The 225906-nt window shown below is 74.4% G+C and carries 203 protein-coding genes, 3 tRNA genes, 1 other RNA gene, 3 pseudogenes and 1 riboswitch (2 of these 211 running past the window's edge); of the genes and pseudogenes, 119 read left to right on the top strand and 91 right to left on the bottom strand.

Features of this window, described 5'->3' with window-relative positions; all coding sequences use genetic code 11:
* On the bottom strand, nucleotides 1-418 hold the start of the coding sequence (locus CAE01nite_RS08275) for a methyl-accepting chemotaxis protein (RefSeq protein ID WP_222595854.1). Its footprint begins 1193 nt before the window's first position; 418 of the gene's 1611 nt are visible here — the first part of the coding sequence; the start codon lies at nucleotides 416-418; the stop codon falls past the left edge of the window.
* A 290-nt stretch (nucleotides 419-708) separates the two neighbouring features.
* Here CAE01nite_RS08275 and CAE01nite_RS08270 point away from each other — a divergent pair, with 290 nt between their 5' ends.
* Nucleotides 709-2118 carry an MFS transporter gene (locus CAE01nite_RS08270; RefSeq protein WP_146902613.1) on the top strand — a complete coding sequence of 470 codons (1410 nt, stop codon included), beginning with the start codon at nucleotides 709-711 and terminating at the stop codon, nucleotides 2116-2118.
* Between the two features lie 57 nt (nucleotides 2119-2175).
* Here CAE01nite_RS08270 and CAE01nite_RS08265 read toward each other — a convergent pair whose 3' ends face one another.
* From CAE01nite_RS08265 to CAE01nite_RS08250, 4 genes are all read right to left on the bottom strand, one after another.
* Nucleotides 2176-2994 (bottom strand): carbohydrate ABC transporter permease, encoded by an 819-nt coding sequence (locus CAE01nite_RS08265; RefSeq protein ID WP_146902611.1) that lies wholly within the window; start codon nucleotides 2992-2994, stop codon nucleotides 2176-2178.
* Entirely contained in the window at nucleotides 2991-3929 is a 939-nt protein-coding gene (locus CAE01nite_RS08260) for a carbohydrate ABC transporter permease (RefSeq protein ID WP_146902609.1), read from the bottom strand. The genes CAE01nite_RS08265 and CAE01nite_RS08260 overlap by 4 nt, the downstream gene beginning before the upstream one ends.
* The gene (locus tag CAE01nite_RS08255; protein WP_146902607.1) at nucleotides 3901-5265 is read right to left on the bottom strand and encodes an ABC transporter substrate-binding protein; all 1365 of its coding nucleotides are present in this window, start codon (nucleotides 5263-5265) and stop codon (nucleotides 3901-3903) included. The genes CAE01nite_RS08260 and CAE01nite_RS08255 overlap by 29 nt, the downstream gene beginning before the upstream one ends.
* Before the next feature lie 129 nt (nucleotides 5266-5394).
* Complete coding sequence (locus CAE01nite_RS08250; RefSeq protein ID WP_371862892.1) at nucleotides 5395-6531, bottom strand: carbohydrate kinase family protein; 1137 nt, start codon at nucleotides 6529-6531, stop codon at nucleotides 5395-5397.
* Between the two features lie 57 nt (nucleotides 6532-6588).
* On the opposite strand from CAE01nite_RS08250, the gene CAE01nite_RS08245 reads away from it, so the two are divergent.
* From CAE01nite_RS08245 to CAE01nite_RS08235, 3 genes are all read left to right on the top strand, one after another.
* Complete coding sequence (locus tag CAE01nite_RS08245) at nucleotides 6589-7977, top strand: 6-phospho-beta-glucosidase (RefSeq protein ID WP_146902602.1); 1389 nt, start codon at nucleotides 6589-6591, stop codon at nucleotides 7975-7977.
* An 81-nt stretch (nucleotides 7978-8058) separates the two neighbouring features.
* Nucleotides 8059-8526 carry a DUF2243 domain-containing protein gene (locus CAE01nite_RS08240; RefSeq protein WP_222595853.1) on the top strand — a complete coding sequence of 156 codons (468 nt, stop codon included), beginning with the start codon at nucleotides 8059-8061 and terminating at the stop codon, nucleotides 8524-8526.
* Between the two features lie 22 nt (nucleotides 8527-8548).
* Entirely contained in the window at nucleotides 8549-9400 is an 852-nt protein-coding gene (locus CAE01nite_RS08235) for a cytochrome c oxidase assembly protein (protein ID WP_146902599.1), read from the top strand.
* Here the strand turns inward: CAE01nite_RS08235 and CAE01nite_RS08230 are convergent.
* Nucleotides 9346-10404, bottom strand: a complete 1059-nt coding sequence (locus CAE01nite_RS08230; RefSeq protein ID WP_146902596.1) for a glutathione S-transferase family protein — start codon at nucleotides 10402-10404, stop codon at nucleotides 9346-9348. The two genes, CAE01nite_RS08235 and CAE01nite_RS08230, sit on opposite strands and share 55 nt — an antisense overlap.
* A 126-nt stretch (nucleotides 10405-10530) precedes the next feature.
* Between CAE01nite_RS08230 and CAE01nite_RS08225 the strand changes: the two genes are divergently transcribed.
* The 10 genes from CAE01nite_RS08225 to holA all read left to right on the top strand — a co-directional run bounded on the left by CAE01nite_RS08225 (nucleotide 10531) and on the right by holA (nucleotide 25071).
* Complete coding sequence (locus CAE01nite_RS08225) at nucleotides 10531-11304, top strand: LLM class F420-dependent oxidoreductase (protein ID WP_146902593.1); 774 nt, start codon at nucleotides 10531-10533, stop codon at nucleotides 11302-11304.
* Nucleotides 11283-13190: a metallophosphoesterase family protein gene (locus tag CAE01nite_RS08220; RefSeq protein ID WP_246131079.1), complete on the top strand. Its 1908-nt coding sequence runs from the start codon at nucleotides 11283-11285 to the stop codon at nucleotides 13188-13190. The genes CAE01nite_RS08225 and CAE01nite_RS08220 overlap by 22 nt, the downstream gene beginning before the upstream one ends.
* A 10-nt stretch (nucleotides 13191-13200) precedes the next feature.
* Nucleotides 13201-13908 (top strand): metal-dependent transcriptional regulator, encoded by a 708-nt coding sequence (locus tag CAE01nite_RS08215; RefSeq protein WP_146902590.1) that lies wholly within the window; start codon nucleotides 13201-13203, stop codon nucleotides 13906-13908.
* A 384-nt stretch (nucleotides 13909-14292) separates the two neighbouring features.
* Nucleotides 14293-15486 (top strand): MFS transporter, encoded by a 1194-nt coding sequence (locus tag CAE01nite_RS08210; protein WP_146902708.1) that lies wholly within the window; start codon nucleotides 14293-14295, stop codon nucleotides 15484-15486.
* 145 nt (nucleotides 15487-15631) lie between these two features.
* The gene (locus tag CAE01nite_RS08205; RefSeq protein ID WP_146902588.1) at nucleotides 15632-16723 is read left to right on the top strand and encodes a fatty acid desaturase family protein; all 1092 of its coding nucleotides are present in this window, start codon (nucleotides 15632-15634) and stop codon (nucleotides 16721-16723) included.
* A 156-nt stretch (nucleotides 16724-16879) separates the two neighbouring features.
* Nucleotides 16880-19795 (top strand): leucine--tRNA ligase, encoded by a 2916-nt coding sequence (gene leuS, locus CAE01nite_RS08200; RefSeq protein ID WP_146902585.1) that lies wholly within the window; start codon nucleotides 16880-16882, stop codon nucleotides 19793-19795.
* An 84-nt stretch (nucleotides 19796-19879) separates the two neighbouring features.
* Nucleotides 19880-20827, top strand: a complete 948-nt coding sequence (locus CAE01nite_RS08195; RefSeq protein WP_246131078.1) for a DegV family protein — start codon at nucleotides 19880-19882, stop codon at nucleotides 20825-20827.
* A gap of 121 nt (nucleotides 20828-20948) precedes the next feature.
* Nucleotides 20949-22418, top strand: coding sequence for a ComEA family DNA-binding protein (locus CAE01nite_RS18515; protein WP_246131077.1), 1470 nt, complete (start codon nucleotides 20949-20951; stop codon nucleotides 22416-22418).
* Nucleotides 22419-22420: 2 nt separating this feature from the next.
* Complete coding sequence (locus tag CAE01nite_RS08185; RefSeq protein ID WP_186816470.1) at nucleotides 22421-23959, top strand: ComEC/Rec2 family competence protein; 1539 nt, start codon at nucleotides 22421-22423, stop codon at nucleotides 23957-23959.
* A 185-nt stretch (nucleotides 23960-24144) separates the two neighbouring features.
* Nucleotides 24145-25071 (top strand): DNA polymerase III subunit delta, encoded by a 927-nt coding sequence (holA, locus tag CAE01nite_RS08180; RefSeq protein WP_246131076.1) that lies wholly within the window; start codon nucleotides 24145-24147, stop codon nucleotides 25069-25071.
* Between the two features lie 2 nt (nucleotides 25072-25073).
* On the opposite strand, the gene CAE01nite_RS08175 is transcribed toward holA, so the two are convergent.
* Complete coding sequence (locus CAE01nite_RS08175) at nucleotides 25074-25793, bottom strand: EAL domain-containing protein (protein ID WP_146902574.1); 720 nt, start codon at nucleotides 25791-25793, stop codon at nucleotides 25074-25076.
* 237 nt (nucleotides 25794-26030) lie between these two features.
* On the opposite strand from CAE01nite_RS08175, the gene CAE01nite_RS18090 reads away from it, so the two are divergent.
* Both CAE01nite_RS18090 and CAE01nite_RS08170 read left to right on the top strand, forming a co-directional pair.
* Nucleotides 26031-26168: a hypothetical protein gene (locus tag CAE01nite_RS18090; protein WP_186816469.1), complete on the top strand. Its 138-nt coding sequence runs from the start codon at nucleotides 26031-26033 to the stop codon at nucleotides 26166-26168.
* Between the two features lie 111 nt (nucleotides 26169-26279).
* The gene (locus CAE01nite_RS08170; protein ID WP_146902571.1) at nucleotides 26280-27611 is read left to right on the top strand and encodes a helix-turn-helix domain-containing protein; all 1332 of its coding nucleotides are present in this window, start codon (nucleotides 26280-26282) and stop codon (nucleotides 27609-27611) included.
* Between the two features lie 266 nt (nucleotides 27612-27877).
* Here the strand turns inward: CAE01nite_RS08170 and rpsT are convergent, their stop codons facing one another.
* Together rpsT and CAE01nite_RS08160 are read right to left on the bottom strand one after the other, a co-directional pair.
* Nucleotides 27878-28138, bottom strand: coding sequence for a 30S ribosomal protein S20 (gene rpsT, locus CAE01nite_RS08165; protein WP_146902568.1), 261 nt, complete (start codon nucleotides 28136-28138; stop codon nucleotides 27878-27880).
* A gap of 189 nt (nucleotides 28139-28327) precedes the next feature.
* Nucleotides 28328-30526, bottom strand: a complete 2199-nt coding sequence (locus tag CAE01nite_RS08160) for a putative bifunctional diguanylate cyclase/phosphodiesterase (RefSeq protein ID WP_186816468.1) — start codon at nucleotides 30524-30526, stop codon at nucleotides 28328-28330.
* Nucleotides 30527-30761: 235 nt separating this feature from the next.
* Between CAE01nite_RS08160 and lepA the strand changes: the two genes are divergently transcribed.
* Both lepA and hemW read left to right on the top strand, forming a co-directional pair.
* Nucleotides 30762-32633 (top strand): translation elongation factor 4, encoded by a 1872-nt coding sequence (gene lepA, locus CAE01nite_RS08155; protein WP_146902562.1) that lies wholly within the window; start codon nucleotides 30762-30764, stop codon nucleotides 32631-32633.
* Nucleotides 32634-32700: 67 nt separating this feature from the next.
* The gene (gene hemW, locus CAE01nite_RS08150) at nucleotides 32701-33942 is read left to right on the top strand and encodes a radical SAM family heme chaperone HemW (RefSeq protein WP_146902559.1); all 1242 of its coding nucleotides are present in this window, start codon (nucleotides 32701-32703) and stop codon (nucleotides 33940-33942) included.
* Nucleotides 33943-34026: 84 nt separating this feature from the next.
* On the opposite strand, the gene CAE01nite_RS08145 is transcribed toward hemW, so the two are convergent.
* Complete coding sequence (locus tag CAE01nite_RS08145; protein WP_246131075.1) at nucleotides 34027-34656, bottom strand: DUF4870 domain-containing protein; 630 nt, start codon at nucleotides 34654-34656, stop codon at nucleotides 34027-34029.
* A gap of 154 nt (nucleotides 34657-34810) precedes the next feature.
* A complete protein-coding gene (locus CAE01nite_RS08140; protein WP_146902556.1) occupies nucleotides 34811-35674 on the bottom strand; it encodes a DUF3097 domain-containing protein in 864 nt (287 codons plus the stop codon).
* 174 nt (nucleotides 35675-35848) lie between these two features.
* On the opposite strand from CAE01nite_RS08140, the gene CAE01nite_RS08135 reads away from it, so the two are divergent.
* From CAE01nite_RS08135 to lepB, 16 genes are all read left to right on the top strand, one after another.
* A complete protein-coding gene (locus CAE01nite_RS08135) occupies nucleotides 35849-37012 on the top strand; it encodes an EAL domain-containing protein (RefSeq protein ID WP_146902553.1) in 1164 nt (387 codons plus the stop codon).
* A 135-nt stretch (nucleotides 37013-37147) separates the two neighbouring features.
* On the top strand, nucleotides 37148-37321 hold the full coding sequence (locus CAE01nite_RS08130; protein ID WP_146902551.1) for a DUF1059 domain-containing protein: 174 nt from the start codon (nucleotides 37148-37150) through the stop codon (nucleotides 37319-37321).
* A 240-nt stretch (nucleotides 37322-37561) separates the two neighbouring features.
* On the top strand, nucleotides 37562-38581 hold the full coding sequence (gene hrcA / locus CAE01nite_RS08125; RefSeq protein WP_146902548.1) for a heat-inducible transcriptional repressor HrcA: 1020 nt from the start codon (nucleotides 37562-37564) through the stop codon (nucleotides 38579-38581).
* Between the two features lie 97 nt (nucleotides 38582-38678).
* The gene (dnaJ, locus tag CAE01nite_RS08120; RefSeq protein WP_146902545.1) at nucleotides 38679-39800 is read left to right on the top strand and encodes a molecular chaperone DnaJ; all 1122 of its coding nucleotides are present in this window, start codon (nucleotides 38679-38681) and stop codon (nucleotides 39798-39800) included.
* A 37-nt stretch (nucleotides 39801-39837) separates the two neighbouring features.
* On the top strand, nucleotides 39838-40605 hold the full coding sequence (locus CAE01nite_RS08115) for a 16S rRNA (uracil(1498)-N(3))-methyltransferase (protein WP_146902542.1): 768 nt from the start codon (nucleotides 39838-39840) through the stop codon (nucleotides 40603-40605).
* A 75-nt stretch (nucleotides 40606-40680) separates the two neighbouring features.
* Nucleotides 40681-41022, top strand: coding sequence for an HIT domain-containing protein (locus CAE01nite_RS08110; protein ID WP_146902539.1), 342 nt, complete (start codon nucleotides 40681-40683; stop codon nucleotides 41020-41022).
* Between the two features lie 102 nt (nucleotides 41023-41124).
* Nucleotides 41125-42195: a PhoH family protein gene (locus tag CAE01nite_RS08105; protein WP_146902536.1), complete on the top strand. Its 1071-nt coding sequence runs from the start codon at nucleotides 41125-41127 to the stop codon at nucleotides 42193-42195.
* A 4-nt stretch (nucleotides 42196-42199) separates the two neighbouring features.
* Nucleotides 42200-42652, top strand: coding sequence for an rRNA maturation RNase YbeY (gene ybeY, locus CAE01nite_RS08100; protein ID WP_146902533.1), 453 nt, complete (start codon nucleotides 42200-42202; stop codon nucleotides 42650-42652).
* Nucleotides 42649-43935, top strand: coding sequence for a hemolysin family protein (locus tag CAE01nite_RS08095; protein WP_146902531.1), 1287 nt, complete (start codon nucleotides 42649-42651; stop codon nucleotides 43933-43935). The genes ybeY and CAE01nite_RS08095 overlap by 4 nt, the downstream gene beginning before the upstream one ends.
* Complete coding sequence (era, locus tag CAE01nite_RS08090) at nucleotides 43932-44837, top strand: GTPase Era (RefSeq protein WP_146902528.1); 906 nt, start codon at nucleotides 43932-43934, stop codon at nucleotides 44835-44837. Before CAE01nite_RS08095 ends, era begins: the two co-directional genes overlap by 4 nt.
* A gap of 149 nt (nucleotides 44838-44986) precedes the next feature.
* On the top strand, nucleotides 44987-46561 hold the full coding sequence (locus CAE01nite_RS08085; protein WP_146902526.1) for an alpha/beta hydrolase family protein: 1575 nt from the start codon (nucleotides 44987-44989) through the stop codon (nucleotides 46559-46561).
* 216 nt (nucleotides 46562-46777) lie between these two features.
* Nucleotides 46778-52600, top strand: a complete 5823-nt coding sequence (locus CAE01nite_RS08080; RefSeq protein WP_146902523.1) for an SdrD B-like domain-containing protein — start codon at nucleotides 46778-46780, stop codon at nucleotides 52598-52600.
* Nucleotides 52601-52822: 222 nt separating this feature from the next.
* Nucleotides 52823-53371 carry a hypothetical protein gene (locus CAE01nite_RS08075; RefSeq protein ID WP_146902520.1) on the top strand — a complete coding sequence of 183 codons (549 nt, stop codon included), beginning with the start codon at nucleotides 52823-52825 and terminating at the stop codon, nucleotides 53369-53371.
* A gap of 147 nt (nucleotides 53372-53518) precedes the next feature.
* Nucleotides 53519-54685 carry a CopD family protein gene (locus CAE01nite_RS08070; protein WP_146902517.1) on the top strand — a complete coding sequence of 389 codons (1167 nt, stop codon included), beginning with the start codon at nucleotides 53519-53521 and terminating at the stop codon, nucleotides 54683-54685.
* Between the two features lie 639 nt (nucleotides 54686-55324).
* The gene (locus CAE01nite_RS08065) at nucleotides 55325-57058 is read left to right on the top strand and encodes a multicopper oxidase family protein (RefSeq protein ID WP_146902514.1); all 1734 of its coding nucleotides are present in this window, start codon (nucleotides 55325-55327) and stop codon (nucleotides 57056-57058) included.
* 2 nt (nucleotides 57059-57060) lie between these two features.
* A complete protein-coding gene (gene lepB, locus CAE01nite_RS08060; RefSeq protein WP_146902511.1) occupies nucleotides 57061-57636 on the top strand; it encodes a signal peptidase I in 576 nt (191 codons plus the stop codon).
* A gap of 58 nt (nucleotides 57637-57694) precedes the next feature.
* Here the strand turns inward: lepB and CAE01nite_RS08055 are convergent, their stop codons facing one another.
* The gene (locus tag CAE01nite_RS08055; RefSeq protein WP_146902509.1) at nucleotides 57695-60829 is read right to left on the bottom strand and encodes an AfsR/SARP family transcriptional regulator; all 3135 of its coding nucleotides are present in this window, start codon (nucleotides 60827-60829) and stop codon (nucleotides 57695-57697) included.
* A 426-nt stretch (nucleotides 60830-61255) separates the two neighbouring features.
* Here CAE01nite_RS08055 and leuA point away from each other — a divergent pair, with 426 nt between their 5' ends.
* The 3 genes from leuA (at nucleotide 61256) to CAE01nite_RS08040 (ending at nucleotide 64768) form a co-directional block, all read left to right on the top strand.
* Entirely contained in the window at nucleotides 61256-63013 is a 1758-nt protein-coding gene (gene leuA, locus CAE01nite_RS08050; protein WP_246131074.1) for a 2-isopropylmalate synthase, read from the top strand.
* Between the two features lie 196 nt (nucleotides 63014-63209).
* The gene (gene recO / locus CAE01nite_RS08045; RefSeq protein ID WP_146902506.1) at nucleotides 63210-63941 is read left to right on the top strand and encodes a DNA repair protein RecO; all 732 of its coding nucleotides are present in this window, start codon (nucleotides 63210-63212) and stop codon (nucleotides 63939-63941) included.
* Entirely contained in the window at nucleotides 63941-64768 is an 828-nt protein-coding gene (locus tag CAE01nite_RS08040) for an isoprenyl transferase (protein WP_146902503.1), read from the top strand. The genes recO and CAE01nite_RS08040 overlap by 1 nt, the downstream gene beginning before the upstream one ends.
* Before the next feature lie 258 nt (nucleotides 64769-65026).
* On the opposite strand, the gene CAE01nite_RS08035 is transcribed toward CAE01nite_RS08040, so the two are convergent.
* The 4 genes from CAE01nite_RS08035 to CAE01nite_RS08020 are packed head-to-tail and all read right to left on the bottom strand — an operon-like array spanning nucleotide 65027 to nucleotide 68131.
* The gene (locus CAE01nite_RS08035; protein ID WP_281285575.1) at nucleotides 65027-65416 is read right to left on the bottom strand and encodes a Fur family transcriptional regulator; all 390 of its coding nucleotides are present in this window, start codon (nucleotides 65414-65416) and stop codon (nucleotides 65027-65029) included.
* An 11-nt stretch (nucleotides 65417-65427) separates the two neighbouring features.
* Complete coding sequence (locus CAE01nite_RS08030) at nucleotides 65428-66303, bottom strand: metal ABC transporter permease (protein WP_146902697.1); 876 nt, start codon at nucleotides 66301-66303, stop codon at nucleotides 65428-65430.
* 20 nt (nucleotides 66304-66323) lie between these two features.
* The gene (locus CAE01nite_RS08025; RefSeq protein WP_146902499.1) at nucleotides 66324-67163 is read right to left on the bottom strand and encodes a metal ABC transporter ATP-binding protein; all 840 of its coding nucleotides are present in this window, start codon (nucleotides 67161-67163) and stop codon (nucleotides 66324-66326) included.
* A complete protein-coding gene (locus CAE01nite_RS08020; RefSeq protein ID WP_146902496.1) occupies nucleotides 67160-68131 on the bottom strand; it encodes a metal ABC transporter substrate-binding protein in 972 nt (323 codons plus the stop codon). Before CAE01nite_RS08020 ends, CAE01nite_RS08025 begins: the two co-directional genes overlap by 4 nt.
* A 232-nt stretch (nucleotides 68132-68363) precedes the next feature.
* On the opposite strand from CAE01nite_RS08020, the gene CAE01nite_RS08015 reads away from it, so the two are divergent.
* Both CAE01nite_RS08015 and CAE01nite_RS08010 read left to right on the top strand, forming a co-directional pair.
* A complete protein-coding gene (locus CAE01nite_RS08015; RefSeq protein ID WP_146902494.1) occupies nucleotides 68364-69749 on the top strand; it encodes a glycine--tRNA ligase in 1386 nt (461 codons plus the stop codon).
* Nucleotides 69750-69869: 120 nt separating this feature from the next.
* Complete coding sequence (locus CAE01nite_RS08010; protein ID WP_146902491.1) at nucleotides 69870-70448, top strand: GNAT family N-acetyltransferase; 579 nt, start codon at nucleotides 69870-69872, stop codon at nucleotides 70446-70448.
* 58 nt (nucleotides 70449-70506) lie between these two features.
* Here CAE01nite_RS08010 and CAE01nite_RS08005 read toward each other — a convergent pair whose 3' ends face one another.
* The 4 genes from CAE01nite_RS08005 to CAE01nite_RS07990 all read right to left on the bottom strand — a co-directional run bounded on the left by CAE01nite_RS08005 (nucleotide 70507) and on the right by CAE01nite_RS07990 (nucleotide 73771).
* Entirely contained in the window at nucleotides 70507-71325 is an 819-nt protein-coding gene (locus CAE01nite_RS08005) for a S1 family peptidase (RefSeq protein WP_146902487.1), read from the bottom strand.
* 111 nt (nucleotides 71326-71436) lie between these two features.
* A complete protein-coding gene (locus CAE01nite_RS08000; protein WP_146902484.1) occupies nucleotides 71437-72258 on the bottom strand; it encodes an ABC transporter permease in 822 nt (273 codons plus the stop codon).
* Complete coding sequence (locus CAE01nite_RS07995; protein WP_222595852.1) at nucleotides 72255-73220, bottom strand: ATP-binding cassette domain-containing protein; 966 nt, start codon at nucleotides 73218-73220, stop codon at nucleotides 72255-72257. Before CAE01nite_RS07995 ends, CAE01nite_RS08000 begins: the two co-directional genes overlap by 4 nt.
* A gap of 83 nt (nucleotides 73221-73303) precedes the next feature.
* Entirely contained in the window at nucleotides 73304-73771 is a 468-nt protein-coding gene (locus CAE01nite_RS07990) for a hypothetical protein (protein ID WP_146902481.1), read from the bottom strand.
* Between the two features lie 299 nt (nucleotides 73772-74070).
* Between CAE01nite_RS07990 and dusB the strand changes: the two genes are divergently transcribed.
* Nucleotides 74071-75213 (top strand): tRNA dihydrouridine synthase DusB, encoded by a 1143-nt coding sequence (gene dusB / locus CAE01nite_RS07985; protein WP_246131085.1) that lies wholly within the window; start codon nucleotides 74071-74073, stop codon nucleotides 75211-75213.
* 72 nt (nucleotides 75214-75285) lie between these two features.
* Here the strand turns inward: dusB and CAE01nite_RS07980 are convergent, their stop codons facing one another.
* Nucleotides 75286-77076, bottom strand: a complete 1791-nt coding sequence (locus CAE01nite_RS07980) for a glycoside hydrolase family 13 protein (protein ID WP_146902478.1) — start codon at nucleotides 77074-77076, stop codon at nucleotides 75286-75288.
* Nucleotides 77077-77435: 359 nt separating this feature from the next.
* Here CAE01nite_RS07980 and CAE01nite_RS07975 point away from each other — a divergent pair, with 359 nt between their 5' ends.
* Both CAE01nite_RS07975 and dnaG read left to right on the top strand, forming a co-directional pair.
* The gene (locus tag CAE01nite_RS07975) at nucleotides 77436-78719 is read left to right on the top strand and encodes a deoxyguanosinetriphosphate triphosphohydrolase (RefSeq protein ID WP_146902688.1); all 1284 of its coding nucleotides are present in this window, start codon (nucleotides 77436-77438) and stop codon (nucleotides 78717-78719) included.
* Nucleotides 78720-78953: 234 nt separating this feature from the next.
* Complete coding sequence (gene dnaG / locus CAE01nite_RS18510; protein ID WP_246131073.1) at nucleotides 78954-81191, top strand: DNA primase; 2238 nt, start codon at nucleotides 78954-78956, stop codon at nucleotides 81189-81191.
* A gap of 69 nt (nucleotides 81192-81260) precedes the next feature.
* Here dnaG and CAE01nite_RS07955 read toward each other — a convergent pair whose 3' ends face one another.
* Nucleotides 81261-81698, bottom strand: a complete 438-nt coding sequence (locus CAE01nite_RS07955) for a hypothetical protein (protein ID WP_146902475.1) — start codon at nucleotides 81696-81698, stop codon at nucleotides 81261-81263.
* Nucleotides 81699-82140: 442 nt separating this feature from the next.
* Nucleotides 82141-82911 carry an HpcH/HpaI aldolase family protein gene (locus tag CAE01nite_RS07950; RefSeq protein ID WP_186816465.1) on the bottom strand — a complete coding sequence of 257 codons (771 nt, stop codon included), beginning with the start codon at nucleotides 82909-82911 and terminating at the stop codon, nucleotides 82141-82143.
* Nucleotides 82912-83077: 166 nt separating this feature from the next.
* On the opposite strand from CAE01nite_RS07950, the gene CAE01nite_RS18085 reads away from it, so the two are divergent.
* The 7 genes and pseudogenes from CAE01nite_RS18085 to CAE01nite_RS07915 all read left to right on the top strand — a co-directional run bounded on the left by CAE01nite_RS18085 (nucleotide 83078) and on the right by CAE01nite_RS07915 (nucleotide 89480).
* The gene (locus CAE01nite_RS18085) at nucleotides 83078-83587 is read left to right on the top strand and encodes a hypothetical protein (protein WP_186816464.1); all 510 of its coding nucleotides are present in this window, start codon (nucleotides 83078-83080) and stop codon (nucleotides 83585-83587) included.
* A 24-nt stretch (nucleotides 83588-83611) separates the two neighbouring features.
* Nucleotides 83612-83687, top strand: a tRNA-Asn gene (locus tag CAE01nite_RS07940).
* A gap of 496 nt (nucleotides 83688-84183) precedes the next feature.
* Complete coding sequence (locus CAE01nite_RS18940) at nucleotides 84184-84675, top strand: DUF3644 domain-containing protein (protein ID WP_146902470.1); 492 nt, start codon at nucleotides 84184-84186, stop codon at nucleotides 84673-84675.
* Nucleotides 84593-84823 (top strand): annotated as a pseudogene (locus CAE01nite_RS18935) (DUF4259 domain-containing protein); the annotation flags it as partial. The gene CAE01nite_RS18940 and the pseudogene CAE01nite_RS18935, both read left to right, overlap by 83 nt.
* A 59-nt stretch (nucleotides 84824-84882) precedes the next feature.
* A complete protein-coding gene (locus CAE01nite_RS18930; RefSeq protein ID WP_146902682.1) occupies nucleotides 84883-85035 on the top strand; it encodes a DUF4259 domain-containing protein in 153 nt (50 codons plus the stop codon).
* A 623-nt stretch (nucleotides 85036-85658) separates the two neighbouring features.
* Nucleotides 85659-86639 carry a LacI family DNA-binding transcriptional regulator gene (locus CAE01nite_RS07920; protein ID WP_246131072.1) on the top strand — a complete coding sequence of 327 codons (981 nt, stop codon included), beginning with the start codon at nucleotides 85659-85661 and terminating at the stop codon, nucleotides 86637-86639.
* Nucleotides 86640-86915: 276 nt separating this feature from the next.
* Nucleotides 86916-89480, top strand: a complete 2565-nt coding sequence (locus CAE01nite_RS07915; protein ID WP_222595851.1) for a beta-glucosidase family protein — start codon at nucleotides 86916-86918, stop codon at nucleotides 89478-89480.
* Between the two features lie 591 nt (nucleotides 89481-90071).
* Here the strand turns inward: CAE01nite_RS07915 and CAE01nite_RS18080 are convergent.
* Together CAE01nite_RS18080 and CAE01nite_RS07910 are read right to left on the bottom strand one after the other, a co-directional pair.
* Nucleotides 90072-90242: a hypothetical protein gene (locus tag CAE01nite_RS18080; RefSeq protein ID WP_186816462.1), complete on the bottom strand. Its 171-nt coding sequence runs from the start codon at nucleotides 90240-90242 to the stop codon at nucleotides 90072-90074.
* Between the two features lie 290 nt (nucleotides 90243-90532).
* Nucleotides 90533-91123 (bottom strand): 4'-phosphopantetheinyl transferase family protein, encoded by a 591-nt coding sequence (locus tag CAE01nite_RS07910; RefSeq protein ID WP_146902467.1) that lies wholly within the window; start codon nucleotides 91121-91123, stop codon nucleotides 90533-90535.
* Between the two features lie 55 nt (nucleotides 91124-91178).
* Between CAE01nite_RS07910 and CAE01nite_RS07905 the strand changes: the two genes are divergently transcribed.
* The 7 genes from CAE01nite_RS07905 to CAE01nite_RS07875 all read left to right on the top strand — a co-directional run bounded on the left by CAE01nite_RS07905 (nucleotide 91179) and on the right by CAE01nite_RS07875 (nucleotide 100938).
* Nucleotides 91179-93890 (top strand): AMP-binding protein, encoded by a 2712-nt coding sequence (locus CAE01nite_RS07905; protein WP_186816461.1) that lies wholly within the window; start codon nucleotides 91179-91181, stop codon nucleotides 93888-93890.
* The gene (locus tag CAE01nite_RS07900) at nucleotides 93866-94918 is read left to right on the top strand and encodes an extracellular solute-binding protein (RefSeq protein ID WP_146902461.1); all 1053 of its coding nucleotides are present in this window, start codon (nucleotides 93866-93868) and stop codon (nucleotides 94916-94918) included. The genes CAE01nite_RS07905 and CAE01nite_RS07900 overlap by 25 nt, the downstream gene beginning before the upstream one ends.
* A complete protein-coding gene (locus tag CAE01nite_RS07895; RefSeq protein ID WP_146902458.1) occupies nucleotides 94902-96422 on the top strand; it encodes an ABC transporter permease in 1521 nt (506 codons plus the stop codon). Before CAE01nite_RS07900 ends, CAE01nite_RS07895 begins: the two co-directional genes overlap by 17 nt.
* The gene (locus tag CAE01nite_RS07890; RefSeq protein WP_146902454.1) at nucleotides 96419-97462 is read left to right on the top strand and encodes an ABC transporter ATP-binding protein; all 1044 of its coding nucleotides are present in this window, start codon (nucleotides 96419-96421) and stop codon (nucleotides 97460-97462) included. Before CAE01nite_RS07895 ends, CAE01nite_RS07890 begins: the two co-directional genes overlap by 4 nt.
* 190 nt (nucleotides 97463-97652) lie before the next feature.
* A complete protein-coding gene (locus CAE01nite_RS07885; protein WP_146902451.1) occupies nucleotides 97653-99026 on the top strand; it encodes a PAS domain S-box protein in 1374 nt (457 codons plus the stop codon).
* 278 nt (nucleotides 99027-99304) lie between these two features.
* Nucleotides 99305-100135 carry an HAD hydrolase family protein gene (locus CAE01nite_RS07880; RefSeq protein ID WP_146902448.1) on the top strand — a complete coding sequence of 277 codons (831 nt, stop codon included), beginning with the start codon at nucleotides 99305-99307 and terminating at the stop codon, nucleotides 100133-100135.
* Between the two features lie 206 nt (nucleotides 100136-100341).
* Nucleotides 100342-100938: a dihydrofolate reductase family protein gene (locus tag CAE01nite_RS07875; protein ID WP_146902445.1), complete on the top strand. Its 597-nt coding sequence runs from the start codon at nucleotides 100342-100344 to the stop codon at nucleotides 100936-100938.
* Nucleotides 100939-100954: 16 nt separating this feature from the next.
* Here CAE01nite_RS07875 and CAE01nite_RS07870 read toward each other — a convergent pair whose 3' ends face one another.
* The 4 genes from CAE01nite_RS07870 to CAE01nite_RS07855 all read right to left on the bottom strand — a co-directional run bounded on the left by CAE01nite_RS07870 (nucleotide 100955) and on the right by CAE01nite_RS07855 (nucleotide 104338).
* On the bottom strand, nucleotides 100955-101395 hold the full coding sequence (locus CAE01nite_RS07870) for a VOC family protein (RefSeq protein WP_146902442.1): 441 nt from the start codon (nucleotides 101393-101395) through the stop codon (nucleotides 100955-100957).
* 34 nt (nucleotides 101396-101429) lie between these two features.
* The gene (locus CAE01nite_RS07865) at nucleotides 101430-102911 is read right to left on the bottom strand and encodes an MFS transporter (protein WP_146902439.1); all 1482 of its coding nucleotides are present in this window, start codon (nucleotides 102909-102911) and stop codon (nucleotides 101430-101432) included.
* A 190-nt stretch (nucleotides 102912-103101) separates the two neighbouring features.
* Nucleotides 103102-103782, bottom strand: a complete 681-nt coding sequence (locus CAE01nite_RS07860; RefSeq protein ID WP_146902437.1) for a hypothetical protein — start codon at nucleotides 103780-103782, stop codon at nucleotides 103102-103104.
* 118 nt (nucleotides 103783-103900) lie between these two features.
* On the bottom strand, nucleotides 103901-104338 hold the full coding sequence (locus CAE01nite_RS07855; protein WP_146902434.1) for an ATP-binding protein: 438 nt from the start codon (nucleotides 104336-104338) through the stop codon (nucleotides 103901-103903).
* A gap of 226 nt (nucleotides 104339-104564) precedes the next feature.
* On the opposite strand from CAE01nite_RS07855, the pseudogene CAE01nite_RS18925 reads away from it, so the two are divergent.
* A pseudogene (locus CAE01nite_RS18925) lies at nucleotides 104565-104924 on the top strand (pyridoxamine 5'-phosphate oxidase family protein); the annotation flags it as partial.
* A 238-nt stretch (nucleotides 104925-105162) separates the two neighbouring features.
* On the opposite strand, the gene treS reads toward CAE01nite_RS18925, so the two are convergent.
* Nucleotides 105163-107445, bottom strand: a complete 2283-nt coding sequence (gene treS / locus CAE01nite_RS07845) for a maltose alpha-D-glucosyltransferase (protein ID WP_146902674.1) — start codon at nucleotides 107443-107445, stop codon at nucleotides 105163-105165.
* Between the two features lie 331 nt (nucleotides 107446-107776).
* Between treS and CAE01nite_RS07840 the strand changes: the two genes are divergently transcribed.
* The 6 genes and pseudogenes from CAE01nite_RS07840 to CAE01nite_RS07815 all read left to right on the top strand — a co-directional run bounded on the left by CAE01nite_RS07840 (nucleotide 107777) and on the right by CAE01nite_RS07815 (nucleotide 112252).
* Nucleotides 107777-108172 (top strand): VOC family protein, encoded by a 396-nt coding sequence (locus tag CAE01nite_RS07840; protein WP_146902432.1) that lies wholly within the window; start codon nucleotides 107777-107779, stop codon nucleotides 108170-108172.
* A gap of 3 nt (nucleotides 108173-108175) precedes the next feature.
* Nucleotides 108176-108544, top strand: a pseudogene (locus tag CAE01nite_RS18920) (hypothetical protein); the annotation flags it as partial.
* Nucleotides 108545-109067: 523 nt separating this feature from the next.
* The gene (locus CAE01nite_RS07830; protein WP_281285577.1) at nucleotides 109068-109367 is read left to right on the top strand and encodes a nucleotide disphospho-sugar-binding domain-containing protein; all 300 of its coding nucleotides are present in this window, start codon (nucleotides 109068-109070) and stop codon (nucleotides 109365-109367) included.
* Nucleotides 109368-109586: 219 nt separating this feature from the next.
* The gene (locus CAE01nite_RS07825) at nucleotides 109587-110279 is read left to right on the top strand and encodes a nucleoside/nucleotide kinase family protein (RefSeq protein ID WP_246131070.1); all 693 of its coding nucleotides are present in this window, start codon (nucleotides 109587-109589) and stop codon (nucleotides 110277-110279) included.
* A gap of 308 nt (nucleotides 110280-110587) precedes the next feature.
* Nucleotides 110588-111259 (top strand): DnaJ family domain-containing protein, encoded by a 672-nt coding sequence (locus CAE01nite_RS07820; RefSeq protein ID WP_146902423.1) that lies wholly within the window; start codon nucleotides 110588-110590, stop codon nucleotides 111257-111259.
* A gap of 57 nt (nucleotides 111260-111316) precedes the next feature.
* Nucleotides 111317-112252 carry an alpha/beta fold hydrolase gene (locus tag CAE01nite_RS07815; RefSeq protein WP_146902420.1) on the top strand — a complete coding sequence of 312 codons (936 nt, stop codon included), beginning with the start codon at nucleotides 111317-111319 and terminating at the stop codon, nucleotides 112250-112252.
* 25 nt (nucleotides 112253-112277) lie between these two features.
* Here the strand turns inward: CAE01nite_RS07815 and CAE01nite_RS07810 are convergent, their stop codons facing one another.
* Together CAE01nite_RS07810 and CAE01nite_RS07805 are read right to left on the bottom strand one after the other, a co-directional pair.
* Nucleotides 112278-113048, bottom strand: coding sequence for a hypothetical protein (locus CAE01nite_RS07810; protein ID WP_146902417.1), 771 nt, complete (start codon nucleotides 113046-113048; stop codon nucleotides 112278-112280).
* 111 nt (nucleotides 113049-113159) lie between these two features.
* Nucleotides 113160-113642 carry a DUF6194 family protein gene (locus CAE01nite_RS07805; RefSeq protein ID WP_146902414.1) on the bottom strand — a complete coding sequence of 161 codons (483 nt, stop codon included), beginning with the start codon at nucleotides 113640-113642 and terminating at the stop codon, nucleotides 113160-113162.
* 82 nt (nucleotides 113643-113724) lie between these two features.
* Between CAE01nite_RS07805 and CAE01nite_RS07800 the strand changes: the two genes are divergently transcribed.
* Complete coding sequence (locus tag CAE01nite_RS07800; protein WP_146902411.1) at nucleotides 113725-114129, top strand: helix-turn-helix domain-containing protein; 405 nt, start codon at nucleotides 113725-113727, stop codon at nucleotides 114127-114129.
* Nucleotides 114130-114262: 133 nt separating this feature from the next.
* On the opposite strand, the gene CAE01nite_RS07790 is transcribed toward CAE01nite_RS07800, so the two are convergent.
* The 3 genes from CAE01nite_RS07790 to CAE01nite_RS07780 form a co-directional block, all read right to left on the bottom strand.
* The gene (locus CAE01nite_RS07790; protein WP_146902409.1) at nucleotides 114263-114856 is read right to left on the bottom strand and encodes a ClpP family protease; all 594 of its coding nucleotides are present in this window, start codon (nucleotides 114854-114856) and stop codon (nucleotides 114263-114265) included.
* Nucleotides 114853-115479, bottom strand: a complete 627-nt coding sequence (locus CAE01nite_RS07785; protein ID WP_146902406.1) for a ClpP family protease — start codon at nucleotides 115477-115479, stop codon at nucleotides 114853-114855. Before CAE01nite_RS07785 ends, CAE01nite_RS07790 begins: the two co-directional genes overlap by 4 nt.
* Before the next feature lie 74 nt (nucleotides 115480-115553).
* Nucleotides 115554-116849, bottom strand: coding sequence for a lactate racemase domain-containing protein (locus CAE01nite_RS07780; RefSeq protein WP_146902403.1), 1296 nt, complete (start codon nucleotides 116847-116849; stop codon nucleotides 115554-115556).
* Between the two features lie 179 nt (nucleotides 116850-117028).
* Between CAE01nite_RS07780 and CAE01nite_RS07775 the strand changes: the two genes are divergently transcribed.
* A complete protein-coding gene (locus tag CAE01nite_RS07775) occupies nucleotides 117029-118426 on the top strand; it encodes a mannitol dehydrogenase family protein (protein ID WP_246131069.1) in 1398 nt (465 codons plus the stop codon).
* An 86-nt stretch (nucleotides 118427-118512) separates the two neighbouring features.
* On the opposite strand, the gene CAE01nite_RS07770 is transcribed toward CAE01nite_RS07775, so the two are convergent.
* Complete coding sequence (locus CAE01nite_RS07770) at nucleotides 118513-119382, bottom strand: LLM class flavin-dependent oxidoreductase (protein ID WP_146902397.1); 870 nt, start codon at nucleotides 119380-119382, stop codon at nucleotides 118513-118515.
* A 207-nt stretch (nucleotides 119383-119589) separates the two neighbouring features.
* Between CAE01nite_RS07770 and CAE01nite_RS07765 the strand changes: the two genes are divergently transcribed.
* Nucleotides 119590-119958 (top strand): STAS domain-containing protein, encoded by a 369-nt coding sequence (locus CAE01nite_RS07765; protein WP_146902394.1) that lies wholly within the window; start codon nucleotides 119590-119592, stop codon nucleotides 119956-119958.
* Nucleotides 119955-120308: an STAS domain-containing protein gene (locus CAE01nite_RS07760; RefSeq protein WP_146902392.1), complete on the top strand. Its 354-nt coding sequence runs from the start codon at nucleotides 119955-119957 to the stop codon at nucleotides 120306-120308. Before CAE01nite_RS07765 ends, CAE01nite_RS07760 begins: the two co-directional genes overlap by 4 nt.
* Nucleotides 120309-120436: 128 nt before the next feature.
* On the opposite strand, the gene CAE01nite_RS18075 is transcribed toward CAE01nite_RS07760, so the two are convergent.
* Nucleotides 120437-120607 (bottom strand): hypothetical protein, encoded by a 171-nt coding sequence (locus CAE01nite_RS18075; RefSeq protein ID WP_186816460.1) that lies wholly within the window; start codon nucleotides 120605-120607, stop codon nucleotides 120437-120439.
* Between the two features lie 117 nt (nucleotides 120608-120724).
* Nucleotides 120725-121975: an MFS transporter gene (locus CAE01nite_RS07755; RefSeq protein ID WP_186816459.1), complete on the bottom strand. Its 1251-nt coding sequence runs from the start codon at nucleotides 121973-121975 to the stop codon at nucleotides 120725-120727.
* A 382-nt stretch (nucleotides 121976-122357) separates the two neighbouring features.
* On the opposite strand from CAE01nite_RS07755, the gene CAE01nite_RS07750 reads away from it, so the two are divergent.
* From CAE01nite_RS07750 to CAE01nite_RS07740, 3 genes are all read left to right on the top strand, one after another.
* Nucleotides 122358-123581, top strand: coding sequence for a molybdate transporter family protein (locus CAE01nite_RS07750; RefSeq protein WP_186816458.1), 1224 nt, complete (start codon nucleotides 122358-122360; stop codon nucleotides 123579-123581).
* A 67-nt stretch (nucleotides 123582-123648) separates the two neighbouring features.
* Nucleotides 123649-124134, top strand: a complete 486-nt coding sequence (gene moaC, locus CAE01nite_RS07745; protein ID WP_146902384.1) for a cyclic pyranopterin monophosphate synthase MoaC — start codon at nucleotides 123649-123651, stop codon at nucleotides 124132-124134.
* Nucleotides 124131-124370, top strand: a complete 240-nt coding sequence (locus tag CAE01nite_RS07740) for a MoaD/ThiS family protein (protein WP_146902381.1) — start codon at nucleotides 124131-124133, stop codon at nucleotides 124368-124370. The genes moaC and CAE01nite_RS07740 overlap by 4 nt, the downstream gene beginning before the upstream one ends.
* A 4-nt stretch (nucleotides 124371-124374) precedes the next feature.
* Here CAE01nite_RS07740 and CAE01nite_RS07735 read toward each other — a convergent pair whose 3' ends face one another.
* The 4 genes from CAE01nite_RS07735 to CAE01nite_RS07720 form a co-directional block, all read right to left on the bottom strand.
* Nucleotides 124375-124791 carry a molybdenum cofactor biosynthesis protein MoaE gene (locus CAE01nite_RS07735; protein WP_146902378.1) on the bottom strand — a complete coding sequence of 139 codons (417 nt, stop codon included), beginning with the start codon at nucleotides 124789-124791 and terminating at the stop codon, nucleotides 124375-124377.
* On the bottom strand, nucleotides 124788-125294 hold the full coding sequence (locus tag CAE01nite_RS07730) for a MogA/MoaB family molybdenum cofactor biosynthesis protein (protein WP_246131068.1): 507 nt from the start codon (nucleotides 125292-125294) through the stop codon (nucleotides 124788-124790). The genes CAE01nite_RS07735 and CAE01nite_RS07730 overlap by 4 nt, the downstream gene beginning before the upstream one ends.
* Complete coding sequence (locus tag CAE01nite_RS18330; protein WP_222595850.1) at nucleotides 125291-125509, bottom strand: hypothetical protein; 219 nt, start codon at nucleotides 125507-125509, stop codon at nucleotides 125291-125293. Before CAE01nite_RS18330 ends, CAE01nite_RS07730 begins: the two co-directional genes overlap by 4 nt.
* 121 nt (nucleotides 125510-125630) lie before the next feature.
* On the bottom strand, nucleotides 125631-126491 hold the full coding sequence (locus CAE01nite_RS07720) for a sulfite exporter TauE/SafE family protein (protein WP_146902375.1): 861 nt from the start codon (nucleotides 126489-126491) through the stop codon (nucleotides 125631-125633).
* A gap of 207 nt (nucleotides 126492-126698) precedes the next feature.
* Here CAE01nite_RS07720 and CAE01nite_RS07715 point away from each other — a divergent pair, with 207 nt between their 5' ends.
* From CAE01nite_RS07715 to CAE01nite_RS07700, 4 genes are all read left to right on the top strand, one after another.
* Nucleotides 126699-128948, top strand: a complete 2250-nt coding sequence (locus CAE01nite_RS07715) for an esterase-like activity of phytase family protein (protein WP_146902372.1) — start codon at nucleotides 126699-126701, stop codon at nucleotides 128946-128948.
* Nucleotides 128949-129056: 108 nt separating this feature from the next.
* On the top strand, nucleotides 129057-129569 hold the full coding sequence (locus CAE01nite_RS07710) for a GNAT family N-acetyltransferase (RefSeq protein ID WP_146902369.1): 513 nt from the start codon (nucleotides 129057-129059) through the stop codon (nucleotides 129567-129569).
* A gap of 137 nt (nucleotides 129570-129706) precedes the next feature.
* Nucleotides 129707-130078, top strand: coding sequence for a nitroreductase family deazaflavin-dependent oxidoreductase (locus CAE01nite_RS07705; RefSeq protein WP_186816457.1), 372 nt, complete (start codon nucleotides 129707-129709; stop codon nucleotides 130076-130078).
* A 272-nt stretch (nucleotides 130079-130350) separates the two neighbouring features.
* Nucleotides 130351-130554 carry a hypothetical protein gene (locus tag CAE01nite_RS07700; protein WP_146902362.1) on the top strand — a complete coding sequence of 68 codons (204 nt, stop codon included), beginning with the start codon at nucleotides 130351-130353 and terminating at the stop codon, nucleotides 130552-130554.
* 106 nt (nucleotides 130555-130660) lie between these two features.
* On the opposite strand, the gene CAE01nite_RS07695 is transcribed toward CAE01nite_RS07700, so the two are convergent.
* Complete coding sequence (locus tag CAE01nite_RS07695; RefSeq protein WP_307724983.1) at nucleotides 130661-131281, bottom strand: cysteine hydrolase family protein; 621 nt, start codon at nucleotides 131279-131281, stop codon at nucleotides 130661-130663.
* A complete protein-coding gene (locus CAE01nite_RS07690; protein WP_146902359.1) occupies nucleotides 131278-132771 on the bottom strand; it encodes a purine-cytosine permease family protein in 1494 nt (497 codons plus the stop codon). Before CAE01nite_RS07690 ends, CAE01nite_RS07695 begins: the two co-directional genes overlap by 4 nt.
* 183 nt (nucleotides 132772-132954) lie before the next feature.
* On the opposite strand from CAE01nite_RS07690, the gene CAE01nite_RS07685 reads away from it, so the two are divergent.
* The 4 genes from CAE01nite_RS07685 (at nucleotide 132955) to CAE01nite_RS07670 (ending at nucleotide 135588) form a co-directional block, all read left to right on the top strand.
* The gene (locus tag CAE01nite_RS07685) at nucleotides 132955-133437 is read left to right on the top strand and encodes an ATP-binding protein (RefSeq protein WP_146902357.1); all 483 of its coding nucleotides are present in this window, start codon (nucleotides 132955-132957) and stop codon (nucleotides 133435-133437) included.
* 87 nt (nucleotides 133438-133524) lie between these two features.
* A complete protein-coding gene (locus CAE01nite_RS07680) occupies nucleotides 133525-134241 on the top strand; it encodes an MSMEG_4193 family putative phosphomutase (protein ID WP_146902354.1) in 717 nt (238 codons plus the stop codon).
* A 9-nt stretch (nucleotides 134242-134250) separates the two neighbouring features.
* Nucleotides 134251-134808 carry a DUF3090 domain-containing protein gene (locus CAE01nite_RS07675; protein ID WP_146902351.1) on the top strand — a complete coding sequence of 186 codons (558 nt, stop codon included), beginning with the start codon at nucleotides 134251-134253 and terminating at the stop codon, nucleotides 134806-134808.
* Between the two features lie 6 nt (nucleotides 134809-134814).
* Entirely contained in the window at nucleotides 134815-135588 is a 774-nt protein-coding gene (locus tag CAE01nite_RS07670) for an SCO1664 family protein (RefSeq protein WP_146902348.1), read from the top strand.
* Between the two features lie 72 nt (nucleotides 135589-135660).
* Here CAE01nite_RS07670 and CAE01nite_RS07665 read toward each other — a convergent pair whose 3' ends face one another.
* From CAE01nite_RS07665 to CAE01nite_RS07625, 9 genes are all read right to left on the bottom strand, one after another.
* On the bottom strand, nucleotides 135661-137688 hold the full coding sequence (locus CAE01nite_RS07665; protein WP_146902345.1) for a vWA domain-containing protein: 2028 nt from the start codon (nucleotides 137686-137688) through the stop codon (nucleotides 135661-135663).
* Entirely contained in the window at nucleotides 137681-139066 is a 1386-nt protein-coding gene (locus CAE01nite_RS07660) for a magnesium chelatase ATPase subunit I (protein ID WP_146902342.1), read from the bottom strand. The genes CAE01nite_RS07665 and CAE01nite_RS07660 overlap by 8 nt, the downstream gene beginning before the upstream one ends.
* 135 nt (nucleotides 139067-139201) lie before the next feature.
* Complete coding sequence (locus tag CAE01nite_RS07655) at nucleotides 139202-139510, bottom strand: hypothetical protein (RefSeq protein WP_146902339.1); 309 nt, start codon at nucleotides 139508-139510, stop codon at nucleotides 139202-139204.
* 96 nt (nucleotides 139511-139606) lie between these two features.
* Nucleotides 139607-140650 carry a TolB family protein gene (locus tag CAE01nite_RS07650; RefSeq protein WP_146902336.1) on the bottom strand — a complete coding sequence of 348 codons (1044 nt, stop codon included), beginning with the start codon at nucleotides 140648-140650 and terminating at the stop codon, nucleotides 139607-139609.
* Nucleotides 140651-140773: 123 nt separating this feature from the next.
* A complete protein-coding gene (locus CAE01nite_RS07645; RefSeq protein WP_146902333.1) occupies nucleotides 140774-143026 on the bottom strand; it encodes an alpha-galactosidase in 2253 nt (750 codons plus the stop codon).
* A gap of 204 nt (nucleotides 143027-143230) precedes the next feature.
* Complete coding sequence (locus tag CAE01nite_RS07640) at nucleotides 143231-144571, bottom strand: ABC transporter substrate-binding protein (protein ID WP_146902330.1); 1341 nt, start codon at nucleotides 144569-144571, stop codon at nucleotides 143231-143233.
* Between the two features lie 68 nt (nucleotides 144572-144639).
* A complete protein-coding gene (locus CAE01nite_RS07635; RefSeq protein ID WP_146902662.1) occupies nucleotides 144640-145446 on the bottom strand; it encodes a carbohydrate ABC transporter permease in 807 nt (268 codons plus the stop codon).
* A 158-nt stretch (nucleotides 145447-145604) separates the two neighbouring features.
* Nucleotides 145605-146507, bottom strand: a complete 903-nt coding sequence (locus CAE01nite_RS07630) for a carbohydrate ABC transporter permease (protein ID WP_222595849.1) — start codon at nucleotides 146505-146507, stop codon at nucleotides 145605-145607.
* Nucleotides 146504-148534 carry a beta-galactosidase gene (locus tag CAE01nite_RS07625; protein ID WP_146902327.1) on the bottom strand — a complete coding sequence of 677 codons (2031 nt, stop codon included), beginning with the start codon at nucleotides 148532-148534 and terminating at the stop codon, nucleotides 146504-146506. The genes CAE01nite_RS07630 and CAE01nite_RS07625 overlap by 4 nt, the downstream gene beginning before the upstream one ends.
* Before the next feature lie 166 nt (nucleotides 148535-148700).
* Between CAE01nite_RS07625 and CAE01nite_RS07620 the strand changes: the two genes are divergently transcribed.
* Nucleotides 148701-149723, top strand: coding sequence for a LacI family DNA-binding transcriptional regulator (locus CAE01nite_RS07620; RefSeq protein ID WP_146902324.1), 1023 nt, complete (start codon nucleotides 148701-148703; stop codon nucleotides 149721-149723).
* A gap of 211 nt (nucleotides 149724-149934) precedes the next feature.
* Here the strand turns inward: CAE01nite_RS07620 and CAE01nite_RS18755 are convergent, their stop codons facing one another.
* Nucleotides 149935-150066: a hypothetical protein gene (locus tag CAE01nite_RS18755; protein WP_281285570.1), complete on the bottom strand. Its 132-nt coding sequence runs from the start codon at nucleotides 150064-150066 to the stop codon at nucleotides 149935-149937.
* A gap of 325 nt (nucleotides 150067-150391) precedes the next feature.
* Nucleotides 150392-151060 (bottom strand): GAP family protein, encoded by a 669-nt coding sequence (locus tag CAE01nite_RS07615; RefSeq protein WP_146902321.1) that lies wholly within the window; start codon nucleotides 151058-151060, stop codon nucleotides 150392-150394.
* A 53-nt stretch (nucleotides 151061-151113) separates the two neighbouring features.
* Between CAE01nite_RS07615 and CAE01nite_RS07610 the strand changes: the two genes are divergently transcribed.
* Nucleotides 151114-151701 carry a TetR/AcrR family transcriptional regulator gene (locus CAE01nite_RS07610; RefSeq protein ID WP_146902318.1) on the top strand — a complete coding sequence of 196 codons (588 nt, stop codon included), beginning with the start codon at nucleotides 151114-151116 and terminating at the stop codon, nucleotides 151699-151701.
* Between the two features lie 367 nt (nucleotides 151702-152068).
* Here the strand turns inward: CAE01nite_RS07610 and CAE01nite_RS07600 are convergent.
* Nucleotides 152069-152142: transfer RNA gene (locus tag CAE01nite_RS07600), tRNA-Ile, on the bottom strand.
* A gap of 130 nt (nucleotides 152143-152272) precedes the next feature.
* Nucleotides 152273-152419 carry a hypothetical protein gene (locus CAE01nite_RS18070; protein ID WP_186816456.1) on the bottom strand — a complete coding sequence of 49 codons (147 nt, stop codon included), beginning with the start codon at nucleotides 152417-152419 and terminating at the stop codon, nucleotides 152273-152275.
* A 381-nt stretch (nucleotides 152420-152800) separates the two neighbouring features.
* Nucleotides 152801-152876: riboswitch (cyclic di-GMP riboswitch) on the top strand.
* A gap of 19 nt (nucleotides 152877-152895) precedes the next feature.
* Between CAE01nite_RS18070 and CAE01nite_RS07595 the strand changes: the two genes are divergently transcribed.
* From CAE01nite_RS07595 to CAE01nite_RS07585, 3 genes are all read left to right on the top strand, one after another.
* The gene (locus CAE01nite_RS07595) at nucleotides 152896-153132 is read left to right on the top strand and encodes a BldC family transcriptional regulator (RefSeq protein ID WP_425549755.1); all 237 of its coding nucleotides are present in this window, start codon (nucleotides 152896-152898) and stop codon (nucleotides 153130-153132) included.
* 112 nt (nucleotides 153133-153244) lie between these two features.
* Nucleotides 153245-153730, top strand: coding sequence for a peptide deformylase (def, locus tag CAE01nite_RS07590; protein WP_146902315.1), 486 nt, complete (start codon nucleotides 153245-153247; stop codon nucleotides 153728-153730).
* 155 nt (nucleotides 153731-153885) lie between these two features.
* On the top strand, nucleotides 153886-154386 hold the full coding sequence (locus CAE01nite_RS07585; protein WP_146902312.1) for a DUF3145 domain-containing protein: 501 nt from the start codon (nucleotides 153886-153888) through the stop codon (nucleotides 154384-154386).
* Between the two features lie 73 nt (nucleotides 154387-154459).
* On the opposite strand, the gene fabF is transcribed toward CAE01nite_RS07585, so the two are convergent.
* The 5 genes from fabF to CAE01nite_RS07560 all read right to left on the bottom strand — a co-directional run bounded on the left by fabF (nucleotide 154460) and on the right by CAE01nite_RS07560 (nucleotide 159341).
* Nucleotides 154460-155704: a beta-ketoacyl-ACP synthase II gene (fabF, locus tag CAE01nite_RS07580; RefSeq protein WP_146902309.1), complete on the bottom strand. Its 1245-nt coding sequence runs from the start codon at nucleotides 155702-155704 to the stop codon at nucleotides 154460-154462.
* A gap of 94 nt (nucleotides 155705-155798) precedes the next feature.
* Nucleotides 155799-156047, bottom strand: coding sequence for an acyl carrier protein (locus CAE01nite_RS07575; RefSeq protein ID WP_146902307.1), 249 nt, complete (start codon nucleotides 156045-156047; stop codon nucleotides 155799-155801).
* 52 nt (nucleotides 156048-156099) lie between these two features.
* Entirely contained in the window at nucleotides 156100-157104 is a 1005-nt protein-coding gene (locus CAE01nite_RS07570) for a beta-ketoacyl-ACP synthase III (protein ID WP_146902304.1), read from the bottom strand.
* A complete protein-coding gene (locus CAE01nite_RS07565) occupies nucleotides 157101-158099 on the bottom strand; it encodes an ACP S-malonyltransferase (protein WP_146902301.1) in 999 nt (332 codons plus the stop codon). The genes CAE01nite_RS07570 and CAE01nite_RS07565 overlap by 4 nt, the downstream gene beginning before the upstream one ends.
* A 78-nt stretch (nucleotides 158100-158177) precedes the next feature.
* Nucleotides 158178-159341, bottom strand: coding sequence for a PucR family transcriptional regulator (locus tag CAE01nite_RS07560; RefSeq protein ID WP_146902298.1), 1164 nt, complete (start codon nucleotides 159339-159341; stop codon nucleotides 158178-158180).
* A gap of 125 nt (nucleotides 159342-159466) precedes the next feature.
* On the opposite strand from CAE01nite_RS07560, the gene CAE01nite_RS07555 reads away from it, so the two are divergent.
* Nucleotides 159467-160153 carry a hypothetical protein gene (locus CAE01nite_RS07555; protein WP_146902295.1) on the top strand — a complete coding sequence of 229 codons (687 nt, stop codon included), beginning with the start codon at nucleotides 159467-159469 and terminating at the stop codon, nucleotides 160151-160153.
* A 168-nt stretch (nucleotides 160154-160321) separates the two neighbouring features.
* On the opposite strand, the gene aceE is transcribed toward CAE01nite_RS07555, so the two are convergent.
* The gene (aceE, locus tag CAE01nite_RS07550; protein ID WP_146902293.1) at nucleotides 160322-163069 is read right to left on the bottom strand and encodes a pyruvate dehydrogenase (acetyl-transferring), homodimeric type; all 2748 of its coding nucleotides are present in this window, start codon (nucleotides 163067-163069) and stop codon (nucleotides 160322-160324) included.
* 282 nt (nucleotides 163070-163351) lie between these two features.
* Between aceE and CAE01nite_RS07545 the strand changes: the two genes are divergently transcribed.
* The 4 genes from CAE01nite_RS07545 to CAE01nite_RS07530 all read left to right on the top strand — a co-directional run bounded on the left by CAE01nite_RS07545 (nucleotide 163352) and on the right by CAE01nite_RS07530 (nucleotide 165442).
* On the top strand, nucleotides 163352-163783 hold the full coding sequence (locus CAE01nite_RS07545) for a DUF3052 domain-containing protein (RefSeq protein WP_146902290.1): 432 nt from the start codon (nucleotides 163352-163354) through the stop codon (nucleotides 163781-163783).
* A 47-nt stretch (nucleotides 163784-163830) separates the two neighbouring features.
* Nucleotides 163831-164286, top strand: a complete 456-nt coding sequence (locus CAE01nite_RS07540) for a peroxiredoxin (RefSeq protein ID WP_371862891.1) — start codon at nucleotides 163831-163833, stop codon at nucleotides 164284-164286.
* 113 nt (nucleotides 164287-164399) lie between these two features.
* Nucleotides 164400-164473 (top strand) — tRNA-Val (locus CAE01nite_RS07535).
* 96 nt (nucleotides 164474-164569) lie between these two features.
* Nucleotides 164570-165442 carry an alpha/beta fold hydrolase gene (locus CAE01nite_RS07530; protein ID WP_146902287.1) on the top strand — a complete coding sequence of 291 codons (873 nt, stop codon included), beginning with the start codon at nucleotides 164570-164572 and terminating at the stop codon, nucleotides 165440-165442.
* 86 nt (nucleotides 165443-165528) lie between these two features.
* On the opposite strand, the gene CAE01nite_RS07525 is transcribed toward CAE01nite_RS07530, so the two are convergent.
* On the bottom strand, nucleotides 165529-167097 hold the full coding sequence (locus CAE01nite_RS07525) for a methyl-accepting chemotaxis protein (RefSeq protein ID WP_246131065.1): 1569 nt from the start codon (nucleotides 167095-167097) through the stop codon (nucleotides 165529-165531).
* 262 nt (nucleotides 167098-167359) lie between these two features.
* Between CAE01nite_RS07525 and CAE01nite_RS07520 the strand changes: the two genes are divergently transcribed.
* The 3 genes from CAE01nite_RS07520 to CAE01nite_RS07510 are packed head-to-tail and all read left to right on the top strand — an operon-like array spanning nucleotide 167360 to nucleotide 170507.
* Entirely contained in the window at nucleotides 167360-168535 is a 1176-nt protein-coding gene (locus tag CAE01nite_RS07520) for a Nif3-like dinuclear metal center hexameric protein (protein WP_246131083.1), read from the top strand.
* Nucleotides 168532-169278 (top strand): zinc ribbon domain-containing protein, encoded by a 747-nt coding sequence (locus tag CAE01nite_RS07515; protein WP_186816455.1) that lies wholly within the window; start codon nucleotides 168532-168534, stop codon nucleotides 169276-169278. The genes CAE01nite_RS07520 and CAE01nite_RS07515 overlap by 4 nt, the downstream gene beginning before the upstream one ends.
* A gap of 5 nt (nucleotides 169279-169283) precedes the next feature.
* Nucleotides 169284-170507, top strand: a complete 1224-nt coding sequence (locus CAE01nite_RS07510) for a bifunctional RNase H/acid phosphatase (protein WP_186816454.1) — start codon at nucleotides 169284-169286, stop codon at nucleotides 170505-170507.
* Nucleotides 170508-170571: 64 nt separating this feature from the next.
* Here the strand turns inward: CAE01nite_RS07510 and CAE01nite_RS07505 are convergent, their stop codons facing one another.
* Nucleotides 170572-171342, bottom strand: coding sequence for a YaaA family protein (locus CAE01nite_RS07505; RefSeq protein ID WP_146902278.1), 771 nt, complete (start codon nucleotides 171340-171342; stop codon nucleotides 170572-170574).
* A gap of 105 nt (nucleotides 171343-171447) precedes the next feature.
* Between CAE01nite_RS07505 and rnpB the strand changes: the two genes are divergently transcribed.
* Both rnpB and CAE01nite_RS07495 read left to right on the top strand, forming a co-directional pair.
* An RNA gene (gene rnpB / locus CAE01nite_RS07500) (RNase P RNA component class A) lies at nucleotides 171448-171838 on the top strand.
* Between the two features lie 108 nt (nucleotides 171839-171946).
* A complete protein-coding gene (locus CAE01nite_RS07495; RefSeq protein WP_146902276.1) occupies nucleotides 171947-172126 on the top strand; it encodes a hypothetical protein in 180 nt (59 codons plus the stop codon).
* 31 nt (nucleotides 172127-172157) lie between these two features.
* On the opposite strand, the gene CAE01nite_RS07490 is transcribed toward CAE01nite_RS07495, so the two are convergent.
* Both CAE01nite_RS07490 and CAE01nite_RS07485 read right to left on the bottom strand, forming a co-directional pair.
* Entirely contained in the window at nucleotides 172158-172829 is a 672-nt protein-coding gene (locus CAE01nite_RS07490; protein ID WP_146902273.1) for a hypothetical protein, read from the bottom strand.
* Nucleotides 172830-172894: 65 nt separating this feature from the next.
* The gene (locus CAE01nite_RS07485; protein WP_146902270.1) at nucleotides 172895-174346 is read right to left on the bottom strand and encodes a glucose-6-phosphate dehydrogenase; all 1452 of its coding nucleotides are present in this window, start codon (nucleotides 174344-174346) and stop codon (nucleotides 172895-172897) included.
* A gap of 216 nt (nucleotides 174347-174562) precedes the next feature.
* Here CAE01nite_RS07485 and CAE01nite_RS07480 point away from each other — a divergent pair, with 216 nt between their 5' ends.
* On the top strand, nucleotides 174563-174745 hold the full coding sequence (locus CAE01nite_RS07480) for an antitoxin (protein ID WP_146902267.1): 183 nt from the start codon (nucleotides 174563-174565) through the stop codon (nucleotides 174743-174745).
* A 73-nt stretch (nucleotides 174746-174818) separates the two neighbouring features.
* Here CAE01nite_RS07480 and CAE01nite_RS07475 read toward each other — a convergent pair whose 3' ends face one another.
* Complete coding sequence (locus CAE01nite_RS07475; protein ID WP_146902264.1) at nucleotides 174819-175208, bottom strand: VOC family protein; 390 nt, start codon at nucleotides 175206-175208, stop codon at nucleotides 174819-174821.
* Between the two features lie 96 nt (nucleotides 175209-175304).
* Between CAE01nite_RS07475 and CAE01nite_RS07470 the strand changes: the two genes are divergently transcribed.
* On the top strand, nucleotides 175305-175550 hold the full coding sequence (locus CAE01nite_RS07470) for a hypothetical protein (protein WP_146902261.1): 246 nt from the start codon (nucleotides 175305-175307) through the stop codon (nucleotides 175548-175550).
* 91 nt (nucleotides 175551-175641) lie between these two features.
* On the opposite strand, the gene ppgK is transcribed toward CAE01nite_RS07470, so the two are convergent.
* Both ppgK and map read right to left on the bottom strand, forming a co-directional pair.
* A complete protein-coding gene (gene ppgK, locus CAE01nite_RS07465; RefSeq protein ID WP_146902258.1) occupies nucleotides 175642-176463 on the bottom strand; it encodes a polyphosphate--glucose phosphotransferase in 822 nt (273 codons plus the stop codon).
* Nucleotides 176460-177332, bottom strand: a complete 873-nt coding sequence (map, locus tag CAE01nite_RS07460) for a type I methionyl aminopeptidase (protein WP_146902255.1) — start codon at nucleotides 177330-177332, stop codon at nucleotides 176460-176462. The genes ppgK and map overlap by 4 nt, the downstream gene beginning before the upstream one ends.
* Before the next feature lie 48 nt (nucleotides 177333-177380).
* Here map and CAE01nite_RS07455 point away from each other — a divergent pair, with 48 nt between their 5' ends.
* Complete coding sequence (locus CAE01nite_RS07455) at nucleotides 177381-177560, top strand: SPOR domain-containing protein (protein WP_146902252.1); 180 nt, start codon at nucleotides 177381-177383, stop codon at nucleotides 177558-177560.
* A 111-nt stretch (nucleotides 177561-177671) separates the two neighbouring features.
* Here the strand turns inward: CAE01nite_RS07455 and panB are convergent, their stop codons facing one another.
* The gene (panB, locus tag CAE01nite_RS07450; protein ID WP_146902249.1) at nucleotides 177672-178529 is read right to left on the bottom strand and encodes a 3-methyl-2-oxobutanoate hydroxymethyltransferase; all 858 of its coding nucleotides are present in this window, start codon (nucleotides 178527-178529) and stop codon (nucleotides 177672-177674) included.
* Nucleotides 178526-180286 (bottom strand): NAD+ synthase, encoded by a 1761-nt coding sequence (locus tag CAE01nite_RS07445; RefSeq protein WP_146902246.1) that lies wholly within the window; start codon nucleotides 180284-180286, stop codon nucleotides 178526-178528. The genes panB and CAE01nite_RS07445 overlap by 4 nt, the downstream gene beginning before the upstream one ends.
* Nucleotides 180287-180380: 94 nt before the next feature.
* Between CAE01nite_RS07445 and CAE01nite_RS07440 the strand changes: the two genes are divergently transcribed.
* The 3 genes from CAE01nite_RS07440 to CAE01nite_RS07430 all read left to right on the top strand — a co-directional run bounded on the left by CAE01nite_RS07440 (nucleotide 180381) and on the right by CAE01nite_RS07430 (nucleotide 185314).
* Nucleotides 180381-181718, top strand: a complete 1338-nt coding sequence (locus CAE01nite_RS07440) for a glutamine synthetase family protein (RefSeq protein ID WP_146902243.1) — start codon at nucleotides 180381-180383, stop codon at nucleotides 181716-181718.
* A gap of 107 nt (nucleotides 181719-181825) precedes the next feature.
* The gene (locus CAE01nite_RS07435) at nucleotides 181826-184888 is read left to right on the top strand and encodes a bifunctional [glutamine synthetase] adenylyltransferase/[glutamine synthetase]-adenylyl-L-tyrosine phosphorylase (protein WP_146902647.1); all 3063 of its coding nucleotides are present in this window, start codon (nucleotides 181826-181828) and stop codon (nucleotides 184886-184888) included.
* A gap of 81 nt (nucleotides 184889-184969) precedes the next feature.
* A complete protein-coding gene (locus tag CAE01nite_RS07430) occupies nucleotides 184970-185314 on the top strand; it encodes a DUF8129 domain-containing protein (protein ID WP_146902240.1) in 345 nt (114 codons plus the stop codon).
* A 117-nt stretch (nucleotides 185315-185431) separates the two neighbouring features.
* Here the strand turns inward: CAE01nite_RS07430 and CAE01nite_RS07425 are convergent, their stop codons facing one another.
* The 3 genes from CAE01nite_RS07425 to CAE01nite_RS07415 form a co-directional block, all read right to left on the bottom strand.
* Entirely contained in the window at nucleotides 185432-185662 is a 231-nt protein-coding gene (locus CAE01nite_RS07425) for a DUF3072 domain-containing protein (RefSeq protein WP_146902237.1), read from the bottom strand.
* 57 nt (nucleotides 185663-185719) lie between these two features.
* The gene (locus CAE01nite_RS07420; RefSeq protein ID WP_146902235.1) at nucleotides 185720-186526 is read right to left on the bottom strand and encodes an SDR family NAD(P)-dependent oxidoreductase; all 807 of its coding nucleotides are present in this window, start codon (nucleotides 186524-186526) and stop codon (nucleotides 185720-185722) included.
* 88 nt (nucleotides 186527-186614) lie between these two features.
* Complete coding sequence (locus tag CAE01nite_RS07415) at nucleotides 186615-187376, bottom strand: DeoR/GlpR family DNA-binding transcription regulator (RefSeq protein ID WP_146902232.1); 762 nt, start codon at nucleotides 187374-187376, stop codon at nucleotides 186615-186617.
* Between the two features lie 45 nt (nucleotides 187377-187421).
* On the opposite strand from CAE01nite_RS07415, the gene CAE01nite_RS07410 reads away from it, so the two are divergent.
* Nucleotides 187422-187814 (top strand): DUF4406 domain-containing protein, encoded by a 393-nt coding sequence (locus tag CAE01nite_RS07410; protein ID WP_146902229.1) that lies wholly within the window; start codon nucleotides 187422-187424, stop codon nucleotides 187812-187814.
* Between the two features lie 110 nt (nucleotides 187815-187924).
* Here the strand turns inward: CAE01nite_RS07410 and CAE01nite_RS07405 are convergent, their stop codons facing one another.
* Nucleotides 187925-188284, bottom strand: coding sequence for a hypothetical protein (locus tag CAE01nite_RS07405; RefSeq protein ID WP_146902226.1), 360 nt, complete (start codon nucleotides 188282-188284; stop codon nucleotides 187925-187927).
* A gap of 429 nt (nucleotides 188285-188713) precedes the next feature.
* Here CAE01nite_RS07405 and CAE01nite_RS07400 point away from each other — a divergent pair, with 429 nt between their 5' ends.
* The 3 genes from CAE01nite_RS07400 (at nucleotide 188714) to CAE01nite_RS07390 (ending at nucleotide 192349) form a co-directional block, all read left to right on the top strand.
* Entirely contained in the window at nucleotides 188714-189250 is a 537-nt protein-coding gene (locus tag CAE01nite_RS07400) for an RNA 2'-phosphotransferase (RefSeq protein ID WP_146902223.1), read from the top strand.
* Between the two features lie 152 nt (nucleotides 189251-189402).
* Nucleotides 189403-191043, top strand: a complete 1641-nt coding sequence (locus CAE01nite_RS07395; RefSeq protein ID WP_246131064.1) for a methyl-accepting chemotaxis protein — start codon at nucleotides 189403-189405, stop codon at nucleotides 191041-191043.
* A gap of 124 nt (nucleotides 191044-191167) precedes the next feature.
* Complete coding sequence (locus CAE01nite_RS07390) at nucleotides 191168-192349, top strand: AI-2E family transporter (protein WP_246131063.1); 1182 nt, start codon at nucleotides 191168-191170, stop codon at nucleotides 192347-192349.
* Between the two features lie 111 nt (nucleotides 192350-192460).
* Here the strand turns inward: CAE01nite_RS07390 and glnA are convergent, their stop codons facing one another.
* Nucleotides 192461-193885 carry a type I glutamate--ammonia ligase gene (glnA, locus tag CAE01nite_RS07385; RefSeq protein ID WP_146902220.1) on the bottom strand — a complete coding sequence of 475 codons (1425 nt, stop codon included), beginning with the start codon at nucleotides 193883-193885 and terminating at the stop codon, nucleotides 192461-192463.
* Between the two features lie 162 nt (nucleotides 193886-194047).
* On the opposite strand from glnA, the gene CAE01nite_RS07380 reads away from it, so the two are divergent.
* Nucleotides 194048-194533: an RDD family protein gene (locus CAE01nite_RS07380; protein ID WP_146902217.1), complete on the top strand. Its 486-nt coding sequence runs from the start codon at nucleotides 194048-194050 to the stop codon at nucleotides 194531-194533.
* A gap of 84 nt (nucleotides 194534-194617) precedes the next feature.
* Here CAE01nite_RS07380 and CAE01nite_RS07375 read toward each other — a convergent pair whose 3' ends face one another.
* The 4 genes from CAE01nite_RS07375 to CAE01nite_RS07360 all read right to left on the bottom strand — a co-directional run bounded on the left by CAE01nite_RS07375 (nucleotide 194618) and on the right by CAE01nite_RS07360 (nucleotide 197767).
* Nucleotides 194618-195346: a DUF4191 domain-containing protein gene (locus CAE01nite_RS07375; RefSeq protein ID WP_146902214.1), complete on the bottom strand. Its 729-nt coding sequence runs from the start codon at nucleotides 195344-195346 to the stop codon at nucleotides 194618-194620.
* Nucleotides 195347-195452: 106 nt separating this feature from the next.
* On the bottom strand, nucleotides 195453-196454 hold the full coding sequence (gene lipA, locus CAE01nite_RS07370; RefSeq protein WP_146902212.1) for a lipoyl synthase: 1002 nt from the start codon (nucleotides 196452-196454) through the stop codon (nucleotides 195453-195455).
* Nucleotides 196455-196586: 132 nt separating this feature from the next.
* Entirely contained in the window at nucleotides 196587-197246 is a 660-nt protein-coding gene (lipB, locus tag CAE01nite_RS07365; RefSeq protein ID WP_146902209.1) for a lipoyl(octanoyl) transferase LipB, read from the bottom strand.
* A gap of 56 nt (nucleotides 197247-197302) precedes the next feature.
* The gene (locus CAE01nite_RS07360; protein ID WP_146902206.1) at nucleotides 197303-197767 is read right to left on the bottom strand and encodes a MarR family winged helix-turn-helix transcriptional regulator; all 465 of its coding nucleotides are present in this window, start codon (nucleotides 197765-197767) and stop codon (nucleotides 197303-197305) included.
* A 65-nt stretch (nucleotides 197768-197832) separates the two neighbouring features.
* Here CAE01nite_RS07360 and CAE01nite_RS07355 point away from each other — a divergent pair, with 65 nt between their 5' ends.
* The 3 genes from CAE01nite_RS07355 to CAE01nite_RS18750 all read left to right on the top strand — a co-directional run bounded on the left by CAE01nite_RS07355 (nucleotide 197833) and on the right by CAE01nite_RS18750 (nucleotide 203024).
* Nucleotides 197833-200214 (top strand): MMPL family transporter, encoded by a 2382-nt coding sequence (locus CAE01nite_RS07355; RefSeq protein WP_146902203.1) that lies wholly within the window; start codon nucleotides 197833-197835, stop codon nucleotides 200212-200214.
* Nucleotides 200215-200219: 5 nt separating this feature from the next.
* Nucleotides 200220-201251 (top strand): Gfo/Idh/MocA family protein, encoded by a 1032-nt coding sequence (locus CAE01nite_RS07350; protein WP_146902201.1) that lies wholly within the window; start codon nucleotides 200220-200222, stop codon nucleotides 201249-201251.
* A 102-nt stretch (nucleotides 201252-201353) separates the two neighbouring features.
* Entirely contained in the window at nucleotides 201354-203024 is a 1671-nt protein-coding gene (locus tag CAE01nite_RS18750) for a protein kinase family protein (protein WP_186816453.1), read from the top strand.
* Nucleotides 203025-203128: 104 nt separating this feature from the next.
* Here CAE01nite_RS18750 and CAE01nite_RS07340 read toward each other — a convergent pair whose 3' ends face one another.
* The 3 genes from CAE01nite_RS07340 to lpdA form a co-directional block, all read right to left on the bottom strand.
* Nucleotides 203129-204049 (bottom strand): TIGR01777 family oxidoreductase, encoded by a 921-nt coding sequence (locus CAE01nite_RS07340; protein ID WP_146902195.1) that lies wholly within the window; start codon nucleotides 204047-204049, stop codon nucleotides 203129-203131.
* Between the two features lie 142 nt (nucleotides 204050-204191).
* Nucleotides 204192-206159 carry a 2-oxoglutarate dehydrogenase, E2 component, dihydrolipoamide succinyltransferase gene (gene sucB, locus CAE01nite_RS07335; RefSeq protein ID WP_146902192.1) on the bottom strand — a complete coding sequence of 656 codons (1968 nt, stop codon included), beginning with the start codon at nucleotides 206157-206159 and terminating at the stop codon, nucleotides 204192-204194.
* Nucleotides 206160-206188: 29 nt separating this feature from the next.
* Complete coding sequence (lpdA, locus tag CAE01nite_RS07330; protein ID WP_222595855.1) at nucleotides 206189-207610, bottom strand: dihydrolipoyl dehydrogenase; 1422 nt, start codon at nucleotides 207608-207610, stop codon at nucleotides 206189-206191.
* A 158-nt stretch (nucleotides 207611-207768) separates the two neighbouring features.
* Here lpdA and CAE01nite_RS07325 point away from each other — a divergent pair, with 158 nt between their 5' ends.
* Entirely contained in the window at nucleotides 207769-208116 is a 348-nt protein-coding gene (locus CAE01nite_RS07325; protein WP_146902189.1) for an oxidoreductase, read from the top strand.
* A 165-nt stretch (nucleotides 208117-208281) separates the two neighbouring features.
* On the opposite strand, the gene CAE01nite_RS07320 is transcribed toward CAE01nite_RS07325, so the two are convergent.
* Entirely contained in the window at nucleotides 208282-209790 is a 1509-nt protein-coding gene (locus CAE01nite_RS07320) for a leucyl aminopeptidase (RefSeq protein ID WP_146902186.1), read from the bottom strand.
* A 40-nt stretch (nucleotides 209791-209830) separates the two neighbouring features.
* Between CAE01nite_RS07320 and CAE01nite_RS07315 the strand changes: the two genes are divergently transcribed.
* The 5 genes from CAE01nite_RS07315 to yczE are packed head-to-tail and all read left to right on the top strand — an operon-like array spanning nucleotide 209831 to nucleotide 212676.
* The gene (locus tag CAE01nite_RS07315; RefSeq protein WP_146902183.1) at nucleotides 209831-210190 is read left to right on the top strand and encodes a hypothetical protein; all 360 of its coding nucleotides are present in this window, start codon (nucleotides 209831-209833) and stop codon (nucleotides 210188-210190) included.
* Entirely contained in the window at nucleotides 210187-210663 is a 477-nt protein-coding gene (locus tag CAE01nite_RS07310; RefSeq protein WP_146902180.1) for a hypothetical protein, read from the top strand. The genes CAE01nite_RS07315 and CAE01nite_RS07310 overlap by 4 nt, the downstream gene beginning before the upstream one ends.
* A gap of 59 nt (nucleotides 210664-210722) precedes the next feature.
* On the top strand, nucleotides 210723-211790 hold the full coding sequence (locus tag CAE01nite_RS07305; RefSeq protein WP_146902177.1) for a quinone-dependent dihydroorotate dehydrogenase: 1068 nt from the start codon (nucleotides 210723-210725) through the stop codon (nucleotides 211788-211790).
* Nucleotides 211787-211996, top strand: coding sequence for a hypothetical protein (locus tag CAE01nite_RS07300; RefSeq protein WP_146902174.1), 210 nt, complete (start codon nucleotides 211787-211789; stop codon nucleotides 211994-211996). The genes CAE01nite_RS07305 and CAE01nite_RS07300 overlap by 4 nt, the downstream gene beginning before the upstream one ends.
* Nucleotides 211993-212676, top strand: coding sequence for a membrane protein YczE (yczE, locus tag CAE01nite_RS07295; RefSeq protein WP_307724981.1), 684 nt, complete (start codon nucleotides 211993-211995; stop codon nucleotides 212674-212676). The genes CAE01nite_RS07300 and yczE overlap by 4 nt, the downstream gene beginning before the upstream one ends.
* An 84-nt stretch (nucleotides 212677-212760) precedes the next feature.
* On the opposite strand, the gene CAE01nite_RS07290 is transcribed toward yczE, so the two are convergent.
* Nucleotides 212761-213774, bottom strand: a complete 1014-nt coding sequence (locus tag CAE01nite_RS07290) for an aldo/keto reductase family protein (RefSeq protein ID WP_146902171.1) — start codon at nucleotides 213772-213774, stop codon at nucleotides 212761-212763.
* Nucleotides 213775-213879: 105 nt separating this feature from the next.
* Nucleotides 213880-214479 (bottom strand): DUF3043 domain-containing protein, encoded by a 600-nt coding sequence (locus CAE01nite_RS07285; RefSeq protein WP_146902168.1) that lies wholly within the window; start codon nucleotides 214477-214479, stop codon nucleotides 213880-213882.
* Nucleotides 214480-214519: 40 nt separating this feature from the next.
* Here CAE01nite_RS07285 and CAE01nite_RS07280 point away from each other — a divergent pair, with 40 nt between their 5' ends.
* Entirely contained in the window at nucleotides 214520-215962 is a 1443-nt protein-coding gene (locus CAE01nite_RS07280) for a dipeptidase (RefSeq protein ID WP_281285569.1), read from the top strand.
* Between the two features lie 83 nt (nucleotides 215963-216045).
* Here the strand turns inward: CAE01nite_RS07280 and CAE01nite_RS07275 are convergent, their stop codons facing one another.
* Complete coding sequence (locus tag CAE01nite_RS07275) at nucleotides 216046-216645, bottom strand: DJ-1/PfpI family protein (protein WP_146902165.1); 600 nt, start codon at nucleotides 216643-216645, stop codon at nucleotides 216046-216048.
* A gap of 170 nt (nucleotides 216646-216815) precedes the next feature.
* On the opposite strand from CAE01nite_RS07275, the gene CAE01nite_RS07270 reads away from it, so the two are divergent.
* The 5 genes from CAE01nite_RS07270 (at nucleotide 216816) to CAE01nite_RS07250 (ending at nucleotide 222031) form a co-directional block, all read left to right on the top strand.
* Nucleotides 216816-217991 (top strand): glycerate kinase, encoded by a 1176-nt coding sequence (locus CAE01nite_RS07270; RefSeq protein WP_246131062.1) that lies wholly within the window; start codon nucleotides 216816-216818, stop codon nucleotides 217989-217991.
* 187 nt (nucleotides 217992-218178) lie between these two features.
* Nucleotides 218179-218529 (top strand): iron-sulfur cluster insertion protein ErpA, encoded by a 351-nt coding sequence (gene erpA / locus CAE01nite_RS07265; protein ID WP_146902162.1) that lies wholly within the window; start codon nucleotides 218179-218181, stop codon nucleotides 218527-218529.
* A gap of 373 nt (nucleotides 218530-218902) precedes the next feature.
* Nucleotides 218903-219787: an aa3-type cytochrome oxidase subunit II gene (gene ctaC, locus CAE01nite_RS07260; RefSeq protein WP_146902159.1), complete on the top strand. Its 885-nt coding sequence runs from the start codon at nucleotides 218903-218905 to the stop codon at nucleotides 219785-219787.
* 1 nt (nucleotide 219788) lies between these two features.
* Nucleotides 219789-221636 (top strand): aa3-type cytochrome oxidase subunit I, encoded by a 1848-nt coding sequence (gene ctaD, locus CAE01nite_RS07255; RefSeq protein ID WP_146902156.1) that lies wholly within the window; start codon nucleotides 219789-219791, stop codon nucleotides 221634-221636.
* Nucleotides 221633-222031 (top strand): cytochrome c oxidase subunit 4, encoded by a 399-nt coding sequence (locus CAE01nite_RS07250; RefSeq protein ID WP_146902153.1) that lies wholly within the window; start codon nucleotides 221633-221635, stop codon nucleotides 222029-222031. Before ctaD ends, CAE01nite_RS07250 begins: the two co-directional genes overlap by 4 nt.
* 545 nt (nucleotides 222032-222576) lie before the next feature.
* Here the strand turns inward: CAE01nite_RS07250 and CAE01nite_RS07245 are convergent.
* The 3 genes from CAE01nite_RS07245 to qcrA form a co-directional block, all read right to left on the bottom strand.
* The gene (locus CAE01nite_RS07245; RefSeq protein WP_146902150.1) at nucleotides 222577-223203 is read right to left on the bottom strand and encodes a superoxide dismutase; all 627 of its coding nucleotides are present in this window, start codon (nucleotides 223201-223203) and stop codon (nucleotides 222577-222579) included.
* Nucleotides 223204-223321: 118 nt separating this feature from the next.
* Complete coding sequence (gene qcrB, locus CAE01nite_RS07240) at nucleotides 223322-225049, bottom strand: cytochrome bc1 complex cytochrome b subunit (RefSeq protein WP_246131061.1); 1728 nt, start codon at nucleotides 225047-225049, stop codon at nucleotides 223322-223324.
* A protein-coding gene (gene qcrA / locus CAE01nite_RS07235) for a cytochrome bc1 complex Rieske iron-sulfur subunit (protein ID WP_146902147.1) crosses the window boundary here: on the bottom strand, nucleotides 225046-225906 show its 3' portion. The gene runs 165 nt beyond the window's last position; the window shows 861 of its 1026 coding nt (coding positions 166-1026); the start codon falls outside the window, past its right edge — the gene reads right to left on this strand; its stop codon occupies nucleotides 225046-225048. Before qcrA ends, qcrB begins: the two co-directional genes overlap by 4 nt.

Genomic DNA, 225906 nt, shown 5'->3' with positions numbered 1-225906 from the left:
GCGCCGCCTGCCACGCACCGAGCTGCTCGCGCAGGGTCTGCACGGAGGAGACCTCGTCCGGTGTCAGCGCGTCCTCCTCGGCCTGGTCGAGCAGCCCGGCGAGCTTGTCGAACCGACCCGCGACCTCGTCGCGGAACTTCGGGTCACCGGTCAGGAGGTACCCGCGCTCGTCGTTGGCCGCGGCCTTGGCCGTCAACGCCGCCTCCTGCAGGCCGGTGATGTACGGGACCGCGTCCCCCACCTCGGCCGCCCGGGTGCGCGCCAGGCCGTCGATCTGCACCAGCGCGACCATCCCGAGCAGCGCCGCGACGAGCGCGACGAGCACTCCGCTGGCCGCGACCTTCGCCGCGATCGGCAACCGCGAGTACCACGAGTAGCGCCGGCCCCCGAGGTCGGGCGCGTGCAGGTCCGTCGACATGGGCTCCACCTTCCGGGCGAGCCGCTCGACCCGTCCCGGGGCCACATCGGCAGCGCGCTGCCGTGGCGGAGGACTTCCGCCGGACGGAGGCGACCGAGGCGGACGCCGGGCCGTGCACGACGACCGGTACGCATGGCGGACGACCGACGACCGGCCTGCGAGACGGGAGTAGGGTCGCCGGGCCGTCACGAGCGGCCCCGTCGTGCCGTCCTCGGCGCTCCACCGCGCCGGGCGCCCGATCGACGCCTCGCCTGACGCCCCGCCCCGCCCTGCCTACCGGAGCCCCTTCCATGTCATCTGTCTCGGCCACCTCCTCCGCCGCCGCCGCGGCCCCCGCACCCGGGAACTCCCGTGGTCGCGTCATCCTGGCCAGCCTCATCGGCACGTCGATCGAGTTCTACGACTTCTACGCGTACGCGACCGCCGCGGTCCTGGTGTTCCCGCGCCTGTTCTTCGTGAACGAGGACCCCACCACGGCCCTGCTCGCCTCGTTCGCCGTCTTCGGCGTCGCCTTCGTCGCGCGCCCGATCGGGTCGATCATCTTCGGCCACTTCGGCGACCGCATCGGCCGCAAGGGCACCCTGGTCGCCTCGCTCCTCGTGATGGGCATCGCCACCTTCCTCATCGGCTGCCTGCCCACCGCGCTCACGCCCGGCTGGGAGTTCCTCGCCCCCGCGCTGCTCGTCGTGATGCGCTTCTGCCAGGGCCTCGGCCTCGGTGGCGAGTGGTCCGGAGCAGCGCTGCTGGCCACCGAGAACGCACCGGCGAACAAGCGGGCGATCTACGGCACCTTCCCGCAGCTGGGCGCCCCGATCGGGTTCATCGTCGCCAACGTGCTCTTCCTCGTCCTCAACCTCTCGCTGTCCGCCGAGGACTTCGAGTCGTGGGGCTGGCGGATCCCGTTCCTCGCCTCCGCGCTGCTGGTGATCGTCGGGCTGTACGTGCGCCTCAAGCTCGTCGAGACACCGGCGTTCCAGAAGGTGATCGACACCGGCGAGGTCGCCAAGCTGCCCCTGGCCCGCGTCTTCGTCTCCAGCTGGCGCCCGCTGATCCTCGGGACGTTCATCATGCTGGCGACCTACGTGCTCTTCTACCTGATGACGACGTTCACCCTCACCTACGGCACCACCGCCTCCTCCGTCGAGGACGCCGCTGCCGCAGCCGAGGCCGCCGGCAAGCCGTTCAACGCCGAGGCGTTCGTGCCGGGTCTGGGCTACACCCGTGACGACTTCCTCGTCATGCTGATCGCCGGGGTCGTCTTCTTCGGCATCTTCACGCTGGTCTCCGGCCCGCTGGCCGAGCGGTTCGGCCGTCGCAGGACCCTGCTCACCGTCACCAGCGGGATCTTCGTCTTCGGCCTGCTCTTCTCGCCGCTCTTCGGCGGCGGCTTCGTCGGCACCATGGGACTGCTCGTCCTCGGGTTCACCTTGATGGGCCTGACCTTCGGACCCATGGGCGCGGTCCTGCCGGAGCTGTTCCCGACCAACGTCCGGTACACCGGGTCGGCGATCTCGTACAACGTCGCGTCGATCCTCGGCGCCGCCCTCGCGCCGTTCGTCGCGGTGGCGCTCTGGAGGGCCGCCGACGGCAGCCCGGTCCTGGTCGGCCTCTACCTCAGCGGATCGGCCGTCCTGACGCTGATCGCGCTGCTCCTGTCCAAGGAGACCAAGGACGTGTCGTACACCGACAACGTCTCCTGACGCCGGACGGTCAGCTGCTCCGACGCCCGGAGGCCGCGCTCGCGGCCCCGGGCGTCGTCACTCCCGGACGGCGCCCTCGATCATCCCGCGGATGAAGTGCCGCTGGAGGAACAGGTAGACCACCACGACCGGCAGGGCCACCAGGACGGCCGCCGCCGCGAGCAGGGTGGTGCCCTGCACCTGCTGGCCCTGGAAGAAGGCCAGGGCCAGCGGGGCGGTGCGCACGTCACCGCTCGGGGACATCACGAGCGGGATGAGGAACTCGTTCCACGTCCACATGAAGGTGAGCAGCACCAGGGTGGTGATCGCCGGTCGTCCGATCGGGACGAGGATCTGCCACAGGATGCGGTGGCTGCCCGCGCCGTCCAGGCGGCCGGCCTCGATGATCGACCGGTTGGCGCCGCGGAAGTACGCGCGCATCCAGTACGTCCCGAACGCGATGGACTGCGCGATCTGCGGGAGCGCCACCCCCCAGACCGTGTTCGTCAGCCCGAGGGACCGCAGGTCGAAGAACAGCGGGACGATGATCGCCTCGGTGGGCACCATGATGCCGAGCAGGAACACGTAGAACAGCGCCTGCTCCCCGCGGAACCGCATCGTGCCGAACGCGTAGCCGGCCATGACCGAGCACACCAGCGACACGGACACGACCAGGACCGAGACGACGACCGACGTCGCCATGTACTGGCTGAACCGGCCCTGGGTCCAGGCCGCGGCGAAGTTCTCGAGGTGGAGGGTCCGGCCCTCGCGCGCGACCGCCGCCGTCTCGGGCCCGACCGCGGTGAGCAGGACGGACAGGACCGGCCACAGGGCGAACGCCGCGAAGGCGACGAGGATGACGTAGTTGGCGGTGCGCTCGGCGCGCGAGGTGGTCATGTGGTGGACCTGTCCCCGACGCGGTTGACGACGAGGTTGATCGCGAAGATGAGCACCATCAGCGTGATGCCGACGGCGGCGGCCATCCCGACCTCGCCGAGCTGGAACGCGCGCCGGTAGACCTCGTAGCTCGGCACGGTCGTGGACGTGCCCGGGCCGCCGCCGGTGGTGACGTAGACCAGGTCGAACGTCTTCAGCGCGGCGATGATCGTCAGCGTCAGCGCGACCGTGATCTCCGCGCGGACCGCCGGCAGCGTGATCGCGACGAGCTCGCGCACCGCTCCGGCGCCGTCCAGCCGGGCCGCCTCGTAGAGCTCGGTCGGCACGCGCGACATACCCGCCAGCAGCAGCACCGTGACCAGTCCCATGGACACCCACGTGCCGATGGTGCCGACCGCGGGGAGGGAGTACGTGAAGTCACCCAGCCACGGGCGGGTCAGCGATCCCAGCCCCACGCCGCGCAGGGCGTCGTTGAGCCACCCGTCGGGCGCGTAGATCTGCCGCCACGCCACGGCGACCACCACCATCGCCACGACCTGCGGCAGGAAGATCACCGTGCGGAAGAACGGCAGCCCGCGGACGCGTCCCCGGTTGAGCACCGCGGCCAGCAGGAGCCCGATCGCGACCGGCAGCAGCGAGAAGAAGACGACGAGCACCAGCGCGTGCCCGAACGCCTCCCGCAGCCGAGGGTCGGTGACCACGGCCGCGTAGTTGTCCAGGCCCACGAACGTGCCCAGGGTCAGCCCGTCCCACTCGAACAGCGACAGCTGTGCCGCGCGCAGGATCGGGACCAGCAGGAACATGCCGTAGAGCACGAACGCCGGCAGAAGGAAGCCGTACGGCGCCAGCCGGCGCCGCCACGACCGTGCGGGACGACGCGCCGCGTCGCCCCGCACGGTCGCGGGGTCAGCCCGCAGCGCCGACGAACTGGCCATAGTCGGCCTCGAGGGCCTCCGTCAGCTCGGCCGGGGTCATCTCGCCGGCGATGAGGCTCTGCAGGGACTGGCCGAGCGTGTCGCCCATGGTCGGGGTCGCGTAGTCCAGGTACGGCAGCAGCGCCCCTTCCGTGGTGACCTGGCCGAACGCGGCGTAGATGTCGCTCTGCACCCCGCTCTCCGGGGCGAGCTCGGCCGAGCGGTTGACCGGCAGGTTGCCGGTCTCCGCGATCACCTCCATCGCCTCGTCGCTGGTGAGGAAGTCGATGTAGGCCGCGGCCACGTCCGGGACGTCGGAGTCCCGGGTGACCGCGAACGGCAGGCCGGTCCCGCCGGTGGTCGCCACCGGGCCGCCGGGCTCCGCGGCCGGGACGACGAAGCCGACGTCGTCACCCATGGCGTCCTCGAGGTCCGCACCGAGCCACGAGCCACCGATGAGGAAGACCCCGTCCCCCTCGGACAGCGCCTGCCAGGCGGCGTCGTAGTCGGTGCCGTTCGGGCCCTCGTTGAAGTACCCGGACGTCACCCAGCCCTGCAGCTGGGCGGCGGCGGCCTCGTTCTCCGGCGTGGTCCAGGCGGCACCCGCGTTGCCCAGCCCGAGCCTGGTGATGTCGGCCGGGTCGGTGTAGGCCGCCTGCAGCGGGCCGAACACGTGCCCGGCGGGCCACCCCTCGATGTTGCCCAGCTGAAGCGGGACCTCGCCGGCGGCCTTGGCCGTCGCGAGCGCGGCGTCGAGCTCCTCCCACGTGGTGGGGACCTCGAGGCCAAGGGCGTCGAGCTTGGACCGGCTGTAGTAGACGCCGACGACCTCGCCGACCTGCGGGAGGCCGTAGACGCTCCCCTCGCCGAAGACGGTCCCGTCCTCGGAGTAGGTCGAGTACTGCAGCACGCTCTGGGGGTACCGGTCGTGCCACCCGTACGCGTCGGCGTAGTCGTCGAGCGGCAGCAGCTGCCCGGCCTCGACGAAGGCGCCCATCGTCCCGCGGCCGTTGTTGGCCTGGACGACGTCGGGCGCCTCGTCGTCGGTCAGCGCCAGCCGCAGGGTCGTGGCCAGGTCGTCGAAGGACTGCGAGACCCGGTCGATCGTGATGCCCGGGTACTCCTCCTCGAAGGCCGCGTTGAGCCGCTCGATCTGCTCGTTCTGCCCGCCCCGGACCTCCTGGTCCCACACCGTCAGGGTGGCCTCGACGTCGGAGATGTCGGTCGACACCTCACCGGAGCCCGAGGGCTCGGCGGGCTCGTCGGCGGTGCCGGACCCCGGCGTGCACGCGGCCACGCCGAGCATGGTCGCGACCGAGATCACGGCCCACCAGCGGGTCGTCGTCGTCTGTGTCATGCCAGTCCTTCTCTCGGTGGTTCGGTCGTCGTGGTTCGGTGGTCGTGATTCGGTCGTCGGGACACATCCTCGTCCCGCCGGGCCCCCGCGCTCGTCCGCGGGCGGCCGGCGCGGCGGGACCGGCGGGCGTCACCGGTGCGGCAGGTCGCTCTGGCGCGTCAGCGTGGCCTCGGCGCGGCGGACCGCGTCGACCGGGTCCGTCGGCATGACGTCCCCGAGGAACCCGTACCGGGCGAGCAGCTCGTCGTCGCGCGCCTGCGCCTTCGTGCGGTGCCACCAGTCGGCGATGTCCCCCCAGCCGGGCGCCGCGAGCGAGCCGCCGAACTGCTGGACGGCGAGGCCCGAGCACAGGGCCGAGAAGGCCAGCCGGTCCTGCAGGGGCCAGCCGGCGAGCGTGCCGACCACGAGCGAGGCGGCGAAGACGTCACCGGCGCCCGTCGGGTCGGTCGCCGGGACGTCGATGCGGGGGACCTGCGCGCGCTCGCCCGTGGTCGCGTCGACCGCCATCGCGCCGTCGGCGCCGCAGGTCACCACCGCCAGGGGGACCCGCTCCGCGAGCCGGCCGAGGGCGGCCTCCGGCGTGCCGGTGCGGGTGTAGGCCATGGCCTCGACCACGTTGGGCGTGAACGCGTGGCAGTCCGCCAGGGCGTCCAGCGTGGCGACGTCCCAGGCGCCGGTGGGGTCCCAGCCGATGTCGGCGAACACCAGCGAGCCGGCGTCCGCGGCGGGCTTCCACCACGGCACGGCGCCGGCGGCGGCGCCGTCGAGCTCGATCATGACCGCCCGGGTGCGCGGTGCGGCGGCGACGAGCTCCTCGACCCGGACCGGGACGGTGTGACCGTGCGTGATCATGCTGCGGTCGCCGTGGGTCGCCACGGACACCGTCACCGAGGAGTGCCAGCCGGGCAGGCGCCGCGAGCACGACAGGTCGATGCCCTCCTGCTCCGCGAGCACGTCCCAGCACCACTCGCCGTAGACGTCGTCGCCGAACGCGGCCGCTAGCCCGGTGCGCAGGCCCAGGCGGCTGGCGGCCACGGCGAGGTTGGAGATCCCACCCGGTGACGACCCCATGCCGCCGGCCCAGACCTCCGTCCCGGGGGCCGGGTCCTGCGGGAGGTCGGTGAAGACGATGTCGAAGAAGACGTGGCCGGACAGCAGCACGTCCAGCTCGGCGGTCGGCGGTCCGCCGCCCGCGCGCAGGCGCGCCAGCGGGTCGCCGCGCCGCAGCGCCGACGTCGCCGCGTGGGCGACCGGTCCGTCCGTCACTGGTCCTCCGTCCGTGGCCGCCTCGCACGGGGCTGCCGGGGTGGAGATCATCACAGCATGAAGCTCACGATCGTCGGCGGCGGAGGATTCCGCGTGCCGCAGGTGTTCCAGGCCGTCGGCAGCCCCACGGCAGCGGTGCGGATCGACGAGGTCGCCCTGTACGACGTCGACGCCGACCGGCTCCGCGTCGTCGGGCGCGTCGTCGAGCAGCTGGCCGGCGCGCTCGCCGACCCGCCGCGGCTCACCGTCACCACCGACCTGGACGACGCCCTGCGCGGCGCCACGTTCGTGTTCGCGGCCGTGCGGGTCGGCGGCACCCGCGGCCGCATCCTCGACGAGCGCACGGCCCTGGACCTCGGCCTGCTGGGCCAGGAGACGATCGGGCCCGGTGGCCAGGCGTACGCCCTGCGGACCGTGCCGGTCATGGTGGCCCTGGCGCGCCGGATCGCCGCGGTGGCCCCGGACGCCTGGGTCATCAACTTCACCAACCCCGCCGGGATGGTCACCGAGGCCATGCGCGGCGTCCTGGGCGACCGTGTCGTCGGCATCTGCGACACGCCCATCGGGCTCATGCGCCGCGCGGCCGGGTCGATCGCCCGGGTCACCGGGGACGGGACCGGGACGGACCGGGGCTCCGGTGGCCGTGGCGTGCCCGGGGCCGGCGAGTTCGACTACGTCGGCCTGAACCACCTGGGGTGGCTGCGGTCGCTGCAGGTGGACGGCGTCGACCGCCTGCCGGACCTGCTCGCCGACGACGCCGCGCTCGAGGGCATCGAGGAGGCGCGGCTCCTGGGGCCGGACTGGGTGCGTGCCCTGCGGGCGCTGCCCAACGAGTACCTCTACTACTACTACTTCACCCGCGAGGCGACGCAGCGGATCGCGGCGTCCGGGGCGACCCGGGGGGAGTTCCTGCGCGACCAGCAGGCGCGCTTCTACCGCGAGGCGGGAGCGCCCGGTGCCGACGCGCTCGCGGTCTGGAGGGCGTCCCACCGCGAGCGCGAGGCCACCTACATGGCCGAGAGCCGCCCGGAGGGCGAGGAGGGCGAGCGTCACGCCGAGGACGCCGCCGGCGGGTACCACCAGGTCGCGCTGGACCTCATGGCCGCGATCGCGACCGACCGGCCGGCGACGATGATCCTCGACGTGCGCAACGGTGACCTGGTGCCGCAGCTGCCTGCGGACGCCGTCGTGGAGGTCGGCTGCGTGGTCGACGCCCGCGGCGTGCACCCGTGGCCCGTGGCCCCCGTCGAGGGGCACATGGCCGGCTTGATGGTGGCCGTCAAGGCGGCGGAGCAGCTGACGATCGCGGCCGCCCTGGAGGGGTCGGCCGAGCTGGCGTGGAAGGCGTTCGCGGTGCACCCGCTGGTGGACTCCGTCGCGGTCGGGCGCTCGCTGCTGGACCGCTACGTGCAGGTCTTCCCCGAGCTCGGGCGCGCCCTGTCCTGACCACCCGGCGGCCGACCTCGTCGCCGGGTCGATGCGGGTGCCGGTGGCTACCGTGGGGAGCCCGACGCCAGGAGCCCCGTGATGCCGCGCCCTCGTGACGCCAGCCGCACCCCCGTCGACCGTCGGCGGTCGATGCTCGTCGCCGCCGCGGTCGGCGTGGGCCTCATGGCCGCGGTCGACGAGATCGTGTTCCACCAGCTCCTGGGCTGGCACCACTTCTACGACCGCTCGACCTCGCAGGTCGCCCTCGCCTCCGACGGCGTGCTGCACGCCGTCGAGCTCGTCCTGCTGGTCGCGGGCTTCTTCGGCCTGTCCGACCTGCGGCGTCGTGCGGCGCTGGGGCGCACGGCGGCGTGGGCGGGACTGCTGCTGGGGGCCGGCGGCTTCCAGCTGTTCGACGGCGTCGTCGACCACAAGGTGCTGCGCGTGCACCAGATCCGGTACGGCGTCGACCTGGTGCCGTACGACGTCGCCTGGATCGGCGCGGCGGTGCTGCTGCTCGGGGCCGGCGCCGTGCTCGCCGCCCGGTCGCGGGGCGGGCCCGCGTGACGACCCGTCGGCGCGTCGCGCCGTGAGCCACGCGCACGGGGCGGCCGCCGGGCCGCCGGGCTGGCTGCTCGCGGCAGCCCTCGCCGCCGTCGCCGTCGTGCTGTACCTGCGCGCCGCCAGGGGGGTCCGCACCGGGACCGGTCGCCCGTGGGGCGCGCGCCGGACCTGGGCCTTCCTCGCCGGGGTGGCGGCGGCCGTCGTGGCGGTGTCGCCCCTCGTCGGCGACGCGACCGGCGGCGCGCGCGGCCACATGGTGCAGCACGTGGTGCTCGGGATGGCGGCGCCGCTCGCGCTCGTCCTCGGCGCGCCCGTCACCCTGGCGCTGACGTCCCTGCCCGTCGCCGCACGACGCCGGGCCGTCCGGGCGCTGGCGAGCGCACCGGTCCAGGTGCTCGCGCACCCCGTGACGGCCGGGCTCCTGCACGTCGGCGGCCTGTACGCGCTCTACCTCACGCCCCTGTACGCCCTGACGCTGCGCAGCCCGGCCGTGCACCGCGCCGTCCTGGTGCACTTCCTCGCGGCCGGGTGCCTGTTCGCGTGGTCCCTCGTCGGGCCCGAGCGCACGTCCCGCCGGCCGGGCCTGCGCACCCGGGTGGGGGTGCTCGTCGTCGCCTCGGCGGCGCACGGCTACCTCGCCAAGGTGCTCTACGCCCGGGCCCCGCTGCTGCCCGCCGGGAACGGGCACGGCGTCGGCGAGCTGCAGGACGCCGCGCGGTGGATGTACTCCGCCGGGGACGTCGCCGAGGTCGCCCTCGCCGCCGCGCTGTTCGCCGCCTGGCACCGCCGTCGGCGCCGGACCTCGGTCCGGCGGGTGACCGCTCAGGCGGCCGGCCACCCCGCGGCGGAGTGCTCGACCGGCACGACCTCGGCCTGACGGGGCGGACCGGGCGGCGTGCCGTCCCCGAAGGGCCGCCCGCCCAGCGCCTCGCGGCCGTGCGGCGTCAGCCATCCGGACGGGTCCGGACCGACCGGAACGATCCGGGTCGGGTTCAGGTCGGTCTGGACGACGTAGTAGTGGCGCTTGATGTGGTCGAAGTCGATGGTGTCGCCGAACCCCGGCGTCTGGAACAGGTCGCGTGCGTAGGCCCACAGCACCGGCATCTCCGTGAGCTTCGACCGGTTGCACTTGAAGTGCCCGTGGTAGACGGCGTCGAACCGGGCCAGCGTGGTGAAGAACCGGACGTCGGCCTCGGTGATCGTGTCCCCGACGAGGTACCGCTGGCGGGCCAGCCGCTCGCTCAGCTCGTCGAGCCGGCGGAACAGCCGGGCGAAGGCCCGCTCGTAGGACGTCTGGTTGCCCGCGAAGCCGCAGCGGTAGACGCCGTTGTTCACGTCCCGGAACAGCACCGTGACGATCTCGTCGATCTCGGGGCGCAGCGCCTCGGGGTACAGGTCCGGCGCGCCCTCGCGGTGGTGCGCGCGCCACTGCGTCGACAGGTCCAGCGTCATCTGCGCGTAGTCGTTGGTGACCACCTGACCGGTCGCCACGTCGACGATCGCCGGCACCGTGATGCCGCGCTCGTAGCCGGGGAACCGCGCGAGGTACGCGTCCTGCAGGCGGGGGATCCCCAGCACCGGGTCGACGCCGCCCGGGTCCAGGTCGAACGTCCAGCTGCGCCGGTCGTGCGTGGGGCCGCAGACGCCGAGCGACAGCGCGTCCTCGAGCCCCAGCAGCCGCCGGACGATCGACGCCCGGTTCGCCCACGGGCACGCGCGCGACACGACGAGCCGGTACCGCCCCGGCTCCACGGGGTACCCGTCGCGCCCGTCCGCCGTGATCCGTGTGGTGATGTAGTTCGTGTCCCGGGTGAACTCCTGCCCGGCGGTGACGTATGCGCCGGTCGTGTCCTGCCCCGTGGTGTCCGGCGACGTCGTCATGGCCCCTCGCTGCGTCCTGGTCGCGTCGCCGGTCCGGCGACGGCTGTGGCCCCACCCTAGGCACGCCCGTCCGCACCGCGAGCGCCGGACGGCGCGCGGGGGAGGCGGTGCGTAGGCTCCCGGCTCATGAGCCATCCCATCCGCATCGGCGTGCAGATCCAGCCCCAGCAGGCCGACTACGCCGCGATCCGCGACGCGGTGGCCCGGGCCGAGGACGCCGGGGTCGACGTCATCTTCAACTGGGACCACTTCTTCCCGCTGTACGGCGACCCGGACGGCCAGCACTTCGAGTGCTGGACGATGCTCGGCGCGTGGGCGGAGCAGACCAGCCGCGTGGAGATCGGCGCCCTGGTGAGCTGCAACAGCTACCGCAATCCCGAGCTCCTCGCTGACATGGCGCGCACCGTCGACCACATCTCCGGCGGCCGGCTGATCCTCGGCATCGGCGCGGGCTGGTTCGAGCGTGACTACGACGAGTTCGGGTACGAGTTCGGCACCGCGGGCAGCCGCATCGCCGACCTCGGCGAGGCGCTGCCGCGGATCAAGGCGCGGTGGGCGAGGTCCAACCCCGCTCCCACGCGTGACATCCCGATCCTCATCGGCGGGGGCGGCGAGAAGAAGACGCTGCGGATCGTGGCGGAGCACGCTGACCAGTGGCACTCCTTCGCCGACCTGGAGGTGCTGCGCCGCAAGAGCGCGATCCTCGACGAGCACGGTGTCGCGGTCGGCCGTGACGCGAGCCGGATCGAGCGCTCCGTCGGGGTGGAGGGCAGCCCGGAGGACAGCGCGGAGGCGCTGGTGGAGGCCGGCGCCACCCTGTTCACGATCGGCGTCGGCGGGCCGGACTACGACCTGTCGCTCGTGCGGGAGTGGGTCAAGTGGCGGGACGCCCGCGCCTGAGCGCTCGGCTGCCCCGGCTGCGCTGGGGACGGGGGCCGGTCGCCGGCCGTACGCGGGCGCGTCTGCGTGAGGTCCGCTGGGGCCAGGTCGCCGGGTGGGGTGCGCTCGCGGTGGTCGTCTCCCTCGTGTTCGGCGTCACGACGGCGTCCGTCCAGGGCAGCCTCGGGCCGCACGTCGCCCGGTACGCGATGACGACGGACGACCTGGTCACCGTCGACGTCGGACCGCTGGGGACGCTCGAGGTCGCCTCGCCCCTCCCGCTGACGCTCGGGGCCGACGTGCGGGTGGAGGAGATCCCGGCCGAGGTGACCGCGGTCGACCCGGCGCGGACGGTCCAGGTGCTGAGCCAGGACCTGCAGGGGTACGTGCAGTTCTTCACCGGCCCGCAGGCCACGATCGAGGACGCCGCCCGTGCGCTCGCGGTCGACGCGCTGCGCCGTGCACTGACGCTGCTGGTCGGGCTGGTGGTCGTCGCGCTCGTGCTGCGCACCCTGCTCGGGCCGGCCCGCCGAGGCGAGCTCGCCGCCCGGCTCGGCGGGCACCGCCCGGCCGTGCGCAGCGCCGTCGTCATCGCGGTCCTCGTGGCCGTCACGTGCGTGAGCAGCATCGACCGCCGGGACCGCCCGGGTGCGGGGCGGCCGGCGTCGCCGGTGTTCGCCGGCACGGCACTGGAGGGCGCCCGCATCACGGGCCGGCTCGCCGGGATCGTCGACACCTACGGCGGCCGGGTGGTGGACGCCTACCGCAGCAACGAGGCCTTCTACTCCTCGGCGCAGACGTCCGTCGCCGAGGCCTGGGACGCCCGCGCCCAGGTGATCGCCGCCCGCGAGGAGGCCGAGGCCGCCGAGCGCGCCGCGGCCGGGCGTGCCGCCCGCCTGGGGGAGTCCCTGGAGCGACCCGGCGGCGACACCACCGCGCCGACCGCCCCGGCCCAGGCGCCGGACGCGCGCGGGACCGGGGCGGGCACCGGGGACGGCGGGAGTCCGCTGCCCGGCGCCGTGGTCGCGGGTGCAGCGGACCCCGCTGCGACACCGACCCCCACGTCCGCCCCCGACGAGGGTGCGGACGACGCCGTCGAGCCCACGGTGCTGCTGCTGGTCAGCGACCTGCACTGCAACATCGGCATGGCCCGTGTCATCCGCACGGTCGCCGAGCGGTCCGGTGCCGACGTCGTCCTGAACGCCGGTGACACCACGGTCAACGGCACGAGCGTGGAGCGGTACTGCGTGACGACGTTCTCCCGTGCGGTGCCCGACGGCGTGGAGCGCGTCGTCTCCGACGGCAACCACGACAGCGCCGAGACCGGGGACCACGAGCGCGGGTCGGGGTGGACGGTCCTCGACGGCGAGGTCGTGACCGCTGCGGGCGTCCGCATCCTGGGGGACCGCGACCCGAACCAGACCCAGATCGGCGCCGGCACCTCGCCGATCGCCGACGAGAGCGCCGCGGAGGTGGGTGAGCGCCTGGCCGAGGCCGCCTGCGACGACGCCGACGGCGTCGACGTCCTGCTCATCCACACCCCTCGGGTCGGTGACGCGGCGATGCGCAGCGGCTGCGTGCCGGTCCAGCTGTCCGGCCACCAGCACCGTCGGACCGGTCCGGTGCAGGTCGGGGAGGGGATCCGGTACGTCAGCTCCAGCACCGCCGGCGCCACGTCCGGGCGGCCGACCGTCGGTCCGCTGAACGGCGTGGCGGAGCTGACCGTGCTCCGCTTCGACCCCGGGACGCGGCGCATGGTGGACCTTCAGGTCGTCACGGTCGGCCCGGACGGGTCCGCCACGGTGGGCGACCGCGAGCCGTTCCCGCTGCCCGTGCCGCCGGCGCCGGTCCTCGGTCCGGCGCCGGTCGACGCGACGACGGCGACCGCCCCCGCGGCGCCGTCCTAGGGTCGTCGCCATGGCGCGTCCCGACCCCGTCCCGCTGACGCCGGCCGTCCAGGACTACCTCAAGGCGGTGTGGTCGGCGGGGGAGTGGTCGACCGCACCGGTCACCACCAAGATGCTCGCGGAGCGGCTGGGCGTGGGGCCGCCCACCGTGTCGGAGATGGTCCGCCGGCTGTGCGACCAGGGCCTGCTGAGCCACGTCCGGTACGGCGCGGTCGAGCTCACCCCGACGGGGCGCGCGCACGCGGTCGCGATGGTCCGCCGGCACCGGCTGATCGAGACGTTCCTGGTCAGCGAGCTGGGCTACTCCTGGGACGAGGTCCACGACGAGGCCGAGGTGCTCGAGCACGCGGTGTCGGACCTGCTCGTCGACCGCATCGCCGCCCGGCTCGGCCACCCGTCCCGGGACCCGCACGGGGACCCCATCCCCGCGCCGGACGGCACCGTCCCGCAGCCGGCGGCCCGGCTGCTGCGTGACCTGCCCGCCGGCACCTGGGCGGTCGCGCGCATCTCCGACGCCGACCCCGACCTGCTGCGGTTCTTCGAGTCCGTCGGTGTGGGGCTCGACGTCGTCGTGCAGGTCCTGGGTGCCGCCCCCCACGGCGGCGTGGCGGTGTCCCTCGGCGGGCACCGGCTGGACCTGGGCGCAGCCGCCGCGGCGGCGGTGTGGCTGGTCGCCGCGGGGGACGGGACGCCGACCCACGGCGTCGAGCAGGGGTGACCGGCGCGCGACCGCCGCGTGACCGCCGCAACGCCGTCCGCCCAGGACGTCCCAGCCTCCGCCCGGTAGCCTGAGGGCGATCCCCGGAGCTCTCGACGACGCGGCCCGGTCACGTGTCGAATCGATTCGAACCCCGGAGACCCCGTGCCCGTCACCTCCCAGCCCGCGTCCGTCGTGCCGCCGCGGCCCGGCCGCGCCTCCGGCCCGGTCACCGACGCCCCCGCCGCTGCCCGCGCCGTCGACGGCGCCGGCGCCGGCCCGAGCGTCGCGGCCCCGGTCACCGACGCCGCGGGCGCCCCCGTCCCTGTCACCGACGCCGCGGGCGCCCCCGTCCCTGTCACCGACGCCGCGGGCGCCCCCGCCCCGGGCGCCGCTGCCGAGGGCATGCCGGGCGTCCGCGTCCGGCCGGCCCTGCTCGCGCTCGCCGTGGGCGGGTTCACGATCGGCACGACCGAGTTCGCCACCATGGGGCTGCTGCCGCAGATCTCCCGCGACCTCGCCGTGTCGATCCCGGCGGCGGGGCACGTCATCACCGCCTACGCGCTCGGCGTCGTCGTGGGTGCACCGCTGCTGACGGTGGTCGCCGCACGCGTCGACCGCCGGGTGCTGCTCGTGGCCCTCATGACCGCCTACACCGTGGGCAACGCCCTCTCGAGCCTCGCCGGCAGCATCGAGTGGCTCGTGGTCGCCCGCTTCCTGGCGGGGCTGCCGCACGGGGCGTTCTTCGGCGTAGGCGCCGCGACCGGGACGGCCGTGGTCGGGCAGGCCCGGCGCGGCCAGGCGGTGGCCATGATGATGACCGGGCTGACCGTCGCCAACGTCGTCGGCGTCCCGGTGTCCACGTTCGTCGGGCAGCAGCTGGGCTGGCGCGCCGCGTTCCTGGTGGTCGCGGGGCTCGGGGTGGTCACGCTGGTGGCGCTGCGCGGCTGGCTGCCCGCGGTCCCCACCGACCCCCGGGCCAACGTGCGCACCGAGCTCGCCGCGCTGCGCAACCGCCCGCTGTGGATCGCGTTCGCCGCCGTGTCGATCGGCTTCGGCGGGATGTTCGCCGTCTACTCCTACATCGCCCCGCTCGTCACCGACGTGACCGGCATGCCCGAGGCCACCGTGCCGATCGTGCTGGCCCTGTTCGGACTCGGCATGACGGTGGGCACCGTCGTCGGCGGGCACATGGCGGACCGTTCGGTGATGCGCAGCGTCCACGTGGGGTTCGTCGGCACGGCGCTGTCCCTCGTCCTGGTCGCCGTCACCGGCCCGCACCCGGTGCCCGCGATCGTCTCACTGGTCGGCCTCGGGATCACGTCACAGATCCTCGGGCTGGCGCTGCAGACCCGTCTCATGGACGTGTCGCCCGCGGCGCCGTCGCTCGGCGCGGCCCTGTGCCACTCCGCGCTCAACGTCGGCAACGCCTCAGGCGCGTTCGTCGGCGGCGCGGTCATCGCCGCAGGTCACGGCCTTCTCGCGCCGGCGTGGGTCGGCGTCGTGCTGACCCTCGTCGGCTTCGGGATCATCCTGGCGACCGGTCGGCGCCCGGGGCCGCCGGTCCCCGCGCCGGCGGCAGCGGCCGTCGCCGGCTGACGCCCCGGGATAGCAGACCTCGGCCGGTCCTGCCGCCCGAGAGGCGTCTCACACGGCGACGGCCGGGCTTGCCGGTTACTGTGGCAACGATCACCGCCGCCCTCACGGGCCGTGTGGGTCCCCCCGACAGAATGAGGACTTCCGCATGACCGCAGAGACCGTGACTGAGGGCGCGCGCCCCGTGCGTGCCCGTGAGCGCCAGGTGAGCGAGTTCACCGCGCTCACCCGCACCGTCCAGGAAGCGGGTCTCATGACCCGCCGCACGGGCTACTACTGGACCCGCTTCGTGGTCCTGACCGTTGCACTGGCGGGACTCGTCACGGCCCACGTCCTCATCGGCGCCTCGTGGTGGCAGCTCGCCATCGCGGCCGCGCTCGCCGTGGTCCTCGGTCAGGTCATGTTCCTCGGGCACGACGCCGCGCACCGGCAGATCTTCGCGTCGGGCCGCATGAACGAGTGGGCGAGCCTGATCATCGCCAACCTCTACGCCGGCATGAGCTACGGCTGGTGGACGCACAAGCACAGCCGCCACCACGCCAAGCCCAACCAGGTGGGGCTGGACCCGGACATCAAGACCGGGGCGTTCTACTTCCACACCGAGGAGCTCACCGCGCCGGTGAAGGGGGCGACCGCGTGGATGCGGGCGCGCCAGGGCTACCTGTTCTTCCCCCTGCTCCTGCTCGAGGGACTGAACCTGCACGTCTCCGGCGTGCGCACGATCTTCGGCAAGGGCGAGGTCAAGCGCCGCCCGGTCGAGATGGCCTTCGTCACCCTGCGCCTCGGCGGCTACCTGGCCCTGGTGTTCTGGGTGCTCCCGGTCGGCATGGCGTTCGCCTTCCTCGGCGTCCAGCTCGCGCTGTTCGGCCTCTACATGGGTGCGGTGTTCGCCCCCAACCACAAGGGCATGCCGATCGTCCCCAAGAGCGCGAAGGTCGACTTCCTGCGCCGCCAGGTGCTCATGAGCCGCAACGTCCGGGGCGGCCGCTTCATGGACTGGTTCATGGGCGGCCTGAACTACCAGGTCGAGCACCACCTGTTCCCGAGCATGCCGCGGCCGAACCTGCGCAAGGTGCAGCCGATCGTGCGCGAGTTCTGCGCCACCCACGACATCCCGTACACCGAGACGTCGCTCATGGAGTCCTACGGCATCGTCATCCGCTACCTGAACAAGGTGGGGCTGGCCGCCCGCGACCCGTTCCAGTGCCCGCTGGCCATGGAGCTGCGCTCCGCCCGCTGAGGCCCACCCGCACGACCGCCGACGGCGGGGCACGGACCGCCACCGGTCCGGGCTCCGCCGTCCGTCGTCGCGGCCCGTCCGCGTGCCGGTCCGGCGGTGGGTGACGACGACGCAGCGGCGGGCGAGCGGGCCGGTCCCCGCCGGTAACCTGGGCGGGTGACTTCGCCGGACGCCCCCGCCACCTCGATCGACGACGCGCCGCAGGGCGACGTCCGCTTCCGGTACACCGCCGCCCTCGCGAGCGAGCTCGAGCAGCGCTGGCAGGACCGCTGGGACGCGCTGGGGACGTTCGCCGCGCCGAACCCGACGGGCCCGCTGACCGACGGGGCGGGCCGGCACGCCGACCCCGACGCCTCGACGTTCTTCGTCATGGACATGTTCCCCTACCCCTCCGGCGCGGGCCTGCACGTCGGCCACCCGCTGGGGTACATCGCGACCGACGTCGTGGGGCGCTACCGGCGCATGTGCGGCGACAACGTGCTGCACGCCCTCGGGTACGACGCCTTCGGACTGCCCGCCGAGCAGTACGCCGTCCAGACCGGGCAGCACCCGCGGGTCACGACCGAGGCCAACATCGCCAACATGCGCCGCCAGCTGCGGCGGCTGGGCCTGGGGCACGACCCCCGCCGGACCTTCGCCACCACCGACGCCCAGTACGTGCGCTGGACGCAGTGGATCTTCCTGCGGGTGTTCGGCTCCTGGTACGACGCCGAGGCGGTCCGCCCCGACGGTGGTCTGGGCCAGGCGCGCCCCGTCGCCGAGCTCGAGGCGCTGTACGAGTCCGGCGCGCGTCCCACCCCCGACGGGCGCCCCTGGGCCGACCTGGACGCCGTCGAGCGCCGGCGCGTGGTGGACGCGCAGCGGCTGGCGTACGTCTCGGAGACGCCGGTCAACTGGTGCCCGGGCCTGGGGACCGTGCTGGCGAACGAGGAGGTCACGGTCGACGGCCGCTCCGAGCGCGGCAACTTCCCGGTCTTCAAGCGCAACCTGCGGCAGTGGAACATGCGGATCACCGCCTATGCGGACCGCCTGATCGACGACCTGGACCTGATCGACTGGCCGGAGAAGGTCCGTGCGATGCAGCGGAACTGGATCGGACGCTCCGAGGGGGCGCAGGTCCGCTTCGCGGTGCTGGGCGGGGAGGAGATCGAGGTCTTCACCACCCGTCCCGACACGCTGTTCGGCGCCACGTTCATGGTCGTCTCCCCGGAGCACCCGCTGCTGGACGAGGTCCCGGCCGGATGGCCGGACGGCACGCACGCGACCTGGACCGGCGGCCACCGGACGCCGTCGGCCGCCGTCGCTGCCTACCGTGCGGAGGCCGCCGGCAAGACCGCCGTCGAGCGCCAGGCCGACGCCGGCCGCAAGACCGGCGTCTTCACCGGGCACCTCGCCGTCAACCCGGTGACCGGCGTGCCGCTGCCGGTCTTCACCGCCGACTACGTGCTGATGGGCTACGGCACCGGCGCGATCATGGCCGTGCCCGGCGGGGACGAGCGCGACTTCGCGTTCGCCCAGGCGTTCGAGCTGCCGGTCGTCCACACCGTCGAGCCGCCCGAGGGCTGGACGGGCGGCGCGTGGACCGGTGACGGCCGGATCGTCAACTCCGCCAACGACGAGATCAGCCTGGACGGGCTGGGCGTCGCCGAGGCCAAGCGGGCGGTCGTCGGGTGGCTGGAGGGCCGCGGGATCGGCACCGGCACGGTCACGTACCGCCTGCGGGACTGGCTGTTCAGCCGCCAGCGGTACTGGGGGGAGCCGTTCCCCGTGGTCTACGACGAGGACGACATGCCGCTCGCGCTGCCCGAGGACATGCTGCCGGTCGAGCTGCCCGAGGTGCCCGACTACTCCCCGCGCACCTTCGACCCGGAGGACGCGCAGTCGTCCCCGGAGCCGCCGCTGGGCCGCAACCAGGACTGGGTCGACGTCATCCTCGACCTGGGGGACGGGCCGCGCACCTACCGGCGCGACACCAACACGATGCCCAACTGGGCCGGGTCGTGCTGGTACTACCTCAACTACCTGGACCCGACGTCGCGCGACGTCGTCGTGGACCCGGCCCTCGAGGCCTACTGGATGGGTCCGGGTCACAACGCGGCCGCGGGCGCGTCCGGCGGGGTCGACCTGTACGTGGGCGGGGTCGAGCACGCCGTCCTGCACCTGCTGTACGCCCGCTTCTGGCACAAGGTCCTGCACGACCTGGGCCACGTCTCGAGCGTCGAGCCGTTCCGCCGGCTGTTCAACCAGGGGTACATCCAGGCCTACGCGTACGCGGACGCGCGCGGCCAGCACGTCCCGGCCGCCGAGGTGGTCGAGTCGACGGCGGCCGACGGGACGGTGACGTACGCGTGGGACGGCCAGGAGGTGTTCCGCGAGTACGGGAAGATGGGCAAGTCGCTGAAGAACGTCGTCACGCCCGACGACATGTACGAGGCGTACGGCGCCGACACCTTCCGGGTCTACGAGATGTCGATGGGCCCGCTGGACCTCTCCCGCCCGTGGGAGACGCGCGCGGTCGTGGGGTCTCAGCGCTTCCTGCAGCGGCTGTGGCGCAACGCGGTCGACGAGGCCACCGGCGCCCTCGTGGTGTCCGACGACGCCCCGTCCCCCGCGACGCTGCGCCTGCTGCACCGCACGATCGCCGACGTCCGGGTGGAGATGGAGGCGATGCGGATCAACACCGCCATCGCCAAGCTCATCGTGCTGAACAACCACCTGACGTCGCTGCCCGCCGCGCCGCGGGCCGTCGTCGAGCCGCTGGTGCTCATGGTGGCGCCGGTCGCCCCGCACATCGCCGAGGAGCTGTGGTCCCGGCTGGGTCACGAGGGGTCGCTCGCGCACGAGCCGTTCCCGGTGGCCGACCCGCAGCACCTCGTCGAGGACACGGTCACCTGCGTGCTGCAGGTGCAGGGCAAGGTGCGCGGTCGCGTGGAGGTGTCGCCGTCGGTGTCCGACGACGACCTGCGCGAGCTCGCCCTGGCCGACGCCGGGGTGCAGCGGGCGCTGGACGGGCGGGGGGTGCGGACGGTCATCGTGCGCGCGCCCAGGCTCGTCAACGTCGTCCCGGCCTGACCGGTGGTGCCGCGGCGGGACGCGTCCGGCGGGCCGGAGGTCGGCGGGCCGGGTCCGGAGCCGGTGTCCCCGCGCGTCGTGGTCGTGACCGACTCGACGGCGTCCCTGCCGCCCGGGCTCGCCGAGCGGTGGGGGATCGAGGTCGTCGCCCTCGAGGTCGCGATCGGCGACGCGCGCTACCGGGAGGGTGTCGACCTCCCGGCCGGCGACCTGCTGGAGGCGCTGACGTCCGGCACCCGGGTGACCACGTCGCAGCCGCCGCCGGCCGCCTTCGCCGAGGCGTACGCGCGCGCGGCCGACCGCGGCGCCCGCGAGGTGGTGTCCGTGCACCTGTCCGGCGAGCTGTCCGGGACGGTGCGCGCGGCCGAGCTCGCCGCCGCCGCGGCGCCGGTGCCCGTGCACGTCGTCGACTCGCGGTCCGTCGCCATGGGGCTCGGGTTCGCGGCCCTGGCGGCGGCGGAGGCGGCCCAGGTGGCCGAGGCGGCGGAGGCGGCGGTCGACGGCGACGGGGCCGCGGTCCCGGTCGGCGTGGACGGCGCGCCCGTGCCGGGCCGGGCCGGCGTGGACGGCGCGGCGGTGGCGGGCCGGGCCGGCGTGGACGGCGCGGCGGTGGCGGGCCGGGCCCGCGGGGTCGCCGCTGCGACGTCCGCGCTCTTCCTCGTCGACTCCCTGGAGCACCTGCGCCGAGGTGGCCGGATCGGTGCGGCTGCTGCCGCGGTCGGCACGCTGCTCGGCATGCGGCCCCTCCTGGCGGTGCGCGACGGGCGCGTCGACGTGGCCGGGAAGGTGCGCACCCGCCGCGCGGCTCGCGAGCGCCTGGTCGCGCTCGCGGTGGAGCAGGTCGCCGGTCGGGCGTCGGCGCGGGTCGCGGTCCATCACCTGGGGCAGCCCGAGGTCGCCGACTCCCTGGCGGCCGAGGTGCTCGCACGATGCGGGCTCAGGCCCGGTGCGGTCATGGTGTCCGAGGTGAGCGCGGTCGTCGGCGCCCACGCCGGTCCCGGGCTGCTCGGCGTGGTGGTCGCCGGCGACTGACCCGGCCGGACCCGTTCGCGCCCGTGCCGTCCCGTCCCCAGGCCGCCGGCGCGGGCCGCCGTCCCCCACCGGCGAGGGCGGGAGGGGAGCGGGCCGTCGTGCGCTCGTAGCGTCCGCAGGCATGCCCCGGTCCGACGACGCGCTGCGCAGCCTCTCGCGCGACCGCCTGCACGCGGTGGCCCGGCCCGGATCCGCTGCGCCGGGAGGGGCGGCGTCCGAGGGCCTCGCGGACGCGCGGGTGGACGGCGAGGAGCACCGGGGAGGCCCCCGCGCGCAGGTCCAGCGGCCGGGCCCTGCTCCCTGGTGGCTCCCCGAGCCGCCCGAGCCGCCCGGTCCTGCTGCCGTCACGACCGCGCCAGGCTTCGCCGGGCGGGTGCCGACCTCCGAGGACGCCGAGGCTGAGGCGGAGTACGGGAAACCGGTCCGACACCCCGTCGAGCAGGTCCGGGACGGTCGGGGCGACGCGGCCCGGCCCGAGCCGGCCACGCCTCGCGCGCGGCGCCGAGGCCGGCACCAGGCGCCCGCCACGGACGCGGGTACGGGCACCGTGCGGGTGGAGCCACCGCCGTCCGACGACGCCGGTGCGGCGTGGCTCCCGGTCGCCGTGCCGGCGGAGCCACCGGCCTACGACGTCGCGTCCCGCGCCGACCGCGGCCCGACGGCCACCCGTGGACCGGTCCGGTCCTCGCCGCCGCCCGCCGCGACGGTCGATCGCCCCCACCGTGAGGGCGACGTCCGTGACGTGGTCGAACGCATGCGTCGGGAGGCGCTCGCGGAGGTGGCCGACGAGTACGGCCGGCGCCACGGCCACCCGCTGGACCACGCCGCCGAGGGTGCCCGGCCGGCGCGGCGTCGATGGTTCCTCGGCGTCCGCCATGCGGTCGTGGCGGGTGTCGCCGTCGCCGTGCTCACCGCAGGCGTCGTCCTGCGGGCGACGGCCGAGGTGCCCCGCACGGTCCCGCCGCCGGCGAGTGCCGCGGCGAGCGCCGTGGGCGCCGCGCGGCCGGGTGACGACGGCACGCCCGACGTCGTGGCGGCCGACGCCGAGGTCCCACCGGCACCGGCCCCCGGCAGCGCGGACGGCGGCCCGTCGCCCTCTCCGGCAGGAGGGTCCGGCGCCGTCCCCGCCCCGGCGCCGACCGCGCGCGTGGTGGTGCACGTGGTGGGGCAGGTGAGCACCCCGGGGGTGGTCGACCTGCCGGTGGGCGCCCGGGTCGGTGACGCTCTCGCGGCAGCCGGCGGAGCGACCCCGACGGCCGACCTGTCGGGCGTCAACCTGGCACGGGTGCTCGTCGACGGGGAGCAGGTCGTCGTACCGGCGCCGGGCGACGCCCCCGTGCCGGCGGTCGAGGGTGCCGGCGGGGGCCCGGGCGCCGCCTCCGGCGGGACGGCGGCGACCGGACCGGTGGACCTCAACACCGCCGGAGCGGCCGAGCTGGACGGGCTGCCCGGCATCGGACCGGTCCTCGCCCAGCGCATCCTCGAGTGGCGGACGGAGCACGGACCGTTCCGGGACGTGGAGGAGCTCGGCGAGGTGGCCGGGATCGGCGACACGCTGCTGGGCCGGCTGCGGACCATGGTCCGGGTCTGACCGTGCGGCCACCCGTCACCGACCTCCGGCTGGTCCCGGCCGCGCTCGCGTGCTGGGCGGCGAGCCTCGTGGGGGTCCGCCTGCCGCCGGGGACGGCGGTCCCCACGCTCGCCGCCGCCGCCGCCGTGGCGGTCGTCGTCGTCGCACGGCCGCACAGACGACCCGCCGCCCCGGTGCCGCGGTGGTGGTCCGCCGCACCCGCCCGCGCCCGCGGGCACGTCGTGCTGATCCTCGTGGTGTGTGCGGCGGCGGTCGTGTCGGCCGGGAGCCAGCGGACCGTGCGGGACGCGGGGCCGATCGCCGACCTGGCGTCCGCGGGCGCCACGGTCCGCGTGGTCGGCACGGTCGCGTCGGAGCCGGCTCGGCTGCGCTCGGCCGTGCCGTGGTCCGCGCGGGAGCGGTACCGGGTCGATCTCCGGGTCGACCAGGTGGTCCGCCGCGACCGGGCGGAGCCGGTCGCCGCACCGGTGCTGGTGCTGGCCGGTCCGGCGTGGGCAGGTGTGCGGTACGGCGCGCGCGTCGAGGCGCTCGGGACCCTGGAGCGCAGCGGGGCCGGGGACCGGGTGGTCGCCGTCCTGGTCGTCCGCGGACCCCCACGGGCGCTGTCGCCTCCCGCCGCGCTCCACCGGGGGGTGGAACGGTTCCGCCGGGGGCTCCTTGCCGTGTCGGACGGGCTCCCACCGGACCAGCGCGGCCTCGTGCCCGGAGCAGCGATCGGGGACACGTCGAGGATCCCGGCCGACCTCGACGAGGCGATGCGGGCCGTCGGGCTCACGCACCTCACGGCGGTGTCCGGCGCCCACTTCACCATCGTCGGTGCCGGGGTCCTGGTGCTCGCGGCGATGGCGGGTCTGCCCCGCGCGGCGCGGGCCGCCACGCTGGCCGTCGCGATGGCCGGCTTCGTGGCGCTCGTCCACCCGACGCCCAGCGTGCTGCGCGCCGCCGCCATGGGGGCAGTCGGGGTGTCCGCGCTGGTCCTGGGCCGTCCCGCGCGGGCGGTCCCGGCGCTGGCCGCCACGGTGCTGACCCTGCTCGTCCTCGACCCGTGGCTGGCCACCAGCATCGGCTTCACGCTGTCCGTGGTCGCCACCGCCGGCATCGTGCTGCTCACCCGGCCGCTCGCCGCCGGGCTGTCGGCTCTGGTCCGGGCCGACCCGGCGAGCCCGGGCGCCCGCGTCGTGGCCGTCCCCCTCGCGGCGCAGCTCGCGTGCGGGCCGGTCGTCGTGGTGCTCGCGCCCGCACTCGCGACGTACGCCGTGCCCGCGAACGTCCTGGTGGCGCCCGCGGTCGCCCCGGCGACGGTCCTGGGCGTGCTGGCGGCGCTCGCTGCGCCGTGGTGGCCCGCAGCCGGCGAGCTCCTGGCCCACGGCGCCGGCTGGGCGACGTGGTGGGTCGCGTCCGTCGCACGACTCCTCGCCGGCCTGCCCGCGGCCCAGGTGCCGTGGCCGGGTCCACCGTGGGGCCCGGTCCTGCTGGCGGTCTCCACGGCCGGGGTGGTGCTGGCGGTGGTGCGGCTCGGCCGGGGCGCCGTCCCACCATGAGAGCCGTGCCCGACGGGCCCGTGGGTCACCCGTGGCAGGCTTGGCCCGTGCCGCCCACCGCTCGACGACCCTCCGCCTCGACTGCGACGGCCGACCGGTCGGGGCCCACCCGCACGGGGTCCGGCCGGGCAGCCGCGCGACCTCCGCTGGCGTGGGACGAGGCCGAGCCGGCCCCGGTCGTCCTGGTGACCGGCTCGGAGGGCCTCCTGGCCGAGCGCGCCGTCGCGGCCGTGGTGGCCGGCGCCAAGGAGCGCGACCCGGACGTCGAGGTCACCCGGCTCGACGGCGCCGGCTACAGCGGCGGCAGCCTGGGGGTCGTCACCAGCCCGTCCCTGTTCGGCGAGGCGCGCGTCGTCGTCGTCGAGGGCGTCGAGCAGGGCACCGACGAGCTGATGACCGATGCGCTGACCTACCTGGGAGCGCCCGCGGACGACGTCGTCCTGGTGCTCCAGCACGGCGGCGGGCAGCGCGGGAAGAAGCTGCTGGACGCGGTGAAGGCGTCCGGTGCACCCGTGGTGCTGTGCGAGCCGATCAAGAAGGACGCGGACAAGGTGGCCTTCGCCACGGCCGAGCTGCGCAGGGCCGGCCGGCGTGCGGACGCCGCCGGCGTCCGCGCGCTGGTCGAGGCCGTCGGTGCGGACCTGCGGGAGCTGGCTGCGGCATGCGCCCAGCTCGTGGCGGACACGTCCGGCCTCATCGGTGCCGACGCGGTCTCCCGGTACTACGGCGGCCGGATCGAGGCGACAGGGTTCCGCGTCGCCGACGCCGCGATCGCGGGGCAGACGGGTCAGGCGGTCGCCCTGCTGCGCCACGCCCTGGCCACGGGGGCCGACCCGGTGCCGCTCGTCGCAGCGCTCGCCGCGAAGCTGCGCGTGCTCGCGAAGGTCGCCGCCAGCCGGGGACGGGGGTCGGGCCCCAGCCGGGACCTCGGCCTGGCTCCGTGGCAGCTCGACCGGGCGCGCAGGGACCTCGCCCACTGGACGCCCGAGGCGCTCGCGGCGGCCATCACCGCGGTCGCCCAGGCCGACGCGGAGGTCAAGGGCGCCGGTCGCGACCCGGTGTTCGCGATCGAACGGGCCGTGCTGCGGGTCGCGTCCGCTGCTGCGGGCTGAGGTCAGCGTCCCGCGCGGGAGGCCGCACGGGCACGGACGGCCGGCGGCGCGAGCCGCTCCAGCGCCCTGCCCTGCACGAGCTGCAGGCCGGCACCACGTGCCTCCGCGAGCGTGTCCTCGGTGTCCACGAACTCGGCCACCACCTGGGCGCCGCGGGACGCCGCGAGGTCGAGCAGCGGGCGGCCCTCCAGTGCGAGGTCGCGCGCGTCCACCTTGACGAAGTCGGCCAGCGGCAGCAACCGCCGCTGCTCGGCCGTGCCGGTGAAGCCCGCCAGCGCGACGCGGCAGCCCAGGGCCTTGACCCGCAGGAGCCCGTCACGGATGGTGCCGGCGCACCCGGCGTCGCCGTCCACCTCCACGACGAGCAGGTCGGGGTGGCGCGGGACCGGCAGGTCCCCGGCGAGGAACTCCACGCCGGCACGGACGAACAGCTGCGTCGGCTCGATGTCGCACACCAGGTCACGGAACGAGGACCGCAGGTCCGCCGCGACGGCGTGGGCGTCGACGTGGTTCTGCGCCGGCTCGCCCAGCCGGACCGGCTGGGTCGGCAGGGCCCACGCGCCGCCGACCACCTGCGCGAACGGCCGTCCGCACGACCAGAACACGCGGCCGCGGACCGTCTGAGCGGGTCGTCGGCGGACGGACCGCTCCCACGCGGCGCGGGTGCCCGTGGGGACGGCGGCGTCCACGGCGGCGGCGAGGGCCAGCAGGTCGGCAGTCATGATGGGAATGACGGTACATGACTACCTACGTGACTCGCAGCCGCTGGCGACACCCATTCTCGCCGACCCGTCACCCGGGTGGAGCAATGCGGCGGGTGAGCCTCACCGGGGAGGGTGATTCTTCGCCGATCCTGGCCCTGACCTGCGGTGACGCCTTGACATTCGGCGGTTCACCAGAGAGGTTAGCCGTCACGATCACTGTGACGTACAGTCATCAATTACTTACGGGAGACCTTCATGAAGCGCACTGCCAAGACCGCCGTCGCCCTGCTCCTGACGGCCGGCCTCGCTCTGAGCGGGACCGGGTTCGGGGGCACCGGCTCCGGAGCGACTGTCTTCGGTGGTGCGTCGGGCTGCTGCCGGGCGACGGCCTGACATCCGGCGCGGGTCGCGCGACAGGGGGCGCGTGACCCGCGCGGGTGACAGTGGGTGGTGGCAAGGTGGAAAAGCATACGAGGCGAGACCGTCACAGTTAAGGTGACCCACATGACCGAAGTCTCTGACCGCGTCCGCGAGCTGCGTCTCGCCGCCGGCCTGTCCCAGACGGCGCTCGCGGGAGACGCGTTCTCGCCGAGCTACATCTCGCTCATCGAGGCGGGGCGGCGCGTCCCCACGGACGCCGCCCTCGAGGTGCTCGCGACGCGGCTGGACACGACGGTGGACTACCTGCGCCACGGGGACACCGCCCCGAGCGAGGCCCGTGCGCGACTCGACGTCGACTACGCCAAGCTGGCCTTGCTGGACGGCGACGCCGTCCAGGCGCGGGACCGCCTGCAGGCGCTCGACCTCGACACGATCGCGCCGTCCCACCACACCGAGATCCTGCTGACGCTCGCCCGTGCGCACGAGGCGCTCGGCGAGCTCGAGGCCTCCGTGGCGGTGCTCGAGCCGCTGCTCGCGCGGCTGCGCCGGCGGGGCCAGCACCTCGAGGTGGCGGCGGTGGCCAACGAGCTGGTCGCCTCCTACCTCGAGGCCGGCGACCTGCACCGCAGCATCGACCTGGGCGAGCGGGTGGCCGAGGAGCTCGAGGCCGCGGGTCTGACCGGGACGGACGAGCACCTGCGTCTGTCGTCGACGGTCCTGTGGGCCTACGTGGAGCGTGGCGACATGCTCTACGCGACGCACCGTGTCGCGGAGCTCATCGCGCAGGCCGAGGCGCACGGCACCCCGCGTGGGCGCGGGTCGGTCTACTGGAACGCCGCGATCGTCGCCGAGGAGCGGCGGGACTTCGCGCTGGCGCACGCGTTCACGTCGCGGGCCCTGGCCCTGCTGGGCGAGACGTCCACCGGACGTGACATCCCGCGCCTGCGTCTCAACTACGCCTGGCTGCTGCTGCGCTCGGACCCGGCGGAGCCGGCTCTCGCACTCGAGCAGCTGGACATGGCCGCCGAGCGGCTGGCCGGCGTCGGCTTCGAGGTCGACATGGCCCGCATCGAGGTCGAGCGGTCCCGCGCGCACCTCATGCTCGGGGACGTCGCCGCCTCCCAGCACTGGGCAGGCGCCGCGCTCGAGCGCCTGGAGGGCACCACGCGCCTGGAGACGGCGGTCGCGCACCTGGCCATGGGCGACGCACTGCACGCGGCCGGCAAGGAGACCGAGGCCGCCGCCGCGTACGGCTGGGCGGCGGACATGCTGGGCATGATGTCCGCCAGCCGGCAGTCCGCAGCGGCGTGGCGCGAGCTCGGGGACCGGTTCCTGGGTCGCGGCGACACGGCGCGAGCCGCGGCTGCGTTCGACCGCGCGCTCAGCGAGGCCGGCTTCCGGCACGCGGTCCCGGCCGGCGTCCTGGCGATCCTCGGCGGGACCGGCGCGAGCTGACACCACCCGCTCACCACGCAGGGCCCCACCCGGACGGGTGGGGCCCTGCGTGCGTCCGGCCGCTTCGCGCGTCGGGGCGCTTCGTGCGACCGGCCGTCGAGACGGGGCCCGGTGCAGCCCACCTTCGGGCGGCGCGTCCCGTCGCAGCCACCGGCTCGACCCCACGGGTCCTGGCACGACGACGAGGGCCCACCCGATGCATCGGGTGGGCCCTCGTGGTCGTACAGTCCGGCGGCGGACCCGTACAGGTCACCGGCCGGTGGTGCTCAGAGCGCGTTGACCGACTTCGCCAGCGCCGACTTCTTGTTGGCGGCCTGGTTCTGGTGGATGACGCCCTTGGAGACGGCCTTGTCGAGCTTGCGGGACGCGGTGACGAGCGCGACGCCCGCGGCCTCCTTGTCGCCGCCGGCGACGGCCTCGCGGACCCGACGCACGTGCGTGCGGAGCTCGGACTTGACCGCCTTGTTGCGCAGGCGCGCCTTCTCGTTGGTGCCGATGCGCTTGAGCTGGGACTTGATGTTCGCCACGTGAGGACTCTCTTGTGTGTTCGCCGGAGCGATCTGACAGGTCGTAGAAGGCTTTCACCAGGTCCGGGACTGGGGCGTGGGGTACCCGCGGAGAGGATCTGGAAGGGTGCCGCCGACCGACCGGGGCAGGGCGGGCACGCGAAGAGCGATGCTACCAGCCGCGACGCCCGGCGATCCAGGTGGCGCTGCTCACGCGCCCGGCGCGCCGTCGGCGCCGACCGCACCGAGGAGCTGCTGCTCGGGTGCAGCCCGGCCGAGGGGCTGCTGCCCGCGTGGGGCCCGGCCGAGAGGCTGCTGCTCCGGTGCGGGCGTGCCGTAGATCTGCTGCTCGGGTGCGGGCCGGCCGAAGAGCCAGCCCTGCCCGTGCGTCCACCCGTGCGCGACGGCGTGCGTGCGCGCGGCCTCGGTCTCGATGCCCTCGACGACGCCGTAGCTGTCCAGGGAGTCCACCAGGGCCGCGATCGCGACGCTGATCCGGTCCCCGGCGCCGCCGTCGCCCAGCCGGGCGGTGAAGGACCGGTCCAGCTTCAGCCCGGTCACCGGCGCCGCCAGGACCGACGACAGCGCCGAGTAGCCCGTGCCGAAGTCGTCCAGGACCAGGGTCACCCCGAGGTCCGCGAGCCGCTCGAGGTCCGCACGCGCGGACCCGGCCGCCTGCAGCACCCCGGTCTCGGTGATCTCCAGGCCCAGGCGGTGCGCCCCGACGCCGGTCTGCTCCAGCACGTCGCCCACGACCCGGGACAGGTCTGCCGCCCCGATCTGCCGCGGGGAGACGTTGACGAACACCTGCCCGGTGAACTCGGGGTGGCGGGCGACGAACCCGCACGCCTCGCGCAGGACCCACCGGCCCAGGACGGGCAGCAGGTGGGACTCCTCGCAGATGTCGATGAACTCCGCGGGCAGCAGCAGACCGCGCTCGGGGTGCCGCCACCGCACCAGGGCCTCGTACGCGACCAGGGCGCCGCTGCGCAGGTCGACGATCGGCTGGTAGTGCAGCTCGAAGTCCTCGCGGGCGACCGCGACCCGCAGCTCGGACTCCACCGACAGGCGGTGCAGCGCCCGCTGGCGGTACGACTCGTCGTAGACCTCCCAGCGCGAGCGGCCGTGGTCCTTGGCCACGTAGAGCGCGGTGTCGGCGTCCCCCAGGACCTGCTCGGCCGTGCGGCTCCCGTCGCTGACGGTCAGGCCCGCGCTCACGCTCGGCACGACGTCGTGCTCGCCGACGACGACCGGCTGCTGAATCTCGTCGATGACCCGCTGCAGCACCTGTCCCGCCTCGGAGACCGAGGTGATCTGCTCCAGGACCAGGACGAACTCGTCCCCGCCGAGCCGGGCGACCGTGTCGCACGGCCGGACCGAGGTCGTCATGCGGGCGGCGACCTCCTGCAGGAGCCGGTCGCCGGCGTCGTGGCCGAGCGAGTCGTTGATCCGCTTGAAGTGGTCGAGGTCCATGTACACGACCGCGACCAGTCCTCGGTCGGTCGCAGGGTCCATCGCACGGTCGGCCAGGGCACGGGTCAGGCGGTCCAGCAGCAGGGACCGGTTGGCGAGCCCGGTCAGGTGGTCGTAGAGGGCCCGCTGCTCGAGCATCGCGTGCGCGCGCCGGACCTCCGAGACGTCCTCGACCTGCCCGACGTAGTGCAGCGGCTCGCCGTCGCGGGCGTGCACGAGGGACATCGTCAGCCGGGTCCACACCGGCTCGCCGCCGGCGGTGCGGAACCGCTGGTCGACCTGGACCGACGCCACCTCGCCGGCGCGCAGCGCGCGGCGGCTCTCGCGCGCGTCGTCCAGGTCGTCCGGGTGCGTCAGGGCGTCCGCCGTCGTCGCGACCAGCTCGTCGGAGGACCAGCCGACCATGGTGGTCAGGGCGCGGTTGACCTGCTGGAACCGTCCGTCCAGACCGAGGAGGCACATGCCGATGGGGGCGTCCTGGAAGGTGCGGCGGAACCGCTCCTCGCTGCTCTGCAGCGACTGGCGCTGCAGCATCTGCGCGGTGATGTCGACGAACGTCGTCATCACCGGGTGGCGCGACCCGCGGGGGAGCGGGATGCCGTCCACCCCGGGGAGCGGGGAGGAGCTCACGTGCAGCCAGATGCGCTTGTTGGTGCGGGCCACGCCGAGCACGGCCGCGGTCGTGCGCCCGGTGACGGACGCCCGGGCAGCCGGGTGCTCGCGCGCGGACACCGGCCTGCCGCTGACGTCGACCGGGGAGGCGGTGGCCTCGGTGACCGGCACGCCGAGCAGGTCCTCCCGGGTGCGGCGCAGGATCCGGCAGGCGGCCGCGTTGGCGTCGGCGACCAGCCCGGCGGCGTCGGACAGCACGACGCCCTCCTGCAGGGTGTCGAGCACCTGGTCGGTCAGGGCGGCCGTTCGCAGACCGAGCGGCATCGGCGGCGGCTCCTTCGGGGTGGGGCGGTGGCGTACGGCGACCCGGTCGGGCCTCGTCCGCACCATCGGCCGCGGGCCCCCGGTGTTGAGGGGCCGCCACCACGCCGACCCCCCGTCGAGCCGCCGTCGGGCGACGTGGGACCATGGACGCCGGGGCGACCCTGCCGCCCCGCACGAGCACGAGCACGACCCCGAGCACGACCCCCAGCCCGACCGACCTGGAGCCGACGCCAGCGTGTCACCGATCCCCAGCGCAGCGCTGAACCAGCGCATCCTGCCCGCGGCGACCCCGCCGGAGCTGCTGCGCAACTTCTGCATCATCGCGCACATCGACCACGGCAAGTCCACGCTCGCGGACCGCATGCTGCAGCTGACCGGCGTCGTCGACGCCCGGCAGATGCGCGCGCAGTACCTCGACCGGATGGACATCGAGCGCGAGCGCGGGATCACGATCAAGTCCCAGGCGGTGCGCATGCCGTGGGAGCTGGACGGCACGCCGTTCGCGCTGAACATGATCGACACGCCCGGGCACGTGGACTTCACCTACGAGGTGTCCCGGTCGCTGGCCGCTTGCGAGGGAGCCGTGCTGCTCGTCGACGCCGCCCAGGGCATCGAGGCGCAGACGCTGGCCAACCTGTACCTGGCGATGGAGAACGACCTCACGATCGTCCCGGTGCTCAACAAGATCGACCTGCCGGCCGCGCAGCCGGAGAAGTACGCCGAGGAGCTCGCCAAGCTGGTCGGGTGCGAGCCCGAGGAGGTCCTGCGGGTCTCCGGCAAGACCGGCGCCGGCGTCACCGAGCTGCTCGACCGGATCGTCGCGACCATCCCGGCGCCGGGCGGCGACCCGGGCGCGCCGGCCCGGGCGATGATCTTCGACTCGGTCTACGACACCTACCGCGGCGTGGTGACCTACGTCCGGGTCAAGGACGGCAGCCTCTCCCCGCGCGAGAAGATCGTCATGATGTCGACCCGCGCGACGCACGAGCTGCTCGAGATCGGCGTCATCTCCCCGGAGCCGGTCCCGACCCAGGGCCTGGGTGTCGGTGAGGTCGGCTACCTCATCACCGGCGTGAAGGACGTGCGCCAGTCCCGCGTCGGCGACACCGTCACGAACGCGGCGAAGCCGGCGAGCGAGTCGCTCGGCGCGTACCAGGACCCGCGCCCGATGGTGTTCTCCGGGCTGTACCCGATCGACGGCTCGGACTACCCGGTGCTGCGGGACGCCCTGGACCGGCTCAAGCTCAACGACGCCGCGCTCAACTACGAGCCGGAGACGTCGGTCGCCCTGGGCTTCGGCTTCCGCGTCGGCTTCCTCGGGCTGCTGCACCTGGAGATCGTGCGCGAGCGGCTCGAGCGCGAGTTCGACCTCGACCTGATCTCGACCGCCCCGAACGTCGTCTACGAGGTCACCCTCGAGGACCGGAGCGTCGTGACGGTCACCAACCCCAGCGAGTTCCCCGGCGGCAAGATCATGGAGGTCCGCGAGCCGGTCGTGCGGGCCACGATCCTGTGCCCGTCGGAGTTCATCGGCTCCGTCATGGAGCTGTGCCAGGCCCGTCGCGGCGACCTGCTGGGGATGGACTACCTGTCCGAGGACCGCGTGGAGATGCGCTACACGCTCCCGCTCGCCGAGATCGTGTTCGACTTCTTCGACCAGCTCAAGTCCAAGACCCGCGGGTACGCGTCCCTGGACTACGAGCCCGTCGGCGAGCAGGCGGCCGACCTGGTCAAGGTCGACATCCTGCTGCAGGGCGAGCAGGTCGACGCGTTCTCCTCGATCGTGCACAAGGAGAAGGCCTACGCCTACGGCGTGATGATGGCGGGCAAGCTGAAGGACCTCATCCCGCGCCAGCAGTTCGAGGTGCCGATCCAGGCCGCCGTCGGCGCCCGCGTCATCGCCCGCGAGACGATCCGCGCCATCCGCAAGGACGTGCTGGCCAAGTGCTACGGCGGTGACATCACCCGCAAGCGCAAGCTGCTGGAGAAGCAGAAGGAGGGCAAGAAGCGGATGAAGACCATCGGGCGGGTCGACGTCCCGCAGGAGGCCTTCATCGCCGCCCTCTCCTCCGACAGCGCCGCACCCAAGGACGCGAAGCGGAAGTAACCGGTCTCACGCCGGTGTGCCCGCGGGACGGTGTGGTGCGGCGCCGGGCGTGAGGGACCATGGAGACATGGCCCCTGCACTTCCCGACGGCGACGACGCGCCCGCCGACGGCGCCCTGCCGGCGTCGGTCGCGGACGGCGCCCCCGGCCGACGCTTCGGGGTCTACCTGCACGTGCCCTTCTGCACGGTGCGCTGCGGCTACTGCGACTTCAACACCTACACGGCGAGCGAGCTCGGCGGGGGCGCCAGCCAGGCGTCCTACGCCGACACCGCGCTGCGGGAGATCGCGCTCGGCGGCCGGGTCCTGGCCGACGCCGGGCTGCCGCCCCGGCCGGCGTCGACCGTCTTCGTCGGCGGCGGCACGCCGACGGTCCTGCCCGCCGACGACCTCGCACGCCTGCTGGACGGCGTCCGCGCCACGTGGGGCCTCGCCGCGGACGCCGAGGTCACCACGGAGGCGAACCCCGACTCGGTGAGCCCCGCGTCGCTGGCCCGCCTCGCCGACGCCGGGTTCACCCGGGTGTCGTTCGGGATGCAGTCCGCCGTCCCGCACGTCCTGGCCACCCTGGAGCGCACCCACGACCCCCGGCGGATCCCGGACGTCGTCCGGTGGGCCCGTGACGCCGGCCTGGACGTCTCGCTGGACCTGATCTACGGGACGCCGGGGGAGTCGCTGGACGACTGGCGCCTGAGCCTGGAGACCGCGCTGGCCACCGGCGTCGACCACGTCTCCGCGTACGCGCTCGTCGTGGAGGCCGGCACCAGGATGGCGGCCCAGGTGCGCCGCGGCCAGGTCGCCCTGCCCACGGAGGACGACCAGGCGCGCAAGTACGAGGTGGCCGACGCCATGCTCACCGCGGCGGGCCTGCACTGGTACGAGGTCAGCAACTGGGCCAGGTCACCCGGGCACGCGTGCCGCCACAACCTGGCCTACTGGCGCGGGGACGACTGGTGGGGCGTGGGCCCCGGCGCCCACTCGCACGTCGGCGGGGTGCGCTGGTGGAACGTCAAGCACCCGCGCGCCTACGCCGCCCGGCTCGAGGCGGGGCTGAGCCCGGCCGCCGGACGGGAGGTGCTCGAGCCCGGGTCCGCCCAGCTCGAGCGCGTCATGCTCGGCGTGCGCCTCGCCGAGGGGCTGCCGCTGGACACGCTGTCCACGCGGGCCCGTCGGGACGTCGCCGGGCTCGTCGCCGACGGGCTGGTGGACGGCCGCGCCGCCCTGGGCGCCGACCGGCAGGGACCCCGCGTGCTGCTCACGCGCCGCGGGCGGCTGCTCGCCGACGCGGTGGTGCGAACCCTCACCGACTGATCCCCGGGCGCACGGACGCCCCGCCGCCGGACCCGTGCGGGGCCGGTGACCGGGGCGTCGTGTCAGCTGACCGGGGGCGCGGGGTCAGCCGACCAGGCGCAGGGTCAGCGGGTACCGATACGGCTCGCCCTGGCTGGCCTTGACGGCCGCGACGATCATGACGACCAGCACGAGGACGCCGAACGGCAGGTAGAGCAGGGCCCCCAGGCCCAGGGTCACCACGGAGACGAAGCCGATGACCAGGGCGGCGATCGCCGCCGTGATCTGGAAGTTCAGCGACTCCTTGGCGTGGTCCTCGAGGAACGCGCCGCGCCCCCGGAACACGAGCCAGATCACCAGCGGCGCGAGGAACCACGCCACGAGCGGCCCGAGGTGCGACAGCACCGCCCACAGCCGCTGGTCCGACGGGGACAGCGGCGCGCCGGGGCCGTACGCCGGCGGGTGGCCACCCGGCGTCGGGCCGTGACCGTGGCCGGGCGGCGGGTACGCACCCGCACCGGGCGCCGGCGGGTAGGCGGCGCCGGGAGCGGGCGGCGGCGGGTAGGCGCTACCCGGAGCGGGCGGCGGCGGGTAGGTCCCCGACGGTGCCGGCGGCGGGAACGCGCCCGCCGGCACGGACGACGGGTGCCCGCCGGACCCGTCGTGCCCCGGCGCGGGAGGTGGGGGGAAGCCGCCCTGCCGTGGCTCCTGCGAGTGGTCCGGGGTCGTGCTCACGCCGATCAGCTCCAAGGTCGAGGGTCCGCTGGTCCGTCCCGTCGACCCTAGCGAGACAGGGTGCCCGCCCGGCAGGGGGCACGCCCCTGACCCGACCCTGACCTGCCCCTGAGCCGCCGGCGGCCCCGATCCCGGCCCGCCCGACGTCGCCGGATCAGGCGGTGACGAAGTCGATGAGCTCCTCGACCCGCCCCAGCAGGGACGGCTCCAGGTCGGCGTACGTGCGCACCGTCCCGAGGATGCGGGCCCAGGCCTGCGCGACGTCGGCCTGGTCGTCGGCGGGCCAGCCGAGCTCGCGCAGGATGCCGCGCTTCCACTCCGTCCCGCGCCCGATCGTGGGCCACGCGCTCAGTCCGAGGCGCTCGGGCCGCACGGCCTGCCACACGTCGACGTACGGGTGCCCGAGCACCTTGACGGTGCCCGCCGGTGCGGCGCGGACGGCCTCCGCCGCGATGCGGCTCTCCTTCGACCCGGCGACGAGGTGGTCGACGAGCACCCCCAGCCGCCGCCCGGGCTCCGGCCGGAAGTCGCGGATGGCCCCGGCGAGGTCGTCCACGCCGTGCAGGGGCTCCACGACGACGCCCTCCAGCCGCAGGTCGTCCCCCCACACCTTCTCGACGAGCTCGGCGTCGTGCTTGCCCTCCACCCAGATCCGGCTGCCGCGGGCCACCCGCGCCCGCGCCCCGTGCACCGCCACCGAGCCGGACGCCGTGCGGGCCGGCCGCGCGGGCGGCGTGGCGCGCGGGGCCGGCGGGGTCAGCTCCACCGGTGCGCCGTCGACCCAGAAGCCCGGGCCCAGCGGGAAGGTGCGGGTCGCCCCCCGACGGTCCTCGAGCACCACGACGTGCATGCCGCCGGTCTTCTCGACCCGGACGACGGCGCCGACCCAGCCCGACGTCACCTCCTCCACGACCAGACCCCGCTCGGCCGGGGTCGGGACGGAGGTACGGGCCCGGCGCGGACGGGCGGCGGGCGAGCCGGAGGCGAGGACGTCGGTCCCGTAGCGGTCGTGGGTCACCGGGCGAGCGTAGGGACGCGGTCCGCGTCGTCCGTGGTGGGACACGCGGGCACGGGCGACCGCACCACGCGCGTGCGAGCGGCCTGTCGCGATCCCCTCACGTCCGGGGCGCGGCGACCGATGGGGGCTCGCACACGCCCCCGGGCGGCCCGGCAAGCGAGTGAGCGAGCAGCGATGGAGCACGGCACGGCGCAGGGGACGACGGCGACCGCCCGCACGACGCCCACGGGCGGCGCCCTGCCGACGGCGCGCCTCTGGGAGACCGCGCTGGACGCCGTCCTGCGCGGGGACGGGCTGCGGCTGGTCGCCCAGCCCATCGTCGACATCGCCCACGCCCGCGTCGGCGGCTACGAGCTGCTCGCCCGCTTCGACGGGCCCCCGCACACCTCGCCGGACGTCTGGTTCACCGAGGCGCGCCTGCGCGACCTGGACGGACCGCTGACCGTCCGGGTCCTCGCCGAGCTGCACCAGCTGCGCACCGGGCTGCCGCCGGGCACGTTCTGCACCGTCAACGTCGAGCCGCACCTGCTCGCCCGTGCCGACGTGCGCGACGCCCTGCTGGGCAGTGGCCGGCTCGACGGCGTCGTCGTCGAGCTCACCGAGCACGTGGAGGCCGGCGACCACCTCGTCCTGGCGGACGCCCTGGACGCCGTCCGCGGGGCCGGGGGCCTGGTCGCCATGGACGACGCCGGTCAGGGCCACTCCGGGCTCGCCCGGATGATCGAGATCCGGCCCGACCTCATCAAGCTCGACCGGGCGCTGGTGGCCGGCATCGACCAGGACCCAGTGCAGAAGGCGGTCGTGGAGCTCGTCGGCGACCTCGCCGGACGGCTGGACGCCTGGGTCCTCGCCGAGGGCGTGGAGACCGACGGCGAGCTCGCCGCGCTCATCCGCATGGGAGTCCCGCTCGTCCAGGGCTGGGCCGTGGGACGGCCCGCGCCCGGCTGGCCCGACCTGGCCGACGGCCCGCGCGGCGTCATCCTGGAGGCCCACGCCCGCGTGCAGTTCGGGGACAACGTGCTGTCCCTCGCCCGCGCCGCGCAGGTGCACCCGTACGACGCTCCCGGCGGCCTGGCCGGCCTCGGCTCGGTCCGGCTGGACCGTCGCGGTCACGCGGCCGTCGTGGTCGTCACCGACCCCGCGGGACGCCTGCACGAGGTGCCTGCCATGACCGTGGCGCCGTCGTCGGCCCCCGCGGACGTGCTGCGGCGGGCGATGGCCCGCCCGTCCGCCTGGCGCCTCGCGCCGGTGGTCTGCACCGACGTGAACGGCGCGGTCGTGGGCCTGGTGGAGGTGCACGACCTCGTCGACCGCGTCCTGGCCGGCCCGCCGGGCTGACCGCTGCCGGCACCCGCCGACACCCCCGGACCTGTCGACGGCGCTGCCGACCCGTGCCGACACCGGCGGGCACCCGCCGGTGACCCCGACTCCCGCGCACGACCGTGCCGGGCGCCCCACCCGAGGAGGACCGACATGAAGAAGTTCCGCTGCGGCGACCTGATGCCTGGCTGCGCCGTGACGTTCACCGGGACCGAGGCGGAGGTCCTGGCCGCGGTCGGCGCCCACGCCCACCGGGACCACGGCATCGCCGACGTGACGCCCGAGCTCGTCGACGCCGTCCGCGGCGCGCTCGTCACCGTCGGCTGACGCGCGCGGCGGCCCGTCCGTCGCCGGACGGGCCGCCCGCACCGGCGCCAGGGGACCCGCCGGCCTGGGGCGCCCGTCCGGGCCCACGGCCGTGGGCGCCGGCCGGGCCGCGGGCCCCGGGCGCCTGCCGGGCCGAGGACCCCGCGCGCCCGCCCCGGCCCGGGCGACGTAGAATTGGCACTCACGAATGGCGAGTGCTACCTGCGCGGTGCGTGCGGGAGACGTCGGGCGGGAGGTGTGATGAGCGAGGACCGCAGGCTCGAGGTCCTGCGCGCGATCGTCGAGGACTACGTCCAGACGCGGGAGCCCGTCGGCTCCCGGATGCTCGTCGAGCGTCACGCGCTCGGGGTGTCCCCGGCGACGATCCGCAACGACATGGCGGCGCTGGAGGAGGGCGGCTTCATCGCCCAGCCCCACACGTCCGCCGGCCGCGTCCCCACCGACAAGGGCTACCGGCTGTTCGTCGACCGGCTCTCCACCGTCAAGCCGCTGTCGAGCCCGGAGAAGCGGGCCATCCAGGCCTTCCTCGACGAGGCCGTCGACCTCGACGACGTGGTCGACCGGTCCGTCCGGCTGCTGGCCCAGCTGACCCAGCAGGTCGCCGTCGTGCAGTACCCGTCGCTGCGTCGCTCGGCGATGCGCCACCTCGAGCTCGTCCAGGTGGGGGAGCGGCGCCTGCTCGTGGTGATCATCACCGACACCGGGCGCGTCGAGCAGCGCACCCTGGAGCTCGCCGGCGTCCCCACGGACGACGTCGTCGCCGAGCTCCGGGCCCGGCTCAACGCCCTGGCGGTCGGGCAGCGCCTGCCGCAGCTCGTCCCGCTGCTCGACACGCTCCCGCAGGCCTTCGCCCCCGACGCGCAGCCCCTCGTCCGGTCCGTGACGGAGATCGTCGAGGAGACGCTCGCGGAGGAGAGCGAGGAGCGGATCGTCCTCGCGGGCACCGCCAACCTCGCGCGCGGCAGCAGCGACTTCTCCCACAGCCTCGGGCCGGTCCTGGAGGCGCTGGAGGAGCAGGTCGTGCTGCTGCGGCTGCTCACCGAGATGGCCGAGGACGCCGCCAGCGTCGCGGTCCGGATCGGTCACGAGACGCAGCACGAGGGCCTCGCCGAGACGAGCTTCGTCACGACCGGCTACGGCGCCGAGGGCAACGCCCTGGCGCGCATCGGCTCCATCGGTCCGACCCGCATGGACTACCCCGCGACCATGGCGTCCGTCCGGGCCGTGGCACGCTACCTGTCCCGGGTGCTCGCGGGGTGAGGCCCGGCACCCGTGCCCGGCGTCCCGCCCGCCGGCGTCCCCCTCGGACCTCCACCCCCTCCCGCACCCGCGGGCTCCCCAGTGCAGAGAGCGACCAGTGAGCGACTACTACGAGATCCTCGGCGTGACCCGGGACGCGAGCCCCGAGCAGATCAAGAAGGCCTACCGCAAGCTCGCCCGCGAGCTGCACCCCGACGTCGCCACCGGTGACGGGTCCGAGGACCGCTTCAAGGACGTCTCGCGCGCCTACGAGGTGCTCTCCAACCCGGAGAAGCGCCAGGCCTACGACCGTGGGGGCGACCCGTCGGCGCCCGGCGGCGGGATGGGCGGAGGCTTCGGCTTCCAGGACATCTTCGAGACGTTCTTCGGCGCCGGGCAGGCCACCGGCCAGCGGGGCCCGGTCCCACGCGCGCGCCGCGGCCAGGACGCCCTGGTGCGCCTGGACCTCGAGCTCGCCGAGGCGGCCTTCGGCGCCCGGCGCGAGCTGCAGGTCGACACGGCCGTGGTCTGCGGGACCTGCTCGGGGTCCTGCTGCCGCCCCGGCACGTCGCCGCGCACCTGCGAGGTCTGCGGTGGCCGCGGGGTCGTCCAGCGCGTGGCCCGGTCCTTCCTCGGCCAGGTCATGACCTCCGCCCCGTGCGCGGCCTGCCACGGCTTCGGCACGGTCATCCCGGACCCCTGCCCCGAGTGCTCCGGCGAGGGCCGGGTCCGGTCGCGTCGCACCCTGACCATCGACGTCCCCGCCGGGGTGGACACCGGCACCCGGATCAAGATGACCGCCCAGGGCGAGGTCGGCCCGGCCGGTGGTCCCGCCGGTGACATCTACGTCGAGATCCGCGAGCGGGAGCACGAGCGGTTCGTCCGGCAGGGCGACGACCTGCACTGCACGGTCGAGGTCCCCATGACCGCCGCCGCGCTGGGCACGGTGCTGGACCTGGAGACCCTGGACGGCGTGCGCGAGCTGGACCTGCGTCCGGGCACCCAGCCGGCGCAGGTCATCACGCTGAAGAACCTCGGCGTGGGCCACCTGCACGCCGGCGGCCGCGGGGACCTGCACGTGCACGTCGACGTGCAAGTCCCCACCACGCTCGACGACGAGCAGGAGGAGCTGCTGCGTCGCTTCGCCGAGCTGCGCGGCGAGCAGCGTCCTGCGTCGTCCGTGTCGCCGACGCACCCGGGCGTGTTCTCCAAGCTCCGCGAGAAGCTCAGCGGCCGGTGACCGCCCTCCCCGGGCCCTCGGTCCACCCGGCCCGCCGGTGAGCGCGCCGGTGTTCCTCGTGGAGCCCGGCGCGCTCGCGGACGCCGCACCGGGGTCCACGGTCGTCCTGGACGGCGTCGAGGGTCGCCACGCCGGCGTGGTCCAGCGTCGCGGGCCCGGGGAGCGGGTCGACGTCGTCGACGGCGTGGGGGTGCGGGTCCGCGCGACGGTCGACGCCGTCGACGGCGACCGGGTGCGGCTCGGGGTCCTCGAGCGCGTGGACGAGCCGGCCGGCGACCCCGCGCTGGTGCTCGTGCAGGCGCTCGCGAAGGGCGACCGGGACGAGCTCGCGATCGAGGCCGCGACCGAGGTGGGCGCCGACGCCGTCGTGCCCTGGCAGGCGGAGCGATCCGTCGTCGTGTGGCGCGGCGACCGGGCAGCCAAGAGCCGCGCCCGGTGGGTCGCCACCGTGCGTGCGGCGACCAAGCAGGCGCGCCGGGCCCACCTGCCCGACGTCGCCGTGGCGGTGGACACCGCTGCCCTGGCCGCCCGCGTGCGCGGGTGCGTCGCCGCGGGCGGCTCGGCGCTCGTGCTGCACGAGGAGGCCGACGAGCCCCTCGCCGCCGTCCCCCTGCCGGACGCCGGCACCGGGGCGGAGGTGCTCGTCGTCGTCGGGCCCGAGGGTGGCATCGGCGACCGGGAGCTGGCCCTCCTGGTCGACGCGGGCGCCCGCGCGGTCCGGCTCGGGCCGCACGTGCTGCGGACCTCGACCGCGGGGCCCGTCGCGCTCGCCCTGCTCGCCCAGCGCCTGGGCCGCTGGGCCTGATCGGTCCGTCACCCGGTCCCGACCGGCGCGGGGACCGGCTCCCGGCCGGCGCGACCGCCCGGCTAGCCTGCAGCCATGACCAGCGACTGCCTGTTCTGCCGGATCGTGGCCGGCGAGGTCCCCGCCGACGTCGTCGCCTCCACCGACCGGGCCGTGGCCTTCCGGGACATCGACCCGCGGGCCCCGCTGCACGTGCTGGTGGTGCCGCGCGAGCACCACGCCGACGTGACCCGGCTCGCCGCCGCCGACCCCACGCTGCTCGCCGACCTCGTGGAGCTGGCCGACCGGGTCGCCGGCACGGAGTGCGACGGCCAGTTCCGGCTCGTGTTCAACACCGGACCGACCGCCGGGCAGTCCGTTCTCCACGTGCACGGGCACGTCCTCGGCGGCGCGCGGCTGGGCTGGTCGCCGGCCTGACCCTGCACGCGCCCCCCCGCGGCGCCGTCGGTACGATGGACGGATCGGCGCGGCACCCGCGCCCGGAGCACCCGAGGAGATCGCAGGCCGCCGGCCTCACCCATGGCAGAGACCACCCCCACGCGTCGCGACCCGTCGTCGGGCGCCCGCGTCGAGCACCGCATCACCGTGCCGCCCGAGCTCCCGATGGTCGCGCTCCTCGGCCTGCGCGACGAGAACCTCACGTCGATGGAGGAGGGGTTCCCCGGCGTCGACGTCCACGTGCGCGGCAACGAGATCGCCCTCAACGGCCCGGCGGGGGACGTCGCCCTCCTCGCCCGGCTGGTGGACGAGCTCATCGACGTCGCGGCCAGCGGCACCCCGCTCACCGCCGACGTCGTGCGCCGGTCCGTCGTCATGCTGACGGCGGCCACGACCACCCGGCCCGCCGACGTGCTGACCTTCAACATCTTGTCCAACCGCGGCCGGACCATCCGGCCCAAGACGGCCGGGCAGAAGGAGTACGTCGACGCCATCGACCGGAACACGGTCACGTTCGGCATCGGCCCGGCCGGCACCGGCAAGACGTACCTGGCCATGGCCAAGGCCGTCCAGGCGCTCCAGGCCCGCCAGGTCACCCGGATCGTGCTGACCCGGCCCGCGGTCGAGGCGGGGGAGCGGCTCGGGTTCCTGCCCGGGAGCCTGTCGGAGAAGATCGACCCGTACCTGCGGCCGCTGTACGACGCGCTGCACGACATGGTCGACCCGGACTCCATCCCGCGGCTCATGGAGGCCGGGACCATCGAGGTCGCGCCGCTGGCGTACATGCGCGGGCGCACGCTCAACGACGCGTTCATCATCCTCGACGAGGCGCAGAACACCTCGACCGAGCAGATGAAGATGTTCCTCACCCGACTGGGCTTCGGCTCGCGGGTCGTGGTCACCGGGGACGTCACCCAGGTCGACCTGCCGAGCGGGACGGCGTCCGGCCTGCGGGTCGTCCAGGACATCCTGCGCGACGTCGACGACGTCGCCTTCTGCCGGCTGGGCTCGGCCGACGTCGTCCGGCACCGGCTCGTGGGGCAGATCATCGACGCCTACGCGCGCTGGGACGCGCTGCCGCCCGCGCCGGGCAGCGGCAACGGCGCGGGATCCCGACGGGACCTGCGCGGCTCCGCCGGCGGGCCCCGGTGAGCGCGTGAGCATCGAGGTCAACAACGAGTCCGGCTACGCGGTCGACGAGGCGGAGTTTGCCGCGCTCGCCCGCCACGTGCTCGACGCCATGCACGTCCACCCGCAGACCGACCTCGCGATCATGCTGGTCGGCACCGACGTCATGTCCGAGCTGCACGTGCAGTGGATGGACGAGCCCGGTCCCACCGACGTGCTGTCCTTCCCGATGGACGAGCTGCGCCCCGGACGCCCGGGTGACGTGACCCCCGCCGGCCTGCTCGGCGACGTCGTCCTGTGCCCGGAGGTCGCCGCGCGCCAGGCGCGGGACGCCGGCCACTCGACGGCGGAGGAGCTGCTGCTGCTGACCACGCACGGGATCCTGCACCTGCTCGGGTACGACCACGCGGAACCCGAGGAGGAGAAGGAGATGTTCGCGCTGCAGCGCCAGCTGCTCCTGACCTTCCTCGCCACCCGATGAACGAGATCCCCGTCGGCCTCCTGGTCACCGTCGCCGCGTTCGGCTTCGGGCTCGCCGCGCTGCTCAGCGCCGGCGAGGCCGCCGTCGTGCAGGCGACCCGCGCGGCGGTCAGCGAGCTCGTCACCCACGGGCACCCGCACGCCGCACGCGTGCGCCGCCTGACCGAGGAGCCGCTGCACACCGCCGCCTCGCTGGCGTTCGTCCGCCTCATCGCCGAGATGGGCGCCACCGCGTGCCTCACCCTGTCGTTCACCGACGGCGACCTGCCCTGGTGGCTCGTGCTGCTGCTGTCGGTGCTGGTCTCCTGCGTCGTCGCGCTCGTGCTGGTGCGGATCAGCCCGCGCACCCTGGGCCGCCGCCACCCCGTGCGGGTGCTGACCCTGCTGTCCGGCCTGCTCACGCTGGTCAGCCGGCTGCCGATCGGGCGGCTCGCCCCGGAGGTCCGGCGCACCGGCGAGGTCGACGAGGACGAGCTGCGCGACATGGTCGACCGGGTCAGCGAGTCCGAGGGCCTCCAGGACGAGGAGCGGGAGATGTTCCGCTCGGTGTTCGAGCTCGGCGACACCCTCACGCGCGAGGTCATGGTGCCCCGCACGGAGATGATCACGGCCGACTCGACGACGCCGCTGCGCAAGGCGATGTCCCTCATGCTGCGCTCGGGGTACTCCCGCGTGCCGGTGGTCGGCACCTCCGTCGACGACCTGCGCGGGGTGCTGTACCTCAAGGACGTCATCCGCCGCCTGCAGGACGTCCCGGAGTCCGCGGGTGACCCGGTCACCAACCTGACCCGGCCGGCGGTGTTCGTGCCGGAGTCCAAGCCGGTCGACGACCTGCTGCGCGAGATGCAGGCGGCGTCCTCGCACATCGCGCTCGTGGTCGACGAGTACGGCGGCATCGCCGGGCTGGTCACCATCGAGGACGCCCTCGAGGAGATCGTCGGGGAGCTGACCGACGAGCACGACCGCAGCGGGCCCGAGGTGGAGGACCTCGGGGACGGGACGTTCCGGGTCCCGGCCCGGTTGCCCGTGGACGAGGTCGGCGAGCTGTTCGACCTCGACCTGGACGACGACGAGGTCGACACCGCCGGCGGCCTGCTCGCCAAGGCGCTCGGCAAGGTGCCGCTGCCCGGGTCGGCCGGCGAGATCCACGGCCTGCACCTGACCGCCGAGCGCGTCGAGGGACGCCGCAAGCAGCTCGCGACCCTGCTCGTGCGCCTCGCCGTCAGCGAGGACGAGCACGAGGACGAGACCATCGCCGAGAACGCCCCTGGAGCCACCCGATGACCGAGTTCCGATCGGGGTTCGCCTGCGTCGTCGGGCGACCCAACGCCGGCAAGTCCACGCTGACCAACGCCCTGGTGGGGCAGAAGGTCGCGATCACGTCCGGTCGGCCGCAGACCACGCGGCACACCATCCGCGGCATCGTGCACCGCGAGGACGCCCAGCTGGTCCTCGTCGACACCCCCGGGTTGCACCGCCCCCGCACGCTGCTGGGCGAGCGGCTCAACGACCTCGTGCGCGACACCCTCAGCGAGGTCGACGTCGTGCTGTTCTGCCTGCCGGCCGACCAGAAGGTCGGCCCCGGCGACCGGTTCATCGCCGCGGAGCTCGCTCGCCTGGAGGTGCCGGTCATCGCGGTCGTGACCAAGTCCGACGTCGTCGGCCGGGGCCGGCTCGCCGAGCACCTGCTCATGGTCAGCCAGCTCGGCGAGTGGGCCGACATCGTCCCGGTCTCCGCGGTCGAGGGCTACCAGGTCGACGTGCTCGTCGACGTGGTGATCGGGCACCTGCCGCCCGGTCCGGCGCTGTACCCGGACGGCGAGCTGACCGACGAGCCGGAGACCGTCATGGTCGCCGAGCTCGTCCGCGAGGCGGCCCTGGAGGGTGTGCGCGACGAGCTGCCGCACTCGCTGGCCGTCGTCGTCGACGAGATCGTGCCGCGCGAGGGGTCGGGCTCCGACGGACGCCCGCCCATGCTGGACGTGCGCGTCAACCTGTTCGTGGAGCGGGACAGCCAGAAGGCCATCATCATCGGCAAGGGCGGCGAGCGGCTGCGGGCCGTGGGCACCCAGGCCCGTCAGGGCATCGAGGCGCTGCTGGGGACCCGGATCTTCCTCGACCTGCACGTCAAGGTCGCCAAGGACTGGCAGCGCGACCCCAAGCAGCTCGGCCGGCTCGGCTTCTGACCGCCGGCGCCGGTCCCGCCCGCGCGCCGGGCGCCTCGGGGCCGGCAGGGCCGGGCAGGGCCGGTCGAGGCCGGTGGAGGCCAGTCCGGCCGCGGTGCGGACGTGCGCGGCGCCCCGGGCACCGGGTCCGCAGCGCCTAGGATCTGGCCGTGCTGCTGAGGACCGCGGCCGGCTCCGTGGCCGGCGTCATCGTCCTGGCGGTGCTGGGCGCGGCGACGGGTCCGTCCTGGAACCCGGCCCCGCTGACCGACGTGCCCGCCGTGGAGTCGGCGTCGACGGCCATCACCGTGCCCCCGGCCGCCACGTCCGCGCCCACGACCGGCGCCGCCGGCGAGGGTGCTCCCGGCGACGGCTCCGCGGCCCCCACGGACGTCGCCGGCGCGGCACCGGTCGGCACCTACGAGGTCGAGACGCACGTCGTGGACGTGCAGCTGGACGGCGCCGTCGTCCAGGCGCAGATCACCGAGCCCGTCGGCGCGGGGGAGGACCTCGACGGCCTCGTGTTCGTGCACGGTGCCGGGACGGGCAAGTTCACCCGGGCGTTCCGGACGCAGGCGCACGACCTCGCCACCGCCGGGATCGTGACCCTGGTCCCCGACAAGCGCCTGGACACCTACACCACCGTCAGCCGCGACTACCCGGCGATGGCGGCCGACTACCACCGCTCCGTCGAGGTGCTCCGGAGGTGGCCGGGTGTGGACCCCGGCCGCGTCGGCGTCTACGGCGAGAGCGAGGGCGCCTGGGTCGTCCCCGTCATGACGGCCGATCACCCCGGGATTGCGTTCAGCGTCCTGGTCTCGGCGCCGGTGGTCCCGCCTCGGCAGCAGGCCGCGTTCGCTGCCGACTCCTACCTGCGCAACACCGACGTGCCGCACGGCGTGTTCCGCGCCATCCCGCGCGCGGTCGGGCTGGAGTTCCCCGGGGAGACGTTCGACTACGCCGACTTCGACGCCGCCCCCTACCAGCGGCGCACCACCCAGCCGGTGCTGATGGCGTACGGCACCCTGGACTCCTCGATGCCGATCGTGCAGGGGCCGCAGCAGATGCGCGCCGACCTGGCGGTCGCCGGCAACGACGCGCTGACCGTGCGGTACTACGCCGGGGCCGACCACGGCATCCGGATCGACCGGACGGTGGCGGCGGACTTCGTCCGGGACCTGGCGGACTGGATCCGGGGGCTCCCGGCGACCGGGACGGCGTCGCCGCGCATCGCCGGGGACCAGCCCCACCAGACCTTCCGCGCCGACCCGCTGCCCACCCCGCGGTGGTTCGGGACCGTCGACGGCGTCCTGGCTGTCGTGATGACCGGCGCCGGGGGCGTCGTGGCCGGTGGTCTCGCGCTGGTCGGCGTGCGCCTGTTGCGCCGACGCGGCTGGGGGCTCGCGCCCGGGCTGACGGTGCCACTGCTGGGCCTGGCGGCCACCACGGTCGCGACCGTGGCGGCGCTGGTCGGCTACCTGGTCGCGGTGGCGCGGCTGGCCCTCGACTACGAGCGCAACGCCTGGGTGGTCCAGGGCGGCTGGCTCGGCGTCCGGCTGCTCGGCCTCGCGGCCGTCGTGGTCGCCGCCGTGCTCGCGACGCGTGTGCGCGACGCCCACCGCGACCCCCTGGTACGGGTGGGCCGCGGGGCGCTGGCCTGGATCGGGTTCGGTGCCCTGGCCGGGGGCTCGCTCGTGCTGCTGGTCACGCTGGCGTACTGGGGCGTCTACCAGCTCGGGATCTGACGCGGGCCGCCGGCCCGCGACGGCTGTGCGCTCCTGCGCCCGGCCGGTCCCACCCGGGCGCTGGACCCGTCACTGGGCCGCCCGGAGCGCTGTTGACGTCGCGTTGACGCGCGTCCCGCAGGGTGAGCATCACCGGACGACCGTGACCCGGATCGCCCGATGCCCCGGTGACAGCGACTGACAGGAGCCGATATGCCGAGCAAGGACCGTGCGAGCGTGGGACGCACCGCCGCCCGCAGCACCGTCACCTTCGTGGCCTCCGCCGCCACCCTGGTCGCCGTCCTGATCGCGCTCGCCCCGGCCGGTGGCCGGTCGTCCTCGCTCCTCACCGCCGTCCCGGTCGCCGTCGCCGCTGTCGCGGCGGCCGCCGCCGTCACCGGGCGCCGGTCGTCCGGTGACCCGGTCGCCGCCTGGCGGTCCGGACTCGCCGGAGCGGTCGCCGTCGTCGTCGTCGGCGCCGCCTGGTCCCTGGCGACCGCCTCGCACGGCACCGCCGGCGTCGCGGCCGCCCTCGCGCAGCTGCCGGTGCAGGCCGGTGCCGCGCTGCTCGTGCTGACCGCCGCCGCCGCGCTCGCGGCCCGCGCCGGCCGCCCGGCCCGGTCCGGCCGGCTGCGCCGCACGGTGGGCGCCGTCCTCGCCGCCGCCGTCGTGGGCGCGGGCCTGACCGTGCCGGCGCAGACCGCCGCGGGTGCGGCCCTGCCGCCCGCCACGGCCGCGCCGTGCACCGCCGGCGCCGAGCAGCGCAGCTACAGCGTCGCCGCGGCCACGGTGGACCTGCCCTTCAACCGCTGGGGCAAGACCCTGCCCAGCGCGCGGATCTTCGTGCTCGAGCAGGACCTGGCCGCCACCAAGAACTGGTCCACCCCGATCAACCGTGCCCTGCCCGCCGACGCCGCCGAGAACCGCCGCCTGCGTCCGCGCCCGCTCGTGCTGCGCGCCAACGAGGGCGAGTGCGTGAAGGTCACCCTGACCAACAAGCTGTCCAGCGGCAGCGCGCACGGCCTGCCCGCCAACCCGCGCGTCGGCATCCAGGCGACCGGCATGGTCGTCGACGTCGCCAGGAGCGGTGGCGTCCAGGTCGGCTTCGACGCCGACTCGACCGACCCGACCGTCGCGATCGGCCAGTCGGTCGACTACTACTGGAAGGTCCCGGCGCAGGAGGGCCTGTTCCTCTTCCAGGACATGGCGACCCCGGCCGGCGGCGAGCACGACGGCGGCTCGCGCGGCGTCGGCCTGTACGGCGCGATCGCGGTCGAGCCCGCCGGCTCGGTGTGGAAGGACCCGCGCAGCGGCGCGATCCTCTCCGGCAACGGCTCGCCGACCTCCGTCTACACCGCCGCGGCGAAGCAGAGCGGCGAGCTCTACGTCGAGGCCGACATCTACCCGCCGGGTGCGCCCGCGTTCCGGGAGAGCGTCCAGCTCGCGCAGGACGAGATCAGCGGCATCGGCATGGGCTTCAACTACGGCTCCGAGCCGATGGAGGACCGCGAGGCCAGGGCGTGCCCGGACTGCCTGGGCGAGGAGACCTGGCTCTCCTCGTGGCCGTACGGCGACCCGGCGCTGATCAAGCTCGCGAGCGGACCCGGACCGTGGCTGCCCACCGGCGACGGCGTGAAGGCCAACCAGGAGTCCGAGGACTGCGGCCTGCCCGAGTCCTGCTTCGTGTCCAACGTCTTCCACTCCTACACCGGGGACCCGACCAAGATCCGCTTCGGCCTCTCCGGCGTGAAGGAGACCCACGTCTTCCACCTGCACGCCCACCAGTGGCTGGCCGACGCCCGCGACAACGCCGTCACCGGCGACGGGCCGGACGCGAAGCCCGAGTCCAGCACGATCGACTCCCAGAGCTACGGCCCGGGCGAGGCGTACACCGCCGACCTGCTGTACGGGTCCGGCTCGCAGAACAAGACCTTCGGCGACTCGATCTTCCACTGCCACCTGTACCCGCACTTCGCCGAGGGCTTCTGGGCTCTGCTCCGGGTCCACGACGTCGCGCTGGACGGGACCACCGCAACCCCGGACGGTGTCAACGTCCGCCCGCTCAAGCCCCTGACCGGCGGCCCCGTCCCGCCCCCGGCCACCGCCGACAACCCCGGCTTCCCCGGCATGATCCCCGGCACCTTCGGGTGGCGCGCGCCCCAGCCCCCCGGCTCCATCACCGAGGCCGGCGCCGACGGAACCGAGCGCCCGGCGCCCCGCCTGGTCGCCGGGAAGGCGATCGACGCGACGAAGCTGGCCGCCGAGAAGGCCGTGATGGCCCTGCGCAACGGCGGCGACGCGGCCAAGGCCCCGGCCGGCGCTCCCTACGCGAACCCCTGCCCCAGCGGTGCCCGCGTCGTGGACTACGACGTGACCGTCCTGCAGCGCGACCTCGTCTACAACGAGGCCGGCCACCACGACCCCCAGGCGCGGTTCATGGTGCTCACCAAGGACGTCCCGGCCATCCTCGCCGGCACCAAGAAGGCCGAGCCGCTGTTCATCCGGGTCAACGCGGGTGACTGCATCGACTTCTCCCTGACCAACATGGCGCCCAACTGGACCGGCGGCGACGCCTTCCAGCAGCTGACCCAGACGAACATGGCCGGCGGGCACATCCACCTGGTGAAGTTCGACGTCACGGCGTCCGACGGCGGCTCCAACGGCTGGAACTACCAGCAGGCCGCGTTCACCAAGGACCAGGCCGCGCTGACCGCCCAGCAGGCGAGCGGCGGCGTCACCTGCACGGCGGGTGCGCAGTTCTACGGCGGCGAGAGCACCGGCTGCCGCATCCCGCAGCTGGCGTCCTGGACCCCGCCCGCCGACTCCAGCGGCATGGTGGGCCAGACCATCCACGAGCGCTGGTTCGCCGACTACGAGCTGCGCACCGTGTTCACGCACGACCACCACTTCGCCGCCCTGGTGCAGAACCACGGCCAGTTCGGCGCCCTGATCGTCGAGCCCCGCGGCTTCGACGTCCGCGACCCCAAGACGGGCGCGTTCCTGCAGCCGATCAACTCCTCGGCCAACGGCACCCCCTGCGGCACGCGCTGCGTCGGCACGGCCGTCGGCGAGCAGGTCGACGTGGTCGGCCCCGGCGCCAACGACGACTACCGCGAGGCCGGCATCGCCATCGCCGACTTCGTCCCGCTGGTCAAGAAGGGCGGGAACCCCAAGAACCCCGCGGACGTCGTCGAGGCGCCCGGCGCGCCGGAGCACTACCCGAGCGCCGACCCCGGCACCTTCGCGATCAACTACCGCAACGCCCCGCTGAGCGAGCGCAAGACCTTCAACGGCCAGGCGGTCGACCCGGCGCACCGGTTCAGCTCCTACGTCTTCGGTGACCCGATGACGCCGCTGCTGCAGGGCTACGCCCGCGACAACATCAAGCTGCGGGTCATCCAGGGCTCGCAGGAGGAGCAGCACCTGTTCCAGGTGCACGGGCTGCGGTGGCGCGAGGAGCCGGACGACACGGGCTCGCCGCTGGTGAGCGCGCAGACCATCGGCATCTCCGAGGCGTTCAACGCCGAGCTGCCCGGCTTCGACTGCAGCTCCACGGCGACGCCGTGCCGCGGGGACTACCTGTACGGCGGCACCAGCATCGACGACCTCTGGAACGGCATGTGGGGCATCATGCGCGTCCACGGCAAGGCCGTCGCGGGTGTGCGGAGCCTGCCCGACAACCCGGCCACCGGGACGGGCACGGCGCTGCCCGCCCCCAAGTCCCTGCTCGCCCCGCCGCGCGCGGCGACCCCCGGCATCACCTGCCCGTCGACGGCGCCGGTGAAGGCCTACAACGTCGTCGCGATGCAGAAGGACCTGGTCTACAACGAGTTCGGCGACCACGACCCCCAGGGCCTGCTGTACGTGCTGGCCGAGGACGAGGCGGCGGTCCGCTCGGGCGCCAAGAAGGCCGAGCCGCTGGTCATCCGCGCCAACGCGGGCGACTGCGTCAAGGTCAGCCTGAAGAACGCGCTGACGTCCACCTACGGCACCTACGTCAACGGCGTGGACGGTGACCCGGCGATGGTCCTCGAGCCCGCCGCCGGCACGAAGATGGGGACCCGGGTGTCGATGCACCCGCAGCTGCTGCGCCACGACGTCCGCCTCTCCGACGGCGCCGCGGTCGGCTTCAACCCCGACTCCACCGCCGGCATCAACCAGACGGTCAGCTACGAGTGGTTCGCCGACACCGAGCTCGGTGCGACCAACATCCTCGACTACGGCGACGTGCGTGGTCACCGCCAGCACGGCCTGGCTGCCGCCCTGGTGGTCGAGCCGCAGGGCGCGAGCTACCACGACCCGGCCACCGGTGCGGCGATCCGCAGCGGCGCCGCGGCCGACATCCGGGTCCCGGGGGAGGAGGACTTCCGCGAGATGACGCTCGTCTACCAGGACGGCCTCAACCTGCGCACGCCCTCCGGCGCCCAGGTGCAGGACAAGCAGCTGCCCCCGGACCCCGAGGACGTCGAGGCCGGCATCACCGAGGAGGAGCTCGAGGACGCCGGTGAGAAGGGCGTCAACTACACCAGCGCCCCGCTCCACCGCCGCCTGGGCGCCGCTCCCGGCGCGATCGCGACCGGCGCCTCCTCCACGCAGTGGGCGCTGGCCTTCAGCTCGGAGTTCTACGGCGACCCGGCGACCCCGATCGCCCGTGCCTACGAGGGCGACCAGCTCCGGATGCGCGTCCTGGGCGGGAACCGCCCGCGTCAGATGGGCTTCGCGCTGGACGGCGCCTCGTGGCGCTCGGAGCCGAACGACACCCGCAGCGACGTCGTCGGCGTGCAGGGCGGCATCGGCACCGGCAAGGCGGTCAACGCCCACGTCCGGCTGCCCAAGGCGGGGGACCACCTGTGGTCCTCGCCGACCAGCGCCTCGCTGCCCGACGGCGTGTGGGGCCTGGCGCGGGTCTACCCCAAGCCGGCCGATGCGGCCGGGTTCACGCCCGCCGCCCGGTTGGCGAAGGACAACCCCTTCACGGCGGGCAACACCCCGCTGCAGCCGCTCGAGCGGACCTCGGCGAGCATCGCGGTGTTCACCGACACCGACTCCGACGGTGTCCGGGACGCGGGCGAGACCGGCCGGAGCGGCGTGTCGGTCCGCCTGCTGACCACCTCGGGCACGCAGGTGCTGGCGACGACCACGGCGGCCGACGGCACGGCGTCCTTCTCGCCGGCCAAGGGCACCTACGCCGTCGAGGTGGTGGCGCCCGCCGGCACCGCCGTCGTCGGCGGCGCGCAGCGGACGGTCGACCTCAGCGCCGACGGCGCCCGGGTGGACCTGGCGGTCGGGATCGGCACGGCCACCGCCCCCACGACCCCGACCCCGACGCCGACCCCGACGGGCGACGTGACGCCGCCCCCGGCGCCGGTGCTGAGCAAGGGCAGCGCGCAGCTGACCCTGGCGGAGGCGATCACCGTCACCAGCCCGGAGGCCGGTGCCACGCTCCGCTACACGCTGGACGGGACCGTCCCGACCGCGACCGGCGGGATCCAGTACACGGCCGCGGTGCGGGTCTCCGCCGACCGGACGCTGACGGCGGTCGCCGTCGACGCCGCCGGCAACGTCTCCAAGCCCACCGTGGCGGTCTACGACCTGCCGTGGACGGGCAAGGTGGCCGCCCTCGCCCCGTCGGCGTGGGCCGTGACCAGCGGGGGGACGCCGCGCGGCGGCGTCGCCGAGACGACGGCCGACGACGGCAAGCTGCTGGCCGTGGGCTCCGTGGCGGTCTCCGGACGGCCGACGGTGGACGTCACCGCCACGGTGGCGGTCCCGGCGGACATGCGGGCGGCCCAGGGCATGACCCTGACGGCCCGGGTGGCCACCACCCTGCCGAACACCAGGGTGCGGACCCAGTGGTACGACGTGTCGACCAGCACCTGGCGCGCGCTGACCACGTCCACGCAGGGTCTGACGGAGGCCAGGATCGACGTCGATCCCGCGGCGGCGGTCAAGCTGGTCGACACGGCGGGCAACGTCAAGCTGCGGTTCATCGCCGACAACGGTCAGCCGTTCGACCTGCAGCTCGACCAGGTGACGTTCACGGCGGTGAACAAGAGCTAGGGCGGGCGATCGGTCCGGCCGCCTCCGGTCCGGGACGGGTGTTGACGCTCCGTTGACACCCGTCCCGGACTGTAGTGCTGTCCGATCCGAGCCCGACCCCGAGGCGGCACTGTGAACCAGCTGGTGATGGAGCGAACGGCCCCCCGTGCAGCCGCTGCGGCGCGACCGGTGCGCCGCCCGACCGTGACGTCCCCGGTCGCCGGGCCTCACGAGGTGCGCTCCATGGTCGGCGTGGCTGCCGGGGTGATCGCGATCCTGGTGCTCGCGGTCTGGTCGTTCACCCAGGGCTGGGGCCGCGACCCGGTCGTGGGTCCCGGCGAGCTCGCCGTCGACGGCGGGATCGTCCGGGTGGAGGGCGCGCTCTCCGCCGCACGACCGGCCCACGCGATGCCCGGGATGGGGACCGACGAGGACCCCGTCGCGGACGGCGACCGGCGCGTCTCCGTCGACATCACCCTCCTGGCCGGCGCGAGCGAGCTGCGGTACGCCGGCGAGGACTTCGCCCTCACCGTCGACGGCGAGCCTGCCTCCCACCTGCTGCACCGCGACGTGCTGCCCGGCGAGGTGCTGCCTCCCGGCACGTCGCTGTCGGCCACGCTGCTGTTCGACGTCCCGGCCGAGGCCACCGTGGGCATGCTCTCCTACGACGGCGGTCCGGCGACCGAGGTGGTCCTGCCGGCCGAGGCGGAGCAGTCCGTCGCCGGCGACGCCACCACGGTGGACGACGGCGCCGCGGCGGATGCCGGGCACGGCGCCCCCGAGCACGGCTGACCCGGCCGGCCGCCCGCAGTCCCGAGAGAGCCACCCGCCCGCGGCATGCTCCGCGGCCCGCGCCGTCACGTTGACGCTCGGTTTGCACCGCACCGCGACCCTCGAGATGTCGAGGTGAGACGTCCGACCAGGGAAGAGGCACCACGAGTGAGCCAGGTCATCATGCAGCGGCGGTCCGGGCGCGAGGCCGGTCTCGCCGGCGCTGCGGGTCTCGTCCGGAAGGCCGACGAGGTCCGGCCGGGCGCGTCCGGGACCGGCGCTCCCACCGCGGGCCGTGCCCACGCGGCCGGCCAGACCGTCGTCCTCGGCGCCCTGGCCGCACTCGCCGTCCTGGTGGCCGCTGCCCTCGTCGGCGGCGCCGCCACCCCCACCGCCCTGGCCGACCCTGGACCGTTGACGCGGTGGGGCGTCCTGATCGCCCGCGCCGCCTACGACCTGGCCGCGATCGGGACGCTCGGTGTGCTGCTGGTCTCCGTCGTCCTGCTGCCCCGCAGCGACGGCGGGTACGGGTCGGACGGCGCCCGCCTGGTCCGTGCCGTGTCCTGGTGGGCCGGCGCCTGGTCGGTCACCGCGCTGGTCACCACGCTCCTCACGCTCTCCAAGGTGGCGGCCCTGCCGGTGCCCGCGGTCCTCGCCCCGGACGTCCTGCCGCTGGTCCTGGACCTGGAGCAGACCCGGTCGCTGCTCGCGTCCGCCTGGCTCGCGGCGCTCGTCGCGATCGGGGCACGCGTGACGCGCTCGCCCGCCGGCGGGGTGCTCCTGCTGCTCACCGCGCTCGGCGCGCTGGTGCTCCCGCTGCTGAACGGTCACGCCGGCCACGGGGACTCGCCGGTCGTGACGGCCACCAGCCTCGCCCTCCACGTCGCCGGGGCAGCGGCCTGGGTCGGCGGCCTCGCCGCGCTCGTGGTGTACCTGCGCCGCTCCGGGACGTCACTGGCTGTCACCCTTCCCCGCTACAGCCGGGTCGCGCTCGTCTGCTTCGTCGTGGTCGGCGCGTCCGGTCTCGTCACCGGCTGGGCGTACCTGTCGACCATCGACCAGCTGTGGACGAGCGCTTACGGACAGCTGCTCCTCGGCAAGACGGTCGCCCTCGCCGCCCTCGGGGTCTTCGGGCACCGCCACCGCTCCCGGACCATCACGGCCGCCGCGTCCGGCCGTCCGCGGGCGTTCGTCCGCCTCGCGGCGGCCGAGCTGATCCTCATGGCGTGCGCGGCCGCCCTGGCCGCGGCGCTCTCGCAGACCGCGCCGCCGGCGGACCTCACCCACTCGGCCTCCGCGTCGCCGAGCACCGTCGTGACCCAGACGGTGCGCTGACCGCAGCCCACACCACCGCACGTGCCGCAGGGCGCCCAGGTCGAACCGGGGCGCCCTGCGGCATGTCTGCGTGAGGGTCGCGACCGGGTGCCCCGCCGGCGATCAGGCGAGCCGTGCCTCTCGGACGCCTCACCTCCGAACCCCACCCGTGCACCCCTCGCGGGGCGCTGAGGCGACCACCGCCGCCTGCTGTCGCCGGAGGCTCAGCCGGCGGTCACGGTGGCCCCTGGGTGTCCGGCGAGGCGACGCCCGGGCCCTGTCGTGCGGGTCCAGCTCCGGTGCTGTGCCGTGGCAGGAAGCAGCAGTGCCGACAGGCGCCCGACCGCTGGAACCGAATTTCGGTCATCGGTGGCGTGACGGTCGGTCAAGGATTCTTGGTGCCCTTGTCGTGCGGTCGGACACGGGCGGAAGCGTTGGCGAGAACCCGGCGGCGACCCGTCCTGCCGACGGCGGATACTCGCGCTCACCAGGGCCGGTGGGCAGCGCTTTGACGAACCTTTGACGCCGTTCCGACAACGTACTCATCAACGGGCCACGCGATCAGGTGGCAGCCCATTCGAGTAGGACTTGGAGAACGGCGATGAGTGCATCACGGTTCGTCAGCACGCAGGGGGCCGCGGCTCTCGACGGAGGTGCCCGATGAGCCTCAACCGTCGCGAGCTGCTGCTCGGAGGCGCCCTGGTCGTCGGCGGCGGCATGGTGCTGCCCTTCGGCTCGTCCGCCGCCACCGGCACCGCCAGCTTCCTGGCGCCCGCCAACACGCCCAAGCCGTTCACCACCAAGTTGGTGCCGGGCCCGCAGCTGCGCGGCCGCGTCGTCAACGGCCTGCTCGAGGACGGCAAGACGGTGGGCAATTACCGGCTGTTCACCGTCATCGAGAAGATGGCCCAGGCGAACATCGTCCCCGGCCTGAAGACCCCGGTGTACGGCTACGCGTACATCGACGACGACGGCGTCGAGCGGCCCGTCCGCGTGCCCGGCCCGACCATCGACGTCGACCGGACCGACACCGCGAACGCCGGCCTCCCGGTCAAGGTGCGGGTCATCAACCAGCTCCCGGCCACCCACCCGCAGTGGGGCCACGAGTTCAACACCTCGATGCACCTGCACGGCTCCGCGTCGCTCCCGCAGTACGACGGGTACGCGGACGACGTCACCGAGCCCGGGCAGTACAAAGACTACTGGTACCCCAACTTCCAGGACGCGCGCACGCTCTGGTACCACGACCACGGTGTGCACCACACCGCCAAGAACGCCTACGGCGGGCTCGCGGCGCAGTACCATCTGCACGACAAGGTGCAGGAGCGTGACCTGCCCAAGGGCGCCCACGACATCGGCCTCACCATCAGCGACGCCATGTTCGCCGCCGACGGCAAGCTGGCGTGGGACGAGCACGAGCACTCCGGTCTGTGGGGTGACGTCATCCTCGTCAACGGCCAGCCGTGGCCGTACCTGGAGGTCACCAAGCGGGTCTACCGGTTCCGGATCCTCAACGCCTCCATCGCCCGGTCGCTGCGGCTGTACCTGAGCGACAACTCCGAGTTCGCGATCGTCGGGACCGACGGCGGGCTCATGCCGGCGCCGGCCCGGGTGCGCGAGTACAAGCACGCCGGTGCCGAGCGCTACGAGCTGCTGATCGACTTCTCGAAGTACGCCGCCGGGACGGTCGTCAACCTGATGAACCGCAGCAACAAGAACAACATCGACTACGACAACACGAACAAGGTCATGCAGTTCCGGGTGGTCGGCACCCCGCCGGTCAACCTCGTCGGCAACACCATGACGCCGCGGCTGTTCACCGCCGACATCATGAAGGTCGCGGTCAGCGAGTCCAAGCGGACCCGGGTGTTCGAGCTCGACCACGACGACGTCACGAACATCTTCCAGATCAATCACCGCACCTGGGAGGACGTCCGCCAGAGCGGGTATTCCGAGGTGCTGACCGGCACCAGCACCCCGCAGATCGGGGACGTGGAGATCTGGGAGTTCCAGAACAAGTCGGGCGGGTGGTACCACCCGCTGCACATCCACCTCGTGGACTTCCGGGTCCTGAGCCGCAACGGCCAGGCCGCCCGCCCCTACGAGAACGGTCCCAAGGACGTGGTGTACATCGGTGAGGACGAGATCGTGCGCCTGCTGATCAAGTTCACCGGGGCCCCCGGCTTCAAGGGCGGCAAGTACATGGTGCACTGCCACAACCTGCCGCACGAGGACAGCGACATGATGCAGCAGTACGCGGTCGGCACCGTTCCGAACGACTGGGACTACAACGGGGTCTTCTGCGCCGCGCCGAAGCCCATCCCCGACGCGGCCCTGACCGCCGCGAACGGCCTGGGCAACGTCGAGACGTTCGGCGACGGGACGCTGGTCTGACCATGGCGACACCGCACCACACCGCAGCGCCGGTCCTCCACGGGCCGGCGCTGCGGCGCGCCGAGGGCCGCCGACGTCGGCGTACCGCCGTGGCTCTGCTCGTGGCGGTCCTGCTGGTCGGCCTGCTGGGGCTGGTCCGGACGCACGTCGTCGGCCCGGTCCGGATCGCCTCGACGAGCATGGAGCCGACCCTCTTCGCCGGTGACGTCGTCCTCGTCGACCGGCGGCCGGTGCAGGCCGAGACCCTGGCACGCGGCGACCTGGTGACCTTCCGCGACGTGCGCGACGGCACCGAGACGCTGAAGCGGGTGGTCGGGCTGCCGGGCGAGCGCGTCTCGATCGTCGACTCGGTGCTGCACGTCGACGGTGCACCGGTGAGCGAGCCCTACGTCGTCGACCCGGACGACGAGGGGATGTTCAACGCCCAGGTCGTCGTCCCCGCGGACTCAGTCTACGTGCTGGGTGACAACCGGCTCGTCTCCGTCGACTCCCGTGACTACGGGCCGGTCCCGGAGGCGAACCTGGACGGCCGTGTCACCGTGCGGATCTGGCCGTTGGTGCGCAGCGGCGGCGACTGACCGGAGGCCGCGGCGCCCACGGGCCCGGGCGGACGCGACTCCCGCGAGGGGTCGCGGATCAGACGACGTCCTCGTCCCGCTCCCGGGCCAGGCTCGGCACGGACGTCAGGGTCCGGGGCAGCTCGGCCCGCACGTGCTCCGCGCGGGCGCGCCTCGCCCGCGCGGCCAGGACCTGCAGTCCGTACTGGTTCGCCAGCGCGCTGGCCTGGGTCATGGCGTCCGCCGCGCCCTGGTGGTCGCCCCGGGCGGCACGCACCGCGGCGCGTGCCATCCGGCGGAAGAACTCCTCGCGGGGCCCGCCCAGCGCAGCGCCGACGATGTCGTCGTAGACCTCGAAGGCGGCCCGCGCGGCGTTCGGGTTGTGCTGCGCCTCCAGCGCCACCAGCCGCGCTGCGGCCTCCGGGACCAGCAGCGTGCACCCGGTCGCGGTGCCGTCGTCGATGACCGCGCGCATCTGGTCGATCGCGTACCGGATGTCCCCGGTCGCCGCCGCGAGCTCGGCGCCGGCGATGCGGGCGAGGTGGTCGTTCATGTGGTTGGCCGGGCCACCGGCCAGCGGCAGGTGCTGCGCGAACGCCTGGGCGAGGTCGTACTCCTCGCGCTCGACGAGCACCCGCAGCCCGGTCGCGGCGAGCTCCGGCACGACCTCGTCCACCTCACCGGTCATCACCCGCTCACGCAGGACCCGCCAGAGCGTGTCGAACGCCGGGTCGCCCAGGTCGTGCGTGACCAGGACGCGCATCCCGAGCAGGCGCCAGCCGATCCGCTCCTCGCGCAGCTCCGCGGCGACCCGGCCGGCCGCCTCCAGCGGCCCCTTGGCCGCGAGCGCGTTGCCGAGCAGCACGGACGGCAGGTGCCGCACCACGTCGGCGTGCAGCCGCTCGGCCGGACGGGGACCCAGGGCGATCGCCGCCTCGAGGGTCTCGTGGACCGCGCGGAACTCCCGACGGGGCAGGAACACGGTGCCGGCGAGCTTGACGCGCGCCTGGAAGCCCGAGCGCCGGTCGTGGTTGCGGTCGGCCTGGGCGACCGCCTCGCGCAGCGACGTCTCCAGGTCCCCGCCGGACATCGCGACTCCGGTGGGTGCGACCCCGCTCAGGGCCGCGGACCAGTCGGCGGACCGTCCGGTGTCCACCTGCTCCAGCGCCCGCGGGTCGGAGACGCTCGTCAGCTTGCGGCGCAGCCGCCCGGCGTCCTGGACCGCCTCGGTCATCGCGATCTCCAGCGCCTGACCGTAGGCGTTGGCGGCCTCGTCCGGCAGGCGGAGCATGGCGCACGCGTCACCGAGCTGCTCGAAGAGCTCGATGCGGTCCTCGGCGGCCGCGTCGCGCAGGTCCCCGAGCGAGCAGACCTGCAGCAGGTGGGTGCGGGCGCCGTGGTGGTCCCCGCGCGCGGAGCTCTCCGCGGCGGCCTGCAGCGCGGCGACACAGGCGAGCTCGCGCTCACCGGCCTCGAGCCAGTGCCCGATCCGCTGGGCGCTGGGGATGAGGGCACGCTCGGCGATGAGGCGGTGCAGCCGGCGCCGCACCGACGGACGCACCCAGGCCCGAGCGGCGTCCTGCAGCTTGGGGTGCTTCCAGACGACGCCCGCCGGCGAGGTGCCCAGCACGGCGAGGTCGACGAGCTGCTCCAGAGCGGTGGTCGCGCGGGTGCGCAGGTGCCCGGGGCCGTCGGGCAGGAGCGGCGCGAGCAGGGACGGCGTCAGCGGCTCGTCCAGCATGGCCGCCACCAGGAGCGCCTCCAGCGCGTCGCCCTCCAGGCGGGGCAGGGTGCGGGCCAGGGCCCGGCGGCCCCACGGGTCGTCCTCGGCCAGGTCGCCCTCGGGCGCCAGGGCGAGGCCGGAGTCGGTCGCCACGAGCCGGCCGCCTCGCGCCCACTCGTTCGCGGTGGAGGCCACCAGGCCCGGCAGGCCGTCGGACACCGCGGTCAGCTCCTCGGCGAGGGCGGCCGCCACGGGTCCGGCGAGCAGGTGCTCGGCCAGCCGCTCCACGTCCTCGGGGAGCAGCGGCGGCATCGTCAGCGCGCGGACGTGCTCGCCGCGCGGCATGGCGTCCCAGGCCGCGTCCTCGCCGGCAGCCGGCATCGCCAGCACGACGGACGTGGAGCCGACGACCGGCTCGGGATCAGTCAGCAGCCGGGTGAGCAGGGCCTGGTCCGCGGTGACGTCGGGGGCCCAGAGCACCACCCGCGCGCCGGAGCGGGCCGCGGCGACGACGTCGTCCGCGGACGTGGCACGCGTGAGCTGGATGCCGGCGCGCTGGCACGTCGCGGTGGCCAGCCGGCGCCGACCGCTGCCCTGCCGGCCCAGCAGCGTGACGACCACCGACGGGGAGTCCGGGCCGGTTCCCTCCAGCACGGAGCGCAGCCAGTCGACCTCGGCGTGCCGGCCGACCAGGGGAGCGGTGCGGCGCTGGGGCGTGCGGCCGCCGGACTGCAGCACCTGCAGGTGGACCGCACGCGTCTGCGCCGACGGGTCGACGCCGAGCTCCTCCGCGAGCACCTCACGGCACCGCTCGAACTCGGCGAGCGCGTGGTGGACCTCGCCCATGCCGGCGTACCCGAGCATCAGCGCCCGGCTGGCGCGCTCGGAGACGGGGTCCTCGTCGAGCAGGCGCCGGGCGTAGTCGACGGCGTCCCGCATCCAGCCGAGCTCCACGGCCAGCTCCGCGGCGTCCGCCAGCACGCGGCGGTGCGCAGCGGCCAGTGAGGAGGCGTGCTGCCGGATCGCCTCGGGCGTGCCCTCCGAGGCGGGGACGTCGGTGAGGTAGAGGGAGTCGGCCTCGCGGGCGACGGCCAGCACGGCGGCGGGCTGGCCCTCGCGGCGGCGGGCGGCCACGTGCTCGGCCATGGCGCTGAAGGTCCCCGCGTCCACCCACGCCGACTTGAGGACGACGTCGGAGCCGGTGCGCTCGATCGACTCCGCCCCCAGCACCCGGCGCAGGTGCGACACGGCGGTGCGCAGGCTCGCGCGTGCGCGGCTCTCGTCGACGTCCGGCCACAGGCCGTCGATCAACGTCTCGACCGTCACCGGCCGGCCGGCCTCGAGCGCGAGCCAGCGCAGGAGGTCGGCGTTCTTGCCCGTGCGCCAGTCACGGTCACGGATGAGCTGGCCGTCGGCCGAGCGCACGCGCAGCGGGCCGAGGACCCGGATCTCCACCCAGTCGGACGGGGCGGTCAGGTGTGCTTCGGTCATGCGAGCGGAGGTCGGCCGGTGCAGCAGCGGTGGCGCATGTCAGCTCCCCATGACCCAGACAAACGGGACATACCAATCCAAAACAGTAGGCCGAACTGTACTCCCCGGTGAGCGGCGGACGCCGGGCTCACCGAGCAGTTTCACCCCACCCGCCCCAACCCTGCGTCGTGCGCACGGTGCTGTCCAGGACGGGGCGTACCGGCAGCAGACCACCACCCGGACCCCGGCCCCTCCGAGCATCCGGTCACCGGACGCGCGGGGACGGCCCGGGCCCCCGGCGCTCGCGGCCCGGGGGTACAGTGGCCGACGTGCTGTGGCATGGACTCCTCCTTCGTCGCCGCGGCGAGGTCTGACCGGCCGGTCCCTCGTCGCGGTGGTCGTCGTGCTCCGGCTGAGAACCCACGACACGAAGGAACGTTGACGACGATGCGACACGACTCCCACATCCGCTCGGCCCAGCAGCCCACCCGGATGCCCGTGCACAAGTACCGGCCGTTCGCCGGGCTGGACGGGTACGACCTGACCGACCGCACGTGGCCGTCCCGCACGATCACCCAGGCGCCCCGGTGGCTCTCGACGGACCTGCGCGACGGCAACCAGGCCCTCATCGAGCCGATGGACCCGCGGCGCAAGCGCCGCATGTTCGACCTGCTCGTGAAGATGGGCTACAAGGAGATCGAGGTCGGCTTCCCGGCCGCGAGCCAGACGGACTTCGACTTCGTGCGGTCCATCGTCACCGACGGCGCCGTCCCCGACGATGTCACGATCTCCGTGCTCACCCAGGCCCGGACGGACCTCATCGAGCGGACGATGGCGTCGCTCGTGGGCACGCGCCGCGCGACCGTCCACATGTACAACGCGACAGCGCCGGTGTTCCGGGACGTCGTCTTCCGCAACGACCGGGACGCCACCCGCGAGCTCGCCACCGCCGGCACGCGCGACGTCCTGGACTTCGCCGAGAAGATCCTCGACGACGACACGGTGTTCGGCTACGAGTACTCCCCGGAGATCTTCACCGACACCGAGCTGGAGTTCGCGCTCGAGGTGTGCGAGGCGGTGATGGACGTCTACCAGCCCGAGAGCGGACGCGAGATCGTCCTGAACCTGCCGGCGACGGTGGAGCGGGCCACGCCCAACACCTACGCGGACCAGATCGAGTGGATGAGCCGCAACCTCACCCGCCGCGAGCACATCGCCGTGTCCGTGCACCCGCACAACGACCGCGGGACCGCGGTGGCTGCGGCGGAGCTGGCCATGATGGCCGGCGCGGACCGCGTGGAGGGCTGCCTGTTCGGCCAGGGGGAGCGGACCGGCAACGTGGACCTGGTCACGCTGGGGCTCAACCTGTTCAGCCAGGGGATCGACCCGCGGATCGACTTCTCGGACATCGACGAGGTCCGCCGCACCGTCGAGTACTGCACCCAGATGGACGTGCACCCGCGCCACCCGTACGGCGGGGACCTCGTCTACACCTCGTTCTCGGGGTCGCACCAGGACGCGATCAAGAAGGCGTTCGAGGCGCGCTCGGCGCGCGCCGAGGCGGCCGGCGTCACGGTCGACGAGGTCGTGTGGGCGATGCCGTACCTGCCGATCGACCCCAAGGACGTCGGCCGCAGCTACGAGGCGGTCATCCGGGTCAACTCGCAGTCCGGCAAGGGCGGCATCTCGTACCTCATGAAGCACGAGCGGCACCTGGACCTGCCCCGTCGGCTGCAGATCGAGTTCTCCCGCGCGGTCCAGGCGTTCACCGACACCCACGGCGGAGAGGTCAGCGCCGACGACCTCTGGGACATCTTCAGCGACGAGTACCTGCCCGTGCAGCCGGGCGGCTCGCTCGAGCCGTGGGGCCGGTTCGCGCTGCGGGGCACCCGGACCGTCAGCGGCGGGGACGGCCCCGACACCCTGGGCGTCGACCTGCGCGACAACGGCCGGGACGTCACGCTCGAGGGGACGGGCAACGGCCCGATCGCCGCCTTCGTCGACGCGCTGTCCAGCCTGGGCGTGCACGTCTCCGTGCTCGACTACGCCGAGCACGCCCTGTCCCAGGGCGGTGACGCGAGCGCCGCGGCCTACGTCGAGTGCTCGGTGGGCGACCAGGTCCTGTGGGGGGTGGGCATCGACCCGTCCATCACGACGGCGTCGCTCAAGGCGATCATCTCGGCGGTGAACCGCGCCGAGCGGTGAGGCCGGCGCACGGGCGGTGACGTCCGGCGCCGGCGCCCGACGGCGACCGCCCGGGCCCCGGTCCACCACGCGGTGGGCCGGGGCCCGGTGCGTGCACCGGGACGTGCAGGTCGACGGTGCGGTTCCGGCGGTGCTCGGTGCGGCTCCGGCGCGCGCCGCGCACCGGTCCGGCGTCCGCCGGGGGGAGAATGGTCGGGTGAGCCTCTACCGCGACGAGGCGATCGTCCTGCGCACCCAGAAGCTGGGGGAGGCCGACCGCATCGTGACCCTCCTGACGCGCAGCAACGGCAAGGTCCGTGCCGTCGCCAAGGGGGTGCGGCGCACGTCCTCACGGTTCGGGGCGCGGCTGGAGCCGTTCATGGTGGTCGACGCCCAGCTGCACCGCGGACGGTCCCTGGACATCGTCACCCAGGCCGAGACGGTCGGCGCGTACGGCCGCGCGATCTGCGAGGACTACACCCTGTACACCGCGGGGGCCGCGATGCTCGAGACCGCCGAGCGGCTGGTCGAGGCGGAGGGGGAGCCCGCCGGCCCCCAGTTCCGGCTGCTGGTCGGCGCGGTGCGCGCCCTGGCCGCCCGCGAGCACGCGCCCGGGCTCGTGCTGGACTCCTACCTGCTGCGCGCGCTGGCCGTCGCGGGGTGGGCGCCGAGCTTCACCGACTGCGCCCGCTGCGGGGCCGACGGTCCGCACCGCTCGTTCGCCGTCGCGCAGGGCGGCGCCGTCTGCCCGGTGTGCCGCCCGCCCGGTGCGACCGCGCCGGCGCCGGAGACGTTCACGCTGCTCGCGTCGCTGCTCAGCGGCGAGTGGCCGGTCGCCGAGGCGAGCCACGAGCGGCACCGCCGCGAGGCGGACGGGCTGGTGTCGGCGTTCCTGCAGTTCCACCTCGAGCGTCAGCTGCGCTCGCTGCCGCTCGTGGAGAGGATCTGATGAGGCGAGGCTCCCCACCGGACGTGGCGACCGGGCCGCACGCGGTCGTCGCACCGCCGCCGCACCCGTCCGGTGCGCGACCGCCGGCCCTGCCGGCCGAGCTCGTCCCGCGGCACGTCGCGATCGTCATGGACGGCAACGGCCGGTGGGCCAACGCGCGTGGGCTGCCGCGCACGGCCGGTCACCAGGCAGGCGAGGCGTCGCTGCTCGACGTGGTCGCCGGTGCCATCGAGATCGGCGTCCGGCACGTGTCGGCGTACGCGTTCTCGACCGAGAACTGGAAGCGGTCGCCGGACGAGGTGCGGTTCCTCATGGGGTTCAACCGCGACGTGCTGCGGCGCCGGCGCGACGTCATGAACGACTGGGGGGTGCGCGTGCGGTGGGCCGGACGGCGCCCGAGGCTGTGGCGGTCCGTCATCGCCGAGCTCGAGGAGGCCGAGCGGCTGACCCGGGACAACGACGTGTGCACGCTGACGATGTGCGTCAACTACGGGGGACGGGCCGAGGTGGCCGACGCCGCGCGTGCGATCGCGCTCGAGGTGGCCGCGGGACGGCTGGACCCGAGCAAGGTCTCGGAGAAGACGGTCGCGCGCTACCTCGACGAGCCGGACCTGCCGGACGTGGACCTGTTCCTGCGGACGTCCGGCGAGCAGCGCACGTCCAACTTCATGATCTGGCAGGCGGCGTACGCGGAGCTGGTCTTCCTCGACGAGCCGTGGCCGGATGTCGACCGGCGGCACCTGTGGCGCGCGGTGGAGACCTACGCGCAGCGCGACCGACGGTACGGCGCGGCCGTGGACGCGCCCGGGGGACCGTCAGCGAGCTGACGGTCCCCCGGGTCGTGCCCTGCCGGTGCCCCGGCGGGGCGCCGGATCAGCGGGTCGTGGCGCCCGGACCGGCCTTGCGCGAGCGGTACCAGCGGATGCCGGCGAGGACAAGAGGCAGGAGCTTCAGCAGTCGACCCATGCCCCCAACCCTGCGGGCAGGTGCGGCGGGCTGCCACCGGAGCCGCCCCGCGGGCGGCTCCGCCGACCCGGGCCGGCGGCTCAGTCGACTTCGGCCGACCGGCGCGTCGGCGGCCCTGCTCAGGCCGGGCCGACCGCCTCCCGGCAGCGCGCGCAGGTCCCGGACAGCTCGACGGTGTGCTCGACGTCCGCGAAGCCCTGGGCCGCCCCGATGCGGGCGGCCCACTCCTCGACGCCCGGGCCGTCGATCTCCACTGCCCGCCCGCACGAGCGGCACACGAGGTGGTGGTGGTGCTCGCGGCGGGCGCAGCGGCGGTACACGCTCTCGCCGTCCGCGGTGCGCAGCACGTCGACCTCGCCACCGTCGGCCAGCTGCTGCAGCGTGCGGTAGACCGTGGCCAGCCCGATGCCGTCGCCGGACGCGCGCAGCGACTCGTGCAGCTGCTGCGCGGACCGGAAGTCGCTGGAGCCCTCGAGCGCCTGGGCCACCGCCGCGCGCTGGCGGGTCATCCGGGGGGCCATCAGACGGCCACCCGGACGTCGTCGGGCACGTGCGGGTGGGGGTCGTGAGGGCGCCGCCGGCGCACCAGCGGCCGCACCGCCGAGACCACCGCGTACACCGCGATCGCGAGCAGGACGATCGTGGCGCCGGGGGACAGGTCCCGCCAGTACGTGATCGACAGCCCGGTCAGGCAGACGCTCACGCCGATCACCATGGCGAGCGTCATCGTCCGCCGGAACGACGAGGCGACCAGCTGGGCGACGGCCACCGGCACGATCATCAGCGCGGAGACGAGCAGCAGCCCCACCACCCGCATCGCGACCGTGACGGTCAGCGCCGCGACCACGGCGATGGCGATGTTGAGCAGCCGCACCGGCAGGCCTGCCGCCCGGGCGAACTCCTCGTCGTGGCACACCGCGAACAGCGCGGCCCGCAGCCCCACCCCGACCACGAGGACGATGAGCGCGAGCGCGACGGTCAGCCCGAGGTCGGTGCCGGACACCGTGGAGATCGACCCGAACAGGTACGCCATGAGGTTGGCGTTGGTGCCTCCCGCGAGCGACATGAGCAGGACGCCGCCGGCGATCCCGCCGTAGAACAGCAGCGCCAGGGCGACGTCGCCGCTGGTGCGACCGCGCTCACGGACGAGCTCGATGACGACCGCACCGGCGATCGCGGCGACCACGGCGCCCGGGATCGCCAGGGCGCCCTCGACCAGGCCCATCGCGTTGCCGACCAGCCAGCCCAGGGCGACGCCGGTCAGGGCCACGTGGCCGATGCCGTCGCCGAGCAAGCTCAGCCGCCGCTGCACGAGGTAGGTGCCCATGACGGGTGCGGCCAGGCCGACCAGCAGCGCGGCGACCAGCGCGCGCTGCATGAGCGGGTCGGTGAGCATGCCCACCAGCTCGTCGAGGATCACGGCTCCCACCTCAGTCCGGCGGCCGGCGTCCGCGCCAGGCCCGCGTCGTCGTCGTGCGGGTGCACGTGGTCGTGCTCGTCGGCGTCGTGGTCGTGGGCGGGGCGTGGCGGGGCGCCGTCGTGCACGACGGCGCCGTGACGCAGCACCACCGCACGCCGCACCAGGGGAGCCAGCGCTCCCAGCTCGTGCAGGACCACCAGGACGGTCGTGCCGCGCTCGGCCAGCCGCGACAGGGTCGTGGCGAACGCCTGCTGGCTCGGCAGGTCCACCCCGGCCACCGGCTCGTCCAGGACGAGCAGGTCGGGCTCGCGCACCAGGGCGCGGGCGATCAGGACGCGCTGCTGCTGGCCACCGGACAGCTCCCGGACCGGCCGCTCGGCGTGGTGGTCCAGCCCGACGAGGTCCAGGGCGGCGTGGACGCGTCGCTGCGCGTGCCGCGGCGGCCAGAGCCGTCGCCCGTGCAGCAGCCCGGAGCCGACCACCTCGGCGGCGGTCGCCGGGACGCCGGTGGCGGCGCTGACCCGCTGGGGGACGTACCCGATCCGCTCCCACGGCACGCCGCGGCCGAGCGGGTGGCCCAGCAGCGTGACGCTGCCGGACGCGATCGGGACGGCACCCACCAGCGCGCGGACGAGCGTCGACTTGCCGGAGCCGTTCGCGCCGAGCAGCGCGGCGACCTCGCCCTCCTCGAGGACGAGGTCGACCCCACGGACGATGGCGCTCCCGCCGAGCACGACGTGGACGTCACGCGCGTCGACCGCCACGGTGCGCCGCCGGCCGGACGAGCCCGGCGTGCCGGAGGGGGAGGTCGGCGCGGAGGAGGGGCCGGCGGTCACGAGCACCCCAGGCCGGCCCGCAGGGCCTCGAGGTTCTGCTCCATGACGGCACGGTAGTCGGCGCCGGAGTCCGGCTGGCTCTCGATCGGGTCGAGGACCGCGGTGGTCACACCGAGGTCGCCGGCGAGGGTCTCGGCCACCTTGGGGTTGACCAGCGTCTCGGTGAACAGCGTCGTCACACCGTTCGCGCGGACGACGTCGCCGATCTCGCGCAGACGGGCCGGGGACGGCTCTGCCTCCGGGTCCAGGCCGGACATCCCGACCTGCTCCAGGTCGTACGCGTCGGCCAGGTACCCGTAGGCCTCGTGCGACGTCACGGCGACCCGGCGCTCGCAGGTCGCCAGCCCTGTGCCGTAGGCGGCGTCGACGTCGGCGAGTGCGGCGGCGAGCTCGTCCGCCGCGGCGGAGAAGGCGTCGGCGTTCGCCGGGTCGATCTCCGCGAGCGCGTCCGCGACCGGCTGGGCCAGGGCGGCCAGCCGCTGCGGGTCGAGCCAGAAGTGCGGGTCGACGGCGTGGGCGTCGCCCTCCTCCTCGTGGGCGTCGGCCTCCTCGGCCGCGTGCTCCTCGGCGTGCTGCTCGCCCTCCCCGTGGGCGTGGGCCCCGCCCTCGAGCAGGTCCACGACGTCGGCGGCGTCCACCACCCGCTGGGGCTGCCGGGCGTCGACCGCCTCGTCGACGGCGCTCTGGAAGCCCGACAGGTAGAGGACCAGGTCCGTCTCGGACACCGAGCGGACCTGCCGCGGGGAGAGCTCGACGTCGTGCGGCTCCGCGCCGGGAGGCGTGAGGGACGACACCTCCACGAGGTCGCCGCCGACCTGCTGCGCCACGTACTGCAACGGGTAGAACGACGCGAGGACCTGCGTGCGGTCCTCGTCCGCGGCCGACGCCTGCGGCCCGGAGGAGCAGGCGGCGAGCAGCAGGACACCGGCGGCGAGCGCGCCGGAGAGGGCCAGGGCGGAGCGGGGCATGGGTCGATGGTCTGCCCTGGTGAGAATGATTGTCAAACTCGTCTGCGCTCGCCGGTCCTCATGTGGTCTGTGGCGGCCGTGCGGGGCCGCTGGGTCGGCCCGCGTGCGGGGACGGGCAGCCGCCGTCGGGGGGCCCGGGGCGGTGGGCCCCTCCGCGGGGGCCGGTAGCCTGAGCGGGCTCGCCCGGCCATCCAGGCCGGGGTCCCCCCCTCCCGTAGAGGTGTGAACACCTGTGGCTGCTCCGTCCCGTCTCGACTCCGTCATCTCGCTGGCCAAGCGCCGCGGCTTCGTCTTCCCGTCGGGGGAGATCTACGGCGGCACGCGCTCCGCGTGGGACTACGGACCGCTCGGGGTGGAGCTGAAGGAGAACATCAAGAAGCAGTGGTGGCGCACGATGGTCACCAGCCGTGACGACATCGTCGGGCTGGACTCCTCGGTCATCCTGCCGCGCCAGGTCTGGGTCGCCTCCGGTCACGTCGGCGTCTTCACCGACCCGCTGACCGAGTGCCTGTCGTGCCACAAGCGGTTCCGCGAGGACACCATGCTCGAGGAGTACGAGGAGAAGAAGGGCCGCGCCGCCGAGCACGGCCTGGGCGACATCGCCTGCCCCAACTGCGGCACCCGCGGTCAGTGGACCGAGCCGCGCGACTTCAACATGATGCTCAAGACCTACCTCGGCCCGGTCGAGGACGAGTCCGGGCTGCACTACCTGCGCCCGGAGACCGCGCAGGGGATCTTCGTGAACTTCGCCAACGTGGTGACCACCGCGCGCAAGAAGCCGCCGTTCGGCATCGGCCAGATCGGCAAGTCCTTCCGCAACGAGATCACCCCGGGCAACTTCATCTTCCGCACGCGCGAGTTCGAGCAGATGGAGATGGAGTTCTTCGTCGAGCCGGGCACCGACGAGAGCTGGCACCAGTACTGGATCGACACGCGGACCGCCTGGTACACCGACCTGGGCATCGCGCCGGAGAACCTGCGGCACTACGAGCACCCGACGGAGAAGCTGTCGCACTACTCCAAGCGCACCGTGGACATCGAGTACCGCTTCGGGTTCCAAGGCAGCGAGTGGGGCGAGCTCGAGGGCATCGCGAACCGCACGGACTTCGACCTCAAGACCCACGCCGAGCACTCCGGTCAGGACCTGTCGTACTTCGACCAGGCCAAGAACGAGCGCTGGGTCCCGTACGTCATCGAGCCGGCCGCGGGCCTGACCCGGTCGCTGATGGCGTTCCTGGTCGAGTCGTACACCGAGGACGAGGCGCCCAACACCAAGGGCGGCGTCGACACCCGCACCGTGCTGCGCCTGGACCCGCGGCTCGCGCCGGTCAAGGCCGCCGTGCTGCCGCTGTCCCGTAACGAGCAGCTCTCGCCCAAGGCGCGCGACCTGGCCGCGGAGCTGCGCAAGAGCTGGAACGTCGACTTCGACGACGCGGGCGCGATCGGCCGCCGCTACCGCCGCCAGGACGAGATCGGCACCCCGTTCTGCCTCACGGTCGACTTCGACACCCTGGACGACCAGGCGGTGACGATCCGCCACCGCGACGACATGTCGCAGGAGCGGGTCGCCCTGGACCAGGTCGTGTCCTACCTGGCGCCCCGGCTCGTCGGGGCCTGACCGGCCCCTTCGCCGGCCGCGAGCCGGTCCCGCCACGGCGGCGGGACCGGCTCGCGGGGCGCCCGGCGCCAGCGCGGGGATCGCCCTTCGCGGACGGACGTCGCGAGTAGCGTGCGGGACGTGAGCATCGAGGTCCTCCCGGCGACGATCACCCGGTTCGACGACGTCGCGACCATGCTCGGCCCGAAGAACCCGCAGTCCTCCGTGTGCTGGTGCCTCAGCCACCGCGTCGACGCCAGGACGAATCGCGAGCTCGTCGGGCCCGCACGCGGTGAGTACGTCCGCGAGCTGTGCCGCCGGGACGTCGCACCGGGCGTCCTGGCCTACGACGACGGCGAGGTCGTCGGGTGGGCGGCGGTCGCCCCTCGGTCGGAGCTCCCGTTCGCCCGGTCGCGGAAGATCCCGCACGTCGACGACCTGCCCGTGTGGTCCGCGTGGTGCCTGCGCGTGCGGCCCGGCCACCGCGGCCGGGGGATCTCGCACGCGGTGCTCGCGGGCGCCGTCGAGTACGCCCGGTCGCAGGGCGCACCGGCGGTGGAGGGCTACCCGGTCGACAACGGGACCGCGAAGGTCGACCTGACGATGGCGTACGTGGGGACCCGCGCGCAGTTCGAGCGCGCCGGCTTCACGAAGGCGGCCGACACCGACGCCGTCGCCGGCGGCTTCCCCCGCGTGATCATGCGGCGGGACCTGCGCTGAGTCGTGCGCCCGGCCGGGTGGGCTCGGGCGCCGTCGGGGGAGCGTGGCGCGGTCTCGTTCAGTCGAGGAACTGCGCGAGGAACTCCGAGGACCAGGGCGTGTCGAGTCGGTAGGTCTTGTCGGTCGCCCGGCACACGGCGTCCCCGGTCACCGTGATGGCCACCACCAGGTTCGAGTCCGCGCCCCCGAGGAAGTGCGGCCCACCCGAGTCCCCGAAGCACGTGCCGCCGTCGCCGGTGGACGGCTGCATCGAGAGGAGGAGCCAGGCCTTCTGCAGGGACGCCGCGGTCTGGGTCGTGAAGCGGCGGCGCGGGTCGTCGACGAGCGCGGCCGGACCACCCGTCTTGTCCTCGCGGACCAGCCCGTACCCGACGGCGGTGAACGGCTGCCGGCGCAGGGTGCGCTCCGACTGGAGCCGGTCGAGGAGCCCGACCTCGGGCAGAGCGGCCGGCTCGATGCCTGCCACCGGCTGGTCGAGCAGGACCACGGCGATGTCGTACGCGTTGTTGGCGCCGCCGGATCCGTACAGCGGGTGCATGACGCCGTCGCCGTCGAGAACCCCGGTCACCCCGTCGGTCAGGTCGGTGTCGAACGACACGAACACGTCGCCGAGGTCGAACTCCTCGACCGCGGCGAGGCAGTGCGCCGCGGTCAGGAAGACGTCCTCGTCGATCAGGGTGCCCGTGCAGATGGACGCGTAGCCACCCGCGTCGTCCTCGACGAGCAGGGCACCGACGTTGGGGTGCAGCTCTCCGTCGAGCTCTCCGAAGGTGATCGCCCCGGCGGGCGACGCCGCGACGGCGAGCGTGACCGCCGCGAGAGAACTCGCTGTCCACAGGCGCCGTCCCCGGCGGCCGACCTCACGTGCAGCACGCATGACGAACCTCCTCGTGCGACTCCCGGATCTCCGAGTGTTCGCCGCCGGGCCGGGGCCGGTCAAGGCTCGGACGGGCGCACACCGGGGCTGCATCGGAGCCCCTGCGGGCGGTCAGCGAGCGGCGGCGCGCTGGTACTGGCGCACGGTGAGCGGCACGAAGATCACCAGGAGCACCAGGCCCCACAGCACCGTGTACAGCACCGGGTTCTGCAGCGGCCAGGCGGTCGGCGCTGGGGTCCCCGGCAGGATGTTGCCGAAGAGCTCGCGCGCCGCCTGCGTGACCGTCGAGATGGGGTTCCACTCCGCGAAGGTCTTCAGGGGGCCGGGCAGGTTGTCGGACGGCACGAACGTGTTGGCGATGAAGGTCAGCGGGAAGATGACGATGAACGAGGCGTTGTTGAAGACCTCGGGCGTCCGGACCAGCAGCCCGACGTAGGCCATCAGCCAGCTGATGCAGTAGGCGAAGAACAGCAGCAGCACGTATCCCAGCAGCGCCTCGCCGACCGACGTCGTGATCCGCCACCCCACGGCCAGACCGGTGATCGACATGATCACCACGGTGAGGACGTTGTTCACCACGTCGGCGGTCGTCCGGCCGATCAGCACCGCTGACGGCGCCATCGGCAGGGACCGGAACCGGTCGACGATGCCGCTCTTGACGTCCTGCGCCATCCCGGTGCCGGTGATCGTGGCGCCGAACACCACGGTCTGGGCGAAGATCCCGGCGATGAGGAACTCCCGGTAGAGCGCGGGGTCGATCTGCGGTGCGCCGGGCAGGGAGATCGAGCCGCCGAACACGAACGCGAAGAGCAGCACGAACATGATCGGGGCGATGGTCGAGCCCACGAGCAGGTCCGGGACGCGCTTGATCTTGATGAGGTTGCGCCGGGTGACGGTCCAGCCGTCGCCGAGCGCGTGACCGATGCCGCTCATGAGCGACCACCTTCCGTGGAGCGGGCCTCGGCCTCGTGACCGGTCAGGGACATGAACACGTCGTCGAGGGTGGGACGGCGCACGCCGGCGTCCTGCACGTCGATCCCGGCGTCGCCCAGCGCGCGCAGCCCTGCGACCAGCGCGCCCGCCCCGCCGGTGACCGGCGCCGTCACGGTGCGGGTGTGCTCGTCGGTGACCAGCTCGCCGACGGCGACCGGCGCCAGCAGGTCCCGGGTGCGCGCCAGGTCGGACGAGCGGGCGACGGTGACCTCCACCCGCTCGCCGCCCACGGTCGCCTTGAGCTCGTCCGACGTCCCCTCGGCGATGACCCGGCCGTGGTCGATGACGGCGATCCGGTCGGCCAGCCGGTCCGCCTCCTCCAGGTACTGGGTCGTCAGCAGCAGCGTCGTCCCGGCCGCGACGAGCTCGGAGATGACGTCCCACATCCCCAGCCGCCCGCGCGGGTCCAGGCCCGTGGTCGGCTCGTCGAGGAACAGCACCGCGGGCTCGGCCACGAGCGCACCCGCCAGGTCCAGGCGCCGTCGCATGCCGCCGGAGTACTGGCCGACGGGGCGCTTGGCCGCCTCGGTGAGGTCGAACCGCTCGAGCAGCTCCCACGCACGTTGTCGGGACCGGGCGGCGCCCAGGTGGTACAGGCGCCCCACCATGTCGAGGTTCTCGAACGCCGTGAGGTTGTCGTCCACCGCGGCGTACTGCCCCGAGACGCCGATCCGCGCCCGGAGCGCCTTGGCGTCCCGGACGACGTCCAGGCCGCTGACCGTGGCGGTGCCGGAGGTCGGCCGCAGCAGGGTGGTCAGCACCCGCACCGCCGTCGTCTTCCCGGCGCCGTTGGGGCCGAGCAGGCCGAGCACGGTCCCCTCCTCGACGGTGAGGTCGAGCCCGTCCAGCGCTCGGACCGAGCCGTAGGTCTTGACGATGCCCTGCGCAGAGATGGTCGGCACGCGCACCAGTGTGGCGGCAGCCACCGACACGGGCGAGGACCCTGCCGTCCTCGGCGGGGCGAGGGGTCGACGTGCCGGACAGGTCAGGCGTCGCGGCCGGTCACCGTGGTGACCGGGACCTTGAACCTGCGGTGCACCCGGCTCGGCAGGTCGACGCGCAGCCAGTGCGACACCGCCCTCGGCAGCGTGGAGACGACCACCTCCGCGAACTCGTGCCTGCCCATCGCCGTGCTGACCGCCTTGAAGGGGTCGACGTCGCCGACCTCGCCCCCGACGGGCACCCCGAGCGCGCCGAAGCGGTCCCGCGCCTCCTGCAGGCGCCGCTCGGCCAGGTCATAGGCGCGGGCATCCGGCGCCCGGTTGCGCACGGGCAGGATCTCGCCGGCGGGCGCGGCGCCGGCCACGGACACCGCGCCCTGACCCTGCGGGACCTCGACCGGGACCACGATCCACAGCTCGGTCCCACCCGCCGCGACCCGTTCCCGCACGGCCGCCGCGACCTCCTCGCTCCCGAGCGTCCGGTTCGCCACCAGCAGGACACGGTGTGCCATCGGGCTCTCCACTGTGCGCGCCTCCCACCTGTGCGGGCGAGTCGTCGGCCGGCGACCCGGGAGGCACGTCGCCACAGCGGCGAGGGCCCCGGGACCGACGGTCCTCGTCCCGGCCCGGCGGCACAAGCCTCCGGTCGTGCCCGCGGGACGCCGTCCGGGCCGCTCCCGCGCCACCGGACCGGTCCGGCGCCGCGCCACGGCTGGGGGACAATGGAGCGGTGACCCTCGCCCCTGCCGCCGACACGCCTGCGACCGCACCCGCGGGCACACCCGCACGTGCCGTCACCGGCACGACGAACGTGCTGCCGCCCCTGCACATCGGGCCGCTCGTCATCGACACCCCGGTGGTGCTCGCCCCCATGGCCGGCGTGACGAACGCGGCCTTCCGGCGCCTGTGCCGGGAGAGCGGCGCGGGTCTGTACGTCGCGGAGATGGTCACCTCCCGCGCGCTCGTCGAGCGCGGCGAGGAGTCGATGCGGATCATCTCCCACGAGCCGGACGAGCGGCCGCGGTCCGTGCAGGTCTACGGCGTCGACCCCGCGACCGTCGGCGCCGCCGTCCGGCTGATCGCCTCCGAGGACCGCGCGGACCACGTCGACCTCAACTTCGGCTGCCCGGTGCCCAAGGTGACCCGCAAGGGCGGCGGCGCCGTGCTGCCGTGGAAGCGGGACCTGTTCGCCTCCATCGTGCGCGCGGCTGTCGACGCCGCGTCGCCGTACGGCGTGCCGGTCACCGTCAAGATGCGCAAGGGCATCGACGAGGACCACCTCACCTACCTGGAGGCGGGTCTGGTCGCCCAGGACGCCGGCGTCGCCGCAGTCGCGCTGCACGCCCGGACGGCCGCGGACTACTACTCCGGGACCGCCGACTGGGAGGCGATCGCCCGCCTGAAGGAGACCGTCACCGACATCCCGGTGCTCGGCAACGGCGACATCTGGTCGGCCGAGGACGCCCTGGCGATGGTCGCGCAGACCGGGTGCGACGGCGTCGTCGTCGGGCGCGGGTGCCAGGGCCGGCCGTGGCTGTTCGCGGACCTCGCAGCGGCGTTCGCCGGCTCGGGCACGCGGGTGCGGCCGGGTCTGGGCGAGGTCGCCGGCGTCGTGCGGCGGCACGCCGAGCTGATGGTCGAGCACTTCGGCGAGGAGAACAAGGCCATGCGCGAGATGCGCAAGCACATGGCCTGGTACCTCAAGGGCTACGTCGTGGGTGGCGCGCTGCGCGCCCAGCTCGGGCTGATCTCCACCCTGGCGGAGCTCGACGACCGCCTCGCACAGCTCGACCTCGACCAGCCGTACCCCGGCGCGGCGGCCGAGGGGCAGCGCGGGCGGGCCGGCTCCCCGAAGCGACCGTCGCTGCCGGACGGGTGGCTGGACTCGCGCGACCTCAGCGACGACTTCCGCCGCGCCCTGGAGGAGGCCGAGCTCAGCGTCTCCGGCGGCTGACGCCGGGCGACGACGGGGCCCGCGCTCGTCGCGCGGACCCCGTCGTGCGACCCTTTCCGGGGTCGGCGTGGCCTAGGCCAGGCGGGCCCAGACGGTGGTGTCCGTGGGCACCAGCGGCGCGTCGGCGTCGCCGTCGAGGTCGGCGCTGGCGACGAGCACCAGCGCGCCGGCCGGGAGCCCGACCGGCGTGGGGCCGACGTTGGTCAGCACGAGGACGTCCCGGTTGACCAGGGCCAGGACGTGGGTGCGGTCCCAGCCGACCGGGCCGTCCGTGTCCGCCCACGCGAGCGAGCCCGTGCCGAGTTCGCTCTCGCGCCGCAGCCGCAGCGCCGCCCGGTACATCTCCAGCGTCGAGCCCGGCACACCGTCCTGCGCGTCGGCCGCGTAGGCACCCCACGACCGGGGCTGCGGCAGCCAGGTGGCGCCGGTCGGCGAGAAGCCGAAGCCCGGGGCGTCGGCCTGCCACGGCAGCGGGACCCGGCACCCGTCGCGGCCTCGCTCGGCGTGGCCGGACCGGAACCACGCCGGGTCCTGGCGCAGGTCGTCGTCGAGCGTGGTGTGCTCGGGCAGGCCCAGCTCCTCGCCCTGGTACAGGTACGCCGAGCCGGGCAGGCCGAGCATGAGCAGCGAGGCGGCGCGTCCCCGGCGCAGGCCCAGGGCCTCGTCCGGCTGCTCGTCCCCCTGGCCGATGCCCTTGGGCTTCGACCCGGCGTCCCGCAGGCCCAGGCGGCTCACGTGCCGGACGACGTCGTGGTTGGAGAGCACCCAGGTGGTGGGGGCGCCGACGGCGTCGCCGGCCTGCAGCGACGCGGTGACCACCCGACGCAGCGCCGGCACGTCCCAGCGCGTGGTGAGGAAGGAGAAGTTGAACGCCTGGTGCATCTCGTCCGGGCGCACGTAGCGCGCCAGGCGCGACAGCGGCTCGACCCAGGCCTCGGCGACGAGCGCGCGGTCGCCGTCGTACTCGGCCAGGACGCGGTGCCAGGACCGGTAGATCTCGTGGACCCCCTCCTGGTCGAACATGGGGCCGCGGTTCCCGGCGCCGGTGCTGGCCTCGTCCGCGCCGCCGTCCGCGCCGCCGTCCATGGCGCCGTCGTCCGTGCCGGCCGGCGGCTCGGTGCCCTCGACCATCGCGACGGTGCCGTCCCAGTCCGGCAGCCCGGGCGCCTTGACCAAGCCGTGGGCGACGTCGATCCGGAAGCCGTCCACGCCGCGGTCCAGCCAGAACCGCAGCACCGACTCCATCTCGGCGCGGACCTCGGGGTTCTCCCAGTTCAGGTCCGGCTGCTTGGAGTCGAACAGGTTGAGGTACCACTGGCCGTCGGCGACGCGGGTCCAGGCCGGGCCGCCGAAGATGGAGCGCCAGTTGTTCGGCGGCACCGAGCCGTCCGGGCCCGCGCCGTCGCGGAAGAGGTACCGGTCGCGCTCGGGGCTGCCCGGAGCGGCGGCCAGCGCAGCGCGGAACCAGGTGTGCTCGTCGGAGGTGTGGTTGGGCACGAGGTCGACGATGACCCGCATCCCGAGGCCGTGGGCTCGCTCGAGCAGCCGGTCGGCGTCGGCGAGGGTCCCGAAGAGCGGGTCGACGTCCCGGTAGTCGGCGACGTCGTACCCGGCGTCCGCCTGCGGGGAGGTGTAGAAGGGCGACAGCCAGACGGCGTCCACCCCGAGGGTGGCCAGGTGGTCGAGGCGGGCGGTGATGCCCGGGAGGTCACCGATGCCGTCGCCCGAGGCGTCGGCGAACGACCGCGGGTACACCTGGTAGATCACCGCGTGCCGCCACCACTCGGCGCCGGGGCCGCCGGCGGAGTGGACGGGCTCGGTCGTGAGGGCGGTCGGAGCGGTGGAGCCGGTGGCGAGGGTCAACGTGGGTCCTGTCTGTCGTGCGTGGGGACGTGCGGCGGATGGGAGCGGGCGCGCTCGTGGCGGGAGCCCGTCGGCGGGCGCGTTCGCGGCGGGGCCGAGGTCGGTGGCGGTCGAGCGGGCTTCCGGTGTCGTCGGGTGACGGCCTCCGGCCTCTGGCGGAGCGGCGGCCGTGCCGGTCCGCACGGTCCCCCGGGGTCCGACGCCGCCCGGTCGCGCGCTGGGGGCCTCGGCTGCGGTCCAGGGTAGGCGACGCCGGGCGGCGGGGCGCAGTCGGCGGCGCTCGCCGGGGAGCGCCGGTCGTTAGGGTGGCGGGCGTGTCCGAGAGCCGATCCGTCCAGCCGCTGCGCCTGCGGGGGCACGTGGGCGCCGAGGCCCGCGGGAGCGTGGACGACCGTGGCTACACCGCCGACGACCGGGCCCGCTGGGCTCAGGAGAGTCCCAAGTCCCGGGCGCGGACGCCGTTCGAGCGCGACCGTGCCCGGCTGGTGCACTCCTCCGCGCTGCGGCGGCTCGGCGCCAAGACGCAGGTGCTCGGGCCCTCCAGCGACGACTTCGTGCGGACCCGGCTGACGCACACCCTCGAGGTCGCCCAGGTGGGGCGCGAGCTCGGCAAGGCGCTGGGGTGCGACCCGGACGTCGTGGACACCGCCTGCCTGGCGCACGACCTGGGTCACCCGCCGTTCGGGCACAACGGGGAGCGCGCGCTGGCGGACCTGTCCGCCGACATCGGCGGGTTCGAGGGCAACGCCCAGACCCTGCGGCTGCTGACCCGGCTCGAACCCAAGGTCGTGGACCGTCACGGCCGCGCGGTCGGGCTGAACCTGACCCGCGCCAGCCTGGACGCGTCGGTGAAGTACCCGTGGGGCCGCGGCGAGCGCCCGCGCACGGAGGGTCGGGCGACGGACAAGTTCGGGGTCTACGACGACGACCGCGAGGTCTTCGCGTGGCTGCGCCAGGGCGCGCCGGACCAGCGCCGGTGCCTGGAGGCGCAGGTCATGGACCTCGCCGACGACATCTCCTACTCCGTGCACGACGTGGAGGACGCCGTCGTCGGTGGTCGCCTGGACCTGGCGGTGCTCACCCGCCACGAGGAGCGGGCCCGCGTCGTGGCGGCCGTGGAGGCCTGGTACGGGTACGCGGTGAGCGGCGACGAGCTGCTCCACGCGATGGACCGGCTGGTGGCGACCCGGCTGTGGGGACCGAGGTTCGACGGCTCGCGCGGCGCGCTGGCCATGCTCAAGGACGCGACCAGCCAGCTCATCGGCCGGTTCGCCGGCGCGGCGGAGGCGGCGACCCGTGAGCGGTACGGCGAGGGCCCGTTGACCCGGTACGCCGCCTCGCTCGTGGTCCCCGCGGGGACCCTCGCCGAGATCCTCGTGCTCAAGGGGCTGGCCGTGGCGTACGTCATGGCGCCGCGCGAGCAGGAGCCGCTGTACCAGCGCCAGCGCGACATCCTCACCGACCTGGTGCGCGTCATCTCCCAGCGGGCCCCGCTGGCGCTCGAGCCGCCGTTCGCGGCGGACTGGCGTGCCGCCGCCGACGACGCCGCCCGGCTGCGGGTCGTCGTCGACCAGGTCGCCTCGCTCACCGACGTCAGCGCCGCGGAGTGGCACGGGCGCCTGGTGCGCCCCCCGCGTCACTGACCCCGGCGGCCCCCCGCCGTCCCTCCCCGCCGCCTCCCCGCACCCTCCGCTGCACCCCTCGCCGAGTGCGACGTCCTGGACCGACCATGCGCCCGGAGCGGTCCAGGACGTCGCACTCGGCGGTGGTGGTGGCGAGGGCGGTGGGGGTGGTGGCGGGGGTGCGGGTGGTGGGGCGGGACGGGGTCGGCGTGCGGCGGGCGGGGGCGTCGGTGGTGACGCCTAGACTCCCTGACCGTGGCGGGGCTGATCCGGCGGGAGGACGTGGACGCGGTCCGCGAGCGCGCACGGATCGAGGACGTCGTCGGCGAGCACGTGACGCTGAAGACCGCGGGCGTCGGGTCGATGAAGGGGCTGTGCCCGTTCCACGACGAGCGGTCCCCGTCCTTCCACGTCCGGCCGCAGGTCGGCCGGTACCACTGCTTCGGGTGCGGCGAAGGCGGCGACGTCATCTCCTTCGTGCAGAAGATCGACGGGCTGCCCTTCGCCGAGGCGGTCGAGTACCTCGCCGGGCGCGTCGGCGTCCAGCTGCGCTACGAGGAGGGGACGGGTGGCCCCCGATCCGGGCCGGACACCGGGACCCGCCGGCGGCTCATCGACGCGCACGGCGTGGCGGCCCAGTTCTACGCCGAGCAGCTGGCGTCCCCGGCCGCCGCGGCCGGCCGGGCGTTCCTCGCCGAGCGCGGGTTCGACCGGTCGCACGCGGAGCACTTCGGCGTCGGGTTCGCCCCGCAGGGTTGGGACTCGCTGCTGCGCCACCTGCGCGGGCGCGGCTTCACGGAGTCCGAGCTCGTCGCGTCGGGCCTGATGAGCCAGGGCAGCCGCGGCGTCTACGACCGCTTCCGCGGCCGGCTGGTGTGGCCGATCCGCGAGGTGACCGGCGACGTCGTCGGCTTCGGCGCGCGCAAGCTGTTCGAGGAGGACCAGGGACCGAAGTACCTCAACACCCCGGAGACCGCGCTCTACAAGAAGTCGCAGGTGCTCTACGGGCTGGACCTGGCCAAGCGGGAGATCGCCAAGGCGCGCCAGGTCGTCGTCGTCGAGGGCTACACGGACGTCATGGCCGCGCACCTGTCCGGGGTGCCGACGGCGGTCGCGACCTGCGGAACGGCGTTCGGGGCCGAGCACGCGCGCATCGTGCGCCGGCTGCTGGGCGACTCCGCGGTGACCGGCGGCGTGCAGCTCGCGTCCGGGGCGTCGGTGGGCGGGGAGATCATCTTCACCTTCGACGGCGACGCCGCCGGGCAGAAGGCGGCGATGCGGGCGTTCGGCGAGGACCAGTCGTTCTCCGCCCAGACGTTCGTGGCCGTCGAGCCCAGCGGCATGGACCCGTGCGACCTGCGCCAGGCCCGCGGTCCGGACGCCGTGCGGGCGCTGGTGTCCGGCCGCCAGCCGCTGTTCGAGTTCGTGATCCGCACGACCCTCGCGGCGCACGACCTGGAGACCGCGGAGGGCCGGGTGGCTGCGTTGCGGGCGGCAGCCCCCGTCGTGGCCGGCATCCGCGACGCCGCGCTGCGGCCGGAGTACGCGCGGATGCTCGCGGGGTGGCTGGGCATGGACGCGGACTCGGTCCGGACGGCGGTGGCACGAGCCGGCGGTGAGCCGGAGGGTCAGCGCGGGCGCGCGGCGGACCACGGGCGCGGGCGCCCCGGCGAGCAGACCGGGGAGCGCGCCGGCGGGCGGGGCGGGGGACGTCCGGATGCGTCGGCCGGCGACCGCGGCGACCGGTGGACCCGCTCTCCCGCAGGGGATGGCGGCCGGGGGCGTGCCGGGGACGGCGCTCGCGGGCACGTCGGCGACAGCGGGCGCGGCCGGCACGCCGAGGCGCCGCGGGGCCGGCACGCGGACCAGGGGCGGGGACGCCCGGGGGAGTCGTGGGGCGGCTCGTGGGGGCCGCCCGAGGAGCCGCCGTACGACGCGGCCGGCGAGGTCGGGAGCGAACGGGGTCCGGGCGGTCCCGGTGCGCCCGAGCGCGCCCTGCCCTCACCGGACCGCCGGGACCCGGTCGCCCGGCTGGAGCGGCAGGTCCTCGAGGTCGCGCTCCAGCAGCCGCTACTGGTTCCGGCGGACTTCGACCTTCTCGGCGCCGACGCGTTCGCCGTGCCGGCGTTCCGGGTCGTGCACGAGGCGATCCGTGCGGCCGGGGGCATGACGGCCGCGCGCGAGCTGGCGGCCGGCCCCACGGCGGCCGCCGCCTGGGTCGAGCGGGTCAGCGAGGAGGCCGGTGCGCCGGTGCTCCCGCTGATCACCGAGCTGGCCGTGATGCCGTTGCCGGAGGACCGCCCCGCGGCCGTGGAGACCTACGTCCGCGGGGTGGTGGCCGCGCTGATCGACCTCGGCGTGACGCGGGACATCGCGGCCGCACGCAGCCGGCTGCAGCGGATGGACCCGGCGGGCGACCTGGACGCCTACCAGGCCGCGTTCGCCGAGCTGGTGGCGCTGGAGACCCGCCGTCGGGCCCTGCGCGGGGGCTGACGCGCTCAGCGGCGCCGCCGCGCGGCCCGGCCGACGTCGACCGGACCGCGTCGGGCACCGCGGGCCCGCTCAGGCGGGCGGCCCGAACGGCGGCGTGAAGGTGCAGGTCACCTTCAGCGTGCCGGCCGGGGTGACGACGACCTCCGCGTCGCCGAACACCTCGCTGAACCCGCCGCCGGTCAGCGAGCAGTTGGCCGGCTTGGAGAACCTCGTCGCCCTGTCCGGGCGGATCCAGGGGTCCGGGAAGTCCGGGTGCCGGACGACCTCGGGCAGGTCCCGGAAGTGGCAGCGGGTCACGATGGTGCCGTCGCGCAGCGTGCGCACCGTCGAGCGGTCGGCGTCCAGCCGGATGGGGATGCCGAGCGATCTCGGGCCCTTGACGCAGCGGCCGTCGTCGACGTCGATGTCGACGGTGTGGTCGGCGGCGGCCGGGCCGGCCGCCGCGATGCCGATGGTGGTCAGGGCGGCCGCCGCGGCGGCGACGGCGGGCAGTCGTCCGAGCTTCATGGTGGTGCCTTCCCTCCAGGTCACGGGCCGTCGGGCCCGAACGGCGGCCGGGCCGTCCACACGACGTCGAGCGTCCCGGCGGAGGTGAGGGGGGTCCGTGCGCCCGAGCACGTGAGCGGCGGCTGCCGGCGATCGCTGCGCGAGGGGTGCTCGACGGGCGGTCGCGGGCGAGACGTCGTCGGTACGGTCACCGGCGGTGGGACCGCCGTGGCCCGCTCGCGGGTGACGGGCTGGCGGGAGGCGTCGTCGACGCCCAGGAGCTGCCCCGCACCCATGACGCCAGTCTGCTCAGCGCCCGCCCGCCGTCAATGGCCAGGGTCGGTCGCGGCGGCGTTTCACCCGGCGAACGAGCGACCTCCGGCCGGGGCGCGGACCGAATCCTCGCCGGGCGCCGACGGCTGCGGGTCCGGGCCGGCCGGCCCGCGGCGGTCGCAGGGGCGGTTCAGGCGTCCCGGGCGGCGCTGACGAGCGACGCCGCCGCGGCGGGCAGCACGACGGTGTCGATGGCGACCGCGATCCAGGTGAACCCGTGCCGGGCGAGCACCTGAGCTGCGTCCAGGCCACCCGCGTAGGCACCGGCGGGCACGCCGGCCGCCCGGCACGCCGCGACGACCCGGCGGAGCGGGCCGTCGGGGGACTCGTCGGCGAGCAGGGCCGCGTGCTCGACGCCGAGGGCCAGCGACAGGTCGTACGGTCCGACGAACACCATGTCGACACCGGGTGTCCGCGCGATCGCGGTCACCCGCTCGAGCGCCTGACGGGTCTCGACCATGACGGCGCACATCACGGCGTCGTCCGCGGCGCGCGGCGACGGCGTCGGGGTGCCCCACACCTCCACCCACGAGCCGCGGCTGCGCCGCCCGTGCGGCGGATACCGGCACGACCGAGCGGCCCGGGCGGCGTCGGCCTCGTCCTCGACCATGGGCACCATGACGCCGCTCGCACCGGCGTCCAGGGCCCGACCGATCCACGCGTCGTCGTTCGAGGGCACGCGGACGAGGACCTGCGACGTGCGCCCCGGCCGGGGCGGACCGGCGAGGGCGCCCAGCGCGTCGACCACCCCGCGGTCGTCGTACAGGCCGTGCTGGGCGTCCAGGAGCAGCCAGTCGGCGCCGACGCCGGCCATGATCGACGCCGCCGCGGTGGACCCGAGCATGGACCACGCGCCCAGGTGCAGCGGTTCCGGTGCGGGCGCGGTCGTCTCGTCGGTCATGCACCGCATCCGAGCACACGTGGCGGCGCGGAGCCAGGCGTAGGGCACGGCGGTCGCGCGGCGGGCCGCCGGTCGGCGCGACGGCGGGCCACGTCGGCTGGGGCAGTGGCGGGCTCGGAGCGGGCCCAGCGGCAAGCACGGGGGCGGGCACGGCTACCGTGGCGTCATGCCGCTGTTCCGCCGCCGTCCGACCCTGCCCGCCGACGTCCGCCGGCGCCTGGACCTGGGCGCCGGCGACCGGGTCGTGGCGTCGGCGCAGCTCGTCGACGGGTGGGCCGTGGCCACCGTGCGCGGCCTGAGCCTCGCGCTCGACGGTCAGGACGTGCGCCGCCGCCCGTGGTCCGACGTCGACCGCGCGACCCTGGACCCGGCGACCTCGACCCTGTCGGTGATGTGGGTCGAGGGCGCGCCCGACCTGCTGCGGCTGACCGACGACCGGCCGGCGGCGTTCCCCGCGGCACTGCGCGAGCGCGTCCAGTCCTCCGTGGTGCACAGCGAGACGGTCACGACGCGCGACGGGCAGCGCATCCGGGTGGCGCTGCGCCGCGACGAGAACGGTGCGCTGCTCACGCAGGTGCTGGGGGACGAGCGGGTCGACCTGTCCGATCCGGCCGTCGCGGCCCTGGTCGACGCGGCGGAGGCGCGCGTGCGGGAGGCGGCAGGACTACCCCGCTAGCCCTGCTACAGTTTCCTCTCGCGATCCCTCGTAGCTCAATTGGCAGAGCATCCGACTGTTAATCGGACGGTTACTGGTTCGAGTCCAGTCGAGGGAGCCAGGACGAGCACAGGTCAGGGCCACCCTCGGGTGGCCCTCCTTGTATCCGTGCCCAACACGTGCCCAACCGAACCGGTCGCGGACTCACCACCCCGTGAGATCGGTGCCGTGCCTGGATGCTGGCGCGGGAGTGCCGCGGGCTCGGCCGGCGCCCGGGCGTAGGCCTCTACCCGCGGAGTAGCTCGCCGTCCCTCCACCCCGGTCGAGCGGTGTGCCCCCACGGCGCGGATTGACTGGGGGTCAAGGGGTCACAGGTTCGAATCCCTGTCAGCCCGACAGGGCTTTCGTCAGTGGCCCGCACCGCTTCGGCGGAGCGGGCCTCCCAGCGTCCGGTCAGCCTGACGGCCAGCCTCAGTACGCCCTGAACGGACGTGGACGCCCGAGGCATCGCGCTGGACGACCGGTTGATGCCAGCTCCGACGGTGTCCGGACAGCCCGCAGAGCGTGGCCGAGGATCCTGAGCGGCGACGCGCCGACGAAGCACGACACCGCTGGAGATGGTGGCCACGACCCAGCATCGGTGCAGCGGAAACGAGGTGGTGGTTGTGGCCCGCCCGAGGCGGCACTGGCCCATGGTGGAGGCGTCGCGCGACGCGGCCTCGCTCGCCGTCCGCCTCTACGGCGACCCGGCAGAGGTCCGCTCGTCCGAGGGCTTCGTCGTCCACATGCACCTCGCGTGGCTGTACCTGCTGCATGCGGAGTTCACACGGGACGGCGCCGACTACCGATACTGGCGTCGGGACAATCCCCGGCGTCTCGATAAGGTCGATGGCGAGGCGAGACGGTGGGAGCTCGCGAGGAGCGCCAAGGAACGATGGCCAAATTCGGAGGTTCCGTGCGAGCGAACCTCAACTTTCTTCATCGGACTACAGAACAAGGTCGAGCACCGCTTCGCCGGCGACCAGCATGGCCGGCAACTGGCGCGGGGGCGCTTGGGGACCCGGGCCGTTCGACAACGACACTGCAGCCGACTGGGCCAACGACCTTGAGGAAACCGATGTAGCCGCGCGGAACGCCATGATTCGCGATGCTTTGCTGCTGTCGGTAGAGACGCAGAACTACCTGCACGCACCCGACGCCATGGCCGCCCTCGCCGCAGCAGCCGTGGTGTCCGGTGCACGGCCGAAGGGTGGGAAGACGGTTCCGACTACGGTCCCAGCCCGGCAGCGCTCGACGGACTCGTCGTCGACGACGGCCTGCGCACACTCGCCGTTCGTGCCGTGGCACGAGCGCTCGACGCAGACTCCGAGTGGCGGCGATTGTGGGAGGACGCCCGGGAGCTCGAAGAGGCGCGCACCGAACTGGACCTGGTGCGCAGTGCCTCATGGACACACCGTCCGCTGGCTTGAAGCCGGGGGCGCGGCTCTGCCCACTGCACCCACGATCGTGCGCGTACTGAGCGCGCCCGGGCAGATCGGTGTCCATAAGACCGCAGACACTCCGACGCACCTGACTCGCACAGTTGGGCTCACGGCCTCCCGGTCACCGATGTGTGGTCCACCGCAATCGGTGCGGGCGGGTGCAGATTCACGACGGTCGAGCCAGCCGGAACCGCAAGCACCTACGGAGGATGTCGCGCCGAACGCTCGTGTCGAGTCGGCTGCGTTCCGCCTCGACAAGTGGCTCGACCTCCACTCGGCGCATCGGCGAGGTGTAGGAGATCGGTGCCCGCCCGGTGCCCGGCGCCCGGTGCCCAGGCGAACGCCAGCGACGCGTGCGGTCTCGATCGCGCTCACGTGTCACCGCGGTCGCCGGGGACACGGCCCTCGATGCCGAGGCCGCCTCGTGCGGGCGCGTGCGAGGCGGGTCCGAAGACCGTGTCGGTCGTTTGCACGCGCGGGGCCCGGCTACGTAGCGTGCCGTGGTGCCCGAGGACGAGGTGGCCGGCGACGACCTCGGGCGGATGGCGTCCAGGTCCGGTCGTGGACCGGCCGCCGAGGCGGCGACGAGCACCGCCGGGAGCCGCAAGACGGTGACGATCTACGACGTCGCCCGGCTCGCCGGGGTCGCGCCCTCGACGGTGTCCCGCGCCTTCGCCCGGCCTGGCCGGGTCAGCGCGGACACCGCTGCTCGAATCCGCTCCGCGGCGGCGGAGCTGGGCTACCGCGTGAACCCGCTGGCGCGCGCGTTGTCGACGTCACGGACCCACATGATCGCCATCATGATCTCGGACATCACCAACCCGTTCTACGCCGAGCTGGTCCGGGGTGCCCAGATTGCCGCGTCGGAGGCGGACTACACGGTCGTGCTCGCGGACGCTCGAGAGTCGGGCGTGCTGGAGCGCGAAGCCTTGGAGCGCGTGCTCCCGATGGTCGACGGGATCGTCGTCGGAAGCTCCCGCATGGCGGACTCCACGCTGCAGATGATCGCCAAGCAGAAGCCGCTGATGATGCTGAACCGACATCTCGTCGGTATCCCCAGCGTGGTGACGGACAACGCGAGGGGGACGCGCCGGGCGGTCGAGCACCTGGGCGAGCTCGGACACGAGGCCGTGACGTACGTCGCCGGGCCGGAGGCGTCGTGGGCAGACGGGATGCGCTGGCGCGCCCTCCGCGAAGCCGGCCTCGAGCTGCACCTGCACACCCGTCGAGCCGGACCGGTAGCACCAACCGTCGAGGGCGGCAGGCTCGCAGCCCTCAGCATGGTCGACGATCCGCCCACGGCGATCCTCGCCTACAACGACCTGGTGGCCATCGGCATGATCGGGGCCTTCGTGTCCACCGGATTCAGGGTCCCGCAGGACGTCAGCGTGATCGGGTACGACAACATCCTTGCGGCGGAGCTGATCTCGCCCGGCTTGACCACTGTGGCATCACCAGGCCGCACCATGGGCGCCGCCGCTGTGAAGAACGTGCTCGCTCTCCTCGGGGGAGCCCTGCCGCGCAGCGACCAGGCGTTCGTGATGCCCACGCGTCTGGTGGTGCGCCACTCGACCGGCCGTCCGCGACGGTAGGCGCGCCACGCAAGCAGGCCGCTACTGCCGTTCGCCCCGCACCCACGGTCCGGCACAGGGCAACTGATGGCAATCGGTTGCCACCCGGGTCTGCGTCCCTCAGCCTGGTCGCGGTTCGAGTCGCAGTGACGCGGCCGAGCCGAACCACCTGAGGTGACCGAGGCCGCGTGCCCCGGCACGCGTGCACTGCATCAGGAGCCGTAGCCGGGCGGACCCAGTCCACCCTTCTGCGCTTCGAACCCCGCGTACGTCCCGCATTGTCGAAGGAGACCCTGCATGCCATCCCGCCCTCACCGCCGAGGCCGCCGCTGGTCGGCGCTCGCCGCCGCCATCCCGGTCGCCGCCTCGTCGTTCGCCCTCACGGCGCCCGTCGTGGCTGCGCCCCAGACGTCCTCCGTCCAGGCCTCGGTCGAGGCCCTGCCGTGGATGAACACGTCGCTGTCGCCGGAGGAGCGCACCGGGCGGCTTCTCGACGCGATGACCCTCGCCCAGAAGTTCCAGCAGCTGACCGGCACTCCGCCGGAGATCGTTCCGGAGCTGCCGGAGTGCTACGGAGGTCGGCACGTCCGGGGAATCGCCGAGCTGCAGATTCCGACCCTGCGCATCACCAACGGACCGGTCGGTGTGGGCCAGAACGACTGTGTGGACGCAGCGCTCCTCGCTCTGCCCCCGGCGCAGCGCCCGCTCGGCGTGCCCTACATCCACGAGTCGTCGGCCAAGGCGACAGCGCTGCCGTCGGCGACGACCGCCGCGGCGTCGTTCGACCCCGACGTCGCCGGCTCGTACGGCGATGTGATCGGGACGGAGATGAACAACCTGGCCCTGCATGTGTTCGAGGCGCCGGGCGTGAACATGGCGCGCCTCCCGATCCTGGGCCGCAACTTCGAGTACTTCGGCGAGGACCCGTTCCTCAGCGGCACCATGGCGGTCGCGGAGACCAAGGCGGTCCAGGAGCAGGGCCTGATCGCCATGCCGAAGCACTACGCCGCGAACGAGCAGGAGACCAACCGCCAGGTCACCAACTCGGTGGTCGACGAGCGCACGCTCCACGAGACGTACCTGCTGCCGTTCGAGATGGCGGTCAAGGACGGGGACGCCGCCTCGATCATGTGCGCGTACAACTACGTCAACGGCGTCCCGTCGTGCCAGAACGAGTACCTGCTGGAGGACGTGCTGCGCGAGCAGTGGGGCTTCGAGGGCTACGTCCAGTCGGACTTCTTCGCCACCAAGAGCACCGTCCCCACGCTGCTCAACGGCATGGACCACATGATGCCGGTTCCCCAGCAGTGGGCTCCTGCCCTGCTGCAGGCGGCCCTGGACGCTGGACAGATCAGCGAGGCCGACATCGATCTCGCGCTCGAGCGTCGGTACGTGCAGATGTTCAAGTACGGCATCTTCGACCGGCCGCTGGTGCAGACCCCGATCGACTACGACGCGGGTGGCGAGCAGGCGTACGAGATCGGCACCCGGGGATCGGTCCTGCTGCAGAACAACGGTGCGCTCCCGATCCGGAGCGATGTCCAGGACGTCGTGGTGGTCGGCAAGGCGACGCAGGTCTACGCCCAGCAGGCGGTCGCCGGCGGCGCGCTGGTGGGGCGGCCCTTCGGCAGCGGCGGCGGCAGCTCGGACGTCGTGCCCGTCTACTCGGTCGACCCCGTCGAGGGCCTGCAGAACACGCTGGAGGAGCTCGGCAACACCACCGCCCGGGTCCGCCTCGTTCTCGTCGACGACGCCAACCAGACGGCGACCATCGACGGCCAGGCCGTCAGCTTCGACAACGCGCTGGCCGAGGCGGCCGGCGCGGACTCCGTCGTGATCATGGCCGGCACGATCTCCGAGGAGGGCGCCGACCGCGCGACCTTCACGGACGTGACCGGGACGCAGCTGGTCGACATCGGTGACGACCTCGACTGGTACGCCGACAACCTGAGCTCGATCGCCACCGTCGGCGGTCGCAACCCCGCCAAGAACAGCAACACGGTCGCCATGATCAAGGCGTTCATGGGCGCCGGCCCGGCGATGGCTGACAAGACAGCGCTGGTGCTCAAGGACAACGCCGGCGTCGCGATGGACCCGGCGCTGGTGGGCCAGCACGGCCCGTCTATCCTGGAGGCGTGGTTCCCGGGCCAGGAGGACGGCAACATCGTCGCCGACCTGCTGTTCGGTGTCGTCAACCCGTCCGGCAAGTCCCCGGTCACCTACCCGATCGAGGGCAAGGGCTTCCTCGACCACATCGGCGCCGAGCACTTCCCCGGAAAGCTGGTGGGGACCGAGCAGATCCCGCTCGGCTTCGGCGGCAGTGGCGGCACCATCACCGGCCGGCCGACCGTCGAGTACACCGAGGGCGTGAACATCGGGTACCGCTGGTACGAGGCGAACCTCAGCGGCGACTGCCCGACGGCCGACGACGGGTCCAACCCGTGCGTGGCATTCCCGTTCGGTCACGGCCTGTCCTACACCGACTTCGAGCTCTTCCGCGCCATGGTCGCGCCGCCGGTCTCGAAGGGGACCAAGCCGGTCAAGGTGCAGGCCTTCGTGGAGAACACCGGCGACGTGACCGGTTCCGAGGTCGTCCAGGTCTACGTTCGGGTCCCTGAGGCCGCCGGCACGGAGACCAAGAAGCTGGTGGGCTTCCAGAAGGTGGAGCTGCAGCCAGGTGAGAAGAAGCGGGTACAGATCCAGATCGACCCGGAGGCGTCTCACCACCCGCTGTCGACCTGGGACGCCGCGGCCGACCAGTGGACGACGCCGGAAGGTGGGCTCGAGGTGTACGTCGGGACGTCGTCGCAGGACGCCGAGCTGGTCAGGACGGTCAAGGTCCGCCAGATCGGCCGAGGCTGACCAGCTCCTCAGAGCAGCTCGCCCGGTGACAGGGCCGTCGGATGTCCCGTCCGGCGGCCCTGTCCTGGTACGCAGCTCGGACGTCGGTGGCCGGGTCGGCCGCGGCCGGGGATCGGGCGCCGCCCGTGGCGTCGCGAGCTCGGTGTTCCGGACATCGGCACGAACGAGATCCGATCATCCGAGACGGGGATGACGGCCCCTCGCGCGGGAGGTGAGCCGCCTCGCGGTACTTCCCGCACGACGGGCACCAGTTGCTGCCCGGATGGCTCGCGCGGCTCGCGCCCAGGGCCGCGCGGCAAGGTGAGCAACGACGCGTGCGGTCTCTCGGTACCCACGACGCTCGTCAACGCTTCCACCAGCCGCATGGCGGCAGCTTCGCAGTCGTCGGGGTGGAAGGCGGATCGCACGGCGGCTGCGCGGCCGGGGGTGACGACCGCCCACACCTGAGCTTCAAGCGCAGAGAGAACCGCGTGCCAGTCGCGATCAACGCGTAGGCGCTCGCGCGGTCGTCGAGGCGACGGTCGAGTTCTCGTCGGCCTTGCTCGAGGCTGCTCGCTGCCCGTGTAAGCAGGTCCGAGTACCGAGGCGACGTCATGGCCGGCGCCTGTCGAGCCGTGTCCACACGCAGGGGAGCGCGCACGCGACGTCGGCCAGGGTGACGGCCTCGGCGACCGTCATGTCGTCCTCGGCCAGCGCGTCGACACGAGAGAGTGTCTCGTCGAGAAGCCGCCCGAACACCGCCCGCGCACGGTCAGTGCCCACGTCGGCACCGACAGGGCCGAGGTCGACGCCCGGGCAACGTGCGGCAAGCCCAGGCGCCGCCCACTCCAGGTGCTCCTGTGCGGTGCGCAGATCCGCTCCGCCTACACGAAGTCCAGCCCGTCAAGGAAGGGCAGCGCCTCCGCGAGGTGGTGGGCTGCACGTGCGGCCGCGTGAACGAGCGTCCAGATGCCCTCCCACCCCGCATCCGCGCTCGGCTAGCACCGTCGCCGGCATCGTCCATGCCATCGTCGACGACGTCCTCGTGACCCGAACGGATTTCGCGCGACCACCTACGGCCAGTGCCGGACGTGCACCTGCGCGTCCGTCGGTGGGGCGCCGGTCAGGGTCGCCAGCGCCGCCGCGTACCCCGGCCGCGGCGCTCGGATGTCGCAGACGGCCACCGGCCTCCCGGACCCGACCTTCAGCACCGCCTCGCGTCGCGCCCAGCTCTCGGCCGCCGCCTCCGGCGACGTGCCGGTGGGGCCGGGCGTGCCGTCGACCCGCTGCCCGTCGACCCGCTGCACGTCGACGCCTACGGGGGTGTCCCTGGTCAGGGCCACCACCACGAGCAGGCCGGAGTGCGACACGGAGACCTGCGGGACGCGCACGCCGGGTCCCACCACGACCGGGCGCCCGTGCGGGCGTCCGCAGTCGTCACAGGCACGGTCGATCACGACCTGACCGGGCGCCACCCCCAGGTGCGCCCCGACCACGACCCGCAGCAGCGCGGCGGCGACCAGGGACCGCCCCTGGTCCGCCGGCCGTCGCAGGGCGTCGACGCGCGCACGCTCCGTGGCGTCCAGGAGCGCGAGCAGGGAGCGGTCCGCGGCGACGAGCGACGACCACCAGATCTCGACGTCCGTCCCGCCGTCGACCGTCATGCCCTGCCACCTCCATTTTGGTGCCCGTCAGTCGGTGAGGTTAGCCTCACCTCCCATGACGACGGTGGCCGGCGACCTGGACCTCGTGGGCGCCGCTACCGGACGCTCGCCGCTGCCCCACGTCCCGACGGGGGTCTCGTCCGACGCCCCGGCCCTGGTCTCCCTCGACGGTGGGACGCTGTCCCACGGCGACCTGCGCGCCCGCGTGACGAGGCTCGTCGAGCGCCTGCCCCCGGTGGTGACCGGGCGGCGGCTGGTGCACGTGCCGTTGCGCCGGGACGTGCATGCGGTCACCGCGTACCTGGCCACGCTGGAGGCCGGCCACGTCGCCCTGGTCACCGACGACGACGACCGTGCCGCCCGGATACTGGAGCGCTACCCGCCCGACGTGCGGGTCGTCCCGGACGACGCCGACCCGTTCCAGCTTCTCGACGCCACGCCGCGCCACGTCGTCCACCCCGACCTGGCCGTCCTGCTGAGCACGTCGGGCAGCACCGGATCGCCGAAGCTGGTGCGGCTCTCGCACCACAACGTCCTCAGCAACGCCGCGGCGATCGCCCAGGCCCTGCGCCTGACGGCGGCCGACCGAGCGGTCACCAGCCTGCCCCTGTCCTACTGCTTCGGCCTCTCCGTCCTGCACTCCCACCTCCTCGTGGGCGGCTCCGTGGTGCTCCGGGAGGGGTCGGTCCGGGACGCGGACTTCTGGGAATGCGTGGACACCCGCGGCGTCACCACGCTGGCCGTGGTCCCGCACATGGTCGAGCTGATGGAGTCCACCGGCGTGCTGGAGCGACCGCACCCCACGCTGCGCCTCGTCGCCCAGGCCGGCGGGCGGATGCCCCCCGCTCGTGTCACCCGGACGGCCCGCCTCGGTGCGGCCAACGGCTGGGACCTGGCGGTCATGTACGGGCAGACCGAGGCCACCGCCCGCATCTGCGTGCTGGACCCCGCCCTGGTCGAGCGGAACCCGGAGTCGGTGGGACGACCGGTGGCCGGGACGACCCTGCACCTGGACACGACCGTGCCGGAGGTCGCCGACGGCGCCGGCGAGATCGTCGTGCGCGGACCCGGCGTGATGATGGGCTACGCGGAGCACCCGGACGACCTGGCGCTCGGAGCCATGCTCTCCGAGCTGCGCACCGGTGACCTGGGACGGATCGGCGACGACGGGCTGCTGCGGGTGGTGGGCCGCCGGTCCGGCTTCGTCAAGGTCATGGGCCTGCGGATCGACCTGGCCACGGTGGAGCGCGCGATCGAGGCCGCCGGGCTGACGGCGTGCGTGACCGGCGACGACGACGGGCTGCGGGTCGCCGTGGAGCCCGAAGCGGGCGTGAGTGCCGTGGGGACTGCCGGACGGGTCCGACGCATCGCCGGAGCGACGTCGGGCGTCGGCGTCGCGGCCGTGACGGTGGCGGTCGTGCCGCTCGCGCGGCTCGACAACGGCAAGGTGGACCGGAACGGCTGCGACGCACTGGTGCGCGCCGGCGCCGCGGACGAGTGCGCCGCCACGCGGGTGCGGGTGGCCGGGTCGGTCGGCGCGACACCCACCCTGGCGGTCCGGGTCGCGCACGGTCTGGCGGACGTCCTCGGCGTGGACGCGATCGACCTCGACCGGACGTTCGTCGAGCAGGGCGGCGACTCGCTGAGCCACGTGCAGGCGTCCGTGCTCCTCGAGGGACTGCTCGGGCCGCTCCCGCGCGGGTGGCACCGGCAGCCGCTCGGCGAGCTGGTGGACCTGGGGCAGCAGCGCGCCGACGCCGCCGGCCCCGCGACCCGGGCAGCCGGGGGCGACGCCCCGCAGCGGACGGGCGAGTGCCGCGCCCGATGGCCGCGGGTCCCGGACGGCGCCGCGTGGCGCACGCTGGAGACCTCCGTGCTGCTGCGCGCCGTCGCCGTCGTGGTCATCTGCGGGTCGCACGCCGACCTCTTCCGCGTCCTCGGCGGCGCCCACACCCTGCTCGCCGTGGCCGGGTTCAACGCCGCGCGGTTCGGTCTGTCGGCGCCGACCGTGGACGGGCGCTGGCGGGGAGCCGGCCGGCTCGTGGTCGGCATCGCCGTCCCCACCGTGGGCGTCGCCCTGCTGGGCATGGTCACCCAGGACCGGTACGGCTGGGCGAACCTGGCGCTGGCCAACTGGATCGTCGGGGACGTCACCTACGGCTTCCGCAACGAGCTGTGGTTCATCGACACCCTGGTGGCCAGCCTGGTCGTCCTCGCCGCCACGCTGTCGCTGCCGCCCGTCGCCCGCGCGTGGCGCCGCGACCCGTGGCGGGTGGCCGCGACGGTGGCCGCGCTCGCGCTCGTGCCGCGGTTCGTCGTCCTGCACCACGGCGAGGGCGTGCTGCGCGGCGTCATGCCGACGACGTTCTGGCTCTTCGCGGTCGGCGCGGCCCTCGCCCACGCCGACACGCTGCGACGGCGACTGGCCACGCTCGCCGTCGCAGTGGTGGGGGGTGCGACCTTCTTCCCCGACGACGCCGTCCGCAACGTCACCGTCCTGCTCGGCATCGCGGCGCTCGCCCTGCTGCCCCGGGTGCGCGTGCCGGCCCGGTGCGTGCCCGTGCTCACGGTGCTCGCCGCGGCGTCGCTGCACGTGTACCTCATCCAGTTCCAGGTGCTCGGCGTGGTCCCCGACCCGCTGGTCGCCACGATCGGGGCGATCGCCGCCGGCTGCCTCCTCTGGCGGCTGACCGCGCGGCCGGTCCGGCGTTTGCAGGACCTCATCCCCACCGACACGACCCGATGGACGGACGGACGAACCTCGTGACCCTGAAGCGACGCACACCCCTGGCGGTCCTGCTGCTGACCCCGCTCGCCGTCTCCGCGTGCAGCGGGGGCAGCGCGGAGGCGGGGTTCGAGCCGGAGCCCGACGCGCTGCAGGTCTACTCCTCCCAGCACCGCAACGTCACCGAGGCGTGGGCCGAGGCGTTCACCGAGGAGACCGGCATCCCGACCCAGGTCCGGGAAGGACAGGACTCCTCCATGGGCCAGATGATCGTGGAGGAGGGCGACGCGTCCCCGGCCGACGTGTTCCTCACCGAGAACTCGCCCGCGATGACGGTGGTCGAGCGCGCCGGGCTGCTGGCGCCGGTCGACGACGTGACCCTGGGGCAGGTGCGCGACGGCATGGCGCCGTCGTCCGGGGACTGGACCGCGATCGCCGCGCGCTCCACCGTCCTGGTCTACAACACGGAGCTGATCACCGAGGCCGAGCTCCCGACGTCGATCATGGACCTCGCCGACCCGGCGTGGGACGGGAGGTGGGCCGCCGCACCCGGCGGCGCCGACTTCCAGGCGATCGTGGCGGGCATGCTGGCCGACCAGGGCGAGGAGGCGACCGGCGCCTGGCTGTCGGCGCTGGCCGAGAACGCCGAGGTCTACCAGAACAACATCGCGACGATGAACGCGGTCAGCGCGGGCGAGGTCCCGGTCGGGATCATGTACCACTACTACTGGTACCGGGACCAGGCCGGGGACCGCGAGGGCAGTGCGGACACCGCCCTGCACTACTTCGGCAACGAGGACCCCGGCGCGTTCGTCAGCCTCTCCGGCGGGGGCGTGCTGGCGTCGTCGGACATGCCCGACGAGGCGCAGAGGTTCCTGGCGTACGTCACCAGCCCGGCCGGTCAGCAGGTGCTGGTCGACAGCGGGTCGATGGAGTACGCGGTCGGCCGGGACGTCGCGTCCGACCCGGCGCTGCCGCCCGTCGCCGAGCTCGGCGCACCCCCGGTGGACCCGTTCACCCTGGACGCCGACGAGGTCGTCTCGCTCATGACCGATGCGGGCATCCTCTAGCGGCCGCGGGGTCGCGCTCGCGGCGACCCTGGTCGCCGGCGTGACCCTCCTGCCGCTGGTCGTCGTCCTGGGCGACGCGCTGGGCGCCGGGGACGCCGCGGCGCGATTCCTGCTGCGCCCCCGGGTCGGGATGCTGCTCGGGCACACCGCCGCGCTGGTCGCGGTCACGGTCCCGGCGGCCGTGGTGCTGGGCACGCTGGCTGCCTGGCTCGTCGAGCGGACCGCCCTGCCGGGGGCCGCCCTGTGGCGCACGCTGCTGCTGGCGCCGCTGGCGGTCCCGGCGTTCGTGAGCGCGTACGCCTGGGTGTCCGTGGCGCCGTCGATGACCGGCTTCGCCGGCTCGGCCCTGGTCACGACGCTCGCGTACTTCCCCTTCGTGTTCCTGCCGGCCGCCGCGATGCTGCGGGTCCTGGACCCCGGCGACGAGGAGGCGGCGCGGTCCCTGGGTCTGTCCCCGGCCGCCGCCATGCGCCGGACCGTCCTGCCCCGGTTGCGGCCCGCGCTGACCGGCGGGGCGCTCCTGGTCGGGCTGCACCTGCTGGCCGAGTACGGCGTGCTGGAGATGATGCGCTTCCAGACGTTCACCACCGCCGTCATGCAGCAGTACGCGATCGGCTTCAGCGACGTGTCCGGCAGCCTGCTCGCCTCGGTGCTCCTGGTGCTGTGCCTGCTCATGCTGACGGCCGAGGTGGTGGCGCGCGGGCGCCGACGGGTGTCCCGGATCGGGCCGGGGGCGCAGCGCCCGAGCACGCCCGTGCCGCTCGGCGCGTGGACCGTCCCCGCCGTGGTGCTCCTGCTCGTGGTGGTGGTCCTCGCCGTCGGCGTGCCGGTCGCCACGGTCGTGCGGTGGCTCGTCGCCGGCCGCACGGAGCTCGGCGCGCTGGCCGGGGACGTCGCCCCGGTCGTCGTCAGCACGGTGGGGCTCGCCGTCCTCGGGGCGCTCGCGACGCTCGTGGCGGCGCTGCCGGCGGCCTGGCTGCTCAGCCGTCGGCGGACGGTCGCGAGCCTGCTGCTGGAGCGGGCGACGTTCGTGGCGAGCGCCCTGCCGGGTGTCGTCGTGGGCCTGGCGCTGGTGACCCTCTCCGTCCGCTGGGCACCCGGGATCTACCAGACCCTCGGGCTGCTCGTCGTCGGCTACGCGATCGGGTTCATCCCGCGCTCGATGGTCGCGCTGCGCGCCGGGCTGGCCGCGTCGCCGACCGAGCTGTCCGACGCCGCCCGCTCCCTCGGGCTCCGCGGGCCGTCCCGGCTCGTCCGGGTGGTCCTGCCGCTCGCCGCACCGTCCGTCCTCGCCGGACTCGTCCTGGTCGCCCTGGCGGTCGGCACGGAGCTCACGGCGACGCTGCTCCTGGCCCCCACCGGCGTCGACACCCTCGCGCTGGCGTTCTGGCGCGCGGCGGCGGAGCTCGACTACGCCGGCGCCGCGCCGTACGCGGCGGCGATGATCGCGCTGTCGGCGCCGGCGACCCTGCTGCTGCGACGTCAGATCGTGGTGGCACGGTGAGCACGGTCCGGCTGCGCGGCGTCACGGCCGGCTACCCCGGCATGCCGGTGCTCGACTGCGTCGACCTCATGGTCGCGGCCGGCACCACGACGGCGGTGCTCGGCGGCTCGGGCAGCGGCAAGACGACCCTGCTCCGGGTCGTCGCCGGCTTCCTGGCCCCCACCGCCGGCGAGGTGCTCATCGGGGACCGCACCGTCGCCGGGCCCGGCACGTGGGTCCCCCCGGAGCAGCGGGCCGTGGGCTACGTGCGCCAGGAGGGCGCGCTGTTCCCCCACCTGTCCGTCGCCGGCAACATCGCCTTCGGGCTCCCGTGGCCGCGGCGCCGGCACCGGGACCGCGTGCGCGAGCTCCTGGGGCTGGTGGGCCTGTCCGACGACGTCGGCGGACGGCGACCGGACCAGCTGTCGGGCGGCCAGCAGCAGCGGGTCGCGCTCGCCCGAGCCCTGGCGCCACGGCCGCAGCTCGTCCTGCTCGACGAGCCGTTCTCCTCCCTCGACACCGCCCTGCGCGCCTCCACCCGCGACGCCACCGCACGAGCCCTGCGCGCCAGCGGGGCCACGGCGATCCTCGTGACGCACGACCAGGCCGAGGCGCTGTCCTTCGCCGACGAGATCGCCGTCCTGCGCGCCGGCACGTTCCGCCAGGTGGCGGCGCCACCGGTCGTCTACGGCGACCCGGTGGACGCGGAGGTGGCCGCGTTCCTGGGGGACGCCGTGCTGGTGCCCGGCATCGCCGGCGCGGGGCAGGTGGTGTGCACCTTCGGCACGCTGGCCGTCCGGGGCTTCGTGACCCACGGCCGGGTGGAGGTCATGCTGCGTCCGGAGCAGATCCGGCTCACCCCACCGGGCGCGGGCCGGGTGGACGCGACGGTCCTCGACATCGCCTACTTCGGTCACGACGCCGTCGTGGAGCTGGACCTGATCGACGACGCCACGCACCACGGGATCCGCGCACGCGTGGCCGGGGTGGCCCAGCCGTCGCCCGGGGCACGGGTGGGCCTCGACGTCGTCGGGCCCGTCCGCGTGTTCCCACCGACCTGACCCGCACGACGGCGGCGTCCCACGGAGAGCGAGGAGCGTGGCCTCGCGGCGCTGCCGCGGCGCGAGGCGCTGCTGTCGTGCGGCACGATGGCCCGATGCGACGGAGCGAGACGGCTGCGGTGACCGGACGGGTGAGGCGGCGATCCATGACGACCAGGCGGATCGTCCGTCCGATCCCGCCGGCACACCGATGAGCACGCAGCTCGCCTCCGCCTCCGACGATGACCAGCGCACCCTCCGCCGGACCCTGCGGCTGCCCCCCGAGCCCTCGAGTGCTCGGCGGGCGCGGGAGCTGCTGCGTGAGGTCCTGGGCCTCGCCGACCGGCTGGACTGCCTGGCGGCCGCGGAGCTGGCGTGCACGGAGCTGGTCACGAACGGCTTCCTGCACGCGCACACGGACGTCGAGGTGACCGTCGAGGTGCACGACCACGTCCGGGTCGCCGTGCGTGACTTCAACCCCGCACCACCGCAGCAGCGGCACTACGACGTGCAGGCCACCACCGGACGCGGGCTGGCCCTGGTCGCGATGGTCAGTGACGCCCACGGCATCAGCGACGTGAGCGCCGACGGCAAGACGATGTGGTTCACCGTCGGTGGCGCGCCGACCACGGACCCCGAGGACGGCGAGGACGCCGGCGCCTCCGGGTGGGACGTCCAGGGCTGGCCGTCGGCCGTCGCCCGGGGGCCCGGTGTGCGGACCGTGACGCTGCGCCAGGTCCCGCCGCTGCTGTGGCTCACCGCCCAGGAGCGCGAGGACGCGTTGCTGCGGGAGCTCGCCTTCTACCGGACCCAGCACGAGGTCACCGTGGACACGGCAGCAGCGGACCGAGCCAGGTCGATCATCTCCGCGGCCGTCACGGCGACCATCGAGCGCGCGCGCCGGACCGGGAAGGTGCGCTCCACCCTGCCGTCCGGTCACCCCAGCTCGCTGCCCCCGGTGCCCGAGCCGTTCGACTGCGACATCCAGGTCGGGCCGACCACGGGGTCCGACGCGGCAGCGCTGCAGGACGCGCTGGACGTCGCCGAGGCGCTCGCCTCGGCGGGTGCCCTCCTGGCGCGGCCAGGTCTGCCTGAGGTGATCGCCCTGCGCGACTGGGCGTGCGAGCAGATCGTGGCCCAGCTCGCCGGGGTGCAGGCGGCACCGTGGACGGGTGCGGACGAGGAGCGCTTCGTCGCCGAGGTCGACCTGGAGGCCGCCGGCCAGCTGGACGAGTTCACCGCGACCGTCCGCGACTCCGACCGCCACGTGGTGGTGGCGGACGACGCGAATCGCATCGTCGCGATCAGTCAGCCGCTGGCGAGGGTGGTCGGCTGGCGCGTCGACGACCTGGTCGGCCGCCGGATCGTCGCCCTGATCCCACCGGCCCTGCGCGAGGCGCACGTCGCCGGGTTCACCCGCCACCTGACGACCGGTGAAGCCCATGCGCTGGGCGTGCCCCTCACTCTGCCCGTGCTGCGCGCGGACGGCACCGAGATCCGCTGCCGGTTCCTGATCGAGCACGTGCGCCCCCTGCCGGGCCGCTCCATGTACGTCGCGTGGATCGAGCCGGTCGAAGGCCCCTGAGCCCGGTCTCGTGCGGGCTGCGGCGCGGCTGCCTCACGCTGCGTCCGTCCGCGTTCGCCACGCGGGAGTGGCGGCGATGGCGAGACCCCGCGAGCCGTACCCGGCGCGCCGGGCGGCCCGGAGCACCGCCGGCGCGCGCCCGGTGGTCACGGGCGCGACGAGTGCGGCGGCCGACGCTGTGGGGTGGCTCCTGCGGTGCCCGGGCCGGTCCGGTCCCGGCAGGGCGAACCGGCGGGGCGAACCGGTGAGGGGTCGCCGCGCGGGTGAGGATTGGCCGCATGGCGACCCGACGTGCGGTGTTCCTCGATGTCGACGGCACGTACGCGGACCGCGGCATCGCCCCGGCCGGGCACGTGGCGGCGGTGCGTGCCGCCCGGGCGAACGGCCACCTCGTCCTGCTGTGCACCGGCAGGCCCCGGTGCATGGTGCTGCCGCGCCTGCTCGAGGCCGGCTTCGACGGGGTCGTGGCAGCGGCCGGCGGGTACGTCGAGGTCGGCGGTGTGGTGCTCAGGGACATCCGCTTCCCCGGCGAGCTCGCGGACCGGGTGGTGCGGGTCCTCGACTCGCACGGTGTCGTGTACGTCCTGGAGGCCCCGGACGTCCTGCTCGGCCCGTCCCGTGCGGAGCCACAGCTGCGGGAGCTGCTCACCACGCACGTGGAGCAGGACGACCCCGACGAACCCGGGGCCTCCGACGACGTGCTCGAGTCCCTGCGCACCGCCGACGTGCTCACCGGTGCGTCGTTCGGCAAGGTGACGGTCGTCGACTCGCCCGTGCCGGTCCCGGCGCTCGCGGCCGAGATCGGGCCGGAGGTCGGGGCCCTGCCGAGCTCCCTGCCGGGCATGGCCCGGGCGGCGGGTGAGCTGTACCTGGCCGGCGTGCACAAGGCCGCGGGGATCGACGTCGTCGCCCGGCACCTGGGCTTCGACCGCCGGGACGTCATCGCGTTCGGCGACGGCATGAACGACGTGGAGATGCTCGCGCACGCCGGCGTGGGGGTCGCGATCGAGGGCGCTCACCCGCGGGTCCTGGCCGCCGCGGACCGCACCGCCCCCGGACCCGCTCTCGAGGGCCTGGCGACCGCGTTCGCCGAGCTCGGGCTGGTCTGACGGGGCCGCGTCCTCGCCGGCGGAGCACCTCACCGCGACGGGAACGGTGCGCGACGACCTCGACCCTCTGTGCCGGGCGCGGGAGCGGTGCGACGATCGACGCGGGGGTCGACGGCGACCGCCTCGCCGTCCGCGACGTCCGCGACGGAGCGTGCCCGCTCGGCCCCGGGTCCGACGACCACCGTGCCGGACGTGAGGGGACGACGATGGCTGAGCTGCTCGTGGACTTCCTCACCTCGGTTGACGGGTACGGCGCCGCCGAGGGCTGGCCGGGGTTCTGGGGGATCGACGTCCCCGAGTACCTGGCCTGGCTCGAGGGGGTGCCCGACCGCGACCACACCACCCTCATGGGGGCGACCACCTATCGGCTGATGTCGGGGTTCGCCCACGGCAGCGCGGAGGCCGGGCAGGTGGAGGACGACGCCATGGCCGAGCTCACCGCGTCGTCGAAGGTCGTCTTCTCCTCCACGCTCGAGCCGCCGCTGACGTGGGCCAACACGCGGCTGGTGCGCGGCGACCCGGCGAGCGAGGTGCGGGCGATGAAGGAGGCGGGCACCTCGATGCGCACGCTGGGGAGCGTCACCCTCTGCCGGAGCCTGCTCGTCGCCGGCCTCGTCGACCGGTTCCGGGTCGTGGTCTTCCCCTTCGTCACCGGCGCGACCGGGCGGGACCGCATCGACGACGGCTGGCCGGACGTCGCCCTGGAGCTGGCCACCAGCCGGACGTTCGACGGGCGGCTGCAGCTCCTGGAGTACGTCCCGAGCGTGCTCAGCGGCCCGCCGGGCGGTGCGGCGGGGGAATGACCCCGGGGGCGCGGCGTCAGCCGATCCGCTCGGCGAGGGACACGATGATCCCCTCGGGCCCACGCACGTAGGCCATGCGCCACACGTCCTCGTACCGGCCGATGCCCCCGACCAGGCCGTAGCCCTGCGTCGCGAGCCGGTCGACGGCCGCCTCGATGTCGTCGACCTCGAAGGCCACGTTGCGCAGCCCGAGCTCGGTGGCCATGGCGGCGGGTGACCCGGGCTGGTGCGCCGGCCGGACGAATCGCGACAGCTCCACCGCCGTCCCGCCGTCCGGCGGCCTGAGCACGACGATCTCGGTGCGGGAGCCGGGGATCCCGATGACGGTGTCCAGGAACTCGCCCTCGACGAAAGTCCGGCCCTCGACCTCCAGCCCCAGCCCGGTGAAGAACGCCGTCGCGGTGTCGAGGTCCGCGACGGTGATGCCGACGTGGTCGAAGCGTCGCAGGTGCGACATGGGGCGTCCTCCTGTGCTCGCGGGCGGTGTGGCCCTAGCGGTGCGGTGCCTCGCCGACGGCGGCGTCGGCGGGTACCTCGTCGACGTGCACCTGGTCGGCTGTGCCGGTCTGCCAGGTCCGGTCGTAGGAGGCGGACAGCGCGCGGTACTGCGGGCTCAGCAGGGCGACGAGCGTGGCCAGGAGCCCCAGCAGGCCCGTGACCACGAAGACGAGGGCGATCGCGCGCGCCTGGCCGGTGCCGAACCAGCTGCCGATCGCGTCGGCACCGGTGCCGTCGGTCATGAACGGCACGACGACGAACTGCGTGAGGGGGCCGACGAGGAACGCCGTCACCGGGGCGGCGGACTGCTCGACGCTCTGCGCGAACCCGAACACCCGGCCCTGGCGCTCGTACGGCACCACACGCTGCAGCACCGTCTGCTCGGCCGCCTCGGCGAAGGGCATCAGCGCCATGAAGACCGCCATGGCCACGGTGAGCGTGACGACGGACGCGAGCAGGGGGAAGAGCATCGTCACGGTCCACGCCGCCGCGTTGACGAGCAGCAGGAGCCGCACCGGACGGCTGCCCAGCCCGAGGCGGGCGACGAGGAGCCCGCCCACGATCATCACCGCGCTGAGACCGCCCCACAGCAGGCCCCACACCTGCACCGACACCAGCGAGAGACCGTAGGCGTCCATGAGCGCCATGAAGGCCCCGCCGATGAAGTTGTTGAAGCAGCTGAAGGCGATGAGGGCCACCAGCCCGGGGACGTCCCGGACCAGGCGCCAGGTACCGCGCAGGTCGACGCCGCCGACGTCGGCCACCGGGAGGTCGCGCGCCGGCGCGGCGTCCGCGGTGCCGCCGTCGTCGGGCGCTGCCTGCACCGCGGCGACGACGCGCGTCTGCGGCACGTCGACCCGCGCCAGGTGCACCACGGAGATCGCGAGCACGAGCAGAGCGAGCAGGAGCACGTAGAGCATGCCGCCGGCGGCGACGAGCACCCCGCTGATCACCGACGTGACCAGCATCGACGCGCCGGTGACCGTGCCGACCAGGCCGTTCGCGCGGTCCCGGCGGTCCTCCGGGACGAGCAGCGTCACCAGCGTGGGCAGCGCGATCGTGCGGGGGTTGCCGGCGATGACGCCCGTCATCAGCAGGACGATGAAGACCCACAGCTGCCACGAGCCGACGTCGGCGAACGCGCCGTCCGGGGTCAGCAGGTACAGCGCCAGGCACCCGGCGTAGATCGCGCCCGACGCCAGCGCCGACCCCTGCATGACCAGACGCTTGTCGTGGTTGTCGACGAGGCTCCCGAACCAGATGCCCGTCGCCGCCGTGGCGACCACGAAGACGCCCGCGATCGCGCCGGTGGCGAAGACCGAGCGCGTCTCCAGGAACACCCAGAACGTCACCGCGAACCAGACGGTGTAGTTGATGACGGCGACCACGGCGTTGCTGGCGAGCAGGTGGGCGAACACCCGCTGCGTGCCCTGACGCAGGTCGAGGCGGGGCGAGGCGCTGTCGGAGGTGGGCACAGCCGGGTCCTGTCGTCGCCGAGCGGGGGACCACGCGGGGCGTGGTGCTGACGACGTGCTGACCGGGGGCGGGCGCGGAAGTCATCGCCCGCCGCGCGCGGCTGTCGCCCGCCGCGGAGTCGGGCGTGGGCGGGACCGGGCCCGCCGAAGCCGGGCCCGGTGGCGCCGACGGGGGGACCCGGCCCGGGCGTCAGGGCATCCGGCCCTCGATGAGCGCCTGCACCGCGGCGACCCGCTCCGGACCGGCGCAGTCGGTCGGGTACTGGGTCCAGGTCGCACCGAAGGCCACCGCCACGCAGTCGGCGGCCCGTTCCAGGCCGTTGGGACCGAACAGCTCGACCATCCGCGCGTTCACCGTGCGCAGCCCGCGCGTGGTGGCGAGGCGGGCCTGGTACACGTGGGCCATCTCGTGCCGGACGACGTCGGCCGTCTGGCCGGGCCGGCCGGTGAGCCGGGAGGCGCTGACCAGGATCTCGCCGGGTCGGTTCATGAACACCCCGCCGAGGTGCCCGGCGAGCTCGGGCCGGTCGAACGTCAGGACCACCCCGCCCGATCCCGGGAGCTGGGCGAGCGTCGCGGCGGCGACCTCCTGCACGGTGCCGGCGGCGGCCGGGTCGGCGGTGACCGTCACCGGCACGACGTCGAGGTGGAACGGGACGTCGGCGGGCACGGACACGGGCACGCCGGCGGAGGTGGGAGCGCTCGCCGGGGTGCGGGCGGACGCCGTGGTCGTGCCCGGCGCGGTCCCGGCGATGGCCTGGCTCGCGGTGGACACGAGGTCGGCACCCGCGACGCCGGCCGTGAGCGCGGACGCCAGCGCGAGGGCGATCAGCCGACGGCGGTGGGTGGACGAAGCTCCCAGGACGGACATGTCGACCACATCGGCACGGCCGCGCGCTCGTCCAGGGGTTCAGGCGGGTGGATCGGTGGACGACGGCGTGGGACGCGTCACGGTGCGCCCGGTCGCACCGACCGCCGCCGTGCCGACGTCACCGCGGGAGGGACACCGGGAAACGCGCCCAGACGTGCTTGGTGGTCTCGGTGGTGTACCAGCCGACGTCCAGGGCGAGGCGGCGGGCGATCTGCAGCCCGAACCCGCCCTCCCCGGCTGCCCTGCCGCCGGCGATCCGCGGCGTCGTGCTCACGTCGTGGTCGGCGACGTCGAGCAGGTAGGTCTCCCGCTCGCGCAGGAGTCGGACGATCGTGGGAGGGACGCCGTGCTTGAGGGCGTTCGTGGCCAGCTCCGAGGCGACCAGGACCATGTCGTTCGCGACCGAGTGCATCTCCTGGAGGGGTACGCCGATGGCGGAGAGCTCTCCCTGCAGGCCTCCCCGCAGGACCGACAGCTCGTGCGTCGTGTCGATGACCCACTCCCGGACCAGGACGAAGCCACGGGGGGGCCGGGCCGTGGGCAACCCGGCGTCCATGCCGGGTGCGTCGTCGCCCGGGAGATTCCCTGCGGCCCGTTCCACAGCACCCTCCCACCGTCGTGTCGTTGCTCGACCACGACGGCCTGCGCTGGCACCGTAACGGTGCAGGCGGTGGTCCGGCCACCGGGCGGGGAGGTCTTCGGCCGGCACGGCGTCGCCGCCGGCCGGACCGGGCGGGCCCGGCCGGCGATGAGTTGCCGTGCCGGAGCCGGTCGATCGCGGCATGACCACGGGAGTGATCGACCCCCGGTACGGGGACGCGTCCGCCACGCCGCCGCCCTGGGCGGCCGTCGAGGGGCTGCTGTCGCAGTCGCCGCTCTACTGGATCGTCACCGTCCGTGCCGACGGGCGTCCGCACGCGGTGCCGCTCGTCGGCGTCTGGCACGAGGGCTCCTTCGCCTTCTGCACCGGCCCGCTGGAGCAGAAGCGCCGGAACCTCGACGCCGACCCGCACGTGGCGGTGACCGCCGGGACGCTGGGCGTCGGCGGCTGGGACCGCGGCGCGGGCGCCGTGGTCGAGGGCACCGCGGTGCGTGTGACCGACCACGAGGAGCTCACGGCCCTGGCCGCCGCCTGGTACGCCAAGTACGGGGACGACTGGCGGTTCGCGGTCCGCGGCGAGGAGTTCCTCGAGGTGAGCGACTCCGGTGGCAGCACCGAGGGTGGCGCATGGGTGTACCGCGTGGTCCCGTCGAAGGTCCTGGTCTTCGCCGGACCCGCACGGCCAGACGGCCTACCGCCTCTGAGTCGTCGGGCGACGGCTCGTCCGACCCGGAGGCGGGACGGCGCGTCCCCGACGTGGCGGGGACGCGCCGCCGGGGTCAGCGGGGGCCCGCCCCGTGCAGCTCGTCCTCGGCGAGGACGAGGAACACGCCGCCGTACGCGCCCAGCCAGATGGGGAAGCTCAGGAGGTCGTCGACGAAGGCGATCTCGCCGCCCGTGGCGGCGTCCACGACCGACATCCGCGGTGCGAACGTCGACGAGTGCACCGTCCCGGCGATCGGCTCGCTGGTGAAGTTCAGCACCGTCACCTGCAGCTGCGCGCCCTCGCGGGTCGCGTCGCCGCCGTCCAGGCGGTGCACCAGGACGAGCATCCCGGGGTGGGCGACGTCGGGCACGTCGATCTGCGAGGCGACCGCGATGTCGTGCTCGGTGCGCAGCGCGAGGACCGACCGGAGCCCGTTGGCGAACGAGTCCTCCTGCTCGAGCTGGGCCGGCAGGGAGCCGTACAGCGACCGGCTCCGCGGCATGCCGGACGACGACGTGGTCAGCTCGGGGGCGACGTCCATGAGGTCGTGCGCTCCGCGGTGGATCCACCGCGTGTCCCCGGTCTCGATGAGGTCGCGGACCTCGTCGGCCGGCACGGGCAGCATCCCGAGCAGGTCCCAGCCGGACAGGGCGAAGACGCCGGGCTGCCACGCGTTGAACATGGCCAGCAGCAGGTGGGCCCGGCGGATGCTGCCGACGCTGTCCTCGTCGATCTCGTCCAGCGTCCGCAGGCCCTGGACGGCGGCGATGACGGACGCCGTCGTGCAGGCGATGCCGTTGGTGGTGAAGACGCGGTTGTAGTCCGCGGCCTCGCCGGTCAGGTGGCGGGTGAGGTCGGCGCGGATGGTCTCCGCGAGCTCGCTGCCGGTGACCTCCTGGCCGCGGAACACGTAGACGTCGTCGCTGTGCAGCGTCGCCCAGTGCACGAGCTCGTAGGTGAGCTCGTCGTGATTCTGCAGCGCGTGCACGAGCGTCACCGGCTCGACGCCCACCTCGAGGGACGTGCGCAGCGTCAGGCGCAGGAACTCGGTGCTGCCGGTGGCCAGCGCGTGGTGGTACGCGGGCCGGTTGACGAAGTCGTAGGACAGGTCCGCACCCACCCGCCCGGTGTCGCGGATGTCCTCCATCGTCAGGTTGAGCTCCTGGAACGTGAAGCCCCCGACCTTGCGGACCATGCCGGCGATGACGTGGTTCGCCGCGTGCGACAGCGGGTGGCCCTCGGACCACGCCGGCAGCCCCTCGGCGCTCTTCTCCACCCCGAGGAAGCCGTTGGCGTCCAGGCGCAGCGCGTGGCTGCCGAGGTCGCCGAGCGAGTGCAGCGCGTCCCCGATGACCAGGCGCATCCCGGCGAACGTGGGGTCCAGCCAGTTGATCGACGGCTGCCCCTGCTTGAAGTAGTGCAGGTAGACCCACCGGCGCGGGGTGCCGTCGACGCCGGTCACCGGCGCCGTCGCGCTCCAGTTGGTCTCCTTGACGCCCGGCGCGTAGAAGATGACGCGCTGCATCGCGCCGATGATGTAGCCGTGCTCGGCCAGCTTGGCCTCGGTGACCGCGTCGAGGTTGACCGCGTCGGCACCCTCGGGGACGTCGGGGAGCAGGTCCCAGTCCTCCGGAGGGATCTCGACCATGTGGTAGATGCCCGGGTAGTCCTCGTAGGCCATCTCGGCGAGGCGGAAGTCGGAGCCCTTGCCGGTGTGCCCGGGGACGATGTCGTCGATGACGCTGCCGCCGTGGTGGTCGGCCACCGCGGTCAGGGTCCGGAACTCGTCCTCGGTGCCGAACAGCGGGTCGATGTGCGTGCTGACCCGGTCGAAGTGCCCGTCGACGCTGGGCGTCTCGCGCCAGCCCGTGATGCCGCCGGCGCGCTTGACCGGACCGGTGTGGACCGCGTCGATGCCGATCGTCTGGAACGCCTGCCACAGGGCGTCGTCGCCGAGCGAGCCCAGGAACGACTCCTCCGGGCGCGTGATCAGCGAGATGGGGTATGCCGTGAACCAGACCGAGGCCGTCCGCAGCGCGCGACGGGCGTCCGGACGGGCGTACGGGTTGCGCCACATGCTGGGCTGCCCGGACAGCTGCCGGCTCAGCACGTCGGCGTCGGCGAGCATGGACTGGCCCACCAGCCACTGCACGTACGCGGGGTTGGAGCCGTCCGCGGACCGGGGGTCCGACACCCGTCGCACACCGTTGCCGCGCAGCTGCGCGCGCGGTCGCGGCGACTGACGCCGGCTCAGCCGCTGCGGCCGCGCGGGGAACCTCTGCTCGTCGTAGGTGACCTCGGACGCCTCGTGCTCGGTGGCCTCCACCGTCTCGCCGGTCGCGCCCTGCTCGTCCATCACCGTCGTGTCCTCACTGTTCACTCTCGTCGGGTGTGCCCGCAGGCTTTCACAGCCCCGGGGACCTCGCCTCGCCAGGCGAGGCCGCGTCCCTCGGGGTGGTCGCGCGGGCTCGTCGTGCGACGTCGAGGTGCGCGGCTGAGGTCCGGCGGGGTGCGGGTGGTCGGCTGCGCGGTCCAGCGCATCGGGCGTGTCGGTGCCGGGCGGTAGCGTGCGTGCGCCGCCGCTGCCGGGTGCCGAGGACGTCGGGAGGCCGAGGTACGAGTGCACCGGACGACGGCGGGTGCGGGTCGGCCGACCCGCACGGCCGACCCTCGTCGAGGAGTGCGCGATGGACATGAAGCTCGAGCTGGTGCCGATCCCCGTGGCGGACGTCGACCGCGCCAAGGACTTCTACGTGGGGCGTCTGGGGTTCGTCGAGGACGTCGACGTCCGGCCGGCCGACGGGGTGCGCGTGGTGCAGGTGACCCCACCGGGCTCCGCGTGCTCCATCGGGTTCGGGTCTGGGCTGCCGGCCTACGACGAGGCCACGCCCGGGTCCGTCAAGGCCCTGCACCTCGTGGTGGACGACATCGAGCGGGCACGGGCCGTGCTCGTCGAGCGCGGCGTGGACGTCGGCCCCGTGCAGGACGTGGGCGGCGGCGTGCGCTACGCCGGGTTCGCCGACCCGGACGGCAACACCCTGACGCTGCAGGAGATGAGCTGGCGGACGGGCGACCGCTTCTAGGCGGTGGCACCATCACGCGAGGTGCGCGTGCTGGTTTCGACGACGGCGGGCTCGGGCTATCTGGGTCCCCTGGTCCCCTTCGCGCGGGCGTGCGAGGTGGCGGGTCACCAGGTGGTGGTGGCCGCGCCCGCGTCCTTCGCCGGCGCCGTGACCTCGGCCGGGTTCGAGCACCGTCCCTTCGCCGACGCGCCCGCCGACCGCATGGCGGCGGTCTTCGCCCGCCTGCCGACCCTGACGTTCGAGCAGGCGAACGAGGTCGTCACCGCCGACGTCTTCGGACGGCTGGACGCGCACGCGGCCTGGCCGGGGCTCGCGCGGATCCTCGACGCCTGGCGTCCCGACCTGGTGCTGCGTGAGCCGGCCGAGCTGGGTTCCCTGGTCGCCGCCGCGACGGCCGGCGTCCCGCAGGCGGTCGTCGCGATCGGCATGAGCGCGATGACGGACACGCTCCTGCCGCTGCTCGCCGCCCCCCTGCGCGAGCTCGACGCGCTTGTCGGGCTGCCCGACGGCACAGCGGCCCGGACGATGCGGACGGTGCCGACCCTCACCTGCGTCCCGGCGGCCCTGGACGGCGCCCGGCCGCGGGCGTCCATCGGGGGCGGTCCGGTGCACCCGTTCCGCGACGCCGCGCTCACCGCGCGGGACGGCGCGCTCCCCGAGGCGTGGGGTGATCCGTCCCACCCGCTGGTGTACGTGAGCTTCGGGTCCGTCGCGGCCGGTCTCGGCGGCCTCGCCCCCCTGTACCCGGCGGTGCTGGCGGCGCTCGCGGACCTGCCGGTGCGCGTGCTGCTCACGACGGGTCGCGGGGCGGACCGGTCCGGCCTCGGCCCGGTCCCTCGCAACGCGCGGGTCGAGGCGTGGTGGCCCCAGGCCGGGGTCATGCCGCACGCCGCAGCTGTCGTCGCACGGTGGGTACGGCACCACGATGGCCGCGCTCGCGGCCGGTGTGCCGCAGGTGGTGATGCCGTTGTTCTCGGTCGACCAGCGCATCAACGCCGAGCACGTCGCGGCGGCCGGGGCGGGCGTGCACCTGGCGGGCGGTCCGGCAGCCGTCGAGGCCCTGCCGGACGCCGTCGCCACGTTGCTCGCGGGGTCGTCGCACCGCGCCGCAGCTCGCGCGGTGGCGCAGGAGATGGCGAGCCTCGCCCCGGTGGCCGATGCGGTGACGCTCCTGGAGCGCCTCGCCCTTGCCTGACGGCGCCGTCGCCGGTGCGGCCGTGCCGGCCACCTCGGCGGCGGGCGACTGGCGCCGGGGCCCCGGGCCCCGGGCTAGCGTGAGGAACGCGAGCACGAGGTTCGCGAGGACCACGGGGGAGTGCCATGTCCGCGCAGATGCGCCCGGGGGAGCGGTCCAGGTGCGACGTGGTGGGGCTCGCGACCGGCGCCGTCGAGCCGACGGACGAGGAGCGGGCCGGTGGGCGCTGAGCCGGCCACCGGCCGCGGGGGGCTCGACGGCGACCCGCTCGTGGGCCTGGAGATCGAGGACTGCACAACCGAGCAGGTGGTCGAGCGCGCGCGGGCGCTGGTGACGCCGGGACGACGTCGCATCCTCGGCCTGACCGGCTCCCCGGGCGCCGGCAAGTCCACCGTGGCCGAGGCGGTCGTCCAGGCACTGGGCCCCACGACGGCGGTCCTGGTGCCGATGGACGGCTTCCACCTGGCGGACGTGGTGCTGCACGCCCTCGGCCGCCGGGACCGCAAGGGCGCGCACGACACGTTCGACGACGCCGGCTACGCCGCGCTCCTGGAGCGCCTGCAGGCGGCGACCCCGGGGGAGACGGTCTACGCGCCGACGTTCCGGCGCGACCTCGAGGAGCCGATCGGGTCGGCGATCCCGGTCCCGCCGGACGTCCCGCTCGTGGTCACCGAGGGCAACTACCTGCTGCTCGACCGGGACGCCTGGCCGCGCGCACGGGCGGTCGTCGACCGGGTGTGGTTCCTCGCGCCGGAGGAGGGGGTCCGCCAGGACCGCCTCATCCGGCGGCACGAGGCGTTCGGGCGCGCGCCGGACGCCGCCCGCGCCTGGGCGCTGGGGACGGACCAGCGCAACGCGGACCTCATCGCGTCCACGGCGCGACGGGCGGACGCGGTGCTGCGGGTGCGCTGACCCGGCGGGTGCCCGGGCGGCCGTCAGCGCACCAGGAGGACCAGCCCGCTGTCCGAGGTCCGGCCGCCGTCCGCGCCGTCCGCGCCAGGCGTGGCAGGCTGCGTGCTCGGGCTGTCGCTCGTCGTGCCCGCCCGCGTCGGCGGCGCGTCGTACCGTGGGTCCGGACCCGGCCGGGTCCGCACAGCGGCGCACCGGTCGCACCGCGCTGGACCGCAGGCCGGACGCACCGAGCACACAGGGGCACGCCCGGGCAGGCACCGGGCAGGCACCGGGCAGGCACCGGGCAGGCACCGGGCACGGAGGGCGCGATGGAGGAGCAGGACCCGCACCGCCGGGCGGTGCGGTACCGCCTCGACCGGCTCGCGGAGCGTGACGCAGGCGGGCCGCCGAGGGGTGACGCCCACGCCGGCGCCGACGCCGACACCGTCACCGACGCCGGCAGCGGGTCGCCGGACCCGGGGGAGGAGACCGCACCGCCCGGGCCACGGCCGCCGTCCATGGCAGCCCGGGGCGCGTTCGCGGACGAGCTGGTCCGGCAGGCGATGCTGCGCGGGGAGTTCGACGACCTGCCGCTCACCGGCAAGCCGATCCCCGGGCTGACCGGCCGCCACGACCCGGACTGGTGGCTCAAGGCCTTCATCGAGCGTGAGCAGATCACCGGCGTGCTCCCCGAGGCGCTGCAGCTGCGCAAGGACGACGCCGCCCTCGACGACCGCCTCGACGCCGAGCACCGCGAGGAGGCGGTCCGCGAGATCCTCGAGGAGTTCAACGCGCGGGTCGTCGAGGCCCGGCGGCAGCTGCTCGGCGGTCCGCCGGTGGTCACCCCCACCCGGGACGTCGACCGCGAGGTGGACCGGTGGCGCGAGCGCCGCCGGGTGCGCGCGGCAGCGGCCACCGACCACCCGGCCAGCCGCCCGGCCACCGAGCGGACCCCGTGGTGGCGACGCTCCGCCGGGCGAACCCGGCGCCCGGAGGGATGAGTTGGCGCCGGCGGGACGGTCTACCGGCCGACGACCGCATTCGACGGAAGGCCCACGATGACGCACCAGCCCACGAGCCACCGGCTCCACCTGCCCGACGCCGACGTCTACTACGAGGTGCGCGGGTCGGGGCCGCTCCTGCTGGTGATCGGCCAGCCCATGACCAGCGGCCCCTTCGGGCCCCTGGCCGACGCGCTCGCGGACGAGCACACCGTGATCACCTACGACCCGCGCGGGGTCGGCCGCAGCAGCGTCGCCGACCGCGCGGAGGACGTGACGCCCGAGCTCGAGGCGGACGACCTCGCGGCGATCGTCGAGGCGGTGGGCGGTGGACCGGCCGACGTGTTCGGCAGCAGCGGCGGCGCCGTCGCGGCGCTGGCGCTCGCGGTCCGGCACCCGGGGTCGGTCGGCACGGTGATCGCGCACGAGCCGCCGCTCCCCGAGCTGCTCCCCGACGCAGCGCACGTGCGCGCCGCGATCGACGACGTCGTGGCCAGGTACGGCGCTGCCGGGTCCGGGGCGGCGTGGGGCGGGTTCGTCTCGCTCGTCATGCACGACGGTCCGGTCGGCCCGGACGGCGTGCCGCCCGTCTCGTGGCCCGGGACGCCGGCCGCGACCGCCGAGCACGACGCCGGCGCCCCGCACGACGGCGGGCCGGACGCCGGCCCGGACACCGGGCACGACGCCGGCCCGGAGACGTCCGGCGACGGTGCGGCCGGCGACCCGGCGGCCGACGACGAGGTCTTCTTCCTGCGCATGCTGCGGCCGTTCACACGCTGGACGGCGCCCGTCGACGCGCTCCGCGCCCGAGGCGGGGTGGTGGTCGCCGTCGGCGAGGCGTCCAGGCAGGAGGTCGCCGCCCGGTCGGCCGAGGCCCTGGCGTCCGAGCTCGGCGTCACCCCGGTGCGCTTCCCCGGTGACCACGGCGGCTTCATGGCCGACCCCGCCGGCTTCGCCGCGGCGATCCGGGGGCTGCGCGCGCGCACGGCGTGACGACCGCCGCCGGGCGTCACGCCCCTCAGGGGCCGGGACGCCCGGCGGCCGGCGTCGGGAAGCGCGCGGCGACCGGTGACTCCGAGAACAGGCGCCGGCCGACCTCGAGCGCGCCGGCCAGGTACCCCAGCCCCGCGCCCGCACCGACGACTGCGACGGCGGCCACCGGTGCCCCGGCCGCCGACGCCACCAGCGCACCGAGCGTCCCGGCGACGATCGAGTTCACCACGTTCATGAACATGGCGGTGCTCGCCAGGACGTGGCTCGGCATGCTGCGCGGCATCCCCATGAGGTAGGTCGCCATGACGCCGTCCTTGTCGTCGTGCGCCGAGGTGACCAGGTAGCGGGACAGGCCCGGGTCCATCTCGAGGTAGGCGGCGCGCAGTCGGTTCATCCCCAGGACGAGCGCGGCGTCGTCGTTGCTGGCGTTCATCACGCGCATGCCGGTCAGGGTGCCGAGCACCAGCACGGCGGACGCCAGCCCGATCGACAGGACGCGGAAGGGGCCGCCGAAGCCGGTCGCCTGCGCCACGAGTGCGAGCACCACGAGCGCGGCCGACGACACGGTCAGGTGGATCGAGATGCGGCTCATGACCTCCGACCACGTGGTGCTGCGCGTGGCCAGCAGGCTCCAGTGCTCGGTGGCGAGCAGCTGCGCGCGGACCGCGGGAGCCGCGCTGCCGCCGGCAGCGGGTGCTGCGACGCCGTCCTGCGCCCGGACGCCGTCCGGGACGCCGTCCGAGAGCGGCGGGACGAGCGGCGGCGAGGGCGGCGGGACACGACTGGTGGATGACATCGGTGCCTCCGTCCGGTCCGGACCGCCTGCCCCACGCTAGGCCCGCGCGGGCCCGGGCAGCCAGGGCGTTCGTCGTCCTGCGGTCGGGCACGACGCGCCGGTACGGCGCGCCTAGCGATCTCGGCGGCGGTACCTGCGCGCCGCCTGGCCGTGCGCCTCCTGGAGCAGCCGGCCCAGCTCCGCCGCGGTGCGCTCGCCCGGGTCGACCACGCAGACCCAGTGCAGCGGGGCGTAGAACGGGTGCGGTAGGACGGTGTCGGTCGCCGTGTAGTCGGCTCCGGTGTCCAGCACCTGCATGCCGGCCGGCTCGCGGGGAGCCGGACCCAGGAGCGCCTCGTACGTCGCACGTGTGACCCCCACGTTGACGCGGTAGGTGCGGGGGTCCCGGTCGAGGTCGGACGCCGCGTCGTACCGGTCGCCGGTCATGAGCGTGCAGAACGGGAACCGGCTCTCCGGGACGGTGACCCCGTCCGGGTCGTAGAACACGTACCAGTCACCGGAGTCGGTCGTGGAGACGATCCCGGGCAGGCCGCGCTCGATCGCCCGCAGCAGCGCCGTGGCGTCGGACAGGTCCGCGGGTCCCAGAGGGTCCATTCCCGCACCCTCCCACCGCCGGGCGGTTCTGCCCACAGCGGACCGCCGGCCGGCCCCCGGCGCCGCTGGATACGTTCGGCACATGGAGCCGGCGGACGTGCTGCGACCCCACCGTGCCGACGCCCGGGCGGCGTGGCGACGCGCGATCGGCCAGGTGCTGCGCCGGCGACGTGCGCAGACCGGGCTGCGGCTGACCGACGTCGCGCTCCGTGCCGGTGTCTCGCCGCAGTACCTGTCGGAGGTCGAGCGCGGGCGCAAGGAGGCCTCCTCGGAGATCCTCGCCGCCGTCACCGCAGCGCTCGGGCTGTCGCTGCTCGACCTGGCGCAGGGCGTCGCGGGCGAGCTCCGGGCGGCGCCGACGCTCACGCTGACCAGCACGCCGTCGGGCGCCTCCGTGGGCGAGACGGTCCCGGCGACGGCACGCATGGCGCGGGTGGCGGGCCGCGGGACGCCGGCCGGCCGCGACGTCGTCGCGCTCGCCGCCTGAGGGCTCGCCGCCTGAGGGCTCGCCGCCTGAGGGCTCACCGCCTGAGGGCTCACCGCCTGAGGGCTCACCGTCCGACGGCTGTCCGGCTGTCCAGGCGTCCGGACCGGCGGCGCGCCCGCCTCCGCGGCTGCCGCTACCTGGGCCGGGCCGTCAGCACCTGGTCGACGATGCCGTACGCCACCGCGGCGTCGGCGGTCAGCACGAGGTCGCGGTCGGTGTCCCGGCGCAGGGTCGCGACGTCCTTGCCGGTGTGCCGGCTGAGGATGTCCTCGAGCTGGCCGCGCACGCGCACGAGCTCGTCCGCCGCGAGGATCAGGTCGGGGATGGCACCCTGCCCGCGCATGGACGGCTGGTGCAGCACCACCCGGCCGTGCGCGAGCATCGCCCGCCGTCCGGGCGCCCCGCCGGCGAGCAGGACCGCCGCCGACGACGCCGCCTGACCCAGGCACGTGGTGGCGACCGGGGACCGCACGTACTGCACGGCGTCGTAGACGGAGAGCATCGCCGACTCGGAGCCGCCGGGGGAGTTGATGTAGAGGTCGATCGGCTGGTCCGGGTCCTCGGACTCCAGGTGGAGCAGCTGGGCGATCAGCACGTTCGCGACGCCCTCGTCGATCTCGGTGCCGAGGTAGACGATCCGGTCGGAGAGCAGCCGGCTGAACACGTCGACGGTCCGCTCCGTGCCGGCGCGCCGCTCCACGACGTAGGGGATCGAGTAGGTGCTCATCGCGCCACCGCCCCGGTCCCGAACCCGCCGCGACCCGCGGGGCTCGGCCGCACGGACTGCAGGTCGGTCACGACGTGGTCGACGAACCCGTACTCCCGGGCCTCCTCGGCGGTGTACCAGCGGTCACGCAGGGAGTCCTCGCGGATGCGCTCGACGGGCTGGCCGGTGTGCGCCGAGATCAGCCCGAGGACGGTGTCGCGGGTGTGGCGCAGGTCCTCGGCCTGCAGCTCGACGTCCACGGCGGTGCCGCCCAGGCCGGCCGAGCCCTGGTGCATGAGGATCCGCGCGTGCTCCAGCGACAGCCGCTTGCCGGGGGTGCCGGCCGACAGCAGGAACTGACCGGCGCTGCACGCCAGCCCCATCGCCAGCGTGCTCACGTCGTTGGGGATGATCCGCATGACGTCGTGGATCGCGAGCATCGCGGGTACCGACCCGCCGGGGGAGTTGATCCAGAGGTTGATGTCGCTGCGCGGGTCCTCGGCGGACAGCAGGAGCAGCTGCGCGCAGAGCCGGTTGCCGACGTGCTCGTCCAGGGCGGTGCCCAGCACGATGATCCGCTGGTGGAGCAGGCGGGACGCCAGCTCGTCGTCGAGGGGGCGGGTGAGGGTCTCGGTAGGAGGCATGCGGCCAGCCTGGGTCCGCCGGTGACGCCGGACCAGGCGTCGCTGCCCTCGGCAGATCTGCCGACGGCGGCTGCTCACCGCAGCCGGAACAGCACCTCGCCGGCGTTGGGCACGACGAACGTCTCGGGGTCCGCCTCGTACGCCGCGAGGTCGAAGTCCTCCGGGGCCACGTACCCGAGGTTGACGCCCAGGACCTTCTCCCGCGGGATGCCGGTGACCAGGGTGACGTCCACGCGGCAGCGCTCGCCCTCCAGCTCGTCGTACGTCCCGCCGCCACGCAGATGCGTGGAGTGCGCCAGCACCCCCCAGTGCACCCCGGAGAACCGGTCCCACTGCTTCACGAAGTAGTCGCGGCAGTGGTAGCCGATCTCGTGGATCTCCTGGTGGGTCACCGAGATCTCGGTGATGTGCGGGGCGTAGAGGATGACCTCCCCGCCGTCGGCGACGACCGGCTCGAGCTTGTAGAAGCCCTTGGCCCCGGTCCAGATGTCCTCGTACTTCGTCGGGATGATCGAGACCACGCGCTTGACCGGGGCGTCGAGGTACTGCACGTGGGTCTCCGCGGAGACGGCGGCGGCGGCCGCCCACGCGTCCTCGGGGGTGCCGAAGGCCGCGGCGTGCAGGGACGACGTGCCGGACTGCGCCACGACGCACAGCGCCAGCCGCCGGCTCGGCAGCAGGGACGCGGCCTCGTCGATGAGGGCGCGCACGGGGGTGATGCCGCGGGTGCCGATGATGTCGGTGCTGGTGATGAGCGCGCCGACCCAGTGCGTGAGGTCGATGATCTCCTGTCCTGCGACACCCGGGAAGAAGTACTTGTTGCCGCCGGAGAACCCGACCACCTCGTGCGGGAACACCGGCCCGACGACGAGGGCGACGTCGTGCTCGACGACGTGCCGGTTCAGCCGCACGTCGGCCTCGACCGCGAGCCGGCCCTCGGACAGCTCGCTCACCCGCTCGGCGCTGATCCGCCCGACCGAGACGAACGTGTCCGGGTCCCACCACTCGTGGTTGAGCACCGTCATCCCGGGGTAGGTGCCCTCGACGCCGTCCCCGCCCAGACCCAGGTGCTTGGCGATCTGCGCGTCCGTCATGGCCTGGTGGGTCCCCAGCGCGATCACCGCCGTCAGCCGGGTGACCCGGCCGACCAGCGCGCCGTGGATCGCCGCGAGCAGCAGCGGCAGCGGGCTGGAGCGGGTGCCGTCCGGGATCACCAGGCACACGCTGCGGCCGTCCAGGTCGGCGCCGGCGAGCGCCTCGGTGACGAAGGCCGTGACCTCCTCCGCCGACAGCACGGCGTCCGGCCCGCCAATGCTGAGGGCGCGAGCAGGGTCGGCGAGCGACGCGGCGGGATCGAGGGTCGAGGTCATGGCCCCACCTTGCCCCGCGCCGACGGACCCGGGCAACCGACCGGGGCAACAGGCAGCAAGCGTTTGCCGCCCGGCGTCCAGCCGCGCAGGATCGGGGGTGCCGCGCGCGCCCGTGACGGGCGCCGGCATCGCGTGCGGCGACCATGCCGCTCGTCAACGTGACCCGAGAGGCGCCCGCCGTGACCACCACCCCGCCGCCTGCCACCGCCCCGCGCCTGTCCCGGTCCAGCGCGCCGGGCCACCCCGCGGCGCCCGTGCGCGTGGTCCACGTCGGCGTCGGCAACTTCTTCCGCGCGCACCAGGCCTGGTACACCGACCGGGCGCCGGACGCCGCCGAGTGGGGCATCGCCGCCTTCACCGGCCGCTCCCCGGCGGTGGCCGACGCCCTCGAGCCGCAGGACGGGCTCTACACGCTGGTGACGCGCGGCGCCGACGGGGACCACCTCGAGGTGATCGGCAGCATCAGCGCCGTGCACCGGTCCGACGACCACACGGCATGGCTGGGGTACCTGTCCTCGCCCGACGTCGTGGTGGTGACCGTGACCGTGACCGAGGCCGGCTACCTGCTGGGTCCGGACGGGCGCCTGGACGCCGGCCGGGAGGACGTCGCCGCCGACGTCGGCGCGCTGCGGGACGACCCGCGTGCGCCGGTGCGCACGACCCCGGGACGCCTGGTCGCCGGGCTCCTGGCCCGCCGCGCGGCCGGCGCCGGGGGGCTGACGATCGTGCCGTGCGACAACCTGCCCGACAACGGGCCGGCCCTCGCCGCGGTTCTCGCCGACCTGGTCGACGCCGTCGACCCCACGCTGGCGACCTGGGTCGCCGAGCACGTCGAGCTCGCCACCACGATGGTCGACCGGATCACGCCGGCCACGACCGACGAGCACCGCGACGTCGTGCTCGCCGCGACCGGCCTCGTCGACGCCGCTCCCGTGCCCACGGAGCCCTTCAGCGAGTGGGTCATCGAGGGCCGGTTCCCCTACGGCCGCCCCGCCTGGGACGCCGCCGGTGCCCAGGTCGTGGACGACGTCCGCCCGTTCGAGCAGCGCAAGCTGTGGCTGCTCAACGGGGCCCACACGCTGCTCGCCTACGCGGGCTCGATCCGCGGGCACGAGACGGTCGCCGAGGCCGTCGGGGACCGGGTGCTGCGCGGGTGGGTCGAGGAGTGGTGGGACGAGGCCGTGGCCTACCTGAGCCTGCCGCCCGCCGACGTGGCCGCCTACCGCGCGGCCCTCCTGGACCGGTTCGGCAACCCGGCGATCCGGCACGCGCTGGCCCAGATCGCGGCCGACGGATCCCAGAAGGTCCCGGTCCGCATCGTGCCGACGCTGCGTGCGGAGCTGGCCGCCGGCCGCGTGCCGGCCGGGGCGGCCCGGGTGCTGGCGGCGTGGGTGCTGCACCTGCGCGGCAGCGGTGCGCCGGTCAAGGACGCGCGCGCCGACGAGGTGCTGCCCCTGGTCGCCGGGACCCTCGAGGAGTCGGTCGCGGCGGTCCTCGGCCTCGTCGCTCCGGACCTCGCGGACCACGACGGGCTGCGGTCGGCCGTCCTGGAGCGCACGCGCGACCTGACCGCCTGACCTGGCCGCCTGACCGGACGCCTGACCGGAGGCCCGGCGGCGCATCCTCCGGGACGCCACGCCCGCACCCCCCGCGGCACGGGCGCTCACCCAGGCGCCGGACCCAGCCGCGGGGGTCCCTGCCGCGCGACCCGGAGCAGCTCCTGCGGCGTGTCCCGGGACGGGTCCCAGCGCGACTCGACCCACCAGGTCGCGCCCGCGTCGGCGAGCGCGGCGACGTGGTCGGCGGCGGCCGACGTCCCGGACGGCAGGACGCCCTCGACGACCACGTCGAACGGCCCCAGGTGCCGCTCGGGCTCCTCGGCGGCCAGGTCCCGCCGCCGGTCCGTCACCCAGGCGACCAGCGCCCGGATGTCGTCCGGGGTCAGCGCGCCGCGCGAGGTCCGGCTCTGCGGGAGGACGCCGTCCCACCGCGCCGCACGGCCCATCGAACGCTCGCTCGGCCACGCCGCCACGGGCCACACGGGCACCCGGGGCCGCTGCACGGGCCGGGGGAGGAACTGCAGGTCCGTGACCGTGTGGTGGTGGCCGGCGTACGAGAACACCTCGCCGGACCACGCGCGCTCGAGGATCGCCAGCGCGTCGTCGAGCCGCTCGGCGCGCTGGCGGGCGGTGGTTGCCTCGCCGCTCACACGGGCGAAGCCGCCGTCGTCCACCGCGCCGAGACCGACCGGCAGGACGAGCCGCCCACCGGACAGGTGGTCGACCGTGAGCGACTCGCGCGCGACCTTCCACGGCCGCCGACGCGCGAGTGGGAACACCATCGCGCCGAGCCGGATCCGCTGCGTGCTGACCGCCAGGGCGCCGAGCAGCGTCCACGGGTCCCAGGTGTCCAGCGGGCCCACGCTGATGCCGTCCCAGGTGAAGAAGCCGTCCCAGCCGTGCGCCTCGGCCTCCTGCGCGAGCCGGACGGTCTGCGCGACGGAGCCGTAGGTCCCGACGAGTCCGAATCTCATGACCACTCCCGCCGTCCGGGCCCCGATGCCGACAGGGCCGACGCTAGACCGACCCACCCACGCGGACGCCGTGGTCAGGCCCTCGGCGGGGTGAACAGCGGCCGGGACGGTTCCCGGCGCGGCACCTGGGCACCATGATGAGACCGGGGGCCGCTCGCAGCGTCGAGCAGGCCCCCGTCGCGAATTCCGCCAGCTGGAGGTGCCGCCATGACCGTGGGTGCGGTGGAGGTGTCCGAGGACACCGAGGACGCGGCGTGGCCGGTGGCCCGGATGACCGGCGAGGTCGACCTGTCGAACGTCGAGGACCTGGGCCGACGGCTGGAGCGGTCGGTGTCCAACCGCGCCCGCGGCCTCGTCCTGGACCTGTCCGGGGTGACCTACCTGGACAGCACCGGCCTTCGGCTGATCTACCGCCTCGCGCGGCAGCTCGGGGACCGTCAGCAGCGTCTGCGGCTCGTCGTCCCCGACGACTCGCGGATCCGTCGTGTACTCACCCTGGCCGGGGTGGGTACGGTCGCCCAGGTGGTGCCCGACCTCGCCCTGATCGACGACCACGCCCAGGAGGACGTCCCATGACCGCCCAGAGGACCACGTCGTTCACGCAGGCCGTCCACGACCGGGCGGTCGTCGTCCACGCCCACGGCGAGCTCGATGTCTCCGGCGCGCCGGCCTTCCGTCAGGCGCTGCAGGACGCCGTCGCGGCCGGGCGACCCCAGGTCGTCGTCGACCTCGCCGAGGTGACGTTCCTCGACTCCGCGGGGCTGTCGGTCGTCTTCGGCGCGCAGCGCATGCTGCCGGTGTCGCAGTCCATGGTGCTGGCGAACGTGCCGGAGCGGATGCGCCGGATGCTCCGGCTCGCCGCGGTCGAGTCCGTCGTCGAGGTGCACGGCCCCGGCGACCCGCAGCCCTGGCTCGACGGGTCCTGACGCCGCGTCGGGTCCTGACGCCGCACGGGTCCTGACGCCGCGACAGGCCATCGGGCCACGACGCGGGCCGACCGGTCGAGCCGTCGGTCGGGCCTGGCCGCGGTCGCCGCGGCCGCCTGCCCGACCGGTCAGGCGCTGGCGGTCAGCTGCTGGGCGCCGGCCCGCCACAGGCGGCCCAGCTCCTCGCGCAGGTCGTCCACCCGCTCCAGGGGCGCACCGCCGTCGACCGCCGACAGCCAGGCGTTCGTCGCCTGCTGGATGTCCTCGTCCGTGACCCACACGCGCCACATGTCCCACATGGTGATCTCCTCGTCCTGAGCGGGGGACCGCCCCCGAAGAGCACCATTGGAACCCCGCGGACCCCACCGCGTCACCGGTCGTAGTACCAAAGACCAACCGCTCGACCGGCCCCCCGGTCAGGTCGGCTGACCACCGCGGAAGGCCCGGCCCGCACCCAGCAGCAGGGCGAGGACCAGCAGACCGGCGGTGGCGGTGACCCACGGGATCTGCGCGAGGTGCCCGGTGCGGTGGCCCAGGGACCCGAGCGCCGACCCGGCCACGATGCCCGCCTGGAACACGATGCCGTGCACCGCGAACGCCGTCTCGGACCGCGTCCCGGGCACCCGGCGCAGCACCGCCAGGCCGGTGGACACGGCCAGCAGCGAGAACGTCCCGCCCCACACCACCAGGAGCACGACGCCGGCGGGCCGGGCCCCCAGCTGTGCCGCGACCCAGAGCCCCGCCGAAGCCAGGGTGAAGACGACGGCGCCGACGCGGACCCCGCCGACCGGCCGTGCCTCGGCGACCCGACCCGCCAGGGTGCTGCCCACGACCGCGGCGCCGCCGTAGACCAGCAGGACGACGGAGAACGTCGCGCCGTGCACCCCCAGGCGCTCGTCGGCGTACGGCGCGACGTAGGTGAACAGCGCGAAGTGGCCGGTGACCAGCACCACGGTGATCACCATGACGACGGCGAGCGGCCGGGAGCGCAGGGTCGCCAGCACGCCGTCCGCGGACCGTGGCCCGCTGCGCTGCAGCGCGGGCAGCGGACCCAGCAGGCGCGCGACCACGAGGGCGAGGACGGTGGCGACCGCGGCCACGACGAGCATCGCGATGCGCCAGCCGGCGGCCTGGCCCAGGAGCGTGGCCAGCGGGGTGCCGAGCACCAGGGCGACGGAGGCGCCGACGGCGACCTGCCCGCCGGCGCGCACCCGGGCCTCCGGGCGCGCCAGCCGCACGACGGCGGGGGTGGCGACGGCGAAGTAGATGCCGTGGGTCAGGGCGGCCACGCTGCGTCCCACGAGCAGCACCCACAGGTCGGTCGCCAGCGCCGCGACCACGTGCCCCCCGGCGAACACCAGCGCGCACCCCACCAGGACCGTCCTGCGGTCGAGCCGGGCGGTGAGCCGGGTGAGCGGGACCGCGCTGACCGCGGCGACGAGCGCGTACCAGCCGACGGTCAGGCCGACCTCGCTCTCGTCCGCGTCCACCCCGCGGGCGACGTCGCTGATCAGCCCGACCGGCAGGGTCTCACCGGTCACCACGACGAACGCCACCGCCGCCACGGCGAGCGAGGCGACGGCGTCGGACCGTCGGGCGGGGGCGGCCGGGGTGCTGGGACCCGAGGACGGCGTCGTGCCGGTCGGAGCGGGGACGTCGCCCGTCACCGGCCGACCAGCGCCGCCGGTGGCTCGTGCACCCCGTTGCTCGAGTCGTCCACCGCACCCCCTGCCGCCGTCGTCCGGACGGCAGCCCGGCACCGGCCGATCGTCGGCCCACCGGCCGGGTGGTGCAAACGCGGTCCACCCGGTGGTTGCCGCGGACCACGCGCGAGCGCGGGGAGCCTTCGGGACGGGTGCCGGGCGGGTGACAATGTCACCGGCGCCGGTGACCGTCGTCGCCGGTCGGCCACGGGAGGACGGCAGTGCCCACGCTCGCCAGGACCACACCGACGCTCCACCCGGGTGCGTGCCGCGCGCGCCGCCCGGGGTCGGGCGGGGCGCGCGTGCCCGGCACCGTGCCGCCGGGCGAGGCGCCGAGGCCGTCCGCATGACGGCGCGGGCGGCGGGTGTGACCAGCGCGGGCCTCGACGAGGGGGCGGCGGGCCCGGTCACGTGGTGGCGCGAGGCGTCCGGCGCGGTCGCCGACCTCGGGGTCCTGCTGCCCATCGCGGTCGCGCTCGTGGTCACCAACGGGCTGTCGCCCACCGCCGTGCTGCTGCCCGCGGGCCTGACGTACCTGCTCGTCGCCCGGGTGTACCGCCTGCCGGTCGCGGTCCAGCCGCTCAAGGCCTTCGGCGCCGCGGCGATCGCGGCCGGTGCGGGACCCGACGTCGTCGCCGCGGGGGCACTCCTCATGGGGGTGACCTTCCTGGTGCTGGGGTCGACCGGGATGCTCGACCGGGTGGCCCGCGTCTTCCCGGTCGCGGTGATCCGCGGGGTGCAGCTCGCGGTGGCGCTGACGTTCGCGCGGATCGCGTGGGGGCTGGCCACCGAGCCGCCGCCGCTGTTCACGCACCAGCTGCCCCCGCCGTGGCTGGTGGCCGGCACGGTGGCCGTGGCCGCCGTCCTGCTCGTGCGGGGCCGTCGGGTCGTGCTCGTGGCGGTCGTGGTGGCGCTGGCGGTCGCGGTCGTCCTCACGGTCCCCGGGGCCGCCGGCACGGCGGGGTCGAGCGGGACCGGCTGGGCGCTCGGCCCGGCGCCGGTGGACCTCCCGCACCTCGACGTCGGCACGCTGCTGACCGCCGCGACCCTGCTCGTGCTGCCCCAGCTCCCGCTGACCTTCGCGAACTCGTGCCTGGCGCCCGCCGACGCGGCACGGCAGCTCTTCCCCGGGCGGGCCGCCGCCGTGACCCCCGGGCGGCTGGCCCGCACGCTGGGAGCGGCCAACCTGGTGGCCGGGGGCCTCAGCGGCATGCCCGTGTGCCACGGCGCGGGCGGGATGAGCGCGCACCACGCGTTCGGCGCCCGCACCGGACGGGCACCGGCGCTCCTGGGGGTCGTCCTGGTCGCGGCCGCCCTCGCCGCGGGCGGCAGCCTGGCCGTGGTGCTGCCCGCGTTCCCGCTCCCGGTCCTCGCCGGGCTGCTCGTCGTCGCGGCGGTCGCCCACGCGCGCCTGCTGCGGGACGTCCGCGGCGCGTCGGCGTGGTCGGTCGCGCTCGGCGTGGGGCTCGTCGGCGGGTTCGTGCACCTGGGCGTGGCCGTGGTCGGGGGCCTGGTGGTGCACGCCGTGCTCGCCCGCCTCGGCCGGCGCCGACCGGTGGCCACCCGGTGAGCCGGACCGTGCCGCAGGCCGGGGTGCGGGTAGCGTGCGGCCGCCCGACACGCGACAGGACGGACCCATGAGCGCCTCGCAGTTCACCCACCTGGACGGCGCCGGCCGCGCGCGCATGGTCGACGTCACGGCCAAGCAGCCGACGGTGCGCGAGGCGACCGCGTCCGGCCACGTCGCGTGCAGCGCCGCGGTCGTCGCCGCGTTGCGCGCCGACGACGTCCCCAAGGGCGACGTGCTCGCGGTCGCGCGCGTGGCCGGGATCGCCGCGGCCAAGCGCACCGCCGAGCTGCTGCCGCTCGCCCACGTCATCGGCGTCCACGGGGTGACCGTCGACCTGCAGGTGGTCGACGACGGGGTCGCGGTCCGCGCCACCGTCCGCACGGCGGACCGCACCGGGGTGGAGATGGAGGCGCTGACCGCGGTGTCCGTCGCCGCGCTGGCCGTGGTGGACATGGTCAAGGGCATGGACCGCGAGACGTCCGTGCGCGACGTGCGGCTGGAGGCGAAGTCCGGCGGCCGGTCCGGCGACTGGGTGCGCGGGGAGACGCCGTGATCCGGGTGCGCTACTTCGCGGCCGCGGCCGAGGCGGCGGGCGTCGACACCGAGACGTTCGACGCCGCGACCGCGGGCGAGCTGCGCGCGGCGATGGTCGACGCGCACGGCGCAGCCCTGGACCGCGTCCTGACCCGGTGCTCGCTGCTGGCCGGGGGCCACCGCCTGGACGCGGACTCCCGCAGGATCGAGGACGGCGTCACGGTCGACGTCCTGCCGCCGTTCGCCGGAGGCTGACCCGTCACATCCCCACCCACACGTGCGAGCCGTCGGCGAGGACCTCCCGCTTCCAGATCGGCAGCTCGGCCTTGAGGGTCTCCACCAGCTCGCGGCAGACGTCGAACGCCAGGGCCCGGTGCGCGGTCGCGACGGTCACCACGATGGCGACCTCGCCGACCTCCAGCCGCCCCACCCGGTGGCTCGCCGCGACCGCGAGCACGTCCGGCCGCCCGGCCACCCGCCCGACGACGTCCGCCAGCACCGCCGCGGCGTTTGGGTGGGCGCTGTACTCCAGGGCCACGACGCGGCCGGTGACCGACGGGTCGTGGTCGCGCACCCGGCCGACGAACGTGGCCACCGCCCCGGCCCGCGGGTCGTCGACGGCGGCGACGTGCTGCTCGACGGACAGCGGGGCGTCGACCACCTGGCGCAGGCTCACCGGTGGTCGCCGCCGGAGACCTGGTGGACGACGTGCGCGAGCAGCGGCAGCAGGACCTCGACGCCGCTGCGCACGCCGTCCGGGCTGCCGGGCAGGTTGACGACGAGCACGCCGTCGGCCGTGACGCCGGCGAGCCCGCGCGACAGGACGGCGGTGGCGACGTCGTCGGCGCCGCGACGGCGCAGGGCCTCGGCGACCCCCGGCAGCTCGCGGTCGAGGAAGGGGCGGGTGCCCTCCGGGGTCAGGTCGCGGGGCGAGATCCCGGTGCCCCCGCTGGTGAGAACCACCTGGACGCCGTCGGCGAGCACCCGCGCCAGGGCGCCGGCCACGGACGCCTCGCCGTCCGGCACGACCACGACGTCGCCGACGCGGTGCCCGGCGGACTCCAGCAGCTCGCGGGCGACGGGTCCGGACCGGTCCACCGCCTCGCCACGGGCGCAGCGGTCGGAGACCACCACGACGGCGCAGCGCACGGTCCGGGGCGCGTGCGCGTGCGTCGTCACCGCGACCCGCTCGGCACGCCGGGCCGGGGCTCGCCGGTGTCCGCGGCGGGTCGACGCCCGCCGGGGCGGCCACCCCACGCGCGCCGCACGTGCCGGACGCCGTCCTCGAGCGGCCGCGGCCGCCGGCTCAGCAGCGTGACCTCGCCGCGCTGCGCCGGAGCCCGCCGCAGCACGCCACCGACCTGACCCGTCCCGCTGGGGATGACGACCTCCATGCCCGCAGGGTAGGCGTCGCGTCGTCCCCGGTGCCGGACGCACTGGGCCGCTCGACCGTCATGCCGGGGAAGCACGGTCGCGCGGATCGCGGTGCACCACCGGCCGCCCGTCGGGCAGGCGTCACGCCGCCCGTCGCGCGCGCCGTGCGCGGAGCGCGATCTGGACCGCGGAGAACACCAGCAGGACGGCGAACAGGACTCCCGACAGGCGCGGCGGCAGCGCGAACGCCAACGCCACCCCGGCGAACGACGTCAGGGTCGCGGCGAGGCCCACGACGGCGCCGGCCCGCAGGTCCACCATGCCGCCGCGCAGGTTCGTGACCGTGCCGACGACCGACGTCGCGAGCACCACCAGCAGGGACGTGCCCTTCGCGGAGAGGTCGCTCGCGCCGAACACGGAGATGAGGATCGGGACCAGGAAGACGCCGCCGCCGATGCCGAACAGTCCGGACGCGACCCCCATGACCAGCCCGGTGCCGACGAGGGCGAGCGCGACCCGCGCGTCGATGTCGACCTCGACGCCGCGCTCGGGTGCGATGAGCAGCAGACGAGCGGCGACCCCCAGCAGCAGGGCCACGAACGACCAGCGCAGCCACCCCAGCGAGATGCGGCGCAGCACCCGGGCGCCGACGTACGAGCCGACGATGCCGCCGAAGGCGACGAGCGCGGCGACGGGGACGTCGATCTCACCGTTCGCCAGGTAGGTCGCCCCACCCGCCACGGCGGTGGGGATGATCGCGGCGAGGGAGGTCGTCGCCGCGCGCCGCTGGTCCATGCCCGCGAAGGTCAGCAGCAGCGGCACCATGATGATGCCGCCCCCGACGCCGAACGCCCCCGACAGGAGCCCGCCCACCGCACCCACCAGCGCGAGGACGACCCACGTCCGGGTGGTCCAGGGGGTCCGCGCGGGACGGGCGGGTGCCGGCCCGGCGGCCTCGGTGCTGCCGCCGGGTGGTGACGGGCGGGGCGTCGGCTGGCTCATGGTCTCCTCGTGCGGGCGGACGTGCGTCCCCGCAGTCTGACCCGGGCGGGGCCCGCCGGCCCGTCGGACGTCCCGACCGGCGAGCGCCGTGGGCCCGTCGGACGTCCCGACCGGCGCGCGCCGTGGGCGCCCGGTTCACCGGACGCTCACCTGCCCGTCGTGAAGTGGGTCTGGTGGACGAGGGCGCGAGCCCCCTTCACTGGGTCCATGAGACGCACAGCGATGTCCTCAGTCCTGGTGGCGACCGTGGCCGCCGTCCTGCTCGTGCCGGCCACCGCCGGAGCCGCGACCCGAGAGGTGGACCTGGCCCCGGCCGGGCACCCGGGCCGCACGAACACCGTCGTGCAGCCGACCCTGGTGGCACGGGCCACGCTCTCCGCGGACTTCCTCGCCCCCGGGCCGCCGTCCGGCGCGCGAGCCACCCCGGCCAACGGACGCACGGGACCGTTCCCCGGGCAGGTGGTCCCGGGCTTCTCCGGGGTCGTCGACGCCGGCGACGGGACCTTCTGGGCGATGCCCGACAACGGCTTCGGCACCAAGGAGAACTCGGCCGACTTCCTGCTGCGCCTCTACCGGATCACGCCGGACTGGCGGACGGCGGACGGTGGGTCCGGCGAGATCGCCGTCGAGGGCTTCATCTCCCTGCGGGACCCGGACCGGCACGTCCCCTTCCCGATCGTCAACGCCGGCACCCCCGACCGGCTGCTGACCGGGGCGGACTTCGACATCGAGTCCGTCGTGCTCGCCGACGACGGCACGTTCTGGATCGGTGAGGAGTTCGGCCCCTTCCTGCTGCACGTGGACGCCGACGGCGTGGTGCTCGCGCCCCCCGTGCCGCTGGCCGGCGTCACGTCGCCGCAGAACCCGACCCTGCCCCCCGGCCAGGCGGCGACCGTCGGGTCCAGCCGCGGCTTCGAGGCGATGGGCGCGGCACGTGGCGGGCGCCTGCTGTACCCGATCGTCGAGGGGGCGCTCGTCGGCGACCCCGACCGCCGGCGTCGCGTCATCCACGAGTTCGACACCCGCGCCGGGCAGTACACCGGCCGGACCTGGGACTACGAGGTCGACCGGGACGACAACGTCGTCGGCGACGCGTTCATGACCGGCAGGCACGAGCTGCTCGTCGTCGAGCGGGACAACTTCGAGGGTGCCGCGTCGGTCACCAAGCGCGTCTACCGGGTCGACCTGCGCCGCACCGACCCCGACGGGCACCTGACCAAGACGCTCGTGCTGGACGCGCTGAGGATCGCCAACCCGGACGACCTCGCCGCGGGCGACGGGTACGGCACCGGTGACCCCTTCTCGCTGCCGGTGCAGTCGTTCGAGACGGTCGTGCAGCTGCGCGACGGCCGCCTGCTGATCGCCAACGACAACAACTTCCCCGGCAACGCCGCCCGGGTCCCCGGCACCCCGGACGACACCGAGATCGCCCTGGTGGACCTGCGCAAGGTGCGGGTGCCCGTCGGCGAGGTGACGGTGGTGGGTCACCGCGGAGCCTCGGGGTACCGGCCGGAGCACACCCTCGCGGCCTACGAGACGGCGATCCTGCAGTGCGCCGACTTCATCGAGCCGGACCTGGTGTCCACCAAGGACGGCGTGCTGGTGTCCCGGCACGAGAACGACATCACCGGCACCACCGACGTCGCGACCCGGCCCGAGTTCGCCGACCGCAGGACGACCAAGGTCATCGACGGCGAGGAGCACGCCGACGCCTGGTTCACCGAGGACTTCACGCTCGCGGAGCTGCGCACGCTGCGAGCGGTGGAGCGGCTGCCCGAGGCGCGCCCGGGCAGCGCGACCTTCGACGGGCTCTACGAGGTCCCGACCTTCGAGGAGGTCCTCGACCTCGCCCGCCGCTCGACCACGTGCGACGGCGAGCAGGTCGGCGTCTACCCCGAGACGAAGCACCCCACGTACTTCGACTCGATCGGCCTGTCCATGGAGGAGAAGGTGGTCGCCGCCCTCGAGGCGAACGACCTGGCCGACCGCCGCGACCCGGTGATCCTCCAGAGCTTCGAGACCGGCAACCTGCGTGAGCTCGACGCGCTCGTCGACGTCGACATCGCGCAGCTCGTCGACTGCGCCGGGGCGCCCTACGACCTCGTCGCGGCGGGCGACCCCCGCACGTACGCCGACCTGGTCACCCCCGCGGGCCTGCAGGAGATCGCCGGCTACGCGGACGGCGTCGGGCTGTGCAAGAACATCATGATCCCGCGCACGCCGGAGAACACGCTCGGTGCGCCGACCTCGGTGATCGCCGACGCGCACGACGCCGGGCTCGTCGTGCACGGCTGGACGTTCCGCCTGGAGAACCAGTTCCTCCCGGCCGAGCTGCGCAGCAGCGCGGACCCCAACGCCCCCGGGGACCTGGCGGCCGAGATCCGGATCTTCGTCGCCGCCGGCATGGACGGGCTGTTCAGCGACCACCCGGACGTGGCGGTGGCCGTGGTCGGGTAGGGCGTCCTTGCTGAGGCTCCCGCGGCCGACGACGGCGACGTGCCGTCGTCGGCCGCGGACCGTAGGGTCGCGACGGTCCACGACCACCGGGGAGCGGGGGAGGCGGAGATGACCCAGCCGGTCCTGCGCCCGGCCGGGCGCGACGACGTCGAGGCGATCGCCGCCGTCTGGCACCGCTCGTGGGGGGACGGCCACCTCGGCCACGTCCCCGCCGAGCTCCCGCAGCACCGCGAGCTCGACCACCTGCTCGGCCGGGTCCCCGTCCGGCTCGCGACCACCACGGTCGCCACCGTCGACGGCGTGGTGGTCGGCTTCGTGGTGACGCACCGGGACGCCGTCGAGCAGCTCTACGTCGACGCGCCGGCGCGGGGGACCGGCGTCGCGGCGCAGCTCCTGTCGCACGGCGAGGCGGAGATCGGCCGTGCCTGGACGACGGCGTGGCTCGCGGTCGTCCCCGGGAACGCGCGGGCGAGGCGGTTCTACGAGCGCCAGGGGTGGTCCGACTCCGGGCCGTACGACAACCCCGCGTTCACCAGCGGCGGCTCGACGATCCTGGTCCCGACCCGCCGCTACACGAAGGCGGTCGGTCCGGTCGGGCGCGGCGAGCGCCGCACCGGCTGAGCGCGCCCGGCCCGGCGATGCCGGGCCGGCCGGGCGCCGTCGGGCCGCGACCGGCGCGACCCGGCCCGGCACGGTGGCGCGGCGCGGGCGTTGCGACGGCGGTCCGGCGCGATGGACAGTGGGGTCCGGAGGTCGCCATGGACCCGTCGCTCGCCGAGGCGCTGCACCGCAGCCAGGTGGTGGAGCTCACCACCACGGGCCGCCGGAGCGCGCAGCCGCGGCGCGTCGAGGTCTTCCTGCACGAGCTCGACGGCCGCCTGTTCGTCTCCGGGATGCCGTCCCCGCACCAGCGCGCGTGGCTGCTGAACGTCGGCGCCGACCCGCACGTCACGGTGCACCTCTCGCGGCACGCCGTCGCGGACGTGCCGGCCCTCGCCCGCGTCATCGAGGACCCGGCCGAGCGGCGTCCGTTCATCGAGGCGGCGGCCCGCCGCTGGAACCGCCGCGACGTCGCGCTGATGATGGCGCAGAGCCCGCTCATCGAGATCACCCCGGTCGACGTCGGCTAGACCCGCTGCCGCCCGACCCCGGGCGGCCCGGACGAGCGCGCGTCCACACGTCGCGGACGGCCGCCGGGGACGCCGGTCGCCCGACCGGCACCGTGTCGACGACATCGGCGCCGCGAGCCATCCGAGCTCGCTCCGGCGACGAACCACGGGCAGGGACTCGACCGGCGCGCCGCCCGCGAGTCGGGCGGTCCCGGGCGTTGACTGAACCTGTGACGGCGTCGGACCGGTAAGGCAGGTAGCGGGGCGGCGCGACACCGAGGGAGGTGTGCGGGATGACCATGACGCAGAGCTCGGGCGCACCACAGCCCAGCGACCACGTGAAGCTCGTCTACCACTACCGCGACGGCCACGACTTCACGACGGACACGATGCTGCGCGCCGAGGCGGCCGCCTACATGCCGCTGCTCCATGCCGTCGCCGTCGACGCCGAGCACTACGAGGCCGCGTTCGCGACGATCGAGATCCGTCGCACCTGACCCCAGCGCTTGGCCACCGCGGCAGGCCCCTCGGCCGGCACCGCCGAGGCCCCGGCTTCGCCGTCCAGCGGCCCGGCGGCGTGGTCACGGACGGCCAGGACGGGTGTCAGTGCCCGGCCAGCACCTGCGCCGATGTCGTCAGCTCCACCAGCGGCGCGTACAGGCCCATGACGCGCAGCGCCCGCTCCTGGTCCTCGTCGCCCGACCCGGCACAGGCATCGGTCACCACCCGCACCGGGACGCCCGCGTCGGCGGCGGCGAGCACCGTGGAGATGACGCAGCAGTCCGTCGCCACCCCGACCACGGTCAGGGGGCCGTCCCCGACGACCGCGGCCAGGTCGGGCCCCCACTTGCCGAACGTCGTCGCGGTGACCACCGGGTGGGCGCCGGGGTCCTCGACCAGTCCGTAGAGCGGCGCGTCGGGCGGCTGGAGGGCGAAGGGGAACTGCGCGTAGTACTCCACCCAGGCGCCGACCGGGACCCGCGGCGCCACGAACCGGGTCCACACCACGCGGGGGCCGTACGCGGCGGCGAGCTCGCGGACCCGGGGGAGGACCTCGTCGAACCGCGGCGCCGCCCAGGGCGACGCGGAGTCCCCGAAGACGTGCTGGAGGTCGACGACGACCAGCCACCCCGCGGTGCCGGGAGCGCCCGCGCCCGGGGGGCCGGCTGCCCGGGCCCCCGCGTCGCCGGGGACCGCGCCGTGGGTCCCGGCGTCGTGCGTCACGGGGTCGCCCCCGCGCTCTCCTGCGCCCGGATGGCCCGACGGCGCAGCGCCAGCGTGCCCAGGAGACCGATGAGGAACGCCGCCAGGACGCCGAGGTTGGCGAACGCCCAGGCGCCGTCCCGGCCGCCCAGGCCGACGGCGCCGAGCAGGTAGCCCTGCCAGTCCAGCCAGCCCGCGAAGGTGTTCGTCACCAGCCCCCACCCGACGACCGTGCCCAGCACGAGCAGGGCGAGCGGCACGGCCTGCACGCTGCCGTAACGGCCGCGGGGGTCGAACAGGTCCGCCTCCGCGTAGTCGCGCCGGCGCAGCGCGAGGTCCGCCAGGACGATGCCGCACCAGGCGGCGATGGGCACCCCGAGGGTGATGAGGAACCCCTGGAACGGCCCGATGAAGTCGTCGGCGACGAAGACGACGAACACGGTGCCCGCGACCATGAGCGCCCCGTCGATCGTCGCCGCGACCGGGCGGGGGACCCGGACGCCGGCCGCCAGCAGCGACAGGCCGGAGGAGTAGATGTCCAGCAGCGCCCCGCCGATCAGGCCGAGGACGACCACGAGGATGAACGGCACGAGGAACCAGGTCGGCAGGATCGTCCCCAGGGCGCCGATGGGGTCCGCGCCGATCGCCGCCGACAGGTCGGCGTCCGACCCGGCCAGCAGCAGGCCGGTGACCAGGAGGATGACCGGCGCGAGCGCTCCGCCGAAGGTCGTCCACCCGATCACCCCGCGGGTCGAGGCGCTGCGCGGCAGGTAGCGGGAGTAGTCGGCGGCGGCGTTGACCCACCCGAAGCCGTAGCCGGTCATCACGAAGATCAGCGCACCGATCAGTGCGGCAGCCGAGCCGGCCGGCACCGAGGCGACCGACGACCAGTCGATCTCGGGTGCCACCAGAGCGATGTAGACGACCGTCAGGACGGCGGTCACCACCGTGATGACCGCCTGCATCCGCATGATGAGGTCGAACCCGAGGACGCCGCCCGCCACCACGAGGGCGGCGACCACGAGCAGGGCGACGACCTTGGTGGCCGTCCCGCCGCCCCAGCCGAGCTGGGTGAACACGGTGGACGTCGCCAGGGTCGCCAGGGACACCAGCACGGTCTCCCAGCCCACCGTCAGGACCCACGACAGCACGGAGGGGACCCGGTTGCCGTCGACCCCGAACGCCGCCCGGCTCAGCACCAGGGTCGGCGCGGAGCCCCGCTTGCCGGCGACCGCGACGAGCCCGCAGAGCAGGAAGGACACGACGATCCCGACCACGCCGGCGACCAGGGCCTGCCCGAAGGAGATCCCGAAGCCCAGGACGAAGGAGCCGTAGGCCAGGCCCAGGACGCTGACGTTCGCGCCGAACCACGGCCAGAACAGCTGGCGGGGCGAGCCGCGCCGCTCGCTCTCGTCGATGACGTTGATGCCGTTGGTCTCGACCGACACCGCCCGCGGCCCCGGGACCTCGCGGGCGGTGCCCGCCTCGCCGTGGGTCGACTGCTGCGCCATCGATGGACCGCCCTTCGGGACGCGAGCCCGTCGCCGTGGGCCGCGGATGGTGTGGGTGCTGCCCACGGATCCGGCGAAGTTTCCCACAGCGCCTCGATCCCGCCATCCGAACGCCACCGGCAGACGGAGGGGCGGGGTTAGCGTGGGTCGATCGTCCTGTCCGCGTGCGAGGGGGAGATGGCCATGGACCTGACCGACCAGCTGCGGACCGACGGCGCCACGGGGGCTGCGCCCCTGGAGGCGGCCCATCCACCGGAGACCTACGTGCTGGAGCGCGCGTGGGTCCTGGACTCACCGGAGCAGCTGTCCGCCCTGCGGTCGGCTCTCATGACCGCGATCGCCGGGGGAGATTCCGTCCCGAGCAGCCTGGACGAGGCCGCGGAGAACATGGTGCTGATCGCGTCCGAGCTCGCGACCAACGCTCTGAAGTACGCCTACCCGCCCACCGTCGTGCGGCTGCTGCGCGAAGGGTCCTCGTACCTCCTCGACGTGACGGACCACGCGGCAGGAACCGCGCCCTACGTCGCCGTCGGGCGCCCGGAGGGTCAGGGCGGCCTGGGGCTGCAGATCGCGCAGCGGCTGGCGTACGACGTCGGGTGGTACGCGAAGGGGACGGAGAAGCACGTCTGGGCGATCCTGCCCGCGCCGGCCTCGGTCAGCGGGTAGCTCCCGTCAGGGCCGTCGGTGCCGTCGGTGCCGGCGGTGCCGGCGCCGTCGTGCGCCGGGTGCGCCGCGGGTGCCTAGGCTCCCGGCATGGCCACCGTCCTCCTCGTCCGGCACGGGCGCACCACCGCCAACGCCTCCGGCGTCCTCGCCGGGCGGGCCGCCGGCGTCCGGCTCGACGACGTCGGGCGCGCCCAGGCCGTGCGCACCGCCGAACGGCTCGCCGTCGTGCCGCTGGTCGCGGTGGTGTCCAGCCCCCTGGAGCGGTGCCGGCAGACGTCGCGGGTCGTCCTCGAGCGGCAGGCCGGCTCGCCCGTGTCGCTGGTGGACAGCGCCCTGACCGAGTGCGACTACGGCCAGTGGCAGGGACGGCCCCTGCGTGAGCTCGCCCAGGAGCCGCTGTGGTCGGTGGTGCAGACCCAGCCGTCCGCGGCGCGCTTCCCGGGCGGCGAGTCGCTGGCGGCCATGCACGCCCGGGCGGTCGCGGCGGTCCGCCGCCACGACGCGGCGGTCGAGGCGCAGCACGGGGCGGGCGCCGTCTGGGCGGCGGTCACGCACGGCGACATCATCAAGGCCGTGCTCGCCGACGCGCTGGGCATGCACCTCGATCTGTTCCAGCGCCTCAACGTGAGCCCCGCGTCGGTGTCGATCGTGCGGTACGGGACGGCCCGGCCGGACGTGGTCGCGACGAACACCGAGTCCGGTGACCTCTCGTGGCTGCGCTCCGCCGGGCCGGTCGGTGACGCCGTGGTCGGCGGTGGGGCCGGGCCCGCGCCGGTCGTGCCCGCGGACGGCGCTCGTCCCTAGAGTGGGGCCATGCCCACCGTCGTCCATGAGTTCGACTGGCCGGACCGCGTCGTGGTCGGCACCGTCGGTCGCCCGGGGTCCCGGACCTTCTACCTGCAGGCGCGCACCGGTGCCCGGTCCACCAGCGTCGCGCTGGAGAAGGAGCAGTCCGCACTGCTCGCGGAGAGGATCGACGAGCTCCTGCACGAGCTGACCGTCGACGAGAGCACCCGCGTGAGCGTCCCCGACGACACCCCGCTCGAGCTCATCGACGACGACCCTCTCGACCAGCCGGTCGAGGAGCAGTTCCGCGCCGGTCTGATGCGGCTGGGCTGGGACCCCTCCACGGCGCAGGTGATCATCGAGGCCTACCCCTGGGTGGAGGCGGCCGACGACGACGGGTCCGGGGCGGAGCCCGACCCCGAGGAGCCGAGCGAGGTGCTGCTCGTGCGGATACCGGTCGGGACGGCCCGGGCCTTCGTGCAGCGCACCCGGCGGGTGGTCCGGTCCGGCCGGCCGCCGTGCCCGATCTGCGGGCAGCCGGTCGACGAGGACGGCCACGTCTGCGCGCCGACCGACGGCGTGTGACCTCCGGTGACGGCTGCTGACCTCGACCTCGACGGCGACGGGCTCCGGGTCACCGGGCGGATCCGGGTCGCGTCCAACGCGACGTTCCTGGCCGCGATCGGCGAGGTCGCCGTCGTCTACAAGCCCGTCGCGGGTGAGCGGCCGCTGTGGGACTTCCCGGACGGGACGCTCGCGCACCGCGAGGTCGCGGCCTACCGGGTCTCCGAGGCCCTCGGCTGGGACGTGGTGCCGCGCACCTGGCTGCGGGACGGGCCGCTCGGCCCGGGCATGGTGCAGCTGTGGCGGACGCCCGACCCGGAGCAGGACCCCGTCGACGTCGTGCCGGCGCACGACGTGCCGCGGGACGGCTGGCGCACCGTCTTCCACGGCAGCGACGAGAGCGGGCAGCGGGTGGCGCTCGTCCACGAGGACTCCGCCGTGCTGCGGCGGATGGCGGTGTTCGACGTCCTGGTCAACAACGCCGACCGCAAGGGCGGCCACGTCCTGCCCATGCCGGACGGGCACCGCCACGGCGTCGACCACGGGGTCACGTTCCACGTCGAGCCCAAGCTCCGCACGGTGCTGTGGGGGTGGCTCGGCGAGCGGCTCGACCCGGACGAGCTGGCCGGCGTCGACCGCGTCAGGGCCGGCCTGGACGGGGACCTCGGCCGCGGGCTCGCCGAGCTGCTCAGCGAGCCCGAGCTGGACGCATTGGCCGCCCGGTGCGGCCGGCTGCTCGGCGAGGGACGCTTCCCGGACCACGAGGGCGACATGCCGGCCATGCCCTGGCCGCTGTTCTGAGCCCCGCCCCGGAACGGCACGGCACGAGCCGCCGGCCGCCAGTGGCAGCCGCCCGCGGCCGCCGACGACGTCCTAGAGGCGGAACGGCTCGTCGTCCGCGCCCCAGGCACCGAAGGCGCCGTTGCGCCGCGAGCCCAGGTACGAGCCGATGACCGCGGAGCTCAGGTCGTCGACGTCCGGGGCGACCACCGAGCCGCCGACGCGTGCGGCCATCGAGTCCACGAACCGGGCCAGGCCCGGGTCCCGGCCCAGCCGGAAGAACGTCGTGCGCGCGCCCAGCCGCATCGAGACCTCGAGCTCGCGCACCGTGAGGGCCACGGTCAGCGGCGCGGGCGGGTAGTCGAACCAGGCCTCGCCGCCGGCCTCGAGGTGGGACGTCGGCTCCCCGTCGGTCACGACGAGCAGCACGGGCTGGGCGCCGGGGTGCCGGCGGAAGTGCCGGTTGGCCAGCAGCAGCGCGTGGTGCAGGTTCGTGCCCTTGTCCCACTGCGCGTCGAGCCCGACGAGCTGCTCGATCTCCATGACCGACGCGGTGCGCCCGAACGCGACGAGCTGCAGGTCGTCGCCCCGGAAGCGGCTGGTGACCAGGGTGTGCAGGGCCAGCGCGGTGCGCTTCATCGGCACCCAGCGTCCCTCCATCGCCATCGAGAACGACGTGTCGACCAGCAGCGCGACGCACGCCCGGGTGCGGGCCTCGGTCTCCTGCACCTCGACGTCGCCGATGCCGATCGCCACCCGGGCACCGGTCCCGCCCTCGGCGGCCCGGCGCGTCAGGGCATTGGTGATGGTCCGGGTCACGTCCCACGGCTCGACGTCGCCGAACGCCCAGGCCCGCGTCGACCCGGACGGCTCGCCGGCCGCGCCGGACCGTCGCACGTCGTGCCCGCCCTGACGTGGTGAGACGGTGTCCGCGACGGCGCGCAGCAGGCTCTGCCCGAGCTGGCGCATCGCCTTCGGCGTCAGGGCGAGGGCGCCGTCGGAGGCGCGCCGCAGCGTCCCGGAGTCACGCAGCGCCCGCTCCAGCCGTTGGAGCGTGCGGGCGTCGACGGCCGCCTCGGGGCCGAGCTGACGGGCGAGCCGGTCCAGGTCCAGGTCGTCCAGGCGCGACCCGTCGTAGGACTGGGAGAGCTGCTCCGCCAGCGCGTCCAGGTCGGCGAGGTCCTGCAGGACGCCGGTGCCGTCACCCAGACCCAGTCCGGTCCCGCCGTCCATCCGCTCCGAGCCGCCCCAGTCCTCTCCCGGGCGCAGCGAGCGCAGGGTCTCGTCCAGCCGCCCGAGCGACTCCATCAGCGCCGGCGAGCCGAACGCCTGCTGCGCCAGGGCGTCCAGCTCGGCGCGCTGCTCGGCGGACAGCGAGTTGCGCAGCCGTTGCGCGGCGGCGGCGCGCTGGGCCAGGGAGTCCAGGAGCTCGTCGATCGTCCCGGGGCGCTCGGGGAAGTGGTCCCCGTGCCGGGCCATGAAGTCGTCGAACTGCTCCTGCGTGCCGGTGCCGTCCCGGTGCGCCTCGAGCAGCTCGTCGAGGTCGGTGAGCATCTCGTCCAGGGCGGCCCGGTCGGCGTCGGACGCGTTCTCCAGCGCCTGCTTCATGCCGGCGAAGCGCTGGTCCAGCAGCTCGCGCCCCAGCAGGTCCTTGATCCGCTCGAAGTCCTGCCGGGCCTCGGCGCTGCGCCACGGGTAGTCGTTCAGCTCGGTGACGGCGGCGGCGGGGGAGGACGGGAGGTTGTCGAGCTGCATCTGGGCCAGGGCCCGGTCGCCGTCGTCCAGGTCGACGTCCCGTACGAGCTGCTTGCGCTCGGCCAGCACCGCCCGGTCCAGCAGCTGCTGGACCTCCTGAAGGGTGCCGTCCAGGTTGTGCCGGCGCGTCAGCTCCCGCCGCCGCTCGGCCACCCGCCGTGCCAGGTCGTCCAGGCCGGGCCCTTGCCGGCCGCCGCGACGCAGGAGCTCGCGCATCGCCCGCTCCGGGGACGAGCCGGCCATGACGTCCTCGCCGATCGCGTCGAGCGCCTCGGTGAGATCCACCGGCGGGGCCAGCGGGTCCGGCCCGCCGGAGTACGGGGTGTAACGGGACCGGCGCGTGAGGCGCCGGTTGGCCCTAGCCATAGACCGTCTCGCCGTCCCCGGTCTCCTTGCTCACCCGCCGCGCCAGGTACAGGCCCTCCAGGGCGAGCTCGATCGCACCCGCCCGCTGACCCTCGTTCGTCGCCCCGAGGCGCTCGCAGACGGTGTCGTACAGCTCGGACTCGCCGAGCGCCGGCAGCCCGGCGAGCACCTGCCGCGCGGTCACCTGCTCGCCGGTGGTCACCAGGGTCCCGCTCTGGATGGCCGACACCAGGATCCCGAGGTCGACACCGCGCAGGTGCGCGCGGACGGTCTCCGCCGTGGCGGTGCGCAGCAGGTGGTCGAGGACCTCGTCCTCGCGGCCCTCCTCACCGGACTCGAACTGGATCTTGCCCGCGAGGACGTCGACCGCCGACTCCAGGTCGACCGGCCGGGCGACGGCGTGCTCCTCGCCCTGGCGTGCGGCCCGGTGCAGCGCGGCGGCCGCGATGGTCTCGGCGCCGGCGATGGCGAACCGGGCGCTGACGCCGCTGCGCTGGTCGACGGCGCTCGACTCGCGCAGGGCGCGGGCGAACCGCGCGAGGATCTCGACGAGGTGGTCCGGTACGTCCGCGACCAGCGCCGCCTCCTGGCGGATGACGGCGACCTCGTCGGCGAGCGTCGTGGGGTAGTGCGTGCGGATCTCGGCGCCGAACCGGTCCTTGAGCGGGGTGATGATCCGCCCCCGGTTCGTGTAGTCCTCGGGGTTCGCGCTGGCGACCACGAGCACGTCGAGCGGCAGGCGCAGGACGTATCCGCGGATCTGGATGTCGCGCTCCTCCATCACGTTGAGCATCGCGACCTGGATGCGCTCGGCGAGGTCGGGCAGCTCGTTGATCGCGACGATGCCGCGGTGGCTGCGCGGGACGAGACCGAAGTGGATCGTCTCCGGGTCGCCCAGCGCGCGGCCCTCGGCCACCTTCATCGGGTCGACGTCCCCGATGAGGTCGGCCACGCTCGTGTCCGGCGTGGCGAGCTTCTCGACGTACCGCTCGTCGCGGTGGCGCCAGGTCACCGGCAGGTCGTCGCCCAGCTCGGCGGCACGCCGCCGGCTCGCGGTCGTCAGCGGCTCGTAGGGGTGCTCACCGATCTCGGACCCCTCGATGACCGGGGACCACTCGTCGAGCAGGCCGGCCAGGGTCCGCAGCAGGCGGGTCTTGCCCTGCCCGCGCTCGCCCAGCAGCACGATGTCGTGCCCGGCGAGCAGGGCGCGCTCGAGCTGGGGGATGACGGTGGCCTCGAAGCCGTGGATGCCCGGCCACGGGTCGCGCCCGTCACGCAGCGCGGAGAGGAGGTTGTCACGGATCTCGGCACGCACCGTCGTCAGGACGTGCCCGGAGGCCCGGAGCTCGCCGACGGTAGCCGCTGCTGGACGCATCATCGCCAGCGAGCGTAACCCCGGGCCGCGCCGATGCACCGGTGGGCGGGTCGATCCGGTCCCATCGTCCTCGGTCGGTCCACCGGGTGCGTGCCGGACGTCAGGCCGCCGACCGTCGGGCACGCACGGGCGGGTCGGTCAGACCACGACGCGGTCGTCCCCCAGCACCAGGCCGCGGACCTCGAACTCCTCCAGGTCGGGAGGCGCCGCCGCGGCCTCGGGCCCGAACAGCTCGACCATCGCCGGCATGACGATCTCCCGCGTGTAGCGCTGGAAGTCCTGGGCGGACCGCCACACCTCGACCACCTGGAAGCCCGTCGCCGTCGCCCGCCCGAGGTGGAGGATCAGCGCGCCGGCCGTGTCACCACCCCGCCGGACGACCTCGGCGTGCAGCGCGTCGTACATCGCAGGGGGGGCAGCGACGTTCGTGACGATGCCGTAGACCATGACGACCTCCTCCGGTGCCCACCGGGCGGCGTGCCCGGATCTCGAGTCAACGCTCCGTGGATCGATTCGAGGAAGGCCGCGGGCGGACGAGGGCGGTCAGTACGGGAACCCCGCCACGCACCGCCCCTTCGGCTGCCAGCTCAGACCCTCCCGCTCCATGGGCTGGGTGTCCCCGAGGATCGGCCCGACGAGCGGGCGGACCGTGGCGTCCCGCAGCGACAGGACCTCCAGCGCGTGCGGCGCCGTGGGGTGCCCGAACGCCCTGAGGTACGCGACCTCGTCGCCGTCGGGCGCCAGGGCCGGGCTCCACTGGTCGTCGGCCACGCCGAAGAGACGCACGAGCGGCTGGAGGGTCCTGCGGTCGGTGACGTAGAGGCTGGCGTGCGAGCGTCCGTCGGGCCCGACCTCGTCGGCCTCGACGACGAGCCGCCGACCGTGCGCGAACCGGGGGTACCCCAGACCACGGGTGCTGTCCAGGGGCTGCAGCTCTCCGGTCCTCAGGTCGACCGACCGCAGCCGCCACTGGGTCTCCCCGACGCGCGAGGTGATCCAGAGGGTGCGGCCGTGGGGCTCCCAGGCCAGGTCCTGGACGACCTCGCCCTCGGGCACGGCGACGACGAGCCGGTCCCGGGTTCCGTCGGAGCGCACCACCCGGACGGCGGTGAGCGGTCCGCGGCCGCCCTCGGCGCTGACGTACGCGATCTCCCGCCCGCGCGGGGACCACTCCGGGAAGCGGGTGAAGGACTCCTGGCGCAGCACCGTGCGCACCTCGCCGGTGGTGACGTCCACGACGTCCAGGCCGCGCTCGGAGACGACGCCGTCCAGGTTGAGGCGCGTCGCGAACACCAGCAGGCGGCCGTCCGGCGACCAGTCCGGGTCCAGCTCGGACAGCGGGCCGTCGTAGAGGGCGTGCGGCTCGCCGCCGGACCCAGGGACACCCATGACCTTCGAGTCCCTGCCGATGGGGAAGCCCTCGCGGTAGGCGATGAGCGGGTCGCAGCGCCCCCGCGCCGGCTCGGCGGCGACGGCGGGTGAGGCCGCGAGGCCGGCCACCACGGCGGTGGCGGCGGCCAGACCGGCGAGGAGCCGTCGCGCGACGCGGGCCCCGCGGCGACGGGCGGTGGTGCGGTACGCGGACATGGCGCCCCCCGGGTCCGGATGCCGCCCGACGCCGGGCGACAGGTCCTCCGAGGATCGACCCGGGTCGCCGCCGGTGGCAAGGCACGGGTTCCCCGGCGGGGGGCCGGTGCCGGGCCGACGCGGTCAGCCCGTCGCCCGGACGTGCAGCAGGGCGGCGTGGTCGGGGTCGAGCGCCGGGACCTGCAGGCCGGCGCCGACCAGGACGGACCCCGGCAGGACCACCGGTCCCGGCCACCACGGGGGCACCACCCGCGGGTCGGTGCTCACGGTCCCCGGCAGCACCGGCGTGACGGCGTAGGTGCGGTCGGGCCGCAGGCCGGGCAGCACGAGGCGTCCGGGCGGCCAGGTCACCGGTCGGTCGAGGACCACGACCGCGTACAGGGCCTCGTCCGCCCCGGGCCCGACCACGCCGTGCAGCCACACGGCGCCGTCGGCGAGGTCCGCCCGGACCGTCCGGCCGGTGTGGACCAGCGCCCGGTGGGTCCGGTAGGCGCCGACCCACCCCGCGAGCTCGGCCCGCTCCGCGGGGGTCGCCCGGGTGAGGTCCCACTCGATGCCGAAGTGCCCGAACAGGGCCGTGCCCGCCCGGAAGGACAGGTCGTGCGACCGTCCGGTGGTGTGCGCGCGGCCCGAGCCGACGTGGCTGCCGACCAGCTCCGGCGGCAGGAGCTGCGCGGTCCACCGCTGGATGTGCTGCCGGTCGTGGGCGTCGATGCAGTCCGACGCCCACACCCGGTCCGTGCGCTCGAGGATCTCCAGGTCGACCCGGGCGCCACCGGAGGAGCACGACTCGATCTCGACGCCCGGGCAGGCGGCCCGGACGGCGTCCAGCAGCCGGTAGACGGCGAGCGTCTGGGCGTGGACCCGGGCCGCACCGGTCGGCGGCGCGCCGGCGTCGACGAGGTCGCGGTTGTGGTCCCACTTGACGTAGTCGACGGCGTTGTCCCGCACGACGGTCACGATCCGGTCCAGCAGGTAGGCGTGGACGTCGGGGTTCGCGACGTCGAGGACCTGCTGGCTGCGGGACGGCACGGGCAGCCGGCCGGGGACCTGGAGCAGCCAGTCGGGGTGGGCCCGCGCCAGGTCGGAGTCGGGGTTGACCATCTCCGGCTCGAACCACAGCCCGAAGCTCATCCCGAGGGCGTGCACGTGGTCGGCGAGCGGGCGCAGGCCGTCGGGCCAGACCTCCTCGTCGACGAACCAGTCACCCAGGCCCGCGGTGTCGTCGCGGCGCCCGCGGAACCAGCCGTCGTCCAGGACGAAGCGCTCGACGCCCACCTCGGCGGCGGTCGTGGCCAGGTCCCGCAGGCGGGTCGCGTCGTGGTCGAAGTACACGGCCTCCCACACGTTGAGGACGACCGGGCGGGGCGTGCGCGGGTGTGCCGGGCGTGCTCGCAGATGGTCGTAGAACCGGGCGGCGAGAGCGTCCAGGCCCTCGGCCGTGGACCCGTACAGCCAGGGCGACGCGTACGACCCGCCCGGCTCGAGGGACACCTCGCCCGGCAGGAGCAGCTCGCCGCCGCCGAGCAGCCGCTCGCCGGAGTAGACGCGCTCGGCGTAGGCGCGGTGGTTCCCGCTCCACGCGACGTGCACGCCCCACACCTGCCCGCGGGCGAACCCGAAGCCCTCCTCGCCGGCGACGAGCACGGTCGCGGCGTCGGCACCGGTCCGGCCGCGTCGGCCCTCGCGCAGGTGGGTCCCCACGGTCAGCGGGCGTCGCTGCGGCACCCGCTCCTTCGCCCAGCGCCCGGCCAGGTCCAGGACCTCGGTGGCCGCCGGCGGGACCGGAAGCGCCAGGCCGAGGCCGTCGAGGTCGTAGTCACCGGGGCCGCGGTTGGTGACCGTCGCACGCGTACGGAGCAGGCCGGACGCGAGCAGCTCGACCTCGAGGCTCAGGTCCAGCCCGGCCTCGTCGTCCGTGGCCTCGGCGACCACCCGGCCGCCGGTCCCGCCGTGGGCCGCGTCGTCGCGGGACGACGTCGCCGGGCTGTCCGGTGAGCCGGCCGGGGAGCGGTCGTGCGTGGCGACGAGGTCGGCCTCGGGTGCGCCGAGCGGGTGCACGGCCACCGACCGCAGGCGGAACGCCGTGGACCACGCCGCCCCGCCGGCACGGTGACCGGTCAGACCGGGTGTCCCGGTGAAGCCCGTGCTGCCCTCCGGGACGAGCGACACGGTGACCGGGACGTCGGGACCGTTCCCGATCTGCGGCGGCACGGACGCCGCACGCAGGCCGTCGAGAGCGGCGTCGTCGAGCGGGCCCAGGTCCGGGCCCCAGTGCAGGACGCTCGGCAGCCCGGGGCCCGACGCGTCCAGGACGAGACCGACACCGCCGGCACGCAGGGCGAGGACGGACGGGGCTGCGTGGGTCACGGTCATTCTCCCGGGGCTGGGGCCGGTCTGCGGTCGGGTGCGCGACGGAGGTCGGACGAGGGGGCGCAGGACGGCGCGGGCGCCGACCGGGGGATGGTCGACGCCCGCGCCCGGCCCTACGGGTCGTACGGGTCGTGCGGGGCGTGCGGTCGTGCGACGACGCGACGCCTCGATCCTGCCGTCAGCGCGGAGGGCCGGGACGGCGCAGGGTCACTTGGCGACGGGGATGGCCTGCGCCTCGAGCGCGGACACCGTGGTGCCCTCGGCCGACTCGAGTGCCTCGGTCAGCGTCCCGCCACCGGTGATCGCCTGGGAGAAGCCGTCGGAGACGTCGTTGTAGACCTGCGTCATCGTCGGACCCCACACGAAGTCGGGCGACACCTGCTCGCTGGCCTCGGCGAAGACGTCGTAGATCGGCTGCCCGCCGTAGAACTCCACGCCCTCGGCGAGGGCCGGGAGCTGCGCGCCGTCGGTGGTCGCCGGGTAGAGGTTGGCCGCCTCGATGAGCGCGGTCAGCGCCTCCTCGGAGGTGTTGAGCCACAGGGCGAACTTCGCCGCCTCGTACGGGTGCTCGGTGCCCTGGAAGACCGCCGTCGTGGAGCCGCCCCAGTTGCCGGCGGACGCGTCGCCGTCCTCCCACTGCGGGGACGGAGCCACGGCCCACCTGCCGGCGGTGTCCGGCGCACCGGTCGCGATGGAGTTCGCGCCCCACACCGCAGAGTTCCAGGTCCAGACCTCACCGGAGTTGTAGGCGTTGTCCCACTCCGTGGTCCAGCCCGGGTAGGTGGAGACGAGGTCGCGCTCGATCAGGTCGTCCCAGAAGCTCGCGACCTTGACCGACTCCTCGTTGGTCAGGTCCACGGTCCACTGCTCGCCGTCGTTCTCGAACCAGGACCCGCCGGCCTGCCACACCAGACCCGCGAACTGGTTGATGTCCGCCTGCGAGAAGTTGGTGATGTAGCCGCCCGCCGCGCGGACCTGCTCGGCCGCGGTGGCGAACTCCTCCCACGTGGTGGGCACCGGGATGTTGTTCTGCTCGAACAGGTCGGCCCGGTAGAACAGCGCCATGGGGCCCGCGTCCTGCGGGATGGCGTAGACGGAGTCCTCCTCGCCGAGCTGCACCTGCTGCCACGTCCAGTCCACGAACTGGTCCTTCGCGGCGACGACCTCCTCGCACGCGCCCAGGTCGACGAGGCCGTCCTGCACGCGGAAGTTCGGCAGGGCGTCGTACTCGATCTGGCCCAGGTCGGGCGCGTTGCCGGCCTCGAGCTGGTTGAAGAAGTTCTGGTAGGTCCCGCCGTTGCCGTTCGGGCCGGTCTGGACCTCGACCTGGATGTCCGGGTTGGCCTCGTTCCACGTCGCGACGACGTCCTCGATGCCCGGGATCCAGGTGGTGTAGGTCAGCGTGACCGGCTCGCCGGCGGGCTCGCAGGCCCCGCCGGAGGCCGTGTCGCCGGCGCCGGCCGCGCCGTCGTCCGCGCCGGACGAGCAGGCGGTCAGGGCGGTCAGCGCGAGCAGGGCGACGCTGACCGCTCGGGTGGTGGTGCGCATGGTGGTCCTTCCAGAGGTGGGTGAGGGAGAGGTCGGGACGTGGGGGAGCAGGGTCCGGGTGCGCGGGGTCACTTGAGCGCGCCGGACCCCAGGCCGCCGCGCCAGAAGCGCTGCAGCAGCAGGAAGACGACGATGAGCGGGACGATCGACAGCAGGGCGCCGGTGAGCACGTACAGGCGCAGCTCGGGGACCTGGTTCACCTGGGTGTTCCAGTTGTAGAGACCGAGCGTCACGGGGAAGAGGGCCTCGTCGCGCAGCATGATCAGCGGCAGGAAGAAGTTGTTCCAGATCGCGACGAACTGGAACAGGAACACGGTGACCAGGGCCGGGAACATGAGCCGGACGGCGACCGTGAAGAACGTGCGCACCTCGCCGGAGCCGTCCAGGCGGGCCGCCTCGAGCAGCTCCTCCGGCACGGCCGACGCCGCGAAGATGCGGGTCAGGTACACCCCGAACGGGCTGACGATGCTCGGCAGGAACACCGACCAGAACGTGTTCGTGGCGTTGATCTGGCTGAAGAGCAGGAACAGCGGCAGCGCGAGCGCCGTCGCGGGCACCAGGACGCCGCCGAGGACGACGTTGAAGACCAGCTCACGCCCGGGGAAGCGGTACTTCGCGAGCGCGTAGCCGCACATGCCGGCCAGCAGGGTGCCCAGCAGGGCGCCGCCGCCGGCGTACAGGACGCTGTTGAGCAGCCACCGCGGCAGGACGCCGCCGCCGTACCCGGTGGTGGCCGCGAGGTTCTCCAGCAGGTTCATGTCGCTGAACCACAGGGCGTTGGTCGTCGTCAGGTCGCCACGTGCCTTGGTGGCCGCGACGAGCAGCCACCAGATGGGGACGAGGAAGTAGACGGTGAAGACGACCATGACCGTCATGGCGACCGTGCGCGAGACGCGGCTCTCCTGCGGCCCGGACCCGGACCGGCGGTCCGGCGTGCGCCGGGCGGTTCCGGACGAGCCGGGGCCCGCGAGGTCCGGCACGGCGCCGCCGTTCGTGGACCTGCCGGTCGTGGACGTGCCGGTCGTGGGCGCGGTCACTGGAAGGCCTTCCGCTGGGTCACCTTGAGGAAGGTGAAGGACAGGACGAACGTCGCCAGCGCGAGCAGCACGGAGAACGCGGCCGCGAGCGGGACGTTGGGGACCGACGCGGTCGAGTACACGAGCAGGTTCGGCGTGAACGTGCTGGTCACCGCGGAGGAGAAGGTCCGGAAGACCTGCGGCTCGGCGAGCAGCTGCAGCGTCCCGATGATCGAGAAGATCGCGGTGAGGATGATGGCCGGCATGACCAGCGGGATCTTGATCGACCACGCGATGCGGACCTGCGACGCGCCGTCGAGCCGCGCCGCCTCGTAGACCTCGGCCGGGATGGCCAGCAGCGAGGAGTAGATGATCAGCATGTTGTAGCCGACGAAGACCCAGGTCACGACGTTGGCCATGGCCCACAGGACGAGCTCGGCGGACAGCAGGTCCACCGACTGCGTCAGGGGCCGGAACGGCGAGAGGTTCGGCGAGTACAGGAAGCCCCACATGATCGCGGCGATGACACCGGGGACCGCGTAGGGGACGAAGAACGCCAGCCGGAAGAAGCGCCGGCCGCGGACCAGCGGGGAGTCCAGCAGCAGCGCGAACACCAGCGCCAGCGCCAGCATGACGGGCACCTGGACGATGCCGAACAGGAGCACGCGGCCGATGGAGTCCCAGAACGGGCTGCTCTGGAGCGCCTGCGCGTACTGGGTGAGGCCGCCGAACACCTCGCGGGGCGGCCCGAACGTCCCCTCCCGCTCGACCACGCGGGTCGACTGGAACACCGCGTAGGCGATCGGGAGCAGGTAGAACAGCGTGAACAGCGCCGCGAACGGCGCGACGAAGACGGCGATGGCGCGCTTGTGCGCCACGCGTGACACCCGGCGACGACCGGGCAGGGCGGCTGAGCTCACTGGTCCTCCTCCTCGCGGACCACGCGGACGGCCCCGGGGGGCACGCGCAGGCCTGTGGTTCGCTCGCCCCGGATCAGCTCGTGCCCCACGACGGGCACGTCGACCGGGGCGGTCGAGTGGTTGATGACGAACACGTAGGTGCGGCCCTGGCCGGTCCGGCGGACCACCTCGACCAGCGGACCGGCGCCGGGCTCGACCCGCGCGCCCGCGGCGACCGCGACCTCACCGATCAGGGCCGCGTAGGCGTCGGGGTCGAGCGCGGTGGCCACGTACCAGGCGGAGCCGGCGCCGTGCTCGTTGCGGGTGACGACCGGGACCCCGGGCAGCGGGCCGTCGACGGCGCTGCGCACGGCCTTCGCGCCCACGGTGCGCAGGTCCTCGACCCACAGGCGCCCGGCGGTGCCGTCGTCCAGCCGGACCTGGTGGCCGGGCAGCAGCGGGTGGAACTCCTCGGTGACGACTCCGAGCATCTCGCGGAACGCCCCCGGGTAGCCGCCGAGGCGGACCCGGTCGTCCTCGTCGACGATGCCGCTGAAGAACGTCACGAGCGCGTGGCCGCCGTCCGCGACGTACCGCGAGATCACCGCGGCGTCGTCGTCGGACACGAGGTACAGCTCGGGGACGACGACGAGGCGGTACCCGGCCAGGTCCCGCCCGGGCGGCACGACGTCGACCGTCAGACCCGCGGCACGCAGGGCGCCGTAGGCGGCGTGCACCTGCTCGAGGTACCGCACCTCGGTCGAGGGCCGGCCCTCGCCGTCCGCCGCCCACCACGCCTCCCAGCCGTAGACCAGGGCGACGTCGGCCTGCACCCGCGTGCCGGTGACCTCCTGCAGGGACTCGACGGTCCGGCCGAGCTCGAGCACCTCGCGCCAGACCCGCGAGTCGGTGCCGGCGTGCGGCACGAGCGCGGAGTGGAACTTCTCCGCACCCTGGGCCGAGGCACGCCACTGGAAGAAGCAGAGCCCGTCCGCCCCGCGCGCCAGGTGGGTGAGGGCGTTGCGCAGCATCTGGCCGGGCACCTTGGCCACGTTGACCGGCTGCCAGTTGACGGCGCTGGTCGAGTGCTCCATGAGGACCCACGGACCGCCACCGGCGAGCCCGCGCGTGGTGTCCGCGGTGAACGACAGCTCGGCCTCGGGGTCGGGCAGGCGCCGGTCGAGGTAGTGGTCCTGCGCGACGACGTCGACGTGCGGGGCCCAGTCCCAGTAGTCCATCTCGCGCTGGTGCGCGGTGACCATGAAGTTGGTGGTCACCGGCACGGCGCTGTGCCGGCGCAGCACCTCGGTCTCGGCCTGCAGGTGCCCCAGCAGCTCGTCGGAGCTGAAGCGGTGGAAGTCCACGACCTGCGCCGGGTTGGGGGTGGAGATCGTCAGGCGCGGCGGCAGCACCTCGTCCCACGCGGTGTAGCGCTGGCTCCAGAAGGACGTGCCCCACGCGGTGTTGAGGCGGTCCAGCGTGCCGTGGCGCCGCTCGAGCCAGCGGCGGAACGCGGCCGCCGACTCGTCGCAGAAGCAGTGCGCGTTGTGGCACCCCAGCTCGTTCGACACGTGCCACAGCGCGACGGCGGGGTGCGAGCCGTACCGCCGGGCGACCTGCTCGACCAGGGCGAGCGCATGACGGCGGAAGACCGCCGAGCTCGGGCACCACGCCTGGCGGCCGCCGGGGTAGCGCGTGGTCCCGTCGGCCATCACTGGCAGGATCTCCGGGTGCGCCGCGCTGAGCCACGGCGGCGGGGACGACGTCCCGGTGCCGAGGTTCGCGCGGATGCCGTGGTCGTGGAGCAGGTCCAGCACCGCGTCCAGCCGGGAGAAGTCGTAGCGCCCGGCGGCGGGCTCGACGTCCGACCAGCCGAAGACGTTCACCGCGACGAGCGAGACGCCGGCCTCGCGCATGAGCGCCACGTCCTCGCGCCAGACGGCGGGATCCCACTGCTCGGGGTTGTAGTCGCAGCCGAGGTAGAGGCGACCGGTCAGGCCGGCCCGACCGGACCCCGTGGTCACGTCGGGACGTGCGGACGACGTCATCTCGCTCCTTTGCGCGAAGGCTCGCCGCCCGATCTGGGACCGGTCACAGACCGATGATCAGCAGAGGGGCGACGAACTCTGGGACCGGTCACAGAGTAAAAGCGAGACCAGTCCGTGTCAAAGGTCGACCCGCGGCGGGTGCCGGGGGAGCGGTTAGCATCCACGCATGCCGCTCCCTGCGACCCCGCCCCGGCGGGCCACCATCCGCGACGTCGCCCTGGAGGCGGGGGTCTCGCGCGGCACGGTGTCGCGCGTCCTCAACGGCGAGCCGTACGTGTCGGCCGAGGCCCGCACGGCGATCGAGCGCGCGGTCGCGAAGGTGGGCTACGTGCCGAACGCGGCGGCCCGCAACCTGGCGCGCCGCCGGTCGCAGGCCGTGGGCGTCGTGGTCCACGAGCCGCACTCGCTGTTCCTGGAGGACCCGAACATCGGGTCCATCCTGCTCGGGGCCAACGCCGCGCTGTCCGCCGCGGACCACCAGATGGTCAGCCTGGTGATCGACTCCGAGCGGGACAGCCGGCGGGTGGTGCGGTACCTCGGCGGTGGCTTCGTCGACGGGGTCGTCATCGTGTCCGCCCGCCGTGACGACCCGCTGCTGGCCGCCGTCGCCCGGCTGGGCATCCCGGCCGCCGTGGTGGGGCGACCGCCCGGCATGCCACCGGTGCCCTTCGTCGGGATCGACAACCGCGCGGCCGCGCAGGCGATCACCGAGCGGCTCCTCGCCACCGGCCGGTCACGGGTCGGCATGGTCGCGGCCGCGCTCGACCGCGACTCCGGGGCCGACCGGCTGGCCGGGTTCCGTGCCGCCCTGGGCGACCGCTTCGACCCGCGCCTGGTCGTGGAGCGGCCGCTCTACGCGTACGGCGCCGGCCGCGACGCCATGCGCGAGCTCCTCGAGCGCGAGCCGACGCTGGACGGCGTGTTCGCCGCGTCGGACGTGGTCGCGGCCGGCGCCCTGGACGCGATCCGCGACGCCGGGCGCCGGGTCCCGGACGACGTCGGCATCGTCGGCTTCGACGACAGCGTCTGGGCGCTGCGCTGCCAGCCGGCCCTGTCGACGGTGCACCAGCCGGCCATGGACCTCGGCCGGAAGGCCGCCGAGTCCGTGCTTGCGCAGATGCACGGAGGCGCGCCCCAGCTCGAGGGCGTCATGCTCGACACCCACGTCGTGTGGCGGGCGTCCGCCTAGGCCGCGTCCCGGCCCGCGTGCGAGCAGGAGGCCGCCGGGGCGGCACCCGGGCGTCGTGGTCAGCCCGACACCGGAGCGGCAGTCACCACCCGTCCGCTCGACGGACCGCGCGCCGCGCGCAGCAGCCGCGGTCGACGGACCGGACCGCGGCATGGAGCGGACGCCGGACGTGCGGTCGGCGCGCTCGACGTCGGGTCGGTCGCGGCCTCCCTCAGTCGCCGACCGCCCCGGAGACAGCGGCGAGGGCTGACACGCACCCGAGGACGACGGCCCAGACCAGGGCCTCGGAGCGAAGTGCCGCGGTGGCACGGCTACGGAACGAGCGGCGAGCGTCGTGGCTCATGGAGGGAACGTAGGCCTGGCGTCACGCGCACGGAAGGGCGGGGCGTACCGCCTCGCGGCGCGACGTCAGCGCCACGGTCCGTCAGCGGACGCGACGCATGACGATGGGCTGCCACTGCTGCACGGGAAGCATCCCGTCCGCCGTGCCGCCCTCGAGGGCACCGTCGAGCATCCTCACCCGTCCGCGGGCGCGGTCGTGCCCGTCCATGGCTCAGGCGGACGCCGGGACCCTCCAGCCGCTCGAGTCGTCGTCGAGCCAGGAGCGCAGCGTTCCCGCCGCTGGTGCCGGCGTCGGAGGTCGCGGAGCGAGTCCACTGCGTGGGCGGTCAGAGTGCGAACGCGAGCACGGTGACGACGGTGGCCAGCACCAGCAGGCCGACCGAGGCGCGCACGGAGCGGGGTTGCACGCGCTCACCGCCGAAGCGGAGGTACACCCGCTGCAGGCGGGAGGTGATGCGGTCACGCCAGACCGAACCCGCAGCCAGCAGTAGAAGGCAGGGGAGGCAGTACACGAGCGAGTAGCCGGCCAGCACGGCAAGGCCTGCGCCGGTGGGTACGGCGGCGGCGCTGAGGCGCTCGATCGCCAGCAGGTAGGGGAAGGCGTTGGGCAGGTCCGCAGCGGTGACCAGCACACCGAGAGGGGCCGCGGTCCAGGGCCCGAACCACGTTGGCAGGACGACCGCAGCCCGCGTGCGGGGGCTGAGTCTGCGCACGGCGCTGATCGTCAGGATGACCGCGGCCAGCAGCAGAGCCCCTCGGCGCACCCAGGTCGAGGCCCCTGCGACGGCCTCGCCCACCTGGGCGCTGCCCACGAGCAGACCGGCTCCGACCGTCCAGACGATGACGCCGGCGCCCATGACGTACGCCAGGGCGGTGACGCCGGGTCGGCGCATCGGGGCCAGCAGGATGAGCGTGACCCCGGCGATCGTGGCCGGGTTGAGGGAGTCCAGGGCCGCGAGCCCGGCGATGGCCCACATCAGGGAAACGGTCAGCATGAGACGATGCTAACTGATTTGAGACGCGAGCGTCTCACTCGTACGCTCAGGGGATGCCCGCTCCCTCGTCGCCCCACCCGTCCGCTTCCGCAGGCGAGTTCTTCGCGGATCCGGTGGCCGCGTCGGTCGCGCGGCACCTCGCCCTGGCGCCGGCTGCCTCGATGCCCGAGCTGGCTGCCGCAGCCGGGATCAGCCGGGCCACGCTGTTCCGGCGCTTCCCCTCCCGTGCTGCGCTCGTCGCCGAGCTGTGCCAGGCGGCGGCGGAGGCGTTCGTGCGTGCGGTGCAGGACGCTGCGCCGGACGACGGTTCCCCGGTGCAGGCTCTGGAGCGCGTGGTCGAGGGCCTGGGGAGGTTGGCGGCCGTCGTGGGACTGCTCGGTCTGCAGCCGCTGCAGGAGCACGTGGAGGCCGCGCTGCTGGAGCAGACGGCGGCGACGGAGGAGTCGCTGCGTCGGTTGGTGCGCCGAGGTCAGGAGAGCGGGGACTTCCGGGTCGAGGTGGACCCTGAGTGGGTGCTGACGATGTTGACCTGGTTGATGGTGGGCGCCGCGGACGGTGTCCGGCTGGGACGGCTGACCACCGCCGCCGCCCAAACTCACCTGGCCGCGACGCTGACCGCAACGCTGCACCGTCGCCCGTAGGGCGTCGGCAGACGGCGACGACCCGCCGTGGGCACGCTGTGCCGGACACAGAGACGCCGAGACGCAGAGACGCCGGGACGCCGGGACGCCGGGACGCCGGGACGTAGGCGCACAGGGTTCCGGACGACGTAGGCATCGTCGGCTTGGACGGCAGGGTCTGGACGCTGCGGTGCCAGCCGGCTCTGTCGACGTCCACCAGCCGGCCATGGACCTCGGCCGGAAGGCGGCCCGGTCCGTGCTGGCGCGGACGCTGGAGCGGGGCGGCGGCTCGGCGGGTATCAGGCGCCCGGCGTGGGAGCTCGCCCCGGGACCTCCCGGCGATGACCCTCGCGCCCGGTCCAGCGGCACACGGAGCACGCCGTGCGGGTGGGCCAGGTGGGGCTTGAACCCACGACCGACGGATTATGAGTCCGCTGCTCTGACCGGCTGAGCTACTGGCCCGCGCAGGCCAGGCTACCGGTCGGGTCCGCCGTGCCCGCACGCACCGCGGACCGCGTGCGGCCGGTCGCCGACGGGCACCCACGGCGCCTCAGCGGCGCCGTCCCACCCGCCGGGCGAGCTCGTCCGCGTGCTAGCCCCGCAGGAAGCTGGCCGGGTCGCTGTCCGTGCCGATGCTCGGCAGGTCGCGGCTCGTCTCCTCGGGCGCGAGCTCCTCGTCCTGGAGGTTCTCGTCGGCCTCCGGCACCAGGGAGTCGGGGGTCTCGTCAGGCTGCGTCATCGCACTGCTCTCCTCGGTCGAGTGGTGGTCCAGCCACCGTAGGACCGCCGCGACGGAGCCGCCTAGGGACAGGTGAAGGGGCGCCTCACCCGCACAGGGTGAGGCGCCCCTCGTCCGGCGGTTCGAAGCCCGCCGCGCCCCGCTCGCGCCTGGGCGTTGACGCCATCTTAGGACACTCTTTACCTGCGCGGCACCCCTTTCGGTCGGCTCTCCGCGTGCGGATCCGGTCCGGCGTCGGGACACCGAGGCCCGTGCCCGGGCCTCTGCCGGCGCCCCGCCCCGACCTGCCGAAAGGGACGTCGGCGTCCGGATCGACCCATTCGGCCCAGTCGTCCGCGCGTTGCCGCACAAATGTCCGTCTTCGGCCGATGATGTCCCTGTCAGCGACAACGGCAAACCCGGTGCGAGCCGGGGACGCACAGCCACGGGACCCTCGACGGTCAGCCGAGCCACCGAACGACAGGAGAAGCACAGCGATGACCATGCCCCTCACCCCCCGGTCCCCGGGGCAGGACCCGAGTGCGTCCGGATCCCTGCTCACGCCGTCCGAGGTCGCCACGCTGTTCCGGGTGGACCCCAAGACGGTGACGCGCTGGGCGAAGGCGGGGAAGATCTCCGCCATCCGCACGCTCGGTGGCCACCGCCGCTTCCACGAGGACGAGGTCCGCACGCTGCTCACCGGGGTCCCGGAGCAGCGCGACCCGCAGGCCTGACGGCCCGCCGTCCGGCACCCGCCGGCGAGCACCGCCGGACGACGCACCGTCGTCGTCCGGCGGTGCCGTCGTGGCGCCGGACGGTCCACGCTGCCATGGCAGGATCGACGCCATGGCGATGAGAGAGATCCGGACCGTCGGCGACCCCGTCCTGCGCACACCGTGCGAGCCGATCACCCAGGTCGACGACCGCGTCCGGTCCCTCGTCGCCGACCTCGTCGAGACGGTCGACACCGAGGGGCGTGCGGGTCTGGCGGCCAACCAGATCGGCGTCGGGCTGCGCGCCTTCTCCTGGAACATCGACGACGAGGTGGGCTACGTGCTCAACCCGACCATCGTCGAGCTGTCCGAGGACTACCAGGACGGCGACGAGGGGTGCCTGTCGGTGCCCGGCCTGTGGTTCCCGACCAAGCGCGCCTGGTACGCCCGGGTGGTGGGGACCGACCTGGACGGTCACGAGGTCGTCGTGGAGGGCACCGAGCTCATGGCCCGCTGCCTGCAGCACGAGGTGGACCACCTCGACGGGATGCTCTACCTGGACCGCCTCGAGCGGTCGGTCCGCAAGAAGGCCATGCGCGCCGTCCGCGAGCAGCTGTAGGGCCCCTGTCACCCGACCGTGGCGGGCGCGCGTTGGCGCCGCCCGCGGCGCGTAGGGCATGATGACGCGCAGCACGCCGCGAACACCGTGCACACCTCCCGGTTCGGGATGAGGTCGTTGGGGAAGACGAACCTCGACCCGACAGGAGGAACGACATGGCTGGTGCCATCACCCGCGGCGTACTTTTCGTGCACTCGTCGCCGCGCGCGCTGTGCCCGCACGTCGAGTGGGCGGCGGGCAGCGTGCTCGGCACACGCGTGTCGCTGGACTGGATCGAGCAGCCTGCCGCGCCCGGGATGTACCGGGCGGAGCACTCGTGGCAGGGCCCTCAGGGGACCGGCTCACGGCTGACGTCCGCCCTGCGCGGCTGGGCGCACCTGCGCTACGAGGTCACCGAGGAGGCCAGCCACGGGGCCGACGGCTCCCGCTGGAGCCACACCCCCGAGCTGGGCATCTTCCACGCGGCGACCGACGTGCACGGCAACGTCGTCGTGCCCGAGGACCGCATCCGCGCCGCGCTGCAGCACGTGGGCGACCCGGCCCGCCTGCAGGTGGAGCTTCACCTCGCGCTGGGCCAGGCGTGGGACGACGAGCTCGAGCCGTTCCGGTACGCCGGCGCCGGGGCGCCGGTGCGGTGGCTGCACCGGGTCGGCTGAGCGCCCGCCTCGCATGCACCGCGGCCCCGCACCGGACGTCCGGTGCGGGGCCGCAGTACGTGCCGAGGACCCCTCAGGCGCTGGTCAGCACCAGGGCCACGTTGTGGCCGCCGAAGCCGAACGAGTTGTTGATCGCCGCGATCTGCCCCTGGGGCAGCTCCCGCGGCGTGTCGCGCACCAGGTCGAGGTCGAGGTCCGGGTCCGGCTGGGACACGTTGATGGTCGGGGGAGCGAGCCGGTCGCGCAGCGCCAGCACGCTGAAGATGGACTCCAGCGCCCCGGCCGCGCCGAGCAGGTGCCCGGTCATCGACTTGGTGGCCGACAGGCGCATGTGGTCCGCGTCCGTGCCGAAGACGGCACGGATGCCGCGGGCCTCGATCATGTCGCCGACGGAGGTCGACGTGGCGTGCGCGTTGATGTGCACGACGTCGTGCGGGGTGACGCCGGCGTCCTGCAGCGCGTAGCGCATGGCGGTGGTCTGCCCGACGCCGGTCGGCTCCGGCGCGGCGATGTGGTGCGCATCGCCGGTCATCCCGTAGCCGGCCACCCGGCCGTAGACCTTCGCGCCGCGGGCGCGGGCGTGCTCGGCGCTCTCCAGCACGACGACGCCGGCACCCTCGCTCATGACGAAGCCGTCGCGCGTGACGTCGTACGGCCGCGACGCCCCGGCGGGGTCGTCGTTGCGGGTCGACAGCGCCTTCATCGCCGCGAAGGCGGAGATCGGCATGGGGTGGACGACGGCCTCGGTGCCGCCGGCGATGACGACGTCGGCGCGGCCGGAGCGGATCATCCCGACGCCCCACGCGATCGCCTCGGCGCCGGAGGCGCAGGCGGAGACCGGCGCGTGCACGCCGGCCCGGGCACCGAACTCGATCGAGACGTTCGCGGCGGGGGAGTTCGGCATGAGCATGGGGACGGTCATGGGCAGGACGCGCCGTGCGCCCTTCTCCCGCACCACGTCCCAGCCGTCGAGCAGCGTCCAGATGCCGCCGATGCCGGACGCGACGACGGCGCCGAGGCGCTCGCCGTCGATCTCCGGCGCCCCGGCGTCGGCCCAGGCCTCGCGCGCCGCGACGAGCGCGTACTGCGCGGACGGGTCCATCCGCTTGGTCTCCGGGCGGGACAGTCGCTCGGACGCGGGCTGCGCCAGGGTGCCGGCGAAGCGGACCGGTATCTCGTACCTGTCCGCCCAGTCGTTGTCGAGGGTCCGGATGCCGGACTTGCCGGCGAGCGCGGCGTCCCAGGTGCTCGCGACGTCGCCGCCGAGCGGGGTGGTCGCGCCGAGACCGGTGATCACGACGTCGGGTTCGGTGCTCATGGCTGGGGCTCCTGGGCGGGAAGGGCGGGTGCGGCGGGCGCCCGCCGAGGGTGGGCGGGCGCCCGCTCGCGGGGCCGTGCGGGGTGCGGAGGCGTCAGGCCTGCGCGCTGGTGATGAAGGAGACGGCGTCGCCGACGGTCGCGAGGTTCTTGACCTCGTCGTCGGGGATGCGCACGGAGAACTTCTCCTCGGCGAGCGTGACGATCGTCATCATCGACAGGGAGTCGATGTCCAGGTCGTCGGTGAAGGACTTGTCGGGCAGGACGGAGTCGGTCGGAAGGCCGGTCTCCTCGCTGACGATCTCGGCCAGACCGGCCAGGACTTCCTGCTCGCTGTGCGCCATGGGGTGTCTCCTCTTGTTGGGGTCGAGCTGGTCTCGAACGGGGTGAAGTGTGTCAGGGCAGGACGACGACCTGCGCCGCGTAGACCAGACCCGCCCCGAAGCCGATCTGCAGGGCCAGCGCGCCGCTGTCCACCTGGCCCTCGCGCAGGAGCCGCTCGGTGGCGAGCGGGATCGACGCCGCGGAGGTGTTCCCGGTGTCGGCGATGTCCCGACCGACCACGACGGACTCCGGCAGCTTCAGCTGCTTGATCATCTGGTCGATGATCCGCATGTTCGCCTGGTGGGGGATGAAGGCCTCGATCTGCTCCGGCTCGACGCCGGCGGCAGCCATCGCCTGCTGCGCGACGGGCGCCATCTGGAAGCCGGCCCACTTGAAGACGGTGGGCCCCTCCTGACGCAGGGTCGGCCAGCCGGCGTCGCCGTCACGGACGTCCAGCCACGAGTGGGTCTGGCGGATGGCCTGCGCCTGCGAGCCGTCGGAGCCCCACACGGTCGGGCCGATGCCGGGGGTGTCCGACGCGCCGACGACCACGGCCCCGGCGCCGTCGCCGAGCAGGAACGAGATGCTCCGGTCGGTCGGGTCGACGAAGTCGCTCATCTTCTCCGCGCCGATGACCAGCACGTTGCGGGCGGTGCCGGCGCGGACGAGGGCGTCCGCCTGCCCGATCCCGTAGCAGTAGCCGGCGCAGGCGGCCGAGATGTCCCACGCGGCGGCCGGGGTGGCACCGACGCGGTCGGCGATGATCGCCGCGCCGGCCGGGGTCTGGTGGAAGTACGTGACCGTGGACAGCAGGACGGCGTCGATGTCCGCACCGGTCAGCCCGGCGTTCTTGATCGCGTCGTTGGCGGCGATCTCCGCCAGGTCCAGGACGTCCGTGCCGGCGCCGGCGCGGCGACGGGTGACGATCCCGGTCCGCTGGCGGATCCACTCGTCGGAGGAGTCGATCGGCCCCACGAGCTCGTCGTTGGTGACGGTGAGCTCACCGCGGGCGGCGCCCAGGCCCAGGATCCGGGTGTGCGCCGGGCCGGTCGCCTGGGTCAAGGTCGGTCGGGTCACGACGGGTTCCTCTGCTGGTCGGGGGTGGCGGCGTGCGACGCGCCCGCGTGGCGGGCGACGAGGTCGCGGGCCGTGCCGAGGTCGGCGGGCGTCTTCACGGCGACCGTCTCGACCCCCGGAAGCGTACGTCGGGCCAGTCCGGTGAGCACTCCGGCCGGGGCCACCTCGATCAGGCCCGTGACGCCCATGGCCTGCAGGGTCGTCTGGCACAGGTCCCACCGGACCGGGTTGGCGACCTGCGCCACGAGCCGGTCGAGGGCCTGCGCACCGGAGGTCACGCGGGTGCCGTCGGCGTTGGACAGCAGGACCGTGCGCGGGTCGCGCGCCTGCACGGTGGCGGCCTGGGCGGCCAGCTCGGCCACCGCCGGTGCCATGTGCGTGGTGTGGAAGGCGCCGGCCACCTGCAGGGGCACCACGCGGGTGCGGGCGGGCGGCGCGGCAGCCAGCTCGGCGAGCGCCTCCAGCGTCCCCGCGGCGACGACCTGCCCGCCCCCGTTGACGTTGGCCGCGGTCAGCCCCAGGGCGGCCAGCCGGGCCAGGACCTCCTCCGGGTCGCCGCCGAGCATCGCGCTCATCCCCGTCGGCGTGGCTGCGGCAGCCCGCGCCATCGCCGCGCCGCGGACGGCGACCAGAGCCAGGGCCTCGGCGTCGGTCAGCACCCCGGCGATCGCCGCAGCGCCGAACTCGCCGACGGAGTGACCCGCGGCGACGTCGACACCGCCGGACGTCGCGAGGTCGACCTCGTCGAGCCGCTGGTCCGTCCCGGCCGCGAGGAGCGCGCGGGCCGTGAGCAGCGCGGTCGCGACGAGCAGCGGCTGGGCCACGGCGGTGTCGCGGATCGTCTCCGCGTCCGACGTCGTGCCGTGCCCGACCAGGTCCTGGCCGACCACGTCCGACCACGTCCCGAGGAGCTCGGCCGCACCGGGCAGCTCCAGCCAGGGTGCGAGCATGCCGGGGGACTGGGCCCCCTGGCCGGGGCAGGCGACGACGAGCACCCGTCCACTGTGCCGAACCGGGCGGGTGGTCCGACGTGCCGACCCGCACGAAGGATCCGAGGGCGCTTTGTCCGGACGCTACAAGGTCACCTCGAGCCGGCCGAGCGCCAGGGCGGTCTGCAGGACGTAGGACTCGCGCGCGTCCAGCGGGTCCCAGCCGGTCACCTCGGCCACCTTGCGAAGCCGGTACCGGACCGTGTTGGGGTGCACGTAGAGCGTGCGGGCGGCCGCCTCGAGCGAGCGCCCGGTGCCGAGGTAGGCGGACAGCGTGTCCAGCAGGGACCCGGTGCTCGCCAGCAGCGGCCGGTACGCCTGCTCGATGAGCGTCCGGCGGGCGGTCACGTCGCCGGTGAGCACGCGCTCGGGCAGCAGGTCGTCGGCCGCGACGGGTCGCGGCGCCTGCTCCCAGGCGGGCGCGGCCAGCAGGCCGGCCAGCGCGGCGCGCGCCGACCGGGCGGAGTCCTCCAGGCCCTGCACCAGGGGACCGACCACCACCGGGCCGGGGCCGAACCGGGGGAGCAGGCTGGTCGCGGCGGCCCGCAGGTCCCCCTCGCCGCCCAGGAAGACGACGAGCCGGTCGCCCTGGATGCCGACGAGGGCGTCGTCGGCGGCCCGGCGGGTGGCCCGGCGCAGGTCGGAGGCCCGCACGTCGTCCAGCGGGGACGTGGAGGTCCCCACCATGACCAGCGTCGACCCGCGTCCGGACCAGCCCAGCGCCGCGACCCGCGACCGCAGCGAGTCGTCCGCCTCCCCGCGGACCAGCGCGTCGACGACCAGCGCCTCCAGGCGTGCGTCCCACGCGCCGCGCACCTCGGCTGCGCGGGCGTAGACCTCGGCCGCGGAGAACGCGACCTCGCGCGAGTAGCGCAGCACGGCCTCGCGCAGGTCCCGCTCGTCTCCCGGCGCCGCGAGCTGGTCGCTGTTCTCCTCCACGACGTCGACGGCGACCCGGACGAGCTGCAGGGTCTGCTGCAGCGAGATCGACCGGGTCAGCTCCGGCGGTGCGCCGGCGAAGATCTCGCCCACGCCGCGCGCGGGGGTGCCGGGCTCCCCGTACCAGGAGATGAAGGAGCGGATGCCCGCCTGGGCGACCAGTCCCACCCAGGACCGGTCCTCGGCGGGCAGCGCGCGGTACCAGGCGAGGTCCTCGTCGAGCCGGCGCAGGGCAGCCGCGGCCAGCAGCGAGTGACCGTCGCGGACCCGTCGCAGGGTGTCGGCGCCCGGCGCGGGGTGCGAGATCATGCGCCGAGCATAGGGCCGGCGATTGTGGGAGGTGGACAAAAACGGGGCGCACGGATGAGCGTCCGACGCGGTCCGGGAGCCCCGATGGAAGGGTGACCACGATCCCTTGCGGCTATGGTCGCAGCATGGCTCTGCTCCCACGACTACGCCAGCTGATCAGACGTCCGTCGTCGGCTTCGAAGGTCGGCGCGCGACGTCCGACCTCGTCCGCGCGGCGCGGCGACACCCTGCACGAGGACGCGCTGCGCTCGATGCTGACCGACGACCCCAACAACGTCCGGGCGTTCCAGGCGCTGGCGGAGATCGTCCGGCGCCGTGCCGCGGAGAACGTCGTCGACGGCGACCCGCTGGCCGCCCCGCACGACGAGTACGAGAAGCAGCGGGCCGCCGACCTGGCGGTCTGGTCCCTGGGCGAGGAGCTCGCCGGTCACCCGCGCGCCTGGTACCCGCTCATCGAGCTGGCGCGGCTGTCGGTGCACGACGACCACGACGGCGCCATGCGCCGGCTGCTCACCGCCGCCGAGCGGGACCCGTCCGGCGAGGCGCTGGCCGAGGGGCTCGCCGTCCTGCGGGACGCCGGTCAGCCGGTCGAGGCACTCGGCCTGGGCGTGGGTCACTGGCGGCCTAAGGAGCACACCCCCAAGGTCGGCGAGCACCTGGTGCACGCCGCGCTCGAGGCGGACCGGGCCTACGAGGCCCGGCAGCACCTGCAGTCCCTGGACTTCTACCGCGACCAGCGCGCGGTGGCGGACCTCAAGGCCGAGCTGGGTGCGCTGATCGCCCAGGCCGAGAGCCGGACCGCCGGCGCCTGACGCCACCGACGACGACGAAGGCCCCGACGGAGCGATCCGTCGGGGCCTTCGTCGTCCGGCCGGCCGGCGCCGACGGGCGGTGCCGGCCGGGTGGGACGGTGGTCCGGGTCGGTGCCGGACGGTGGTCCGGTCACCCCGGGCGGGGTGACCGGACCGCTCGGGCAGCGGTCAGGAGTCGCCGCCCGTGTTGCCGGACGTGCCGGCGTTGACGTCGTGCAGGCGGTACTTCTCGATCGCCTGTCCCGGCGCGTCCCAGGCGACGGCGCCCTCCTTGGCGAGCTGCTGCAGCACGCGCACCGCGGTGGACGGCCCGTCGATGTGGAAGAACCGACGCGCGGCCGCACGGGTGTCGGAGAACCCGAACCCGTCCGCGCCGAGCGTGGCGTACGTCCCCGGGATCCACGCGCGCACCTGGTCGGCGACGAGGTGGTCGTAGTCCGTCGTCGCGACGAACGGCCCCTCGGCGCCGGCGAGCTTCTGCGTCAGGTACGGCTGGCGGTTGTCCGGACCGGGGTGCAGGAACGCCTCCTCCTCGGCGGCGAGGCCGTCGCGACGCAGCTCGTTCCAGCTGGTCACCGACCACACCGCGGCCCGGACGCCCCAGTCCTGGGCGAGGAGCTGCTGGGCCTCCAGCGCCCACGGCACCGCCACGCCGGACGCGAGGATCTGGGCCCGCGGGCCCTCGCCCTCGGCCGGGGAGACGAGGTGGATCCCGCGCAGGATGCCCTCGACGTCCACGCCCTCGGGCTGCGCCGGCTGGACCATCGGCTCGTTGTAGACCGTCAGGTAGTAGATGACGTTCGGGTCGCGACCGTCGTCCCCGTACATCCGCTGGATGCCGTCCCGCACGATGTGCGCGACCTCGTACCCGAAGGCGGGGTCGTAGTGCACGACGTGGGGCATCGTCTTGGCCAGCAGCGGGGAGTGGCCGTCGGCGTGCTGCAGGCCCTCGCCGGTCAGCGTCGTCCGACCGGCCGTGGCGCCGATGAGGAACCCGCGGGCCATCTGGTCCCCGGCGGCCCAGAACTGGTCGCCGGTCCGCTGGAACCCGAACATCGAGTAGTAGAAGTAGAACGGGATCAGCGGCTCGCCGTGCGTCGCGTAGGACGTGCCGATCGCCTGGAACGCCGACGCGGAGCCGGCCTCGTTGATGCCGGTGTGCAGGATCTGCCCGGCCTCGGACTCCTTGTAGGAGAGCATGAGGGCGCGGTCGACCGACATGTAGTTCTGGCCCTGGGTGTTGAAGATCTTCGCCGACGGGAAGATCGAGTCCAGCCCGAAGGTGCGCGCCTCGTCCGGGATGATCGGGACGATCCGGTGGCCGATCTCCTTGTCCTTGACGAGGTCCTTGAACAGGCGGACCAGCGCCATGGTGGTGGCGACCTCCTGGTGCCCCGAGCCCTTGGCCAGCAGCTCGTACGCCTTGTCCCCGGGCAGGGTCAGCGTCGTGTCGCCCGCGCGGCGCTCCGGCACGAAGCCCCCGAGCTTGCGACGCCGCTCCAGCATGTACTGGATCTCCGGCGCGTCCGGGCCGGGGTGGAAGTACGGCGGGACGTACGGGTCGGCCTCGATCTGCTCGTCCGTGATCGGGATCCGCAGCGAGTCGCGCAGGTTCTTCAGGTCGTCGGACTTGAGCTTCTTCATCTGGTGCGTCGCGTTGCGCCCCGCGAAGCCCGAGCCCAGGCCGTAGCCCTTGATGGTGTGCGCCAGGATGACGGTCGGCTGGCCGGTGTGCGCCATCGACGCGGCGTAGGCCGCGTAGATCTTGCGGTAGTCGTGGCCACCGCGCTTGAGCGCCCAGATGTCGTCGTCGGACATCTTCTCCACGAGCTGCTTCGTGCGCGGGTCCCGGCCGAAGAAGTTCTCGCGGATGAAGGCGCCGCTCTCGGCACGGTAGGTCTGGAAGTCGCCGTCGGGCGTGACGTTCATCAGGTTGACGAGCGCACGGTCCTTGTCGGCCTGCAGCAGGGCGTCCCACTCCCGGCCCCAGACGACCTTGATGACGTTCCAGCCGGCGCCCCGGAACTGCGCCTCGAGCTCCTGGATGATCTTGCCGTTGCCGCGGACCGGACCGTCGAGGCGCTGCAGGTTGCAGTTGACGACGAAGGTGAGGTTGTCGAGCTGCTGGTTCGCCGCGAGCTGCAGCATGCCGCGGCTCTCGGGCTCGTCCATCTCGCCGTCGCCGAGGAACGCCCACACGTGCTGCTGCGAGGTGTCCTTGATCCCGCGCAGGTGCAGGTAGCGGTTCGCCCACGCCTGGTAGATCGCGCCCGACGGGCCCAGGCCCATGGACACGGTCGGGAACTCCCAGAAGTCGGGCAGCAGGCGCGGGTGCGGGTACGAGGGCAGACCCTTGCCGCCGCTCGTGCGCGACTGCTCCTGGCGGAAGGAGTCCAGGTCCTGCTCGGACAGCCGCCCCTCGAGGTAGGCGCGGGCGTAGACGCCGGGGGAGGCGTGGCCCTGGAAGAAGACCTGGTCACCGCCGCCGGGGTGGTCCTTGCCGCGGAAGAAGTGGTTGAGGCCGACCTCGTACAGCGTCGCGACCGACGCGTACGACGAGATGTGGCCGCCGACGCCCACGCCTGGGCGCTGGGCGCGGGTCACCATGACCGCCGCGTTCCAGCGGATCCACGAGCGGTAGCGGCGCTCCAGGGCCTCGTCACCCGGGAAGTACGGCTCCTCGTCGACGCCGATCGTGTTGACGTACGGGGTGTTCAGCGACCCCGGTACGGCGATGTTGCGCTCCCTCGCGCGCTTGAGCAGGTTCAGCAGCATGTACCGCGCGCGCGGGCCGCCCTTGTCCTCGATCAGACCGTCGAGCGACTCGAGCCATTCGCTGGTCTCCGCCGGATCGATGTCGGGGACCTGGCTGAGCAGACCGTTGATCAGCGGTCCAGTCTCGTCGAACGAAGCCACCAGTGCTCCTTGCCTTGTACCGCACCGTCGAGCCGGTCGACCCCGGTGCATTCGCGCCGTCGCCGGCAGCAGGTCGCGCCGTCGACGGTCGGTAGTCTCCCCATTCTCTGACCCTGCGGCACGGAAAGTCACACCGGCGCCGTGGCGGAGGGCGTGACGTCGGTGACATCGCCCCCGTGTGGCCCTTGCCACACGTCCCCGCCGTGCGGTGGGCTAGCGTGTGCCAACGGCTCGACGGGAGTGCTCGTGGAGCGCCGGCGTGAGAGAGGAACGGAACTGCACGTGGCTTCCACCGCGAACCCGACGGACGACGCGGGCCCCAAGGCTGCGAGCCGGCTGGGCTTCACGTCCGGCCAGGTGGTCCAGGAGTTCGGCTGGTCCGACGACGTCGACGACGACCTGCGTGCCGCCATCGAGGCGACCACCGGGACCGAGCTCGTCGACGAGGACTACGACGACGTCACCGACGGCGTGGTGCTGTGGTGGCGTGACGGTGACGGCGACCTCGCCGACGCCCTGGTCGACGTGCTGACCGTGCTCGACGACGCCGGCCTCGTGTGGGTCTTCACGCTCAAGCCGGGTCGCGCGGGGCACGTGGGGCACAGCGAGATCGAGGAGGCGGCGACCACCGCCGGCCTGCACGCCACGAGCACCTTCGCCATCGCGGAGGACTGGTCCGCCACGAGGCTCGGCAACCGCGGCCGCGGGCGTTGACCCCTTCGACCTCCGCGCCGGTCGGCTCGTCGTCGGGTGTGGAGGCCGTGCCGCTGCGGGTCGGTGACCCCGCCCCCGACCTCACCCTCCCCGACACCCACGGGTCGCCGGTCACCCTCTCCGAGCTGCGCGGCGCGCCCGTCGTGCTCGTCTTCGTCCCGTTCGCGTTCTCCGGCGTCTGCACCGGGGAGCTGTGCGAGCTGCGCGACAACATCGAGCTCTTCGACTCCGCGGGTGCGCGCCTGCTCGTGGTCTCGTGCGACCCGACGTACGCACTGCGTGCGTGGGCCGAGCAGGAGGGGTACGGCTTCGACCTGCTCTCCGACTTCTGGCCGCACGGGCAGGCCGCCACGGCGTACGGCGTCTTCGACACCGAGCGGGGGCGCGCGGTCCGCGGCAGCTTCCTCGTCGACGCCGACGGCGTCATCCGCTGGGCGGTCGTGAACCCCCCGGGCCAGGCCCGTGACCTGGCGGGATACCGGACGGCGCTCGCGGCGCTGTAGGTGGCCGCAGGGGTTCGGCCAGGTTCGTCCGCGCGTCCTCCGGGCGACGGGGCGGGTGACCCGGCGGGCGGCCGTCGGGTGGCCGGCGTCTCGGTAGGCTGGGGCCGCGACACGGGCCTGTAGCTCAGCTGGTCAGAGCGCCGCGTTTACACCGCGGAGGTCGCCGGTTCGAAACCGGCCGGGCCCACCCGTGCGTCGGCACACCGCCGCTCCTGGGGCCGCGAGAGGCCCAGCAGCGGGCCTGAGGCGGTCCGGGCGCGCCGCCCGTCCCTAGGGTCGGCGGGTGACCATCCAGCGCGACCTCACCCTCGACGACGGCCGCACGCTGCGCGTCTACGACACCGGCCCGCGCATCCCCGCCGCCGACGGTCCCGGCACCGACCCCGGTCTCGTCGTGGTGTGGCACCACGGGACCCCGAACACCGGGCCCCCGCCGGAGCCGTTGCTGGCCCCGTCGCGCCGGCGGGGCATCCGCTGGGTGTCCCTCGACCGCCCCGGTTACGGCGGCTCGTCTGCGCTGCCGGGCCGCGACGTCCTGTCCGTCGCCGCCGACGTCCGACGGGTGGTCGACGCCCTGGGGGTGGGGCGCTTCGCGGTCATGGGCCACTCCGGTGGCGGCCCGCACGCCCTCGCCTGCGCGGCCGCCCTGCCCGACCGGGTGCTGGCGGTCGTCTGCGGCGCCGGGCTCGCCCCGCCCGACGCCGACGGCCTGGACTGGTTCGCCGGCATGGCACCCGCCGGGGAGGCGCGGGTGAGGGCGGCCGTCCGTGGACGGGCGGCGCTGGTGGACCTGCTGTCGGGCGAGGAGTTCGACCCAGGGCAGTTCACCGCGGCGGACCACGCCGCCCTGGCCGGCCCGTGGTCGTGGCTCGGCGAGGTCGCCCAGGAGGGGGGCCGCACGGGTCGGAACGGCATGGTCGACGACGACCTCGCCTACGTGTCGCCGTGGGGCTTCCGGCCGCAGGACGTGCGTGCGCCGGTGCTGGTGCTGCACGGTGGCCAGGACCGGGTCGTACCGGCGGCTCACGGGCAGTGGCTCGCGAGCGCGATCCCCGGTGCGGAGCTGTGGCTGCGGCCCGCCGACGGTCACATCTCGGTGCTCGGCGACGCGGTCGAGGCTCTGAACTGGTTGCTGGAGCGAGCCCGGCGTCGCTGACACCGGCCCACGCGTCGCCGCCGACGACGGAGCGCCGGGGAGCGGCAGGGCTGCTCCCCGGCGCTCCGGGACACGCGGTGACGCGATCAGTACGTGAACTGCTCCACCCGCTGGCGTAGCCCGGCCGCCAGGCCCGCGAGCTCGTTGACCGCGCTGCCCATCTGCCCGACGACCTCGGTGGACGAGGACGCCGCGGCGGCGACGCCGGTGATGTTCGTGGCGATCTCCCCGGACCCCGTGGCGGCCTCGGCGACGCCGCGGCTCATCTCGTTGGTCGTGGCGGTCTGCTCCTCCACCGCCGAGGCGATGGTCAGCTGGTAGTCGTTGATCGAGCCGATGATCGCGCTGATCTCGCCGATCGCCGTGACCGCGCCGCTCGCGTCGACCTGGATGGCCTCGACCCGCTGGGCGATGTCCTCGGTGGCACGCGCGGTCTCCTGCGCGAGCTCCTTGACCTCCCCGGCGACGACGGCGAAGCCCTTGCCGGCCTCGCCGGCGCGGGCTGCCTCGATCGTGGCGTTGAGCGCCAGCAGGTTCGTCTGCTCGGCGATCGAGTTGATCGCCTTGATGACCTGGCCGATCTCGCTGGAGGACGCACCGAGCTTGGCGACGGTCTCGTTCGTCGTCGCGGCCATCTGGGTGGCCTGCGCGGCGACCTTGGCCGCTTCGGTGGAGTTCTGCGCGATCTCGCGGATCGACGAGCTCATCTGCTCGGCCCCGGCCGCGACGGCCTGGACGTTGCGCGAGACCTGCTCGGCGGCGGAGGCCACGACGCCTGCCTGGGCCGATGTCTCCTCCGAGCCGGCGGCGACCTGGCTGGAGGACGCGGACAGCTCCTCGGCGGCGGCGGCGACCGTCTGCGAGGACTCCACGACCTCGGACATGACCGCACGCAGGCTGGTCTGCGCCGCGGACAGCGAGGACGCCATCTGACCGACCTCGTCGCGGGTGTCCACGCCCGCCTCGACGGTCAGGTCGCCGTCGGCCAGGCGCTCCAGGGCGTGCTGCACCCGGCGCAGGTTGCGCACGACGGTCCGGGTGACCGCCACGCTGAGCGCCATCGCCGCCAGCAGCCCGAGGCCCAGGGCGACGAGCACGAGGCGCGTGGACGACGACGTGACCTCGACGGCCGCGTCGGACGCCGTGGCGGCCTCGCCGAGGTGCTCGTCCGACTCCGCCTTCATCACGTCCATGACGGGGGTGGTCTGGTTGACGCGGAGGTCGTTCATCCGCGTGTTGAAGAGCGCCAGGTCACCGGCGTCCGCGGCCGGCAGCACCTGCTCGTCGACGGTCGCGTAGTAGTCGTCGAGCGTGCCGAGCAGCTGGTCCAGGCCCTGCGGGCTGCTGGCCATGGGCGCGTAATCCTCCAGCATCGTGTCGAGCTCGACCTTGCGCTGCGCCAGCTCCTCGAGCAGGACCGTGCGGCCCTCGGCGTCCGCCGTGGCGTACATCAGGTGCCGGGCCCGGTCGCCCTGGAAGCTGCGCTGGATCTCGGCGAGGAGCCCGAGCGGCTCGACGCTGTCGGCGTAGATCTCCTCCGTCGTGGCGGCCAGCTGGCCGAGCCGGATGACGGAGAGGACGGAGACGAGGATCGCGACGACAGCGAGCGAGCCCACCGCGGCGGCGATCTTCACGCCGACGGGCAGGTCACGCATGCCTCGTCGACGGTCCGACGGGGTGGCGGTGGGCAGGGACATGAGGGGTCTTCCGTTCTGGTGGCGCCGACGGTGTGCGTCCTCCCCATCGGCAGCAGCGGCCCCGCTGTGAACGGTTGCGCGGCGTCGGCGTGCCCCGTCCGGCGTCGGCGGTAGCGTTCCGGCCGTGACGGACCCCTCGACCTCCGGCCCTCCGACGACACCGTCGACGCCGGCCCCCTCCCCGCTGGCACCGACGTCGCCGTCGCCGTCGCCGCCCCCGCTGGCCGACGTCGTCGGCGTGCTCGAGCGGCGGTACCCGCCGGGCACCGCCGAGGGCTGGGACGCCGTCGGTCTCGTGGTGGGTGACCCGGCGCAGCCCGTCCGCACCGTGCTGCTCGCGGTGGACCCCACGGCGGCGGTGGTGGACGAGGCGATCGCCACCGGCGCCGACCTGCTCGTCACCCACCATCCCCTGCTGCTGCGCCCGGTCCACTCGGTGGCGGCCACCACCGCCAAGGGCGCGGTCGTCCACCGCCTGATCCGGGCCGGGGTGGCGCTGTACGTGGCGCACACCAACGCCGACGCGGCGGACGGCGGGGTGGCGCACGCCCTTGCCGAGGCGGTGGGCCTCGTCGACCTCGAGCCCCTGGTCGCGCTGCCGGGCGAACCGATGGACAAGCACGTGGTGTTCATCCCCGAGCCGGACGCGGACGCGCTCGTGGACGCCCTGGCCGCGGCCGGTGCGGGACGGATCGGGGAGTACTCGCGGGCCGCGTGGACGGCGTCGGGCACGGGCACGTTCGTCCCGTCGGAGGCGGCGCACCCGGCGATCGGCACCGCCGGCGTCGTGGAGGAGGTGGCCGAGCGTCGCGTCGAGATGGTCGCGCCCCGGCGGCTGCGGTCCACCGTCGTGGCCGCGATGCGCGCCGCCCACCCGTACGAGGAGCCGGCGTTCGACGTGCTGGAGGTCGCGGTGCCGGACCGGCGCACCGGGACCGGGCGGGTGGGGCGGCTGCCGACCTCCTCGACGCTGCGGGAGTTCGCCGAGCGGGTCGCACGCGCCCTGCCGGCCACCGAGCAGGGCGTCCGGGTCGCCGGGGACCTCGACGCCCCGGTCGAGCGGGTGGCGGTGGTCGGCGGGTCGGGCGACTCGCTGTTCGACGCGGTCCGGGCGAGCGGGGCCGACGTGTACCTCACCGCGGACCTGCGCCACCATCCGGCGTCCGAGCTGCGCGAGCGCGCGGAGTTCGAGCGAAGAGACGACGACGCGGCCCGGCCGTTCCTGGTGGACGTCGCCCACTTCGCCAGCGAGTGGCCCTGGCTGCCCCGGGCGGCGGCCGACCTCGTCGCGGACCTCGCCACCCGCGGCACTACGGTGGTGACGCGCGTGAGCACCGTGCGGACCGACCCGTGGACCGCCCGACTCGCCGCGTCGCCGGAAGGATCTGATCTGTGACCACCGCACCCCCCGAGGATCAGCGACGGCTGCTCGACGTGCAGGCGCTGGACACCCGCCTGGCCCAGCTCGCCCACCAGCGGCGCTCGCACCCGGTGCTCGCGCGTCTCACCGAGCTCGACAGCCGCCTCGCCGACGTCGAGACGTCGCTGGTCGCGTCGCGGACCGCCGTCAAGGACCTGCGTCGCGAGCTCGCCAAGGCCGAGGGCGACGTCGAGCAGGTCCGCTCGCGCGCCGCGCGGGACCAGGCACGCATGGACGCCGGGCAGGGCAGCGCGAAGGACATGCAGGCGCTGAGCCACGAGATGGGTGCGCTGAGCCGGCGGCAGGGCGAGCTCGAGGAGGTCGAGCTCGAGATCATGGAGCGGCTCGAGGCGCACGAGGGCGCACTCGCCGAGCTCGACGCGGCCGCCGACGTCATCCGCGCGCAGAAGGCCGAGGCCCAGGCGGAGCGGGACGCCGCACTGGCGGCCGTCGACGCCGAGGCGCGGACCGTCGCCGAGCAGCGCGCGGCACTGGCGACCGGGCTGGACGCCGGTCTGGTCACGCTCTACGACCGGCTGCGCGGACAGCTGGGCGGCCTCGGCGCGGCTGCCCTGCGTGGCCGGCGGTGCGAGGGCTGCCGGCTGGAGCTCAACCCCACGGACGTCGAGGCCATCCGCAAGGCTGCACCCGAGCAGGTGAGCCGGTGCGAGGAGTGCGGACGCATCCTGGTGCGGCTGCCCGAGCCGGCGAAGGGCTGACGGGGGTGGCGGCGCGGCGGCTGGTGGTGGAGGCCGACGGCGGCTCGCGGGGCAACCCGGGACCGGCCGGGTACGGCGCCCTCGTGCGGGACGCGACGACCGGCACGGTCCTGGCCGAACGCGCCGAGTTCCTCGGGGTGACCTCCAACAACGTGGCGGAGTACTCCGGCCTCGTCGCCGGCCTGACGGCTGCGCGGGAGATCGACCCCGCGGCGTCGATCGAGGTGCGCATGGACTCCAAGCTCGTGGTCGAGCAGATGTCGGGCCGCTGGCAGATCAAGCACGAGGACATGCGCCGGCTCGCCGCCCGTGCCCGTGCTGCCGCGCCGCCGGACCAGGTGAGCTACACCTGGGTGCCGCGGGCGCAGAACGGCGCGGCCGACGCCCTGGCGAACGAGGCGATGGACCACCGGGTCGCGGTCGCACGCGACACGGACCCGGGTACGGGCGCGCAGGGGGACGCCGACGGGGGCGCCGGTGACCGCGGGGGGGACGCCGCGAGCGGCGCGCCCTCGGCGGAGCCCGCGACCACGCCGCCTCCCGGACCGTCCGCCCTCGCGTCGCGCGGGTCGGTCCGGTTCGACGACGCGCAGCCGCTCACGGTGGTCCTCGTGCGCCACGGCGAGACGCCCATGACCGTCACCAAGGCGTACTCCGGCTCGTCCGTCGCCGGTCCCTCGCTGACGGATCGGGGCCGCGAGCAGGCGGCCCGGGCGGCGGCCCTGGTGCAGGCGATCACCGAGGACGAGTGGGGCGACGTCCCGCCGGCGACCGAGGTGATCGCCTCGCCGATGGTCCGCACGCAGGAGACGGCGGCGATCATCGCCGAGCGCGTGGGCCTGCCCGTCAGCACGGACCCGCTCGTGGCCGAGTGCGACTTCGGCGAGTGGGAGGGGCTGGTCGCGGCGGAGATCGAGGCGCGGTGGCCGGGCGACCTCGAGCGCTGGCACGTCGACGCCGGCTTCCCGGCACCCGGGGGGGAGTCGATCGAGGACGTCGGGCGGCGCATGCACCGCACGCTGGAGCGGCTGCGAGCCGGCGGGGTGGGTCGCACGGTCGTGGTGGTCACGCACTCGGTGTCCGTGCGCTCGGCCGTCGGCGTCGCGATCGGGGCCAACTCCTCGTCCTGGGCCCGGATCCGGGTCGCACCGGCGTCGGTCAGCATCGTCCGGCTGTGGGCGGACGGGGCCACCGAGGTGACGGTGGTGGGCGCCCCGTCCGGCGCCTGAGCCAGCACGCCGGCCGGCCGGCGGAGCCTGCTCCCGCCGCGTGGTGCGCCGGCTCGGCAGCCGGTCAGGTGACGGTGAGCGTGAGCACCCGCGTGCGGCCCGGGCCGCCGAGCTCGGCGTCCCGCAGCGGCCCGCCGACCAGCTCGCCGGCTGCGTCGAGGAGCTCCTCGGGGGTCGCGGGCTCGGCGCCGCGGACGAGCAGGTGGCGGGTGAGCACGCCGCGGGTGTGCTTGGCGTTGTGGGAGACGACCGTGCGCCGGCCACCGGACTCCCGCAGCACCCGGACGGTCACCCACGCCGACCCCGACGGGGGCCTCCACGCCGCCGCGTAGGTCGCGGAACGGCAGTCGACCACGAGGCGGCCGCCGACGAGGGGGTCGAGCTCGGCCGCCAGACCGGGTCGCCAGCCCCGCGCGAGCGGCCCGACGCCGGGCAGGTCGACGGCCATCGACAGCCGGTAGGCCGGGATGCGGTCGTCCGGCGCGACCAGCCCCCACAGCGCCGAGACGACGCGGACGCCCCGGGCGGCCCGGGCCCGGGCGTCGTCGGGGAGCGTGCCGAGCCCGGCGGCGGCGTAGAGCACCCCCGAGTAGACCGACGACGCCGAGGCCGCCGGCTCCACGGCGAGCCGGGTGTTGCGCTCGACCTCCTCGGCCAGGCTGGGGCCGGTGCCGAGCACCCGGGCCGCGTCCGGATGGGCGCTGAGCTTCGCCAGCGCCTCGAGCACCGTGCGGCGCTGGTCGGTCAGCGTGGGGTGCGACAGCGCCGACAGGTCCAGTGGAGCGCCGGCCGTGGGGGCGGTCTTGCCCTCGGACGGAGGCAGCAGCACGAGCACCGGGACACTGTAGGCGGGCCGCGCGGTCGGGGCGGCGGGCGTCCGGCGTCGGCGTCGGCGCCGTGGGCCGGGGAGCCGGCGGCACCGGTAGGCTGGCGACGCGGATGAGCTGGCCGGGCGGCCGCGTTCCCCGTCCGCGAGAGCGGGCGGGGGCCGAGGAACGTCCGGGCTCCACAGGGCAGGGTGGTGGGTAACTCCCACCCGGGGTGACCCGCGGGACAGTGCCACAGAGAACAGACCGCCCTGCAGGCCTCGGCCGGCAGGGTAAGGGTGAAACGGTGGTGTAAGAGACCACCAGCGTGCCGGGTGACCGGTGCGGCTCGGTAAACCCCACCCGGAGCAAGGTCAGACAGGGAGCGTTCGAGGGCGGCCCGCCCGAGCTCCCGGGTAGACCGCTGGAGGCGTGCGGCAACGTACGTCGTAGATGGATGGTCGCCACCCGCGCGGGGGCAACCGCGCGCGGGGACAGAACCCGGCGTACAGGCCAGCTCATCCGCACCCTACCGGCACCGCCGTGCCGGCACGGCGTCCCCGGGTGCTCACCGCACCGGCGGGCGCGCCGTCGCCCCTACCGGCCCGGTCCACCCGCTGCGATGCTGGAGCGATGGAGAGGTGCACGCACTGCGGGGAGATGCTGCTCGTCGAGCACCACGCGGAGCTCGGCCGCGACCGGCCGGCCGGGGAGGAGAACGCGACCCTCGTGGCGCGGTGTCCCAACCCCGCCTGCCCGAGCAACCGCTCGACGGCGTCCGGCGGCGTCGACGACAGCCGCGCGACCGTCTGACCGCGCGACGGTCGGACCGCGCGACGCTGGGTCAGCCGGGGCCGGCGCGCGCCACCGCCTGCACCGTCGCCGACGACGCCCGGCCCAGCTTCGCGTCGACCCGGGTGCGCAGCCGCGCGGCATCCCGCTCCATCGCGCTGACCGGGATCGGCGCCGACCCGGCCGGGCTCGTTCCGCCGGGCGGGCCGACCGGCGGGGCGACGGACTTCGCGGCCACCGGGACCCGTGGGCGTGCCGGACGCACCACGTACGCGTTGACGTTCCCCTCGCCGAAGCCGACGCCGTGACCGCTGTCGTCGCCGTCGGCCGGCGACGGCGAACCGAGCAGCGGCTCCAGGAGCGTGTCGCTGACCGCTCCGATGACACCGGCCTCCTCGTCCGAGCGGGCGTGCCGGACCTGCACCTCGAGCACGGCGAGGCCGACCAGCTGCGCGTCGGTCTGGTCGCCGAGCACGTGGTCGACCGCCCACTGCGTGCGGGCCCACCACCGGTCACGCCGGGTCGCCGACCACGCGAGCACCGCCGCGGTGAGCGCGCCCGTCAGCACGATGACCGGCCCGAGCACGGTCACGTAGTCGACCCAGGCCGGCAGCTCGGCCGCTGCCCCCTCGGCCGCCCTGAGGCCACCCGCCGCGCCGGACGGCGCGGCGACCGCGACCGTCGCCGCTGCCCCGAGCCGCTCGATCCCACCCGACTGCGTCACGTCGTCGATGCTGCCACGGCCCACCCACACGGCGGCGACGCGCCGCCACGGCGGCCCCGCGTCGGTCAGCCGAGCCCGGACGCGGTGGTCACCGGTGCCGCGTCGGACGCGGTCGGCGGGCTGTCCACGGCCTCCGACGGCGAGGCCGCCGGCCCGTCGCTGCCCGCCGGGTAGTCGACGAGCGGGGAGACGCCGTCCGCCCACGCCGCGAGGATCGGCTCGACGATCCGCCACGCCTCCTCGGCCTCCTCCGCGCGCGCCGACAGCCGGGTGTCCCCCTCGACGATCGCCAGCAGGAGCTGCCCGTAGGGGGTCGGGGCCTGGCGCGGCAGCTCCAGACCCATGTCGACCGTCTCCAGGTCGAACGGGTCGCCGAGGCCGTTGATGTTGAGGTTGAGGGAGATCCGGTCGGGGTCCAGGGCCAGGCGCAGCTGGTTGGGCGTGGCGTCCGGGAAGATCGAGTGCTCGAGCGGCCGGAAGTAGAACACCACCTCGCGGCGGTCCCGGGCCAGCGCCTTGCCGGTCCGCAGGCGGAACGGGACGCCCTCCCACCGCCGGGCGTCGAGGTGCAGCGTCACCTCGGTGTAGGTCTCGATCTCGCGCGCGGGGTCCACCCCGGGAGCGTCGACGTAGGCGCCCACCTCCCGTGCCTTCTCCCCGGCGCCGACCGTCCCGGCCGTGTACCGCGCTCGCACGGTGTTGCGCTCGACGTCCTCGCGGCTGAGGGTCTGCACCGCGCGGAGCACCTCGACCTTGCGCTCGGACAGGTCCGTCGGGTCCAGGCTGGCCGGCGGCTCCATGGCGATGAGCGTGAGGATCTGCAGCAGGTGGTTCTGCACCATGTCGCGCAGCGCGCCCGAGCGGTCGTAGTAGGCGGCCCTGGCCTGGGCGTCGACGCTCTCGTCGAACACGATGTCGACCGCGGCGACGTCGTGCCGGTCCCACAGCGGCTCCAGCACCCGGTTGGCGAACCGCAGCCCGATGAGGTTGAGGACCGTCTGCTTGGCCAGGAAGTGGTCGACGCGGAAGATCTGGTCCTCGCGCAGCACGGTGGCGAGCTCCGCGTTGAGCGTGCGGGCGCCCTGCAGGTCCTGGCCGAAGGGCTTCTCCACGACGACGCGCAGGTCGGCGGGCAGGTCGACCTGCCGCAGGGCGTCGATCACGCCGAGGAAGAGCACGTGCGGCAGGGCGAGGTACAGCACGACGGGGTGGTCGGTGGACGTGTGGTGCTCGAGCGCGGCGGACAGGGTCGACGCCTGCGTGACGTCGCCGCGCACGTAGTGGGCGCGGGCGACCAGGTCGGCCCGGGCACCGGCGTCCACGGCGGCCGCGTGGGCCGCGAGCTTGTCCTGCACGCGGGCCCGGAACGAGTCGTCGTCGAGGTCGTCGTTCGCGACGCCCACGAGCACGAGCTCCTCGCCCAGCAGGTCGCGCTCGACCAGCTGCGCCATCGCGGGCAGCAGGTAGCGCGCGGTGAGGTCACCGGTCGCACCCAGGACGATGATCGTGGCGCTCATGGTGCTCCTCTGTCGTCGTTCAGGCCGGTTACGCGTGCCCATCCTTGGACAGACGGCCGGGGATGTCGCGGCGAGCCCGCGGAGCCCAGCCGCCCCCGAGGTCCGGTGCCGCGGACGGTGCGCCCGTCCCGGGCCGACGACATGCAGGCCGCCGGTCACGGCCCGACGATGGATGCAGCGCACGGACGGCGTGCGCCGCCACGGGAGGAAAACGCGATGGGACTCGACGACCTGACCGACAAGGCCACGGGTGCAGCAGGCGGCGGAGCAGGGGAGAAGGTCAGCGACGCGGCCCTGGACAAGGGCGAGGACGCGGCCTCGGGTGCGACCGGCGGGAAGGCCGACGGCATGCTCGCCAAGGCCGGTGACGCCGCGGACGAGAGGATCGGCGGCCAGTAGCAGGCGGACCGCTCGCCCGTGCCGGCCGGGGACGCGGCGTCGCTCCGTGCGGAGCCCGCCGCGCCCCGACCGGTCACGTCGGGTTGGCTGCCTCGGCCAGCTCGCTCGGCGTGCTGCGCAGCAGGCAGAACTCGTTGTCCTCGGGGTCGGCGAGCACGACCCAGGTCACGTCCGGGCCCTGGCCGACGTCGGTCCGGCGGGCGCCGAGCTCCAGCAGCCGGCGCAGCTCGGTCTCCTGGTCGGAGCCGTCGGGGGGACGGACGTCGAGGTGGAGCCGGTTCTTCACGCTCTTGGCGTCCGGCACCCGCACGAACAGCAGCTCGGGGAGCCCGCCCTCCAGGGCCAGGCCGACCTCGTCCGGGTCCCCGTCGTCGATCCGGCCGCCGAGCACCTCACGCCACCAGCGGGCCTGGGCGGCGGGGTCACGCGCGTCGACGACCAGCTGGCTGATGAGGAGCGGCATGGGGGCAAGCTACTCAGCTGAGGGGACGCCCGCACGCGGTGCGGGGCGGTGCGCGTCCGTGTCGCGAGGCCCGCGGGCTCGGGACACGATGGGGCCATGACGACCTATCACGCGAGACTCAACTCCCCGCTCGGCCGCCGCAGCCTGGAGGACTTCGAGGCGGAGGTGGACTCCCTGCCCGGCGAGTTCACCCGCGGTCCGGCCGGCGACGTGCAGGGCCAGACCGCGACCGTCCTGGTGACGTTCGCGGCGGCCGACGAGGCCGAGGCCGAGCGCATCGTGGGCCTCATGGCCACCGGCCTCTCCAGCGCCACCGCGCACCTGGTGCAGACCACCGAGTAGGCAGCGCGACCGAGCAGGACCGCACACGACGCGCACCCGGCGTCCCCGTCAGGGGACGCCGGGTGCGGCGCGGAGCGGGGGGTGCGGGGCGTCAGCCGAGGGTGGAGGGCAGGGTGGGCGCCGACCCGCCGACCTGCACACCGGTCGCCTGGGCCGCGAGGGCCGCCGCACCGACGATGCCGGCCCGGTTGCGCAGCTTGGCGGGGATGATCGGGGTGCGCAGGTCCAGCAGCGGCAGGAAGCGCTCGTGGTGCTTGCTGACGCCCCCGCCGACGACGATGAGGTCGGGCCACAGCAGCGCCTCCAGCACGCCGAAGTAGCGCTGCAGGCGCTCGGCCCACTGCTCCCAGCTCAGGTCCTCCCGGTCGCGTGCGGCGTCGGACGCGCGGGTCTCGGCGTCGTGCCCGTCGATCTCCAGGTGGCCGAGCTCCAGGTTCGGCACCAGGACGCCGTCGACCACCATCGCGGTGCCGATGCCGGTGCCCAGGGTGGCCAGCAGCGTGACGCCCTGGGCGCCGCGTGCCGCCCCGTGCACCGCCTCGGCGTACCCGGCGGCGTCCGCGTCGTTCACGGCGACGACCCGGCGCCCGAGGACCTCGCCGACCACGGTCTCGATGTTCGTGCCGATCCAGGACTTGTCCACGTTCGCGGCGCTGCGCGCGACGCCGTGCTGCACGACGGCGGGGAAGGTGACGCCGACCGGGAGGTCACCGGGCAGGTCGAACGACCCGACCACCTGCCCGACGACCCGGGCGACGGCGTCGGGGGTGGACTTCTCCGGGGTGGGGATGCGCACGCGCTCCCCGGCGAACTCGCCCGTGACGAGGTCGACGGGGGCGCCCTTGATCCCGCTGCCCCCGATGTCGATGCCGAAGGCGTGCGCGGTGGTGGTGGTTCCGTTGCTGGTGCTCATGGCAGGGTCAGGATCTCCGCTCCGGTGTCGGTGACGACGAGGGTGTGCTCGAACTGCGCGGTGAGGCTCCGGTCGGCCGTCAGGACGGTCCAGCCGTCGTCCCACATGGTCCACTCGTGGGTGCCCAGGGTGAGCATCGGCTCGATGGTGAACACCATCCCGGGCTCGATCACGGTGTCGTACAGCGGCGCGGCGTCGTAGTGGGGGATGACCAGCCCGCTGTGGAACGCCTCGCCGACCCCGTGCCCGGTGTAGTCGCGCACCACGCCGTACCCGAACCGCTGCGCGTACTTCTCGATCACCCGGCCGATGACGTTGACCTGGCGGCCCGGCACGACCGCCTTGATGGCCCGGTGCAGGGACTCCTCGGTGCGCTCGAGCAGCAGCCGCGCGGGCTCCTCGAGCTCCCCGACGCCGAAGGTGGCGTTGTTGTCCCCGTGCACGCCGCCGAGGTAGGCCGTGATGTCGACGTTGACGATGTCGCCGTCGGCCAGGACGGTCGAGTCCGGGATGCCGTGGCAGATGACCTCGTTGACGGACGTGCACAGGGACTTGGGGAACCCGCGGTACCCGAGCGTGGACGGGTAGGCGCCGTGGTCCAGCAGGAACTCGTGGCCGATGCGGTCCAGCTCGTCCGTGGTCACGCCCGGCTGCACGGCGCGGCCCACCTCGGCGAGCGCCTGCGCCGCGATGCGGGCGGCGACCCGGATGCGCTCGACGACCTCGGGCGACTTCACCTCGCTGCCCTCGAACGGGGTGGGCCCCGGCCGCCCCACGTACTCCGGTCTCGGGATGGACGCCGGGACCGGCCGCTGCGGGCTGATCGACCCCGGGGTGACGGGGCGACTCGTGGTGCTCGCGGTGGACATGCCTGGCAGTCTACGAAAGAGCAGGGTCACCGCAGGTCGGAGGGGATCATGAGCGAGACGCAGTACTGGTACAACACCGCCACGCGCGAGGTCGAGGAGGGGCACAAGAGCTCCTGGACGAACCTCATGGGCCCGTACGCCACGCGAGCCGAGGCCGAGCAGGCGCTGAGCAGGGCAGCCGCGCGCAACCAGGCGTGGGACGACCAGGACGCCCGCGACCGGCGCTAGGTCGGCTCCGGGTCGCCGCTCGGTCGGCGCTCGGTCGGCGGCGGGTCGGCGCCGGTCGCCCGTCCCGCCGGCGCGGTGCTGGTCCGGCGGTGCCGCAGGTGGTCCGCGCCGCTACTGCAGGAACGAGTGCCCGGCGTCGGGGAAGGTGCCGCCGCGGACCTCGTCGGCGTAGGCCCGGGCGGCGTCCCCGAGCGCCTTGCCGACCTGCCCGAACTGCTGGGCGAACCGGGGGGACCAGTCGCCCATCCCGGCCATGTCGAGCCACACGAGGACCTGCCCGTCGCAGGCGGCGCCCGCGCCGATGCCGATCGTCGGGATCGCCAGCACCTCGGTGACCCGGGCTGCCAGCGGCGCCGGGACCATCTCCAGCACGACGGCGACCGCCCCGGCCTCCTGCAGCGCCACCGCGTCGGCGCTCAGCCGCTCGGCGGCCTCGTCGCCGCGGCCCTGGACCCGCTTGCCGCCGAGCAGGTTCTCCGACTGCGGCGTGAAGCCCAGGTGCCCGACGACCGGGATGCCGGCGTCGGTGAGCAGACGGACCTGCGCCGCGATCCGTCGGCCGCCCTCGAACTTGACGGCGTGCGCGCCGCCCTCCTTGAGCATGCGCACCGCGGTCGCGAACGCCTGCTCCGGGGACGCCTCGTAGGAGCCGAACGGCAGGTCGGCGACGACCAGGGCGCGGCGGGTCGCCGCGCTGACCGCCCGCACCGCGGGGAGGAGGTCGTCGACGGTGACCGGGATGGTCGTGTCGTGGCCGTGCATGGTGTTCCCGATCGAGTCCCCGACGAGCAGCATGTCGATGCCGGCCTCGTCGAAGATGCGTGCGGTCGGGAAGTCGTAGGCGGTCAGCATCGTCAGCCGCTCGCCGCGCTCCTTGGCCTCGCGCAGGTGGTGCACCCGCACGCGCCTGGGCTTCGGCGCAGGCGTCGTCGTGGGCTGCGACGCGCCGGGGACGGAGGGCTCGGTCATGAGGGCTGCTCCTGGGGGACGACGTGGGCGAGGGCGCGGGGATCCGCCTCGGTGCGGACCGGCTCGCGCCAGCGGCTGGTGATCGGCAGACGGCGGTCGCGACCGAACGCCAGCGCGGTGACCTTCGGACCGAGCGGGTACTGGCGCCGCTTCCACTCCGCGCGGTCCACCAGGCTCAGCACCTTGTCGACGACCTCGGTGTCGAACCCGCGGGCGAGCAGCTCGGCGCGTCCCTCGGCGTGCTCCACGTAGGCGTCGAGAACCTCGTCGAGGAGGTCGTAGGGGGGCAGGGAGTCCTGGTCCACCTGGCCGGGACGCAGCTCCGCCGACGGGGGCTTGGTGATCGAGCTCTCCGGGATGGGCGGGATCTGCCCGGAGTCGACGGCGTGGTCGTTGCGCCACCTCGCCAGGGCCCACACACGCGACTTGTCGACGTCCTTGAGCGGCGCGTACCCGCCGACGGCGTCGCCGTAGATCGTGGAGTAGCCCACCGCCAGCTCGGACTTGTTGCCGGTCGCCAGGACCAGGTGGCCCTCGTCGTTCGACAGCGCCATGAGGATCACCCCGCGCACGCGGGCCTGCAGGTTCTCCGCGGCGACGCCGTCGAGGGTCATCTCGCCCTCGAACGCGTCGACCATCGGGCCGATCGGCTGGACGCGGTAGTCGGCGCCGATGCGCTCCGCGAGGTCGGCGGCGTCGTCGCGGGAGTGCCCGGAGGAGTGCCGCGAGGGCATGGACACCCCGACCACGCGGTCCCGGCCCAGCGCGTCGGCGGCGATGGCGGCCACCAGGGCCGAGTCGATGCCGCCGGACATGCCGAGCACGACGGAGCGGAACCCGTTCTTGCGCACGTACCCCGCCAGCCCGGTCTCCAGCGCGCGGTAGATCTCCTCGTCGGGGTGCAGCGGTGGGGCGATCCGGCGGGGGAGCGGCTCGCGGGCGGCACCGGCTGCCGACGGCCGGGACCCGTCCGCCGACGCGGCGTCGTCGGGCAGGTCCCACAGCAGCAGGTCCTCCACGAACTGCGGCGAGCTCGCCAGCAGGGCTCCGTCGGGCGCGACGACGAACGACCCGCCGTCGAAGACCAGGTCGTCCTGCCCGCCGACCATGTTGACGTACGCCACGGGTGCGTCGACCTCGCGTGCCCGGCGGGCGGCGAGCTCCCCGCGGACGTGGCCCTTGCCCTCCTCGAACGGGGAGCCGTTGACGACGAGCAGCAGGTCGATGCCCGCGCCGTCCATCTGCGCGACCGGTCCGCCGTCCTGCCAGATGTCCTCGCAGACCACCAGCCCGACCCGCCGGCCGCGGACCTCGACTACGCACGGCTCGGTGCCCGGGGCGAAGATCCGGAACTCGTCGAACACGCCGTAGTTGGGCAGGTGGTGCTTGTCGTAGCGCTGCTGCACCGTCCCGTGCTGGAGGACGACGGCCTGGTTGGTGGGGCGCGCCGGGGCGCCGTCGTGCTCGCGCGTGGTCCGCTCGCCCACGGTGCCGACGACGACGGCGACCTGACCGAGCCCCTCCGCCTCCAGCTGGGCGGCGGTGGCCCGCAGGGCCTGCTCGGCGCCGCGGCGGAAGGAGGCGCGCAGCGCCAGGTCCTCGATCGGGTAGCCGGTCAGGCACATCTCGGGGAACGCCACGAGGTCCGCGCCGGCCTCGGCCGCCCGCCGCGTCCAGGTCAGGACGGTCTCGCTGTTGCCGTCGAGGTCTCCGACGCAGGTGTCGACCTGGGCCAGTGCGATGCGGACATCTGCCATGCCCAGGAGCCTATTGCGACCCGCCGACACCCCGCCCGTCGCGCCCCGCGCGCCCGCGGACCGGGCCCGCGGTCTCTACGGCAGGATGGGGTGCATGGACAGGCAGCAGGAGTTCGTTCTCCGCACGGTCGAGGAGCGGGACATCCGCTTCATCCGCCTCTGGTTCACCGACGTGCTCGGCTTCCTCAAGTCGGTGGCGATCGCGCCGGCCGAGCTGGAGGCCGCGTTCGCCGAGGGGATCGGGTTCGACGGCAGCTCGATCGAGGGGCTCACCCGGGTCTACGAGGCGGACATGATCGCCCGCCCCGACCCGACGACCTTCCAGATCCTGCCCTGGCGCGGTGAGCGGCACGGGACCGCGCGCATGTTCTGCGACATCCTCACCCCGGACGGGCAGCCGTCCCTGGCGGACTCCCGCAACGTGCTCAAGCGGGCCCTGGCCAAGGCGAGCGACCAGGGGTTCACCTTCTACACGCACCCCGAGGTCGAGTTCTACCTCTTCGACCCGCCGGACGACCCGGCCGAGCCGCTGCGCCCGGTGGACCACGCCGGGTACTTCGACCACGTGCCGCGCGGCACCGCGCACGACTTCCGGCGGGCCGCGATCACGATGCTGGAGTCGATGGGCATCTCGGTGGAGTTCTCCCACCACGAGGCCGGTCCGGGCCAGAACGAGATCGACCTGCGGTACGCGGACGCCCTCACCACCGCCGACAACATCATGACGTTCCGCACGGTGGTCAAGGAGGTCGCGCTCGAGCAGGGCGTGTACGCCTCGTTCATGCCCAAGCCCATGGCGGACCAGCCGGGCTCGGGCATGCACACCCACCTTTCCCTGTTCGAGGGCGACCGCAACGCCTTCCACGAGCCGGGCGCCCAGTACGAGCTGTCCAAGGTGGCGCGCAGCTTCATCGCCGGGCTGCTGCACCACGCCCCGGAGATCACCGCGGTGACGAACCAGTTCGTCAACTCCTACAAGCGGCTGTGGGGCGGCGCGGAGGCGCCGAGCTTCGTGTGCTGGGGCCACAACAACCGCTCGGCCCTCGTGCGCGTGCCGATGTACAAGCCGGGCAAGGGCAACTCCAGCCGGGTCGAGTACCGGGCCCTGGACGCCGCGACGAACCCCTACCTGGCGTTCGCCGTCGTGCTGGCCGCCGGTCTCAAGGGGGTCGAGAAGGGGTACGACCTGCCCGAGGGTGCCGAGGACGACGTCTGGGAGCTCACCGACGCGGAGCGGCGCGCGCTGGGGATCGAGCCGCTGCCGCAGTCGCTGGACGGCGCCATCCGGGTCATGGAGCGCTCCGAGCTCGTCGCCGAGACGCTCGGGGAGCACGTGTTCGACTTCGTGCTGCGCAACAAGCGCCAGGAGTGGGACGAGTACCGCGGCCAGGTGACGCCCTACGAGCTGCGGCGGTTCCTGCCCGTCCTGTGACCCGACCTGCGCCGTCCCGGCACGGGCGCGGGCAGGCCGTCGGACGTGGGTAGCGTGAGGCCGTGAGCATCCAGGGGACGCGGGGCGGCACGCTGCCCGGCCGGCTGATGCGCCTCGGCTTCGCCGACGCCGCACGGGCCGAGCGCATGCTGGCCGAGGCCGACGTCGTCGCCGTCGTGGGACGCCCACCGGGCGCGCGACGCGAGCGGACCGGGACCGACGCCGACGACGGCGTGCGATGGGGGCCGGACGACGTCCCCGACGACGTGCTGGTCGCCCTGGGCGGGGCGGCGGACCCGGACCAGGCGCTGCTGTCGCTCGCGCGCATCGCGGGGTCCGTCGCGTCGTCGCCGGCCCTGACGGCGCTGCTGCGGTCCCTCCTCGAGCCGGGCGAGCCGCGGGCGCGCCTGGTGGCCGTGCTCGGGGCGTCCGGCGCCCTGGCGGACACCCTGGTCAAGGACCCGGACCGGCTCCACGTGCTCGCGGACCCGACGCCGGGCACCGGCGTCCCGGTGGAGCTCGTCCGGGCCGAGCTGCTCGACGCCGTCGGCGCGGACCCGGACGCGGCCGTCCCGGTGGCCGGCCGCACCGGCGCCGACGGCGTCGACGCGATGCGGCGCGCCTACCGGCGGCGCCTCCTGCGGATCGCCGCGACCGACCTGACCGCCACCGACCCGCTGAGCCGGCTCCCCGGGGTCGCCGCCGCGCTCGCCGACCTCGCCGGGGCGGCGCTGGAGGCCTCGCTCGCGCTCGCGCGGGCCGAGCTGCCCGACCACGGGGCCGGCGTCCGGCTCGCCGTCCTGGGCATGGGCAAGTGCGGCGGGCGCGAGCTGAACTACGTCAGCGACGTCGACGTCATCTACGTCGCCGAGCCGGTCGACGGCACCAGCGAGGCCGACGCCATGGCGGTCGGTGCGAAGCTGGCCGCGGGGCTGGCCCGGGCGTGCTCGCACCCGTCCGCGGAGCCGGCCCTGTGGCCGGTCGACGCGGCCTTGCGGCCCGAGGGCAAGAACGGGCCGCTGGTCCGCACGCTCGCGAGCCACCGCGCGTACTACGAGCGGTGGGCGAAGACCTGGGAGTTCCAGGCGCTGCTCAAGGCGCGTCCGGTCGCCGGGGACCGCGAGCTGGGCGCCGCGTACCTCGCCGCGGTCAACCCGCTGGTGTGGTCGGCCGTGGGCCGGGAGAACTTCGTCGAGGACTCCCAGGCGATGCGCCGTCGGGTCGAGGAGCACGTCCCGGCGGCCGAGGCGGACCGCCAGCTCAAGCTCGGCGTCGGCGGCCTTCGGGACGTGGAGTTCACCGTCCAGCTGCTGCAGCTCGTGCACGGCCGGGCGGACGAGTCCATCCGCAGCCCCAGCACGCTCACCGCCCTGGCGGCGCTGGCCGCGGGCGGGTACGTGGGGCGCGAGCACGCCGCCCAGCTCGCCGTCTGCTACCGGCTGCTGCGGGTCCTGGAGCACCGGATCCAGCTCGTCCGGCTGCAGCGCACCCACCTCATGCCGACCGCCGAGTCGGACCTGCGGCGCCTGGCGCGCTCGGCCGGGATGCGCGCGGAGGGTGCCGAGGGGCTGACCGAGCGGTGGCGCGCGGTGCGCCGGGAGGTCCGCGGCCTGCACGAGGAGCTGTTCTACCGCCCGCTGCTGCCGGCGACCGCGCGGCTGTCCGCCGAGGACGTCAGCCTCGCCCCGGACGCGGCGCGCGCCCGGCTCGCCGCGATCGGCTACCGGGACCCGGCCGGCGCGCTGCGGCACATCACGGCGCTCACCGAGGGGGTCTCGCGCCGCGCGTCGATCCAGCGGCAGCTGCTGCCGGTCATGCTCGGCTGGTTCGCCGACGGCGCCGACCCGGACGCCGGCCTGCTCGCGTTCCGCCGGCTCTCGGACGAGCTCGGCACCACACACTGGTACCTCAAGCTGCTGCGCGACTCCGGCACGGCCGCGCAGCGGCTCGCGCGCGTGCTGTCCACGTCGAGGTACGTCGCCGACGCCCTGTCCCGGTCGCCGGAGTCCGTCACCTGGCTGGGGGACGACGCCGACCTCGTCCCCCGGGGCGCAGAGCGGCTGGCCGCGGAGGCCGACGCCGTCCTGACCCGGGCCCACACCCCGCTGCCGGCCGCGACGGCGCTGCGGGCCCTGCGGCGGCGGGAGCTGGCGCGCAGCGCCGCCGCGGACCTGCTCGGCGTGGTGACCAGCTCCACCGCCGCGCAGAACCTCACCGTGGCGGCGGACGTCGTCCTGTCCGGCGCGCTGCGCATCGCGGCCGCCGAGGCGCGCGCCGAGCACGGCCTGCCCGAGACCCCGACGGACCTGCTCGTGGTCGCGATGGGGCGCCTGGGCGGCCGGGAGATGGGGTACTCCTCGGACGCGGACGTGCTGTTCGTCCACGACCCGCGTCCCGGCGTCGACCCTGCGCTCGCGCAGGCCTACGCCATCACGGTCGCGAGCCGGGTCCGGTCCCTGCTCGGCGACGTCGGCCCGGAGCCGGCCCTCGCCGTCGACGCGGACCTGCGCCCCGAGGGGCGCAACGGCCCGCTGACCCGGACGTTCGGGTCCTACGCCGAGTACTACGGCCGGTGGTCCGCCCCGTGGGAGAGCCAGGCGCTGCTCCGCGCCCGTCCGGTGGCGGGCGACGCCGCGCTGGGGGACCGGTTCGTCGAGCTCGTGGCGCCGCTGCGCTACCCCGCCGACGGGCTGGAGGCGGGCGTGGTGCGCGAGGTGCGCCGGATCAAGGCGCGCGTCGAGGCGGAGCGCCTGCCGCGCGGCGTCGACCCCAGCCGGCACCTGAAGCTCGGGCGGGGCGGGATCTCCGACGTCGAGTGGACGGTCCAGCTGCTCCAGCTCCAGCACGCCGGCCGGGTGCCGGCCCTGCGCACCACCTCGACGCTGGAGGCGCTGGACGCCGCAGCCGCCCAGGGCCTGGTCGAGCCCGACGACGCCCGCACCCTCGCGGGGGCGTGGACGCTCGCGTCCCGGCTGCGCGACGCGCTCGTGCTGTGGTCCGGGCGGGTCGGGGGAGCGCAGGCGGACGTCCTGCCGCACGACCGGCAGGCGCTCAACGGGGTGGCCCGCGTCGTGGGGTACCCGCCGGGGTGCGGCAGCGAGCTCGAGCAGGACTACCTGCGCACCGCGCGTCGGGCGCGCGGCGTCGTCGAGCGCGTGTTCTACGCCTGACGGGGCCGCCGGGCGACGCCGAGGTCCCGCGCGTAGGGTCGATCGCGACCGAGGACCGACCACTCGACCGGAGGACGACGCATGGCTGACCAGGTGAGCCGCGAGGACCTTCCCATCCCGGACTACGACCACCTCCCGATCGGCGACCTCGGGCACCGCATCCGCTCGCTGGGCGCCGACCAGCTGAGCACGCTGCTGGCCCACGAGCAGGCGCACGGCAACCGGCTGCCGGTCACCCAGCTGATCGAGACCCGGCTCGCGGACGTCCAGGGCGGCGCGCCGCTGTCCGGCGGTGACCCGGCCGGGCTGTCGCCGGCGCTCGCCGACACCGTGCAGGGCGGCTCGCAGGTCTCCACCGCGACGCAGGGGCCGGTCATCAACCCGCCGTCGCACGGCGACCCGACCAACCCCGCGCAGCCGCGCTGACCGTCGTCCGGGCCGCACCGCTCGACACGCACGTCACCGAACGCACCACACCGCACGCACGACGGCGCGGGAGGCCGCAGCCTCCCGCCCCGTCGTGGTCCGTCCGGACCGCCGCTGCTACTGCCCGCGGCCGGTCTTGCCCTGCAGGTCGTCGATCATCTCCGACGCCTGCGCCTTGGTGAGGTCCTCGGGGACCTCCTCCCCGGCCTCACGGGCCAGCGTGCTCAGGTAGCTCTCCTGCGGTCCGGTGGCCGGCTCGTCCCCGGTGACCCAGTCCGACGGGTCCTTCTCGGCGCTGCTGCCGCCCGTTCCCTGGCCGGCGTCGTCGGGTGCTGCGTCCTGCGTCATGGTGTCTCCTCCGTGGTTCGTGGTCGGTGGTTCGTGGGGCGGGTCGGGGCCGGCGCCTCAGGCGTCGGCGTCCTGCGGCTTGGTCATGCTGGCGTGCGTGCCGGGCTGTGCCTTCTCCGGCAGGACGTGGGACATGAGCGTCTGGGCACGGGTCTTGAGCGAGGCGACCTTCACCTGCTCCTTGCCGGCCATCAGCCCTTCGAAGCCCTCGCGCGCGACCTTGGCAGGGTCGTCCTTGGGGCCCTGCGCGACGCGCGTGTCCTGCATGTGCGAGGCCTCGAAGAACTCGGTGTCCGTGGGGCCCGGCAGCAGGGTCGTGACGGTCACGCCGGTGTCCTTCAGCTCGTACCGGACGGCCTCGGCGAACGACTGCACGAACGACTTCGACGCCGCGTAGGTCGCGTAGTACGGGCCCGGCATCGTGCTCGCGACCGACGACGTCACCAGCACGCGCCCGGCACCCCGCTCGACCATCGCGGGCAGCAGGCGCTTGGACAGGTGGACGACCGAGACGACGTCCAGGCTGATCACCCGCAGGTCGTCCTCCAGCGGCGTCTGCAGGAACGGTCCGCCGTTGGCGATGCCGGCGTTCAGAGCGAGGGCGTCGAGCGGCCGGCCGGTGGCGGTCACCTCGTGCACGAGCTCGTCGACGCCCTCACGCGTCGCCAGGTCCGCACGGACGCTGCGCACGGCGGCCCCGGTCGCGCCGGACAGCGCCTCGGCGGCGACGGCGATGCCCGCGTCCTCGGCGCACACCAGCAGGTCGAACCCGTTCTCGGCGAACTCGCGCGCCAGCTCCAGGCCGATCCCGCTGGACGCCCCGGTCACCAGGGCCAGCGGTCGGATGGTGCTCGTGTCGTCCATGGGAGTCCTCTCGTGACGGCGGCCGTCGTGCGCTCCACGGCCACACCGAGGCTAGGTGGGGGTCCCCGGCTCGGCATCCCGGCGGCAGTCAGGACGCGGACAGCAGCGGGACGCCCGCGTCCTGCAGCCGCCGGCGGGCGGGCTCGTCGGGCGCGGCGTCGGTGATCACCGCGGTGACCTCGGCGAGGGGCAGCACCCGGTAGGGGGAGGCCGTGCCGAGCTTCTCCCGGCTGCCGAGCACGTAGGTCTCCGCCGCTCTCCCGGCCAGCGTGCGCTTCATGGCCGCCTCGTCGGCGTCCCCGGTCGTCAGTCCGGCCTCGTGGTGCACGCCGGTCACCCCGAGGAGGAAGAGGTCGGCGTTGACCGCCTGCGCCGCCTCCGCCGCTGCGGCGCCGCACGTGACCATCGAGTGCCGGAACAGGCGACCGCCCAGCACGAGCACCTCGACGCCGACGTGGTCGGCCAGCGCCACGGTGACCGTCGGGCTGTGGGTGACCACGGTGGCGTGCAGGTCCCGGGGCAGCGCGCGGGCCACCGCGAGCGCCGTCGTGCCGCCGTCCAGGATCACCGTGCTGCCCGGCCGGACCAGGTCCGCGGCCGTCCGCGCCACGCGGGCCTTGCTGTCGACGGCGACCGACCCGCGGGTCTCGTAGTCCGCCACCGCGGGCGAGACCGGCAGCGCGCCGCCGTACACCCGCTGGCACAGGCCGGCTGCGGCGAGCTCCCGCAGGTCGCGGCGGACGCTGTCCTCCGAGATGCCGAGCTCTGCGGCGGCGTCCTTCGCGACGATGCGCCCCTGGTCCCGCAGCAGGGCGAGCAGGTGGTCACGTCGCTGGGCAGCCAGTTTCATGTTGCTCCTTGTTTTTGCACGTTCCTGCGCACTACGGTAGCCGACATGACAACTCCACTGCTCATCCTGATCGCCGGCCCCTACCGTTCCGGGACCGGTGACGACCCCGAGCTCCTGGCTCGCAACCTCGCACGGCTGGAGGAGGCCGCGTGGCCGGTGTTCCGCAGCGGCCACGTGCCGATGATCGGCGAGTGGGTCGCGCTGCCGGTCCTGCGCAGCGCCGGCGCACGCGGGCTCGCCGATCCCCTCGCCGCGGAGGTCATGTACCCGACCGCCGAGCGGCTCCTGCAGCACTGCGACGGCGTCCTGCGGCTGCCCGGCGACTCCGTCGGCGCCGATCAGGACGTCGCGATCGCGCGCGAGCGCGGACTGCCGGTCTGGTTCCGCGTCGAGGACGTCCCCGGGTACGTGCCCGAGGCGGCACCGGTCGGCGCCTGACCCGCCGACCGACGACCGGCCGGCCGGCCGGTCGACCGACCGGTCGACCGACCGGTCGACCGGCCCGGCCGCCGGACGACGGCCGGGCCGGACGACCGGCGGATGCGCGGTCAGCGCTCGGTCGGCGCGTCCCAGTCGGTGAGGGCGACGTTGGCCGCCAGCAGCGCCGTCGTCGCCAGCCACAGCGTCCGGGCGCGGCGCTCGCGGACGATCCCGGAGAGCACCGGCACGAGCAGGTACGCGGGGTCGGTGGCCAGGTCGATCAGGCGGTGCGTCTGGAGCGGGATGACCGGGCGCACGCTGAGCGGGGTGTCCGTGAACGCGTTCACCACGGCGGCGAGGGCGCCGAACCCGCCGAAGAACACCCGCGCGCGGCGGCTGAGCCCCAGGAGGTACGGCGCGGTGAGCAGGGTCGCGCCGAGGCCGTAGTCGAGGGCGGCGTGGGCGGTCGGGCTGATGGGCTTCGTCATCGTCCGAGGGTAGGAACGGTCGCGCCGGGTGACCACCCGTGCGGCGCCCGGCGGCACGGCTGCCGAGCCGGTTGCGCCGTGCGGGTGGCGGCTGCTCACCCGGACGGTGGACGGATCCTCGCCCGGGTGGGCGAAAAGCGGGCTCCCACGCGGCGACGGACCGGGGCAACTGGGACATTCGTGACCTGCCGTCGTGCCGACGGACCTGCGCCGGACCGGCGCCGGGCGCGGCACCGGCGCGACGGCCGGACCCTCCCGGGTCGACCAGCCGGCCCGACTCGACACCGCCGAGGCACACCGAGGAACCCCATGGACATCACGAGCGACCAGCAGACCGCGACCACCGAGGACCGCGACGAGCCGATGAGCATCCTGGTCGGCAACCCGCGCCGCGTCCGCCTCTGACGTCTCCCGCGGCACCATGGACGGGTGGACCTCGTCCGCACGTCGAAGCGCCTGTCACGGGTGCTGCGGCACGCGCCGGGCTCGGTCGGCGTCACGCTCGACGCGGCCGGATGGGTCGGCGTCCCCGAGCTGCTGGACGGCCTGGCCACGCACGGGACGCCGCTGAGCCGCGCCGAGCTCGACGCGGTGGTGACCGGCGGGGACAAGCGACGGTTCGAGCTCGACGTCGTCGGCGACCGGATCCGGGCGTACCAGGGGCACAGCGTCGTCGTGTCGCTAAGCCTGGAGCCGGCCACCCCGCCGGACGTGCTGTTCCACGGCACGCCCGAGCGGAACGTCCGGGCGATCCTGGCCGGCGGCCTGCTCCGGGGGTCGCGTCACCACGTCCACCTGTCGCACGACGTGGCGACCGCGGTCCGGGTCGGTGGCCGCCGGGGCCGCCCGGTGGTGCTGCGCGTGGACGCGGGGCGGATGGCCGCGGACGGGCACGTCTTCTTCCTGGCCGGCAACGGGGTGTGGCTGACCGACGTCGTCCCGGCGGACTACCTGGCCGTGGGCTGAGCCCCGGCCCGTCGCGGGCCGGCACGGGTGGGCGAGCCGCGACGAACGCCTCACAGCGTGCGCGGCGGCGCCGATCGGAGGGCAGGAGCGGTGACGGACCGTCACGCCCCCCGGTGTCCCTGTGACGCCGCACCTGCGCACGAGGAGTCGCGATGCCCACCGAAGCCATGCCCGCCGAAGGCCGGACCCGCCCACGCGTGGGCCTGCGGGGCAAGATCCTCGCCCTGGGCGGGATCGGTGTGGCGGCGTCGGTCGGTGTGGGGCTCTTCGCGGTCAGCACCATGGGGACGCTGCAGCGGTCCGCCCAGGAGATCGACGACCTGCAGGCCCTGCGGTCGTGGACGCAGGAGATGAAGTACTTCAACGCCGACGTCAGCGGCTGGCAGACGGCCTACGCCTGGGACGCCCGCAAGGCCGGGCCGACCGTCGCCGTCGACCCCGAGAACGCGAACCGGGCCGGCTACCTGGACGTCGCGGACCGGCTGCGCGAGACGCTGACCACGGCGCCCACCGACGTGATGGACGAGACGGAGCACGCCGTCTACGAGGAGATCCTCGACGGGTGGGACGCCTTCTTCGCCGGCGACGACCAGGTGGTGGCCCTCTACGCGCAGGACACCGCCGAGACCACGACCCAGGCCGACGAGCTCATCGTCGGCGACCTGTACGCCGTCTACTTCGACATCCTCGACGACACCGCCACGCTGCTCGACTCGGTGGACCACCGGGTCGAGGAGGCGCAGCAGGCCACGGACGCCACGGCCGCGCGCGCCCTCACCGCGCTCCTGGTGGTGATCGGGCTGGCCGCCGCGACCGTCGTCGTGCTCGCCCTGACCCTGTCGCGCTCGGTGCTGCGCGGCGTGCGCTCGGTGGACCGGTCCCTGCGGGCCCTGGCGGACGGCGACCTGACCGTCGCCGCGGACGTGACGTCGCGCGACGAGATCGGGGCGATGGCCCGCTCGCTCGGCACCGCGCAGGACGCCCTGCGGGCGCTGGTGGGGGAGGTCCACGAGACGGCCGAGACCGTCGCGTCGGCGGCCGTGGAGCTGTCCGCGTCGTCGTCCCAGGTGGCGGCGGCGTCGGAGGAGACGTCGGCGCAGGCCGGGGTCGTGGCGTCCGCGTCCGAGGAGATCTCCCGCAGCGTGTCCGCGGTCTCCGCCGGCGCCGAGGAGATGGGCAGCTCGATCCGCGAGATCGCGCAGAACGCGAACGAGGCCGCCCGCGTCGCCCACGAGGCGACCGGTGTCGCCGCGTCCACCAACCAGACGGTGGCCAAGCTGGCGGCGTCCTCCCAGGAGATCGGCAACGTCGTCAAGGTCATCAACTCCATCGCGGAGCAGACGAACCTGCTGGCCCTCAACGCGACGATCGAGGCCGCGCGGGCCGGTGAGGCCGGCAAGGGCTTCGCCGTCGTGGCCGGCGAGGTCAAGGAGCTGGCGCAGGAGACCGCCCGGGCGACCGGCGACATCGCCCGCCGGGTGGAAGCCATCCAGGTGGACTCCGCCAGCGCAGCGACCGAGATCGCCGCGATCTCGGCGATCGTGGCGTCGATCAACGACTACCAGATGACCATCGCGTCGGCGGTGGAGGAGCAGACGGCCACGACCAACGAGATGTCGCGCGGCGTCACGGAGGCGGCCACCGGCTCGGGGGACATCGCGGTCAACATCTCCGGCGTCGCGTCGTCGGCGGCGACCTCGGCGCAGGTGCTCGGCCAGATGGGCCAGGCGGTCACCGAGCTGGCCCAGCTGTCCACCGGGCTGCGGACCAGCGTGGGTCGCTTCACGTACTGACCGCCGACACCGCACCCCCCGGCCGCCCACCGGTCGGGCGGGTGCGGCAGGCTGGGCGGCGGGCGCGCGACACTCGGGCCGCGGCACCCCGTCGGACGGCGACGGGGCACGAGGAGGAGGCGACGTGCGGGCGAACGAGCGCAGGACCACCCGGGCCGACCTGGGAACCCGGATGCTGCTGGACCCGGGGAACGTCTGGCGGATCGGGCTGGTGGTCATCGCCCTGATCGCGCTCGTGATGGTCGTGCGGTTCGTGCTCGAGCAGGGCAGCTCGCTGATCTTCACCGTGGTCATGGCGTGGTTCGCGTCCCTGGCCATGGAGCCGGCCGTCTCCCGCCTGGCGCGGCACATGCCGCGCGGTGCGGCGACCGGCGTCGTGATGGCCGGCGTGGTCGCGTTCCTCGTCCTGTTCTTCGCGCTGTTCGGCGGCCTCATCGTCGAGCAGGTCACCGCCCTGGTCGAGAGCGTGCCGAGCCTCGCGCGGGACGGACTGGCCTGGGTCAACGGACGGCTCGGGACCGACTACACGCTGGACGACGTGCTGGCCAACATCGACCTGTCGCCGGAGCGTGCCGCGGGGGTCGCCGGGCAGCTGGCGGGCGGGGTGCTCGTGGTGCTCGGCTCGATCGCCGGCGCCGTCGCGACGTTCTTCGTCTTCGCGCTGCTGCTGTTCTACCTGTCCGCGGACGGCCCCCGGCTGCGCCGGTGGATCGCGTCGCTGTTCCCGACCCGGGTGCAGGAGACGACGGTCGTCGTGTGGGACACCACGGCCGAGAAGACCGGTCGCTACGTCAGCGCACGGGTGATCCTCGCCGCCGTCAACGCCACCGCCAGTGGCGTGGTCTTCCTCGTCATCGGCCTGCCGTCGTGGCTGGCCCTGGCGCTGTGGACCGGGCTCGTGGCCCAGTTCGTCCCGGCGATCGGGACGTACATCTCCATCGTGCTGCCGGTGCTGGTCGGGCTCCTGAGCCCGAACCCGTGGCTCGGGGTCATGGTCCTGGCCTGGGGCGTCGTCTACCAGCAGGTGGAGAACCTGACGATCGAGCCGCGCATCAGCGCGCGCGCGGTGAACGTGCACCCGGCGGTGAGCTTCGGGTCGGTGATCCTCGGCACCGCCATGTTCGGGATCGCCGGCGCGCTGCTGGCCATCCCGGTGGTCGCGATGCTGCTGTCCCTGCTCGACCTGTACCGCACGCGGTACGAGCTGCTCCCCGAGCTGAGCCTGGAGGACGACGACGCCCCGGCCGAGAAGCCCGTCGCGTCCGACGAGTCGAGGGGCGCCACCGCGCTCCCACCCGTCGGCTGACCGCGCGGCGGCTGCGCCGTCGCCCCCGGACGACCGCACCCCGGTCGCCACAGGGGCGACCGGGGTGCGGAGGTACCGGCGACCGGCGGCGGCACGTGGCCGCCGGGGTGCTCAGCAGTCGTAGTAGAGCTCGAACTCGTGCGGGTGCGGCCGCAGCCGGATCGGGTCGACCTCGTGGGCGCGCTTGTAGTCGATCCACGTCTGGATGAGGTCGGGGGTGAAGACGCCACCGGCCGTCAGGTAGTCGTGGTCCGCCTCGAGGTTGTCGAGCACCTCGGCCAGGGTGCCGGGCACCTGCTGGATCTGCGCGTGCTCCTCGGGCGGCAGCTCGTAGAGGTCCTTGTCGACCGGCTCCGGCGGCTCGATGCGGTTCTGGATGCCGTCCAGGCCGGCCATGAGCATCGCCGCGAACGCGAGGTACGGGTTGGACGACGGGTCCGGCACGCGGAACTCGATGCGCTTGGCCTTGGGGTTCGAGCCGGTGACCGGGATGCGGATGCACGCGGAGCGGTTGCGGGCCGAGTAGACCAGGTTGACCGGGGCCTCGAAGCCGGGGACCAGGCGGTGGTAGGAGTTCACCGTCGGGTTCGTGAACGCCAGCAGCGACGGCGCGTGCTTGAGCAGCCCGCCGATGTACCAGCGCGCCAGGTCCGACAGCCCGCCGTAGCCCTTCTCGTCGAAGAACAGCGGCTTGCCGTCCTTCCACAGCGACTGGTGCACGTGCATGCCCGAGCCGTTGTCACCGAAGAGCGGCTTCGGCATGAACGTGGCGGTGCGGCCGGCCTGGTGGGCGACGCTCTTGACGACGTACTTGAACAGCATGACCTTGTCGGCCGACTTGCCCAGCTCGTCGAAGCGGTAGTTGATCTCCGCCTGGCCGCCGGTGCCGACCTCGTGGTGCGAGCGCTCGACCTGCAGGCCGAGCGCGTCGAGCTCCAGGCAGATGAGGTCGCGCAGGTCCGCGAAGTGGTCGACCGGGGGGACCGGGAAGTACCCGCCCTTGTAGGGCGTCTTGTGACCGAGGTTGCCGCCCTCCTCGACCCGGTTGGTGTTCCAGGCGCCCTCGATCGAGTCCAGGAAGTACGAGGCGCTGTTGGACTTCGTCTCGAAGCGCACGTCGTCGAAGATGTAGAACTCGGCCTCCGGCGCGAAGAGCGCGGTGTCCGCGATGCCGGTCGAGCGCAGGTACGCCTCGGCCTTGGCGGCGACCTGGCGCGGGTCGCGGCTGTACGGCTCGTCGGTGTACGGGTCGACGATGTGGAAGTTGATGTTGAGCGTCTTCTGCGTCCGGAAGGGGTCGACGTAGGCCGTCGAGACGTCCGGGACGAGCTTCATGTCCGACTCGTGGATCGCCTGGAACCCGCGGATCGACGAGCCGTCGAACATCTGGCCGTCGGTGAAGAAGTCCGCGTCGAGGGACTGGGCAGGCACGTTGAAGTGCTGCATGGTGCCCGGCAGGTCGCAGAACCGGACGTCGACGAACTTGACGTCCTGGTCCCTGATGTAGGCCAGGACTTCCTCGGCATTGCTGAACATCCGCTGCTCCTCGGTTGGGTGTGCCCGGTACAGGCGCTCACGTGAGGCTAGGAGGAAGGGGTTTCCCTGCCGTGTACCGGGTGTTTCCGTGGTGTTACGTCGGCGGCGTCGGACCGCGATCGGCGCGGATCCGCCTGACGTGCCCTGGTTAGGCTACTCAGCGTGGCGGCGCGCGAGGACATGGGCTCATGGTTGGAGGGCGGTCCCTCCGGCGCCCCGGGGGGCGGGCGCGGCGGCTTGGCGCTGCCGGCGCAGGGCCCCGGCTCGCTGGCGCCCCTCGGCCGGCGGGCCGTCGCCCTCGCCGTCGACTGGGCGCTGTGCCTGGCCATCTCCGCCGGCTTCTTCGCGGGCGACCCGCTCGTCACGCTGGCGGTCTTCGCCGCCGAGAACGTGCTGCTGGTGGGGACGATCGGCGCCACGGTGGGTCACCGCCTGCTCGGCATGCAGGTCCGCCCCGAGCCGCCGGCGGCGGCGCCGGGGCGGCCCGCACCCACGCCGGCGGACGTCCGGGGCGCGGGTCTGCCGGGACCGGTGGCCGCGGCCGTGCGCACCGTCCTGCTCTGCCTGGTCGTGCCCGCGGTGGTCTGGGACGCCGACGGGCGGTCGCTGCACGACCGCGTGGCCGGGACGGTGCTCGTCCGCCGCTGACCCGGCCGGACCGCGACCTGTCGCTGGTCCGCCCTCCGGGCAGCGTCGACCGGTCGCGCCGCCGGGGCGCGTGTGCCGGACGCCTCAGCGGCCGCGCATGCCCTTGCGGTCGGGACGGGCGCGCATCGGGTCGATCCCCTTGGGGACCGGCAGCCGGACCGCGCCGAGGGCGGTGAGCCGCTTGATGATCTCCGCGGTCTCCTGCTTGGTCAGGGTCGGCTTGAGCTTCTGCACCGTGCGCGGCAGCTTGCGCAACGGGACCTGACCCTCGTCGCGCCCGACCTGCAGCAGCGTGATCGGCACGTTGGGCAGCACGCGGGCGGTCTTCCTTCGCTCGGACTCCAGCAGCCGCCCGATCCGCGGGGCGGGGCCCTCGCCGATCAGGACGACGCCGGCGCGCCCGACGCCGCGGAACACCAGGTCCTGGGTGCGCGGGTCGACGGCGACCGGGTCGTCCGGGAAGTTCCAGCCGCGGCGGATCGTGCCCAGCGCCGCGCGGGACGCACCGGGCTGACCCTCGATCTGGGAGTACGCGGCGGTCTCCGCGCGCCGGGCCAGGATGAACATGGCGGCCAGCAGGGCGAACGGGATGCCCAGGAGCAGCGTGTAGACCCAGGAGAACCACACCAGGCCGATGAGCACGAAGAGCAGGAGCACGCCGACGAAGGCACCGAGGATGAGCCAGGTGACCGCCGGGTCCTCCCGGCGCGTCATGGTGTAGGCCTGCCAGACCTGGTTGTACCAGCGGGGCTTCTTCTGCTTCGGGGGCTTGAGGGCGGACGAACCCGCCCCGGAGCTTGTCGCGCGGGCCATGGGGCCAGAGTCTAGTGCGGGCGCGGGACCGTCCCGGACCGGCCGTCGGCCCCGGTCCCGCGCCGCCCAGGCCTCGGGAGAGGGACCGGGCGGCGTCGGGACGGTGTCAACGGGCGAGCAGGCTCGCGGCCTCCTGGCGGGACGTGCGCGCCTCGCCGAGGTGCGCCAGGGCCGCCGGGATCTCCTGGCCGCGACGGCGCATGGCCTGGCCCCACAGGCGGCCGGCCCGGTAGGACGAGCGCACCAGCGGGCCGGACATGACGCCGAGGAAGCCGATGCGCTCGGCCTCGTCGGACAGCTCGACGAACTCCTCGGGCTTGACCCAGCGGTCCACCGGGTGGTGCCGGACCGACGGGCGCAGGTACTGCGTGATGGTGATGAGGTCGCACCCGGCGTCGTGCAGGTCGACCAGCGCGGCCTTGGCCTCGTCGATCGTCTCGCCCATGCCCAGGATGAGGTTGGACTTCGTCACCAGCCCCGCCTCGCGAGCGGCGGTCAGCACGGACAGGGACCGGTCGTAGCGGAAGCCCGGGCGGATCTGCTTGAAGATCCGCGGGACCGTCTCGAGGTTGTGCGCCAGCACCTCGGGGCGCGAGTCGAACACCTCGGCGATGAGGTGCGGCGTCGCGTTGAAGTCCGGGATGAGCAGCTCGACGCCGGTGCCGGGGTTCAGCGCGTGGATCTGCCGGACCGTCTCCGCGTACAGCCACGCGCCGCCGTCGGGCAGGTCGTCGCGGGCGACGCCGGTGACCGTCGCGTACTTCAGACCCATCGCCTGGACGGACTCCGCGACACGGCGGGGCTCGTCGGCGTCGAAGTCGGCGGGCTTTCCGGTGTCGATCTGGCAGAAGTCGCACCGCCGCGTGCACTGGTCACCGCCGATGAGGAAGGTGGCCTCGCGGTCCTCCCAGCACTCGAAGATGTTGGGGCACCCGGCCTCTTCGCAGACGGTGTGCAGGCCCTCGCGCTTCACCAGGCCCTTGAGCTCGGTGTACTCCGGGCCCATGGTCGCCCGGGTCTTGATCCACTCGGGCTTCTTCTCGATCGGTGTCGCGGCGTTGCGGGCCTCGACCCGGAGCATGCGTCGTCCCTCGGGTGCGATCGTCACGTCGGCCACCCTACGTCAGGGTGCGCACGCTGCCGGGCGGGTGATCGGTCCCGGCCGGGTGCGCTCCGCCACAGCCCTGGGGCACCGCCGGGTGCGTAGGTGCCGGGCGGGTGCCGGGCCGTGCTCGCCGGGTCAGGCTGCGGCGGGCTCGGCGGCCAGGCGCGGGGTGAGCGCGTCCACCAGGTGCCGGCGGACCGACGGAAGGACGTCGCCGATCCGCACGTGCCGGCCGGTCTCGACCGACAGCGAGGTGACGTCGGCGTCGGGCAGCCCGCACGGCACGATGCGGGAGAACTCGGCCAGGTCGGGGTCGCAGTTGAGGGCGAAGCCGTGCATCGTGACGCCCTTGGCCACTCGGACCCCGATCGCGGCGACCTTGCGGTCGCGCCGGACGCCGTCGCCGGGGAACCAGACGCCGCTGCGTCCCTCGACGCGGTCCGCCGTCAGGCCCAGGTCGGCGCACACGTCGATGAGCGCCTGCTCGAGCGCCCGGACGTACGCGACGACGTCGACCGGCTCGCGCAGCCGGACGATGGGGTAGCCGACGAGCTGACCGGGACCGTGCCAGGTGATCTTGCCGCCGCGGTCGACGTCCACCACCGGGGTCCCGTCGACGGGGCGGTCCCACGACGCCGTCCGGCGCCCCGCGGTGTACACGCTCTCGTGCTCGCACAGCAGGACGGTGTCCTCGCGGGTGCCGTCCACGACCTCGGCGTGCACCGCGCGCTGCTGCTCCCAGGTCGGCACGTATCCGACGTGGCGGGTACCGAGGTCCAGCTCGACGAAGCGCACCTCGCCACGATAGCCCCGCGTGCACGGCGCCCCGGGCCGGCCGGCGGCCCTGCGGGTCAGCGGTGCCGCGGGGGGTGCGCCGGGTCGTCGTCGGACGGGTCGGGGTGCGCGGCGACGAGCGCGGTCAGCAGCCGGCGCAGCTCGCGCATCTCCTCGGCGGTCAGCCCCCGTGCCACCATGGCCTCGCTGCGCTCACGGTCCGCCGCCTCGCGCAGCACCCGGGCGCCCTGCTCGGTGAGGGCGATGACGTGCCGGCGGCGGTCCTCCGCGTGCGGCTTGCGGGTGACGTACCCCAGCCGCTCGATGCGCGCCAGGAGCCGGCTCATGGTCTGCTCGGTGACCCCGGTCGCGGCGGCCAGCTCGCGCTGGGAGTGGTCCTGGACCGCCAGGTGGACCAGCACCGGCAGGCTCGCGTGGTTGAGGTCCCACGCGTCCAGGTGGGCGTTGAACTCGCGCTCGATGCGGCGCGCGGCGCTCGACAGGAGCCGTCCTGTCGGCCACGTCGAGGGGTCCAGCGGCACGCGGGGATCCCTTCGGTGGTGCTGCCTGGTTGCCCGACGGCGATGTGCGGCGGACGATACTCAGCATGCTGAGTATTTCGCGGTCCACCTGGCTCCGCACGCTCGCGGTGGTGGTCGCGCTCGGAGCGTGGCTGAGCGTAGCGGCGGTGGGAGGTCCGGCGCAGGGACGCCTCTCCCAGGTCCAGACCAACGACGCCGCCGCCTTCCTGCCGGCGTCCGCGGAGTCCACCCGGGCGGCCCGGGCCGACCGCCGGTTCGTCACCGAGGAGTCGCTGCCGGCGCTCGTCGTCCTGCGTCCCGCGGGGGAGGGAGCCGTCACCCCGGCGCAGCTGAGCGCGACCCGGGACGTGGTCGCGGGCCTGGCCGCCCTGCGGCTGCCGGGCTCCGACCCGGCCGAGGGTGACCCGGCGACGGTGGGCGACGTCCTGCTGGCCGACCCCGTCGTCGTGCCGTCGCAGGACGGCAGGGCGCTGCTGGTCCCGCTGTCCCTCGACGGCGTCGCGGCCGAGGAGGTGCTCGCCGACGACTCGGGGGTGGTCGCGGCCGTGGTCACCGCGGTGCGCGCCGGGCTGGACGACGCGCTCGGGGCGACGGCGACCTCGGCCGGCGACGCGGGTCTGCAGGCCTGGGTCACCGGGCCGGCCGGGTTCGTCGCGGACCTCGTCTCGGCCTTCGGCGGGATCGACGTCGTCCTGCTGCTGGTCGCGCTGGGCGCCGTCCTGCTCATCCTCGTGGTCGTCTACCGGTCCCCGTTCCTGCCACTGGTCGTCATCCTCACCCCGCTGTTCGCGCTCACCGCCGCCGCCCTGGTCGTGTACCGGCTGGCGGCGGCCGGCGCGCTGACCCTCAACGGGCAGACGCAGGGCATCCTGTCGATCCTCGTCGTGGGTGCGGCGGTCGACTACGCGCTCCTGCTGGTCGCCCGCTACCGCGAGGAGCTGCGGCACGTGCGCAGCACGTGGACCGCGATGGGCCGGGCCGTGCGGGCCACCGTCGCACCGATCGCGGCCAGCGCGGGCACCGTCGTCGCCGGGCTGCTGTGCCTGACCCTGTCGGACCTGGGGTCAAACAAGAGCCTGGGTCCGGTCGCCGCGATCGGGATCGCGTCGGCGTTCCTCGCGTCGCTGACCTTCCTGCCCGCGCTGCTGCTCGTCGCCGGGCAGCGCTCCCGGGGGCTGTTCTGGCCCAACCGCCCCCGCTACGCGCCGTCCGGTGCGGGCGACGACCCCGTCGACGCCACGGCCGTCCCCACCGACGTCGTCCTGCGCGGCTCGTGGGGCCGGCTCGCGCGGGCGATCGGGCGGCGGCCCCGCGCCGTCTGGGTCACGACCGCCGCGGTGCTCGCCGTCGGGGCCGCGTTCCTGCCGACCTTCGAGGCCGGCGGGACGGACGAGGCCGACGTCTTCCTCACCGACGTCGACGCCGTCGCGGGCCTGGACGTGCTCGCCGAGCACTTCCCGGCGGGCGCGGTGCAGCCCGCCGTCGTCATCGTCCCGGAGCCGGACGTCGCCGCGGTCGTCGACGCGGCGGCCGCGGTCGACGGCGTCGCGTCCGCGGCCCCGTTCACCGGCACGTCCGCAGGTGGGGCGCCGGGGGGGACGACGGATGCAGCCCCGGGTGGTCCCGCACCCGGCGGGGCGACGCCGGGTGGGCCGCCCGGGGGAGCCGCCGACGGGCCGCCGGTCGTCGTCGACGGCACGGTGCGCGTGGAGGTGGTGACGCAGGACGCGGCGGACACCGCAGCTGCCGTGGACACCGTCGCGGCGCTCCGGGACGCGGTCCACGCGGTGTCGCCGGACGCCCTGGTGGGCGGCGCGGCGGCCGAGACCCTCGACACGCAGCTGGCCGGAGCGCGGGACCTGCGGGTCATCGTGCCGGTGGTGCTGCTGGTGATCTTCGTGATCCTCATGCTGCTGCTGCGCTCGGTCCTCGCCGCGGTGCTGCTCATGGCCGCCAACGTGCTGTCGTTCGCGGCGGCGCTCGGCGTCTCGGCCCTGGTGTTCGAGCACGTCCTGGGGTTCCCCGGGGCCGACCCGACCGTCCCGCTGTACGGGTTCGTCTTCCTCGTCGCCCTGGGGGTCGACTACTCCATCTTCCTCATGACCCGCGTCCGGGAGGAGGCGGGGGTGTGGGGGACCCGGCCCGGGGTGCTCCGTGGTCTGGCGGCCACCGGCGGGGTGATCACGTCGGCCGGCGTCGTGCTGGCCGCGACCTTCGCCGCGCTCGCGGTGATCCCGCTGCTGTTCCTGGCCCAGCTCGCGTTCATCGTCGCGTTCGGCGTGCTGGTGGACACGCTCGTGGTCCGCAGCCTCCTCGTGCCGGCCCTGGTGCACGACGTCGGCCGCCGGGTGTGGTGGCCCAGCCGCTGGGACCCCGCGGGGGTGGGCCACCACCGGGGCGGCGCCCGGGAGGCGACGGAGGCGGGTGCGGCCGCGCGCCTAGGGTGACGTCCATGGCGGACACTGCGGTGCGGGTCGGGATCGTCGGGTACGGCGACGCGGGGCGCGGCATCCACGCCCGGCTCGTGCGGGAGGCGGGCCACGTCGTCACCGCCGTCGTCACCCGCAGCCCGGACCGTGCGTCCGCCGCGCGCGACGACTGGGCCGGCGTCCGGGTCGCCCAGGACGTCGACGCGCTGCTCGCCGTCCGGGAGGACCTCGACGTGGTGGTCGTCGCCAGCCCCACCGGCCTGCACGTCGAGCACACGCGCGCGGCCCTCGACGCCGGGCTCCCGGTGGTCGTGGACAAGCCGCTCGCCACCTCCGCCGCCGACGCGCGAGGGCTGGTCCAGCGCGCCGAGGCGTCGGGCACCGCGCTGACCGTCTTCCAGAACCGGCGGTGGGACGAGGAGCAGCTGACCCTGCGGGCGGTGCTGGACGCCGGCTCGCTCGGGAGCGTGCACCGGTTCGAGCGGCGCTGGGAGCGCTGGCGACCGGTGCCCAAGGACCGGTGGAAGGAGAACGACCCGGTCGCGGGCGGCCTGCTGCTCGACCTCGGGCCGCACCTGGTCGACTCGGCCGTCCAGCTCTTCGGTGCGGTGACGTCGGTGTACGCGGAGGTGCGGGCGCTGACGACGGCGGCGCCCGACGACGTCTTCCTCGCGCTGCGTCACACCGGCGGCGTGGTCAGCCACCTCGCCGCCGGGGGCCTCGTCGGCGCGCCGGGTCCGCGCACGCGGGTGCTCGGGTCCGCCGGCGCGTTCCTCGTGACGAGCTTCGAGGGCGAGCCCACGCCGTTCGCGGTCCTGGACGTCGCCGACCCGGACGGTCCGGTCGGGCACGGCGGGTGGCTCGTGCACGGGGCGGACCCCGTCCCGGTGCCCCGCGCCCCCGGCGGGCACGCGGACTTCTACCGGGCGGTCGGCGCGTGGGTCCGGGACGGTGGACCGGCCCCGGTGAACCCGTGGGACGCCGTGGCCACGGCGCAGGTCCTCGACGCGGCGGCGGTGAGCGCGCGGGAGGGACGGGTCGTCGAGCTCGGCTGACCGGCTGCCGACCCTCGCCGGCCCGGCCGGTCGACTTCGGCGGCGCGGCCGCACCCTGTGGACGACCCGTCCGCAGCCGGCCGACGGCGGTTGGATGCCGAGGTGGAGACCGTCGCCGTGCCGCCCGACCTCGCGGCGGCCCTGCGCGCCGCCGGGCTCGGGGTGCGCGGCCCGGCGGGGTTGGGCTCCGGCGGACCGGTGTGGACGGCGGTCGCCCTCGGGGCCGACGGTGGCGCGGGTGAGCGGTTCGTCGTGCACGCGCTCGCGGTCCCGGGTGGTGCGGCGGGCGAGCCCGTCCTGCATCGCCTGGAGGCGCTGGGCCGGCTCGACCACCCGCACCTGGCCCGCGTGGCCGACGTCCTGCCGGTGGGCGCCGCCGGTCCGGACGCCCGGACGCTGGCCGTGCTGGTGGAGGAGGTCCCCGGCACCACCCTGGCCGCGCTGCTCGCCGCCCGCGCCGCCCTGGCGCCCGGGGAGGTGGTGTCCCTGACCGTGCCGCTCGCGGGCGCCCTCGACACGCTGCACGCCGCCGGTCTGGTGCACGGCGACGTCTCACCGGGCAACGTCGTGGTCCGGCCGGACGGTCATCCGGTGCTCATCGACGTCCTGGGTGCCCTCGACGACCGGGCGCCGGCCGGGCGGCCCGGCGCGGCTGGGTGGGATGGGGCAGCGGGGCGGGCCGGGGCGGCAGGCGGGCCCGGGGCGGCCGGGCGGGTGCGCGGCACCCCCGGCTTCGTGGCACCGGAGGTCGTCGCGGGTCGTCGGCCGTCGCGGCCGCCCGTGGTGGGCGGTCCGGGGTCGTCCGCCGCCGCGGGAGGCCGCACCGGGGTCCACGTCCCGGCGGGCGCGCCCGCGGACGTGTACGCCCTGGCGACCGTGGCCCTCACGGCGCTCGACCCGGCAGCCGTCGACGGCCCGCTCGGGCAGGAGCTCGCCGCTGCCCGAGCGGACGACCCGGTGCTGCGACCCACCGCCGGGGAGCTGGCGGCCGGGTGCTTCGCGCGGGCCGTCCCCACGCCGATCGCCCTGCCCGACGCCGGGGTCCTGGCGCGCACCGCCCTGGCGCAGCTGGCGGGCGAGGGCGGCACGGTGTCGGTCGACCGCCGCTCCCGGCACCGCGCGGACCGTCCCCGGCGGGCGGACCGTCGCCACCGGTCCGGCGGAGCCCGCCGGTCCGCCTCCCGTCGGGCGCTCGGGGCGGTGGGCCTGGTCGCCGCCGCCGTGGTCGCCGGTGCGCCGACCGTGCCGGAGCCGTGGTCCCGGGGCATCGCCGCTGCCACGCCGGCGGGCGTCGCGGCCACCACGCCCGCGGGCGTCGTCGCCGCCACGCCGGCGGGCGTCGCCCCGGCCGGACCCGCGGTCCGGGCGGCCGCCCGTCCCGACCCGGCCCGGGCCGCGGTCGACCTGACCCGGCGGCGGCTCGAGGTGCTGGTCGCCGGCGACCCGGCGGCCCTGAGCACGGTCGTCGTGGCGGGCAGCAGCGCCGCTGCGGCGGACCGGGCGCTCCTGGCGGACCTGGCGGCGTCCGGCGTCCGCCTCGAAGAACTCACGGCGACCGACGTGTCCGCTCGGGTCGATGCGGTCCGGCCCAACCCGGCGGGCGGGGCACGACCGCAGTGGGCGGACGTCGCGGTGACCTCCGGGCTGTCGGCGCACCGGCGGGTGACGCCCGACGGCGCCGTGGACGTCCCGGCGCAGCCCGCGCGCACGGTCGTGCTGAGCCTGGTGTGGACGGCGGCGGGCTGGCGGGTGGACGCCGTCCGTGACCCGTGACCCGTGACCCGTGACCCGCTACCCGTGAGGACCGGGAACCCCACGACCGGGCGCTCCGCGTGACCACCGCCCGCCGCGGTCGGCGCCGCGCGCGTCCGTCCGGTCTAGCGGGCGGCGGCGACCCGCCGGCTCCCGACCTGGCTCGCGACCCAGTCGGCGGCGTCGGCGGTCGTGGGGTGCTGCCAGCGGAACGCGCTCGCGGTCAGCACGGACGGGACCGCACGGATGGAGCCCAGCACCTCGCTGGAGAACTCCCCGAGCACCATCCGCAGGGCCAGGGCAGGCGCCGGCACCAGGTCCGGCCGGTGCAGCGCCCGGGCCAGCTCACGGGTGATCTCCACGTTGGTCGCCGGCTGCGGGGACACGAGGTTGACCGGCCCGCGGACGTCGGCGTGGAGCAGGTGCACGATGGCGCCGATCTCGTCCGGCAGCGTGATCCAGCTCCAGTACTGGTCGCCCGAGCCCAGCCGCCCGCCCACGCCGAGGCGCAGGAGCGGCAGCATCCGCCGCATGGCGCCGCCCGCAGGGCTCAGGACGATGCCGGTGCGCAGGAACGCCACCCGCGTGCCCGCCTCGGCGGCGGGTGCAGCGGCGGCCTCCCAGTCGCGGACGACCCCGGCGAAGAAGGTGCTCCCCAGCGGTGACGTCTCGTCCAGGACGTCGTCGCCCTGGTCCCCGTAGGCACCGATGCCCGAGGCCTGCAGCATCACCGGGACGGGCTGGTCCAGGCGCGCGACCGTCCGGGCCAGCAGACCGGTGGTCGACGTCCGCGAGGCCCGGATCTCGCGCTTGTACGCCTCCGTGAGCCGCTTGTCGCCGACGCCGGCGCCGGCGAGGTTGATGATCGCGCCGGCACCCTCGAGCGCGGCCGGGTCGAGTCGCCCCCGCGACGGGTCCCAGCTGACCTCCCCGGGGCCCGACGCGTCGCGGCGGACCAGTCGCTGGACGGCGTGCCCGTCGCGCCGCAGGCGTCCCACCAGCGCCGTCCCGATGAGCCCGTGCGACCCCGCCACCACGATCTTCATGCCGCCACCCTGGCACACGGGCGCCCGTGCGGCCGCCGGAGCCCGCGCCGGGGACGACGACGCCCGCGCCCCCCGGTCCTGGTGGGCCGGGGGGCGCGGGCGTGAGGCGACGGCGTCGCGGCGTGCGGGTCGCAGGGTGCGGTCAGAGCCCGAGCTCGGACTCGAACGCGCCCTCCTCGATGCGGTTCTTGATGGCCATGAGGTACCGGGCGGCGTCCGCACCGTCCACCAGGCGGTGGTCGTAGGACAGCGACAGGTACATCATCGAGCGGATCGCGATGTTCTCGCCGCCGTCGGCGCCGGTCACCACGACCGGGCGCTTGACGATGGTGCCGGTCCCGAGGATCGCCACCTGCGGGAGCGCGACGATCGGGGTGTCGATCAGGGCGCCGCCGGACCCGGTGTTCGTGATCGTGAACGTCCCGCCGGACAGGTCGTCCGGGGTGATCTTGTTCGCCCGGGTCCGCGACGCGAGGTCGCCGATCCGGCGCGCGATCCCGGCGAGGTTGAGGTCGCCCGCGTCCTTGATGACCGGGACGACCAGGCCGCGCTCGGTGTCGACCGCGATGCCCAGGTTCTCCGAGCCGTGGTAGACGACCTGGTCCCCGTCGATGCTGGCGTTGATCTTCGGGTAGGTCTTGAGCGCCTCGACCGCGGCCAGGGCCAGGAACGGCAGGAAGGTGAGGTTGGCGCCCTCCCGGGCCTTGAAGTCGTCCTTGGCGCGGGCGCGCAGCCGGGCGACCTTCGTGATGTCGACCTCGACGACCGTCGTGAGCTGCGCGGCGGTCTGCAGGGACTGGACCATCCGCTCGGCCACGAGCTTGCGCAGGCGCGACATCTTCTCCGTCGTCCCGCGCAGCGGCGAGACGGCGGCGGGAGCGGCCTTCGGAGCGGCGGCTGCGGGAGCCGGGGCGGCGGGGGCCGGCGCCGCCTGCGCCGCGGCGGCGGCCTTGGCGGCCTCCTCCGCCTTGGTCGCGGCCTCCAGGACGTCCTCCTTGCGGATCCGTCCACCGACGCCCGTCCCGGTCAGGGTCGCGACGTCCACGCCCTTCTCGGCCGCGAGCTTGCGCACGAGGGGGGTCAGGTACGTGCCGGACGCAGCGGGAGCAGGAGCGGCGGCAGGGGCCGGGGCGGCGGCGGGTGCCGGGGCGGCGGCGGGTGCCGGAGCAGCGGCCGGTGCCGGAGCGGGAGCGGCGGCGGGTGCCGGCGCGGCGGCGGGCGCCGGAGCGGGAGCGCTCTGCGCCGGGGCGGGGGCCTCGTCGGGGGCTGCCGCCTGCGGACCCGCCTCGGTCGCGGACGGCGCCGGCGCCGGGACCGACTCGGGCTGGGACGGAGCGGACGGCGCCGCGGCACCGGACCCGATGACGGCCAGCGGGGCGCCGACCTCGACGGTCTCGTCCTCCTGCACCAGGATCTGCTGCAGCGTGCCGGCGACCGGCGACGGGATCTCCGTGTCCACCTTGTCGGTGGAGACCTCGAGCAGCGGCTCGTCGACGGCGACGTCGTCGCCGACGGCCTTGAGCCACCGGGTCACGGTGCCCTCGGTGACGCTCTCGCCGAGGGCGGGCATGACGACCTGCTCGCCGTCGCCGCCGCCGGACGGGGTGGACCCGCCCTGGCCGGCACCGGGACCCTGCGCGGCGGTGCCGCCGAAGGTGCCCTCGGCCTCGGGCGGGGGACCGCCGTAGGACTCGCCCATCTGGGCCGCCTCCGCGCTGCCGGTCACGCCGGCCTGCGCTCCCGTGGGGGCCGTCGGCGAGGGGTCACCGGGGGAGGCCGCCGAGGGCTCGGCCTGCGCCGGGGCCTGGGCGGCGGGCGCCTCGGCCGGCGCGGGCTGCTCGGCGGGCGCGTCGCCGCCGCTGCTCGCCCCGTCGCCGGAGCCGATCACGGCCAGCTGGGCGCCGACCTCGACCGTCTCGTCCTCCTGGACGAGGATCTGCTCCAGCACGCCCGCGAAGGGCGAGGGGATCTCGGTGTCGACCTTGTCGGTCGAGACCTCGAGCAACGGCTCGTCGACGGCGACCGTGTCGCCGACCTGCTTGAGCCAACGGGTGACGGTTCCCTCGGTGACGCTCTCACCGAGCGCCGGCATCTGCACGGAGTCAGCCATGACGCCTCGTGTCTCCTTCGATCGTGGGGTCAGTTGTGGGCGTGCAGCGGCTTGCCGGCGAGGGCCAGGTGGGCCTCTCCCAGTGCCTCGTTCTGCGTCGGGTGGGCGTGGACCAGGGCGGCGACGTCCTCGGGGTAGGCCTCCCAGTTCACGATGAGCTGCCCCTCGCCGATGAGCTCGCCCACGCGGGCGCCGATCATGTGCACGCCGACGACGGGACCGTCCTTCTGGCGCACGAGCTTGATGAAGCCGGCCGTGGCGAGGATCTGGCTCTTGCCGTTGCCGCCGAGGTTGTACTCCAGGACCTCGACGTTGTCGGTGCCGTGGACCTCGCGGGCCTTGGCCTCGGTGAGGCCGACGGACCCGATCTCCGGCTCGGAGTAGGTCACGCGCGGGATGCCGGACTCGATGATCGGCGCGGGGTTGAGCCCGGCGATCTCCTCGGCGACGAAGATGCCCTGCGCGAAGCCGCGGTGCGCGAGCTGCAGGCCCGGGACGATGTCCCCGACCGCGTAGATGTTGCCGACGCCGGTGTGCAGGCGCTCGTTCACCAGCACGAAGCCGCGGTCGATGCGGATGCCCTGCTCCTCGTACCCGAGGTTCGCGGTGTTCGGGCCACGGCCGACGGCGACGAGCAGCAGCTCGGCGTCGAACGTCTTGCCGTCCTCCAGCGTGACGTGCACGCCGTCGTCGGTCTGGGTCGCGCCCTGGAAGCGGACGCCGAGGTTGAACGCGATCCCGCGCTTGCGGAACGCGCGCTCGAACGCCTTGCTCAGCGACTCGTCCTCGTTGGCCACCAGGTGCGGGAGCGCCTCGATGATCGTGACGTCCGCGCCGAACGACTTCCACACGCTCGCGAACTCCGAGCCGATGACCCCGCCGCCCAGGACGATGACCGACCGCGGCACGCGGTCCAGCTGCAGCGCCTGGTCGGAGGTGATGATGTTGCCGCCGATCTCCAGACCGGGCAGCGAACGGGCGTAGGAGCCGGTCCCGAGGACGATGTGGCGGCCGGTGACGCGCTCGCCGTTGACCTCGACGGCGTCGGGTGCGACGAGCTTGCCCCAGCCCTCGAAGACCGTGATCTTGCGGGACTTGATCAGTCCCTGCAGGCCCTTGTAGAGCCGGGCGATCACGTTCTCCTTGTACTTGTTCACACCGCCCATGTCGATGTGGTCCAGCGTGGTGTGCACGCCGAAGTTCGCGCCCTCACGGGCGGAGTCCGCAACCTCGGCCGCGTGCAGGAGCGCCTTGGTGGGGATGCAGCCGTTGTGCAGGCAGGTCCCGCCCAGCTTGCCTCCCTCGACCAGGGCGACCGAGAGGCCGAGCTCGGCGCCGCGCAGCGCGGTCGCGTAACCGCCACTGCCTCCGCCCAGGACGACGATGTCGAAAACGGTGCCGTTCGTGTCGGCCACGTGGAACTCCTCCGGCGCTGGCGTGTGGTGGTTCATGCTCGCGGTCATCTTGTCATCACGCGACCGAGAGCCCTAACCGGGGCGCGCGGGGCGCGGTGTGATGGTCCAGACAACCCGGGACGGCCCCCGGCGGCGGCCGGCGGCACCCGGGCGGCGCCCAGCCGACGTCCAGGTTGCGTCGTTAGCCTGCGGGTATGGCCCTGTTCTCCCGCCGCCGCAAGGCCGTCCATGTCGACGGCGCGCCGTCGGACCGCGAGGCCCAGAAGGCCACGATCGCCCACCTGACGGACTTCGTCCGGACCCGCGTCGGCGTCGAGGCCTACGTCGAGCCGGCCACCAACGTCACCCCGGTGACCCTCATGCTCATCGCGACGACGGGGGAGTGGACCCGGCGGCGGGTGCCCGACGAGCGCACCGCGCACGCCGTCGCCCGCGACCTGGGCATCCCGGTCTACGACGTGCAGCGCCTGGGGTACCCGCAGCGCATGCGCGACTGGAACAGCCGGCAGCGTCCGCGCCGCTCGGAGCGCCGCGGCTTCTGAGGCCCGTCGGGCCGGCTGCTGCCGGCCCCCGACGGCCCGGCCGGTGCCGGCACCGGGCGGACGTCCACCACGCACGGGAGCCCCCGTCCGGTGATCCGGGCGGGGGCTCCTGGGGTGCAGGGCGGGTGCAGGCCTCGTCGGCGCGCGTCCCGCGGGGCGGCCTCCCTACTTGCGGCGCCGACCCGTCGCCGTGCCCGCGCGGCCCTCGAGCAGGGCCAGCAGGGTCCGCACGCCGACGCCCGTCCCGCCGACCGGCGTGTAGTCGTGCGCGGACTTCTCGTTGAACGCGGGTCCGGCGATGTCCAGGTGCGCCCACGGCGTCGTCCCGACGAACTCGCGCAGGAACACCCCGGCGCTCAGCATCCCGCCCGGTCGCTCGCCGATGTTGGCCAGGTCGGCGACCTTGGACCTGAGCCCGGCGAGCAGCTCCTCGGGCAGCGGCATCGGCCAGAACAGCTCGCCCGCGGTCTCCGCGGCGGTGGTGACCTCCGCGCGCACGTCGTCGGAGCCCATGACGGCCGAGACCCGGTTGCCCAGCGCGACGACCTGCGCCCCGGTCAGCGTCGCGATGTCCAGCACGACGTCCGGGTTCTCCTCGATCGCGGCGACGAGCCCGTCGGCCATGACCAGGCGGCCCTCGGCGTCGGTGTTGAGCACCTCGACGGTCTTGCCGCCGTGGATCGTGATGACGTCGGACGGGCGCTGCGCCGTGCCGGACGGCATGTTCTCGGCCAGGCACAGCCAGCCGGTCACGGCGACCGGCAGCTCCAGGCGTGCGGCCGCGACCACGGTGTGCAGGACGGCGGCGGCGCCGGCCATGTCGGACTTCATCGCCTCCATGCCGGCGGCCGGCTTGATCGAGATGCCGCCGGAGTCGAACGTGATGCCCTTGCCGACCAGCGCGACCTTCGCGGCCGGGCGGGACGGGGTGTAGGCGACCTTGACCAGGCGCGGACCGCGGGCCGATCCGAGGCCCACGCCCAGCAGCCCGCCGTAGCCGCCGGCCGTCAGCGCCTTCTCGTCGAGCACGGTGACCTTGGCGCCGGTCCCCTTGACCGCCGCGCGGGCCAGCTCGGCGAACGCGGCGGGGTACAGGTCGTTGGGGGCGGTGTTCACCAGGTCGCGCGTGCCGTGCACCGCCGCGGCGAGCACCTCGGCGCGCGCGACGACGGCCTTGGCGGCCGCCTCCTTCGCCAGCGGGGTGACGACCTCGACGGTCGCGACGGCGGTCGCGCGCGCCGCGGCAGGGCCCTGGCGGTAGCGCAGGAACGCGTAGGCGCCGAGCAGGGCGCCCTCGGCGACGGCGGCGAGCTCCTCGACGTCGTCCGCCGGCAGCGCCACCGCCACGGAGGTCGCGCCGGCGAGCTCGCGGGTCGCGGCGCCCGCGGCGCGGCGCAGCGTCTCGGCCGGGTAGGTGCCCGCCTGGGCGCCGAGGCCGGTCAGCACGAGCACCGGGGCCGCGAGACGGCCACCGGTCGGGACCTTGCGGACCTCGTCGGTCGCGCCGGTCAGCCCGAGCGTCACGGCGGACTGCGTCAGCTGCGTGCGCAGCTCCGCAGGGAGCGCGTCGGCGCCGACGAGGACGACGCCGGAGTCGGTCGAGGCGGTCGCGACGACGAGGGCGTCGGCCACCAGGTGGGCGAGGTCGGAGGAGGTGAGAGTCAGCTGGGCCACGCGACGATGCTAGTCGTGGTGCCGCGTACCCTCGGGGACCGTGCTCCCACCTCTGGCCGTCCTCGTGGCGGTGCTCTCGCTCGCGCTCGCCGCCTGGGCCGCCGCCTTCGCGCTCCGCGACCGCGCGGTGGTCCTGCGCCAGCTGAAGGGTGCCGCCGTGGTGGAGGCGGCTCTCGTCCTGCAGGTGCTCGCCGCGGTCGTCGCCACGGTGCGGGGCGAGGCGCCGGACGACGCCGTGACGTTCTGGGGCTACCTGCTCACCGCGCTGGTCGTGCTCCCGGTCGCCGCGGCCTGGGCGTTCGCCGAGCGGACCCGGTGGAGCTCGGTGGTGCTGCTCGTCGCCGCCTTGACGGTCGTCGTCATGGAGTGGCGCCTGCTGCAGATCTGGGCCGGCGCGTGAGCGCCCGCAGCCCCCGTGGCGCCCGGGCCGACGGCACGGCGGGCGGCTCGCCGTCCACGTCGTCCGGGCCCGGCCGCGTGCTGGTGGCGGTCTACGCCGTGTTCGCCCTGTCCGCGACCGCGCGGGCCGGCGTCCAGCTGCTGCGGGACTGGCACGAGGCGCCGCTCGCGTACGCGCTGTCGGCGGTCGCCGCGGCCGTGTACGTGGTCGCGACCGTCGCGCTGGCCCGCGGTCACCGGCGGCTCGCGATCGCGGCGGTGGGGATCGAGCTCGTCGGGGTGCTCGTCGTCGGCACCCTGTCCGTCGTCGACCGGCAGGCCTTCCCGGAGGCGACGGTCTGGTCCGGCTTCGGCAGCGGCTACGGCTACGTGCCGCTCGTGCTGCCGCTGCTCGGCCTGACGTGGCTGTGGCGGCTGCGCCGGACCCGTCCCGCCCGGTCCGGCCGCACGAGCGACGGGGTCGAGCCCCGGTGACGCCCGCGTCGACGTCCGCGGCGGACGCCCGCCCGACCGCCCCCCGTACCCTGGGGCGCGTGTACCGGCTCCTCTTCGACGTCGTCCTGCGCCGGCTCGACCCGGAGCGTGCCCACGAGCTCGCGTTCGCCGCGATCCGGGCCGCCGCCGTCACCCCCGTGCTCTCCGGGGCGCTGCGCCGCACGCTCGCCCCGCCCGCCGCCGCCGGCGTCGACGCGCTCGGGGTCCGGTTCCCCGGCCCCTTCGGCCTGGCCGCCGGCTTCGACAAGAACGCCGTCGGGGTCGCCGGGCTCACGATGCTCGGGTTCGGCTCGGTCGAGGTGGGCACCATCACCGCCCAGGCCCAGCCCGGCAACGAGCGCCCGCGGCTGTGGCGCGTTGTCGACCAGAGCGCACTGCGCAACCGGATGGGGTTCAACAACGAGGGCGCCGTGGCGGTCTCCGCGCGGCTGCGGCGGCTGCGCGCCACGCCGGCCGGGCGCCGGCTCGTCGTCGGCGTCAACATCGGCAAGACCAAGGTGACGCCGGCCGACGCCGCGGCCGCCGACTACGCCACCAGCGCCGGGCTGCTGGCGCCGTACGCCGACTACCTCGTCGTCAACGTCTCCTCCCCGAACACCCCGGGGCTGCGCGACCTGCAGTCGGTCGAGAGCCTGCGGCCGATCCTCGAGGCCGTGCGCGAGGCGGCCGACGCCGCGACGCCCGCCCGACGCGTCCCGCTGCTGGTCAAGATCGCCCCGGACCTGTCCGACGACGACGTCGACGCGGTCGCCGACCTCGCCGTGGAGCTCGGGCTGGACGGTGTCGTCGCGGTGAACACCACGATCGCGCACACCCTGGGGGAGGGCGGCCTGTCCGGCCCGCCGGTGCGCGCCCGGGGACTGGCGGTCGTCGCCCGGCTGCGGACGCGGCTGGGACCGGACGCGGTCGTCATCGGCGTCGGCGGGATCTCGGCGCCGCAGGACGCGCGCGACTACCTCGCCGCGGGTGCCACGCTCGTCCAGGGCTACACGGGCTTCGTCTACGGCGGACCGTTCTGGGCGTCGCGGGTCAACCGCGCGCTCGCGGTCGGTGCCGGCACAGCCGCCCGGATGCGCCGTGGCGCGAGCCCGGAGGTGGCCGCATGATCCGCCCGCAGTGGGTGTGGGAGCTGGACGACGCCGAGGGACGCGTGCTGGAGGACCCGGTCAGCCCGGTGTTCGGCAACCAGTTCGACGCCGAGCAGTGGCTCGGTGAGCACTGGCGCACCCTCGCGGCGCAGGACGTCGCCGTCGCGCGCCTGCTGCACGACGGGACCGCGGCCGCCGCGCCGGTCCCGCTGCGCGTCCCGTGACCGGGCAGCGGCCCGCCGCCGTCCGCACCGGGCGACGTGCCCGGACGGTCCTGCGCCCGAGGCGTCCCGAGCGCGCCGGCCGCCGGCTCGGGCAGCTCGCGGTCGGGCTGGTGCTGTACGCCTTCTCCATCGCGGCCCTGGTGAGCTCAGGCCTGGGCAACATGCCGTGGGACGTGCTGTCGGAGGGGGCGTCGCACCGCACGGGCTGGTCGTTCGGCGCGCTCACCGTGCTGATCAGCGTGGCGGTGCTGCTGTGCTGGATCCCGCTGCGGCAGCGCCCGGGCTTCGGGACGGTTGCGAACGTGCTGGTCATCGGGGCGCTCGTGGACCCGTTCCTCGCCCTGCTGGCGCGCCTGCCCGAGCCGCTGCCGTGGTGGGTGGCCGGTCTGCTGGCCGTGGGCGGCATCGTGCTCAACGGCCTCGCAACGGCGCTCTACATCGGTGCGCGCATGGGTCCGGGACCGCGGGACGGGCTCATGACCGGTCTGGTGCGGCGCACCGGCCGTCCAGTCGGCGTGGTCCGGACGACGATCGAGGTGCTCGTCGTCACGGTCGGCTGGGCGCTCGGCGGCACCGTCGGCTTCGCCACCCTGGCGTACGCGCTGGGCATCGGCCCGCTGGTGCACGCGCTGCTGCCCCGGTTCACCGTCCCCGAGCGTAAGTCGTCGGCCGAGCGCTGAGACCGCTCGCACGCTCCCCGCACGACGACGCGCCCCCGCTCCGAGGAGCGGGGGCGCGTGCGTGCGAGCAGAGGGTGCGGCCGGTCAGACCGGACGCTTCTGCGGGGAGTTCGCCGCCGTCTTGCCCGGGTCGCGCTCGACGACGTCGCCGAGCACCTCGTCGATGCGGGTCAGCAGCTCGGCCGGGATCCGGACGCCGGACGCCTGCACGTTGTCCACGACCTGCTCCGGGCGCGACGCCCCGATGATCGCCGCGGCGACGTTCGGGTTCTGCAGCACCCACGCCACGGCCAGCTGCGCCATGGACAGGTCCAGCTCCTGCGCGATCGGCCGCAGCGCCTGCACCCGCTCGAGGATCTCGTCCTTCATGAACCGCTGGATCATCTGCGCGCCGCCCTTGTCGTCGGTCGCGCGGGACCCCTCGGGCAGCTCACCACCCGGCTGGTACTTGCCGGTCAGGACGCCCTGGGCGATCGGGGAGAAGACGATCTGCGACAGCCCCAGCTCCTGCGAGGTCGGGACGACCTCGCCCTCGATGACCCGCCACAGCATGGAGTACTGCGGCTGGTTGGAGATGAGCTGGAACCCGAGGTCGCGGGCCAGGACGTGCCCGGCCCGGATCTGGTCGGCGGTCCACTCGCTGACCCCGATGTACAGGGCCTTGCCCTGCACGACGATGTCGGCGAACGCCTGCATCGTCTCCTCGAGGGGCGTCTCGGTGTCGAACCGGTGGGCCTGGTAGAGGTCGACGTAGTCGGTCCCCAGGCGCTTCAGCGAGCCGTGGATCGACTCCATGATGTGCTTGCGGGACAGGCCGACGTCGTTGGGGCCCTTGGGGCCGACGGGCCAGTACACCTTGGTGAACAGCTCGAGGGACTCCCGGCGCTGGCCCTTGAGGGCCTTGCCGAGCACCTTCTCCGCCTTGGTGTTGGCGTAGACGTCCGCCGTGTCGAACGAGGTGATGCCGGCGTCCAGCGCGGCGTGCACGCACGCGACCGCGGCGTCCTTCTCCACCTGCGAGCCGTGCGTCAGCCAGTTGCCGTACGTGATCTCCGAGATCTTGAGCCCGGAGTTGCCGAGATAGCGATGAGCGACCATGCGCCGACCCTAGGCGAGCCCGCCCGGGCAGGCGCGGCGTGCCCCTGCCGGCGCCCTTGCCGGGGATGGAGCGGCACCGCGGCGCCCGGGGGAGCCGGCGGACGATCAGACGGGGTGCTGGCCGTGCTTGACCTGCGGCTTGGGCATCCGCCCCCGGCGCAGCTGGAAGACCCGCATGGCCGCGTACATCCCCATGCCTCGCTCCAGGCTCTCCGGACCGAACTTGGCCGCGATGCGCTTGCGCATCCGGCGCCACATGAGGAAGGCGTCGAGGATCGTCGCCAGCACGATCGCGTAGAGCAGGACCATGAGGATCCCGCTCACCGCGAGGTTCTGGGAGAACAGCGCGGTGAGCGCGACGAACACCAGCGCGATCGGGAGGAAGAACTCGCCCAGGCTCCACCGGGCGTCGACGCTGTCGCGGATGTACCGGCGCACCGGTCCGCGGTCGCGCAGGGGCAGGAACCGCTCGTCGCCGGTCTGCATCGCGCGGTACTGCCGGTCGCGGTCGGCGCGTGCGGCGACCTTCGCGGCCTTCGCCGCGGCCTTGCGGTCCGTCGGGACGAGCGGCCGCCGGTTGGCGGCCTCGGCGGCCCTGCGCTTGGGGGTCGGGCGGCCCTTGCCGGCGCCCACGAGGCCCGGGACCGGCTCCTCGGTGAGGTCGGCGGCGGGCGGGACGACGTCGGACTGCTTGCGCTGGAACACCCGTCCAGGGTAGTCGAGCCGGGCGGTAGCGTGGTCGCCCGTGACCGACGCGCTCCCCGCCGCAGCCCCGCCCCTGCCCGAGCCGACCGACGCGGCGGTCTCCGCCGCGACGCCGTCCACCGGGACCGAGCGGTGGCGCAGCCGGGTGGCCGAGGAGTTCCCCGGCCTGCGCGCGGACCTCGAGTCGCTGGTGCGCATCCCGAGCGTGTCGAACGCGGCGTTCGACCAGGCCCACGTGCGCGCCGGGGCCGAGGCCGTGGCGGGCCTGCTGCGCGACGCCGGCCTGCCGGACGTGCGCGTCCTGGTGGCGACGGCGCCGGACGGCCGCGAGGGTGCCCCCGCCGTGGTGGCCCGTCGCCCGGCCGCCGACGGCTCCCCGACCGTCCTGCTCTACGCCCACCACGACGTGCAGCCGCCCGGCGACGACGCCGCGTGGCGCACGTCCCCGTTCGAGCCCACCGAGCGCGACGGCCGGCTGTACGGGCGCGGCGCCGCGGACGACAAGGCGGGCGTCATCGCGCACGTGGGCGCCCTGCGCGTCCTCGGCGACCACCTGGCCACGCTGGGCCTGGGCGTCACGGTGTTCGTCGAGGGCGAGGAGGAGGTCGGGTCGCCGACGTTCGCCGCGTTCCTGTCCACCTACCGCGACCTGCTCGCCGCGGACGTCATCGTCGTGGCCGACTCCTCCAACTGGCGGGTGGGCGTGCCCGCGCTGACGACGTCGCTGCGAGGGCTGGTGGACCTCGAGGTCGAGGTCGCCGTCCTGGAGCACGCCGTCCACTCCGGCATGTACGGCGGCCCGCTGCTCGACGCGCTGACCCTGCTCTCCCGGCTGATCGCCACGCTGCACGACGACGCCGGCGACGTCGCCGTCGCCGGTCTGGTCACCGGTCCCGAGCCGAGCGTCGACTACGACGAGGCGGACCTGCGCGCGGACGCCGCCGTGGTCGAGGGCTTCCGGCTGGCTGGCACCGGTCCCCTCACGGCGCGGCTGTGGACCAGGCCCGCGCTGTCCGTGATCGGGATCGACGCGCCGAGCGTGGCCCGCGCGTCCAACACCGTGACCCCGCGGGCGACCGCCAAGCTGTCCCTGCGGATCGCCCCCGGCCAGGACCCGGCGCAGGCCCTGGACGCCCTCAAGGCGCACCTGACCGCGAACGCCCCGCTCGGCGCACGGGTCACCATCACCGACGGCGAGCTGGGCAAGCCGTTCCAGGCACCGGCCGACTCGCCCGCCATGCAGGCGGCGCGGCGGGCGTTCGAGCAGGCCTGGGGGACGGCGCCGGTCGACATCGGCGTCGGCGGCTCGATCCCGTTCATCGCCGACCTGCTCGAGGAGTTCCCCGACGCCGCGATCCTCGTCACCGGCGTGGAGGACCCGGACTCGCGCGCGCACGGGGCCAACGAGTCGGTCCACCTCGGCGAGCTCGAGCGCGTGGTGCTGGCCGAGACCCTGCTGCTGCTGGGCCTCGCCGAGCGCTGAGCCGTCTCGAGCGCTGAGCCTCGCCGAGCGCTGAGCCGTCCCGGGCGCTGAGCCGTCGGCGCCCACCCGTCCCGGGGTCTGGGTCAGACCGGGGGAGCGGGGTCGTACTGCAGCGCACGCCGGACCTGCTGCGCCACCTCGACGCCCTCCAGGCGCGCCACGAGGTGCAGCGACATGTCGATGCCCGCCGACACCCCGGCGGACGTGACCACGTCGCCGTCGTCGACGAACCGGGCCTCGGTGTCGGCCGTGACGCTCGGGTCGATCTGCGCGAGCTCGTCGAACGCGCCCCAGTGGGTGGTCGCCGGCCGTCCGGCGAGCAGCCCGGCGGCGGCGAACACCAGCGCGCCCGTGCAGACGCTCGCCATCAGCGGGACGTGCGGGCGCAGCGAGCGCAGCCACGCCAGGTGCGCGTGGTCGCCCACGAGCAGGCGGGTGCCCAGCCCCCCGGGGTGGACGAGCACGTGCATCGTCCCGACCTCCTCGGCGGAGGTGTCCGGCAGCACCCGCAGCCCCTTGGCGAGCCGGACCCCCGACCCGTCCCGGGAGAAGGTCACGGCCTCGGGCCGCAGGTCCGACAGGCGCGCCCACGTGGCGAGCACCTGCCACGGACCCGCGACGTCCAGCTCCTCCGCGTCGTCGAACACGAACACCCCCACCCGCAGCGCGCTGCCCGTGGTCATCAGCGTCGACCCCTTCCGCCGGCGGCCGGCGTCGCCCCGTCACGGCGACCGTCGTGGCCCACCCCCGAGGATGCTCCTGTGCCCGCCGGGTGCGCGAGCGCGGGGAGCCGTGGCCCGCCCATGCCGCGCGCTCCCGGGTCGGCGGGGCGACGCTGTGCCAGGATCCGCGGGTGCGCGTGCTGGTGGCCCCCGACGTCGTGGGCGCCTCGCTGCCCGCGCCGGTGGCCGCCGCCGCGATCCGCGACGGCTGGACCCGCACCGCGCCGTCGGACGACGTCCGGGTGTGCCCGTTGTCCGACGGCGGTTCCGGGTTCGTCGCCGCCGTGCACGCGAGCACCGGCGGTGAGCTGCTCTCGTGCACCGTCCGGTCGCCGTGGGGGACGGGCGTCCCGGCCGCGGTCCTCCTGACCGAGACGGGCGGTCGGCGCACCGCCTACGTCGAGGCCGCGCACGCGACCGGACCTGCGCTGGTGGGGCGGGCCGGCTCACCCGGGACGGCGACCAGCGCGGGTGTGGGCGACCTGCTCGCCGTGGCGCGCGACGCCGGCGCCACGCGCGTCGTCGTCGGCGTGGGTCCGGCGGTGGCGTACGACGCGGGTGCCGGCATGCTGGCCGCCCTCGGCGTGGGAGCCGGGCCGGACGGCGTGCTCGGGTCGGGCGCCGGACGCCTCGGTGACGTCGTCGAGGGCGACCTCGTCGGTCTGCGGGAGCTGCGGGCCGTGTGGGCGGGGGTCGACCTGGTCGCCGCGTGCGCGAGCGACCTGCCGTTGCTCGGCCTGCACGGCGCCAGCGCGTCCGCGGCGGCGCACGGTGACGTCCCCGCCGACCGCGCGCAGGCGATGGAGCGGTCGGTCGCCCACCTCGCCCACCTCGCCGGCGCAGCGCTCGGGGCGGACCCGGTGCGTCGGGACCTGCTCGCGCCCCGGTCGGCCACGACCGGCCGCACCGCCGCGCTCCCGGGCGCCGGGGCCGGTGGCGGCCTGGGCTTCGGCCTGGCGCTGCTCGGCGCGCGGCTGCTGCCGGGTGCCGCCGTCGTCGCCGACGTCGTCGACCTCGCAGCCCGGGTCGCCGACGTGGACCTCGCCGTCACCGCCACCGGCGACCTCGACCCGACGGTGCTGCACGGGTCCGTCGTCACCACCGTCGCCGACGCCGCGATGCACGCCGCCGTGCCCACCGTGGTGATCGCCGGGCAGGTCCTCGTGGGGCGTCGTGAGCTCGCCGCAGCCGGGGTCACGGCGGCCTACCCGGTCCGGGAGCCCGGCGACGACGCCGCCTGGTCGGCGGACCCCGGGGGCGCGCTGGCGCGCCGGGCGGAGCGGGTCGCCCGCACGTGGTCGGCCTGAGGCCGTCCGGTCCGTCCGGTCCGTCCGGGGGACCGGCCGCGCCACGTGCGGCGCCGCGTGCGTCGGGTGCCCCGACGGCGTCGTACGCTGGCCGGGAACAACACGAACGGCGCGCGACGTTGACACCGGCGACAGACGCCTGGGCGCCGAGAGGTGCCCGTCGCCGCCCGAGACCTTCGGAGTGATCATGAGCGAGACCACCCAGACCGCGACGCACGGCGTCGTCCTCACCGACGTGGCGGCCGACAAGGTCCGCACCCTGCTCGAGCAGGAGGGCCGCGACGACCTGCGGCTGCGCGTCGCCGTGCAGCCCGGCGGGTGCTCGGGCCTCATCTACCAGCTCTACTTCGACGAGCGCGTGCTGGACGGCGACGCGCTGCGCGACTACGACGGTGTCGAGGTCGTCGTCGACAAGATGAGCGTGCCGTACCTCGACGGCGCGACGATCGACTTCGCGGACACGATCGAGAAGCAGGGATTCACGATCGACAACCCCAATGCGGGCAGCTCCTGCGCGTGCGGCGGCTCGTTCGCCTGACCGTCCGTCGCTGACGCTCGTCGAAGGCCCGGTACCCCTCGCGGTACCGGGCCTTCGGTGCGTCCGGAGCCTGCCGCCCGGCCGGGACGCGCCGGCGCGGCACGGCGGACGCCGCGCGAGGACGTGGAGTCGCTCACACCCGGGCCGCGGCCGGACGGCCGCCGGACCGCCTATCGCGCTCAGCGCACGCACGGCGAGCGGCGCTGGGGCCGTCCCGCGCACGGTGAGCGCGCCGGAGCAGGGTCCTGCGCAGCGCGCCCGCACCGACACCGTGCTCCGTGCGCGCTACGCTGACCCGCGTCGAGGACGAAGGTCCCGGACCAGCAAGGGGCTCCCGCTGCCGTGCTGCCGGACGTGACGTGAAAGGCCCCCCTTGCGCTCGCACAACACCCGCCCGAAGCGGCGCCCGGTCGCCCGGGCCGCCGCGCTGGCCACGGCCGTCGCGCTCGTCGCCACCGGCTGCTCCGCCGAGGTGCAGCGCGGCTTCCTGCCCGGCTACGAGGACGCGCAGGTCACCAACCAGACCGAGCGCATCACGAACCTGTGGGTCGGCTCCTGGATCGCGGCGCTCGTCGTCGGTCTGCTCACCTGGGGCCTGATCCTGTGGTGCGTCACGGTGTACCGGAAGCGGAAGTCCGACGACCGGCTGCCGATCCAGCTGCGCTACCACGTGCCGCTGGAGATCACCTACGTCGTGCTGCCGATCATCATGATCGGCGTGCTGTTCTTCTACACCTCACGGGACATCGCCGAGCTCGAGGACGTCTCCACACCGCCCGACACCACGATCCAGGTGGTCGGCAAGCAGTGGAGCTTCGACTTCAACTACCTCGACGAGGACGTCTACGACACCGGTGTCCAGGCGCAGGACGTCGGCAGCGAGGGCAGCTTCGACCAGCTCCCCACGCTGTACCTGCCGGTCGACGAGCGCGTCGAGTTCGTCCTGGACGCCCGCGACGTCGTCCACAACTTCTGGGTCCCGGCCTTCCTCTTCAAGATGGACATGATCCCGGGCCGCACCAACACCTTCCAGGTCGTGCCGACCCGCGAGGGGATCTACGCCGGCAAGTGCGCGGAGTTCTGCGGCGAGGAGCACTCCTCGATGCTGTTCAACGTCGCCGTCGTGTCCCGCGAGGAGTACGACGACCACATGGAGGATCTGCGTGACCGCGGCCAGACCGGCGCGCTCGGCCTCGAGCTGAACCGCAGCCAGGACCGCACCAGCAACGCCGAAGGCACGCAGAGGAACGAGAACTGACATGGCCACCGACACCGCTCCTTCGGCACCCTCGGCGCAGCACGTCGAGCCGGTGATCCCGGGCCTGGCGCCGGGCCGGCAGACGCTGGGTCGCACGGTGATCAAGTGGGTCACGTCCACCGACCACAAGACCATCGGCTACCTGTACCTGATCTCGTCGTTCATCTTCTTCATGCTCGCCGGGCTCATGGCGCTGATCATCCGCGCGGAGCTGTTCACGCCGGGCATCGACATCGTGCAGAGCAAGGAGCAGTACAACCAGCTCTTCACGATGCACGGCACGATCATGCTGCTGCTGTTCGCGACGCCCCTGTTCGCGGGCTTCGCGAACGTGATCATGCCGCTGCAGATCGGCGCCCCGGACGTCGCGTTCCCGCGGCTGAACATGTTCGCCTACTGGCTGTACCTGTTCGGCGGGCTCATCGCCTGCGGTGGGTTCTTCACCCCGCAGGGCGCCGCGTCGTTCGGCTGGTTCGCCTACGCACCGCTGTCCAACCAGTCGTTCTCGCCGGGCCTCGGCGGGGACCTGTGGGTCTTCGGCCTCGCCCTGGCCGGGTTCGGCACGATCCTCGGGTCGGTCAACTTCATCACCACGATCGTGACGATGCGCGCGCCCGGCATGACGATGTTCCGGATGCCGATCTTCACCTGGAACACGCTGATCACCAGCGTGCTGGTGATCATGGCGTTCCCGCCGCTGGCCTCCGCGCTGTTCGCCCTCGGGGCGGACCGCCGGCTCGACGCGCAGGTGTTCAACCCGGAGAACGGCGGCGCCATCCTCTGGCAGCACCTGTTCTGGTTCTTCGGGCACCCCGAGGTCTACATCATCGCGCTGCCGTTCTTCGGCATCGTCTCCGAGGTCTTCCCCGTCTTCAGCCGCAAGCCGCTGTTCGGCTACAAGGGCATCGTCTACGCGACCATCGCGATCGCGGCCCTGTCGGTGACGGTGTGGGCGCACCACATGTACCCGACCGGGGCGGTGCTGCTGCCGTTCTTCGCCGTCATGACGATGGCCATCGCGGTGCCGACCGGGGTCAAGTTCTTCAACTGGATCGGCACGATGTGGCGGGGCAAGATCACCTTCGAGACGCCCATGCTGTGGGCGATCGGCTTCCTGGTGACCTTCCTCTTCGGTGGCCTGACCGGGATCATCCTGTCCAGCCCCCCGCTGGACTTCGCCGTCACCGACACGTACTTCGTCGTCGCCCACTTCCACTACGTGGTGTTCGGCACCGTCGTGTTCGCGATGTTCTCCGGCTTCTACTTCTGGTGGCCGAAGTTCACCGGGCGGATGCTCGACGAGACGCTCGGCAAGATCCACTTCTGGATGCTGTTCATCGGCTTCCACGCGACGTTCCTCATCCAGCACTGGCTGGGCGTCCTGGGCATGCCGCGCCGGTACGCGGACTACGCCCCGGAGGACGGGTTCACGTGGATGAACCAGGTCTCCACCGTCGGCGCGTTCCTGCTCGCCGCCTCGACGCTGCCGTTCCTGTGGAACGTGTACGTGACCTGGCGCAAGGCCGCCAAGGTCACCGTGGACGACCCGTGGGGCTTCTCGAACTCCCTGGAGTGGGCCACGAGCTGCCCGCCGCCGCGGCACAACTTCACGTCGCTGCCGCGCATCCGCTCCGAGCGCCCCGCGTTCGACCTGCACCACCCCGAGGTCGCGGCGATGGACTTCGCGACGCCGGACCAGGGCTTCCTCGACTGGGAGTCCGACCACGGGGGACAGCGGGAGCTGGCGCAGCAGCGCCTCGCGACCGGGACCGGCGAGCCTGAGCAGGCCGCCCAGGGCGTCGTCGGCGACGGCGTGCGCCCGGACGACACGGAGGGACGCCAGCGATGAGGACCGAGTCCAAGACGTTCCTGTACCTCGTGCCGTTCTTCATCTTCATCGGTGTCGGCTACGGCTTCTGGAGCGGGTGGGAGCCGGTCGGGTCGCTCGGCATCCTGCTCGTCGCCGGCCTCGCCCTCATGATCGGTGCGTACTTCGCGGTCCTCGCCCGGCGCATCGACGCGCGCCCGGAGGACAACCCCGAGGGGAACATCGAGGAGGGCGCCGGTGACCAGGGCGTCTACAGCCCCTGGAGCTGGTGGCCGCTCGCGATCGCCAGCGCCGCCGCCCTGGTCTTCCTCGGCATGGCCGTGGGCTGGTGGATGGTCTACGTGGGCGCGGCGCTCGGCATGATCGCGCTCGTCGGCTGGGTGTTCGAGTTCTCCCGCGGGCAGCACGCGCACTGAGGCCTCCGGCACCCGCGACGACGGCGCCCGTCTCCCTCATGGGGGGCGGGCGCCGTCGTCGTACGGGGACGGGTACCCGTCCGGTCCGGTGACCCGAGGGCCGGACGGCCGGGGGAGGGCTGCCAGCGCCCAGGCAGACCGCCGGGGACGGAGCCGCGCCTGCGGAGGTGCCGAGCCGGGCGCTCCTGCGCACCGGGTGTCCGGCCTGGCGGCTCGCCGCGGGTCATGAGGCGGCTGCAGGGGGTGGCGCACGACGGACCAGCGCGCGGCAACGGGCCACCGCGCGGCAACGTGCCACGGCGCGGCCGTGGAGGGGCCGTGGGCGCGCTGAGACGGCCCGGGACCTGGGCAGGCACCGCTGCCTTCCGTGGGACCGTCGCAGAGCTGCTGGCGCGCCCGGGACGACGGGTGGACCGACGTCACCCGGGAACGACGCAGCGCCGGCGCCCTGACAGGGCACCGGCGCTGCGGTGGAGCTGGTCCGGCCTTGCGGCCGCGCCCGGACGATCAGCACGCGACGGATGCCGCGCGACGACCGGAGCGGGTCAGACCGCGACGATCAGGCCCGACGTCTGGGCGCGCGCACGGGCGAGGCGCAGAGCGGCGTCCTGCCAGTTGACGATGTTCCACCACGCCGTGACGTAGTCCGCCTTGACGTTGACGTAGTCCAGGTAGAAGGCGTGCTCCCACATGTCCAGCATGACCACCGGCACCAGGCCCAGCGCGAGGTTGTTCTGCTGGTCGTACATCTGCACGACGACCAGCTTCTGGCCCACGGAGTCCCAGGCGAGGATCGACCAGCCCGAGCCCTGGATGCCGAGCGCCGCGGCGGAGAACTGCTTCTGGAAGCCCTCGAACGAGCCGAAGAACTCGTCGATCGCCGCGGCCAGGTCGCCGTCCGGGCGGCCGGCGCCCTCAGGGGTCAGGTTCTGCCAGAAGACCGAGTGGTTGACGTGGCCACCCAGGTTGAAGGCGAGGTTCTTCTCGAGGAGGTTGATCGTGTCGAAGCTGCCGGTCTCCCGGGCCTCGGCGAGCTTCTCCAGGGCGGTGTTGGCGCCGGCCACGTACGTCGCGTGGTGCTTGTCGTGGTGCAGCTGCATGATCCGGCCCGAGATGTGCGGCTCGAGCGCCGCGTAGTCGTAGGGCAGGTCGGGAAGGGTGTACTCGGCCATCCGTGCGTACCTCTCGTCGGGCCACCCCCGCGGACGGAGGTGGCGTCAACACACGGTCGTCGCCACCGCCCTGGTTCAGGGCGGTGGCGACGACCCGGTCACCTGCTGTCTACTCCGGTCAGCGGTTGCGCGCGTCCGGTGCAGATCCGTCCACGGGCTCGACCAGCGTGCGGCCGCCACCGGTGGCCGTGCCCTCAAGCTCGCGGACGGGGGCGCTGTGGCCAGCCTCCAGCGTGTCGTGGGCGCCGTGCGAGTGCGCCGCCGCCAGCTCCGACGGCGTGACCGGCTCGACCCGGTCCTCGAAGAACACCCGCGACAGGCGCTGGCGCACCTGGTCCACGCGGTAGCCCTTGCGGCGCACGCCGCGCGAGTCGACCGGGGGCTCGATCTCCAGCGGGCGCTCGGCCTGGTAGCCGACGCGCAGCCACCGCTCGTGGGCGTCCAGCGGCTTGTGCACCTCGATGTACTCACCGTGGGCGAACCGGACGATGCGGCCCGTCTCGTGGCCGTGCAGGACCAGCTCGCGGTCCTTGCGCTGCAGGCCCAGGCAGATGCGCTTCGTGATGATGAAGACCAGGACCGGAGCCACGAAGAACAGCACCCGGAACACCCGGATGATGTCGTTCAGCGACAGGAAGAAGTGCGCCGCGATCAGGTCGTTGGACCCGGCCAGGATCAGGATCGTGAACGCGGTCAGGATCGCCATGCCGAAGGCCGTGCGGAACGGGCGGTTGCGCGGGCGGTCCAGCACGTGGTGCTCGCCCTTGTCGCCGGTGACGAACGCCTCGACGAACGGGTACCCGGCCAGGAGCGTGAACAGGATGCCGGGGACGATCACCGCGGGGATCAGCACGTTCAGCGACAGCGTGAACTCGCCGATGCCCCACTCCATGCCCTGACCGGGCATGAGGCGCAGGGCGCCCTCGAGGAAGAGCATGTACCAGTCGGGCTGGGCGCCGGCCGAGACCGGGGACGGGTCGAACGGCCCGTAGTTCCACACCGGGTTGATCGTCATGGTCGCGCCGAGGAGCGCGATGACGCCGAACACGATGAAGAAGAAGCCACCGGCCTTGGCGACGTACACCGGCCACAGCGGGTAGCCGACGACGTTCTTGTTCGTGCGGCCCGAGCCCGGGTACTGGGTGTGCTTGTGCAGGAACACCAGGAACAGGTGCGCGCCGATCAGCGCCAGGATCAGCGCCGGCACCAGCAGGATGTGCACGGTGAACAGGCGCGGGATCAGGTCCTGGCCGGGGAACTCGCCACCGAAGATGAAGTACGAGATGTAGCTGCCCAGGATCGGGATGGACCGCACGACGCCGTCGGCGATGCGCAGGCCGTTGCCGGACAGGACGTCGTCCGGCAGGGAGTAGCCGGAGAAGCCGGCCAGCAGGCCGAGGATCAGCAGGGTGAAGCCCAGGACCCAGTTCAGCTCGCGCGGCTTGCGGAAGGCGCCGGTGAAGAACACGCGCATCATGTGCGTGACGATCGACGCCATGAAGATCAGGGCCGCCCAGTGGTGGATCTGCCGCATGAGCAGACCGCCGCGGACCTCGAACGACAGGCGCAGGGTCGAGGCGAACGCCTCGGACATCTCCACGCCGTTCATCGCGGCCCAGGGGCCCTCGTAGTGCACCTCGTTCATGCTCGGCACGTAGAACATCGTGAGGAACACGCCCGAGATCAGCAGCACCACGAAGGAGTACAGCGCGATCTCGCCGAGCAGGAAGGACCAGTGGTCCGGGAACACCTTGCGGGCCAGGCCCTTGATGGCGACCGAGACGCTGGTGCGCTGGTCGAGGTAGTCGGCGGTCGCCGCGGCGCCCCGCCCGATAGTGGTCGTCACGTCAGACGCTCCCAGAAGCTCGGGCCGATCGGTTCGTGGAAGTCGCTCTGGGCGACCAGATAGCCCTCGTCGTCGACCGTGATCGGCAGCTGCGGCAGGGGGCGGTTGGCGGGGCCGAAGACGACCTTGGCGCCGTCGGCCAGGTCGAACGTCGACTGGTGGCAGGGGCACAGCAGGTGGTGCGTCTGCTGCTCGTACAGGGCCACCGGGCAGCCCACGTGGGTGCAGACCTTGGAGTAGGCGACGATCCCCTCGTAGGACCAGCCCCTGCGGTCCTCGGCCTCCTTGAGGTCACGCGGGTCCATCCGGACCATGAGGACGATGGCCTTCGCCTTCTCGTCCAGCGGGTGCTCCTCGTCCTCGAGGTTCGCGGGGATGACGTGGAACGCCGACCCCAGGGTGACCTCGGCGGCCCGGATGGGCCGGCCGGACGGGTCCGACGCGAGCCGGACGCCCTTCTTCCAGATCGTGTGCTTGAACTTGGTGATGTCCCAGTCCTCGCCGACCTCGCCGATCAGCGGGACCGCGACGGACAGCGGGGCGAGGGCGAGCGCGGAGAACATCGCGCCCTTGAGGACGCCGCGACGCGCGACGTTGGCGTCGGCCAGACCCTCCTGGAGCGCCTGGACGGCGCCCTGACGGGTCTCCTCCGACGGGGTCAGGCTGTGCCGCTCGTCCGTGCGCTCGTGGTCGTTCATCAGCGTCTTGGCCCAGTGGACCGCGGCCGCGCCGATGCCGAACATGCCCAGGAACAGGCCCAGGCCGAGCAGCAGGTTCGAGGTGCGCATGCTGGCCGCCGTGTCGCCCGGCGGCACCAGGACGTAGGCGACGAGGAACAGCACGGTGCCGATGATCGA

Origin of the sequence: Cellulomonas aerilata, assembly GCF_007991755.1 — a bacterium.
GTDB classification, from domain to species: domain Bacteria; phylum Actinomycetota; class Actinomycetes; order Actinomycetales; family Cellulomonadaceae; genus Pengzhenrongella; species Pengzhenrongella aerilata.
The sequence above is the reverse complement of the archived record's forward strand: the minus strand, read 5'-3'. Positions and strand labels throughout refer to the sequence as shown.

Bases quoted from the DNA above. Each gene is read 5' to 3' on its own strand.
- CAE01nite_RS08270 (WP_146902613.1), top strand. From the start codon at position 709: ATGTCATCTGTCTCGGCCACCTCCTCCGCCGCCGCCGCGGCCCCCGCA.
- CAE01nite_RS08265 (WP_146902611.1), bottom strand. From the start codon at position 2,994: ATGACCACCTCGCGCGCCGAGCGCACCGCCAACTACGTCATCCTCGTC.
- CAE01nite_RS08260 (WP_146902609.1), bottom strand. From the start codon at position 3,929: ATGGCCAGTTCGTCGGCGCTGCGGGCTGACCCCGCGACCGTGCGGGGC.
- CAE01nite_RS08255 (WP_146902607.1), bottom strand. From the start codon at position 5,265: ATGACACAGACGACGACGACCCGCTGGTGGGCCGTGATCTCGGTCGCG.
- CAE01nite_RS08245 (WP_146902602.1), top strand. From the start codon at position 6,589: ATGAAGCTCACGATCGTCGGCGGCGGAGGATTCCGCGTGCCGCAGGTG.
- CAE01nite_RS08240 (WP_222595853.1), top strand. From the start codon at position 8,059: ATGCCGCGCCCTCGTGACGCCAGCCGCACCCCCGTCGACCGTCGGCGG.
- CAE01nite_RS08230 (WP_146902596.1), bottom strand. From the start codon at position 10,404: ATGACGACGTCGCCGGACACCACGGGGCAGGACACGACCGGCGCATAC.
- CAE01nite_RS08225 (WP_146902593.1), top strand. From the start codon at position 10,531: ATGAGCCATCCCATCCGCATCGGCGTGCAGATCCAGCCCCAGCAGGCC.
- CAE01nite_RS08215 (WP_146902590.1), top strand. From the start codon at position 13,201: ATGGCGCGTCCCGACCCCGTCCCGCTGACGCCGGCCGTCCAGGACTAC.
- CAE01nite_RS08210 (WP_146902708.1), top strand. From the start codon at position 14,293: ATGCCGGGCGTCCGCGTCCGGCCGGCCCTGCTCGCGCTCGCCGTGGGC.
- CAE01nite_RS08205 (WP_146902588.1), top strand. From the start codon at position 15,632: ATGACCGCAGAGACCGTGACTGAGGGCGCGCGCCCCGTGCGTGCCCGT.
- CAE01nite_RS18515 (WP_246131077.1), top strand. From the start codon at position 20,949: ATGCCCCGGTCCGACGACGCGCTGCGCAGCCTCTCGCGCGACCGCCTG.
- CAE01nite_RS08175 (WP_146902574.1), bottom strand. From the start codon at position 25,793: ATGACTGCCGACCTGCTGGCCCTCGCCGCCGCCGTGGACGCCGCCGTC.
- CAE01nite_RS18090 (WP_186816469.1), top strand. From the start codon at position 26,031: ATGAAGCGCACTGCCAAGACCGCCGTCGCCCTGCTCCTGACGGCCGGC.
- CAE01nite_RS08170 (WP_146902571.1), top strand. From the start codon at position 26,280: ATGACCGAAGTCTCTGACCGCGTCCGCGAGCTGCGTCTCGCCGCCGGC.
- CAE01nite_RS08160 (WP_186816468.1), bottom strand. From the start codon at position 30,526: ATGCCGCTCGGTCTGCGAACGGCCGCCCTGACCGACCAGGTGCTCGAC.
- hemW (WP_146902559.1), top strand. From the start codon at position 32,701: ATGGCCCCTGCACTTCCCGACGGCGACGACGCGCCCGCCGACGGCGCC.
- CAE01nite_RS08135 (WP_146902553.1), top strand. From the start codon at position 35,849: ATGGAGCACGGCACGGCGCAGGGGACGACGGCGACCGCCCGCACGACG.
- CAE01nite_RS08130 (WP_146902551.1), top strand. From the start codon at position 37,148: ATGAAGAAGTTCCGCTGCGGCGACCTGATGCCTGGCTGCGCCGTGACG.
- hrcA (WP_146902548.1), top strand. From the start codon at position 37,562: ATGAGCGAGGACCGCAGGCTCGAGGTCCTGCGCGCGATCGTCGAGGAC.
- CAE01nite_RS08110 (WP_146902539.1), top strand. From the start codon at position 40,681: ATGACCAGCGACTGCCTGTTCTGCCGGATCGTGGCCGGCGAGGTCCCC.
- CAE01nite_RS08105 (WP_146902536.1), top strand. From the start codon at position 41,125: ATGGCAGAGACCACCCCCACGCGTCGCGACCCGTCGTCGGGCGCCCGC.
- CAE01nite_RS08095 (WP_146902531.1), top strand. From the start codon at position 42,649: ATGAACGAGATCCCCGTCGGCCTCCTGGTCACCGTCGCCGCGTTCGGC.
- era (WP_146902528.1), top strand. From the start codon at position 43,932: ATGACCGAGTTCCGATCGGGGTTCGCCTGCGTCGTCGGGCGACCCAAC.
- CAE01nite_RS08075 (WP_146902520.1), top strand. From the start codon at position 52,823: ATGGTCGGCGTGGCTGCCGGGGTGATCGCGATCCTGGTGCTCGCGGTC.
- CAE01nite_RS08065 (WP_146902514.1), top strand. From the start codon at position 55,325: ATGAGCCTCAACCGTCGCGAGCTGCTGCTCGGAGGCGCCCTGGTCGTC.
- lepB (WP_146902511.1), top strand. From the start codon at position 57,061: ATGGCGACACCGCACCACACCGCAGCGCCGGTCCTCCACGGGCCGGCG.
- CAE01nite_RS08055 (WP_146902509.1), bottom strand. From the start codon at position 60,829: ATGACCGAAGCACACCTGACCGCCCCGTCCGACTGGGTGGAGATCCGG.
- leuA (WP_246131074.1), top strand. From the start codon at position 61,256: ATGCGACACGACTCCCACATCCGCTCGGCCCAGCAGCCCACCCGGATG.
- CAE01nite_RS08040 (WP_146902503.1), top strand. From the start codon at position 63,941: ATGAGGCGAGGCTCCCCACCGGACGTGGCGACCGGGCCGCACGCGGTC.
- CAE01nite_RS08035 (WP_281285575.1), bottom strand. From the start codon at position 65,416: ATGACCCGCCAGCGCGCGGCGGTGGCCCAGGCGCTCGAGGGCTCCAGC.
- CAE01nite_RS08030 (WP_146902697.1), bottom strand. From the start codon at position 66,303: ATGCTCACCGACCCGCTCATGCAGCGCGCGCTGGTCGCCGCGCTGCTG.
- CAE01nite_RS08020 (WP_146902496.1), bottom strand. From the start codon at position 68,131: ATGCCCCGCTCCGCCCTGGCCCTCTCCGGCGCGCTCGCCGCCGGTGTC.
- CAE01nite_RS08005 (WP_146902487.1), bottom strand. From the start codon at position 71,325: ATGCGTGCTGCACGTGAGGTCGGCCGCCGGGGACGGCGCCTGTGGACA.
- CAE01nite_RS08000 (WP_146902484.1), bottom strand. From the start codon at position 72,258: ATGAGCGGCATCGGTCACGCGCTCGGCGACGGCTGGACCGTCACCCGG.
- CAE01nite_RS07990 (WP_146902481.1), bottom strand. From the start codon at position 73,771: ATGGCACACCGTGTCCTGCTGGTGGCGAACCGGACGCTCGGGAGCGAG.
- CAE01nite_RS07955 (WP_146902475.1), bottom strand. From the start codon at position 81,698: ATGAAGCTCGGACGACTGCCCGCCGTCGCCGCCGCGGCGGCCGCCCTG.
- CAE01nite_RS07950 (WP_186816465.1), bottom strand. From the start codon at position 82,911: ATGACCGACGAGACGACCGCGCCCGCACCGGAACCGCTGCACCTGGGC.
- CAE01nite_RS18085 (WP_186816464.1), top strand. From the start codon at position 83,078: ATGCCGCTGTTCCGCCGCCGTCCGACCCTGCCCGCCGACGTCCGCCGG.
- CAE01nite_RS18940 (WP_146902470.1), top strand. From the start codon at position 84,184: ATGGTGGCCACGACCCAGCATCGGTGCAGCGGAAACGAGGTGGTGGTT.
- CAE01nite_RS07915 (WP_222595851.1), top strand. From the start codon at position 86,916: ATGCCATCCCGCCCTCACCGCCGAGGCCGCCGCTGGTCGGCGCTCGCC.
- CAE01nite_RS07910 (WP_146902467.1), bottom strand. From the start codon at position 91,123: ATGACGGTCGACGGCGGGACGGACGTCGAGATCTGGTGGTCGTCGCTC.
- CAE01nite_RS07905 (WP_186816461.1), top strand. From the start codon at position 91,179: ATGACGACGGTGGCCGGCGACCTGGACCTCGTGGGCGCCGCTACCGGA.
- CAE01nite_RS07900 (WP_146902461.1), top strand. From the start codon at position 93,866: ATGGACGGACGGACGAACCTCGTGACCCTGAAGCGACGCACACCCCTG.
- CAE01nite_RS07895 (WP_146902458.1), top strand. From the start codon at position 94,902: ATGCGGGCATCCTCTAGCGGCCGCGGGGTCGCGCTCGCGGCGACCCTG.
- CAE01nite_RS07885 (WP_146902451.1), top strand. From the start codon at position 97,653: ATGAGCACGCAGCTCGCCTCCGCCTCCGACGATGACCAGCGCACCCTC.
- CAE01nite_RS07880 (WP_146902448.1), top strand. From the start codon at position 99,305: ATGGCGACCCGACGTGCGGTGTTCCTCGATGTCGACGGCACGTACGCG.
- CAE01nite_RS07875 (WP_146902445.1), top strand. From the start codon at position 100,342: ATGGCTGAGCTGCTCGTGGACTTCCTCACCTCGGTTGACGGGTACGGC.
- CAE01nite_RS07870 (WP_146902442.1), bottom strand. From the start codon at position 101,395: ATGTCGCACCTGCGACGCTTCGACCACGTCGGCATCACCGTCGCGGAC.
- CAE01nite_RS07860 (WP_146902437.1), bottom strand. From the start codon at position 103,782: ATGTCCGTCCTGGGAGCTTCGTCCACCCACCGCCGTCGGCTGATCGCC.
- CAE01nite_RS07855 (WP_146902434.1), bottom strand. From the start codon at position 104,338: ATGGACGCCGGGTTGCCCACGGCCCGGCCCCCCCGTGGCTTCGTCCTG.
- treS (WP_146902674.1), bottom strand. From the start codon at position 107,445: ATGGACGAGCAGGGCGCGACCGGCGAGACGGTGGAGGCCACCGAGCAC.
- CAE01nite_RS07840 (WP_146902432.1), top strand. From the start codon at position 107,777: ATGGACATGAAGCTCGAGCTGGTGCCGATCCCCGTGGCGGACGTCGAC.
- CAE01nite_RS07820 (WP_146902423.1), top strand. From the start codon at position 110,588: ATGGAGGAGCAGGACCCGCACCGCCGGGCGGTGCGGTACCGCCTCGAC.
- CAE01nite_RS07815 (WP_146902420.1), top strand. From the start codon at position 111,317: ATGACGCACCAGCCCACGAGCCACCGGCTCCACCTGCCCGACGCCGAC.
- CAE01nite_RS07810 (WP_146902417.1), bottom strand. From the start codon at position 113,048: ATGTCATCCACCAGTCGTGTCCCGCCGCCCTCGCCGCCGCTCGTCCCG.
- CAE01nite_RS07805 (WP_146902414.1), bottom strand. From the start codon at position 113,642: ATGGACCCTCTGGGACCCGCGGACCTGTCCGACGCCACGGCGCTGCTG.
- CAE01nite_RS07800 (WP_146902411.1), top strand. From the start codon at position 113,725: ATGGAGCCGGCGGACGTGCTGCGACCCCACCGTGCCGACGCCCGGGCG.
- CAE01nite_RS07790 (WP_146902409.1), bottom strand. From the start codon at position 114,856: ATGAGCACCTACTCGATCCCCTACGTCGTGGAGCGGCGCGCCGGCACG.
- CAE01nite_RS07785 (WP_146902406.1), bottom strand. From the start codon at position 115,479: ATGCCTCCTACCGAGACCCTCACCCGCCCCCTCGACGACGAGCTGGCG.
- CAE01nite_RS07780 (WP_146902403.1), bottom strand. From the start codon at position 116,849: ATGACCTCGACCCTCGATCCCGCCGCGTCGCTCGCCGACCCTGCTCGC.
- CAE01nite_RS07770 (WP_146902397.1), bottom strand. From the start codon at position 119,382: ATGAGATTCGGACTCGTCGGGACCTACGGCTCCGTCGCGCAGACCGTC.
- CAE01nite_RS07765 (WP_146902394.1), top strand. From the start codon at position 119,590: ATGACCGTGGGTGCGGTGGAGGTGTCCGAGGACACCGAGGACGCGGCG.
- CAE01nite_RS07760 (WP_146902392.1), top strand. From the start codon at position 119,955: ATGACCGCCCAGAGGACCACGTCGTTCACGCAGGCCGTCCACGACCGG.
- CAE01nite_RS18075 (WP_186816460.1), bottom strand. From the start codon at position 120,607: ATGTGGGACATGTGGCGCGTGTGGGTCACGGACGAGGACATCCAGCAG.
- CAE01nite_RS07750 (WP_186816458.1), top strand. From the start codon at position 122,358: ATGACGGCGCGGGCGGCGGGTGTGACCAGCGCGGGCCTCGACGAGGGG.
- moaC (WP_146902384.1), top strand. From the start codon at position 123,649: ATGAGCGCCTCGCAGTTCACCCACCTGGACGGCGCCGGCCGCGCGCGC.
- CAE01nite_RS18330 (WP_222595850.1), bottom strand. From the start codon at position 125,509: ATGGAGGTCGTCATCCCCAGCGGGACGGGTCAGGTCGGTGGCGTGCTG.
- CAE01nite_RS07720 (WP_146902375.1), bottom strand. From the start codon at position 126,491: ATGAGCCAGCCGACGCCCCGCCCGTCACCACCCGGCGGCAGCACCGAG.
- CAE01nite_RS07715 (WP_146902372.1), top strand. From the start codon at position 126,699: ATGAGACGCACAGCGATGTCCTCAGTCCTGGTGGCGACCGTGGCCGCC.
- CAE01nite_RS07710 (WP_146902369.1), top strand. From the start codon at position 129,057: ATGACCCAGCCGGTCCTGCGCCCGGCCGGGCGCGACGACGTCGAGGCG.
- CAE01nite_RS07705 (WP_186816457.1), top strand. From the start codon at position 129,707: ATGGACCCGTCGCTCGCCGAGGCGCTGCACCGCAGCCAGGTGGTGGAG.
- CAE01nite_RS07700 (WP_146902362.1), top strand. From the start codon at position 130,351: ATGACCATGACGCAGAGCTCGGGCGCACCACAGCCCAGCGACCACGTG.
- CAE01nite_RS07690 (WP_146902359.1), bottom strand. From the start codon at position 132,771: ATGGCGCAGCAGTCGACCCACGGCGAGGCGGGCACCGCCCGCGAGGTC.
- CAE01nite_RS07685 (WP_146902357.1), top strand. From the start codon at position 132,955: ATGGACCTGACCGACCAGCTGCGGACCGACGGCGCCACGGGGGCTGCG.
- CAE01nite_RS07680 (WP_146902354.1), top strand. From the start codon at position 133,525: ATGGCCACCGTCCTCCTCGTCCGGCACGGGCGCACCACCGCCAACGCC.
- CAE01nite_RS07675 (WP_146902351.1), top strand. From the start codon at position 134,251: ATGCCCACCGTCGTCCATGAGTTCGACTGGCCGGACCGCGTCGTGGTC.
- CAE01nite_RS07665 (WP_146902345.1), bottom strand. From the start codon at position 137,688: ATGGCTAGGGCCAACCGGCGCCTCACGCGCCGGTCCCGTTACACCCCG.
- CAE01nite_RS07660 (WP_146902342.1), bottom strand. From the start codon at position 139,066: ATGATGCGTCCAGCAGCGGCTACCGTCGGCGAGCTCCGGGCCTCCGGG.
- CAE01nite_RS07655 (WP_146902339.1), bottom strand. From the start codon at position 139,510: ATGGTCTACGGCATCGTCACGAACGTCGCTGCCCCCCCTGCGATGTAC.
- CAE01nite_RS07650 (WP_146902336.1), bottom strand. From the start codon at position 140,650: ATGTCCGCGTACCGCACCACCGCCCGTCGCCGCGGGGCCCGCGTCGCG.
- CAE01nite_RS07645 (WP_146902333.1), bottom strand. From the start codon at position 143,026: ATGACCGTGACCCACGCAGCCCCGTCCGTCCTCGCCCTGCGTGCCGGC.
- CAE01nite_RS07640 (WP_146902330.1), bottom strand. From the start codon at position 144,571: ATGCGCACCACCACCCGAGCGGTCAGCGTCGCCCTGCTCGCGCTGACC.
- CAE01nite_RS07635 (WP_146902662.1), bottom strand. From the start codon at position 145,446: ATGACGGTCATGGTCGTCTTCACCGTCTACTTCCTCGTCCCCATCTGG.
- CAE01nite_RS07625 (WP_146902327.1), bottom strand. From the start codon at position 148,534: ATGACGTCGTCCGCACGTCCCGACGTGACCACGGGGTCCGGTCGGGCC.
- CAE01nite_RS07620 (WP_146902324.1), top strand. From the start codon at position 148,701: ATGCCGCTCCCTGCGACCCCGCCCCGGCGGGCCACCATCCGCGACGTC.
- CAE01nite_RS18755 (WP_281285570.1), bottom strand. From the start codon at position 150,066: ATGAGCCACGACGCTCGCCGCTCGTTCCGTAGCCGTGCCACCGCGGCA.
- CAE01nite_RS07615 (WP_146902321.1), bottom strand. From the start codon at position 151,060: ATGCTGACCGTTTCCCTGATGTGGGCCATCGCCGGGCTCGCGGCCCTG.
- CAE01nite_RS07610 (WP_146902318.1), top strand. From the start codon at position 151,114: ATGCCCGCTCCCTCGTCGCCCCACCCGTCCGCTTCCGCAGGCGAGTTC.
- CAE01nite_RS18070 (WP_186816456.1), bottom strand. From the start codon at position 152,419: ATGACGCAGCCTGACGAGACCCCCGACTCCCTGGTGCCGGAGGCCGAC.
- CAE01nite_RS07595 (WP_425549755.1), top strand. From the start codon at position 152,896: ATGACCATGCCCCTCACCCCCCGGTCCCCGGGGCAGGACCCGAGTGCG.
- def (WP_146902315.1), top strand. From the start codon at position 153,245: ATGGCGATGAGAGAGATCCGGACCGTCGGCGACCCCGTCCTGCGCACA.
- CAE01nite_RS07585 (WP_146902312.1), top strand. From the start codon at position 153,886: ATGGCTGGTGCCATCACCCGCGGCGTACTTTTCGTGCACTCGTCGCCG.
- fabF (WP_146902309.1), bottom strand. From the start codon at position 155,704: ATGAGCACCGAACCCGACGTCGTGATCACCGGTCTCGGCGCGACCACC.
- CAE01nite_RS07575 (WP_146902307.1), bottom strand. From the start codon at position 156,047: ATGGCGCACAGCGAGCAGGAAGTCCTGGCCGGTCTGGCCGAGATCGTC.
- CAE01nite_RS07560 (WP_146902298.1), bottom strand. From the start codon at position 159,341: ATGATCTCGCACCCCGCGCCGGGCGCCGACACCCTGCGACGGGTCCGC.
- CAE01nite_RS07555 (WP_146902295.1), top strand. From the start codon at position 159,467: ATGGCTCTGCTCCCACGACTACGCCAGCTGATCAGACGTCCGTCGTCG.
- CAE01nite_RS07525 (WP_246131065.1), bottom strand. From the start codon at position 167,097: ATGCGTGACCTGCCCGTCGGCGTGAAGATCGCCGCCGCGGTGGGCTCG.
- CAE01nite_RS07495 (WP_146902276.1), top strand. From the start codon at position 171,947: ATGGAGAGGTGCACGCACTGCGGGGAGATGCTGCTCGTCGAGCACCAC.
- CAE01nite_RS07485 (WP_146902270.1), bottom strand. From the start codon at position 174,346: ATGAGCGCCACGATCATCGTCCTGGGTGCGACCGGTGACCTCACCGCG.
- CAE01nite_RS07480 (WP_146902267.1), top strand. From the start codon at position 174,563: ATGGGACTCGACGACCTGACCGACAAGGCCACGGGTGCAGCAGGCGGC.
- CAE01nite_RS07475 (WP_146902264.1), bottom strand. From the start codon at position 175,208: ATGCCGCTCCTCATCAGCCAGCTGGTCGTCGACGCGCGTGACCCCGCC.
- CAE01nite_RS07470 (WP_146902261.1), top strand. From the start codon at position 175,305: ATGACGACCTATCACGCGAGACTCAACTCCCCGCTCGGCCGCCGCAGC.
- ppgK (WP_146902258.1), bottom strand. From the start codon at position 176,463: ATGAGCACCAGCAACGGAACCACCACCACCGCGCACGCCTTCGGCATC.
- map (WP_146902255.1), bottom strand. From the start codon at position 177,332: ATGTCCACCGCGAGCACCACGAGTCGCCCCGTCACCCCGGGGTCGATC.
- CAE01nite_RS07455 (WP_146902252.1), top strand. From the start codon at position 177,381: ATGAGCGAGACGCAGTACTGGTACAACACCGCCACGCGCGAGGTCGAG.
- panB (WP_146902249.1), bottom strand. From the start codon at position 178,529: ATGACCGAGCCCTCCGTCCCCGGCGCGTCGCAGCCCACGACGACGCCT.
- CAE01nite_RS07445 (WP_146902246.1), bottom strand. From the start codon at position 180,286: ATGGCAGATGTCCGCATCGCACTGGCCCAGGTCGACACCTGCGTCGGA.
- CAE01nite_RS07440 (WP_146902243.1), top strand. From the start codon at position 180,381: ATGGACAGGCAGCAGGAGTTCGTTCTCCGCACGGTCGAGGAGCGGGAC.
- CAE01nite_RS07435 (WP_146902647.1), top strand. From the start codon at position 181,826: ATGCGCCTCGGCTTCGCCGACGCCGCACGGGCCGAGCGCATGCTGGCC.
- CAE01nite_RS07430 (WP_146902240.1), top strand. From the start codon at position 184,970: ATGGCTGACCAGGTGAGCCGCGAGGACCTTCCCATCCCGGACTACGAC.
- CAE01nite_RS07425 (WP_146902237.1), bottom strand. From the start codon at position 185,662: ATGACGCAGGACGCAGCACCCGACGACGCCGGCCAGGGAACGGGCGGC.
- CAE01nite_RS07420 (WP_146902235.1), bottom strand. From the start codon at position 186,526: ATGGACGACACGAGCACCATCCGACCGCTGGCCCTGGTGACCGGGGCG.
- CAE01nite_RS07415 (WP_146902232.1), bottom strand. From the start codon at position 187,376: ATGAAACTGGCTGCCCAGCGACGTGACCACCTGCTCGCCCTGCTGCGG.
- CAE01nite_RS07410 (WP_146902229.1), top strand. From the start codon at position 187,422: ATGACAACTCCACTGCTCATCCTGATCGCCGGCCCCTACCGTTCCGGG.
- CAE01nite_RS07405 (WP_146902226.1), bottom strand. From the start codon at position 188,284: ATGACGAAGCCCATCAGCCCGACCGCCCACGCCGCCCTCGACTACGGC.
- CAE01nite_RS07395 (WP_246131064.1), top strand. From the start codon at position 189,403: ATGCCCACCGAAGCCATGCCCGCCGAAGGCCGGACCCGCCCACGCGTG.
- glnA (WP_146902220.1), bottom strand. From the start codon at position 193,885: ATGTTCAGCAATGCCGAGGAAGTCCTGGCCTACATCAGGGACCAGGAC.
- CAE01nite_RS07375 (WP_146902214.1), bottom strand. From the start codon at position 195,346: ATGGCCCGCGCGACAAGCTCCGGGGCGGGTTCGTCCGCCCTCAAGCCC.
- CAE01nite_RS07355 (WP_146902203.1), top strand. From the start codon at position 197,833: ATGCTGAGTATTTCGCGGTCCACCTGGCTCCGCACGCTCGCGGTGGTG.
- CAE01nite_RS07350 (WP_146902201.1), top strand. From the start codon at position 200,220: ATGGCGGACACTGCGGTGCGGGTCGGGATCGTCGGGTACGGCGACGCG.
- CAE01nite_RS07340 (WP_146902195.1), bottom strand. From the start codon at position 204,049: ATGAAGATCGTGGTGGCGGGGTCGCACGGGCTCATCGGGACGGCGCTG.
- sucB (WP_146902192.1), bottom strand. From the start codon at position 206,159: ATGGCTGACTCCGTGCAGATGCCGGCGCTCGGTGAGAGCGTCACCGAG.
- lpdA (WP_222595855.1), bottom strand. From the start codon at position 207,610: ATGAACCACCACACGCCAGCGCCGGAGGAGTTCCACGTGGCCGACACG.
- CAE01nite_RS07325 (WP_146902189.1), top strand. From the start codon at position 207,769: ATGGCCCTGTTCTCCCGCCGCCGCAAGGCCGTCCATGTCGACGGCGCG.
- CAE01nite_RS07300 (WP_146902174.1), top strand. From the start codon at position 211,787: ATGATCCGCCCGCAGTGGGTGTGGGAGCTGGACGACGCCGAGGGACGC.
- CAE01nite_RS07290 (WP_146902171.1), bottom strand. From the start codon at position 213,774: ATGGTCGCTCATCGCTATCTCGGCAACTCCGGGCTCAAGATCTCGGAG.
- CAE01nite_RS07275 (WP_146902165.1), bottom strand. From the start codon at position 216,645: ATGACCACGGGCAGCGCGCTGCGGGTGGGGGTGTTCGTGTTCGACGAC.
- erpA (WP_146902162.1), top strand. From the start codon at position 218,179: ATGAGCGAGACCACCCAGACCGCGACGCACGGCGTCGTCCTCACCGAC.
- ctaD (WP_146902156.1), top strand. From the start codon at position 219,789: ATGGCCACCGACACCGCTCCTTCGGCACCCTCGGCGCAGCACGTCGAG.
- CAE01nite_RS07250 (WP_146902153.1), top strand. From the start codon at position 221,633: ATGAGGACCGAGTCCAAGACGTTCCTGTACCTCGTGCCGTTCTTCATC.
- CAE01nite_RS07245 (WP_146902150.1), bottom strand. From the start codon at position 223,203: ATGGCCGAGTACACCCTTCCCGACCTGCCCTACGACTACGCGGCGCTC.